The organism is Paenibacillus sp. Y660 (assembly GCF_057221575.1).
The window spans coordinates 1-230686 of sequence record NZ_JBXBBJ010000001.1 but is presented as its reverse complement, the minus strand read 5'-3'; the positions used below and the strand labels follow the sequence as shown (position 1 = coordinate 230686).

The 230686-nt window shown below is 48.0% G+C and carries 199 protein-coding genes and 3 pseudogenes (1 of these 202 cut by a window edge); 40 read left to right on the top strand and 162 right to left on the bottom strand.

Annotated features, from left to right (window positions below; translation table 11 throughout):
* From AC2TDN_RS01010 to AC2TDN_RS00985, 6 genes are all read right to left on the bottom strand, one after another.
* Positions 1-3147, bottom strand: the start of a protein-coding gene (locus tag AC2TDN_RS01010) for an Athe_2463 domain-containing protein (RefSeq protein WP_484686942.1). The gene continues 3291 nt to the left of window position 1, outside the view; 3147 of the gene's 6438 nt are visible here — the first part of the coding sequence; the start codon lies at positions 3145-3147; its stop codon lies off the left edge, out of view.
* Positions 3148-3206: 59 nt separating this feature from the next.
* Entirely contained in the window at positions 3207-4199 is a 993-nt protein-coding gene (locus AC2TDN_RS01005; RefSeq protein WP_484686737.1) for an S-layer homology domain-containing protein, read from the bottom strand.
* Between the two features lie 311 nt (positions 4200-4510).
* Positions 4511-5755 carry an MFS transporter gene (locus tag AC2TDN_RS01000; RefSeq protein WP_484686736.1) on the bottom strand — a complete coding sequence of 415 codons (1245 nt, stop codon included), beginning with the start codon at positions 5753-5755 and terminating at the stop codon, positions 4511-4513.
* A 34-nt stretch (positions 5756-5789) separates the two neighbouring features.
* Positions 5790-7127 carry a DUF2087 domain-containing protein gene (locus AC2TDN_RS00995; RefSeq protein WP_484686735.1) on the bottom strand — a complete coding sequence of 446 codons (1338 nt, stop codon included), beginning with the start codon at positions 7125-7127 and terminating at the stop codon, positions 5790-5792.
* Between the two features lie 146 nt (positions 7128-7273).
* Entirely contained in the window at positions 7274-8503 is a 1230-nt protein-coding gene (locus AC2TDN_RS00990) for an MFS transporter (RefSeq protein ID WP_484686734.1), read from the bottom strand.
* A 65-nt stretch (positions 8504-8568) separates the two neighbouring features.
* Positions 8569-9672, bottom strand: coding sequence for a lactonase family protein (locus AC2TDN_RS00985; RefSeq protein WP_484686733.1), 1104 nt, complete (start codon positions 9670-9672; stop codon positions 8569-8571).
* A 165-nt stretch (positions 9673-9837) separates the two neighbouring features.
* On the opposite strand from AC2TDN_RS00985, the gene AC2TDN_RS00980 reads away from it, so the two are divergent.
* The 5 genes from AC2TDN_RS00980 (at position 9838) to AC2TDN_RS00960 (ending at position 13873) form a co-directional block, all read left to right on the top strand.
* Entirely contained in the window at positions 9838-10200 is a 363-nt protein-coding gene (locus AC2TDN_RS00980; protein ID WP_484686732.1) for a LytTR family transcriptional regulator DNA-binding domain-containing protein, read from the top strand.
* 149 nt (positions 10201-10349) lie between these two features.
* Positions 10350-11348 (top strand): aldose epimerase family protein, encoded by a 999-nt coding sequence (locus tag AC2TDN_RS00975; protein ID WP_484686731.1) that lies wholly within the window; start codon positions 10350-10352, stop codon positions 11346-11348.
* Between the two features lie 151 nt (positions 11349-11499).
* A complete protein-coding gene (locus AC2TDN_RS00970) occupies positions 11500-11988 on the top strand; it encodes a hypothetical protein (protein ID WP_482065139.1) in 489 nt (162 codons plus the stop codon).
* Positions 11985-12674 (top strand): AIM24 family protein, encoded by a 690-nt coding sequence (locus AC2TDN_RS00965; RefSeq protein ID WP_484686730.1) that lies wholly within the window; start codon positions 11985-11987, stop codon positions 12672-12674. The genes AC2TDN_RS00970 and AC2TDN_RS00965 overlap by 4 nt, the downstream gene beginning before the upstream one ends.
* A 362-nt stretch (positions 12675-13036) precedes the next feature.
* Positions 13037-13873 carry a LysM peptidoglycan-binding domain-containing protein gene (locus AC2TDN_RS00960; RefSeq protein ID WP_484686729.1) on the top strand — a complete coding sequence of 279 codons (837 nt, stop codon included), beginning with the start codon at positions 13037-13039 and terminating at the stop codon, positions 13871-13873.
* Positions 13874-14277: 404 nt separating this feature from the next.
* On the opposite strand, the gene AC2TDN_RS00955 is transcribed toward AC2TDN_RS00960, so the two are convergent.
* From AC2TDN_RS00955 to AC2TDN_RS00935, 5 genes are all read right to left on the bottom strand, one after another.
* Complete coding sequence (locus tag AC2TDN_RS00955) at positions 14278-14580, bottom strand: helix-turn-helix domain-containing protein (RefSeq protein WP_484686728.1); 303 nt, start codon at positions 14578-14580, stop codon at positions 14278-14280.
* An 81-nt stretch (positions 14581-14661) separates the two neighbouring features.
* Positions 14662-15042 carry a response regulator gene (locus AC2TDN_RS00950; RefSeq protein WP_484686727.1) on the bottom strand — a complete coding sequence of 127 codons (381 nt, stop codon included), beginning with the start codon at positions 15040-15042 and terminating at the stop codon, positions 14662-14664.
* A gap of 78 nt (positions 15043-15120) precedes the next feature.
* Positions 15121-15951 carry a carbohydrate ABC transporter permease gene (locus AC2TDN_RS00945; RefSeq protein WP_484686726.1) on the bottom strand — a complete coding sequence of 277 codons (831 nt, stop codon included), beginning with the start codon at positions 15949-15951 and terminating at the stop codon, positions 15121-15123.
* Between the two features lie 3 nt (positions 15952-15954).
* The gene (locus AC2TDN_RS00940; protein WP_482065144.1) at positions 15955-16845 is read right to left on the bottom strand and encodes a carbohydrate ABC transporter permease; all 891 of its coding nucleotides are present in this window, start codon (positions 16843-16845) and stop codon (positions 15955-15957) included.
* An 87-nt stretch (positions 16846-16932) separates the two neighbouring features.
* Positions 16933-18252 carry an ABC transporter substrate-binding protein gene (locus tag AC2TDN_RS00935; protein ID WP_484686725.1) on the bottom strand — a complete coding sequence of 440 codons (1320 nt, stop codon included), beginning with the start codon at positions 18250-18252 and terminating at the stop codon, positions 16933-16935.
* A gap of 316 nt (positions 18253-18568) precedes the next feature.
* Between AC2TDN_RS00935 and AC2TDN_RS00930 the strand changes: the two genes are divergently transcribed.
* Genes AC2TDN_RS00930 through AC2TDN_RS00920 form a run of 3 tightly spaced genes read left to right on the top strand, consistent with a single transcriptional unit; the run spans position 18569 to position 21929 of the window.
* Positions 18569-19543 carry a glycoside hydrolase family 113 gene (locus AC2TDN_RS00930; RefSeq protein ID WP_484686724.1) on the top strand — a complete coding sequence of 325 codons (975 nt, stop codon included), beginning with the start codon at positions 18569-18571 and terminating at the stop codon, positions 19541-19543.
* Positions 19540-20739: an AGE family epimerase/isomerase gene (locus AC2TDN_RS00925; protein WP_484686723.1), complete on the top strand. Its 1200-nt coding sequence runs from the start codon at positions 19540-19542 to the stop codon at positions 20737-20739. The genes AC2TDN_RS00930 and AC2TDN_RS00925 overlap by 4 nt, the downstream gene beginning before the upstream one ends.
* Before the next feature lie 14 nt (positions 20740-20753).
* Complete coding sequence (locus AC2TDN_RS00920) at positions 20754-21929, top strand: glycoside hydrolase family 130 protein (RefSeq protein ID WP_484686722.1); 1176 nt, start codon at positions 20754-20756, stop codon at positions 21927-21929.
* Positions 21930-22004: 75 nt separating this feature from the next.
* On the opposite strand, the gene AC2TDN_RS00915 is transcribed toward AC2TDN_RS00920, so the two are convergent.
* From AC2TDN_RS00915 to AC2TDN_RS00865, 11 genes are all read right to left on the bottom strand, one after another.
* Entirely contained in the window at positions 22005-25127 is a 3123-nt protein-coding gene (locus AC2TDN_RS00915; RefSeq protein ID WP_484686721.1) for a GxGYxYP domain-containing protein, read from the bottom strand.
* A 78-nt stretch (positions 25128-25205) separates the two neighbouring features.
* Positions 25206-27392 carry a hypothetical protein gene (locus tag AC2TDN_RS00910; protein ID WP_484686720.1) on the bottom strand — a complete coding sequence of 729 codons (2187 nt, stop codon included), beginning with the start codon at positions 27390-27392 and terminating at the stop codon, positions 25206-25208.
* 15 nt (positions 27393-27407) lie between these two features.
* The gene (locus tag AC2TDN_RS00905; protein WP_482065151.1) at positions 27408-29099 is read right to left on the bottom strand and encodes an extracellular solute-binding protein; all 1692 of its coding nucleotides are present in this window, start codon (positions 29097-29099) and stop codon (positions 27408-27410) included.
* Positions 29100-29155: 56 nt separating this feature from the next.
* Complete coding sequence (locus AC2TDN_RS00900) at positions 29156-30052, bottom strand: carbohydrate ABC transporter permease (protein ID WP_484686719.1); 897 nt, start codon at positions 30050-30052, stop codon at positions 29156-29158.
* Positions 30053-30065: 13 nt separating this feature from the next.
* Entirely contained in the window at positions 30066-30977 is a 912-nt protein-coding gene (locus AC2TDN_RS00895) for an ABC transporter permease (RefSeq protein WP_484686718.1), read from the bottom strand.
* Positions 30977-34060 (bottom strand): alpha-mannosidase, encoded by a 3084-nt coding sequence (locus AC2TDN_RS00890; protein WP_484686717.1) that lies wholly within the window; start codon positions 34058-34060, stop codon positions 30977-30979. Before AC2TDN_RS00890 ends, AC2TDN_RS00895 begins: the two co-directional genes overlap by 1 nt.
* Before the next feature lie 265 nt (positions 34061-34325).
* The gene (locus AC2TDN_RS00885; protein WP_484686716.1) at positions 34326-35504 is read right to left on the bottom strand and encodes a LacI family DNA-binding transcriptional regulator; all 1179 of its coding nucleotides are present in this window, start codon (positions 35502-35504) and stop codon (positions 34326-34328) included.
* A 925-nt stretch (positions 35505-36429) separates the two neighbouring features.
* On the bottom strand, positions 36430-37503 hold the full coding sequence (locus AC2TDN_RS00880) for a LacI family DNA-binding transcriptional regulator (protein ID WP_482065156.1): 1074 nt from the start codon (positions 37501-37503) through the stop codon (positions 36430-36432).
* 14 nt (positions 37504-37517) lie between these two features.
* A complete protein-coding gene (locus AC2TDN_RS00875; protein ID WP_484686715.1) occupies positions 37518-38807 on the bottom strand; it encodes an ABC transporter substrate-binding protein in 1290 nt (429 codons plus the stop codon).
* Positions 38804-40669: a cache domain-containing sensor histidine kinase gene (locus tag AC2TDN_RS00870; RefSeq protein ID WP_484686714.1), complete on the bottom strand. Its 1866-nt coding sequence runs from the start codon at positions 40667-40669 to the stop codon at positions 38804-38806. The genes AC2TDN_RS00875 and AC2TDN_RS00870 overlap by 4 nt, the downstream gene beginning before the upstream one ends.
* 18 nt (positions 40670-40687) lie before the next feature.
* Complete coding sequence (locus AC2TDN_RS00865; RefSeq protein WP_484686713.1) at positions 40688-41449, bottom strand: SDR family NAD(P)-dependent oxidoreductase; 762 nt, start codon at positions 41447-41449, stop codon at positions 40688-40690.
* A 393-nt stretch (positions 41450-41842) separates the two neighbouring features.
* Here AC2TDN_RS00865 and argH point away from each other — a divergent pair, with 393 nt between their 5' ends.
* The 5 genes from argH to AC2TDN_RS00840 are packed head-to-tail and all read left to right on the top strand — an operon-like array spanning position 41843 to position 47618.
* Entirely contained in the window at positions 41843-43348 is a 1506-nt protein-coding gene (gene argH / locus AC2TDN_RS00860) for an argininosuccinate lyase (RefSeq protein ID WP_484686712.1), read from the top strand.
* Between the two features lie 30 nt (positions 43349-43378).
* Positions 43379-44347: an amidohydrolase family protein gene (locus AC2TDN_RS00855; protein ID WP_484686711.1), complete on the top strand. Its 969-nt coding sequence runs from the start codon at positions 43379-43381 to the stop codon at positions 44345-44347.
* A gap of 30 nt (positions 44348-44377) precedes the next feature.
* Positions 44378-45739, top strand: a complete 1362-nt coding sequence (locus tag AC2TDN_RS00850; RefSeq protein ID WP_484686710.1) for an extracellular solute-binding protein — start codon at positions 44378-44380, stop codon at positions 45737-45739.
* Positions 45681-46745, top strand: coding sequence for a carbohydrate ABC transporter permease (locus AC2TDN_RS00845; protein ID WP_484686709.1), 1065 nt, complete (start codon positions 45681-45683; stop codon positions 46743-46745). The genes AC2TDN_RS00850 and AC2TDN_RS00845 overlap by 59 nt, the downstream gene beginning before the upstream one ends.
* Before the next feature lie 15 nt (positions 46746-46760).
* Complete coding sequence (locus AC2TDN_RS00840; protein WP_484686708.1) at positions 46761-47618, top strand: carbohydrate ABC transporter permease; 858 nt, start codon at positions 46761-46763, stop codon at positions 47616-47618.
* Positions 47619-47835: 217 nt separating this feature from the next.
* Here AC2TDN_RS00840 and AC2TDN_RS00835 read toward each other — a convergent pair whose 3' ends face one another.
* The 33 genes and pseudogenes from AC2TDN_RS00835 to AC2TDN_RS00675 form a co-directional block, all read right to left on the bottom strand.
* On the bottom strand, positions 47836-48951 hold the full coding sequence (locus tag AC2TDN_RS00835; protein ID WP_484686707.1) for an NADH:flavin oxidoreductase: 1116 nt from the start codon (positions 48949-48951) through the stop codon (positions 47836-47838).
* 537 nt (positions 48952-49488) lie between these two features.
* Entirely contained in the window at positions 49489-50013 is a 525-nt protein-coding gene (locus AC2TDN_RS00830) for a DUF6886 family protein (protein ID WP_484686706.1), read from the bottom strand.
* A gap of 159 nt (positions 50014-50172) precedes the next feature.
* Positions 50173-50541: pseudogene (locus AC2TDN_RS00825) on the bottom strand (ABC transporter ATP-binding protein); the annotation flags it as partial.
* A 3-nt stretch (positions 50542-50544) separates the two neighbouring features.
* Entirely contained in the window at positions 50545-50733 is a 189-nt protein-coding gene (locus tag AC2TDN_RS00820) for a hypothetical protein (RefSeq protein ID WP_484686705.1), read from the bottom strand.
* Positions 50708-52018: an FtsX-like permease family protein gene (locus tag AC2TDN_RS00815; protein WP_484686704.1), complete on the bottom strand. Its 1311-nt coding sequence runs from the start codon at positions 52016-52018 to the stop codon at positions 50708-50710. The genes AC2TDN_RS00820 and AC2TDN_RS00815 overlap by 26 nt, the downstream gene beginning before the upstream one ends.
* Positions 52005-52253, bottom strand: a complete 249-nt coding sequence (locus AC2TDN_RS00810) for a hypothetical protein (RefSeq protein WP_484686703.1) — start codon at positions 52251-52253, stop codon at positions 52005-52007. The genes AC2TDN_RS00815 and AC2TDN_RS00810 overlap by 14 nt, the downstream gene beginning before the upstream one ends.
* A complete protein-coding gene (locus tag AC2TDN_RS00805) occupies positions 52238-52720 on the bottom strand; it encodes an ABC transporter ATP-binding protein (RefSeq protein WP_484686702.1) in 483 nt (160 codons plus the stop codon). The genes AC2TDN_RS00810 and AC2TDN_RS00805 overlap by 16 nt, the downstream gene beginning before the upstream one ends.
* A 157-nt stretch (positions 52721-52877) precedes the next feature.
* On the bottom strand, positions 52878-53810 hold the full coding sequence (locus AC2TDN_RS00800; RefSeq protein WP_484686701.1) for an AEC family transporter: 933 nt from the start codon (positions 53808-53810) through the stop codon (positions 52878-52880).
* Positions 53811-53990: 180 nt separating this feature from the next.
* Positions 53991-54935, bottom strand: coding sequence for a cysteine synthase A (cysK, locus tag AC2TDN_RS00795; RefSeq protein ID WP_484686700.1), 945 nt, complete (start codon positions 54933-54935; stop codon positions 53991-53993).
* An 87-nt stretch (positions 54936-55022) separates the two neighbouring features.
* The gene (locus AC2TDN_RS00790) at positions 55023-56858 is read right to left on the bottom strand and encodes an ABC transporter ATP-binding protein (RefSeq protein ID WP_484686699.1); all 1836 of its coding nucleotides are present in this window, start codon (positions 56856-56858) and stop codon (positions 55023-55025) included.
* The gene (locus tag AC2TDN_RS00785) at positions 56842-58596 is read right to left on the bottom strand and encodes an ABC transporter ATP-binding protein (protein ID WP_484686698.1); all 1755 of its coding nucleotides are present in this window, start codon (positions 58594-58596) and stop codon (positions 56842-56844) included. Before AC2TDN_RS00785 ends, AC2TDN_RS00790 begins: the two co-directional genes overlap by 17 nt.
* 26 nt (positions 58597-58622) lie before the next feature.
* The gene (locus AC2TDN_RS00780; RefSeq protein WP_484686697.1) at positions 58623-59537 is read right to left on the bottom strand and encodes a carbohydrate ABC transporter permease; all 915 of its coding nucleotides are present in this window, start codon (positions 59535-59537) and stop codon (positions 58623-58625) included.
* A 17-nt stretch (positions 59538-59554) separates the two neighbouring features.
* Positions 59555-60421 carry a carbohydrate ABC transporter permease gene (locus AC2TDN_RS00775; RefSeq protein ID WP_484686696.1) on the bottom strand — a complete coding sequence of 289 codons (867 nt, stop codon included), beginning with the start codon at positions 60419-60421 and terminating at the stop codon, positions 59555-59557.
* Positions 60418-62700 (bottom strand): DUF5696 domain-containing protein, encoded by a 2283-nt coding sequence (locus tag AC2TDN_RS00770; RefSeq protein WP_484686695.1) that lies wholly within the window; start codon positions 62698-62700, stop codon positions 60418-60420. Before AC2TDN_RS00770 ends, AC2TDN_RS00775 begins: the two co-directional genes overlap by 4 nt.
* Positions 62697-64838 (bottom strand): YIP1 family protein, encoded by a 2142-nt coding sequence (locus AC2TDN_RS00765; protein WP_484686694.1) that lies wholly within the window; start codon positions 64836-64838, stop codon positions 62697-62699. The genes AC2TDN_RS00770 and AC2TDN_RS00765 overlap by 4 nt, the downstream gene beginning before the upstream one ends.
* A gap of 18 nt (positions 64839-64856) precedes the next feature.
* Positions 64857-65741, bottom strand: coding sequence for a carbohydrate ABC transporter permease (locus AC2TDN_RS00760; RefSeq protein ID WP_484686693.1), 885 nt, complete (start codon positions 65739-65741; stop codon positions 64857-64859).
* Entirely contained in the window at positions 65741-66745 is a 1005-nt protein-coding gene (locus AC2TDN_RS00755) for a carbohydrate ABC transporter permease (protein ID WP_482065182.1), read from the bottom strand. Before AC2TDN_RS00755 ends, AC2TDN_RS00760 begins: the two co-directional genes overlap by 1 nt.
* Positions 66735-69722, bottom strand: a complete 2988-nt coding sequence (locus AC2TDN_RS00750) for an extracellular solute-binding protein (protein ID WP_484686692.1) — start codon at positions 69720-69722, stop codon at positions 66735-66737. The genes AC2TDN_RS00755 and AC2TDN_RS00750 overlap by 11 nt, the downstream gene beginning before the upstream one ends.
* Before the next feature lie 30 nt (positions 69723-69752).
* The gene (locus tag AC2TDN_RS00745; protein WP_484686691.1) at positions 69753-70862 is read right to left on the bottom strand and encodes an ABC transporter ATP-binding protein; all 1110 of its coding nucleotides are present in this window, start codon (positions 70860-70862) and stop codon (positions 69753-69755) included.
* Between the two features lie 33 nt (positions 70863-70895).
* On the bottom strand, positions 70896-72260 hold the full coding sequence (locus tag AC2TDN_RS00740; RefSeq protein WP_484686690.1) for an ABC transporter substrate-binding protein: 1365 nt from the start codon (positions 72258-72260) through the stop codon (positions 70896-70898).
* A gap of 195 nt (positions 72261-72455) precedes the next feature.
* The gene (locus AC2TDN_RS00735; RefSeq protein WP_482065186.1) at positions 72456-73043 is read right to left on the bottom strand and encodes a thioredoxin family protein; all 588 of its coding nucleotides are present in this window, start codon (positions 73041-73043) and stop codon (positions 72456-72458) included.
* A 207-nt stretch (positions 73044-73250) separates the two neighbouring features.
* Positions 73251-74609, bottom strand: coding sequence for an ABC transporter substrate-binding protein (locus AC2TDN_RS00730; protein WP_484686689.1), 1359 nt, complete (start codon positions 74607-74609; stop codon positions 73251-73253).
* 26 nt (positions 74610-74635) lie between these two features.
* The gene (locus tag AC2TDN_RS00725; RefSeq protein WP_482065188.1) at positions 74636-74974 is read right to left on the bottom strand and encodes a 4Fe-4S binding protein; all 339 of its coding nucleotides are present in this window, start codon (positions 74972-74974) and stop codon (positions 74636-74638) included.
* Positions 74971-76599, bottom strand: coding sequence for an FAD-dependent oxidoreductase (locus tag AC2TDN_RS00720; protein ID WP_482065189.1), 1629 nt, complete (start codon positions 76597-76599; stop codon positions 74971-74973). The genes AC2TDN_RS00725 and AC2TDN_RS00720 overlap by 4 nt, the downstream gene beginning before the upstream one ends.
* A 98-nt stretch (positions 76600-76697) precedes the next feature.
* The gene (locus tag AC2TDN_RS00715) at positions 76698-77324 is read right to left on the bottom strand and encodes a nitroreductase family protein (RefSeq protein ID WP_484686688.1); all 627 of its coding nucleotides are present in this window, start codon (positions 77322-77324) and stop codon (positions 76698-76700) included.
* Positions 77325-77368: 44 nt separating this feature from the next.
* Positions 77369-77749, bottom strand: a complete 381-nt coding sequence (locus tag AC2TDN_RS00710) for a 4Fe-4S binding protein (protein ID WP_484686687.1) — start codon at positions 77747-77749, stop codon at positions 77369-77371.
* On the bottom strand, positions 77746-79401 hold the full coding sequence (locus AC2TDN_RS00705; RefSeq protein ID WP_484686686.1) for an FAD-dependent oxidoreductase: 1656 nt from the start codon (positions 79399-79401) through the stop codon (positions 77746-77748). Before AC2TDN_RS00705 ends, AC2TDN_RS00710 begins: the two co-directional genes overlap by 4 nt.
* Before the next feature lie 231 nt (positions 79402-79632).
* Positions 79633-81471, bottom strand: coding sequence for an ABC transporter ATP-binding protein (locus AC2TDN_RS00700; protein ID WP_484686685.1), 1839 nt, complete (start codon positions 81469-81471; stop codon positions 79633-79635).
* The gene (locus AC2TDN_RS00695; RefSeq protein WP_484686684.1) at positions 81468-82058 is read right to left on the bottom strand and encodes a PadR family transcriptional regulator; all 591 of its coding nucleotides are present in this window, start codon (positions 82056-82058) and stop codon (positions 81468-81470) included. Before AC2TDN_RS00695 ends, AC2TDN_RS00700 begins: the two co-directional genes overlap by 4 nt.
* Positions 82059-82577: 519 nt before the next feature.
* Entirely contained in the window at positions 82578-82886 is a 309-nt protein-coding gene (locus tag AC2TDN_RS00690; RefSeq protein ID WP_484686683.1) for a hypothetical protein, read from the bottom strand.
* On the bottom strand, positions 82886-83068 hold the full coding sequence (locus tag AC2TDN_RS00685; protein ID WP_484686682.1) for a YezD family protein: 183 nt from the start codon (positions 83066-83068) through the stop codon (positions 82886-82888). The genes AC2TDN_RS00690 and AC2TDN_RS00685 overlap by 1 nt, the downstream gene beginning before the upstream one ends.
* A 50-nt stretch (positions 83069-83118) precedes the next feature.
* Positions 83119-83355 carry a nitroreductase family protein gene (locus AC2TDN_RS00680; RefSeq protein ID WP_482065197.1) on the bottom strand — a complete coding sequence of 79 codons (237 nt, stop codon included), beginning with the start codon at positions 83353-83355 and terminating at the stop codon, positions 83119-83121.
* Between the two features lie 620 nt (positions 83356-83975).
* Positions 83976-86039 (bottom strand): methyl-accepting chemotaxis protein, encoded by a 2064-nt coding sequence (locus AC2TDN_RS00675; protein WP_484686681.1) that lies wholly within the window; start codon positions 86037-86039, stop codon positions 83976-83978.
* Positions 86040-86354: 315 nt separating this feature from the next.
* On the opposite strand from AC2TDN_RS00675, the gene AC2TDN_RS00670 reads away from it, so the two are divergent.
* The 3 genes from AC2TDN_RS00670 to AC2TDN_RS00660 all read left to right on the top strand — a co-directional run bounded on the left by AC2TDN_RS00670 (position 86355) and on the right by AC2TDN_RS00660 (position 87383).
* Positions 86355-86687, top strand: coding sequence for a DUF2500 family protein (locus AC2TDN_RS00670; protein WP_482065199.1), 333 nt, complete (start codon positions 86355-86357; stop codon positions 86685-86687).
* Between the two features lie 194 nt (positions 86688-86881).
* Positions 86882-87238 carry a YtxH domain-containing protein gene (locus tag AC2TDN_RS00665; RefSeq protein ID WP_482065200.1) on the top strand — a complete coding sequence of 119 codons (357 nt, stop codon included), beginning with the start codon at positions 86882-86884 and terminating at the stop codon, positions 87236-87238.
* A gap of 4 nt (positions 87239-87242) precedes the next feature.
* On the top strand, positions 87243-87383 hold the full coding sequence (locus AC2TDN_RS00660; protein WP_482065201.1) for a hypothetical protein: 141 nt from the start codon (positions 87243-87245) through the stop codon (positions 87381-87383).
* A 65-nt stretch (positions 87384-87448) separates the two neighbouring features.
* Here AC2TDN_RS00660 and AC2TDN_RS00655 read toward each other — a convergent pair whose 3' ends face one another.
* Genes AC2TDN_RS00655 through AC2TDN_RS00645 form a run of 3 tightly spaced genes read right to left on the bottom strand, consistent with a single transcriptional unit; the run spans position 87449 to position 89141 of the window.
* The gene (locus tag AC2TDN_RS00655; RefSeq protein ID WP_484686680.1) at positions 87449-88231 is read right to left on the bottom strand and encodes a sigma-70 family RNA polymerase sigma factor; all 783 of its coding nucleotides are present in this window, start codon (positions 88229-88231) and stop codon (positions 87449-87451) included.
* On the bottom strand, positions 88228-88668 hold the full coding sequence (gene rsbW / locus AC2TDN_RS00650) for an anti-sigma B factor RsbW (RefSeq protein ID WP_482065203.1): 441 nt from the start codon (positions 88666-88668) through the stop codon (positions 88228-88230). Before rsbW (AC2TDN_RS00650) ends, AC2TDN_RS00655 begins: the two co-directional genes overlap by 4 nt.
* A 38-nt stretch (positions 88669-88706) precedes the next feature.
* On the bottom strand, positions 88707-89141 hold the full coding sequence (locus AC2TDN_RS00645; RefSeq protein ID WP_482065204.1) for a DUF948 domain-containing protein: 435 nt from the start codon (positions 89139-89141) through the stop codon (positions 88707-88709).
* Positions 89142-89311: 170 nt separating this feature from the next.
* Between AC2TDN_RS00645 and AC2TDN_RS00640 the strand changes: the two genes are divergently transcribed.
* Together AC2TDN_RS00640 and AC2TDN_RS00635 are read left to right on the top strand one after the other, a co-directional pair.
* Positions 89312-92068, top strand: a complete 2757-nt coding sequence (locus tag AC2TDN_RS00640) for a CHASE3 domain-containing protein (RefSeq protein WP_484686679.1) — start codon at positions 89312-89314, stop codon at positions 92066-92068.
* Positions 92065-92934 carry a CheR family methyltransferase gene (locus AC2TDN_RS00635; RefSeq protein ID WP_484686678.1) on the top strand — a complete coding sequence of 290 codons (870 nt, stop codon included), beginning with the start codon at positions 92065-92067 and terminating at the stop codon, positions 92932-92934. Before AC2TDN_RS00640 ends, AC2TDN_RS00635 begins: the two co-directional genes overlap by 4 nt.
* Before the next feature lie 52 nt (positions 92935-92986).
* Here the strand turns inward: AC2TDN_RS00635 and AC2TDN_RS00630 are convergent, their stop codons facing one another.
* The 11 genes from AC2TDN_RS00630 to AC2TDN_RS00580 all read right to left on the bottom strand — a co-directional run bounded on the left by AC2TDN_RS00630 (position 92987) and on the right by AC2TDN_RS00580 (position 100179).
* Positions 92987-93262: a hypothetical protein gene (locus tag AC2TDN_RS00630; protein WP_484686677.1), complete on the bottom strand. Its 276-nt coding sequence runs from the start codon at positions 93260-93262 to the stop codon at positions 92987-92989.
* Positions 93263-93279: 17 nt separating this feature from the next.
* On the bottom strand, positions 93280-94527 hold the full coding sequence (locus AC2TDN_RS00625; protein WP_484686676.1) for a hypothetical protein: 1248 nt from the start codon (positions 94525-94527) through the stop codon (positions 93280-93282).
* Between the two features lie 11 nt (positions 94528-94538).
* A complete protein-coding gene (locus tag AC2TDN_RS00620) occupies positions 94539-95375 on the bottom strand; it encodes a hypothetical protein (protein ID WP_484686675.1) in 837 nt (278 codons plus the stop codon).
* The gene (locus AC2TDN_RS00615) at positions 95372-96061 is read right to left on the bottom strand and encodes an ABC transporter ATP-binding protein (RefSeq protein ID WP_484686674.1); all 690 of its coding nucleotides are present in this window, start codon (positions 96059-96061) and stop codon (positions 95372-95374) included. Before AC2TDN_RS00615 ends, AC2TDN_RS00620 begins: the two co-directional genes overlap by 4 nt.
* Positions 96054-96455 (bottom strand): GntR family transcriptional regulator, encoded by a 402-nt coding sequence (locus AC2TDN_RS00610; protein WP_482065211.1) that lies wholly within the window; start codon positions 96453-96455, stop codon positions 96054-96056. The genes AC2TDN_RS00615 and AC2TDN_RS00610 overlap by 8 nt, the downstream gene beginning before the upstream one ends.
* A gap of 202 nt (positions 96456-96657) precedes the next feature.
* A complete protein-coding gene (gene rsbW, locus AC2TDN_RS00605) occupies positions 96658-97095 on the bottom strand; it encodes an anti-sigma B factor RsbW (RefSeq protein WP_482065212.1) in 438 nt (145 codons plus the stop codon).
* The gene (locus AC2TDN_RS00600; RefSeq protein ID WP_482065213.1) at positions 97092-97424 is read right to left on the bottom strand and encodes an STAS domain-containing protein; all 333 of its coding nucleotides are present in this window, start codon (positions 97422-97424) and stop codon (positions 97092-97094) included. Before AC2TDN_RS00600 ends, rsbW (AC2TDN_RS00605) begins: the two co-directional genes overlap by 4 nt.
* 75 nt (positions 97425-97499) lie before the next feature.
* The gene (locus AC2TDN_RS00595) at positions 97500-98126 is read right to left on the bottom strand and encodes a hypothetical protein (protein WP_482065214.1); all 627 of its coding nucleotides are present in this window, start codon (positions 98124-98126) and stop codon (positions 97500-97502) included.
* Between the two features lie 137 nt (positions 98127-98263).
* Positions 98264-99400 carry a SpoIIE family protein phosphatase gene (locus AC2TDN_RS00590; RefSeq protein ID WP_482065215.1) on the bottom strand — a complete coding sequence of 379 codons (1137 nt, stop codon included), beginning with the start codon at positions 99398-99400 and terminating at the stop codon, positions 98264-98266.
* A gap of 152 nt (positions 99401-99552) precedes the next feature.
* Positions 99553-99951 carry a YflT domain-containing protein gene (locus tag AC2TDN_RS00585; RefSeq protein WP_482065216.1) on the bottom strand — a complete coding sequence of 133 codons (399 nt, stop codon included), beginning with the start codon at positions 99949-99951 and terminating at the stop codon, positions 99553-99555.
* 63 nt (positions 99952-100014) lie between these two features.
* Positions 100015-100179 carry a DUF1328 domain-containing protein gene (locus tag AC2TDN_RS00580; protein WP_484686673.1) on the bottom strand — a complete coding sequence of 55 codons (165 nt, stop codon included), beginning with the start codon at positions 100177-100179 and terminating at the stop codon, positions 100015-100017.
* Between the two features lie 221 nt (positions 100180-100400).
* On the opposite strand from AC2TDN_RS00580, the gene AC2TDN_RS00575 reads away from it, so the two are divergent.
* From AC2TDN_RS00575 to AC2TDN_RS00550, 6 genes are all read left to right on the top strand, one after another.
* Complete coding sequence (locus tag AC2TDN_RS00575; RefSeq protein ID WP_484686672.1) at positions 100401-101282, top strand: alpha/beta fold hydrolase; 882 nt, start codon at positions 100401-100403, stop codon at positions 101280-101282.
* A 124-nt stretch (positions 101283-101406) separates the two neighbouring features.
* Positions 101407-101565, top strand: coding sequence for a hypothetical protein (locus tag AC2TDN_RS00570; protein WP_482065219.1), 159 nt, complete (start codon positions 101407-101409; stop codon positions 101563-101565).
* 148 nt (positions 101566-101713) lie between these two features.
* Positions 101714-102391 carry a GntR family transcriptional regulator gene (locus AC2TDN_RS00565; RefSeq protein WP_484686671.1) on the top strand — a complete coding sequence of 226 codons (678 nt, stop codon included), beginning with the start codon at positions 101714-101716 and terminating at the stop codon, positions 102389-102391.
* A gap of 20 nt (positions 102392-102411) precedes the next feature.
* Positions 102412-103503: a mannonate dehydratase gene (gene uxuA, locus AC2TDN_RS00560; protein WP_484686670.1), complete on the top strand. Its 1092-nt coding sequence runs from the start codon at positions 102412-102414 to the stop codon at positions 103501-103503.
* Positions 103500-104354 carry an SDR family oxidoreductase gene (locus AC2TDN_RS00555; protein ID WP_484686669.1) on the top strand — a complete coding sequence of 285 codons (855 nt, stop codon included), beginning with the start codon at positions 103500-103502 and terminating at the stop codon, positions 104352-104354. The genes uxuA and AC2TDN_RS00555 overlap by 4 nt, the downstream gene beginning before the upstream one ends.
* A 115-nt stretch (positions 104355-104469) precedes the next feature.
* Complete coding sequence (locus tag AC2TDN_RS00550) at positions 104470-104604, top strand: DUF6254 family protein (protein WP_223285630.1); 135 nt, start codon at positions 104470-104472, stop codon at positions 104602-104604.
* Between the two features lie 236 nt (positions 104605-104840).
* On the opposite strand, the gene AC2TDN_RS00545 is transcribed toward AC2TDN_RS00550, so the two are convergent.
* The 17 genes from AC2TDN_RS00545 to AC2TDN_RS00465 form a co-directional block, all read right to left on the bottom strand.
* The gene (locus AC2TDN_RS00545) at positions 104841-105056 is read right to left on the bottom strand and encodes a helix-turn-helix domain-containing protein (RefSeq protein ID WP_482065223.1); all 216 of its coding nucleotides are present in this window, start codon (positions 105054-105056) and stop codon (positions 104841-104843) included.
* An 87-nt stretch (positions 105057-105143) separates the two neighbouring features.
* Positions 105144-106361, bottom strand: a complete 1218-nt coding sequence (locus AC2TDN_RS00540; protein WP_484686668.1) for a M20 metallopeptidase family protein — start codon at positions 106359-106361, stop codon at positions 105144-105146.
* A 4-nt stretch (positions 106362-106365) separates the two neighbouring features.
* Positions 106366-107694 carry an LLM class flavin-dependent oxidoreductase gene (locus tag AC2TDN_RS00535; protein WP_484686667.1) on the bottom strand — a complete coding sequence of 443 codons (1329 nt, stop codon included), beginning with the start codon at positions 107692-107694 and terminating at the stop codon, positions 106366-106368.
* Between the two features lie 82 nt (positions 107695-107776).
* Positions 107777-108310, bottom strand: a complete 534-nt coding sequence (locus tag AC2TDN_RS00530) for a GNAT family N-acetyltransferase (protein WP_484686666.1) — start codon at positions 108308-108310, stop codon at positions 107777-107779.
* 52 nt (positions 108311-108362) lie between these two features.
* Positions 108363-108857, bottom strand: coding sequence for a DinB family protein (locus AC2TDN_RS00525; RefSeq protein WP_484686665.1), 495 nt, complete (start codon positions 108855-108857; stop codon positions 108363-108365).
* 39 nt (positions 108858-108896) lie between these two features.
* A complete protein-coding gene (gene solA / locus AC2TDN_RS00520; protein WP_484686941.1) occupies positions 108897-110030 on the bottom strand; it encodes an N-methyl-L-tryptophan oxidase in 1134 nt (377 codons plus the stop codon).
* Entirely contained in the window at positions 110014-111204 is a 1191-nt protein-coding gene (locus tag AC2TDN_RS00515; protein ID WP_484686664.1) for an amidohydrolase, read from the bottom strand. The genes solA and AC2TDN_RS00515 overlap by 17 nt, the downstream gene beginning before the upstream one ends.
* Positions 111201-112211, bottom strand: coding sequence for an LLM class flavin-dependent oxidoreductase (locus tag AC2TDN_RS00510; protein WP_484686663.1), 1011 nt, complete (start codon positions 112209-112211; stop codon positions 111201-111203). The genes AC2TDN_RS00515 and AC2TDN_RS00510 overlap by 4 nt, the downstream gene beginning before the upstream one ends.
* 21 nt (positions 112212-112232) lie before the next feature.
* Positions 112233-112985, bottom strand: coding sequence for an amino acid ABC transporter ATP-binding protein (locus tag AC2TDN_RS00505; RefSeq protein ID WP_482065230.1), 753 nt, complete (start codon positions 112983-112985; stop codon positions 112233-112235).
* Complete coding sequence (locus tag AC2TDN_RS00500) at positions 112982-113692, bottom strand: amino acid ABC transporter permease (RefSeq protein WP_482065231.1); 711 nt, start codon at positions 113690-113692, stop codon at positions 112982-112984. Before AC2TDN_RS00500 ends, AC2TDN_RS00505 begins: the two co-directional genes overlap by 4 nt.
* Positions 113682-114470 carry an amino acid ABC transporter permease gene (locus AC2TDN_RS00495; RefSeq protein ID WP_482065232.1) on the bottom strand — a complete coding sequence of 263 codons (789 nt, stop codon included), beginning with the start codon at positions 114468-114470 and terminating at the stop codon, positions 113682-113684. The genes AC2TDN_RS00500 and AC2TDN_RS00495 overlap by 11 nt, the downstream gene beginning before the upstream one ends.
* A 27-nt stretch (positions 114471-114497) precedes the next feature.
* Positions 114498-115334, bottom strand: a complete 837-nt coding sequence (locus tag AC2TDN_RS00490; RefSeq protein WP_484686662.1) for a transporter substrate-binding domain-containing protein — start codon at positions 115332-115334, stop codon at positions 114498-114500.
* 302 nt (positions 115335-115636) lie between these two features.
* Positions 115637-116539 carry a LysR family transcriptional regulator gene (locus tag AC2TDN_RS00485; RefSeq protein ID WP_482065326.1) on the bottom strand — a complete coding sequence of 301 codons (903 nt, stop codon included), beginning with the start codon at positions 116537-116539 and terminating at the stop codon, positions 115637-115639.
* 182 nt (positions 116540-116721) lie between these two features.
* Positions 116722-117255: a DoxX family protein gene (locus tag AC2TDN_RS00480; RefSeq protein WP_484686661.1), complete on the bottom strand. Its 534-nt coding sequence runs from the start codon at positions 117253-117255 to the stop codon at positions 116722-116724.
* 568 nt (positions 117256-117823) lie between these two features.
* On the bottom strand, positions 117824-118354 hold the full coding sequence (locus AC2TDN_RS00475; RefSeq protein ID WP_482065235.1) for a DoxX family membrane protein: 531 nt from the start codon (positions 118352-118354) through the stop codon (positions 117824-117826).
* A gap of 558 nt (positions 118355-118912) precedes the next feature.
* Complete coding sequence (locus tag AC2TDN_RS00470; protein WP_484686660.1) at positions 118913-119200, bottom strand: HesB/YadR/YfhF family protein; 288 nt, start codon at positions 119198-119200, stop codon at positions 118913-118915.
* A 277-nt stretch (positions 119201-119477) separates the two neighbouring features.
* Positions 119478-120419: a VanW family protein gene (locus AC2TDN_RS00465; RefSeq protein ID WP_482065237.1), complete on the bottom strand. Its 942-nt coding sequence runs from the start codon at positions 120417-120419 to the stop codon at positions 119478-119480.
* Between the two features lie 145 nt (positions 120420-120564).
* Here AC2TDN_RS00465 and AC2TDN_RS00460 point away from each other — a divergent pair, with 145 nt between their 5' ends.
* On the top strand, positions 120565-121764 hold the full coding sequence (locus AC2TDN_RS00460) for a hypothetical protein (protein WP_484686659.1): 1200 nt from the start codon (positions 120565-120567) through the stop codon (positions 121762-121764).
* Positions 121765-122452: 688 nt separating this feature from the next.
* Positions 122453-122668 (top strand): DUF6366 family protein, encoded by a 216-nt coding sequence (locus AC2TDN_RS00455; RefSeq protein ID WP_484686658.1) that lies wholly within the window; start codon positions 122453-122455, stop codon positions 122666-122668.
* 55 nt (positions 122669-122723) lie between these two features.
* Here the strand turns inward: AC2TDN_RS00455 and AC2TDN_RS00450 are convergent, their stop codons facing one another.
* A complete protein-coding gene (locus tag AC2TDN_RS00450) occupies positions 122724-123548 on the bottom strand; it encodes a helix-turn-helix domain-containing protein (RefSeq protein WP_484686657.1) in 825 nt (274 codons plus the stop codon).
* 103 nt (positions 123549-123651) lie between these two features.
* Between AC2TDN_RS00450 and AC2TDN_RS00445 the strand changes: the two genes are divergently transcribed.
* A complete protein-coding gene (locus tag AC2TDN_RS00445) occupies positions 123652-124461 on the top strand; it encodes a phytanoyl-CoA dioxygenase family protein (protein ID WP_484686656.1) in 810 nt (269 codons plus the stop codon).
* Between the two features lie 51 nt (positions 124462-124512).
* Here the strand turns inward: AC2TDN_RS00445 and AC2TDN_RS00440 are convergent, their stop codons facing one another.
* The 7 genes from AC2TDN_RS00440 to AC2TDN_RS00410 all read right to left on the bottom strand — a co-directional run bounded on the left by AC2TDN_RS00440 (position 124513) and on the right by AC2TDN_RS00410 (position 137320).
* A complete protein-coding gene (locus tag AC2TDN_RS00440; RefSeq protein ID WP_484686655.1) occupies positions 124513-125568 on the bottom strand; it encodes a glycoside hydrolase family 88/105 protein in 1056 nt (351 codons plus the stop codon).
* Between the two features lie 44 nt (positions 125569-125612).
* Positions 125613-127352 (bottom strand): hypothetical protein, encoded by a 1740-nt coding sequence (locus AC2TDN_RS00435; protein ID WP_484686654.1) that lies wholly within the window; start codon positions 127350-127352, stop codon positions 125613-125615.
* Positions 127353-127448: 96 nt separating this feature from the next.
* Entirely contained in the window at positions 127449-131282 is a 3834-nt protein-coding gene (locus AC2TDN_RS00430) for an Ig-like domain-containing protein (RefSeq protein ID WP_484686653.1), read from the bottom strand.
* Positions 131283-131365: 83 nt separating this feature from the next.
* Positions 131366-132955, bottom strand: coding sequence for an extracellular solute-binding protein (locus tag AC2TDN_RS00425; RefSeq protein ID WP_484686940.1), 1590 nt, complete (start codon positions 132953-132955; stop codon positions 131366-131368).
* A gap of 25 nt (positions 132956-132980) precedes the next feature.
* On the bottom strand, positions 132981-133877 hold the full coding sequence (locus AC2TDN_RS00420) for a carbohydrate ABC transporter permease (protein ID WP_482065245.1): 897 nt from the start codon (positions 133875-133877) through the stop codon (positions 132981-132983).
* A gap of 2 nt (positions 133878-133879) precedes the next feature.
* Positions 133880-134737, bottom strand: a complete 858-nt coding sequence (locus tag AC2TDN_RS00415) for an ABC transporter permease (RefSeq protein WP_484686939.1) — start codon at positions 134735-134737, stop codon at positions 133880-133882.
* A gap of 258 nt (positions 134738-134995) precedes the next feature.
* Positions 134996-137320, bottom strand: a complete 2325-nt coding sequence (locus AC2TDN_RS00410; protein ID WP_484686652.1) for a helix-turn-helix domain-containing protein — start codon at positions 137318-137320, stop codon at positions 134996-134998.
* Between the two features lie 283 nt (positions 137321-137603).
* Here AC2TDN_RS00410 and AC2TDN_RS00405 point away from each other — a divergent pair, with 283 nt between their 5' ends.
* A complete protein-coding gene (locus tag AC2TDN_RS00405; RefSeq protein WP_482065247.1) occupies positions 137604-137960 on the top strand; it encodes a helix-turn-helix domain-containing protein in 357 nt (118 codons plus the stop codon).
* A gap of 193 nt (positions 137961-138153) precedes the next feature.
* Here AC2TDN_RS00405 and AC2TDN_RS00400 read toward each other — a convergent pair whose 3' ends face one another.
* From AC2TDN_RS00400 to AC2TDN_RS00290, 23 genes are all read right to left on the bottom strand, one after another.
* Positions 138154-139068, bottom strand: a complete 915-nt coding sequence (locus AC2TDN_RS00400) for a hypothetical protein (RefSeq protein ID WP_484686651.1) — start codon at positions 139066-139068, stop codon at positions 138154-138156.
* A gap of 79 nt (positions 139069-139147) precedes the next feature.
* A complete protein-coding gene (locus tag AC2TDN_RS00395) occupies positions 139148-142387 on the bottom strand; it encodes a hypothetical protein (protein WP_484686650.1) in 3240 nt (1079 codons plus the stop codon).
* Between the two features lie 31 nt (positions 142388-142418).
* Positions 142419-143759: a UDP-glucose dehydrogenase family protein gene (locus AC2TDN_RS00390; RefSeq protein ID WP_482065250.1), complete on the bottom strand. Its 1341-nt coding sequence runs from the start codon at positions 143757-143759 to the stop codon at positions 142419-142421.
* Between the two features lie 29 nt (positions 143760-143788).
* Entirely contained in the window at positions 143789-145159 is a 1371-nt protein-coding gene (locus AC2TDN_RS00385) for a sugar phosphate nucleotidyltransferase (protein ID WP_482065251.1), read from the bottom strand.
* A gap of 501 nt (positions 145160-145660) precedes the next feature.
* Entirely contained in the window at positions 145661-146608 is a 948-nt protein-coding gene (locus AC2TDN_RS00380) for a polysaccharide pyruvyl transferase family protein (protein ID WP_484686649.1), read from the bottom strand.
* Position 146609: 1 nt separating this feature from the next.
* Positions 146610-147962, bottom strand: a complete 1353-nt coding sequence (locus tag AC2TDN_RS00375) for an oligosaccharide flippase family protein (protein ID WP_484686648.1) — start codon at positions 147960-147962, stop codon at positions 146610-146612.
* Between the two features lie 6 nt (positions 147963-147968).
* Positions 147969-148868, bottom strand: a complete 900-nt coding sequence (locus tag AC2TDN_RS00370; protein ID WP_484686647.1) for a glycosyltransferase — start codon at positions 148866-148868, stop codon at positions 147969-147971.
* A gap of 3 nt (positions 148869-148871) precedes the next feature.
* The gene (locus AC2TDN_RS00365) at positions 148872-149903 is read right to left on the bottom strand and encodes a glycosyltransferase family 4 protein (RefSeq protein WP_484686646.1); all 1032 of its coding nucleotides are present in this window, start codon (positions 149901-149903) and stop codon (positions 148872-148874) included.
* Positions 149904-149972: 69 nt separating this feature from the next.
* Positions 149973-150545 (bottom strand): DapH/DapD/GlmU-related protein, encoded by a 573-nt coding sequence (locus AC2TDN_RS00360; protein ID WP_484686645.1) that lies wholly within the window; start codon positions 150543-150545, stop codon positions 149973-149975.
* A complete protein-coding gene (locus AC2TDN_RS00355) occupies positions 150520-151671 on the bottom strand; it encodes a glycosyltransferase (protein ID WP_482065256.1) in 1152 nt (383 codons plus the stop codon). The genes AC2TDN_RS00360 and AC2TDN_RS00355 overlap by 26 nt, the downstream gene beginning before the upstream one ends.
* Entirely contained in the window at positions 151672-152841 is a 1170-nt protein-coding gene (locus AC2TDN_RS00350) for a glycosyltransferase family 4 protein (protein WP_484686644.1), read from the bottom strand.
* A complete protein-coding gene (locus AC2TDN_RS00345) occupies positions 152838-154223 on the bottom strand; it encodes a hypothetical protein (RefSeq protein ID WP_484686643.1) in 1386 nt (461 codons plus the stop codon). The genes AC2TDN_RS00350 and AC2TDN_RS00345 overlap by 4 nt, the downstream gene beginning before the upstream one ends.
* Before the next feature lie 21 nt (positions 154224-154244).
* Positions 154245-155360, bottom strand: coding sequence for a glycosyltransferase family 4 protein (locus AC2TDN_RS00340; protein ID WP_484686642.1), 1116 nt, complete (start codon positions 155358-155360; stop codon positions 154245-154247).
* A gap of 81 nt (positions 155361-155441) precedes the next feature.
* A complete protein-coding gene (locus AC2TDN_RS00335) occupies positions 155442-156131 on the bottom strand; it encodes a sugar transferase (protein ID WP_482065260.1) in 690 nt (229 codons plus the stop codon).
* Positions 156128-157036, bottom strand: a complete 909-nt coding sequence (gene galU, locus AC2TDN_RS00330) for a UTP--glucose-1-phosphate uridylyltransferase GalU (protein ID WP_482065261.1) — start codon at positions 157034-157036, stop codon at positions 156128-156130. Before galU ends, AC2TDN_RS00335 begins: the two co-directional genes overlap by 4 nt.
* A gap of 189 nt (positions 157037-157225) precedes the next feature.
* Positions 157226-157918, bottom strand: coding sequence for a CpsD/CapB family tyrosine-protein kinase (locus tag AC2TDN_RS00325; protein WP_484686641.1), 693 nt, complete (start codon positions 157916-157918; stop codon positions 157226-157228).
* The gene (locus AC2TDN_RS00320) at positions 157899-158651 is read right to left on the bottom strand and encodes a YveK family protein (RefSeq protein WP_482065263.1); all 753 of its coding nucleotides are present in this window, start codon (positions 158649-158651) and stop codon (positions 157899-157901) included. The genes AC2TDN_RS00325 and AC2TDN_RS00320 overlap by 20 nt, the downstream gene beginning before the upstream one ends.
* Before the next feature lie 166 nt (positions 158652-158817).
* Entirely contained in the window at positions 158818-159102 is a 285-nt protein-coding gene (locus AC2TDN_RS00315) for a hypothetical protein (RefSeq protein WP_482065264.1), read from the bottom strand.
* Between the two features lie 1978 nt (positions 159103-161080).
* On the bottom strand, positions 161081-161899 hold the full coding sequence (locus AC2TDN_RS00310) for a radical SAM protein (protein ID WP_484686640.1): 819 nt from the start codon (positions 161897-161899) through the stop codon (positions 161081-161083).
* A complete protein-coding gene (locus tag AC2TDN_RS00305) occupies positions 161896-162417 on the bottom strand; it encodes a methylated-DNA--[protein]-cysteine S-methyltransferase (protein ID WP_484686639.1) in 522 nt (173 codons plus the stop codon). The genes AC2TDN_RS00310 and AC2TDN_RS00305 overlap by 4 nt, the downstream gene beginning before the upstream one ends.
* Positions 162398-163021 carry a bifunctional transcriptional activator/DNA repair enzyme AdaA gene (locus AC2TDN_RS00300; RefSeq protein ID WP_484686638.1) on the bottom strand — a complete coding sequence of 208 codons (624 nt, stop codon included), beginning with the start codon at positions 163019-163021 and terminating at the stop codon, positions 162398-162400. Before AC2TDN_RS00300 ends, AC2TDN_RS00305 begins: the two co-directional genes overlap by 20 nt.
* Before the next feature lie 105 nt (positions 163022-163126).
* Positions 163127-164185, bottom strand: a complete 1059-nt coding sequence (locus AC2TDN_RS00295; RefSeq protein WP_484686637.1) for a M42 family metallopeptidase — start codon at positions 164183-164185, stop codon at positions 163127-163129.
* Between the two features lie 306 nt (positions 164186-164491).
* Entirely contained in the window at positions 164492-166273 is a 1782-nt protein-coding gene (locus AC2TDN_RS00290; RefSeq protein ID WP_482065269.1) for a glycoside hydrolase family 36 protein, read from the bottom strand.
* 198 nt (positions 166274-166471) lie between these two features.
* Between AC2TDN_RS00290 and AC2TDN_RS00285 the strand changes: the two genes are divergently transcribed.
* The gene (locus AC2TDN_RS00285; RefSeq protein WP_484686636.1) at positions 166472-167329 is read left to right on the top strand and encodes a helix-turn-helix domain-containing protein; all 858 of its coding nucleotides are present in this window, start codon (positions 166472-166474) and stop codon (positions 167327-167329) included.
* On the opposite strand, the gene AC2TDN_RS00280 is transcribed toward AC2TDN_RS00285, so the two are convergent.
* From AC2TDN_RS00280 to AC2TDN_RS00200, 17 genes are all read right to left on the bottom strand, one after another.
* Positions 167326-168123 carry a pyruvate, water dikinase regulatory protein gene (locus AC2TDN_RS00280; RefSeq protein WP_484686635.1) on the bottom strand — a complete coding sequence of 266 codons (798 nt, stop codon included), beginning with the start codon at positions 168121-168123 and terminating at the stop codon, positions 167326-167328. The two genes, AC2TDN_RS00285 and AC2TDN_RS00280, sit on opposite strands and share 4 nt — an antisense overlap.
* A gap of 41 nt (positions 168124-168164) precedes the next feature.
* On the bottom strand, positions 168165-170984 hold the full coding sequence (ppdK, locus tag AC2TDN_RS00275; RefSeq protein WP_484686634.1) for a pyruvate, phosphate dikinase: 2820 nt from the start codon (positions 170982-170984) through the stop codon (positions 168165-168167).
* Entirely contained in the window at positions 170960-172012 is a 1053-nt protein-coding gene (gene gap, locus AC2TDN_RS00270; RefSeq protein WP_484686633.1) for a type I glyceraldehyde-3-phosphate dehydrogenase, read from the bottom strand. Before gap ends, ppdK begins: the two co-directional genes overlap by 25 nt.
* A gap of 206 nt (positions 172013-172218) precedes the next feature.
* A complete protein-coding gene (locus AC2TDN_RS00265; RefSeq protein ID WP_484686632.1) occupies positions 172219-173481 on the bottom strand; it encodes an Nramp family divalent metal transporter in 1263 nt (420 codons plus the stop codon).
* Between the two features lie 649 nt (positions 173482-174130).
* Positions 174131-174817: an ABC transporter ATP-binding protein gene (locus tag AC2TDN_RS00260; RefSeq protein WP_484686631.1), complete on the bottom strand. Its 687-nt coding sequence runs from the start codon at positions 174815-174817 to the stop codon at positions 174131-174133.
* On the bottom strand, positions 174817-175905 hold the full coding sequence (locus tag AC2TDN_RS00255) for an ABC transporter permease (protein ID WP_482065276.1): 1089 nt from the start codon (positions 175903-175905) through the stop codon (positions 174817-174819). Before AC2TDN_RS00255 ends, AC2TDN_RS00260 begins: the two co-directional genes overlap by 1 nt.
* The gene (locus AC2TDN_RS00250; RefSeq protein WP_484686630.1) at positions 175902-176924 is read right to left on the bottom strand and encodes a hypothetical protein; all 1023 of its coding nucleotides are present in this window, start codon (positions 176922-176924) and stop codon (positions 175902-175904) included. The genes AC2TDN_RS00255 and AC2TDN_RS00250 overlap by 4 nt, the downstream gene beginning before the upstream one ends.
* A gap of 166 nt (positions 176925-177090) precedes the next feature.
* Positions 177091-177498: a hypothetical protein gene (locus tag AC2TDN_RS00245; protein ID WP_484686629.1), complete on the bottom strand. Its 408-nt coding sequence runs from the start codon at positions 177496-177498 to the stop codon at positions 177091-177093.
* A 669-nt stretch (positions 177499-178167) separates the two neighbouring features.
* Positions 178168-180003, bottom strand: a complete 1836-nt coding sequence (locus tag AC2TDN_RS00240) for an IucA/IucC family protein (protein WP_484686628.1) — start codon at positions 180001-180003, stop codon at positions 178168-178170.
* On the bottom strand, positions 180000-181211 hold the full coding sequence (locus tag AC2TDN_RS00235; RefSeq protein ID WP_484686627.1) for a type III PLP-dependent enzyme: 1212 nt from the start codon (positions 181209-181211) through the stop codon (positions 180000-180002). The genes AC2TDN_RS00240 and AC2TDN_RS00235 overlap by 4 nt, the downstream gene beginning before the upstream one ends.
* Positions 181208-181987, bottom strand: coding sequence for an HpcH/HpaI aldolase family protein (locus tag AC2TDN_RS00230; protein ID WP_482065280.1), 780 nt, complete (start codon positions 181985-181987; stop codon positions 181208-181210). The genes AC2TDN_RS00235 and AC2TDN_RS00230 overlap by 4 nt, the downstream gene beginning before the upstream one ends.
* On the bottom strand, positions 181984-183765 hold the full coding sequence (locus AC2TDN_RS00225; RefSeq protein WP_484686626.1) for an IucA/IucC family protein: 1782 nt from the start codon (positions 183763-183765) through the stop codon (positions 181984-181986). The genes AC2TDN_RS00230 and AC2TDN_RS00225 overlap by 4 nt, the downstream gene beginning before the upstream one ends.
* Positions 183737-185422, bottom strand: a complete 1686-nt coding sequence (locus AC2TDN_RS00220; protein ID WP_484686625.1) for an IucA/IucC family protein — start codon at positions 185420-185422, stop codon at positions 183737-183739. The genes AC2TDN_RS00225 and AC2TDN_RS00220 overlap by 29 nt, the downstream gene beginning before the upstream one ends.
* Positions 185412-186833 (bottom strand): MFS transporter, encoded by a 1422-nt coding sequence (locus AC2TDN_RS00215; protein WP_484686624.1) that lies wholly within the window; start codon positions 186831-186833, stop codon positions 185412-185414. The genes AC2TDN_RS00220 and AC2TDN_RS00215 overlap by 11 nt, the downstream gene beginning before the upstream one ends.
* Complete coding sequence (locus tag AC2TDN_RS00210; protein WP_484686623.1) at positions 186827-188185, bottom strand: diaminobutyrate--2-oxoglutarate transaminase; 1359 nt, start codon at positions 188183-188185, stop codon at positions 186827-186829. Before AC2TDN_RS00210 ends, AC2TDN_RS00215 begins: the two co-directional genes overlap by 7 nt.
* A gap of 14 nt (positions 188186-188199) precedes the next feature.
* Complete coding sequence (locus AC2TDN_RS00205) at positions 188200-189198, bottom strand: hypothetical protein (protein WP_482065285.1); 999 nt, start codon at positions 189196-189198, stop codon at positions 188200-188202.
* A 243-nt stretch (positions 189199-189441) separates the two neighbouring features.
* Positions 189442-190230, bottom strand: a complete 789-nt coding sequence (locus tag AC2TDN_RS00200) for an IucA/IucC family C-terminal-domain containing protein (protein ID WP_484686622.1) — start codon at positions 190228-190230, stop codon at positions 189442-189444.
* A 226-nt stretch (positions 190231-190456) separates the two neighbouring features.
* Here AC2TDN_RS00200 and AC2TDN_RS00195 point away from each other — a divergent pair, with 226 nt between their 5' ends.
* The 4 genes from AC2TDN_RS00195 to AC2TDN_RS00180 all read left to right on the top strand — a co-directional run bounded on the left by AC2TDN_RS00195 (position 190457) and on the right by AC2TDN_RS00180 (position 194702).
* A complete protein-coding gene (locus AC2TDN_RS00195; protein WP_482065287.1) occupies positions 190457-191176 on the top strand; it encodes a hypothetical protein in 720 nt (239 codons plus the stop codon).
* Positions 191177-191295: 119 nt separating this feature from the next.
* A complete protein-coding gene (locus tag AC2TDN_RS00190; RefSeq protein ID WP_484686621.1) occupies positions 191296-192567 on the top strand; it encodes a stalk domain-containing protein in 1272 nt (423 codons plus the stop codon).
* An 84-nt stretch (positions 192568-192651) separates the two neighbouring features.
* Positions 192652-193665: a FecCD family ABC transporter permease gene (locus tag AC2TDN_RS00185; protein ID WP_482065289.1), complete on the top strand. Its 1014-nt coding sequence runs from the start codon at positions 192652-192654 to the stop codon at positions 193663-193665.
* Complete coding sequence (locus AC2TDN_RS00180) at positions 193662-194702, top strand: FecCD family ABC transporter permease (RefSeq protein WP_482065290.1); 1041 nt, start codon at positions 193662-193664, stop codon at positions 194700-194702. The genes AC2TDN_RS00185 and AC2TDN_RS00180 overlap by 4 nt, the downstream gene beginning before the upstream one ends.
* A 164-nt stretch (positions 194703-194866) precedes the next feature.
* On the opposite strand, the gene AC2TDN_RS00175 is transcribed toward AC2TDN_RS00180, so the two are convergent.
* The 4 genes from AC2TDN_RS00175 to AC2TDN_RS00160 all read right to left on the bottom strand — a co-directional run bounded on the left by AC2TDN_RS00175 (position 194867) and on the right by AC2TDN_RS00160 (position 198691).
* Entirely contained in the window at positions 194867-197011 is a 2145-nt protein-coding gene (locus AC2TDN_RS00175; protein WP_484686620.1) for an alpha-L-rhamnosidase-related protein, read from the bottom strand.
* Positions 197012-197063: 52 nt separating this feature from the next.
* Positions 197064-197678, bottom strand: coding sequence for a carbohydrate ABC transporter permease (locus AC2TDN_RS00170; RefSeq protein WP_484686619.1), 615 nt, complete (start codon positions 197676-197678; stop codon positions 197064-197066).
* Positions 197679-197756: 78 nt separating this feature from the next.
* Positions 197757-198422, bottom strand: coding sequence for a carbohydrate ABC transporter permease (locus tag AC2TDN_RS00165; RefSeq protein ID WP_484686618.1), 666 nt, complete (start codon positions 198420-198422; stop codon positions 197757-197759).
* 137 nt (positions 198423-198559) lie between these two features.
* Positions 198560-198691, bottom strand: coding sequence for a beta-xylosidase family glycoside hydrolase (locus tag AC2TDN_RS00160; protein WP_484686938.1), 132 nt, complete (start codon positions 198689-198691; stop codon positions 198560-198562).
* Between the two features lie 246 nt (positions 198692-198937).
* On the opposite strand from AC2TDN_RS00160, the gene AC2TDN_RS00155 reads away from it, so the two are divergent.
* Entirely contained in the window at positions 198938-199729 is a 792-nt protein-coding gene (locus tag AC2TDN_RS00155) for an imm11 family protein (RefSeq protein WP_484686617.1), read from the top strand.
* A gap of 387 nt (positions 199730-200116) precedes the next feature.
* Here the strand turns inward: AC2TDN_RS00155 and AC2TDN_RS00150 are convergent, their stop codons facing one another.
* The 11 genes from AC2TDN_RS00150 to coxB form a co-directional block, all read right to left on the bottom strand.
* On the bottom strand, positions 200117-201424 hold the full coding sequence (locus tag AC2TDN_RS00150; RefSeq protein WP_484686616.1) for an ABC transporter permease: 1308 nt from the start codon (positions 201422-201424) through the stop codon (positions 200117-200119).
* On the bottom strand, positions 201417-202322 hold the full coding sequence (locus AC2TDN_RS00145) for an ABC transporter ATP-binding protein (protein WP_484686615.1): 906 nt from the start codon (positions 202320-202322) through the stop codon (positions 201417-201419). Before AC2TDN_RS00145 ends, AC2TDN_RS00150 begins: the two co-directional genes overlap by 8 nt.
* Positions 202319-203257: an ABC transporter ATP-binding protein gene (locus AC2TDN_RS00140; RefSeq protein ID WP_484686614.1), complete on the bottom strand. Its 939-nt coding sequence runs from the start codon at positions 203255-203257 to the stop codon at positions 202319-202321. Before AC2TDN_RS00140 ends, AC2TDN_RS00145 begins: the two co-directional genes overlap by 4 nt.
* A 12-nt stretch (positions 203258-203269) precedes the next feature.
* Positions 203270-203656 carry a GntR family transcriptional regulator gene (locus tag AC2TDN_RS00135; RefSeq protein WP_484686613.1) on the bottom strand — a complete coding sequence of 129 codons (387 nt, stop codon included), beginning with the start codon at positions 203654-203656 and terminating at the stop codon, positions 203270-203272.
* Between the two features lie 29 nt (positions 203657-203685).
* The gene (locus AC2TDN_RS00130; RefSeq protein WP_484686612.1) at positions 203686-204411 is read right to left on the bottom strand and encodes a hypothetical protein; all 726 of its coding nucleotides are present in this window, start codon (positions 204409-204411) and stop codon (positions 203686-203688) included.
* A 170-nt stretch (positions 204412-204581) separates the two neighbouring features.
* Entirely contained in the window at positions 204582-205025 is a 444-nt protein-coding gene (locus tag AC2TDN_RS00125; protein WP_482065330.1) for a DUF420 domain-containing protein, read from the bottom strand.
* A 53-nt stretch (positions 205026-205078) separates the two neighbouring features.
* Positions 205079-205975: a cytochrome c oxidase assembly factor CtaG gene (gene ctaG / locus AC2TDN_RS00120; RefSeq protein ID WP_484686611.1), complete on the bottom strand. Its 897-nt coding sequence runs from the start codon at positions 205973-205975 to the stop codon at positions 205079-205081.
* Between the two features lie 92 nt (positions 205976-206067).
* Positions 206068-206385: a cytochrome C oxidase subunit IV family protein gene (locus AC2TDN_RS00115; protein ID WP_482065301.1), complete on the bottom strand. Its 318-nt coding sequence runs from the start codon at positions 206383-206385 to the stop codon at positions 206068-206070.
* A gap of 3 nt (positions 206386-206388) precedes the next feature.
* The gene (locus AC2TDN_RS00110) at positions 206389-207006 is read right to left on the bottom strand and encodes a cytochrome (ubi)quinol oxidase subunit III (RefSeq protein ID WP_169087959.1); all 618 of its coding nucleotides are present in this window, start codon (positions 207004-207006) and stop codon (positions 206389-206391) included.
* Positions 207003-208850, bottom strand: coding sequence for a cytochrome c oxidase subunit I (gene ctaD, locus AC2TDN_RS00105; RefSeq protein ID WP_482065331.1), 1848 nt, complete (start codon positions 208848-208850; stop codon positions 207003-207005). Before ctaD ends, AC2TDN_RS00110 begins: the two co-directional genes overlap by 4 nt.
* Positions 208851-208924: 74 nt before the next feature.
* On the bottom strand, positions 208925-209977 hold the full coding sequence (gene coxB, locus AC2TDN_RS00100; protein WP_482065302.1) for a cytochrome c oxidase subunit II: 1053 nt from the start codon (positions 209975-209977) through the stop codon (positions 208925-208927).
* A gap of 367 nt (positions 209978-210344) precedes the next feature.
* Here coxB and AC2TDN_RS00095 point away from each other — a divergent pair, with 367 nt between their 5' ends.
* Entirely contained in the window at positions 210345-211073 is a 729-nt protein-coding gene (locus AC2TDN_RS00095) for a hypothetical protein (RefSeq protein ID WP_482065303.1), read from the top strand.
* Positions 211074-211260: 187 nt separating this feature from the next.
* Complete coding sequence (locus tag AC2TDN_RS00090; protein ID WP_169087951.1) at positions 211261-211593, top strand: winged helix-turn-helix transcriptional regulator; 333 nt, start codon at positions 211261-211263, stop codon at positions 211591-211593.
* A gap of 1 nt (position 211594) precedes the next feature.
* Here AC2TDN_RS00090 and AC2TDN_RS00085 read toward each other — a convergent pair whose 3' ends face one another.
* Positions 211595-212464, bottom strand: a complete 870-nt coding sequence (locus AC2TDN_RS00085; protein WP_482065304.1) for a DUF421 domain-containing protein — start codon at positions 212462-212464, stop codon at positions 211595-211597.
* 449 nt (positions 212465-212913) lie between these two features.
* Entirely contained in the window at positions 212914-215805 is a 2892-nt protein-coding gene (locus tag AC2TDN_RS00080) for a family 78 glycoside hydrolase catalytic domain (RefSeq protein WP_484686610.1), read from the bottom strand.
* A 171-nt stretch (positions 215806-215976) separates the two neighbouring features.
* Between AC2TDN_RS00080 and AC2TDN_RS00075 the strand changes: the two genes are divergently transcribed.
* Positions 215977-216867 carry a helix-turn-helix domain-containing protein gene (locus AC2TDN_RS00075; RefSeq protein WP_484686609.1) on the top strand — a complete coding sequence of 297 codons (891 nt, stop codon included), beginning with the start codon at positions 215977-215979 and terminating at the stop codon, positions 216865-216867.
* A gap of 5 nt (positions 216868-216872) precedes the next feature.
* On the opposite strand, the gene AC2TDN_RS00070 is transcribed toward AC2TDN_RS00075, so the two are convergent.
* Entirely contained in the window at positions 216873-217625 is a 753-nt protein-coding gene (locus tag AC2TDN_RS00070) for an SDR family NAD(P)-dependent oxidoreductase (RefSeq protein ID WP_484686608.1), read from the bottom strand.
* Between the two features lie 362 nt (positions 217626-217987).
* Here AC2TDN_RS00070 and AC2TDN_RS00065 point away from each other — a divergent pair, with 362 nt between their 5' ends.
* Complete coding sequence (locus AC2TDN_RS00065; RefSeq protein ID WP_484686937.1) at positions 217988-219316, top strand: FAD-dependent oxidoreductase; 1329 nt, start codon at positions 217988-217990, stop codon at positions 219314-219316.
* Between the two features lie 904 nt (positions 219317-220220).
* Here the strand turns inward: AC2TDN_RS00065 and AC2TDN_RS00060 are convergent.
* The 4 genes from AC2TDN_RS00060 to AC2TDN_RS00045 all read right to left on the bottom strand — a co-directional run bounded on the left by AC2TDN_RS00060 (position 220221) and on the right by AC2TDN_RS00045 (position 224069).
* The gene (locus AC2TDN_RS00060; RefSeq protein WP_484686607.1) at positions 220221-221174 is read right to left on the bottom strand and encodes a hypothetical protein; all 954 of its coding nucleotides are present in this window, start codon (positions 221172-221174) and stop codon (positions 220221-220223) included.
* A 5-nt stretch (positions 221175-221179) separates the two neighbouring features.
* Positions 221180-223357, bottom strand: coding sequence for a heavy metal translocating P-type ATPase (locus AC2TDN_RS00055; protein WP_484686936.1), 2178 nt, complete (start codon positions 223355-223357; stop codon positions 221180-221182).
* Positions 223358-223512: 155 nt separating this feature from the next.
* On the bottom strand, positions 223513-223713 hold the full coding sequence (locus tag AC2TDN_RS00050; RefSeq protein WP_484686606.1) for a copper ion binding protein: 201 nt from the start codon (positions 223711-223713) through the stop codon (positions 223513-223515).
* Positions 223714-223730: 17 nt separating this feature from the next.
* The gene (locus AC2TDN_RS00045) at positions 223731-224069 is read right to left on the bottom strand and encodes a metal-sensitive transcriptional regulator (protein ID WP_482068746.1); all 339 of its coding nucleotides are present in this window, start codon (positions 224067-224069) and stop codon (positions 223731-223733) included.
* A 238-nt stretch (positions 224070-224307) separates the two neighbouring features.
* Between AC2TDN_RS00045 and AC2TDN_RS00040 the strand changes: the two genes are divergently transcribed.
* Both AC2TDN_RS00040 and AC2TDN_RS00035 read left to right on the top strand, forming a co-directional pair.
* On the top strand, positions 224308-225045 hold the full coding sequence (locus tag AC2TDN_RS00040) for a glycerophosphodiester phosphodiesterase (RefSeq protein WP_484686935.1): 738 nt from the start codon (positions 224308-224310) through the stop codon (positions 225043-225045).
* A gap of 5 nt (positions 225046-225050) precedes the next feature.
* Positions 225051-226253 (top strand): SLC45 family MFS transporter, encoded by a 1203-nt coding sequence (locus AC2TDN_RS00035; protein ID WP_482068687.1) that lies wholly within the window; start codon positions 225051-225053, stop codon positions 226251-226253.
* A gap of 59 nt (positions 226254-226312) precedes the next feature.
* Here the strand turns inward: AC2TDN_RS00035 and AC2TDN_RS00030 are convergent, their stop codons facing one another.
* The 6 genes and pseudogenes from AC2TDN_RS00030 to AC2TDN_RS00005 form a co-directional block, all read right to left on the bottom strand.
* On the bottom strand, positions 226313-227179 hold the full coding sequence (locus AC2TDN_RS00030; protein ID WP_482068688.1) for a YitT family protein: 867 nt from the start codon (positions 227177-227179) through the stop codon (positions 226313-226315).
* A 79-nt stretch (positions 227180-227258) separates the two neighbouring features.
* Positions 227259-227701, bottom strand: a pseudogene (locus AC2TDN_RS00025) (substrate-binding domain-containing protein); the annotation flags it as partial.
* A gap of 103 nt (positions 227702-227804) precedes the next feature.
* Positions 227805-228122, bottom strand: a pseudogene (locus AC2TDN_RS00020) (ATP-binding cassette domain-containing protein); the annotation flags it as partial.
* A gap of 163 nt (positions 228123-228285) precedes the next feature.
* Complete coding sequence (locus AC2TDN_RS00015; RefSeq protein ID WP_484686605.1) at positions 228286-228564, bottom strand: hypothetical protein; 279 nt, start codon at positions 228562-228564, stop codon at positions 228286-228288.
* 73 nt (positions 228565-228637) lie between these two features.
* A complete protein-coding gene (locus AC2TDN_RS00010; RefSeq protein WP_484686604.1) occupies positions 228638-229570 on the bottom strand; it encodes an ABC transporter ATP-binding protein in 933 nt (310 codons plus the stop codon).
* Positions 229563-230234 carry an ABC transporter permease gene (locus tag AC2TDN_RS00005; protein WP_484686603.1) on the bottom strand — a complete coding sequence of 224 codons (672 nt, stop codon included), beginning with the start codon at positions 230232-230234 and terminating at the stop codon, positions 229563-229565. The genes AC2TDN_RS00010 and AC2TDN_RS00005 overlap by 8 nt, the downstream gene beginning before the upstream one ends.
* Positions 230235-230686 lie beyond the last annotated feature (452 nt).

Below are 230686 nucleotides of genomic sequence, written 5' to 3'. Positions count from 1 at the left end.
AGTTGTACTAATAAGTCCTGAATCAAGTCTAATACCGTTCGGCGTAATCTTGGTCAATACACGTCCCGAAATATAGGCTGTGCCATCGTCCGTATAAGTTACGTTATAATTTGCTCCTTTTAACGGGATAATATTTCCATTCGCTTCCCATATCAATTGTTGGCTCTCGACCGAGTATTTATAATATTTCGTTTCAACCAATCTATCATCCCAATTAATATACTCAATGCCAATGATAACGTTTTTCAAATCAGGGGTTAGTTTATAGAGAACTAACTTTTGCTGCCTTCCGTCATTTACTATTGGAAAGCCGTTATCCTGCACAGTAGTACCTTGTGGATTTATGATTCGGTATCTGAATTGACTGTTTTCTGTCCAACTTACATGTAGTTGCTCGTCTTTTTGCATCCCAATAATAGTTTGATAATAAGGCGCTGGCTCTGTAACAGTAAGTGCTGGCCCTATAGGACTTCCTGTCTTTGCGTCTCGTTGATAGTAAGTAAACGTTTTGAGTCCGGTATCGATATCATAATAAATCTGTTGGTACGTATAGATTCGCTTGCCACCAAAGACGATAGGAACATATTCATGCTTACTCGTACCTCCACCGAAGAGCATCCATTGCGGTTTCGCCACAGTATCGGAAGCATAAGCATTTATATTACGAGAATTAAGTCCTGCACCGGCATCAGGATACTGTAAATTAAAGTTTGCTTGAACAGCATTTTTTGTCCGAACGTTAGAGTCGGCAAGCCATGCTAGTTTATCAGCATTACCGCCTACATATGGATTCTTTAATACCCATGACCGCAGGATCGATTGCGGTGCAAATTGCGTAATCGGCGGTGAACTATCTTCTCCTTGACCAGGCTGCTCCGTGATCCCGAATGCATTAAAATTGACTTCGGGTGCATAGTTCAAAATGTCCGTATTCGCTAGATTAGAACTGCCTTTTTTGCCGTAATCTTCCGTAACAATCGCGCGGTATTGTCTTTGGCCAACAGACGTATACGTAACGGTATGCGTTGTTTTATATACTCCGTTATAGAGTGTCGTCCATGGCTCTTCCTCAAAATTTCCATTGCCGTTCGAATCGTATCGCTCCTCAAGCATCAAGTGATTGATAGTATCTCCGTCTGGACTTTCCGCTTCCATATAGAGCATGAATGCGTTATTCCGATAGGATTCTTCTGGAGCTGTGATCTGAACGGTTGGCGGCATATCGGGAACAACACTCAGCGGCAGGGATGCCCAATCACTGAAACGGCCTGTCGTGTCGTAAACCTTTCCTTCCAGTATGTAATCCCCTAAAGCAAGATTATTGACCGTAGGGAAGCCGGAAACATAACTAGATCCACTTGCAGGCTTGTATCTTTTTTCTGATTTACTATGATCAATCGTTGCACCACGAAATTCGAGCGGCGTGTAGGAATCATTGAGATGAAACGGGACAGGAAATGGCCGACCTTCCGTGATCCGAGTCACCCCTGAGACAATGGCTACAGGCTTTGGATCAATTACCGTTAGTCGAGCCGATGTACTCATTGATCCTCGGTCATTGGTTCCTGTAAATTTGGCTGAATAATCGCCCACCGTGTTATAGGTTACATCTTTAAATTCAAGATTGCTCTTATTCGGAAGGACTGCTTCAAGTTCTGGCGAAAAGTCCCACTCAAAAGTATCGTAGCCGGAAGATGTGTTTAATAATGAAGACTTTTCCCCTGCAATAATCATATCCGGCACAAACCGAATAGCTAGATCCATCGGATTAGGGGTTGGTGAAGGGGGAGAGGTGGGCGTTGCTATAGGCGTGCTGCTCGGAGTTGGCGTTGCGCTTGGCTTCGGCGTAGCTGGAGCGGTTGACACGTTAACGATCAATTTTGCCCAGTCTGACACTTTGTTTTTGCTGTTGGTTACGCGAAGTTCAACAAGGTATTTTCCTAAAGTTGCAAAGTTATTTGTTAAAGGTTTTTTGTTGATGGTATTCCCGTTTGGTGTCTTGTATTTCCATTCGTAAAGCGTGATCGGTTCTTTGCCGGGTGAATAGGATAGCTTATCGTCCAGCTTGGGATCGAACGATGGTTTGATCGTAATTTCAGGCTCGGTTCGATGATCGCCCTGTAGGTGACTTATAATGGCGATTGGCGTTGTTGGTTCGTTTTTCTTGTTAAAAGCGATTTTGAATTCTTTTGTGTTGTTCGTCTCATTTGATTCAGCAACAGCTTCTCCAAAATCTGCTTTAGCGGTGAAGTTCTTAATACTGCTTGTGGTTGAGGAAACATTCACGGTAACTGTTTTAATCTGTCCAGGAGGTATGTTTGAAATGACTTCTGATTTGATGTTAGTTCCGATGATGCCTACTGTGAAAGGTCCGCTATTTTCATTACCTTTGTTCTCTGTTGTAATTTTAATCGGTACTGAATCACCAATCCACGCATCTGCCGGATTAATTACAGTTTTAATTAGAAGGTCAGGCTGTGTTTTTAAAATTAAATCGTCCAATGGAGGAATCTCAAACATCTCGTACCACCAAGATCCGTCCGGCTGCCAGATATTCCACATTTGAACCACGCCGGGACTAAATTTTGTAGGTACTTGTTGAAAGATGACGTATGGTTTTAGTGAATCTCCTGTCCATCCTTTACCTGTCCGTTTATTATAGCTCTTAAGGAAAGTCTCTGATTCATGATAGGGATCGATCATTTTTTCTAACCATCCCTTTGCATCAGGATCACGAGTTATATCAGGAGTTTCCTGTATATTTTTTTTCATTCCTACAGGTTCAATCCAAGGATTCTTAACCCAGTTCTTAGCTACATGTTTAGTTGCTCTTGAATCACTACGAAACTTCCAGTTACGGTAGACAACGCCATTAAGGTCATATCCAAGGTATCTCCACTGGCCTTGATCAAATTGATTTCCGGAGACATTGGCAGGCGTTCCATACACTACGGCATTTTTACCAAGCCCACATTTATTAGATAGATAATTGCCATTTAGTTTGAGCGTTCCTTTCCCGGTACTGATGGAAGTAGGAAGATCGTTCTGATCAATAAGAGCTTGTGCATCCGCATCATATGTTGCAGGTAATAGACAATCAGCTGCTCCAGCTGCTTGTAAAGGTCTTTGATACGAAATTGAAGTCATCATTAGGAGAAAAATTAAAAATATAATGATACTTTTATTGTATTTTCTCATCATATATTTCACTCTCCAACATGGATAACAACTCGCTTAGTATTAATACCTTTATAAGATTCAAATTTACGTCCATCATACTTAGTTGTAATATGCGAATTAGTATCAGAATCAGCTGACTTTGTAACCTTTAAATAAGATGCAATCGCCTTCTCATTTGATTTCGGGTAGTAGAATTTCAGCAAATCTTTTACCATTGCTTGATTGTCTGCTGTTGGATCTGCCACATTGATTACAGTCGTTTTAACATCTGCATAATATTCAACAGCAAGAGTGTGATCACTGAAAACATCCGATCCTTTGGAGTTAATTAATACGACCCCACTACCAGATCCACCATACGTAGTCTTTCCCTTAAAGCTAGGAAGAGATTGAATCAATGTATTCACTTGCTCCTTCGTTTTCGGATAAGCTGTCACTGGTTTTGGGGGATTCTTCACCGTCAACGTATTCGCAATCATCACCACAGCCTCCGCGCGGGTAGCATTCTTCTCCCCGCCCATCGTTCCATCGGGATAGCCCTTCATGATTTCTAGCTTTTTAACGACTGCCAAATAACCCGATTTAACTCCATCTGCATCCTTACCAAGCGCACGAATCGTCATGCGAGCGATCTCCTCACGCGTAATCGGTAAATTAGGCTCAAATGTATTTTCCTTATAATCGCCAACCTTAATAATCGATAGCTTCAATCCAGAAGCGATGTAAGAACGAAACCAGCCGGCATCATCCGCAAATGGCGTATCCGTGTCTTCTGCTTTGATTTTCAATGCGGCTATAAGCGATTTTAAAAATTCAGCCCGCGTTATGTTTGACTCTGGTTTAAAGGTTTTGGCATCATAACCATTGATCCAGCCCTGAGCAACTGCTGTATCAATCTCCTTTTTCGCCCAATGGGTCTTCGTATCTGTAAAAGCTGCTGCTGCAGCTGCTGCCTGCACGCTCATCAGCAATGTCACCAGTAAAGTTATCACTAGTATGACTCGTCCTATTTTTTGCATATTCAACCACTCCCATTTATATTGTTGACTTCTCTTAAAATACACATTTTTTTACAGCACAACATACCATTTCTTTCCGCCTATCCCTTTTCCCTTCTTTTATCCTCCCTTCCATCACCAGCTTTTGTCATTTTTCGACAGTCTCGCTTCTCCACCCTCAGCAGGCCCCTCTCCCAGAGACACTACCGATGCAGCACAAAAAAGCACGCCCCTCCCCCATCCGAGGGTGTAAGCGTGCTTCGCCATACGTCATATTCATTAAAATAGATGTTACTTCACAGAGGCAGAATCTGTCAATATCCTCCAATAGACTAATTGGTAGATTGAGCGACAAGCGGCTTATGCTTGAACAACGGGATTAGCAGCAGCATGCCCAAGAACATAATCGAACCTGCTACGATGTAGATGCCGACTAACGGGAATACCACCTTCAGCTGTCCGGAAACGAGCGTCATAATGACCATCATCCCCATAAACATCGGGGTAAGCACGCCATTAACTCGACCCGTATAGGATTCCTCCGACCACTGCAAAATCATCGTGCTAATACCGATTTGAATCATCGGGAAGCCTAGTCCGCTAATAAACTGCAGAACCAGCGTAATTGGAACACTCGTCGATAGTCCAGTGCCGATCATGCACAGCGAGCTAAGTACAAGGCCGAGTGCAAGCAGCTTTTGCGGCGCAATCTTTTTGGCAACGACCATGACCGCTCCGCCGCCAACTAGCATTGCAATTCCGTTGACCATCAACATATATTGTAAAAATTCTTTCGGCTGACCCAGTCGTTCAAGCACGATGAACAAGCCAAGCGTTTGGGCAATACCGACCGCCGTCCCAGCCAGAGCGAACGTTCCGCCCAGCGCCTTCAATACCGGACTGCGCCATACATAGTTAAATCCATCCTTAAGCTCCTGCCAAAATTGTCGTTTTGCAACTATTTCACTTTTCTCTACCTCACGGTCGCGAGGGATACGGAACAAGACGACAGCCGACAATAGAAAGGCTACGCCCATGACGCCGATCGAAATTTCAATGCCGAATTTTTGATAGGACATTACGCCAAGCGACGGCCCGAGCACCATGAAGATCGCAATAAGCGATTGGAACATCGCCATTGCAGATTGCAGCTGCTCCGCCGGAATATGCTGCTTAAACAGCTTCATGGCCGATGGCTGCGAGAACTGCGATAATATCGCGGACACGAATGTAGCTAAATAGACCATATGCCATGATCCATATAGAAGCGTAATCAGCACGATAAATACGGATAAGGCGGATAGGAAGTCGCACCAAATCATCGTTAGACGCGGTTTCCAACGGTCAGCAAACGTTCCGCCAATAAACGAGAATACGAAAATCGGCAAAAATTCCACAAACCCCATCAAACTAATCGCGAACGGATCTTCGTTCGTCTTATCTGTTACATACATCAAAATCGCAAAGTTGCGTACCCAAATCCCGATTTGCAGCAATACATTTGACAGCAAAATCGTTTGAAAAAACTTGTTGCGGAGCAAGCTATCTCCCGCTCCAGCTACCACTTTAGCAGACATACTCTTCCACACTCTCCCTCTTCAAAAATGTTTCTTAACCGTTGCCTTTATCGGCAAGGCCATGGTAGCCTTTTTCCCCGAAGGGCTGCAGCTTCTCTACCCACTGCTCCTTCAAATCTCCCACTCCCCGATTATATTGACGAACCAAATCAACGGGCTGACGGCCTACTGGGTCCAAAACGTCTTTATAATCATAACGAATCTTTTGCTCAAGTTTAACGGTCTCTAGTATGAGAAAAGAAAAATTTTCGCCGCCAAATTGCTTCCATTCCTTCTGAAGCTCACGATTCGGATGTGTATCCATATTAAGAACAAATTGTTCTTTTCCCCATAGCGCATCTAAATTAGTGGAGCCTCCCACATAGATTTTGCCATTGGCATTATTTTTTATCTGAAATACACCCATTGTCCGTTCGCGTTCCTGGTAATCAGCCGTCAGTTGCTTACGCCTTGCCTTATCCATTTTTGTTTCAACCTCCCGTACTTCCTCCTGCTTCTGCTCCTGCTTCTGCTCTTCCTTCGCCGCCTTTTTCTTCCCAGCCTTCCCTTGCTTGCCTGCCGAGGCTGCCTTCGGTACCGCCTGCTCCTGCTGCACTCCGCCTGCGTCCTTGATCCAATAAGTGCTGCCATCGTCCTTGCGGTCCAAGTAACCATATTCAATCAAGTAGCGGCGAAGCGTCGCGTAATCCTCTTCCCAGAAGGTGCTGAGCCGCGCATTCACTTCCTTCTCCGTATATCGGACCCCTCTCTCGAAATATGAAGCAATATGGCGCAGCAGCACAACTTTGCGCTTCTCTTTGCGCGGGAATGATTCCAGCGGGCCTTCCGGTCCATTCGGCAAATATTGCTTCAATAGCTCGTCATACTCAACCTCGGTAATCGCATATCGCTCATCCACCTGCTTCGCCGTGCGGTGCACGGGCACGAAGCGCGGCGCTGCAACGGCGCCTTCCTCCATCATTTCCATAATGGCGAGCAGCAGCTTCGCCTGCTTCGCCTTCTCCTTCAGCACGAACCGATGGTTTCGAATCGTCGAGGCGCTGCCCGCGCCCGTACGGCTCATCATCTCGGTATCGGACAAATGATCGGCAAACCCGCGGATGAGCTCTTTTTGCAAATCGGTTAAACCCGTCTGCTTCTTATCGAGCTCAAGCAAATAATCAAGCATGGAGCCATGCTCCTGCTTCACATGAAGCGCTGCATATTTGCGAGCCTCATACGAGCGTCCAGCTTGTGCGTCATGAAATATTTCGCCATCCTCGAAGCGCTCACCGCATATGAGGCAATAATAAAAGCCTTCCGCTTCCTCAAACACATAACCCTGTTTCAACTCTTCTATCGTCGATACCCAAAACCGTTCTTCATGATACATATGCAAACACCTCATTATTCCGTTTGTTAAATTTATAGACATTATATAATTTTGTTTGGTTTATTTCAATATATTAAATTTGCAAACAAAAAAAAGCCGCCCAAAGGAATACTCCTTCAAGCAGCTGTTATTCATTACAATCCACATTACAGAGCTTCTTTCCGGTCCTTTGGCAGCTTAATGGCTAACAGCCCAATCAGCGGCAAAGCGCTGCATGCTAACATAATAAAGCTGAGTGAGCGCGAATCTGCCAAATAGCCGAGAACAACAGCGCCAAGTCCGCCCATACCGAACGCAAGACCAGTGATAAGGCCCGAAGCGGTGCCAACCTTGCCTGGCATAAGCTCCTGCGCATATACGACGCTGACCGAAAAGCCGGATTGTAAAATAAAGCCTAGCACGACGATCAACGGGTACACCCAGGCCAACGGCAAATGCGGAAGGAGAAGCGCGAACGGCGCTGCTCCGAGAATCGAAATCAGCATCATTTTTTTGCGTCCGATCCGATCCGCCAGTATGCCTCCTAAGAAAGTCCCTGCCACGCCGGCTGCCAAAAATAAAAATAGCGGAACCTGCGCTTGCTTAATCGTCAAATGATAAGTCTCTACTAGGTAAAACTGATAAAAGTTTCCGATAGCGGCAGCATACCAGGAACGAGCAAAAACGATTGCAAACAAGATGGCGAGCGCGAATGCTACGACCTTGGGCGCAAGCGCCGCCTTTACTTTGCCGGCAGCCTTACGCTGCTGCATTTTCCCATCATGTACGGCTAGCTGCGTCTTATACCAAGGAACTACCTTCATTAAAATAATAATGGCCGTAACAGCAAGCAAAGTGCCCCAAATCGCACCCTTCTGCCCAAATGGCAAAAAGATCAGCATCGTCATTAGTGGTCCAAGCATATGGCCAAAGTTGCCGCCAACCTGATAGATCGACTGGGAGAAGGCTCGGCGGTTTCCGGCAGCCAAATGCACGACGCGAGAGCCCTCCGGATGGAACACGGCCGAACCAAGTCCTACGAACACAACCGCAAGCAGCACCATGTAGAAATTGGGGGCAAAAGCCAGGCCTATCATTCCCAGCATGCTGGAGAACATTCCGACCGGGAGCATCCAAGGCGCAGGCCTTTTGTCCGAAATCAAGCCGACTACGGGCTGCATGACGGAGGAGGTCATATTGAGCGTAAAAGCGATCCAGCCGATTTGCGCTAAACTAAGGCTCAACGATTGTTCTAGTACCGGAAACAAGGCAGACACGACCGATTGCATCATGTCATTCATGAGATGCACCGAACTGATGCATATTAATATGGCATATACGGTAGCGGATTTTATTGCCGTTTTATTTGTGCCTGTCGTCGCAAGTGGCGCTGACATAATAAATAGGACCTGCCTTTCCTAACGAAAACATCTCATTTCCGTTGCCCTGTCAAAGTGATTGCTCATGATTTAGAAGAAAATTTAATACATACGGGGCTTGTTAATTGTAGGGACGAATCTGTTTTTGAAAGCAGACCGCTCTCTTCATCTACCTTAAATACGACAACATTGCCCGTCTTCTGATGTGCGACAAGCAAATGACCGCCATCCGGCGAAATGGCAAAATTGCGCGGTGAATCGCCTCCGCAATCGATATGCTGGATCAGCGCGAGCTCCCCGCTGCCTTGATCGACAGCAAATACGGCAATGCTGTTGTGCCCGCGGTTAGTGCTGTACAAATAACGCCCAGACAAGCCCAAATGAATATCTGCAGCATCGTTATAGCCATCAAAGTCAGACGGCAGCGCAGAAATCGTTTGGCCTGCCTTTAAGACGCCGCACTCTTTATCGACCTTAAGCACCGTTATGGTGGAATCCAGCTCATTCATCACGTAACCTGCCTGCAATGCCGGATGGAAAATCAGATGACGCGGTCCAGCGCCGCGATGAACCTTGCTGATCCCATGGTGAGCAAGCAAGCGCCGCTCATTATCGTAGCGATAAATCACGACTGCATCGATCCCTAAATCAACTGCGCATACGAAGGGCGAACCATCAAGCGGCACGATGCAATGCGCGTGCGGAGCATCCTGTCTCGCTGCGTTTGGCCCAAGCTCGCCAGTATGCTGCTGAACGGAAGCAGCCGCTTCCAGCTCGCCGCCTGCCGCAATTGGCAATAAGGCAACGTTACCGCCCGTATAATTGGCAGCGAACAGCGCCTTTCCTTCCTCATCCGTGCTTATATAGCAAGGGTGGGCGCCATGCGTTAGAAAGCGATTGCTTGTTTTGCTAAGCAGCCCTGTCGATTCATCGATTTCAAACGAAGCGGCCGAGCCTCCGATTTCGTCTCCCGTTGATCCCGTCTCGCTTGCCGCAAACAAACGGCTGCTGCTAGGATGAAGCGTTAAGTAAGAAGCGTTCTCCAGCCCGTTAACTTGCTGTATAACTTCCAACGCGCCTGTCTTGTTATTGAACTTGCATACGTGAATAGTCGGCTCTTCCACGGTTCCATACGAACCTATGTAAAGAGTCTCGCTTGATGTTGGTTGTCCATTTTGGTTTGTCATTTGCACTCAACCTCTCTGTCTTTTTGGCATTACAGTGACCATAGCACATGCCGCTCCAGCAAACAATGTCTTTTTTTTATAAAAGACTTCACAAAACTTATTGTAACATGATACAATGTAAGCGCTAACAATCAGTGGTTCACATTTCTAAAGGGGGAAAATGAGATGATGAATGAAATACTGAGCGGACGGAATGTCTATGAGGATTTCGAGCTTGAGTCGGATGTGCTTTACTTCAAGCTTGGCATGCAAGGGCTCGTAAGCTTCCACGGCAGAAACTATAATATAAAGAAGCGTATGACTGCCGAGCAGATTGACCAGTTAACTCATGAAAGCAGCTTCTACCCGGTCAATTCCAATTGCTACATTAATATTGGCAAAATCAAGACGATCGAAGGCGGCACCATCCACTTCGATTCTGAGATCGCCGATTCGAAGCAAGTTTCGGTTAATCGCCGCAAGCAGTTTGTCATTCAGCAGCTGTTCTCGCAGCGCGCTTCGAGCAACGATTTGCGCATTACGCCGTAGTAAACAAACAACCGCCATATTCCCGCATCTTGGGAAATATGGCGGTTGTTTGTTTGTCCCCGTCCTGCTATTCTTAGTTTGAATATGATTTTCAAACGAATACAACGACGAATAAAGTTTTTCTTCAAAAACTTTTTAGGAGGATTTTCATGTCTACGCAAGGACAAGCATTCGAGCAATTATTTAATGACGAGCAGGCTGTTTGGCTGCAATGGGGAGCTTATGAAGCGGCTGTATTGCCGGCAGTTGGAGCTAATCTCATCGCATTTCGCGATAAAGAAAACAACTTTACCTTTTTGCGTGAGCCTTCAATAGAGGAAATGGACAGCTTCAGAGCAAACCCGGGCATTCATGGCATTCCTGTTCTGTTCCCTCCTAACCGCTATGAGGATGGCACCTTTACTTGGAACGGCAGAACCTATACCTTTCCTGTCAACGAAGCGAAAACCGGCAACCACCTGCACGGGTTTTTCCATACAGCTGCATGGAGCGTAGAGGATTTTGGCACAAACAAAACAGAATGCTACGTATCGCTCAAAATTACCATTGACGAGAGCCACCCGATTTATACGTATTTGCCGCATCGCTTCACCTTGAAGCTTCGCTATTCGTTGAACGAAACAGGACTTCTCCAGCATGTATCGGTACATAATGAAGGAACGGATGCGATGCCATGCTTGATCGCTTTCCACACGGCGATCAATGCGCCGTTCGATCCGGGCAGTACAGCCGATGATTATCGCTTCACCCTCACGATCGGCAAGCGCTGGGAGCTTAATGAGCGGATGCTGCCGACTGGCAATTACCAACCGCTTTCTGCTAAAGAAGAAGAGATGAAGACGACAGGCCTCTCGCCTTTCTGGGAGTCGATGGACAACCATTACACAACCGAGCCGCAAAACGGCCGCAACACGATGGAGCTTACCGATACACGCAGCGGCGTTACGCTCGTCTACGATGTCGGCACGGCCTACAAGCAGTGGATGATCTGGAACAACAATGCTACGCCGGGTTTCTTCTGTCCGGAGCCGCAGCTTAATCTGGTCAATGCGCCTAACGTCAACCTTCCAGCCGAGCAAATCGGGCTTGTGTCGCTTGAGCCGGGCGGCATATGGGAAGAAACGAGCCGCTTATACGTTAGAAAATAGGAAATGCTTTAAGGATAGCAGCGAATTCGCTGGTATCCTTTTTTTTCGGTGATCTATAATCAGCCAAATATAGGACAAGAGTGACTATTGTCGAGAAAGACTGTAAAATGTAAGCATCAGCCCCTCTTATGTCGAAAACTGAAGGGAGAATATGATGCGACAGCCATCGATGAAATCACTCTCGCTTTTATGCTTCTTATCCTTTATTCTCATCGCTATTCCGCAGCCTGCCGCGCACGCTGGCTTCTTTGATACAATCAACGACATTTACAATACACCTAAGAAAATAGAAGAGCTTGAGCAAAAATATATCGAAGCGAAGGAAGCCCTTGCAGGTCAACAGCAGCAGCTCGAGGAGTCTGCCAAGGCAGCAGCGGAATATGCTTTAACGCAACAAAACCTGCTTAAGCAAAATGAGCAGATTCGCCAGCAAAATGAACAGCTTATCGCGCAAAATGCGAGCATGCAAGCAGAGATGGAGCGTATGAAGCAGGACCGTCACTCTGTGTTCAACAAGCTGATCAATACCATTGTCATTATTGTAGCCTTATTTATTTTTTATATCGCAGCGATACGCGTCTGGCGGTATATGGCATGGCGCAAGCATCGCGGCACCCGAGGAAGGGGAATTAGCGGATGAACATAACCGTCCCCGCCCAAACCGGGCATGTGCAGGTCAGCCTTGAAGGCGCGGACAAGCTCCATGTGCTCCATCCAAAATCTATAATTGCTTATCAGGGCGAGCCGTATCATCGGGAGGATCGCTTCATGGATTTGGCCGGAATGTATCGCAAGAAACGTTGGATTCGTTCCCAGATATCCGGTCCCTCCGAGTTCATCATCGGCTTGCCTGCCGGCTGCTCGCTTGAAACGATACAAATCGAAGCGAAAAGCGATTTGCTATTCGATTTTCGCCATGTCATCTTTTTCTCAGATGGCATGCAGCTGAAATCCGTTATTCAAAAGCTTAAAAACGCATGGATCACGAAAGAGTTTGTCCGTATGCGCTTCTCCGGTCCAGGCATGCTCGGCATCATAACAGCCGGGGACGTTAGGTCGATTCAGCTTCAGCCGGACTGCCCTCTGTACGTAGAGACAGGAGCGCTTGTTGCATACCCCGAATATGCATCCATACAGCTGTCTGTCTACGGCAATAAGCTTGCAAGCCAGCATATGAATGTGCAGTGGGAAATTCGCGGCAGCGGCCCCGTGCTTATTCAAACGGGCTCGCGCGATGCGGAGCTTGAGGAGCAGCTGCAAAACGGCGGATTTATCAAAAGAATTTTGCGCGAGGTGCTGCCCTTTGGAGGCATCTATATCAAATAAAGAGAGGCCAGCCGACCGTCAGCAGACGGAAGACCAGCCTCTTTTTTATCTCCGCTCACCGTATAAATCATGGATAGCAAGGAGGCGGCGGTAGTTGACAGGGGGACAATAGATTAATTTTTTTCTCATAATCGCCTGCATCTCATCACTATAAAATTCACTATATTCACATTAAAGTGTATTGATAATGATAGTTTAATTGCACAATTTTAATATGAAGTATAAAGATATGAATACAAAAACATCGACTGACCAAAATCGTTGACCTGCGAACGCCCAATATTTACCGCTAAATATAAAACGCTTAAGCTATTAAAATGGTAAAGGTGGACACATTTGCTACTTTGAGAGGACGTTACTGCATGAATAAGAGAATAAAACAGCTCGTTTGCAGCACCGCTTTGTTAGCCCTCCTAACCGTTTCACCTGGAATTGGCTCCGCCGCTTCCTACACCGTACAAAAAAATGACACGCTATGGTTAATCGCCACGAAGAACAGCACGAGTGCTGAACAATTGAAAAAACTGAACGGACTTAAATCAGACTCGCTAGTAATTGGCCAGAAGCTCATCTTACCTGACCCGCAGCAATTTACGACCACTGCCGTTCTTCCGAACGATTTGATGTGGAAGATCGCACAGCGGCACAATGTTCCACTCGATAAGCTGCTTGCGGCCAACCCGCAGACGAACCCAAACAATATTTGGGCTGGGCTTAGCATTCGAATTCCGAAAAAGCCCAGCCAATTCTTGAACGGTGTATTCCCGCTCGCAAAAGGAACCTATACGCCATTCTCGAACAGCTACGCAGATGCTCGCTCTTGGTCGGATGCTGGCTCAAAGGTGCGCCCCCATGAAGGCGTTGACGTAATGGCTGCCAAAGGAACAGCTGTTTACAGCGCGATGGCTGGCACGATTGTCAAAGCAGGCTGGAATGACCTTGGCGGCTGGCGGCTTACGATTCGAGTCGACGATAACACCGATTTTTATTACGCGCACTTATCCAAATTTGCTGCTGGCATCAAGGAAGGCGTCAAGGTCAAGGCTGGCCAGCTAATTGGCTATGTAGGCAGCAGCGGATACGGTCCCGTAGGAACGGAGGGCAAATTCGTTACCCACCTTCATTTCGGCATTTACAAGCGGACGCCGGACTATCGCGCCATTGATCCATACCTCTATCTCAAATGGTGGGCATTGTAGCATGCTATCTGCATACTTACATTGGCTATCCCAAAAGTAACAATCGTCATAACCATGGTATCTGGCTCCATTCTCGGTGGAAACGTGCTCAGTCGGACAAGTGTGGGGGGTAAATGAGTAAGTGTCAGGGTGAGCATACGTTAGCGTCAAACTTCACTGGATATAAAGAAAAGAGGCTGTCCCAAAGCTTTATCATGGTTTCTTTCGTCCACAGTTGATGATTGGATCATAAGAAAGCTAAGCCTCCAACTCCACTTTCAAGGTGTGGTTGGAGGCTTTTTCAATTCATATTTGAGACCGTCTTATCCGGTAATACGGTTTTGTGTCAGGGATTTTGAACACATGAATTTGTGATGAGAGGACTGTAGTTCCGATGAGTGAATTTATCCGATTTCGCTTCCCGCTTACCGGTGCTTGCCCTTGTAATCCTTAGGCGTCACTCCCACCATTTTTTTAAACAGCTTATTGAAATAAACCGGATCGCTGTAACCGACCAGCTGCGAAATTTCGTAGTTTTTCAAATTCGGATGATCGGTCAAAAACTGTTTCGCCTTCTCAATCCGAATGTCAATCAAGCAGTCAGTCAGCGTTATACCCGTTTCCTGCTTAAACAGTCGGCTCAAATAATTGGCGCTCATCCCTACCGTTTCCGCCATTCGCTCCATTTCGAAGTTTTTGCCGTACTCCTCCTCCAAAATGGCCTTCATCTGCTCGATAACATGATGTTCTTTTTCCTTCGTAATGGTTTCCTGCGACAGGTCAATTGCACCTGCCGCCGCAGAAGCAGATTACTGCTCGCTGCGCTCCAGTTTAATCTTGACCAGCAGGTCATATAAATTCGCCTTGTCGATCGGCTTAAGCAAATAATCGCGCACGCCTTGGCGCAGCGCCTTCCGCGCGTATTCGAACTCGCTAAAGCCGCTCAGAACGATGGTCGCAATAGTTCTGCCGCGCAAATGCTCGATGAGCTTCAGCCCATCCATCATTGGCATTTTGATATCGGTTATAAGCACATCCAGCTCGCCTTCCCCAAGCTTTGAAATATGCGACCACGCATCCATTCCGTTGCTGTATGAGCCGATGACTTTAATGTCCAATTCCATTTTCGTTAATATCTTCTCGAGCCCTAACCGTATAAACTCCTCATCATCTGCTATCATGATGTTCATTCCTGCTCGCTCCTTCCGCATGTCCCTCCTAGTTTGCGCCAAAATCGGCACCTCCGCAACGTGAAACAAGCGGGCGGCTTATTTCACCGCACCGCTTGTCACACCCGCAAAAATGTACTTTTGCAAGAAAATATAAAGGATGGCAGTTGGAATCATAATAATGAGAATCGCTGAAGATATCATTTGCCAATCGCCGCTATTGACCCCGAAGAAGCGCATAAGCGACGTAGATACAACGACATGCTCGGCCCTCGGCAAATAGAGCAGCGGGATAAACATATCATTGTAGATGCTGATCGTTTTCAAAATAATGATGGTTGCCGTCGCTGGCGCCAGCAGAGGGAAAATGATGGAGCGGAAAATTCGGATAAGCGAAGCTCCCTCCAGCATGGCGCTTTCATCCAGCTCGTTTGGGATATTCCGAATGAATTGCAAATAGATGTAGATTTGCAAAATATCCGCGCCTACATAAATGAGCACAGGGCCCAACAAATTGTTCGTCAGGCCAAGCGCCTGAATCGTTTTGTAGTTGACGACCTGTGTTGTAATGGCCGGGATGATCGTCGCAAACAAGAACAAGCCGACAATCGGTCCCTCGAATTTGAAATCAAAGCGTCCAACCGCGTAACAAAACGCCGATCCGATCAAAATATTCAAAATAAGCGTTATCGCAATGATGAACAAGGTATTGCCAAACGCGTTGATCATATCGGCTTGCTTGAACGCTTGACCGAAGTTTTTGAAATAGAGGAAGCTGTCAGGCAATGAGATGGTTGATTTGCCATGAAATTCATCCTTCGTCTTGAAGGCATTCACTACGATAATATACGGCGGGAACAATATCGCAAATGCGGCCAATATGAGGCTGATATATTTGATCGTGTCCCAAAGCTTATTGGATTTATTCATCGATCATTCCCCCTTTCCATTCAACAAGAAGCGTTGAATCGACAATACGATTACAACAAATAGCAACAAAACCACGCTCATCGCGGATGCTAAGCCATAGTTGTTAAACTGGAAGGCCGTCTCGACGATTTTCATAACAAAGGTTTCGCTCGATCCGGCAGGCCCGCCCTTCGTAAGAATATAAGGGAGATCAAACACTTCCAATGCGCCGGTAACGGTCAGGAACAGATTAAGCTCGATAATTTTGTAAATGTTCGGCAGCGTAATGCTGATGAACTTCTGCCAGCCATTCGCGCCGTCAATCGATGCCGCTTCATATATATCGCTCGGAATGGACTGAAGCGCCGCCAAATAAATGACCATGTTGAAGCCCATAAAACGCCAGAAGCCGATGGAAGCCAGCGTATAATTGACGAATGACCCGTTCCCAAGCCAGCTCGTTTGGGACAAGGCGTCAAAGCCTAGCTGTCCAAGCAAGTAATTCAACGATCCATTTGTCGTATCGAACACGTAACCGAATAAGTATGCTACAGCAACGCCATTAAGGATGTACGGCAAGAAGAGCAGCAGGCGAAAAAAGTTTTTCCCTCTCAGCTTGCTGTTCAGCACGACAGCGAAATAAATCGCCGCAATGTTTTGTACGATTCCTACAGCGAAATAGGCAAAGTTATGTTTAAAGACACCGAATATGGCTGGATTTTCAAATACCTCTTTATAATTCGACCAGCCGATCCAAGGTTTATTCGGACTTAGTCCGTCCCAGCTTGTAAAACTTAAACGAATAAGCTCAAGCGCCGGATAATAGGCGAATGTCAGCAGCAGCAGCAGCGGCAATGCGACAAATCCAATGATTACGTAATTCTTTTGCGTTTTAAAAGGCAGCCTGCTAAACATGAGACAACCCCGTCCTTCCTGCGTCTTTCTAATCGGAAGATGCAGGATGAATAACCTGCTTGCGGTCACCCATCCTGCACGCTACCCTTACAGACCTAGATCTTTTTTCGCTTTCGCCCAAGCGGTATTCACTTTGTCGATCACCTTCTGAGGATCTTTGGACAATACGAACTCTTGAACGACAGCAGCTTGGTCAAGCTGTGCTTTGTTTTGAATTTCTGTCGCAGCATCTACCGGTGCTGCTGGCTCAAAGAATTTAGGGCTTAAGCTGTTGAACTCAGCAAGCTGCGGCAGCTTGGATTCTTTGTCCTTCAAAGTCGGGATGAAGCCTGCAAAATCGTCATAGCCGGATTCCTCGATCATCCATTGAACGAATGCCTTGCCTGCTTCAACGTTTCCGTTTTTGTTAACCGCATAGAAGAAATCCGGGTTAAGCGGCGCTTTCGCCTCGCCGGAGTTGTCGGCAGGGAATGGGAAGAAACCTACGTCCTCGGCTGGAGCGCCGTTCTCGATAACTTGGTTAATAACCCAGTTGCCAAGCAGGTACATGCCGAATTTACCGGATGCGATATCTTTTTTCGATTGCTCCCAGTTCGTGGAGTTCACGTCTGTTTCCAGGAAGCCTTTTGTATACAATTCACGAACGATGCCCCATGATTTGCCGTATGCATTGTCAAGCGTGTAAGGCGTATCGGATTCTGCCCGTTTGTTTTGGTGATCGGCTGCTCCGCCGATAATCGTCGGAATATCGTACACCCAAGTATCAAGCGGCCATTTGTCTTTAAAGTTCGAAGCTAGCGGCACGATGCCTGCGTCTTTCAGCTTTTGCGAAGCTGCAAGGAACTCATCGTATGTTTTCGGGAGCGCCGTAATGCCCGCTTTCTCGAACGCTTTTTTGTTGTAGACGATACCGACTGTCGAGCCGCCGGAGGATATGCCGTACAATTTGTCTTCCTGAGCCTTCAAATCCTTGAAATGAATGTCGCCGGAGAACCAGATATCATCAAGTGGAGCAAAGTAATTTGGAAGCTCTGCGTTTGGAATTGTCGGCGTGAACACGACATCCGGGAAATCGCCGGAAGCGATGCGGATTTTCAACGTTTTATCGTAATCCGTAATCGCCTCGAATTTAAGATCTACGCCAGGATATTTCTCTTCAAAGCGTTTCTCGTAATCCACGTATTGCTTGTCGATCATGTCTGTGCGGTTCGTCAAGAATACAACCTCACCTGCTACTTTGGACGCTTCTTCCGTCCCGCCATTTTCCGGCTTGTTCGTTGCTGTGTCGTTAGCAGCCGGCTTATTCGTTGCCGCATTGGAGTTCGAATTCGTATTGTTGCCACCACACGCAGCTAATGTTGTTAGCATAACTACAGAAACAAGTGCTAACGAAATAGTTTTTTTCATTTCTAAAATCCCCCTCAGCTCGTTTTGATTCCGCTTACATTTGAATGATACTGCATAAACAACGGTTCTAAAATGGTTTAAAATATTATTTATAGTCTTCAACTGACATTTGTTGAAAACGCTATCTTCCGTTTAACAGCTCGTTTTACTAACTAAACAGGCCATTAATCCGGTTATTAAAGGAAGCTAAATTATGAAGTGGCACAGGGTTGAAGAAAGGTATTGCAAACAAAGCAGGAATCATGTTTACTTGGTACATAACAAAATTATTTATTAGCGATAACAAAAATATCAAAATTAAAGCGAGGCGACTCAAATGACGAGCAAAGCAGCCTATATAGGCGGAATGACATGGGGCTGGACAGGCGTGCGCGGCACATGGACTGGAGCTTTGGCAGACCGCTCCATGGAGCTGATGACTGGGCGTTTAAGCGTGAATTGGACAGCTATTGCACTTGGCGCCCTTCAGGACCATGCGCAATCGACTGAAATCAAATTTCGGGAAGCGCCTACCGTCACCGATGATGAGGTACGTCATGCTATTCACAAAGCGAAAGAGCTTGGGCTTCAGGTTTGCTTGAAGCCCGTTGTCAATTGCGCAGACGGCACTTGGCGCGCGCATATCAACTTCTTCGATCTCGACGTTCCGTGCGAGCCTAAATGGTCCGATTGGTTCGCTTCCTATACCGAATTCATTTTGCACTACGCGCGAATCGCCGAGGAAACCGGCTGCGAAATGCTATGCGTAGGCTGTGAGATGGTTCAAACCGATCGACGCGAAAATGAGTGGCGCCAGCTCATCGCGGCGGTTCGCGAGGTTTATTCCGGCATCGTGACGTATAACTGCGACAAATACCAAGAGGGCCAAATCAAATGGTGGGATGCTGTGGACGTCATATCCTCCAGCGGCTATTACCCGATTGATGCTTGGGAAGAGCAGCTTAACCGGATCGAGAAGGTTGTAACCAAATTCAATAAGCCTTTCTTCTTCATGGAAGCAGGCTGCCCAAGCCGTGAAGGCTCACAGCATATCCCAAATGACTGGGGACTTGAAGGTGCGCCAAGCGAGGACGTACAGCGCCGTTTCTATGAGGCCATGTTCGCCTCCTCCGATAAACGCGATTGGGTCGGCGGCTTCATGCTATGGGATTGGCCGGCTCGTCTTTATGAAGAAAGCGAGGCTGCTTCCAATGACGATTATTGCATGTACGGCAAGCAAGCCGAGCAAACCGTTCGTGACTACTACGCTGCGAAAATTGAACAATCCATCAAGGAGGGCTCTGCCAAATGAGCGACAGCAACCAGCAGTGGCTAGACAGTATTAAGCATGAGCTTGAATCGAACATTCTCAGCTTTTGGATGGAGCATACGCTTGATGAAACAAACGGCGGCTTCTATGGCTTTATCAGCAGAGATCTGCACATTAGTCGAGGCGCTGGCAAGAGTCTGGTGCTCAACACGCGCATTTTATGGACCTTCGCCTCTGCATACCGGATAACCGGAAACGAGCAATATTTACAAATCGCCGAGCGTGCCTATCGTTATGTGAATGAGCATTTTATGGACCCGGAATACGGCGGTTTATATTGGATGGTGGATGCAGCGGGCAAGCCATCCGAAACGAAGAAGCAAGTATACGGCCAAGCGTTCGCGATCTACGCTTTCTCCGAGTATCACCGCGCAACAGGCAATGAAGCTGCGCTTCAGCAAGCGATCGAGCTGTTCCATACGCTGGAGAAATACAGCTACGATCTGCAATATAAGGGCTATTTCGAAGCGCTGACCCGCGAGTGGCAGGAAACCGACGACAACAGTTTGAGCGAGAAGGATTTGAACGAGAAAAAATCGATGAACACTCACCTTCATGTCATGGAGGGCTATACGAATCTATACCTCGTGTGGAAATCAGATGAGCTTCACGCCAAGCTGAAGGAGCTCATTGAAATTACGATGAAGCACATTATTAATGAAGACAACGCGCACTTTATTCTTTTTTTCGACGAGCAGTGGAACGGCAAATCGGAACATATTTCCTACGGGCATGATATCGAAGGCAGCTGGCTGCTGGTTGAAGCTGCCGAGGTGCTAGGTGACGAGGAGCTGCTAATCTCCGCCAAAGCCATTGCAATCCGTATGGCTGAAGCGACGCTAATCGAAGGCGTGGACACAGACGGCGGTCTTCTTAATGAGGCAGGCCCAGAGGGCTTCATTGATACGGACAAGGATTGGTGGCCGCAAGCAGAGGCAGTCGTCGGCTTCTATAACGCCTATCAAATGACGGGCGAGGACAAATATCGCGAGACTGCCATGCGGTCATGGCGGTTTATTGAAAGCTGCATGCATGGCGAATGGCATTGGAGCGTAAAGCGCGACGGCACTCCTAGCGAAAATATCGAGAAGGTCAGTCCTTGGAAATGCCCTTATCATAACGGCCGCGCATGCTTTGAAATGATTGAGCGCCTAAGCGGCACATCCACTTCACATTAATGGAGGTTTAACCCATGAGTAAGTTTAATGAACGAAAGCAGCTGCTGACTGAGCGCTATGAGGCGCTTGTGCAGCGCAAAAACGAGCCGGAAGCGCTTGGCAACGGTATTTTCGATCGATACATTCATCCTGTCCTGACAGCAGCGCATACTCCGCTTGTTTGGAAATATGATTTTAACCCGGAGACAAATCCTTATTTCATGGAACGGCTTGGCGTACACTGCGTTTTTAATCCCGGCGCGATCTTGTTAAACGGCAAGTACCACCTCGTTGCGCGCGTAGAGGGCAATGATCGCAAATCCTTTTTTGCCATCGCAGAAAGCGACAGTCCAGTTGATGGCTTCCGCTTCTGGGAGCGTCCGATCCTGCTGCCGGAAACGAGCGATCCCGATATTAACGTCTACGATATGCGCCTCATTCAGCATGAAGACGGCTGGATTTACGGCCTATTCTGCACCGAGCGAAAGGACTCATCTGCGCCGAAGGGAGATCTATCAAGCGCCATCGCGCAATGCGGCATCGTTAGAACAAAGGATTTGAAGCAGTGGGAGCGTCTTGCCGATCTGAAGACCGCCTCCAATCAACAGCGCAACGTTGTGCTTCACCCTGAATTTATCGATGGCAAATATGCCTTCTACACGCGTCCGCAGGACGGCTTCATCGACACCGGTTCAGGGGGCGGCATTGGCTGGGGTCTCTCCGAAAGAATCGAGAACGCCGTTGTTGAAAGTGAAATCATTATTGACGAGCGTCATTATCATATGATTAAGGAAGTAAAAAACGGCCAGGGACCCGCTCCAATCAAGACGGACAAAGGGTGGATCCACATTGCCCATGGCGTTCGCAACACGGCGGCAGGCCTGCGCTATGTGTTGTACGCATTCCTCTCTGATTTGCAGGAGCCTAACAAGGTTACGCATCGCCCAGGCGGCCATTTGCTCGCGCCGATGGGCACCGAGCGCGTCGGCGACGTATCCAATGTTGCCTTCTGCAATGGCGTGATCGCACAGGATAACGGCGACGTATACATTTACTACGCTTCCTCGGACACTCGCTGCCATGTTGCGTCAACTACCGTCGATCAACTGCTCGACTATTGCCTTCATACGCCGGAAGATCCGCTCCGCTCTCACGCATGCGTCGAGCAGCGCATCGCATTGATTGATCGTAATTTGCAGTTTCAAGCATAGAAGCACAGAAAAGGGAGTGCTTGCATGAAGTCATAACAGACTTTATGCGGCACTCCCTTTTCCCTCGCCAAGCAGCTATTGCGCCGCCGGAATTCGAACGGATACCCGATCAACATGAATGGTCGAGTTGTCATCATACCAAACGCGGAACTGATAGGCATGCCCTGTCACAAAATCAGCGTCGATTACAAAGTCCTGATAGCTGTCGGCAGCTGCAAAATCGGTACGGAGAATCGCTCTCTCGCCAATTATCTTATTGCCCGTTCCGTCATAGATGTCCAGATTCAATACCCGATTCGAATCGCCTGCATTCGCGTCGATCTTCATCCGGAAGCTGACCTTATGGCTGCCGGAAGGCAGATCGGATACGCCAGGTCCATGCAGCATATGGCCTGCGCCGTGGTCTGCTGCATTCGCAGACCAGCTGTCCCCGTCGGCTGCTCCGGTATTGTGGCCAAATGCGCTTTCAGCTTCGAATATCCGGTTATCGTACGTATCCGAAACCAGAATTGGCAGCTCAGCTTCCAGCCCGTTATAGGCTGCTTTGACGATCGCTTCTCCGCCGCCAAGCACCGTCAGCACGCCGTCCTCGCTGATACGAACAGCTTCGCTTCCGCTAGCGAGCGACCATGCGGCATCCGCTGTCAAATTGACGTCAGGCTTCCCTGCCTGTGCAGCTTTTCCCCAAGCTTGAAGCTGCTTCTCGCCGGAATCAACGCCAAAGGACAAAGCTTGCACGTCGCCTCCGCCAAACTTAAAGTAAATGCTATTCGTTTCGGTTGCGACCTGTTCAGGCAGATCAAGGCGCACATGATCCAACTTGATATCCGCCGCATCATTGAAATAAACTCTAAATTCATAGGTGCTGCCAAGCGAGAATGGGACGTCGATAAGCGTAAAATCCTCGTAAGCGTTGGCGGCTGCAAAATCACTTCTCTTCAGTTCCTTGGAAGCGACGACCTGATCGAGGCTTGGGCTGTAAACATCGAGCAGCGCGACCTGATCATCGGCTCCCGTTATGCTGCCGATCATCGCCTTGAAGGTAATATCATGGATGCCGCTCGGAATATTTGCCACATACGGCCCGTAAAGCATATGGCCCGTGCCATGCTGGTCCATCTGCGCCAGCCAGCCGTCTCCGTCCAGCTTTCCTGTATTGTGGCCAAAATCGTTCTCCGCTTCATAAATTCGCTGCGCCAGATTGCTTTCCATAATGACCGATACGCTGTCAATTTTGACACTCGCATTGCCATCGTACCAGACGCGGAATTCATAGGAATGGCCTAGAACAAAATCAGCCTCCATGACGAGATTTTGATAGGCGCCAGCCTTTTGGAATTGCGATCTAAGGACCGCTTTCTCCGCAATTACGCGGTTATCGGCAGTATCGTAAATATCGAGATTCAATACCCGATTGTTGTCGGCCTCGCGGTTGTCGATCATCGCTTTTACCTTCACCTGATGATGGCCTGCGGGAATATCCGCAGCTCCTGGTCCGAACAGCATATGGCCCGCTGCATGCTCCGCTGCGTTAGCCGACCAGCCGTCTCCATCCTGCTTGCCCGTCTGATGACCAAAGTCCGTCTCCGCCTGATACACTTTATTCTGCACATCGTTGCTGATTTGCGGCACCTGCTCCTTGATAAGCTCCACCATCTCAACCGGCGTAACGACTCTAACATCGTCGCCAAGCTGATCGATTACCGATTTTACGTCGTCCATCGATTTGGACCAAGCATGGACGAGTACGAGCGAGTAGCCTGCCGCGCTCTTCGGATTGCGAGGCGCGGCATTGATATGATTGATAACGGATGCGTTATCGCTGCCTGCATTGCCTTCCCACAGCATCTCTCTCGGCGTAACAATCGGTTTGCCGTTAGCCCATTTGAGCGCGCCGTTAAGCGCCTTATGATTGCTGTATTCCAAATAGATGACGCCGTCTACATTCGGCTGCGCCGTATATTTGTCCCATAGCTCGGTATTGTTAAACGCGTTGAAGTCAATGACCTCAACGAGCCCCAAATCCATTTTGCCCATATAATCGTTAAGACTGTTCAAATGCTGATCAAGCTCCGCTGCCGGATACCGGCTCGGATACATGTAGCCGCCGCCTGACGGCCCCACTACAAACGCATCCCCTTCGGACGCATCCTTATAATACCGTTCTGCAACGGTAGGAGCCAGATCGATCATGCTTGGCGATATTGCCCAGCCCATATCGAAGCTGCCGCGATTCGCGTTGCCGAACCAAGGCTTGCCCTTCTCAGCCAGATCGTTCAGCATCCACTGAATATTATCGCCATCGGACATGACGAACGACACATAATGGACATTGTCCTCCACCGCAGGCTTAACGGCTTTTTTCTGCTCGAGCTTCTGAAGCTTGAAGCCGCTAAGTACCGATAAGTTGAACGCGTGATCGGCCGGCAAGGTAAACACGCCTGCATCCGAGCTTGGCCTAATAAATTGATCCTCTCCGCCCGACGCATCTCCCCAACCGAGCACGACCGAGTCCGGATCAGCGTCAGCCATTACCGTTTGACGAAATTCGCTGTTGCCGTCATAAAACGTAAAGGCTCCCGTCATCGCCGCATAATCTCTAAGCTTCGCTCCCATTTCCTCCTTCTGCTCGATGAAGAGACCATGCTCCAGTTTATTCCAATAATTGGACTTCACCCAAGCCTCGTCCTTGCCGGTGAGATCCAGCACTTTCTTGTAGCCCTTGGACTTCGGCACATCGCTCTGCTCGACCAGCACGGACTGCTTAATATGAGCGAGCGAGGAAGCCGCATTAATGGAGCTGTCGCCTTTTTTCCAAACCAGATAGCCGTCAACATATTTTTTGTAATTTTTCAGCAGCTTCCATGGGTCGTCATACGACTTCGTTTTGACGCCATAATGGTCCTTTAGGTCTTGGAGCCATTGCCCGTAGTTCCCGGAATCAGGCAAAATATAAATTTGCTCCGACGTTTGATTGGCGATCAATCCTTGGAGCGTAGCGATCATGACGCTTTCTGATTCAGACATGTCGGCAAGCTTAATCACGTTCAGCTTCTTGGCCCGGTAAGCCGCTTTCTCGTAATAAGTATCCTGCGTACCCGTGTCCGGGCGCGGCTTGGCCGATATAGGGGTAAGACCTGTAAACAAGGAGCCAAGCAGACAAATCGATAATGCCAAAGATAGGATGCTTTTTCGCATAAATGCCCTCCTTCGAATCGGTTTGGATAATGAAAATGCCGGCATCATCAGTTGCCGGCATTTCTTGAAGCAATCGTATTACCACTCTACGCTAACCGTAATTCCTTCCGGTACACCTGGATAACGAACCAGTACCGTGCCCGACTCCGCATCATACTGGAAGGAAGCCGCCTGCTCGCCAGCCGTAATGCTGCTAGGCTCGCTCGGTACTCGCAGGCGAGTACTAACGGTGATATCCTCCGGCGATTCCGACACAAAGGACATTTGATTCTCCGTTATCCGTTCATCGCGAATGCGCGATGAGCTTATGAGAATTCCGGCTTCCCCCTGCGCAGCATCGAAGTAGTTTAAATCAAACAGCAGGCTGTCCTCGCCTGATTTGATTTCCACGGCATGCTTTACCGGCAGGCTCGCTTCAAACAAATCAATGAACAAGCCTTCCAATAGAACCGATTTCTCCGCTTCCAGTTCGTCCAGCACATGAGTGATGACATAAGGCCCGCGTCTCATATGCAGCGCAATGCTTTCCTTGTAATCAACCGTTTCACCGCGGATTTCGAGCGACCGCTTGACTGCGCTTCTGACAAGCTCCGCGCCATCGTCGCTTCGGGACAGCACGGCCGGGTTTTCCCTATAGAACAGGACAGCCCCATCGCCTACCTTATGCTCTCCTTCTTCCGGGCTGCGGCTAAGTCCAAGCGATTCGAATAGATGCTCTTCAGGACGAGCATAGATACGGCGGCTGTTGTCGCGGTTCCACCATTCCGAAACGGAATGGAACGGGTCCGAGCCGTCCCCGACATAGATCAGAATGCCGCCCTCCCTCACCCATTGCCCAATCGATTGATGGATGCCCGGATGCTCCGGCTTCATAAATTCGTAGCTGAGCAGCAGCACCCGGTAGCCGTCCAAATAACCTGGAAAGGTCAATATGTTGTCGAGCTGCACCGGTCTAAGCGGGATGCCCGCTTTGACGAGCGGCAGCGCCAATCCGTAAAAGGAGGACCAGTCAAGAAGCTCCTTCTGCTCCGCATCCAGCTCTTCCGGGGAGGTTGTGCCGTCATATTTGGCTGCCTCGCCCAATTCCTCTCCATCACGGATGACGTCGCCCCGCTGATACATGGCAGAGTTGGACAGGCAAAGGCCTACACCTCGGGTGTAGACATCTTCTCCAAGAGCCTCCTCATGCTTATGCATGTCGCGCAGCACATTCATAATGGTCAGAAGCACAGTGGCATAGTCGCCGGGAATCGTTTCTTTCCCTTTCCCGTCCTCGGTCGGATAGCTGCCCTCGAATACACGGCGCGGCCAAGGACAGACCTCGTACTGCTTCACCTCTGGATGCAAAAGGGAGGCAACGACGGTAGAACAGTAGTTTTTGCGATAGTCGCTCCAGCTGTACCTAGGGTTATCTTCAATAGGATCGTGAAGAAACCACATATCTCGTCCAGTCCCCCTCGTAAGCTCCTGCATGATTCCATACTCTAGATAAGCCGTCTCGAAGGTCCGCTCTCGGCGCAGCCCCTTAAATACGTTGGGCGTGCGAGCCGTCCCCGTCCAGATTTGGGCGATGAAGCCATCGCAGCCCGGCATCGAGACAAGCAGCGCCTCAGGGCTAATAATTCGCCACTGCGTATAATTGATCAAGCTGTGGGTTGGGACATAGAAACGTACTGTCCTGCCATAGGTTACAAGCGAATACTCCTTCATTTGACTGCAAAGCCGGTCGAGCGCCCGGTAATACATAGCCGCCTTCAGCTTGGAAGCCCGGTACTGCGCGTCCGGCGAGGAGTGGGGAGGAATCCAGTCATCCCCGTAATAATTAAGCCACTCCCGCTTGAAAGCGTCCGAATACCCGGAGGCCGCCCAAAACTCAGGCTCCTCCAAATGAATCGCTTCCACGCCGCAATCGATCGCAAGCTTGATATGAGACGCCAAATATTCAGCGAATGCGATCGTCGGCACCATGTACGGAACCTCCTTGCCATGCAGCAAATGGTTGCCGCTGCGGTCCTTCTGAGCCTCATCCCAGTGCTCCCGTCCGTCGTAGCGTCCGTACAAGTAATCCTGATACTCGCCCCAGGATACGCCCGTCATCAGATGGATCGTATAGCCAGCCTTCTTCCAGCCCTCTATCCGATGCGGCAGATCCTTCGAAATGCCGTATACCATAACAAAATCAGTTCGCAAATCATACTTCGGCCCATATGGCCTCGACTCCTGAAAACCAGTCCACTCGGCCCTCACTTGCGCTTTGCTCGTCAAATGGTGATGCCTCCTTTAGTTCGGCATTCCAAGCAACACGACTTCTTTGCCCTTCAAGTTTTCGTTCGTAAATTGGATCGCATCTTGATAACCCGTCTTGTTCATCTGTCCGCGCAGATCATTAATGATCTTGAGCGCCGCTTCGTCCGATTTGGCAAAAATCGCTTCCTTCCATACGTCGCCGATTTTGTCCATGGACGGCTTCAGCATTTCCCATTGCGTTGACTTCATCATGACATCGCCCGGGTTGTAAGCCGCAATAACGCTGATGCCGTTAGGACGCAGAATTTTGCGCGCATTGTCCATTGCAGCAAGGCGGTCCTGATCTGCCCAAATGTCTCCGCCGCCGACAGAATTAATGCGGTCTTGACCGGAGAGGCTTTCCAAACCGATGCCGATTCCTTCATTTTTCTTCATCTTGCCCGTTGTGTCTGCTGTAAATTTATCAAACCATTCTTTCTTCGCTACTGGCTTGCCGTTTTCCATATCCCAGTGAACGCCTTGTACGCCGTATCTCACAAGGAGGAAGCCTTCATCGGAAGCGAGATAGTCAAGCAAGCGGAGCGCTGCGTCCACGTTTTTCGATTTTTTCGGAATGATGGTTACGTTGTTGCCTTGAATGGAGAGGTCGGCAGGACGGTCGGCTGCAGCGCCGGCACGCTCCAAAGGACCAACAGGTACATAATCACTGCCCGGATGCGCTTTCACGTAGTCCTTGGAAGCATCAAGAATAGCAGGATAGTGAGCGGCCAGCACAGCGATGCGGCCCTGCTTGATTTTCTCGTTCGCAATCGGGTCTGTTTGCGTGAACGCTTCCGGATCCAGTAGACCTTCAGCTAGCATTTTACGGTAATAAAGGGTGTATTCCTCATAAGCTTTCGAGAAAAAGGTGTGCTCAAGCGTGCCTTCGCCCTTATCGATATAGTCAGAGCCGTAGAACATCGAATTGCCGATGCCGACAGCCCAGCCATTATGGAAGCCGCCAAGCGGAATGACAGGCATGCCGCTCTCCTTAAGATCGGCGTCCTTGATCTTTTTCAGAAAGCTGTATAGATCGTCTTTGGTTTTGATCGATTGCGGATCAACGCCGACCTTCTCTGCAATATCCTTGCGGACATAGAAGCCGTAAAGCCAATCCATCGCATCCTCAGGCGTAGCCGGATGATTCTGGTAAAGCAAATACTGCTTGCCATCGTAGGCATCGAACGCTTTCTCGTAAAGCGCAGGAGGAACGTTCTCCTTCGCAACCGCTTTAGCGAGGTTCGGATACTTATCGAGCTTATCGGACAGATCGACCAGTTGATCCTCCTTCGCCGCTTTGATAATGCCGTCTAATTCCCCGCCCCAAGCTGGACCTGTATAAATATCAGGCAAATCCTGTGTCGCAAAAATGGTGTTTAACTTCTCGACCTCGCTGCCTTTTGTATATTCCCATTCAATGGTGATCCCGGTTTTTTCTTTAATAACCGCTTCGATAGCTGTTGTATCTACATCTCCGCCGGCGGAGCCATTCCAGTTGTGAAGGACTTTAAGCGTCACTGCTTTCTGTTCTTTACCGCCGTTGTTCGTAGTGCCGGCATTTTCTGAAGGCGCATTCACATTTCCGCCGCCGTTGTTGTTATTGCTGCTGCACCCAAACAGTGTCGTAACTGCCATCAAGGCAACCGCGAGCCATACCGTCGTGCTTTTTCCTTTTTTGTTCTTCATAAAAACCCTCCCATAAACTTTTTATGAAATATGATAAAGTCCCGACCTGCGGACGATTACCCTTTGACGGAGCCAATCATAACGCCCTTGACGAAGTAACGCTGTAAAAACGGGTAAATGCATAGGATCGGAAAAACCGTAATGACAAGCAGCGCCATTCGAAGCGATTCCTGCGTTGCGCCCGCCATATTGACGTTGACGGTCTGCCCGCCCTGCTGTGCGGCCCTCTGCATGGAAGAAGATAGCGCTTCAGCCTCAGACAGCATTTCTTGCAGCAGCGTCTGAACGGGAATCAGATCTTTATTGGACACGTAATAGGCGCCCGTGAACCAGTCATTCCAGTGGGAAACTCCGATGAACAAAGCGATTGTGGCTAGAACCGGTCCCGAAAGCGGCAAAATGATTTTCATGAAAATTTGGAAATCGCCGTACCCGTCGATGCGGGCCGATTCCTCCAGCTCCTCAGGGATGCCCTGCAGGAACGTACGAAGAATGACGATATGCATGAAATTGAACAGCATCGGAATGACATAGACCCAGAAGCTGTTAATGAGATGCAGCTTTTGCAAGGTGATGAAGTATGGGATGAAGCCTGCGCTGAAAATCGTCGGTAAAAAAATGTAGTACGTAAAAAAGGTTCTTCCCGGCAGCGTCTTTTTGGATAGCGCATAGGCCATCAGCGTACAAAGTCCCACATGCAAAATCGTTCCAATAACGGTACGAAGCAGCGTAATTTTGTAGGCCTGCCATATGCGAGCGTTTTCGAACACCTCCGCGTAGTTGTGCAGCGTAAATTTGCGGGGGAAGAAATAAAGCGCGCCCATCATTGAGTCTTTTCCATCGTTGAACGAATAGACCAGAATATAAATGAACGGATAAATCATCGACAAGCCAAACAAGGTCAAAAAGATATAATTCAAGCAGCTAAAAATTGAAAATTGGCGTTTCACCATATCAAACCACTCCTTAGAACAGGGATACGTCGCTCACTTTACGGGCAATTCTGTTGACAGTGACAATAAGAATGAGCGCAATTGTGCTCTGGAATAATCCGACTGCGGCTGCATAGCTGAGCCTGCCTTCACCGATACCGGAGCTGATGACATGCACGTCGAGAACGCTGCCTATTGCCGCGGTAGCCGGGCCATTCAGCAGGAGCAGCTGCTCGTAGCCGGCGCTCATTAGGCTGCCGACCGAGAGAATGAACAAAATGACTGCGATATTGCGGATACCCGGGAGCGTAACATGCCACATTTGGCGAAAACGTCCGGCACCATCGATTTTGGCAGCTTCGTAGAGCTGCTGGTCGATGCCAGCTATTGCAGCCATATAAATGATCGAGTTCCATCCGATGTTTTTCCAAATATCAGAGCCTACAATAATCTGATAGAACCACGATGTGTTGTTCAAAAATTGGATCGGCTCCATGCCGAAGGAGCCAAGCAGATCGTTGACCGGCCCGCCGTAAGGCGTCAAAAGCCGCTGCATCAGCGTTACAACAACGATCCAGGAAACGAAATACGGCAAATACGAAAGCGTTTGCACTGTTTTCTTGAATTTAACGTTGCGAACCTCATTAAGCAGGATAGCCAGTAAAATGGGCATCGTAAATCCGATTAGCAGCTTCATAAGGCTGATGACAATCGTATTGCGGATCAATTCGAATGACTGATAGTAGCTGAAAAATTGCTGGAAGTACTTCCAACCTGCCCAGGGACTTCCAGTGAAGCCCCCGGAGAACATAAAATCACGAAATGCAACCTGTACGCCAAAGAGCGGAACGTAAGAGAATAGGAAAAACCAAATGATACCGGGCAGCATGAACAAATAAAATAGCTTGTGGCGCCAAACTCGCTTCCAAAGTATATTTTCTGTCATCAATTCTGCCTCCTTGCCAAACGAATGGTTTTAATTTCGAACGGAGTAAAGGAAAGCGGGTACGCTCCATCCTCCGCTTGCAGCTTATCGCTAGGCGTTTCCATCAAATCGGCAAGCCATGCTTCCGATCGATTCATATCGATAGAGATTTTTGTCTTCAATCGGGTGCCGGCCGTTTCGTATAAACGGATAATCAGGTCATCGCTGTCTTCTGCCTGCTTCACCGCTTCTATCATAACGTTCGGATGATCCACGCTTATAAATGATTTAGCTGCCGGCAGCTCTGATGCCGCGTCGCCTGCGTTCACGCGAACCGATCGCAAAGGCACGTTCAGCTCGTAGCCGCGCTTATAAACCTCAGCCTGTACATGGTCTCCATTGTGCGGGTACAGCGAGTAGGTGAATTCATGCTCAGCACGGTCAGCCTCAGGATCTGGATATGAAGTGCTGCGCAGTAGATTCAGATCCATCACGTTTTGTGAAACGCGATGGCCGTATTTGCTGTCATTAAGCAGCGCTACGCCGTAATTCGGCTCCGATAGATCGATCCAATGATGCGCGCAAATTTCATCCTTCGCATAATCCCACAGCGTATTCCGATGCGTTTGCCGCTTCAAGTAGCCGAACTGGATTTCACAGCTTACGCTGTCTGACCGTACATCAACCGGAAACGACGTGCGCAGCATTTTCGCAGATTCCTGCCAATCGACCTTTGCCTTAAAATCGATGCGGCGGCTGCCATGCGTCAGGATGACCTTTTGAGTCAAAGTAGATTGCCCGAACCGATAGACGAGTTCCAGCCCTGTCGTCGGTCCGTCCTGGAAGACCGCCGACTCCACTGGTTGAAGAGGAACTCCGCCCGTTTGCCGATAATCTTGTTTGAAATCCCAAGCATCGCCCTCGTCATGATACAAGCTCAGCACATTGGCCTTCTGCCCCTGCGGAATGACTTCCCTGCCGTGCTCCTTATCCATAATCGATTCGATCGTAAAGTCCTCAGCGAACGTAATCGCGAGCAAATCATTTTCCAATATCCGGTCGATTGCCGACGCTCTCATATCAGGAAAAGCAGGGCTAGCTCCTTCGGTTTCCGGTATTGCGACAGTTTCCGCTTCAGTTGCTGCCGTCTCGGCCATCGCCAACGCTTGCTCATCGGCATTCACCAAAGCGTAACCCATCGCAGGAACTCGAACGCGCATCCAGCTGCCATTGTTCTTAACCCATTCGTCCCGCTCCCATGACAAGGAGTTAAAGAATACGTCGGAGTTGCTGCCTGCAGGAAGAGCTTCCGCAGCGGTGCCGTACGCCTCCTCGATTAATTGCTCTACTCTTTCGAGCAGCACCGCGTAACGCTCCAGTGATTCGTCGTATACACGCTTGATCGAGGATCCCGGTAAAATATCATGGAACTGGTAGAGGAGGACTTCCTTCCAAATGAGCTCCAGCTCCTCTGCCGGATAGGCTTTGCCCTTCGTCAGCCCTGCAAGGATAGCCGCATATTCGAGCTCGCGCAGCGCTTTCTCCAGCTTCCGGTTATAGCGTTTGTTTCTCGCTTGACTCGTAAGCGTTCCTTGATGCTTCTCCAGATAAAGCTCGCCTGACCAAGACTGATAACGCTCCGCATTCTTTGCCAGCTTCTCGAAAAATTGCGAGGAATGCTCTTGAACAACCGGGCTTAGCCCCTGCAAATTTTTCTCCCGCATGAGCCGTTCAAGGTGCTCCTCGCCCGGACCGCCTCCGCCATCGCCGATTCCAAACAGCATCAGAGCATTTTCCGATACGTTTTTGTCCAAGTAGTCATTCTCCGCCTTGACGATCGAGCGGGGTGCTGCCGGACTGTTATACGTATCCTCTGGCGGCATATGCGTGAGTACACGCGAGCCATCGATGCCTTCCCAGTGGAAGGTGTGGTGAGGATGGCGGTTGTATATGCTCCACGACAGCTTCTGCGTCATCATGTAGTCAACGCCCGATTTCTTCAAAATCTGCGGCAGGCTCGCTGAATAACCGAATACATCCGGCATCCAAAGCGACTTCATCTCCTGCCCGAACTCCGCTTGGAAATACCGTTTTCCGTATAAAATTTGTCTTACTAACGATTCTCCGCTTGGCACATTCGTATCCGATTCAACCCACATCGCGCCTTGCAGCTCCCAGCGCCCTTCCTGCACGCGCTCCTTGATGCTCGCGTAGAGCTTCGGATAATGCGTCTTCATCCAGTCATACAGCTGCGGCTGGCTTGCGCCGAATATATAATCGGGGTAACGCTCCATCATCCGCAATACGGTAGAGAAAGTTCGAGCCCCTTTGCGGATCGTTTCCCGAATCGGCCAAAGCCAAGCCAGGTCCATATGCGCGTGGCCGACGGCGCTAATCGTAAGCGAAGGATCGCCGCCTCGCTTCGCCAGCTGCTCTTGCAGCATGCGCGACACCTGTGCGACACGCTCCTCGGTAAACGCAATTAGCTGGTTCGATGCAACATACAGCACCTGCAAAATACGCTCTCTTCGCGCCGACCCTTCAGGCATTTGTTCCGCCGTCTCGAGCAATACTTCCGCGTCATAATACACTTGGCGGATGTCCTCGCGGCAGATGGCGATCTGAGCTTCCTTCAACGTTCCGCTTCGGTAGCGGCCGAACAGGTCATTGCAGCCCGCGTCTCCCCACAAGTCGATCGTTTCGTCCCCTGTCGAGCTATCGCAGATATGGACAACCCGCTTGCCTGGCAGCCCTAGCGAATAATCGAATTCCGAATTGATATTCGTAAGTCCCTGCTTTGGCGTTCCCTCTTCATCGACGAGACAAAGCTCTCCATTCACATCAATAAGCAGCACGAGCTTTAAGCCCTTCGCCTCCTCCGTTGCCTTCCCGCTAAAATGGAACCATGCGCAATCCCAAAGGTTCCCCCAGCGGTCGCCTGGAGCAAGCTCGATTTTCCGGCCTGACTCCCTTGCCTCGTAAGGTACCGGCTCCTGTGTTACCCAAGCCGTAGCTTTCAGCTCCGAGACTGGCTTGTATATTTGGTCCTTCAATTGCTCCAGCACTGATTTAAGATGCTCGGTTTTCACTTTATCATATGGCATTTGCAGGTCTCCTTTTTCATCCGGTTATATCCTTCATAGCATTGTTCATCTTCGCAGGCTTATCGCCATAAATTCGAAAGCAGCTTTACGTTCATTAGTTGCGATCTTTCATCCTCTTCTTCGAATCCCGGTATTCACTTTCCATGCCTTTCCCAACAATATCTTATGTATAATATAATATACACATTTAATATATTCAATATATAAATAAAAAAATCTTTTCCTGGTTTAGGAAAAGATTTTATTATCACTACTATTTTTTGGATTATTTGACGGTGATACGGCCAGTCGTTTGCTTGACTACCAACTCAGGCTGGATTAAGGTCTTCGTATATTTGCCGCTGCGGCCCTGCCCGCCTTCAATGATTCCGAGCAGCGTTTGCGCGGCCTGATAGCCCATCTCATGCTCAAACTGCTTAATATGCGTGAAAATGCTCAGCTCTTCAACGATTGACGTCGGATCATCGAAGCTTATGATCGACAGATCCTCCGGCACTTGCAGCCCGGCTTTACGCGCCATTTGGTAAATTTGAACGCCAAGCCTGCCATTAAGCGTAATATAAGCCGTTGCCATTCGGTTGCGAATATAGCGAAACAAAGGGTGTTTCTCCGCATCCTTCATGTTCCCCACCTGGAAGCCGGTAATCATATGGGCTGGATTGATAAGCGCTCCCTTGTTTTTCAAAGCATTCATATATCCGTCGATCCGCTCCTGAACTGTTATCGTTTGCAAAGGCGAGTCCGAGCAAATAGCGATTTCCCTATGCCCAAGCTCCCACAAATAATCGACCGCAAGGCTTGTGCCGAGCCTTCCATCCGCAGCGATATAATTGGTCTCAACACCTGGCAGAAATCGATCGATCAGCACAAACGGATAACCGCTGAACTTCATGCTTATGATTTCCTCGTTGTAGTTTTCTTCGTCTACCGGGAAAACCAGCAAGCCGTCTGCTCCCATTTCCTTGAGCGTTTTAAACGCCTCTTTCTCTTTATCGACTTCGCCATCGGATAGCAATATCACACTGCGGTAGCCCTTCTCGCGAAGCGCTCTCTGTACGCCCTCGATCAAACGAATAGCGAAATAATCATATAAGGATGGCATGACAAGACCGATGATGCGCGTCCTGTTCTCGATAACCGTCCGGTCCGTGCTCATTACCGGCTGTGCTGGCGCTATTGATGCTGCCGTTTCTTCCGCTTCTTCCGCTTCAACAAGCTCTTCGTCGCTAACGAAACTCCCTTTGCCCGGCACCCGTGTAATGATTCTATCGTTTGCTAAACCGACCATTGCATTCACAACTGTAATTTTACTGACGTTAAAGAGCTTCATAAGCTCTTTCTCAGTCGGTATGCGGTCCCCCGCCTTTAAGCCCTCCGTTGCAATCAGCTCGCGGATATAATCTTGAACCTTCTGATAAAGCGGCGTACGGACTGTTGAATTCATTTGCTATCACCAAGCTTCATATTGATATTTGTATATATAATATATGGTTAAAATCCTTAATGCGCAATACTAGTACATTTGTCGTAAAGGGTTTATTCTCTGTAGTCAAAAATAGCGAAACGACCTGCATGGCGCTCTATTTCTGGAAAGAGCTGCTCCCAACGTTCCGACTATTTTGTCGCTTGTTATTATATATATATAATATATATTATAATTTCATTCTTAAATCATATATATAAATATATACTTCTGTTAAGACTTCTGTTTAGGTTTGGGTAGAGGCATTAGTTGTGATTCCAATTGTGACTTCTGTTGTGACTTCTGTTGTGACTTCTATTGTGACTTCTATTGTGACTTCTATTGTGACTTCTATTGCGATTTTAATTGGGACTTTTATTAAGACTTCAGTTGTGGTTTTTATTAAGGCTTCTGTTAGGAGTTGGGGAGAAACTTCGCATATAACTACTTGAAACACATTTAACAGGAAAAACTCCCGCTATTTCGTGCGATTTGTTGTTAAAACCCACATTAGAAGGATTTTCTCCCGTTAATTTTCCGTTTTTTGCCTATATGGAGCAAAAGTGGTCAAATTAGCGGGAGTTATTCCAGTTAAATGGATTCAGATGCCTTTAATAGCAGTATTTAGATGGAGAAATTCCTGTTAAATTCGTCCTAGCAGTAGCAGTAGTAGCAGCAGTAGCACCAAGCAGCAGTAGGATTAGTAGCAATAGAAGCAATAGAAGCAATAGAAGCAATAGAAGCAGTAGTAGCAGCAACGGCTGACTAAGCTGCTTTTATTACTCCCGACAAGCTAAACGAGCCTAAGTAGCGACAAAAAGCTCGTTTGCTGCAATCTTTTGATCGGACATTCTTCATCAGCTCCTAATGGAGATCGTTATCTATCATTCTAGCCCGTTTCACTTCATTAAGACTTCACGCCTGCAGTCGATTCCCGGTAGAGCAGCTCGCCTGCCACAAGCAGCTTCTCCATCGGCTCCTGCTTGCTCGCGATTCTGCCGATCAGCCTCTCAACCGCGCGCTTTCCGAGCGCTTCCTTCGGTACATGCACCGTCGTAAGAGCAGGAGTCATCCGGTACGAATCGTCGATGTTATCGAAGCCCGTGACCGATACCTCCTCCGGCACCGAGATTCCAAGCTCCTGCAGCGCGTGAACCGCACCGATTGCAATCATATCATTCGCGCACAGCAGCGCGGTTGGCAGTGTCTTCGCCTTCAGCCGCTTAGCAGCCCACTGCTTGATCGGCTCACGAAATTGCTCATGCTCGAAGCCCTCGACAGGCAGTAAACAATCATCGCTGACGCCGAAGCGCGGCGTGCTGCCCGCCTGCTCCTCTATCGCGCTGCGGAAGCCTAAGAAACGATCCTTAAAGCTCCGTGAATAGTTGATATCGCCGACAAAGCATAGCCGCGCATGCCCTTTGCCGATTAAATGCTGCGTTAGACGATACATCGATTCATAATTGTTCGTAAACACCGTATCACTTGGGATAAGCATGTCCTCATGATCGACCAGCACCATCGGCAGACCGAATCGATGCACCTCCAGCAGCAGCGGTGTCGATATTTCGCCAACGCCAATAAGACCGAGTATGCCGTTCGGATTTAGAAAATGCAGGAAATGGTCGACGCTCTGTTCAGACACGATAACCATGCCATACCCGCCCTCTTCCAGTCTCGATGCGATGCCGTCCAAAATCCGTCCCCAATAAAGCGATTCCTTCGTTTGAAAACGGATATTCGGCATAAGCACGAGCACGGATTGCTTGCCTGCGGCTGGCACCTTCGGAAGCTGCTCCAGCTTCATCGTCTTGACATAAGCGTTTTTTTGCGAAAAATAGCCTAGCTGCGAGGCCGCTTGTATGACCCGCTCCTGTGTCGACTCGCTGACGCCGCCCTTGCCGGAGAGCGCCTTCGAGACGACAAACTTTGAAACGCCCAAATAGTCGGCAATTTGCTGCATCGTGACTTTCTTTGACATAGGATTACTCCACCTTAGCTTTCGGTAATAGTTCTTGCTTTCTTCCAGCGCTCATTATATTGCTTAAAGACGACCTGCAAATCCGGCGCAGCGATCCATTCTTGAATGTAATCGCCTGACCAGAATGCGATTTGCGCTGTATTTGCGATTTCGAGAAATTGATCGCTCGGGACGCGGCGCTCCAGAAACTCGCTGTTGAACGATAAAAACTGCTTGAACTGCGGCAGGGACGGCTGTTTATTTTCGATGACCGGCAAAAAACCTGAATCATCCACATAGCCGGATTCGGTTACAAAAAATTCCACCCAATCCTCGGCTAGCTGCTTATTATCGCTGAATTTGCTTACGCCGACGAACCAATCCGGACTCAGCGGCGCGTAGCGCTTCTCGCTGTTATCGTAAGGAAACGGAAAAAATCCGATATCTTCCGATTTCGCCCCTGCTGAAATGACCTGATTGATTACCCAATTTCCCATTAAATACATCCCCGCTCTGCTATCCGCAAGCTCCGTTTTTGACGTTTCCCACTGATTGGAGAGAAGCTGCTTCTCGACATAGCCCCGATCAATTAGCGTTTTGACGATGGAGATCGCTTGTCCCCACGCATTGTCAATCGTCCATGGCTCATCCATATTGACCATATTATTCATATAATCGGCATCTCCGGTCATATAGCTGACTAAATCCTCACCCCAGATCATAAGCGGCCACTGGGCACCGTAATTCAAATAAATCGGCACAATGCCCGTTTTCTTCAACCGCTCGCATGCCGCATAAAACTGCTCCAGCGTCGTCGGAATTTTGTTTATGCCAGCCCTTTTAAATGCTTCCTTGTTATAGACAATGCCTGTCGTGGAGGCACCTGTCGCAATGCCAAAGCGTTTTCCCGCATGCGCTTTAAAATCTGCAAAATGGATATGCTCGAACAAGCTGTCGCTAAGCGGCTCAAAATAATCGGGTAAATCTTCATTTTTTATATTGTTTGGCAGCAGCAGGACGTCACCTAAATTGCGGGTGGATAAACGAAGCATAATATCGGAGGCGTAGTTCGTTATGCCTTCGAATTTCACCTTAACGCCCGGATGAAGCTCAGCGAATTGATCGGCATATTTTTGAAAGACGCCATTCTCAATGAGATCAACCCGGTTTGTCAGTACATTCAAAGTCACATCGCCGTCGATCTGCTCCCCTTTGTTAGCGGGCTCGGCTTCCGCATCCTGGTTGACCGAAGACCTCTGACAGCCCGCAAAGCATATGCCGCACAACAGAACAACAAGCACGAGCATACATGTGTATTTGTTCATTCTGCGACTCTCCCTAATTCTAATGGAAGCTGTAAAATGACCTCAGTGCCAAGGCCCCGAACGCTTGTTACTTTCAGCCCATAGGCGTTTCCGTAGTGAAGCTTGATGCGTTCATTTACATTTTTCAAGCCGATTCCGCCAGATTTGCGCTCTACGATTTCCTCCGCGCCTGCAAGCGAACGGTTTAAACGTTCGAGCGTCTCCTCATCCATGCCAAGGCCATCATCCTTGATAAGGAGCAATAATCCATAAGCCGTGCGCTCGCTTCTCAGTTCAATTCGCATCGACGGCTTATTGTCATCCATGCCATGATAAATCGCATTTTCGACAATCGGCTGCAGCACGAGCTTAATGATGGGATAATTACGCAGTTCATCCGAAATGGTCGTCTCCAGCTTGAAGCGATTCGGGTAACGGTAATTGAGCATTTCCACATAGTTGCGCATATGCAGCACCTCGTTTTCAAGCGTCACTTCCTCATGCAAATCGCTTATGCTGTAGCGCAGCAGCTTGCCAAGTATCGCAATCATATCCGCCGCGATCTGATCATCGTTCAGCTCCGCCGCCATTCGAATCGACTCCAGCGTGTTATACATAAAATGCGGATTGATTTGGCTTTGCAGCGCTTGCAGCTCCGCTTCCTTCTTCTTCGTTTCCATTAAATAAATATCTTGGATGAGATGGTCGATTCGAACGATCATCCGGTTGAACTGATTGCCAAGCTGCCCAACCTCGTCCCGATACTTCACCTGGAACTGAACGTTGAAATCGCCTTCCTGCACATTTTTCATCAAGCGCATCATTTTGCGAAGCGGATTCGTCAAAGCAAACGAGAAGACAACCGATATAAAGAGCGCCACGATAATGGTAATAATCGTCGCGATCCAGGTCACATTGCGAATAACGACGGCATCCTTCGTTAGCTCGCTGACCGGAATCGAGGTCATAACCTTCCAATTCGTATTGGGCGAGGTCGTGTAAATATAGAGACGGTTCAAGCCAACGCGCTCAAAATAAAAGCTCCCCTTCGTCCCCGTTGCTTGCATAACAGCTCTGTCATTCATAATATTGGTCGCCATTCGCTGCTTGTCACTGTCGTAAACGACGTTTCCAAGCTCATCAATGATGACCGATTCACCGTTTGTAACCTTGTCGAGCTCACTCATTTGATCTTCGATCACGCTAATATTCGCATCCACCGCAATCATCCCAAGCGGCTTTAGCGATTTATCGATCACCTTGCGGACGACTGTAAAAGCATATCTGACGCTTTGCAAGTTGCTCGTATATTTTTGCGTACTGAACAGCATCGCCTCTCCGCCCGAGGTTTGTACGCGCTCCCGCCATTTTTCATAGCTTTCCTTCACGTTAAGACGAACGCCGCCGCCACCAGTCGAGTAGTAGCCGTTGCCGTACTGATCAAATATATAGACCGAGTTGGCGCCGCGTTTGATCGTGTTGATAAAAGAGATATTGCCCTCAATCCCGCGCTGAATCGAGAGCAGCAAATTAAAATCGTCAGGCACTTGATTGTTGTCGCCTGCCGCCGTCTGCCGCTGCTCGTAATAGCTGTTCGAGAGAATCAAATTTTGCTTAATATCGTTCTGGTAAGCCGGAATCGAGGATATGCGAACCATGTCCTCGATATAATCATCTACACGTATCATCATATTTTCCAGCATTTTAGTCGAATAAACGATCGTCTTCTCCTCAATCGAGCGGGAGTAATTGCTATAGGAGATGTAGCCAATGAACGACAACGGCAGCGTAATTAGCACCAAAAAAACGATAAACAGCTTTCCTTCCATTCGCATGCCGCCGAAAGCCGCCCATATGCGCCACAATCGTTTCTTTAGACCCATCCTCTTAATCCCCTATTCTTAAATGGCCGGCATGACGTTTCCGCCGTTTACAGGAATGTAAGCGCCTGTAATGAAGCTGGCCAAATCCGATGCCAAAAAAGCGACTGTATTCGCGATTTCTTGATCCGTCCCTCTGCGCTTGAGCGGAACGTTTTGGGAATAGCCGCTGTTCTCCTCCGTACCGCTCGCACGATCGCGATCGCTAATGGTCCACCCTGGCGCAACCTGGTTGACAGTAATTTGATGCTCCCCGGCTTCCTTGGCTAATACGCGATATACCCCGTCCATGCCGCGCTTGCCAGCTGTATAAGCGGATTGTCCGGCAAAATTTTGCATCGCGCACTCCGTATTAATGCCGATAACTCTACCGCTGCCCCGCTCAATCATTGCGGGAACGAACGCTTTTGCCAAATACACGCTTTGCAGCACGCAGGATTCAAACTGACTTACATAATCGGCTATTGGCTGCTCAAGTATACTTGTCCATTGATACTGAATGACCGCGTTGGCAACTACGATATCGACATGGCCAAGCTCTTCCGATACTTTCGCTTTCATTTCATTGATGTGCTGCTCGCTTGTGACATCCGCTTGCACGATCATGGCAGTTCTTCCGAGAGTCGTAATTTCCTGCTGCAGCTCTTTCGCCTTGGCTTCGTTATTATTATAGTGAAGCACGATGTTAGCGCCGCAGCCTGCTAGCGTACGAGCCATCACTCTCCCCAAATCGCCTGTTGCTCCTGTTATGAGTGCCGTTTTATTCGAAAGATCAATTTGCATTGTTCTAATCACCCTTCTATTTGTATCGATTTTGTTATATCATTTATTATTAATTATGCTACCAAAATGTCAACTGTTTTATAAAGCGCATTCAAAAAAACAAGGAGAAGCTCCCATTCAGGGGGCTTCTTTTGTAATAGAGCGATTGGATTAGCACATTCAAAAGTTCTATCAAATCTGAGAAAAAAAGGGTTGAATCCGCATTAAAACAGTGTTAGTATCTTAAACATACAATTCCACTAGGAATAATATGTTAAATGCTTGGCACCTATAAATTTCAACCGGACAGCCGGAGAGATCGCTTGTTGCGATAGCTCCGGCTGTTTTTTTATATGCCATTTGGCTTCAGGAGCTGCAACTCGAAGCGGCATCACACGAAAGGAGGCAAGAACGATGTCCATTAGAGGGCACGAGCAAGACGAGGGAAGCACATTTCCTGGCAGAACCTACGCTGAGGCCGTACTTGCACCTGCATATGATCAAGCGAAGCTGGAGCTGCTTCAGCCGATGATTGCTGTGCATAAAGCCCATCTCATTATGCTCTTTGAACAAGGATTGCTGACGAAGGATGAAGTCCACCGTATCGCAAACGCTCTATTAACAATAGATCTTGAGCAGCTGCGCAGAGGGAAATACAATGGCCAGTTTGAGGATTTGTTTTTTGAGGTCGAACACAAGCTGCTGGAGCTGTCCGATGAAGCGTCCGGCAGTCTGCATCTTGCCCGCAGCCGCAACGATATGGGGATCGCCATATACCGGATCACGCTGCGCAAAAAGCTGCTAAGAGCGATCGAATCTGCGCTAGAGCTGCATGCAAGCCTGCTTGCGCTAGCCAAGAAGCATACGGGTACGATCATCATTGCACATACGCATACCCAGCAAGCGCAGCCGACGACGCTCGCCCACTATATTGCGGCGGTGACCGACTCGCTGGCCCGTGACGTCCGAAGGCTTCAAGCCGCCTACGGAAATTGCAATCTAAGCAGCATGGGTGCTGCTGCTCTGACGACATCGGGCTTTGCCATCAGCAGGGAGCGTGTAGCATGGCTGCTAGCATTTGACGGTCTGATCGAGAACGCCTATGACGCTGTGAGCGGCGCCGACTACGCTGGCGAGATCGCCGCAGCCGTTCAGCTCGCGGCCGTTAATCTCGGTCGGTTCACGCAGGAGCTGCTGCTGTGGTGCACGCAGGAATTTGCCGTTGTGCAGGTTGCCGACCCTTACGTTCAAATAAGCTCCATCATGCCGCAAAAAAGAAATCCGGTATCTATCGAGCATATTCGCTCCCTTCTATCGAGCATCGCCGGGAATGCGCAGACGGTGCTGACGATGATTCACAATACGCCGTTTGGCGATATTGTCGACACTGAGGACGACATGCAGCCCTATGCTTGGAGGAGCCTGGATACGCTCGAAGCCGTCTATCGGCTGTTGTCCAAAGTCATCTCCACCTTGCATATCAAGGAGGACGTGCTGCACAAGCGTGCCGCCGGCAGCTTCGCGACTGTTACGGAGCTGGCGGATACGCTCGTCAGAGAGGAGGGCTTATCCTTTCGCAAAGCACACTCGGTCGTAAGCAAGCTTGTTACGCTTGCTGCTCAGCGAGGCGATCACGTAAGCGATCTGAGTCTTCAGGCTCTCAATGAAGCAGCGATCCAGACGATTGGAATTCCGCTTAGGCTAAGTGAGAAGCAGCTGAAGCTAGCGCTCGACCCGAACCATTTTGTGCAAATTCGAACGCTGCGCGGCGGGCCTAGCCCAACTGAAATGAATCGTTCATTAAACGCGCAGCAAAAACGGCTTATCGGATTAAACCTATGGCTTAAGGAGAGAGCTGCCAGACTTGAAGCTGCCGCAGCGGAGCTCAATTTGATTTTGTCCAGCTGGCTCATCAAGTAAACACGAATGGAGAATGGAGTGAGTGAAGCTATGTTTCGAAATCCATTTAAAGTGTTTGATATTCACGGACATCTCCCCTACCGGCTGCTGCTTGGCGGCGTTAATAGACATGAGTTGATTTCGCGCTATGGAGCAGAGCGAAGCGAGAGGATGCGGCTTACCTGGGATTTCCCCGAAGCTGTGCCAGCCGGTCATAAACATGATAATGAGACGACCCCGTTAATCGATCGATGGGTAAAGGAGCTCGATAAATACGGGATAGGCGGCCTCAACTTTCTTACGGCGCTGGACAATGACAATATGGCTGATCAGCTTGCCAGACATCCCGATCGGTTCACCGGCTTCGCGTATCATTCCATTGAAGAACCAGGGGCGGAAGCGGAGCTGCGCAGAGCTGTCAACGAACTTGGGCTAAAAGGCTATAAGCTGTTCGGGCCGCTAATGTCCATTCCCTTCGATGATCCCTCCCTTACTCCCATATGGACCTTTCTAGCAGAGAAACGGCTGCCCGTACTCATTCACTTCGGCTTGCTAGGCCATGCCGGAGGTATTGCACATCATCCGAATATCAGTCCTTTAGCTATCTTCAATACCGCTCGCAGCTTCCCCGATATTCCGTTCATTATTCCGCATTTCGGGGCGGGGTATTTTCAAGAGCTGCTTCATCTGTGCTGGAGCTGCCCGAATGTCTACGTCGACACATCCGGCTCCAATCAATGGATGCGCTGGATGCCATATGAGCTGACGTTGGAATCGGTGCTTCGCAAAACCTATGAGCTTATAGGGCCGGAGCGGATCATCTTTGGGACGGATGCAAGCGGCTTTCCTAGAGGCTACCCTTACCGGTATTTGCAGGATCAGGTTCGCGCTTGCCGAGAGCTGCGATTCAACGAGACGGATATTGAGAACATTTTTGGCAATAACGGAAGGCGGCTGCTTGGGCTTACGCTTACTCAGAGCATGAGCACGCAGCAGTCTGGCAGAAACGAGCAAGCATAATCGTTAGTATACAAAGAGGAGTGGGTATGGATGAATGGCCAAAAATGGATGACGTTATTATCGGGACTGCTCATTGTTATTGTTGCCTTAACCGGCTGCGGCAGTGGAAATAAGAGCAGCGGCAATGAACAGGCAAACACCGCAAAGGAAAATAACAATGACAGCACAAGCTCCCCGGAAGCGGAAGCAACGGATAAAAAAGTAACGATTGAATATTGGCAATATGAGTTTCCGGCCAAGGTCGAGCTGATTAACGAGCTCATTAAGGAATTTCAATCGGCTCATCCGAACATTACGATCAAGCAAACCAACTTCCCCTATGACCAATACAATCAGAAGGTTGCAACGCTAGTTCCTGCCGGCAAAGGCCCAGATATCATCAACCTCTATTATGGCTGGCTGCCGAAATACGTTTCCTCTGGTTATTTGCAGCCGCTGCCTGAGGACGTTTTCCCGACTGCAGAGATTGAAAGCAGCTTCTATCCTCTGGTGAGCGCCGCCAAAATCGACGGCTCCTATTACGCTATCCCTACCGCCGTAAGAACACTCGCTCTTTTCTACAATAAAGATCTATTGTCCAAAGCCCAAATTACAGAGCTGCCAACCAGTTGGGAGCAGCTGGTCGACGTATCCAAGAAGCTGACTGAGACCGATGCCAAAGGGCAGTTCGTTGTTGAAGGCTTCGCATGGGAGCCTGGCGCGCAGCTGCACCATTGGTATCGCGACGGTCTGCTGCATCAAGCAGGCGGGCAAGATTTGAGCGCGGACCGCCGGCAAATTTTATGGGCGCAAACGCCGGCAGGCTTAGAGGCATTCCAGTATTTGATCGATTTTGCAATTAAGCATAAGGTCGGCATTAACGGCTTCTACGAGAACGACAGCAACGCCTTTATGACCGGCCATGCAGCAATCAATATTGACGGCTCCTTCCGGCTTGGCTCGATTAAGAAGGACTTTCCTGATCTGAAGTACGGCGTAGCCCCGCTTCCGTCATACAAAAGCAAGTCCGCTCCGTCCTCCTTCTGGGCGAATGCGATTCCCAAAAACGTAGAAGGCGACAAGCTGAAGGCTGCTTCCGAGTTTTTGAAGTTTCTGACCAGCAAGGAGGTCCAAGAACGATGGGTCGAACAAATCGGCGAGCTGCCTGCACAGAAAGCAGTTGCGACGCAGGACAAATACGTTAACGACGAGAAGCTTGGCCCATTCATTTCCCAATTGAACGACAGCCGAGCCCATTTCTTCATCGACGAAACGCAGGAAAGGACGCTGTTTGTTGATGCGACAAATGAAGTGCTGCTGAACAACGTCCCTGTAGAAAAAGCCTTTCTAGATCTTGCAGCCAAAACGCAAAAGCTTTATGACGACTACTGGGCGTCGGTCGACAAGAAATAACCGGCAGCCTTGGCAGGAGCGCCAGCCTAGTGCGGGCGCTCCGTTTCTATTGGAGAAGGAGGCGAAATTCATTATGCTGGGGCATGCTCTACGTTTAACCGCACGCAAGGGCCGCGAGCTGATTCGCATACGGCTTACCTACCGAACGCAGCGTTATTTGTTTATCTATATCATCCTCGGTATTCCCCTGCTGTACTTTCTGAGCACGCGATTGCTGCCGATTCTATATGCCTTCAACGTAAGCGTGCGCGAATGGGATTTATTGTCCGCTGACAAGCCATACGTAGCATTCGCTAACTTCAAAGCGTTGTTTGAGGACGAAATCTTCCTGCGGTCGATCGGCAATACGTTCAAGTTCGTTCTGCTGGGCGTGCCTGGGCAATTGCTTGTCGGCCTGTCCGTCGCACTCCTGCTGCATAACGTGCGGCGACTTCGCGGACTCTTCCGTACGGTATACTTCATCCCCTACGTGACCAGCATCATCGCAGTCAGCTGGGTATTTCGCTGGATTCTTATGCGCAACGGCTGGTTAAATGAAACAATTTTAAACCTTGGTCTCGAGCCGCAATTATTTTTGCAATCGCCCCGCCAAGCTCTGATTCTCATCACCTTGACGATGATTTGGCAAAGCATCGGCTTTCAAATGCTGATCTTCATGACCGGCTTGGAAGCAATTCCGCGAATGTACTATGAGGCTGCTTCTATCGACGGCGCCGGAGCTTGGCGGAAATTCCGTCATATTACGCTGCCGCTGCTTAATCCCGTTATCGTATTTTCCGCCGTCATAGGCGTTATTTCCTATCTGCAGTCCTTCGGGCAGGTGCTGAGCATGACGAACGGAGGGCCGTTAAACGCCACAACCACCATGGTGCTTCACATCTACAATTTGGCGTTTCAGCAGTTTAAGATGGGGAGCGCTGCGGCAGCGACCGTCGTGCTGTTCATCGTCATTTTGGCGCTCACCTTGCTGCAATTAAAAGTGTTGAATAAAAAAGTGGAATATTGAGGGGAGGCCGAATACGTGAGTTCATTAAAGGTATACAGATTGCGCGGCAAGTCGCCCGCAGCGAGGGTGAGCACCTTCATCATCTACCTGCTGCTTGCGGCTGGCGCCTTAACGATGCTGTTTCCGTTTTTATGGATGGTCGCCACCTCCTTTAAGCTTCCGCAGGATGTTTACAATTTGCGTCTCATTCCTGAGACGATTACGTTCGGCAACTATATCGCTATTTTCGAAAAGGCTCCCTTTGGCGCTTGGATCAAAAATACGCTGCTCATTTCCCTCATCGCTACAAGCACCGTTCTGATCTTTGATACGGCGGCAGGCTACGTACTCGCCAAATTTTCGTTTGCGGGCAAGCAGCTTATCTTCTTGCTCATCATCAGCACTTTAATGGTGCCAACGGAAATGCTTATTATTCCTTGGTATTTGATCACAAACAATTTGGGATGGTCCGATACGTATTGGGGAGTACTGTTTCCCGGCATTATTACGGCATTCGGCATCTTTCTGATGCGGCAATTTATGGACTCCATTCCCTCGGACTTGCTGGATGCGGCGCGAATCGACGGGCTTAACGAGTGGCGTATTTTTCTGCATATCGCTATTCCGCTAGTGAAGCCGGCTATCGTTACGTTGATCATTCTTACTTTTATCGGCAGCTGGAACCAGTTTATTTGGCCGCTTATCGTGCTGCAAACGGAGTCGAAGTTTACGCTGCCTGTCGGAATCGTCTATTTCTCCAGCGAGCTGAAGGATACGAGCAATTGGATACTGATTATGGCAGGAACGACGATTTCCATCGCGCCGCTAATTATTCTCTTTCTTATCTTTCAAAAGCAAATCATTCGCGGAATCGCACTCAGCGGGATGAAGTAACCGGTAAAGGTGAAGAGAATTAGCAAATCAAACCGCCGAATGATTCTGAAATATGGTCGTACGAAGGCTCTTGGGATGAGTGGGGGAATGCTGAGGACACCGAGGCCGAGGTCAGCAAATGCCGAAGTCTGCAAGGATTGATAGACTATATAGGAGAAGAGGAAAAGGGAGCATCTGTGCTCCCTTCTCCTCTCCTTATTACAGTAAAAAGCAGCTATTAATACAGTTTTTGCAGAGCATTCGTATCATAGTCGAGCAGCTCATTCGTGCGATGATCACGTATTTTGGCTGCCCATTCGGGATCAGCGAGCAGCGCCCTGCCTATCGCGACCAGATCAAACTCCTCATTTTCCAGCCTCTCGATCAAGCCCTCAAGAGAAGCAGGCTGCGCAGCATCTCCACGGCTGCTTCTAAATTCATTGTCGAGACCGACAGAGCCTACCGTTATCGTCGGTTTTCCTGTCAGCTTCTTCGTCCACCCTGCCAAATTCAATTCGGATCCTTCAAACTCCGGCTCCCAATAACGCCGTGTCGAGCTATGAAAAACATCGACTCCCGCGTCTGCGAGCGGCGTCAAAAATTGCGAAAGCTGCTCCGGCGTCTCCGTCAGCCTTGCCGTATAATTGCCAGCTTTCCATTGCGAGAATCGGAGTATGATTGGAAAATCATCCCCAACAGCCCGTCGGCATGCCTCTACAACCTCAACCGCAAAACGAGTTCTCGCAGCGATATCTCCGCCATAGCGATCGGTGCGCGTATTCGTTTTGTCCCAGAAAAACTGATCGATTAAATAACCATGTGCGCCGTGAAGCTCGATACCGTCAAACCCGATTCTAGCTGCGTCTGCCGCAGCTTGCGCGTATGCTGCAATAACATCCGCGATTTCATTTTCAGTCAGCGGCTCCGTTATTTTCTCACCGGAAAGATTCAGCCCAGAGGGCCCGATCGGCAATGCTTCCGGATTAGGCAGATCGCCGATTTTGCGCGTTAACCCGATATGCCACAGTTGCGGAACGATTTTGCCTCCGGCCTCATGTACCGCGTTTACGACGTTAGACCATTGATTTAATGCTTCCTCGCCGTGAAAGTTAGGCACGTTAGGACTAGCCCCAGCTGCGGGATGATTTATAAGCGTCCCTTCGGTAACGATAAGTCCGACCCCGTTCTCCGCACGGCGGCGATAATAGGCGGCTACGTCCTCTCCAGGAACTCCGTTCGGGGAATATCCTCTAGTCATCGGCGCCATCACTATTCGATTAGCAACCTCTAGCTTCTTTGATTTAAAAGGCTTAAACAACGCTTCAACCGATACTTCGTTCTTCGCAGTAGACATTTGGATTCCTCCCGTGTATTTGTTATGGATACAGTTTCACTTTTACAATTCCATATTACCACTAATTACCGTGTATTCCCAGTATTTTAATTATAATTTACTCATCTTTATGAGGAAATGCCTTTCCGATATACAGCTGATCTCATTTTCACATCCAATCCAGCTGTTGCCTATCATGGTATCATGGATTTGAGCCGGACATGAAGCAGCTTATTTCGTCAAAGAGCAGTTGAATAGTATGAACAGGAAAAGCTCCATCTATTTTTTCCGAACAGAGGGCAGTTTGAGCATTTAGCTGGAAAACCTCCCGTTAATCGGAGCGTTTTATCCCAATCGGGGTCAAAAAACAAAAAAATAACAGGAGAAAATCCATCTAATACTAAATTTTCCCACAAATCCCTCAATATAGATGGAGTTTTTCCCGTTAATCTTGCTTCCTGTGGTTTCAATTCAGCCTCAACCACAAGCGCGGCAGCGAAATTAGGATGATGCATCCTTTCAAAACCAATCGCATTCTCTCGTTCTAGGTGACGCATCTTATCCGGGTTTTCGCTCAGCGAAGCCCATTCTGCACATGGACCAGTCAAAGGTTGTATTTTGGATTTTTTCGCATAAGTCCCACAGATTATCAATTAGCCGCACTTCAATATTTTTTCTAATTAGTTCTCCAAATAAATCATGAATGACAATCGTATTGACCGGAATCTGACATTTCTCACTTACGTAATACCCAGCGCAACGATCATTAAGATAAAAACCGGAAGTATCGAATTCATACAAATATAGTTTAGTGCCTCTCATTATTTCAAACCATTTATGCTCGATTGCCACAACATGGCTGGAAGAACTTGAGGATAAAAAATCTCTTTTATCTTCTTCGGTCGTCGTTTCATTGCAATGATAGGTCACTCTCGGACAGTTTCGCGGCGTAAGGAAGTTAGGCAAGCATTTTTCATTTATTGCCCAAACTAACCCTTTCTCTTGATCCAGATCCTTTCTCGCAGGTATTCTAGGCTTAAAAATAGAAATATCATTTTCCTCGCTTACATGAAATAATCTCATTTTATACCGCCCTCCCGTATTTTCAATAAGCTTTATCTCATCTCCATAACTCCATACCGCCTATTATTTAAACTATAAAGCAATGTTTCCATTTTTTCTATAATCCCTGATGGCAAAAAGGCTGCGCCAAAAGTCATCAATGACCCGGCACAGCCTGGTTTGGTTCGCCCGCCAACGCTTGCGGCTTCCTGTCAGCAATATCGGCAGCTCTACATTTTCGAGCGCCGTCAAATACGGAATAAGGTTTCTCGCATTATTTTGCCAGACGAAGCCTACGCTCTCGCGTTTGTAACGCACAAAGTCACGTTCCTTGAACTTCAGCATGTCTCTGCCGTCAACCGTCAGCTTGCCGGCCGTAGGACGGTCTAAGCCCCCGAGCATATTAAGCAGCGTCGACTTGCCGCTGCCGCTGTTGCCGATGATCGCCATAAGCTCACCGTTTTCAATATGAAGATCGAGGCCTTGCAGGGCGAATACCTCTAGGTCGGCTGTTTTGTATATTTTGACCAGCCCTTCGCAATGAATCATCCGTCAATCCTCCCCTAGCTTGATCGCTTGATGGATGCGCAGACGGGACAGCATATAGGCCAGTATGCCAAGACCGAAGAGCAGCATGAAGCCGACAAGTATATAGATGCGCATTAAATCCGACGAATCGAACATCACCTTAATCGGCGGTACGAGGCTGCTCGGATTAAAGGCGATTTGAAAGTTTGGCACATACAGCAGGCTTGCTACATTGCCAACGCCGATTCCGATAAGAACGGCAACCCCGGATGTGAGCAACTGCTCGACGCCAAGCTGTCAGCACGACCTCCGCACCGTTGCCATATTTGATCCGGTCTTCCGTATTATTGTTGATCGTTCTTGCGGCCGAGGCGCTGAATACGCCTGTAGCTATCGTCATGATAAGGAAAATCATCAAAAATTGGTATTGCGAGCTGGAGCGGCCGACCTGTATCAACGTCGCATATACGGAAGGCGGCCACCATTTTTTGCCGATCCAGTATATGAGTCTAAGCACCCATGGATACAATCGCAGCAGCAAGCCCGCCCCCACAATAAACAAAGCCGGAATAACGATTTGCAGCGGATCGATGTTCAGATCATCAGCATTCAGTCCCAAGCTTTGCAAATCAGCAAGCCTCTTTCTAAACGTATACAAGCCGTAAATAGTGAGCGCCAGCGCAATGACATCCAAAAACATTTTATGCCAAAGCGGCGACTTCAACATTCTTGCAAGCTGCTGCTTATGGCCGACAATCGAGACGCGAGTAGCCATGATAATCGGAATAAGCATAATGACAAAGCAAACGCCCGAAGCGATTGCGCCGTAACGGTAAGCTTCCTCCGTAAGCCTGACAGGCAGTCGAACGCGCTGCACAAACTCCAGGAAACCATTTGATGCGCCAAGCAGTTCCGTCAACACAACCCCGAGCAACGGTCCTACGCCAAATGCGACGCCGCATAAAATAATGCCTTCTACCGCATAGGAGGTGATCACCTGCCAGCGTGCCGCTCCTCTGCTGCGCAGGACGGCGATTTCATTTTTTTGCCGATCAGCGATCAGATTCGACACCATGAACATATAAAAACCGAGCATAATCAACACCGGAACATTCAGCGACCACATTAACGTCCTTAGCTGCTCTGCCCGATCCAAATATTTCGCGATCGTATCCTGCGCTGGCGTCTCCGTCACAGCCTGATACAACGTAACGTTATTGAGCATAACGTTGCGAATCTTATTCGTCGTCTGAATGATATCATCTACGAATCTAAGCTCAAGCTTGGAATAATCGAGCACGAAGAACCAACCAACTGACGCAACCGGAATGCGGGCTTCCTGCATAAGCTGCTGCTTAGCCACCTTGTCGCTAATGACAAAGCTGCCGCTAAGCTCGCTAAGGTCCGTATTCCTAAAATAGGGGTCGTCATCCTGTTTTTTCTCAAATACGCCTACCGGTTTAAACTTTATTTCCCCGGCAATTTTACTGTCGTCCACAAAAAAATTCAGAATCGAGCACTGTTTTGAACTGTATAAGTCCCCGCTCTGTAACAAGCACCTCATAGACGCCGTCTACCGGCTGCTGTTCCGCAGGCATTCTGCCGTCCGTCAGCTTAATATGGTTCTCAAGATCTGATTTGGCTTGCTTGAACGACAGCTTAGCCTTTGCAACCGCCAGCTCCTGTTCCTTCAATTGAATGTCTAAATTATCTACATTCAGTTGAACGAGCACATCGCCTCTACCCCGCCCGACAGCTCGAACGGCCGATGATGCATGCGCCCCTTCAATCCAACCTGCTCCAATGCCTGGACAACTGCCTCCTTGCGGCCGTTCGCTGCCAAACCGGCAACCCGCAATATAAACTCTACATTCTCATAGGCTGACATAAGAGGGATGAGCGCGAAGGATTGAAAAATAAGTCCCATTTCCTTGCGGCGCACCATATCTCTCTCTTGATTCGACATCGCGGTCAAGTCACGTCCTGCAAACGTAATTTGTCCTTCCGTCGGACGATCCAGCGCGCTTAACAGGTTAATAAGCGTTGTTTTTCCCGATCCGGATCTTCCTTTGAACGCAATCAGCTTGCCGGATGGGATTGATAAATCAACACCCTTCAGTACATGAACTGCGCTGCTTCCCCGTCCGAATGTTCTTTTTAAAGCGCTTGCATAAATCATATCCTGCGGTATCGGCTTCATCTAGAAGAAAACCCCCGTCTCCAATAAAACGTTTTCATTTGTATCATTTTCCATTTTAAACCCATCTAGCATGATGTACAAGCAAATCTATTACTACTAAAATAATAATAAAAAAGCCTTCAACCCCTGCTTCAGGATTAATAGGCTTTACGGGGACTTATATGTCAATATTTAGGAAAAAGATAACGGCCGTTACAGTTATAATGCTTAAAATAGTAGAAACAAACACGGACTGCGAGGCAAATTCCGCTTCATTGTCAAACTCCACCGCCAGCAGGACGCTGCTGAGGGAAGTCGGTACAGCTGACGATACGATTAAGGCTGCTACCGTCAGCTTATCGAGTCCCATCAGCCATACGATCAGCCAAGCGAGCAAAGGGCCGGCAACAAGCCTCAGCATGCCCGACAGGCTTACATCAATAAGGAGGGAACGTTTGATTTTCCACTCCATATTGCCGAGCTGAACGCCGAGCGTAATGAGCGCCGTACCGATAAACGCATCAGCCAAATAGCCTAGCGGCGCAGCAATCGGCTGCGGGATCGCGACATGGAAACCTCTCAATAGAAAAGCAAGCGGGATGACGTAAATGATCGGCATGGAAATAATGGTCCGCCAAATCGCACGCATATCGGCTTTATGCGCGTTGACGCTATAGATCCCGTAGGTATTGGGCACAAATGATTGCGTCATCATAATCAGCACCTGAATGGCAAGCGTCTTCTCGTTCCCGGCAAAAGCAAGCTGATTAAGCGGTATGCCGTAATTGGCGCTGTTATAGAATAGGACGCTGTTGCGCATAGCGCTCTTCATGCTCGGTTTATACCCTCTCAAGCGGATAACGACCTCTACGATCACATACTGTACGACCATAAATACGACGAAGAAAAATAAGATTTTGCCGATCACCTGAACGGAAATATCGGTTTTGTATAGCAGGTCGAACATAATCCCCGGCGAAAATAAATAAAAATTCAGCTTCGACAACGTCTTAATATCCAGCTTAAACGCACGCTGAATGATTATGCCAAGGCCTATCATAATGACCATCGGAAGTACATTCGTCATCAATATATGAACAAAAATATTCATTGTTGCATCTGCTTCCTTCTATTATATAGTTTGGGTAAATGGCCGAGTCGTCCCTCTATCGTTTGCCCCACTAATTTTAATAGGTTCATCGTCGATTAGGCAAGCTTACATTTGGATGCATGCAAAAACGGACAGCCGCCGTTCTTAGCCAGCGCTGCCCGTTTAGATCTGCTTATGCTACTATAGCTGCTGCTCCTGCTGATACAGCACCGTTGACAAGTAACGCTCGCCGTTGCTTGGAATAACAGCGACAACGCGCTTGCCCGCGCCCAGCCTCTGCGCCAATTGAATCGCTGCGAAGACAGCAGCTCCGGAAGAAATGCCTCCGAGAATCCCTTCCTCCTTCGCTACCCTTCTTGCCGTTTCAAAGGCATCCTCATTGCTAACCTGAATGATTTCATTATAAATGTGAGTGTCCAGGATCGATGGAACGAAGCCTGCTCCGATGCCTTGAATTTTGTGCAAACCGGGAGATCCGCCAGAAAGAACTGGCGACGAAGTTGGCTCAACGGCTGCAATATGAATGTTCGGAAAGCGCTCGCGCAGCACCTCGCCCGCGCCTGTAATCGTACCGCCTGTTCCGACGCCAGCTACGAAACCGTCCAAATTGCCGTCCAGCGATTCAATCGCTTTTACAATTTCCGGGCCGGTCGTTTCGCGGTGAATTTTCACATTAGCCGGATTGTCGAATTGCAGCGCCGGAAAATAGTCGGGATGCTTCGCCGACAGCTCCTGCGCTACCCGAATAGCTCCCTTCATGCCTTCTTGACCTGGCGTAAGCACTAATTCCGCGCCGTATGCCCGCAGCAGATTGCGGCGTTCCAAGCTCATCGTTTCCGGCATAACTAGAATCGCCTTGTAGCCTCTAGCCGCCGCAACCAAAGCGATGCCAATCCCCGTATTGCCGCTCGTCGCCTCAATTATCGTATCGCCCGGCTTCAGCTTTCCTTCACGCTCCGCCTCTTCGATAATGCTGATCGCAATGCGATCCTTTACGCTGCTGCCTGGATTAAAAAACTCCAGCTTCAAATAAATTTCCGCGCTTCCATCCGGCACCACCTTATTTAAACGAACCAAAGGCGTGCTTCCTATCAATTCGGTAATATTATTAACTACGAGACTCATCCGTCCTGCCTCCTTTAATAAAAAGTTTTCTCTTCATCTCTCAATTAACGCTTTTGTTTGTCGAGAATGCTGGTGGGAGCGGCTGCTTCAACCTAATTTGCCCAGCTCAGTCTCCTTGCTCCCTTGCGAGTGGCGATACATCTCATCATAATAACCCCCGCGCTTAAGCAGCTCGGCATGTGTGCCGGACTCCACAATCTCGCCCTTATTCATGACCAAAATTCGGTCGGCTTGCATAATCGTTGACAGCCTGTGCGCAATGACGAGAGTCGTCCTGCCAACCGAAACGCGCTGAAGCGCCGATTGAATAAGCGTTTCCGTATGAGAGTCCAGATTGGCTGTCGCTTCGTCCAAAATTAATATTTTCGGCTCAAAAACGATAATTCTGGCGAATGAAATGAGCTGCCGTTCACCAGCTGATAAGCCGCTTCCACGCTCAGAGAGCTTTGTGTCATAGCCGTCCTTCATTTGCAGAATCAATGTGTCCGCGCCCACAAATTCACAGGCCCTGATAACCGCCTCCCTCGAAATACTCTCATCAAACAGACGCACATTATCAAGAATAGAGCCTGAGTAGAGATACGGCTCCTGTTGAACTAAACCTACGATGCGATGAAGAGATTGTTGCGGAATATCGCGAATATCGGTGCCGTCAATTTGGACGCTGCCCTGCTGCACATCGTAAAAGCGGCATAACAAGCTGATCAACGAGCTTTTGCCCGCACCGGTCGTACCTACTATTCCGATCATGTCACCGGCTTGAATATGAAGATCGAGATTGCGAATAATCGGGCTGCCTGCCGTATATTCAAAGGAAACCTCATTAAAATCAATTCGTCCCTCCACGTCTGCCAGCGGCAAGTCCTTCGTTGCCGGCTTATCCGACACATCGGGCTGGATCGAAAATATCCCCCATATCCTGTTCACTGCTACCGAGGCCGATTGCAGCGTATTCCATTGCTGGGTAATCGTGTTGATCGGCTGGAAAAACTGGCGAATGTACGTAATGAAAGCATACAATACGCCGAATTCAAGCGCGGAATCAAGAACAGCTAATCCGCCGAGCCATGTCACTAAAGCGATCGATAGATTGCTCAAAATTTCAAACGATCGGTTAAACAGCACGTTAGTACGGATCTCCCGCACATTGGCCTGAAAGTAGGAATTATTGCGCTCGGTGAACTGCTTTCCCTGCTCCTTCTCTTGGTGAAACACTTGAATCAAATTCATGCCAGACAGATTTTCCGCTACAAATGCAACAAGGCGGGATAAGCGAGTTCGAGCCATTTGATACGTTTTGCGCATATAAGAGCGAAACCCCATTGCGATCAATGCAATAATCGGCAGCAAAATAATACAATACAAGGCCAGCGTTACATCCAATTGGAACATCAGCCCAATTATAAAAATTAACGTCATTCCATCCCGCATTAAGCTGAGCAGCACCTGACTAAAAAATTGGTTCAAGGCTTCTGTATCGCTTGATACATGGGTGATAAGACTGCCGCTAGGCACCTTGTCAAAATAGGACATCGACAGCTTCGTAATATGCTCGAACAGCTGCTTGCGAATTTTTGCAACGATGCTTTGCCCGGCGTATTGCAGCAAATTATTCTGAACATAAGTAAACAGCAGGCTCAGTAACGACAGCAATAAATATACCGCGCCAATTAAGAGCAAGCCGCCGTAATCATTTTTACCTGCCATCAAATTGTCGTCAATCGCAATTTTGACTAGAAAGGGCTGCAGCAGCTCCGCTGCAATCGCAATAATGGTACAGAAAAACACCCCGATTAATGCTAATCGATGCGGCTTGATATACTTCGCTAACACTCGAAAGGTTGAAATGTACTTAGGCTTGGCGGCTGGCTGGTTAAGATCCGTCTTCTGATCCATCTGCCAATTATTAATGGCCTGCGGCATGCTGGCTTCCCTCCTCCTGAATCGCGTGGAGTGTGGCGTACAGACCTTGCTGTGCAAGCAATTGCTCGTGCGTGCCCCGCTGTACGATCTCCCCCTCGTCCATCACGATAATTTCATCCGCATGCTTCAATGCGCTAATTCGATGAGCAATCAAAATCGTCGTCTTCCCTTTTCTGCTCGCGCGTATGGATTCAATAATATTCGTCTCTGTAACTGAATCAACGGCGCTTACGCTGTCATCGAGAATCATGACTGGGGATTCCTTGATAATGCCTCGGGCCAGACTGGTACGCTGCCTTTGTCCGCCGGACAATGTTACGCCCCTCTCGCCGAGCTTCGTCTCGAAACGATCTGGAAAATCAATAATATTATTATAAATTTGCGCTTGCTTAGCAGCCGCTTCCACTTCCTCAAGATTTGCATCGCGCCGATAAAAGGCAATGTTCTCTTTAATCGTTGTGCTGAATAAAAAGCCGTCCTGCGGTACGTAAGCGATCTGGCCGCGCAAGCTCTCCAGCGTCAAATCGCGAATATCGGTTTCATCAAACCATATCGTGCCGGAAGGGGGATCATACGTCCGCAGCAGCAGCTTCATTAAGGTCGTTTTGCCGCTGCCCGTCCTGCCCACGATGCCTAGCGTTGTTCCTGGCTTAATGTCTAAATTGATATTGCGCAGCGCCTCCTTAGAGGTATCCTCATAGGAAAAGGACAGATTATGAATGTGTATGCCGACATGCTGAAAATCGATAGCAAGCGCATCCTTTAATTGTTCAATATCCGGCTTCTTGCTGAGCAATTCATTCAGCCTCTCTAATGAAGCGCGCGAGCGCTGCATCGTATTTATGACGTTGCCTATTTGCTGCAGAGGGTTCATTAGCATCCGAATATAAAACATCAGCGCAACAAAGCTTCCAAGCGAAATCTGCTTCGTAATCGTCAAATATCCTCCAAGCGTGAGTGCGATAATAAGCGACAGCGAGCCAAGAAAAGGAATGAGCGCTTGAAAGAAGGAGGATACACGCACGAGATGCAGCTGATTGTCACGAATCCGATCAACCGTTTCGCCGAATCGGCGATTCATAATCGACTCCACCGCGAATTTTTTTGTCACGCGTATGCCGCCGAACTGCTCCTCTGCGGACTCCGTCATCTTGCCGAGCGATTCCTGAACCGTCGAAGAACGCTTACGGATCACTGGTCCAAATTTAACGACGATGATTGGAATGATAAGAAGCGGAACAACGCAGGCAATAATTAAATAGATAGGAATGTCACTGAGCAGCAGCATCGTGACCGTCGCTGCCAACAGGATCGTCGCGCCGGCCGTCTGATTGACACCCATCGAGATCGATTCTCGAACAGATGTCACGTCATTCATAAAGTAGCTTAGCAGCTTGCCGACACCATTCTTCGAATAGAAGTTTTCACTTAATCCAGTAAAGTGGTTAAATAACTTCTTCCGCGTCAAAAACTCAAACAACCGGCCGACATACATGACCAAATATTGCGCGACGCCGCCGATTAGGACAAAGCCTGCCCCAATGCCGAGCAGCTGCCAGCTATAATTTACGACAGCGGCCTTGGACAGTTCCCCTGCCTGCAATTCGTTCGTAAAGTCGCCGAGCACCTTCGGAAATTGAACATGAATGCTGTTTGCAATGAAATGGAACAAGATCGAAAAGAAATAAATGTGCCACGTCGCCTTAAAAAAATCAGCTAATAATCGTTGTGACTTCAAATGATGATCACTTCCTGTCCGTTTTTTTATTCTACCAGCCCAGTTCGTTCTACGCCTTCGACAAACCACCTTTGAGTAAATGTATACAGTATTATCAGAGGCAAAATGATTAAAAATGATGCAGCCATCTTAAGCGGTTCGATAAATACGCGTAATCCTCCCTGATCCGACTCCATACTGAGCGATGCATTCAGCTTCGCCATTCCGATTGAAAGGGGGACATCCGCAGCGCCAAACATGTACATAGACGGATAATAAGCGTCGTTCCAAGTCCACACGAATGAGAATAAAAAGACGACAACGATGGCCGACTTTGAAATCGGCAGCATGACACGGAAGAAAATACGAAATGCCCCTGCTCCATCCATTCGCGCTGCTTCCTCCATTTCCTTCGGAAGGGCCGCAAAAAATTGGCGGAAAATAATAATGAACAGCGCTCCCTTAAGGCCATGACCGAACAGCGCCGGTACGACCATCGGTAAAAACGTATTGATCCAGCCCAAATCCTTAAACAGCAGGATAGACGGCAGTATCGTGACTTGCGGCGGCATAATGAACGTAAACAGCAGCGCAGCAAACAAAAGCTTCTTGAAAGGAAAATCCAAGCGGGCAAATGCATAGCCAGCCACCGCGCAGGATACAACCTGAAGCACAGCTACCAATCCCGAGACGCTGAGGCTGATTGTGAAGCTCTCCGCATAATTCAACAGCTTGTAGGCTTCGGCCAAATGACCGCCATAAATCGCTCTGGGTACCCAAATGACGGCTGGATCAAGCAGATCGCCTGCATTTTTCACCATCGTCGCAACCATGTAGAATACCGGCTTCAAATAAATGAAAGCTACGTCAATAAGCAGCAGGTACATAAATAGTCGGAAGAACAAGCCCTTGTCTGCTTCTATTCCGACGAGCTTCAACCTGATTTGAGCTATTTTCCTCATGAGGCACCTCTTTCCGGTTAGCGCTTGATCGCCAACGATTTATTTACTCTGCTGAAAATCAACATCGCTATCCCGATGAATAAAAGTACAATCATGAAGTAAATCCACGCTAACGCGCTTGACACGCCGTAGTTCTCCGTCGTTACCTTACTGATAATCGGGTTGGATGGGAAGGTGAATAAATCCACAATCGTATAAATGACGTTTAAGAAAATAAACGGGATGAGGCCTGGCAGCGTAATTTTCCAAAATGTGCTCCAAGGACCAGCTCCGTCAATACGGGCAGCCTCATAGACCGATCCCGAAATTGTCTGGCGTCCAGCAAGGAAAATTAAGATTTGAACCCCGGAGTACCAAAGGACAAGCACAAAGGAACCAATCACATTCTCGATCGGGGTGGCCCATGCAGCTGGAATATAATCTGCCAGAGAGGTGTCGACACGCAGGCCTTCGATGATCGACAGCTCGCCTTCGCCCTGCGCAATGAACTCGGTAATAATTTGACCCGATGAGAAAATAACAGGCAGGAAAAAAATAACCCGAAACAACGTGCGGCCATAAAACTTCAAGTTAAGCATAATCGCAACGAGCAGTGAAAATACGATAATAATCGGTATCATAATGAGCGCTTCCCTCAAAAAAGGAAACAGGTCATCATAAAGCAATCCGCCGTCCGCGAATAAAATTTCACGGTAGTACTGCAAGCCAACCGGCGTTGTATTAACCCCTGTTATCGTAATGCGCACCTGATGAAAGCTCATATAAAGCGAATAACCGAGTGGAAAAGCAACAAATGCCAGAAATCCGATTACCCATGGCGCTATGAACAACGAGCCTTCCAGCTTGCGGAGCGCTGCCGAATTCACATTTCTTTTTTTAGTCATCGCGCCCCGCCTCCCGTCTTCAAGATAAAGCTTTTCCCCTCAACTCGAATGCTTCCGTCTGTGTACGGCTCTGCGTTGTAATTAACAATGATCGTTTTGCCGCCTTCATAAACCGTCTCTTTAACGCCCGAAGCAATTGTTCTATGACCGATAATAAAGCGATCCTGAACGTCGCCAAGTGCTTCATTCATTCGCTGATATTGCTCTGCGGCAGATTCCTTCCAATCCCGATAGTTCATGCTGTAGTACCAAACGGAATATGCCTGCTTGAATTTCCCATAAGAAGCAGCGGTGAATACATAGGAGGGATAAGCGCCGAGCTCGATGCTGCGCAAGAAGTCGGTATTATACTCATCACTCAGATTCGCCCACTCCGAAGAATAAGTAACGAGCCCATGCAAAACGATTTGAGAAAACGGGACCGCTTCATCCACGAAAATATCATAGGAATAATCATCTGCGATCCGATGGATATGGTTAACCCCAGTAAGTGAATAGAAGCTGGCGTTTTCTATGCCGGCGCCGCCAAGCTCCGTTTTCACAAGCTCAATCAGTACTTGCTGGCCCGATAATACCTCGGCCCTGCTCGCTTGGTGGCGGCTGTTGAAGTCAGTATTCAATACGCTGCCGATACCGCCCGTAAAGAGAAGGCCATCCGCGCCAAGTGATTTATAATCGTCTAAATCAGACTTTGCCTCCTGAATGCCAAAAAGCGGGCTAGTGAGCGTGATGGCATCGCCATTTATACGGTTATGCTGCTCCTGCAGCGTGCCCGCTAAATTTCGCAGACCGTCATTAAGCGCCCAGAAGCCGCCGCGTCCGCTGCTGTTCAATGAGTAATTGGCCGTCAAATATACGGAAGCATTCAGCTCGTGCGCTGCTTTAATAAAGGACTTCATCCCGTCGTTTCCGCCAAGCCGCTTATCCACCGGGAACAATCCTCCGTAGGAACTGTACCCCCATTTTTGCCACCCGGCATATATGACTGATAGATTGGCTATTCCTGCATCGCGGAGATCCTTCACCATGACCTCCGCCTGCTTGGTTGTCGTCCCCTTAATGTAGTCATCCCACAGCAACCCTTGCTTCAAATCGGCGCCAATAATATCGACATAAAGCGGAATGCCGGAAGTTGACGCTTTTAGCCGCTCCAAGCCGTTTTCTTCTATTAAATAGTTTCGATACACCGCCGCCATCGCCGTATAGTCGGTCTTATCTCCTTCAAGCGGATAATACCTTGTTGACCGTGACGGCGCTTCGAATCGGTTCTTACTATAGGTATAGAAGCCTTCATTTCCTTGCTTGTTCGTGCTTTGGAAAAACTTGATCCTATACTGCCACTCCGGGGTTATCCAGTTGGATTGTCCCAATGCTCCGGCAGGAGCGGCGAACAGCTTCGCATATTCCTCTCCATCGGTCATGACACCCAAAAATGACTGTTCACCAGACTTCAATCCGAAGATCGGCATTTTGATTTCCTGTCGGTTTGTTTGCTCGTTATAAAATGCGATGTCAGCGCCGTACACATTTTCGCGGTAGGTCGATTTGTCATTTGTACGGTTCTCATCGAACCTTATCAATGCTCCCGCGCCATCAGGCACCAGCAGGTAACCGTCCTGGCCGCGCGAAGGCTCAGCGCCGAACAATAGATACAGCTTCAGATTCAATAAGCTAAGGTCGCCTTCTTCAATCTCGCTGTCAATGACCTTCGTTTCCACATAATCGCCCTCGAGTTTAACCTCAACTGGAATTTTAAATTTTGAACGTTCAAAGTGGAAGGTAACCCGAAAACCGTCCTTCACCGTTTGAAAATTTTCGAGAACGCCCTTCTCCTCCATCCAATTGGTCAGCTTCGACTGTGATTTGGAGTTGGACGCATCTATATATTCAAGCATAATCGGTGACATCAAGCTGCTCTTCCACGTCCCGCTCGTCGTCTCTGACTCCCAATATTCCGGATTCGGATAGGAGCGCCATAGCTTTCCTGTCTGTTTGCTCTCCAGCTTGAAATGTGCGGTTCTCTGATCTACCCACAGTACAAAACGGTCGGATTCTGATGCTTTGCTGAAGCCTTCTTCAACCGGAAGACCCGGTTCTACAGGCTGCGAAGTTTTTACCGCCCCTTCCGAAATGCCAGGTGAACCAATTGAAGCGACAGCTCCTCCCTGCTCCTCCGAGTCTATGGACGTCCGTGTATATGACTGAAGCACCAACAATCCGATAAGCAGCAGCGCAATTATGCCCGAAGCCGATAGGAAAACGATCGTATTGCGTTTCATCGGATCGTCACCTCCTGATAAACCGAATAAATAAAGTTAATAAGCTCCGTCGTTAAGCTGAACACGATAAATAACAAAACCGCGCATATAAGCATCGTCAGAACAGACAGCAGCAAATTAATGATCGTTTCCCCGACGCTGTAATTTTGAATACCCTGTACCTTCCAGAATATAAGCAAAGCGACCCAACCGTACAAGCCATATTCAAGAAACGTAAATATCGATTGCTCACTGAGCGTCAGCACATTAGATAAAAGGGTTAAAGGCACTCCAATTAGGAGGAACGGAAAAAGGGCATACACGCTTCCATAAACGACGTCCCGAAAGCGGCCCTCTCCCTGATTTAAGGAGCTTACCAAATAATTGCATATGACAAAGCCAAGCCATATAACAATGAACTGTATGAGAACTGTAATAATTTGAAGCTCTACTATAATAGAAGGATTAAATATAAAGCTCGTACCCGCCTGCATGACCGCGTAGGACGCAAGAGCAAGTGTGAGTATAATGAAGCTGCTAAGGGGACCGCCCTTTTGCTCGTATCTAATAGCATGAAAGCCGTCAATGGGGTGCCTCATCACATAAAAAACATGCTTCAGCTGTTCAATCAACGGATTTGCAGCCCTGCTGCTTATCTTCTTGCGAACCTGCCAGCCCAGCCTTCTTGCTCCAAATCGCGCCACCAGGAAAAGAATGGCCGCGCCGATCAGTACGTTCATAAACAAACCAAAATGGGATTGAAACCAGAGCAGACGATTTTGCCAAAAAGAATCGGAATAGCCCTGTGCAGAGCCTGCCTGTCTGAATAGCTGCTGCGCCCGTTTGTACTCCCCCTTCTTATAGGCTGCCTTCGCCAGTCCTAAAATCGCGGGAGCGTAATAAGCATGCAGCCGGTTGACCTCCTGCCATAACGGCTCGCTTTCCTCATATCGGCCATCCTGCGTAAGTTGATTCGCTTTATGAACGAGTGCTCCGAATTCCGAGAGGCGATAGGTCTGCACAATATTATTTTCACTGTCCAGAATAAACAAATCACCCGCAGCATTCGTTTCGATCGCTGTCGGCATTTTGACAATACCGAGCTTTGTTGACGTATCTCCGAGCACTCCGCCCCAGAAGAAGAGCAGATTGCCGTTCCCGTCGTATTGACTGACGATATTAAGCTTAGAATCAATGACCGTAATGTTTCCATTGCTATCAACGGTCAAATCATTTAATTGCGGGCCGCCTGTGCTCCCTCCTCGGTACACATATTCCCCGTAGCTGCCATCCGATAACGTATCCGAAAATTCACCTTTGCCCGCAAGCTGATCAAGCCCGGCAATATTAAGCTTTTTCAACTGGCCTTTTTGAACTTCCTTCGTTACGGTATAGATAAAACCGCTATCGTCCTTGTCCGCGCTGGAAATCGATCCTGGCAGCTTGCTAATTTCCCGTTCATACATTTCGCGTGTATAAAAAAAACGTTTGATCGAATCCGTAAGGGAATAGCTCGTTTTATTGCCTCCGAAGAAGCTTTGGAATTCACCCTTCGGGTCAAGCTGCAGCAGACCTTGGTATCCGCCAAGCGTCGCTATATACAAGAAGCCCCTTTTATCCACGACAAGCTTTATCGGATCAAACTTGAACTCCTCCGGGATAAGCTTCGACTTCGGTCTGTCAAACGCGAAGAGCAGCTTGCCGTCGGCATTCAATCGAACCACCCTGTGATTGCCTGTATCCGCGATGTAAATATCGCCGTCCTGGTCTACGTATAGACCTTGCGGACGATTAAGCGGACTGTCCGGAGAATCTATGATGCGAATCAGCTTGCCGTTAGCATCTAAATGCACAATGCGATTGTTGCCCGTATCTGCAATATAAATATGATCCTTATGATCGATAAACAAATCCTGCGGCTGATTAAACGGCGAGAAGACGGCTTGGCTCGGATTAGCCGGATTAGCTATGAACAGCTCTTTGCCGATAATCCCTGTCGGCGTGTAAGCAGCTTGCATCTCAAACAGCTGGTTGTAATTGTCTTTATAGTAGGTATGATAAGGGACATCCGCGAGAACACGCTCCGGATGAATGGATACTAGTGTTGCAAATGCCGCAATCATAAGCGGCAAAAAGCGAAATGACAGCCGCTTAAGCATCAGCTTAACCCACCTTTCTTATTTAATGCCGGAATGCGCCATCGTCGTAATAACCTTGCCCTGCAGAAAAATAAATACGATTAAATTAGGTACAAACATAATTAGCGATGCGACAGCCGCAGCTCCCTGCATCGAAACGTTGTTTGCCAGATTATTAGTGAGGGTAGATAGAAAGAACGCAAAGCTTTTCATCTCATCATCGAGCATAAATAGCGCGGATGTCTCTACGTTGCCCCATGAATTTTGGAAGGCTAGAATGGCGACCGTTGCGATAGCCGGCATGCATACCGGCACGACGATACGCAGAAACAATACGAATTCATTGGCTCCGTCGATACGTGCTGCCTCAAGCAATGCATCGGGTATTTGATCAATGAATTGCTTGAGCAGAAACACGCTGATCGGCATAGCCATCATCGGAAGAAGATGCCCGAGATACGAATTCATAATACCGAGATTGCTGACGACGAGATAACGGGGTATTTGCACAACTTCAGGCGCAAACATTAGCGTTAGCAATATCGCCGAGAAGACGAGCTTAGCGCCGGGAAACTTATGTTTCGATATCGGAAAAGCACAAAGCGCGCTTACTCCCGTTACGAGGATGATCGCCATACTCGAAATAAACAAGCTATTGAACAAATAACGAATCATCGGCACCGTCGATCGCGAAGTAACCGATAGAAGCTCGTTAATATTTTGCAAGGAAGGTTCTTGAACGAAAAAAGTTGGCGGATACACGAAAAGCTCATGATAGGGCTTAAAAGCATGATTGAAAATATATGCGATTGGCAGCAGCATAAAAATGGACATGACGACCATTAACAGAGTCAGCAGCTTCTGGAAGCCGTCCATCGATTGCAGCCGAGAACCCTTTCGCAGCAGCGATAGCCAGCGCAGCATCACTCATCCTCCTTCGAGCCGAATAAGCCCCAGCTTAATTTATTGGATGCGTACATAAGCACCAAGAGGAATACCGAAATAGCAGCGGCGTAGCCCATCTCGAAGCGTATAAACCCAAAATCGTCGATATGATTAATGATTAAGTGGCCGGAATAAGCAGGAGTCGGGTTCGTACCGGACAGCTCTACGCCGATCGCTCCCGTCTTAAAGGTGGTCACAATCGCCATCACTGCCCCAAACAGCATTTGCGGTTTCATCGATGGAATTGTAATGTACCAAATTTCCTGCAAGCGGCTTTTCATCCCGTCTATTCTTGCGGCCTCGTAATAATCGCGGTTTACATTAAGAATACCCGCCAGCATCGCCAAGAAGCCTACTCCCATACTGGACCAAAGCGTCACGATAATCATCGAATTCATCAGATACGAAGGATCGGTTACCCAGAGCTTCGGCACATCGATAATGCCTAAACGCAGCAGCACGCTGTTTAAATAGCCGATTCTATCGCCAGTCAGCATTGGAAGCCATACAATCGACATCGCGATACCAATCGTTAGCGAGGGTGTATACATAGCCAGCGCAAACCATTTGCGCGATTTATCAGGAAGCTGAGAGATGAGCCATGCCAGCATAAAGGCGGCAAAATAGCCGCCAGGACCGACGATAATCGCAAATTTAAAGGTATTCGGCAAAGCGTGTTTCAGAAATAATAAATCCTGCGATATGAGATACTGAAAATTTTGCCAGCCAATGAAGCGCGGCGGCTCAATCGCGTTGAAATAAGTGAAGCTGAGCGCGACGGCCGCCAGTACCGGAATAGCAATGAAGGCTATAAAGCAAAGCATAAACGGAGCAATAAATAAGTAGCTTAGCCGGTATGACCATATTTCCCTCAAAAGGCTGGGAGGAGCTTTGACAGCGGAATGCTTCGCTTCCTTCACGACCGTTTTTGCGTTCGTTTTTTGCGCTACCGCAATGCTGCTGCCGGACAGTTTACCTGACATAATCGTCCACTCCTTCCCATGGCGAATTTACTTTCGGGAATTCGAGCGACTTGAGAGACTTGCCAGTCTCGTCGATAAACCCAAATTCCTGCTGCTTTCGTCTTAGCTCCCGATTGACATCGAGTATAGCCGCTTCAAGCGATGCCCGGTAGTTCATTCCATCAACGACTGCGCGAACCCACGCATTGTTAAGCTCTCTGCCGAGGAAATAACCGCCAGGCGGATTCACTTTATCCTTATACCATTTCCACTGCTTCAAAATGACATTTGCATCCTCGGTTTTCCACGGAAGACGAACGAAAGCCTCGACATTGGATGTGTTCCAACGGAAGGATACGCCGTTGATTGACTCCAGATCAGATCCATAACGTTCCTGCACGTCGGTAGAAACCCACCATTTCATAAACTCCCATGCTTGTTCCTTCTTGTTTGAGGCTTCAAAAATAACGCCTGTCGTCTGCGCGCCTCCTGCCCAGCGGCTGATTGTGCCGTCCGCTTGCTCGGTGCCTGGAATCATGGCAATTCCCCATCTGCCGTTAAGCTCCGGCGCGGCCGCGGCAAGCTGAACATACATGTTATAATCCGAAATGCCAATCGGCATCGTACCGTTGCGGAAATGCTGATAGAAGCTCGGGACTTGCTTCTCAAGCGCATACGTATTGAACAAATCAGTCCACTGCTTGAAAGCTTTGAAGCCTTCAGGCGAGTCAAGCGCCGTTGTGAAGCCGTCCGGATCGTAAAACTCCACGCCATTTTGCAAAATGAACGGAAGAAATTCTCCGGGGTCTACGTAAAAGTTCATAAAATTTTGCTGCAAGGCCGGAAGCATATCGTAGACATCCTGCCACGTCTGCGGAATTTCCAGCCCCAACTCCCGCATGATATCCTTACGGTAATACAGCACCTGGAACGACTGCGTCTCCGGAACGGCATAATAACCTTTGTCATAATAAAGCGGCAGCCAAGAGCCTGGACTAAACCGGTCAAACATCTCGTTAAAGTCAGAAAATTGCGTGAGATCAGTTACGCTGCCCCTGATCGCATAATCAACCGGCAAATCCTGCGATAAGCCTAGCGCGATATCAGGTTGAAGTCCCGCTGCATTCGACATGACAAGCAGCTGAGAGTTCGGCAGCAAATTAACTTTGACCTTTATGCCTGTGGCCGGGGTAAACAACTCATCAGTCAGCTCCTGCAATTGCGTCACATAGTCCCGGCCGCGCTGAACCCATACATTAAGCTCTTTATCATCCATATCGCTGAGGCTTTCTCTCGAATGGAATGAGTAAAAGAAATTAGCAAGCTGCCCCACCGTCTTAGCACCTAATGACGCCGTCATTTTCGGAAAAGCCTTTTCGATCGGCGCGATGTAAATCTCGTCAAGCTGCAGAGGCTGCTTATAAAGATTCACAACATAGTTATTAATCTTCTCATCAATGGACGAGATCTCATCCATATGGTAGGGAATGTCATCAATCGTCTTCAACAGCTCGCGCAAATCGGAGGCCGATGAACGGAAACCTTCGCTCGTGCTGTCTTTGCCGCCATTAACCACTGCCATTTCATCGGCCAAAACATCCAGATTGACTGCTGCCATTTCTAGCCGTTCTCTCAGATCCGGCAAGTCCCGAGCGATCTTCCAGGTTCGGTTGCGATCCGTTTGGCCGCCTGTAAGTGATCGCAAATCCTGATCAACCGTTCGGAGCAATGCACTTAAATTTTCAATGCCGCGTATGATTGGACTGACCGTGGAATGAGTAAGCGCCATCGATAAGGTGTGCGGCCCCTTCTCTAAATAAATGGCATATGGCTTATCTTCTTCATCTGACAGCACCGTACCTTGCCAAGTAGAGGCATAAGGGAATCTATAGGTCAGAAATGCATCAAAAGGGATTTCTCCGTCAATGCGAACGGTTCGAAAAGATGCTTTCTGGGAGAAGCGGCTTTGCAGTGTTCGCAATGCGATTTTGTACAGACCGCTCTCCGGCGCCTCGAATGTCCACGCAACCTCTTGATTCGGCCAGTCCCAGCTTACGCCCCCAACGGTGTTGTACGTAATTCTCCCCTTTGCAAGCGGGACGGATCGTTGATCGCGATCAAACATCATTTGGACAGACGGATCATTTTTGGAGGTCATTTGCTCAGCTTGCAGCGTGATGACCTTCGCCTCTACCGGCTCGCTCGCCGGATAGGAGGCCAATGACTCCTCATAGGTCAAAAGCTTCTGCGGCGGCTGAAGCGAGATTTCGCTTATCGCAACGGGCTCATAGCCTTCGAAGCGAAGACTGTGGACACCCTTGGTGAAATGCCACTTCAGAGGCTCAGCATAATTTGCGCCTGAGTCGATGAATGGAACCGTTGACCATGTGGATATATCGACGGAGGTGGGACGAATCTGGTCACCGTCTTCGTTTTTTTGCGGCAAGCCGCTATCCTTCCACTGTCGGTAAAGGGTAATAGAGGAGGCTTCCCGAAAAGGACGCTTTCCGTCTACTGTGACATCCCACACAATGGGGCGTGTAAAGCCCCTGCCAAGCAGCGGATGATAGGAGGCATGAATTTCATATAGCCCATCCTGCGGGACATCGACCGTATACTCAATCCAATTCGTATTGGTTGAATTCCAAATTAACACATCATTCTTCTGCTCGTAGCTCCCGGTATGAATGACTTTATCATCGGATCTCCCGGAAGGAGCCGCTGCATGAATGATGACCTGCTTATCAGCAGGCTTCACCCCCTGCTCCTGCAGAGTGCTTATCACTTTCGCATAATAGGGCTCAAGGTCAGCCTCGGCAAGCGACGAACTTTCCCACTCTACGAAAGCTTTTTCTAATTGATTAGGCCGATATGGACCCGCTTTAACCGCAGTATCGTCCCCTGACATCCAACCTATGAAGAAAAGAATTAGCAGCCCCACTGCTACAAGCGGAAATGCAAATTTAAACGTTTTTGAAAGTAAGATAGTGCTCACCATATAACAGCGCGCTCCTTTCCGAACGACTCGTTAGACCGTCATTCGTTTCCCGCTGTCCGTATCAAAAAACAAGGCCTTGGACATATCCGGGACGATCCGAATCTTCTCGTTTTCCTCGCAATGATAATGGGCATGGACCCTTACGACGAGCAAACGGTCTTGACCGATATTCAAATGCAAAAAGCGGTCGGCACCCATCAGCTCGCTGACCTTGTACTCACCCGTAATAATGGCATCCGAGTAAAGACCCTCCGGTCCAATATTTTCCGGTCTAATGCCAAGCGTTACTCGTTTGTTCACTTTATTGTGATGCCTGAGAATGGCCGCAGCCTCATGATGAATCGGAAGCTCAAAGCGTGAGGTTCTGAATTTAAGAACCCCTGGAATGTCCTCCGTTATTTTCCCTTCAATAAAATTAATTTGCGGGGAGCCGATGAAGCTCGCTACGAACATATTGGTTGGCGTCGTATAAACGACCTCAGGCGTATCGATTTGTTGAATGATGCCGTCCTTCATGACAACTATCCGATCGGCCATCGTCATCGCCTCAATTTGATCATGAGTGACATAAATAAAGGTAGCTCCCAGCGTTTTATGCAGCTTAATGATTTCCATGCGCATTTGCACGCGCAGCTTGGCGTCCAGATTGGACAGCGGTTCATCCATGAGAAATACTTGAGGGTTGCGAACAATCGCTCGGCCCAGTGCTACACGCTGCCGTTGTCCACCCGATAATTCTTTCGGTTTTCGGTTTAAGTACGGCTCAATCTCCAATACGCGAGCTGTTCGGCGCACCGCCTGATCAATCTCGTGCCTAGGATGCTTGCGAAGACGGAGACCAAATGCGATATTCTCAAAAACGCTCATGTTCGGATAAAGCGCGTAGTTCTGAAACACCATCGCAATATCGCGATCTTTCGGCGGCAGATGGTTTACCAACTGCTCGCCGATGTAAATTTCTCCCTCGCTAATATCCTCCAATCCTGCAATCATGCGAAGCGTTGTTGATTTTCCACAGCCGGAGGGTCCGACGAACACAAGAAATTCTTTGTCCTTTATCTCAAGGTGAAAATCATTCACGACAATCTGCTTATCCTTGCCATATCGTTTGTACAAATGATTAATGCGGATGCCTGCCACAAGACCACCTCCCCTAAAATATCGTTTTATGGCCTATTGCGTTTTTCCAAGCGTTTCGAGATCTTTCTCAATGGCTTCCTGTGCGGTCCGAAGCGCTGTATTCACATCCTGACCGTTGACAGCAACGCTCTTGGCCGCTTCGTTTAAGTGCTTGCGCACCTTGCTTTCGAACTTATGTGGCTTAATGACGCTGCGCGGCTCCGCCTTGAATATATTTTCAATTTTCTTTCCGCTTAGCACGGGAATATCCGCTCCGTACAGTTGTTCGAACGCTTCGCCCTCTACAGTAGGTACTCGGCCGTTGCGTGCAAGCAGCTCCTGCCCTTCATCCGATAGCACATTAGCGATGACTTGGAAAGCTTCATCCTTATGCTTGCTCGATTTCGTCACGATTAAGGAGTGGATGTTAGCTGCTTTGCCTGTGCCCAGGTTTTCTCTGAAATTTGGAAATGGAGCAAAATCCCAGTTCAGCTCTGTGCCTTGCTGACGCAGTTCTTCAAGCGGCCCGAGTAAATGTGCGATATTGAAGGGCAGCATAGCCAAATTTTGCTCATTAAAAAAAATGTCATCGTCATTCGCATATTCAAAGCGGCCATCAGACCCGATATAGCCTGGGACCTCGAAGCTCTTTTGCAAGGTGTCGAACACTTTCTTCCAGCCCGGTGTCGTTACATCTGCTTTGCCGGCAGCCGGATCAACAATGAACAGGTCAAGGCCGGATGAGATATTAGTAGGTCCGAATAAATCAATGCCGATATAGTTAACGCCGTTATCCGTTCTAGTTACCTGCTTGCCCAGCTCGATTATCTCATCCCAAGTGGATTGGTCATCCTTCGGGTACGATACGCCGAATTTATCAAAGATGTCTTTGTTATAGAAGAGAACCGGAAGATTGACCGAAAATGGAATAGCCGCCAATTCGTTAGGCTCCGAGTATTTCTTAATCGTGTCCAGCACTACAGGCTTCAAGCGGCTTAGGTCTGTTTGATACTTATCGACATAAGGCTGAAGGTTCTCGACTAAATCCAAATCCTTAAAGGTTGTCGATACTGCTGATGTACTTGCGAAAATAATATCTGGTACCGTGCCCGCTGTAATAAGCGGCTCCAACTCAACATCCTCGGGAGCATCTACCCATTCAAGCGTAATATGCGGATACTTTTTCTTAGTGGTCTCCACTAGTATTTTTTGAAATTCTGTCTCCGTGACCGTAATTCCGGCTCTTAACACCTTCAACGTGATCGGTTCGGGACTGCTTTCCTTCGCACCATCTGTTTCATTGCTTGTGCTTGTATTCGTGTTCGATTCCTCCGGCTTGTTTCCGCTATTTGATGCGCAAGCCGTTACCATAGCCAATACCAATATCACACTAATAAAGAGCAAACTTATTTTTCTCATGTTCATAGACCCATCCTTTTTTGATTTCAAATTTATAATCATACAAAAAAGAAGACGCACTTCTAATACAGAAGCACATCTCCGTTTTTACGGTCGACCTACAATAACCTATTAATCATAAACAGAAAAAACATCCACAACTGAGGCATATTTCGCTTCAGTCCGCGGATGTCCTCTCATGCTGCTGTATCACTTCTAGTTAAATACGAGATCACATGCTTCTTCCGGCATCCAGCGCTTGTCTTTGCCTTCCCATTTCACATTGCAGCCGAGCGGATTTGTCAGAGGCACAGCTACTTCACGGCCTGCCAAATAATCCTCCAGCGCATTTTCCAAATCGTGAACTGTAATTTTTTCCGCGTCTTTCGGAGAGTCCGTAGCGCGGCCCGTGTAGATAAGCTTGCGATCCGCATCAAATACGAAGAAATGCGGCGTTCTCAGTGCACCGTATGCCAAGGCAGCTTCTTGCTTCTCGTCATACACGTACGTCCATGGGAAACCATGTTCTGCAATGCGCTCTACCATCTTCTCATAAGAATCCTCCGGATAAGCCGTAACGCTGTTCGAGCTGATGCCGACAAACGACACGCCTTGCGGCGCATACTTATTAACCGTTTGACGCGTTACCTCATCCGACCCCTTTACAAATGGACAATGATTGCAGGTAAAGAATACAACTAATGCTTTTGAATCTGCGAAGTCGCTTAAGCCATAATGCTTCCCATCTGTTGCAAGTAGATTAAAATCTGGAGCCTTTTCACCAATTGCTAACGTAAAAGCCATAATTTTTATCATCCCTTCTTCTATTATGTAGGTTCCACCGGTGTAAGGAATAAAAAAAGGAGACATTCCCTTGATAGGGCATGTCTCCGGTTTTCCGGTAGGATCAGCTACATTTATAATATCATACTATTCCTATCTGTCAAGTATGTTTAATATTTTCGACAAAACGCTTATGAACCTGATCGGCCCCTAAGCCATGTTATAACGCTACTTATTCGTCTTCTCCAATGATTCAAGATCCTTGTCGATCTTCTCCTTGGCCGTACGGAGCGCCGTGTTCACATCGATGCCGCCTACCGCGATGTCCTTAGCCGCTTCGTTCAAATACTTCGAGATTTTACCTTCATAACGATTCTCGGCGTTCAGATTGCGCGGCTTCGTTTTGAAAATATTTTCTATCGTCTTTCCCTTCAACACTTCAATATCCGCTCCATACTCCTTCTCAAGCTCCGGGTTGTTTAATACGGATACCCGGCCATTGCGGGTAATGATTCGTTGGATCTCATCAGACAGCAAATAGTTAAGCACCTGATAAGCCTCGTCCTTATGCTGACTCGTTTTTGTAATCGCGAATCTGTGCACATTGATTTCTATACTGGTGCCTAACGCCTCTTCAAAGTTCGGCTGCGGCGCAAAGTCCCAGTTCAGCGTTATTCCTTCCTTCCGCAATTGCTCAAGCGGGCCGACAAGCTGTGCCAGGTTATGCGTATACATGGCTATGTTCTGATCAACGTAGAATACATCATCCTTGTCGATATGGCGGTAGTCATCATCTGGACCAATAAATCCAGGAATTTCATATAAACGCTTTAGTACGTTATAGACCTTCGTCCACTCGGGAGAAGTCACTGCCGCTCGATTCGTCGCAGGATCAATAATATCGAGCGATAGCCCGCTGCCCAGTCTTCCCGCCGCCAAGTCGATGCCGATATAATTAACGCCGTTGTCCGTCCGCGTCAGCTGCTTGGCAATATCGAGAATTTCATCCCACGTCTTCGCTTCATTAATGTATGGCACATTAAATTTATCGAAAATATCCTTATTTACGTAAACAACTGGTAAATTAACCGAGAATGGAAACTGGTTTCCTTCAGACGATTGATTGATTGCGGAAACAACCTCAGGCTTTAAGCGACTTTCATCGTAGCCGTACTTCTCCTTTAATGGAGCTAAATCTGTAATCAAATCCTTTTCCTTCAGCTCCGCGTAGCCTCCGCCGAATATGATATCAGGTACAACCCCTTGGGTTAGCAGCGGTTCGATTTCCGACCCTTCCGGAACATCGATTAGCTTGATTTTGATATGCGGAAATTTCTCCTCCACCGGCTTAAAGTAAGTATCCACCTCTGTCTGCGTCAATGTCACTCCGCCGTACTTAAATATAGAAAGCTCCACTTCCTTCGGCGCTTCCGTTTCCTTTGGTTCTTCGGACGGAGAGGATGCTGCTTCCGCCGAACCGCTGTTCAACTTATTCGTGGCGCTCGGGGTATTGCCTTGTCCGCATGCCGCAAGAAAAACTGCTAACGCAACTAAACTGATCAAACTAATCAAAGATTTCTTCCTCATACAAACCACTTCTCCCTTATAAGTGATTAATTCCCATTACGGACCCGTCGCAAAATCGGAGTCGTATCATTGGCTGCCATAGATATCCTTCCATTGCTTCCCCAACCGATTACCGACCGCCAGCTGCCCAGCTTGTTGCTTGCTATTAGCTCTTTCTCATCCACTTCAATCTTTTCGTCGGCATGATACGCGACATAAAGGGCATCCACAGGACAATAGGCTTCGCACATGAAGCAGGTTTGACAATCCTCTTGCCTCGCGATGACGGGCAGCCCGAATTCATTTGTATCAAACACATTAGTTGGACATACTTTCACGCAAAGATTGCACTGGATGCACCGATCCTCGCTTACAAGCTCAATCATATTGTTAATGCCTCCTTAATAACTACTGGCTGCGGTACGTCCGTGCGAATGCCCGGAACCGCCTCTGGTTGAATTCGGATGTCTTCAAAGCCTGAAAGGAGCAATCGATGGTTCAACGCCGGATCAAGCTCCGGATACTCTTTCATCGTATGCATGCCTCGGGTTTCCTTACGCGCTAAAGCAGCGGTATACATCCATCTCGCATTGGCAACCATCGCCGCCGCCTCTCTCGCTTGAACGCGTCCCGTTGTCGTCGGCTGCACCTTCCCCTGTACGAGCGGCCAGAGCTTATGCAGTCTCTCAAGCGATGCTTGCAGCACCGGTTCACTGCGGAAATAATTAATATTGAGCGGAAACATCTCACGCTGCACCTGCTCGACAACACGGCGGGATTCGATGATATCGCCTGACGCAGCCGTATGCTCAAGCCCGTAACGACCAGCAGCACGAAGAGTTCGTTGCGAGGCTTGTTTTGTTTGCTTAAGGGAATATTCGGCAGCGCCCTTTCCTGTCCAGGTTCCGGAAGCTATCGCCCAGGAAGCATTGTAGGCCCCTCCGCCTGAGCGAGCGCCCGCAGTCTTCTCGCGGGATGCGGCATCACCCGCTGCGAAGAGCCCCTGCACAGAGGTTTCGCAATAATCTCCTACAAGCCGAATACCGCCGGTACCGCGAATCGTTCCTTCGTAACGCATAGCGATTGGAAAGCGCTGCGTGAACGGATCGATGCCGGCGCGATCAAAGGGAACGAACCAAAGCGGCGTTGCAGCTCTTATTATTGCCTGCTTCTCAGGCGTATTGCCCTGCGTGAGCGTGGCATATACAGGACCTTTTGCCAGATGCTTGGCGAAGAAGTGGTCCTGTCTTGGACCGCCTTCATGAAGAACATTGCCTTCCTCATCATAAAATGAAGCGAATCCTAGAACTCTGTTCCTCGTCACTGTGCCGAAAGCAGCAGTCGTTGCATATTGCCGGCTGAATTCCATGCCGGAGAGCTCAACGCCTAATTCGGCAGCCATGAGCTGGCCATCCCCTGTTTGAACGTTGCAGCCGAGCCCTTTGCTAAGAAAAGCGCAGCCTCCCGTAGCAATAACGACCGCATTCGCCCGCACCTCCCATGACCGCCCGTCTAACCGCGCGATGCCTCGAGCTCCGCCAACCCCGTGCTCATCCACGAGAAGTTCCAGTGCCGGATGCTGATCCAATATCGTAACCCCAGCCTTCTTTACGACACGCCGCATGAGCTCCATATATTCCGGACCCTGCATATGAGACTTATACAAATTCCCGTTATCATCCAAAGGAAACCGATAGCCCCACTTCTCCACAAGCTGTATATTCAAATATGCTTGTTCCATTAGCCTGTGAATCCAGACGCCTTCCGACAAGAATCCGCCGGATTTCAACCGATCCTGCACAGACTCCTCCCGTTTCTTAACGTCAGGCTCCACGTAGAGAAAGCCTGTTCCGCCGGGAGCGGTTGCGCCGCTTGTCCCCAAATATCCTTTATCGACTAAAACCGTCTTTGCTCCATGGGAAGCAGCGCTCCATGCCGCCCAGGCAGCAGCAGGCCCTCCTCCAATAATCAACACATCAGCCGTTATCCTTATATCTGTCTCCGCACTCACCGCAGATCCTCCTCTATTCAAAAAAATAAAAGATGTATCTCGTTATGAAATACATCTCCGTTTATACGGTCGAAATCTCTATACCAACATCCTCATCTTTATGTTTTGATAGTTAATATACTATCACTCAACCTGCGGCGGCTTGTTGGAAGCTCCTTATCATGGAACGAGGCATCAAGCGTATCCAGCCCCCCGCGATAGCCTAGAGCAATAACCGCATGAAGCGCAATGTCTTCCGGAACTTGCAGAACCTCGCGCGCCAACGCGTGGTCGAAGCCTCCCACTGCCCTCGTCGATAACCCAAGCAGCGAAGCTTGCAGCGCCAATGTCGCCCAGGCTGCGCCGGCATCAAAGGCATGGGCTCCGTTCAGATCGCCGTTTTCCTTTACCTTTGCTGATGCAAGTAAAAGCAATACCGGAGCTTTAGATGTCCAAAGCTGATTTCTCGGCTTTATAAAGGTTTGGAACACTTCAAGCTCCCTAGCATCCTTCGCTACGAAAAAACGCCATGGCTGAGCGTTCCTTGCGGAAGGCGCCCAGCTTGCAGCCTCCAATACGGTATAAAGCACTTCATCAGTAATCTTCGCATCGGAATAAGAACGAGGCGACCATCGGTTCAATATAAGCGGATGGACAGGAGATTCAGGTTTCCTGTTCTCCGCAACCTCCTTGCTGTATTGCTGCAAACCTTCTGCTTCAATAATATGACGTTCAACCTTGCTCATGCTCATCCTTCTCCTCTTCTACTATACGTTTTATGTTCTATGTTCTAGCTTGTTTGGACATTAACATCGGATACTCCTGCTGCACGGACTGGACGCTGCGGCAATATACGATTAATAAAAGCTGTTTTATCAATCGCCGCCAGCTTCGTTCTTCCCGGACCCCAGCCAATTGTTGCTCTCCAGCTGCCCAGAACGCCGCGCTGCGCCAAATCGCTCTCATCCACTTCGATTATTTCATCTGCATACGGCGATACGTAAAGCGCATCAACCGGGCAATAGGCTTCACAAATAAAGCAAGTCTGGCAATCCTCTTGCCTAGCGATGACAGGAGCGCCGCCTGGCACCTTATCGAACACGTTAGTCGGGCAAACCTTAACGCATAAATTGCATTGAATACAACGATCCTCGCTTACAAGTTCAATCATCCTGCTTGCACCTCCTTCAGGTCTACCGCCTGTACAGCAGCGGGTATATTATGCTCTGGCGCATTTGTTTGAGCAGGTGCTGCCGACTCAGGCCGAACCTGAATATTCTCAAGACCGGATACGAGCAGACGATATTGCTGCTTCGGATCGACATCCGGATATTCGGCGAGTACATGAAGCCCTGCTCCGCGTGACTCTTTCCGTGCGAGCGCTGCGGTATAGATCCAACGCGCTGTTGCTGCCATTGCCGCAGCTTCCCTTGCATGCACCCGTTCATGCACCGTAGCAGGAGCTTGCCCATTTACTTTGGTCCATAGCTGGTTCAGCCTATCAAGCGACTCGGTTAAGCCTGCCTCCGTCCGAAAATAATTGATTTCAAGCGGCAGCATTTCGTTCTGAATCGCTTTAACCAATTCGCGGGTATCAACTGCTTTCTCACCAGGCCTCGATTCCTCCTGCATGCCATATTTTCCCGCTGCGCTTACCTTGCGCGCTCCAGCATCGACAGAAGAGGATAGCGCGAATTCCGCTGCGCCTTTTCCTGCCCATGTTCCGGAGCAAATCGCCCATGAAGCGTTGAACGCCCCGCCGCCTGATGCTGCGCCCGTAATTCGCTCACGCGTTGCGGCGTCTCCTGCCGCATAAAGCCCCGATACCGTGGTCGCGCAATCTTCGCTAACAATCCGGATACCGCCTGTACCGCGAACCGTTCCTTCATACCGCAGCGTCAGCGGGAAAGGCTCCGTAAAGACATCAATGCCTGCACGATCATATGGCAAAAAGAAAATGGCATGGGATTCTCGAAGGATAGCTTGCTTCTCAGGTGTGTCTGCTTTATTCATAATGGCATACACAGGCCCCTCCAGCAGCTTTGACGCCAGAAAATCTCCATTGCGCTGTCCGCTCAGTTGATTGCCGTCTTTGTCGTAATATGTCGCCCAGCCAAGCAATCGCGAGCGAGTATTCGTGCTATACGCCGGGCTTGGCGCATAACGCCGCGAAAACTCCATGCCGGAGAGTTCGGCGCCAAGCTCGGATGCCATTAAGTATCCGTCCCCGGTAAGTACGTTGCAGCCGAGACCTTTGCTGAGAAACGCACAGCCGCCTGTCGCAATTACAACGGCATTGGCTCGAACCTCCCATTCACGGTCTTCCTGCCGAGAAATGCCGCGAGCGCCGCCGACTCCTCTCTCATCGGTCAGAAGCTCCAAGGCGGGCGAGTGATCCAATATTTTGACCCCAGCCTTCTTGACGACACGACGCATTAAGCTCATATATTCAGGACCCTGCAGATGATCGCGCATCGGCGTACCGCTCTCATCACGCACGAAAGGATAGCCCCACTTTTCCACAAGCTCTAAATTAATGTAAACCTGATCGAGCACGCGATGAATCCAGTGCCCCTCCGCTAAGTACCCCCCCGACTTTAGACGCGCCTGCACGGCTGCTTCTCTTAGTTCTTTATCAGGCGGCAAATACAGCAAATTTGTTCCGCCAGGCGCAGTCGCTCCGCTGGAGCCGAGATATCCTTTATCTACAAGTATCACTTTGGCTCCTTGAGATGCCGCACTCCAAGCCGCCCATGCGCCGGCAGGTCCTCCGCCTATAACCAATACGTCCGTAACAAGTTTCAAATTTTCCTGTTCGCTCATCGTTATGCCTCCGTTACGTATCATGTTTGGAATCCCGTCGCCTACAAAAAAAAGGAGATGCAGATTGATTATCCAATCTTACATCTCCACATATATGGTCGATGGCTGCTAAGAAAAAAAGAATTCCTAGTGGTATAGTATGAATTTTAAATTATTTTGAATGTTAGCACCGCTGAATATTTTTGTCAACATGTTTGGCCGACTTATGATTTGCTTCGCGTGATGGATCGTTTATTGCACGGCATCCGTTTGCGGGAATTGCAGCTCATACAGCTGATTGTAGCGCCCTTGACGGATCAGCAGCTCGTCATGCGTTCCGTTCTCTACGATTTGACCTTGCTCCAGTACATAAATCTGATCCGCCTGCTGAATGGTAGACAGGCGATGCGCAATAACAAGGCAGGTACGTCCCGCCAGCAATTGCGCCAGCGCATCTTGAATGTATTGCTCCGACTCTGTGTCGAGTGAAGCGGTAGCCTCATCAAGAATAATGACCCTAGGATTTTTCAAAATCGCCCTAGCAATAGAAAGCCGCTGCTTCTGGCCGCCGGACAGCTTCACTCCCCGCTCGCCGATTTGCGTTTCATAGCCTTGCGGGAACGAATCAATAAAGGCTGATGCATTCGCCGCCTTAGCTGCTGCAATGACCTCCTCTTCCGTCGCATGATGATTGCCGTACCGGATATTATCCCCGATCGTCCCATTGAATAAAATGATATCCTGCGACACGATTCCAATCTGCTCCCTAAGCGAAGCCAACGTAATATCCTTCAGCGAAAAACCGTCAATTGTTATTTCGCCAGACTGCGGATCATAAAATCTAGCGATGAGATGAGCAATCGTTGTTTTGCCTGAACCTGATGATCCGACAAGCGCGGTCACCTTGCCCGCTTCAAGCTCCAAATAAAATTTTTTCAATACGCTAGAATCTTTGGTATACGCAAAATCAATATGATTAAACACGATATGCCCGCTTGCTCGCGGCAGCTTAATCGCTCCCTCCTTCTCTATGATTTCTGCATTCGTGTTCATAACCTCCATAATGCGCTCATAAGCGGCAGCCGACTGCTGGATCGTATTAATAATTCGGCTAAAATGGCGAACCGGGTTTTGCAAAAGCCGCAAATAGGCGATGAAAGCAACAATCGTGCCAACTGTCATCTGATTCTTCATCGCAAGCCATGCTCCAAATACAAGCACGATAGCGAGGCCCAGAAAATTAAGCAAATCAATAATAGGCTCATAAGCTGCCCGCAAGCGAGTCACCTGAATATTCGCATCCATATTTCGCTGGGTTCGCTCAGAGAAACGATCCGATTCGTAGTCCTCTGCGGTAAACGCTTTAATAAGACGTATGCCTGTTAGCGTATTTTGCAAATGGTCGCTGACATCGGCTACAGATTCCTGTACCGTTCGGAAGGAAGAGCGCAATCTTTTGCCAAAAAATTTGGTCGTCATAATCATAAACGGGAAGGTTGCGAGCAGCAGCAGCGTCAGCCTCCAATCAATCCAAAGCATATAAATCGCAATTGCGGTAAAGGTGAAGAAATCAGTAAACAATTGCATCATGCTGGAGGAAATCATTTGCTGAAGGATGCTTACGTCATTTGTAACTCTAGACATCAGATCGCCGGTACGATTGCGGTCAAAGAAAGCTACGTCCAGGCGCTGCATATGACGATACAAATCGTTGCGAAGATTGTACAGCACCTTTTGGCCGATAGAGGACATCAGAGTAGTGCTCGCATAACGCAGGGCGCCAAGTGCGATCGCCGCACCCAAAACACCGCCGCCAATAAGAAACAGCTTGGAAAACAGCTTTTCTGGAATAATGTGATCAATCGTATAACGCGTTAATTGCGGAACGATAAACTCCAGCAGCGAAATCGCGATGACGCAAGCAACGGAAGCGATTAGCAAGGGCAACTGCAATCGTGCATGAGTATATATTCGCACGAACATGCTGAATATGCTGGCTGGATTCGCCTTCTCGCCGGTGCCGAATTTCCTCATGCCGCCCAAGCTGCCGCCTTGCCGATGCATCGGAGCGGAATTGTGACGTTCGCTCATGCTCCTTTCCCCTCTTCGCCGCCACTTTCCGCTTCAGCAGCTACTTGGCGAAGCGAGAGACGCAAATGCTCGAGGATCGTACGCAGCTGCGCCGCCTTCCTGCTGTCGTTCACAACCGCTCGTTCTGCCGCCTTGAGCAAATGAAGCAGCTCTTTGCCGGCCGGTGTTAATCGCCGATTCGGCTTGCTTCGATCACACGGAGCGCCTTCCTCCTCAGCGCAGCCATACTCCCGCCGATCCAGGCCATTAGCGGCATTCTCCTTCTCCTCAAGCAAATAAGCTCTGCCGTTATCTGTTATTTCAAAAATCTTCTTCTCATCCTGCTTGGAAGATTCCACAAACCCCTGGTCCCGCAGCATCTGAAGGGTAGGATAAATCGAGCCTGCACTCGGCTTGTATGTACCTCCGGACTGGTCCTCAAGTGCTTTCATCATTTGATAGCCATGCATGCTTTCTAGCTCAAGCAGCGCAAGCAAAGCATATTTCACTCCGCCGCGGCTAAAAAATCGTCTGCCCGAGCCGCTCATATCTCTTTCATGGGCATGATGCAAAAACAATCGTTCCTCTGGCTGCCATTCTCCTGTCATCCCGCATGCTCCTTTATTAACGATATATCGTATTATTTTAAATACTATACGATATATCGTTAATTGGCAATTACTTATTGCGTAATAGACAGCTGCTTGGATGCTGCCATACCTAAGGCTGCTTAACCGCTCCGCTATTTTTCCCATCGATTATCAGAACAAGATTTCCGCCAAAAAAAAGGATATCTTGTGCTGCTCTGATATCCTAAATTGATACGATAGAATATATGTAGTTAATGAATTAGCTTACGACCGATTCTTTCGTGACTTGCAGACCTGCTGTCACGTCGTCAACCTTCGCCAGCTTCGCCTCCTGCTAGTCGCGGACCTTCTGGCGGCGCTTCTCCAGTGTTCTTCCTAATCTGGGATTTCATCGTATGAACAAAAAAACCGGAGACATGTTATGCAAAATGTCTCCGGTTATCCGGTCGGTAATGATTAGTATTCATATGAAAATAGTGCACTTTAAATAATAAGAGTACCGCAGGCTGTCAACCATCTTCTCTGCAGTTATTTGGCTCAGTATGCGGACAATACTCTTCTTGCATGAATATCCTGCTCGGCTACAAACTCGGCTAGCTCCACAATTAAATTGCCTTTCCCAAAGGATAAAAACTTTCGCCCTTCCTCGGTCTGCCCCTGCGTCATAAAGTCCAAAAAACGAATGATCATTTTCCGTCTGCGTTTAATTTCAGGATAGCCATTATCGTACAGCCACTGATCAATCGTATTATAAATCCCGCGATTCAGTCGATACATGTGCAAGCAATAATGATGAAATGCCAAATCAGGCCATTCGTATACGCCTATAGTAAGGTTGTTCTTCATTATCTCTGCTTCCGGGCAGCAGAATGAGCTTTCTCCGTATCATAGCGACTGCGCTCTGTCCGATCAATTTGAACGATTTGCCCGTTATGAATCGTAATTTGAATGACACCGAATTGAACCCCTGCCAATTGCTCCTTAATCCGTTTCAACCACTCATCAGCAACCTCAACCGGTCTAGACATAATCAACACCCTCTCCAAAGTTATGCTTGCAGCCCTCTTAGGCTTACAACCTAATCAACCGAAGCTGATTGTCTATTCGTATTGCTCGAAGAAGGCGCCCATCTGGCGGCTTCCAATATCGTGTAAAGCTCTTCATCGGTAACGCGCTGCTCCGAGTAGGAACGCGGCGACCAACGATTCAAAATAAGCGGGTGTTCCGGATAATCCGGCCGCCGCGCTTCGGCAACCTCCGGACTGTAATTTGACTCAAGTGACTGAGTGTAAGCATGTATTTCCGAGAGACTCACCCTATTGCACCTCCCTTTATGAAAAAAAAGGCGCACGACAACCGATTCGGCATTCGGTTGGCATGCGCCTCCAGTTTTCTAGCGAGCGCGAATGTGAATAAACTACAGCGATACTAATGCCATAATTTCTTATTCGATTCTCATTTCTATATCCGACTAATTCAATAGGATAAATTTAATTTACCATAGATGTTTTCTATTCGTCAACAATTATCCTCTAATTCAAGCTGGCGTTTATGCATAATGGCAGCAAGCATCGGCTTCGTGTGCAGCGCTGCCCGCCAGCCCCTTCAGCAATAAACAATATTTGCACGACTACAAATATATTCCAATAATCCAAATTGAAGCCGGAACACCTGGGAACTGGGCATGCATATAAAGGCCGAACGTCAAGCATGCAATAACGGAAGAGAAAATATATTCGAGCAGCACCACCCAGCCGACCAAGAAGCCTGCATAAGGATGGATAGCTTTCTAAACACAAGTATATGCGGAAGCGCTTTTATCCCTCCGTGAACACAGCATGCTGTGCGTTTTCTCTCGGTCCAGTCCGATGTTAAAAAAAAAAAGACCTTTGCATCACTTGCCTAGATGCAAAGGTCTTTTGTCTTCTTGTGCGATCAAGAAACCTTGAATTTTGCTGACGTTTCCGCAAGCTCATTCGTAAGGTTATCAATCGTTTCAACCATATTCGCGAGCTGATGTACAGTAGCCGATTGCTCCATCATCGTCGCAGTCACTTCCTCTACCGATGCAGATACTTCCTCTCCTGCGGCTGAGAGGCTTTGTGCCGATTCCTGGACCTCGTCTCTATCCTTTTCCATACGGGCAACTTCACTTGCCATTGCTATAATCTGATCCGTAATCTCCATTATTTTATCCAAAATGGTATTGAACGCCTCTTGCGTCTCACCGACGAATTCATCCTGCTTCACAGCGATATTACGAATTTCTATCACACTGTCATTGTTCTCTGCGACGAACGCAAGGTTGTTTTGTATGATCGTGTTAATTTCATTCGACTGCTTAGAGCTTTGTTCTGCAAGCTTACGGATCTCAGATGCAACTACTGCAAAGCCTCGCCCATGCTCGCCTGCTCTTGCAGCTTCAATTGATGCGTTCAGTGCTAGCAGGTTGGTTTGCTTGGCAATTTCATTGATTGCTCCTGTAATTTTGCTAATAAGAGCAGAGCTTTCTTGAAGCTTATGCGTAATTGCAGAAATTTTTTGAACTTCTGCTTCATTTTGATCGTTAATTTGAATCAGATTATTGACAACTTGATTGCTTGTGTTGAATACTTTGACGATTTCTTCTGCCCTTTCCTTAACGGATTGGACTTTATCATTCATAGAGGCGAACTTCTCGCCAAATCCATAAAACTTATCGACGATATGCTCTGTATCAAGCGACTGCGATTCCATTGCTTTTGCAATCTCCATGGATGTTACCGAAGTCTCGCTAATCGACTGAGCCGTTTGCTTTGATGACTCCTCTAGTTTACTTGTACTTGAGTTAAGAACCAAAATCGTTTTATTCATATTTGTAATTAAATCTTTGTTTTGTCTCACCATGCTATTAAAGCTATCAGCCAAATCTTTAAACTCGCTATCGTACTTCCCGCTTGCCGCTACTGTAAGATCACCTGATGCCAATTGTTTAAAAAGTCTTGTTAATTGAGCAATCGGTCTTGTGATGTAACGCGAAAGAATGAATCCAAAAGCAATTGCCACAATAACCGCTAGAGTTGTAATCAAATACATTTTTTGAAGCATATCTTTAACAGGACGTTTAATGTCATCATAGGAATCAATAACGGAAACAACCAGATCAGCGCTCGGAATTTGATTGATTCTAGCATAATCGTTGCCAAGCTCCATTGTTTGCACTTTTATTTTCTCGGTAGCTTTATCCGCTAGAACCGATTGAATGTCTGAATTATCATCGACACTCTCACCAATTTTAGATGGATCCGTTGAATGATAAAGTATGGTGCCTCCTCGGCTAATAATTTCAATTTTTCCATCTGCGTTAATTTTAATATTGCCGAGCTTATTCACAAAAAACTTACTGTCTACCGTTGCGGCAAAAACACCGATTGTCTGCCCGCTCTCGTTCAGAATGGGATGCGAAAAGACGAGTATAATCTTACCTGTGCTCTTCGATTTGATGGCGTCTGAAATAAAGGATTTCCCCTTCATTGCTTCAAGGAAGTATTCACGATCAGAGCGTGATTGGCCAATGTTATCGGCATTTGTACCCGTGACAATAACACCATTGGAATCGATAACCAGAAATGACTCATTGCCCTTCGTGCCTTTAAAGCCTTGTAAAATGGTTTTGTTAGCTTTCGTAAATAAAACATTCAATGGGGAGAAAAACTGAGCATCAGGCATCGTTCCTGCTTTGCGTAGCTTTAGCAGCTCTCGATAGGTATTGTCATTTGAGGCTAAAAACGTGGACTGCTCCTGCAACTGAATGGCCGTCATTAGTCCTTCGCCGATTCGGTCAGCATTCGCATTTATTTCATCCTTGCTTTTTGTCAGCAATAATTCCGATGAGAATAGGTACATCGTGAACGCAGTAGCAAACAAGATAATAATCACCAATAAACTTATTAATACAGGAAGCTTAATTTGCAATGAAGTGTTTTTTGCTTTATTTAAAACTTTATTTTGCCATCCCATTATGTATAATCTCCTCTGTGTTATGTCCCCGTATTATGTAAGTTATTAATAAAAAATAGTTCCTCCTTCCATCATGTAAATAGTGATTCTTTCATGAAAACACATGAATTTCCTATCACTAAAGCAGGAAATTGACCAAATCGTAGCATCGGCCCTCTTTAATGTCAATGACTTCCTTAATTCAACACAAAATGTTAATATTACGTATTAATTCTCTTTGTCTCTCCATCAGTACTTTATAAAAGTGGAAACGAATCGCCTAGCTTTGAATACAATGTTAAAATACAAATTAGTAAAATGATGGGATGGAGTCAGATGAATGGATTAGGATCTTCAATCGGCGGCGGCTTCAGCTTGATGTTTACGATCGTCCCGGTATTTATTGGCATCATATTTATCCTTGTCATAGGCGGGATCTTGTATTCTATTGTCAACCATGCCAAAAATGCTAGAGCTCCACAGGAATCAAGCTACGCCCGCATCGTATCCAAGCGGATGGATATCGGCCATCATACGAATCACCATAACCATAACGGTATCGGGCACTCGACGAACTCATCGCGAACCTACTACTATATCACCTTGGAATTCGATCCTCCGTTTCCTGCGGCGTGTAGCAAATGTTGTCGTACACCACATCAAACCTAGGGACCCAAGCGCTTGGCCAAGCGCAGCAGAATCGGTTCGATCCAACTGTAGCCATCGACGCACCATTATCGTTAAATTGTAAATTTTTTACTTAAATATTTGTTTCAAAAAGACGGTATCCGTTTATATATAACTAAGTTGAACAAACGTTGGTCAACATGATCAACAAATAACCAAACGAGGAGAGATGACAAATGTCACGAGAAAACTCTAGTAACGGCGTATTGTTAGGCGCAATTGTAGGAGGTGCCATCGGTGCCATTTCGGCTCTGCTGTTTGCTCCAAAATCAGGCGCAAACCTTCGGGAGGATCTCTCGAACAAGTTCAAGACGATCAGCGAGAAAACAAAGGATATCGCCACTGCGGTGGGACAAAATACGAAAGAGCTCGCCACTACTGTCGGGCAGAACACAAAGGAACTAGCCAGCAACATCAAAGATGAAGCCGGCGATCTGGTCGATCATGCTAAAAAATCAAACCAGACTATTATGGATTCCTTTTCCTCCGCTAAGGATGACGTCAAGGATGGACTTGCTGCCTCTGGGAGGTAACACGATGAAAACCGAACTTGAAGAAACAACAAACTCCATGGCCCCAAACGAGGAAGAAATGATCAAGCTGGGCGAGGATATGGAGCAGATGGAAACCAATGCAGAGGTTATTGAGCGGGGTCTGATTCCAGACCCCGCTCAATAAAAAGTAATTTTTATCAAAAAACACCCTATCCATATCGAATGGATAGGGTGTTTTTATGTTTAATGTCAAAGGATAAAATCCGGACGCTGATCCACGAGCAATACCTTGAGTTTCTCGATCGCCCGTTTCTGAATGCGTGATACGCTCATCTGCGATACGCCTAGCTCTTCGGCGATATCCCGCTGCGATTTGCCGCTATGATAAGCTAGCAGAAGCACTTTCTTCTCCTCTGCCTTAAGTTGATCCAGCGCCTCCTCCAGATCCAGACGATTATCGACATGCTGATAATCGTCCTTGTCCGAACCGATGAGATCGCCAATCGTTGCGGCGCTATCCCCTTCGCTAGATAAAGGCGTATCAAGCGATACATAATGATAAGATTCGCGGCAGGACAGCACCTCAATCGTTTCCTCTACCGAGAGGCCAAGATGGACTGCGATTTCCTCCATTTTAGGCGAATGCCCAAGCTCCACCGTCAAGTGATCGATAGCCTGCTGGATAAGCAGGCCCTTCTCTTTAATTCGTCTTGGCACTTGGATATACCATGATTTATCACGCAAGTAGTTTTTCAGGTGGCCGATGATGCTTTTCATCGCGTAGCCTTCAAACGGAATTTCCCGCGAGCTGTCATACTGCTTGAATAAGCGAAGCATAGAAAGCTGGCCAACCTGATACAAATCCTCATAGAGGTCAGGCCGACTGCGGGACATTTTGGCGGCTGCCATCCTCACGATCGGTTCAAAATGCTGCAGCAATACCGTCGCGGTACCGTTGCAGCCTGTCTCCTGATAAAATTTCATTTTTTCTATCGTTTCTTTTGGATCCAGGCAGGATGAATTCACGCTCATGCCATCTCCTCTTTCCTACCAAATAGCTTGGTGAGAATCACCTCTGTACCTCTTTCGGAAAAGATCTCCACCTTATCCATTAACGCATGCATCATGAATAGGCCAAGCCCGCCAGCCGTCACTTCTTCCAGCTTCTTATCGTGCAGGGAGACGGACTTGCTCAGCGCAGGTTCGTATTTGAAGCTTTCGCCCTCATCTTTAATCCGAATGGACAACCCTTCTTGCTCAAGCTCGAAGCTGATGTCTACTACACCAGGCTGCGCATTGCTGTAAGCATGAAGCACAACGTTTGTGCAGGCCTCCGTAACCGCTACCTTCATATCTTCAATTTCCTCATACGAGAAACCTGCTTTATTCGCAATGCCAAACAATGTCAATCTTACAATATCGATATATTCCGCCCGCGCCGGAATCGTCAACCGAATGAATGAGTTCATAGTTTCTTCTGTCCTCTCTTGTATGTTCCTATTATAGCTCATATGTTTTTGACTTTATTCCAAACTCTTATCGTGGATATAACACCGTCATAAACCGTACTTATTAATCCAGGCTCTCCTGCCGGCTTTGCTTTCTTGCCCTCGCCTTTTATGGAGGCAACCACGCTTGCGGCTGACTCCTTGGCTGCTCCGGTAAACGAATGCAGGGCATGGCCAAGATCATTGACGGAAGCAAATAGCACGTCCAACGAGCTAAGCTTCGATCTTACATCACGAGTCATCGCATTCGTATGATGAACGGCCTCTTTCACTTCAACACTGATCTGCGTTACCTCTGTTCGCAATGATCCGATCGTGACTCGCATCTCTTCCAACGTGCCTCGTAAAATTTTCAACGTTTGAATGAGCGAATACAAGAGAACAAGAAACGCAATTGCTATAACAGCAATACTGATCTGCATTAACATATCCATCGTTGTCACCACTTTCTTTTCTTTTTTTCATAAGTTACCCGCTATTGCCTTATTTGAATCAGCTGGCATGCTTAAGTTGTTAATAGCAGGAAGAAAATTGTCAATTGCCTTATTCATGATATAATTGAAGGATTCTATTAAATCGATCATTGAAATCAAAGGAGCTTATCATGCTTAGTAATCTACGATTAAATATTCGCTCGAAAATTTTAATCGGCTATTTTCTTATCATTTGTTGTTTAGGAGCATCCATTATTGTAGTAAGCGACAGAATATCGTCCTTGCAAAGTGAAATTGAGTCGATTACAAGCCGTGATATCGAAGTCCATAATTTGATTACGACCATTCGCTATAATGCCGTCAGCATGGAGACTAGCCAGCGAGGGTATGTCATTACCGGTAATGAGTCTTATTTAGAGCCGTATACGGAAGGGAAATCGGAATGGGAGGCTAACTACAATGCCTTGTACCAATACATCGCTGATGACCCGACTACACGCAAAAGTCTTGAGGAGATCAAGCTTACGATTCAAAATTGGATCAATGTAGCGGGCGAGCCTACCGTCGCTCTTCGCAAGGCGAACGACACGCAAGGGATCATCGATTTCTTTAATGAAGACATAGGTAAAAAAGATATTGATGCCCTTCGCACGCAATTAGAGACACTGCGCCAAAAAGAGATTGCATCCACTAAAAATCATATTATGCAGCTTGAAAACCGGAACGATATGCTCGTTATCAGCCTGTATGTCATGCTGCTCGTCGTTTCCGTTGTCGCTCTCATAATCGTTTCATTTGTATCTGGGACTATCGTAAAGACGATTAAAGATGTCGTAAAATCGATAACCGACATCGCCTCTGCAGGAGGGGACCTCTCCACACGAATTAAAGTAAACACACGAGATGAGATCAGAGATCTCGCTCATGCAACCAATGCGCTGCTCGACAACGTAAACGATCAAAACTGGATTCAAACAAAGGTCGCCGAGGTGGCAACTATGAATCAGGGAATTAACGATATGACGACGTTAGCAGAATCCTTTCTTTCAAAGATTGCTCCCATGCTTAACGCAACCTATGGATTATTTTATATGAAGCAAGGAACCGGCGATCAGCAGAAGCTGATCAAAATCGCCTCATATGCCGTATCAGGAGAAAGTGCTGGACATGCCAGCTTCCGTATGGGCGAAGGCCTCATCGGTCAAGCAGCGCAAGAGAAACGCAATTTTCTGCTCAATTCGGCACCTGACCATCCCATCAGCATTACATCAGGACTTGTATCGGTGCAGCCGAAGAGCATTCTAATCGTTCCGATCGAATTTGAAGGAAAGGTAGCCGCTGTCGTGGAATTCGCATCCGTTGAATCGTTTACTTCACAGCATTTGAAGCTATTGGAGCAAATCGAAAATTCATTTGGCGTTGCAATCAATAATGTTATTGGCCGCATGGAGGTCGAGCGTCTGCTCAGCGAATCGCAGGTGTTGACGGAGGAGCTGCAAACGCAAACCGAGGAGCTTCAGACGCAATCGGAGGAGCTGCAAATGCAGCAGGAAGAAATGCGCATGACGACCGAGCATTTAGAGGAGCAAAACCTGTTCGCCGAGCAGAAAACGAAGGAATTGGAAAAAGCGAAGAAAGAGCTCGAAACGTATTCCGAGCAGCTTAAGAAAAGCTCGCAGTACAAATCCAACTTCCTTGCCAATATGTCGCATGAGCTTCGTACTCCGCTTAACAGTATATTGATTTTGTCACAGCTGCTTGCAGAAAATGAGAATGAAACGTTGAATCCAGAGGAAGAAGGGTATGCTAAATTCATCCATACTTCCGGCAATGATCTGCTTATGCTTATTGATGACATTCTCGATTTATCAAAGATCGAGGCTGGAAAGGTCATTTTAATGATGGATGAAGTAAACGTCAGCGAAATACCAGAGCACATGAAACTTCTCTTTAACCCTGTAGCTGAAAACAAAGAAATTGCTTTCCATATCAACGTAGATGAAAATGTCCCTCCTGTGCTCTATACAGACGGACAGAGATTGCAGCAAATTTTGAAAAATGTATTGTCTAACGCTTTTAAATTTACGGAGCAAGGGAACGTTTCTCTGAATATTCAAATCGCCGATCCGCAAATCGTGATGCAGCATCTTCCTAACCACGCCGACAAAGAGGTATTTGCTATATCTGTAACCGATACGGGCATAGGCATACCGCTTAACAAGCAGAAGTTAATCTTTGAAGCGTTCCAGCAGGTTGACGGTGAAACCAATCGTCAATATGGCGGTACTGGGCTTGGCTTATCGATCTGCAATGAATTCAGCAGACTTCTCGGCGGACGCATTACACTCGAAAGCAAGCCGGATATGGGCAGCACCTTTACACTCTTTATACCAAGCTTGCCGGATATGGAAAAAGAGCAGCTTGTCTCGTTTCATCAGGAGATAGCAGCAGCCTCTGAGCCTTCGATCGTCGTACAAGCACCCGGCATCATCGAACAGACCGATAATGATCTTGTTCTAGCGGACAATGAGTCCTCGCTTTTTGAAGGAAAAAGAGTTCTGCTCGTAGAGGATGATTCACGCAACGTATATGCGTTGGTCAAATCGCTGGAGAATAAGAAGTTTAAAGTGACAGTAGCCAGCAACGGAAAACAATGTATGGACATTATCAACAAAAACACAGACTTCGATCTGGTGCTCATGGACATTATGATGCCCATCATGGACGGTTTTGAAACGATGAAAGCGATGCGGCTTGTTCCCGCAATGCAGGATACGCCAATCATTGCGCTCACAGCGAAAGCGATGAAGAGTGACCGCGATAAATGCTTGGAGGCAGGTGCCTCCGATTATATTAGCAAGCCTCTCAATATGGAGCAGTTATTTTCGCTTATGCGGGTATGGCTAACAAAGCAGGTGGGTAATTGAGCAAGGAATGGAATGAGGAAGACTTCATTAATGAAGATGCGTTAACGCAAGACGAGCTGGAGCGCATAGAAATCAATTTGCTGCTTGAAGGCATTTACAGCATTTACGGCTTCGATTTTCGAAACTACTTGCGCTCATCGCTGCGTCGGCGTATTTATCATCGGATAAATCTTGAAGGCTTGCCGACGATAACGTCGCTTCTTGAGAAGGTGCTTCATGAGCCTAAATTTTTCGATAAGCTGCTAAATGATTTCTCGATAAAAGTAACGGAAATGTTTCGTGATCCCAGTTTTTTTGCATCTTTTCGCAAGGACGTCATTCCGCTGCTTCGCGAGCTTCCCGAAATTCGGATATGGCATGCAGGCTGCGCGACTGGGGAAGAGGTTTACTCGATGGCTATCCTGCTGCATGAGGAAGGTCTGCTGGATAAAGCTAAGATCTATGCAACGGACATGAATGAGCATGTCATCGAGAGTGCAAAAAAAGGTAAATTTCCGCTTAAGCGCATGCAGTCCTTTACGAAAAATTATTTGCAGGCTGGCGGGACCAAGGAGTTCTCCTCCTACTATACAACCAATCACGAGCATGCAATGTTCCATTCTTATATCAAGGAAAACATGATGTTTGCGCAGCATAATCTTGCAACGGATCGTTCATTCAATGAATTTCACGTCATTTTATGCCGGAACGTTCTGATCTATTTTGACTCTGAGCTGCAAAAGCATGTGCATCAGCTGTTTTTCGAAAGCCTTGCAATGGAAGGCTTTCTGGTCTTAGGCAACATGGAATCGCTCTTAACCCCACATAAGAACAAATACGTGGACTTTAATGCGCCAGAGCGAATTTTCCGCAAGATGAGCAGTTAAGTTTAATAAATATAGAGCCAGATTCCTCTCCCAAGGAATCTGGCTCTATTTGTTATAAGGCCGCTGTTTGGTTAGCAATAGAAGCCGTGCGGGCTATGTTGATCGAGGCGCTCATCGTCACCTTTTTCGCATGGCTGCGCAGCTCTTCCTCCGAACCCGCTAACGGCTTCTCCATCTGGCTTAATTCTAGCAATGCCGCTTTTGCCGCCTCAGCTGCGAGAATCTCATCTTGCAGGATGAAATGGGCAACCTGATAGGTGAACTGCTCAAGTCCTCTTAAGCGTTGAAGCTTTTGATCCCTTAGTAATGCTGCTCTCATAACGTTCATAAGTATTCCTCGTCAAATCAATTTTTTATCGTTTCGTTGATCTTCATATTTGTCAAAAGGAGATTGTTTATCTCCTTCTTCTCGTGCTCTTTGTCACTAACTACAACTGCACGACCAGTAAATAGCAGCTTCCCGTTTGAAATATCAATTACGGCTGTTCCAGGAACGCCAGCTTGATTAAATAGAATGTACAAACGGTTTAATCCAAACTGCACCTTTTTAATCTCGTCCACACCTAGCTGCTCAGCAGATACCGATGCATACGCGTGTTCATATTTCTTAGTCTGAAGGTTATAACGCGTTAAGGTAAGCTGCTCAGGATCGTATTCCGCAAAATATAAATAATCAACTTGCAAGCTTCGCGACTTTTTCGTGTCACCAGTCGATTGTGAGATCATTTCGGGCAATTCACTCATCAAGCCCGTACGATACGAATAGGAATAATACTTTTCGCTGAGCTTATCGGAATAAATATCAGCTTCCTCTCCATTCTGGTTGACCTTCACTTCACTTGAGATAAAGAAGATCGTTTCAGCTGGAGCGCTAGCCACATCCGGTGTTATGCTTGCAACTTGCAGTTGAATGTCTGGTTTGTCGCTGCCCTCAATATCAATTTTCTCATTTCCTAGCAGCTTCCCGTTAGCGAGGTCCATTTCAAATACTTCATACTCTGTTGGTTTCGATTTACTGCCAATATAATATTTACTAACCAGAATATAGACCTTATCGTCCAAACGCTGTACATCTCCAACATATAAGTTGTAGAATGGTTCAGGCATCTCGTAAGTTTGTTTAAATGTAGTAACATTATCTGTTGCTTCATGGAGAAGATTGAGCTGAAATACAGCGACTGGAGCTTCTGACTTCTTATTACTTAAAGATACATCTGAATAGATCACCCATTCCTCATCTCGGTAAAAGCCGTTCATATTGTCTTTTCCCCGCATAAAGGACTTGTGATCGATTAAAAGCTGCTCGAAATCAGCTTGTCTGTAATATTCTGGACCGAATTTAGAAAATTCTACTCGAAGGTTATTATTCAAGCCGCCATATTCGCTGCCCCTTGTATTTACTTCTAAGTATTCGTAACTCATGTCCCCGCGATAACCACCTAATAATTGGACAGCTGCGCCTTCTTTAGAATCTCCTTGAATCGTTTCAAGCTTGTACTCGGGTAAATGGTTCAGTCTGCCGAACGAATAATAAGTGCCAATCCCGCTGATTGCGAGCACAACAATAATAATGGATAACCAATAACGCCTCATTTGCATTCTCCTTACACCGTAATCTTTTTGGCAAGCAGCCTCATTCCCAGCCATACCGATAGGCAGAGCACAAGAATGCACATGGCTAGCTCAATGACGAACATTTCATTTGAATAGACATACGTGAAATTGTTATCTACCCCAAGAAAAAAGAATGGAAGCATAACAGCTGACACACAGCCCGCCAAATACAGAACGCCATACAAAATTCCCAAACGACGATAGCTTCTTTCCAGCAATATAGCAGTGAAGATAGCTAATACCGCAATCGTCCCTATACCGTAATAGTAGAGAAACTGTTCAAACTGCCATGGTATAAGCTTAACAAGCGCTATGCGGCTTATGGCATCCATGATATGAGAATCTGCTCTCTGATCTGCAGGAACAACGAGCTTGAATATCATTTTTTCGACAGGCAATAGCGCCAATTGAAAGGAAACTAAGCCGAAAACGAATAGGAGAAAGGCGGATATTTTGGCTAAATAAATGTTGCGCCTTGCTGTTGGCAGTACAAGCAAACGATAAATAAACGTATGACGCCCAAACCACTCGCGGTACCAGATGAAGAAGACATATAAGGCAAGTACACCGATACATGCAAGTATGGGCAAAATAAACCACATCTGCGTATTAAACATCGCCCACTCGAAAGTTAGGTTTTCCGGTGCAGGCGCTTGAAAGCTGTCTCCCATGTTCAGTGGCAGCTCTTCTTTCCGTCGAGACAGTTCGTTTGTAAGTGTCCAAATGAGGCCGCTGATTTGGCATATTGCCGTCAGTCCCATTAAGACGACAAGCACCCAGCGAAAGCGATGCACTTCCATATGGACCAGCTTCAAATATCGGTTCATGCTCTGTACACCTCTCTCATGACATCAATGACGGATTTGCCTTCCTCGCTTCGCATTTCTTCGCAGTTAAACGATCGGCTTACCTTGCCGTCTTGCAGCAACACCGCTTTATCGATGAGATGCTCCATCTCTCCGATTTCATGCGTCGTGAGCAGCACGCCTCGGTCCTCGATCAAATCGCTCGTAAATACTTCCGTAATCGCTTCGCGGCTGAACAAATCGATGCCAGAGAACGGCTCATCCATTAATACGTAATCCGCATCTTGGCCGAGACCAAGCAAGAGGTTAAATTTTGCAGCTGTTCCCTTGGATAAGTTCCCGATTCGTTCCGAGTGCTCAAGCCGAAAAAATTGCATAAGCTCGCCTGCACGTTCCTTATTCCAGCTGTCATAGAAGTCTGCCATAAACCGGAGTGCTTCAGATAGCTTCATACCGGGCATCATCGCCAGATGGTCAGGAACGAAAGCTATCCTCTCATAGAGGCTTGGGCTTAGCGATTGTCCATCAATTAAGATAGTGCCTCCCGATATCGGAGTCAGTCCCATGATCGCCTTCAATATCGTCGACTTGCCTGCTCCATTCACACCAATCAGGCAAGTTATTTCTCCCTTATTCGCAGTAAAGGACACGCCGCTCAGCACATCGCGGCGGCGATAACGCTTGCGGATATCTTTGACCTCAATCATGCTCCGGCCCTCCTTCCTCATATTTGCTTTTGACTAGCTGCAGCAGCTCATTAATTGGAACATCAATTTTCCTTACCGACGCCACAAAGGAGCTAACCGCTTCACCGATTAATTCCTCCCTTATTTGATTAAGCAACTTTGTCTCCGTTGTAATTCTGCTAGGAGAGTTTCCTTCCGTTATAATCAACTGCTGCTCCTCCATTTCCTTATACGCTTTCTGTACCGTGTTCGGATTAATCTTCATGACGCTGCCTAGCTCCCTCCGTGAGGGAATAATCTGACCCGCCGCAAGGTGACCCATTGCAATTCGTTCTTTAAAATACCTCACTACTTGCAAATAGACAGGATCCCTCGTATTAAACGCAACTTCTGTCCACCCGTCGTATATGTCCATCGTGATCACACCTCACATTCCTAACAAGCATGTGTATTACGCGCGTAATACACTTCATAAACGTATTATGCACGTAATACACTTAAAAGTCAAATGATGGAATCTTTTCCTGATGACGCCTCCAGCACATCATAAAAAAAGAAGAGGAAATGACGCCAAGCGTCGTTTCCTCTTCATCTATCACATTTAACTGCTGTAAATGCTAATGCTCTGCAGCCGCGTTCAAATATTTGGTCAGAACAACTTCCGTTCCATCCTCTAACTTGTTAACCTCTACCTCGTCCATCAGCGCCTGCATCAGATAGATGCCCAAGCCGCCAACGCGGAGCCCGCTAACCTCTGCCTCCGGCAGAGGCGCAGCCTTATCAAGTGCATCAGGCACAATGAAGGCTGAGCCGTTATTTTTCACTTTTATCGTTAGTACCGTATCATCATGCTCAAAGGTAATGTCGATGATACCCTTATTTGCCTTCTGATCGCCATGGATCACTGCGTTATTACATGCTTCAGAGACGGCTACCTTCATATCCTCGATTTCTTCAAAGGCGTAGCTCATTTTCGAAGCGATTCCAAATAGACAGATTCTGACCATATCGATATAGTCTGCATGGGCTGGTATTTGTAATCGAATGGCGTTCATGCTTGGGCCTCTGTCCCTTCTATTAAATATCGGGAAATGCCTGTTAAATCAAATAAACGTCTAATCGCAGCCGGAATATCGCGTACAAAAAACGGCGCGTTTAGCTCATCACGTAGTTTAAGCACCGAAACGATAATGCCAATTCCGGTACTGTCGATATATTTTAATTGCTTAAGATTAAGCACCAATGCTTTATCCGTTTTGTTCATGACCAGCTCCAAGGCTGATCGAAGCTGCGGCACCACCGATAAATCCAGTTCTCCGTTTACATGAAGGATATATTGATCCTTCGTTTCTTCCTGTACAACTTCAAATTGCTCAGCTTTCATTCTATTCACTCCGCTCGCGTTTGTTTAATAAATAGTAGCAATATAGTTCTCCTAGTACAAGATGACAAGCACCTCTTACATCGAAAAGCTGTAGAAGTAATGAATGGACGTTAGCTTCTGTGTATCCGAATTGACAAACAGCTTTAATATCGCTTCATTTCGCTCGAATGCAATACCATCCTCCGTCACATAATCGGGCTCTCCCAGCGCTTCCTTAATCGCTTCAATCGTTGCTGGAATCTCTACGCCATCCATTTGGAGCGTTTTGGAGCCCTCCGTAATTTCCACGAAATTAACCATTCCGTCACTGAATACAACATTCATATTCGGGTACTCATAAATCTTTAATTCCTTTAAATGCGGATCTTCCGAGATGCTTTTAGGCTCGCCAAGCTTCTTCACAACACTGCTGGGATCATCATAAAGGGTGATGCCGTTGATCGCTTGAAGTGTAAAACGCTGCTTCGCCACCTCTGGATTGTTAGCTTCCGCTTCGGCTCCATTTGATGCATAGGTAACTTTCGTTACGGTTGAGGGAGGCATAGAAGCTTGCATCATTTCATCGGCTGCTTCAGCAGATGCCTCAGCCATCACCTTGCTTGCACTCATTGATAAGGAATAGGTATTCGTCACCTTTCCGTAATCACTCGAGAAGGCGAATATGCCTCCGATCAAGCAGCCGATAATAATAATATTCTTCATATGAACTCCCTCCTTTTGCGGGATTGTCATTCATCTTTTTGCTTATACGTACATATAAACCATATCCGATGCCTTAAAACAGAAACAAGCGATTTATTTTATAAAAATATCATTTTCAACGTTTAATGCCCGAAGCCTTACTTCGTTGCGATCATAACCAAGCAAATATCATCCTTCTGGCTTTCATTGCTATGCTCAGCGATAAAATCGCCAACCATCGCCGCATGCTCATCGGCTTCTGTTTCAATTAACTGTTTCACCAAATTATCGATCTTATCCGCTTCGTTATCGCCTAATGATTCGCTTAACCCATCAGTGTAAAGGACAAGCTTCATATGATCCATGTAGGTTAGGCTTCCTTTTTGAATATCTATGCTTGGAAACAATCCAATCGCACAGCAGCCCTCCGTCAGAAGCTTCTCCTGATCACCAATCAGCAGCTTGCCAGGAGGATGTCCGGCGTTTACGTAATCGATCGTCCGCTTATTTGTATCAAGCACTAAATAAATTGCCGTAAAATAGTAGTTAAGCAGCTCTTCCTTCTTATATAGCTGGTTCATATATCGGTTCAGCTCGTGCATGACTAGATCAGGCTCTGTTATACGTGTAATTGTATCCTTGAGTACCGAGGATATATACATGCAGACGAGCGAAGATGCAATGCCGTGGCCCATCATATCGAGTAAAATAACGCCATAACGGTTTTCGTCAATGCGGTGCCATGCGTAAAAATCGCCAGCAAGCTCCGTTGAGGGCTGATAAATCGCGCTTATGCCAACATTCTCATCATTAATCGGCTGGCTTAACACGTTTCTTTGCACTTTTTTGGCAAGCTCCAGCTTAAACTTCACCTGCTTGTCCCTTTCTTTATGCCAATCGATTTCCCGCTTCAGCCTGAGTGCTGATCTTATCCGTGCCAGCAGCTCCATCTTATTAATAGGCTTCATCACATAATCACTGGCGCCGGCATCAAGCGCCTCCGCCATTTTATTCGAATCCCCAAGCGCCGTAACAAATATAATCGGAACATCCTTATAGCGCTCCACCTGTAAAATTCTTTTGCACGCTTCTAAGCCATCGATCTCAGGCATCATCATATCCATCAAGATCAAATCCACATTCGTTTTAGCCTCTGTGTCGGTATCAATGTCCATGAGTGCGTATAGCTCCATAGCCGATGACGCGATTTTCAAATCCTTATAGCCTGCTTTATTTAAAATGGCTTTAATAATAATCTGATTCGTAGCGTTATCATCCACGATTATAATACTCATATGCAAGCTCCCTTTTACTCCAGTTTCTACACTTCATATTCTGAGCCTAACGTTACAGAGAGTCAACTTTTAAAGCATATAGTTGAACAAAGACCTATCCTCCCGGATAGGCCTTAGTTCGCTTCGTTTCAATCAATGGAGCACTCGCTCGCTTAAACGACGTAGTGCGGATAGTAATAAACGGCTGGGTCAAATTCTTCGCCCGTATACTCCTTGCCGCCCCAAGCGATTACCAAAATTTTATCCTGATCCATCTCGCGTTCTAGACGCTGAGAGTCCTGCTCGGAAATGCCGAGCGATCTCATCTTAGCCCGCAGCTCATCTCCGTTCGAGCGGAAAATGTTCGCGATGGCCGTTCCGAGGCCTTCCTCGGCAATGCCGATTTTCTCAGCATCGGTGTTGTCGACGATCCGTTTCGTCCGGTCCTTATCATGCGTCAGCACAAAAATCTTGTCCTTCGCATAACCTTCCGTTTGGAATTTATACACCTGCTCTTGAACCTCGACAGCATTATTGACCGTGTGCACCTTCGTACTTGTTAGATTATTCATTGTAATTCCTCCTATTATTCATTTTATTTTTAATATTGGTTTGTTTCTCTTGAACGAACGAAGTTAACTAACCCGTCTTCGTCCTACAATGAGAGATACGATAAAGAGAATGACAAATACGACGAATAGTATTTTTGCTATCCCAGCTAAAGCGGAAGCAATTCCTAAGAAGCCGAATATGCCTGCGACGATTGCAAAGATTAAAAATAATAATGCCCATCCTAACATTGGAATCACCCTTCCTTCGAAATTGTTTTTGTTTAACTTGTCATGTTATTAACCAGCCCTGCGCCCTTTGAAACAGTATAATTTTAGGTTTCCAGCATCCAAATAACGCTATTAATGAAGAAATAAAAAGTGTCGTTTTTAAATGTTTCAGAAGCGGTTGTTGAGGTTAAGAGACTTCACCAAATAAATCAAATCGATAATAGAAAAGGCTGGTGAGATCGATGGAAAAACAGCGTATACACGTTAATGGCATCGATTTAGTCTATGAAGAATGTGGAAGTAGTAATGGAAACGTAATCGTATTGCTCCACGGCTTTTGCGGCTCATCCCAATACTGGCAAAAAATTTGTCCGATGCTGAGCGATCAGTATCGTGTCATCATCCCGGATCTCCGCGGTCACGGCGAGTCCTCGTCACCTGAGGGGACCTATACAATGGAAGCGATGGCAGAGGATATCTCAGCCCTCCTCCAGGCACTGCGAATCGAGAAGGTCGTCATGTTCGGCCATTCCTTAGGCGGCTATGTAACGGCTGCATTCGCGGATAAATATCCAGAGAAGCTGGCTGGCTTCGGGCTCATTCATTCGACTGTGCTGCCGGATACTGAGGCGATTAAGGAAAAACGAGCTGCAGATATTGAAGCCATACGCGAAAAAGGCATAAGCAAATACCTTTACAGCATTATCCCCGAATTGTTTACCGATGCGAAGCTCGGGGAAATGCGCAATGAGGTCAATGAGTTGATCGGAGTCGGTCAACAAATGCAAGCACATGCTTTGATCTCCACGCTTTTGGGCATGATGCAGCGTCCTGACCGCAGCCATGTGCTCGCCAAGGCTAAATATCCTGTCCTGCTTGTAGCCGGTGCAGAGGATGCCGTCATTAAGCCTGATGACACCTTCACGGTTACGAGTCTGGAACAGCCTGAAACGACCTACAAATATCCTCATATCCTTGAAACAACGTTTGAGGATGTGGCGCATATGAGTCTTGTGGAGGTATCCGATCAGCTTTCCCGGGTCATGTCTACTTATTTAAAAACACTCTTGGAGCGTGAGAAAACGAGAACCGAGGGAAAAACCGAAATGCCTATCCGACATTGAGTGAGATCGCTTTTTTTCAAAAAAATGATTCAAAGCGTGTCCGATTGGGTAAATATGAATAGGCAGATAACTCCTATCATCCGTTATCATCTGTCAAAAAAAATAACTGGAGGTGCTAGTTACTATGAGTAGTACGAATACTTCTTATCGAACGGGAGAAATTGTTAAGCATGATGGCAACTACATTTCACAATCAGGCAAGAAAGATAAGCTCCAAAAGGGAGAAAAATTCCCTGCTTGTCCTGTTAGCGGTAATGAAACAACTTGGAGCAATGCCGATTAGCGCTAAAAAACGACGATCAAAATAAGCAAGGGCTGTCTTTAGAAAGTAGAGCATCTACTTTTAGGGACAGCCCTTTTGGCGTTTTTCAGCTTCACACTTTTTAACTTGTATGGTAGTATGGCAGTTAGAAACCGAAAGGGATGAGCCTATGGATTATCAAATGCGTCCGATGCCTTTCTCCACTAGAGATGTGGTCTATACGCAGCTAAAGGAACAAATATTGAAGCTTGAGCTTCCGCCCGGAACATCTTTATCAGAAAATGAAACCGCTCTCTTGTTCAAGGTCAGCCGCACGCCTGTTAGGGAAAGCTTTCTCCGCCTTGCGCAAGAGGGGCTAGTCCAAGTGCTTCCGCAGCGCGGCACTTTCGTTTCCTTAATCGATACGATGCTTGTTGAAGAAGCGAGATTTATGCGGGAGCAGCTGGAGAAGGCCGTTATTCTGCTCGCTTGCGACCATTTTCCGGAACCATTCCTTCTGCTGCTCGAAGAGAACCTTCGCCGCCAAGAGGAATGTGTACGACTCGAGGACGATAAAAGCATGCTGGAGTTTGATGATGCTTTCCACCGTATTTTGTTCGATGGCGCCAGCAAGAGCCATACTTGGTCGATTATGCAGCAGATGAATGCCCACTTGAATCGCAGCCGCATGCTGAGGCTGGTCGATGACCATAGCTATGCGCATCTCTATGAGCAGCATCGCTCCATGGCAGACGCGATAAAGGCACATGACGGCAAGACCGCCGAGCGCGTGATGAAGGAGCATCTTTCTTTGAATATTGCCGATCAAGCTTTGCTGAAGGAGAAATACCCTAATTATTATAAATGACAATGGGAGGATCGATTGGCATGCAGATGACGTTCAGATGGTTTGGCGAAGGAAACGATACGGTCCCGCTTAGCTATATTAAGCAAATTCCAGGCACAGACGGCATCGTCTGGTCGCTTCACGATATGGCGGCAGGCGAGGAATGGCCGATGGAGCGGATTTTGGAGGTTAAGCGGCAAGCAGATCAAGCTGGCCTGCATATTGACGTAGTTGAGAGCGTTAACGTACATGAGGATATTAAGCTGGGTCTCCCCACCCGCGATCTATACATAGACAATTATAAGAAAACAATCGAGAAGCTGGGCAGCGTTGGCGTCAAAGTGATCTGCTACAACTTCATGCCGATTTTCGACTGGCTGCGCACCGACCTGCACAAGAGGATGGATAGCGGAGCTACCGCATTATTTTATGAAAATAACCGGATTGCAGGTGCCGACCCGTTCCAATTGGTTGAAGAAATCAATGCCAACTCTGCTTTGACGATGCCTGGCTGGGAGCCGGAGCGGCTTCTGCATTTGACTCAGCTGTTTGAGGCGTACCAAGGCGTGACGGAGGCTCATTTGTGGGAAAATCTCCGTTATTTTCTGAATGAAATTATACCGGTCGCAGCCCGCTGCGGCATTCGAATGGCCATCCACCCGGATGATCCGCCATGGCCGGTGTTCGGACTGCCGCGCATTATGACCTGTCAGGAAAACTTCCGAACGTTTTTGAAGCTGCATGACAGCCCTTATAACGGCATTACGCTGTGCAGCGGCTCGCTTGGCGCTAATCCGAGCATTGATATTATTGCGATGATCCATGAGTTTGCGGACCGCATTCCGTTTGCGCATATCCGCAACGTTCGCGTTTACGACAACGGAGATTTCATCGAGACCTCCCACCGCACGCAGGACGGCACAGTCGATATCGCTGGAATCGTGCGCGCGTATCATGAAATTGGATTTACCGGCTACGCAAGACCCGATCACGGCCGCCATATTTGGGATGAGCAGTGCAGACCTGGATATGGCTTATATGACCGCGCGCTCGGCATCATGTATTTGTGGGGACTTTGGGATGCTTATCAGCTTGCCGCTGCTTCCACTGGAGAGCAGGTGGCATCGGCATGAGTAAGCTTCCCAAGCATGAATCTCTCAGCGGTAAAGTAGTGGTCATTACTGGCGGTGCAGGCGTGCTGTGCCGTGTCATGGCGCTTGAGCTTGCGCGTCAGGGAGCGAAAATTGCGATACTCAATCGTACCACGAAGAAGGGCGCAGCAGCAGCCGAAGAAATTAAAGCTGCAGGCGGTATCGCGATTGCCGTTTCTTGCGACGTGACAAGTCCGGAAAGTACAAGAGCAGCCGGCGCTTCGGTGCTTGAGCAGCTAGGCCCATGCGATATTTTGATTAATGGCGCTGGCGGGAACCATCCGAGCGCAAATACAACAAACGAAACGTTCAAGCCGGAGCATTTGAATGCGGAGAACATGACGACGATATTCAACTTGAGCGTAGAGGGCTTCCGCAGCGTCATGGATCTCAACTTTGTCGGCACGCTTATACCAACGCAAATTTTTGCTGAGCAAATGCTGGGGCGGCAAGGTGCAACCATTATCAATATTTCGTCGATGAGCGCGCCGTCGCCGATGACGAGAGTTCCTGCCTATAGCGCCGCCAAAGCTGCCATCGTCAACTTCACCCAGTGGCTGGCGGTACACCTAGCGGAGCCTGGGATTAGGGTTAACGCGATAGCCCCCGGCTTCTTCTTAACGGAGCAAAATCGCAAGCTGCTGCTGCACGATGACGGCTCCTTAACGGAGCGGTCGGGCAAAATCATCTCGCATACGCCGATGAGGCGCTTCGGCAAGCCGGAAGATCTGCTAGGCGCTTTATTATGGCTCGCTGACGAGACGACTGCCGGCTTTGTTACTGGTGCGACCATACCCGTTGATGGCGGATTTTTAGCTTATTCCGGCGTTTAGCCCGCAGCCTGCAGATTGATTGCCGTCACGCTTTGCTCCTTAAAGTCGATTTAATCCTCCGTATGAGATCGGCCATATTATGCCACCCTACAGGAGGAAAGGAGGGGGAATTGCTATGACATCATCCAAAGGCCGCCGTGAAAATGCATGGAACCAGCGTAAGCATACGCAGCATCCGCATGGCAAAGTGAAGTCGCTTGAAGAGCTGAGCCAAGAAGACGACAACGCCAAAGCCAAGCAAGATTCATAAGCAATAACCGCAGCTCCGTTCGATAGACAAAACCTCCGTCCGTAGGCTAAGCCCTAGGTCGGAGGTTTTTCAAGCATTGCCTATATTCATAGAAATATGTGTCGCCAAATCTCCCTTCTCGATTTCCGCCTCTACAAGCTTCATTTGCCCTACTCCTTTGCTCCATCATATAACGCTGCCAGACTAACCCACAAGAAAGGAGCCCCGACAGTTTTTACGCTGCAGGGACTCCTTCTTCACGTCAATCGCCGCAGCTCATAGAGATCGCGCACATTGCATTCAACAATGTCTGCTATTGCGATCGCGGCTTTGAGCGGCATCATTCGTTTATTGTCGATATAATCGACTATCCGTTCGGGTCTAATCCGCAGCTCTGCCGCAAGCTTTTCCTTCGACATGCTGCGTTCGGCCAAGCGCTGCTCGAGCAGGCAAGGGCCAAGCTCTATTTTCATCGTGCTGCTACCTCCATTAATGGAACCTACAACACCAGTTTAACCAAACAGCTCTTTCTCTAATACTGCTGTTAAGCTGCTTACGCCCTAAGCGAGTAATTGCGCATCTGCCACAAGCTGCACATGCAGCTTGGCTCCCAGTACGAGCGCGCGCTCATCCAGATCGAATTGCGGATGATGCAGAGGATGGATGATTCCTTTATCCTTATTGCCGATGCCGATTAGAACCATCGCACCCGGAGCCTTGTCCAAATAATAGCTGAAGTCCTCACCGGCAAGGCTTGGCTTGTCTAGCACGCTAGACTTTCCATGGCCAAACACTTTCTCGCCTGCACGCTGCACCAGCTCTACAGCGGAAGCATCATTAAGCAGCGCCTTTCCCATGCGGAACTGGGTCTCATATTCGCCGCCAAACCGATCCGCACATGCGGCTGCACATCGTTCGATCAGGCTGCGAATGCGATCTACCGTGTGCTGCTCGAAGGCGCGATACGTACCTTCTACCTCGCCTGACTCTGCAATGGCGTTAATGACCGTCCCTGCTTGGAGCCTGCCAAAAGCGAAGGCTACCGGCTCGTGAGGGTCTACGGCGCTAGCTACTGCAGCACGCGATTCGGTTACAAAATGCGCGGCCATCAGAAGCGCGTCAGCCGCTAAATGCTGAGCGCCGTGATGGCCTGATCGTCCTCGGAATGAAACTCGGAAATGCGAGGATGCCGCCATCGCATATTTGCGGTGAACAGCGACTTGCAGAGCAGGCAGCTCCGGCCATACGTGGAAAGCAAAAGCGACGGATACCTCGTCCGCCGCCCCGCTCTCGACCAAATCGCGCCCGCCGCTCAGCAACCTGCCGTCAAGCGGACTTACAGCAGCTCCTTCTTCCGCAGGCTGGAACACGAACCTTACTGCTCCTGCCAGCTGCTCCCAGAACCTGCTTAAGCCAAAGGCTGCTGCAAGCAGCATCGTCATATGTGCATCATGCCCACAGGCGTGCATGGCTCCATCGATAGTTGACCGGTAGTCGACGTCATTTCGCTCATGAATCGGCAGCGCGTCCATATCGGCTCGCAGCAGAATCGTCTTCCCAGGCTTGCCGCCGCGCAGCAAGCCAATGACGCCTTTTCCAAAATGGTTCCCGACACCCCGCTGAACCTCAAGGCCATAGCTCTCCAGCAGCTCGGCAATTCGTTCCGAGGTCCGATCTACGTCATACATCAGCTCGGGCTGGCGATGGAAATCCCGTCTCAGCGATATCCATACCTGCTCCCGTTCCTCCAGCAGCGTAAAAATCGGAGCCGTATTCATCTCGTTAGCTTTTCACTTTCTCTTTGGTATAGCGATTAACCGGTACCTGCAAGCCTAAGTTGCCGCGAAGGGTATCGGATTCGTATTCCGTACGATAAATGCCGCGCTCCTGAAGTATCGGCACAACGAGTTCAACAAAATCTTTCAAACCGCTCGGAATGGAGGAATGAATAATGAATCCGTCAGCTGCGCCTTCCTCATGCCACTGCTGAATGAGATCGGCAACCTTCTCTGCCGTACCAACGAACAGGCCGCGCGGCGTAGCCGATTGCAGCGCAACCTGACGTAGCGTCAGATTTTGCTCCTTCGCTGCTTTCTTGATTTTGTCCGTGCCGCTGCGGAAGCTGTTTTGACCTAGATCGCCAAGGTCAGGGAACTGTTCATCAAGCGGATATTGAGAGAAATCATGATGCTCGAAGAAGCGTCCCAAATAGTTCAATGCGTTCTCGATCGTCACCAGTCCAGCCAGCTCTTGGTACTTGCGCTCAGCCTCTTCCTCCGTGCGTCCAATAATAGGACTGATTCCTGGAAGAATGACGATATCATCCACCGAACGGCCCTCAGCTACCGTGCGGTCTTTTACATCCTTATAGAAGGCTATTGCCTCCTCAATGCTCTCGTGGCCCGTGAATACAGCATCCGCAGCCTTGCCTGCCAGCTTCTTGCCGCTCTCAGAGGAGCCAGCTTGGAAAATAACCGGATGCCCTTGCTTCGAGCGGGCAATATTAAGCGGTCCTTGAACGGAGAAATACTCTCCCTTATGATCCAAACGGTGAAGCTTAGTCGGATCGAAGAATACGCCGGACTCTTTATCTCTTACGAAAGCATCGTCTTCCCATGAATCCCATAGGCCTCGCGTCACTTCCAAGTACTCTTCTGCAATTTTGTAACGCTCGTCATGCGTCGGGTGATCGGTTTTGCTAAAGTTGCTCGCAGAGCCCTCAAGCGGTGAAGTTACCACATTCCAGCCTGCACGGCCGCCGCTAATATGGTCTAGCGAGCCAAACTGTCTAGCTACCGTAAATGGCTCACTGTATGAGCTTGAAAGCGTGCCGACAAGTCCGATTTTCGAAGTGGCTGCCGCAAGTGCGGACAATATCGTAATCGGCTCAAAGCGATTTAAGAAATGAGGGATTGATTTCTCGTTAATGTACAGACCGTCAGCGATAAAGACGAGGTCGAACTTGCCCGCTTCAGCCGTTTGTGCTTGCCGCTTATAAAATTGAAAGTTTACGCTCGCATCAGCCGGAACCTCTGGATGCCGCCATGCCGACACGTTGCCTCCTACACCATGAATCAATGCGCCAAACTTAATTTGCTTGCGATTCGCCATTTTAAACAGCCTCCTCAATCAATTGTAAGTATATTTGAGCTAGTCCGTAGTTATCGTCTCAACGATGTGAAATTTGCTTCTATTAGGTTTGCAATAAAGCTGCTTCCTTTAATGGGAGCCAATAGCTCTTGACGAGCGTTTCCCCGTTCATAATATCTTTGTCGTACGCTCTCTCAAAGCCTAGCCGCTCATACAGCCTTACGGCTGAATCCATCATATCGGAAGTATGGAGATGCAGCGTCTCTGCGCCTGAGTCCCGTGCAAGCTGAGCGCTGGCGCGTATTAAATCCGTCGCAACGCCATAGCCGCGTGCTTTCTTCGATACGGCGAGCAGGCGTATAATCGGGGATTGGATATTAAGGTCAGGACGTCCGTATGCTTCTTCAGAGGAATCGAATAGGAACACACTTCCAACTACCTCGCCATCCAGTTCCGCAACCAAACGAGCCTTTGTAGCCGCGCTGTCAACGGATGCCAGAATGCTTTCCTTATATTCAATCCAGCGCGGCTCCGGCAGCACTTGCTCATATTGACCATACGCATCGAGCAGAACTTCAATCGTCGCATCGCGATCCGACAGCTCGGCATAGCGAATGATTACTGCTTTAGCTGACATGCTCCTCCACCCGCTCTCCACAAATTTAATGATCAAACTTTAAATGGTATGGTTAAATGGTGCAGCTAGAGCCCTGAAAATCTGTCTCTCCCTGCTTGATCCGGCGAATTTGCGCTAAGTGACCTTGAATGTGCTTAACAAAAGCAGGCACGATAGCAGCAATCGTTACCGGCTCGCCTTTAAAGTTAATGCCTGTCTTGTTCCATTCTTCCTCTGTCAAGCGATTAAACAATAGGCTGTTATATTGAACAAATGCGCGAGCGGCAGTAAGGATTTCCTTTACATCTCCCTCGTTTGCCTTCTGGCCGGATACCCAAGCATCTTGGTTAAAGGCTGGCAGTCTTGTTTCAGAGCCAGACAAAATCTCGCGGATTCGAAACGATACGATAATGCTATGATCGACAAGATGGGTAAGCACTTCCGTTACGCTCCATGATGCCGGCGCAGCCTTCCATTTCAGCTGTTCCTCCGACAACCCATTGATTTCTTCCTCAATTTGATCATACGCCTGTAAATATGCTTGAACATCGACAGTTGACTGGCTCATGTAAGCTCCCCCTTATAAATAGCAAAAATGATCAACATGTTACTTAGTTAAACGGCTAATCTCGAATATGCCAAGATCAAAGCCCGTATCTTTCTTTTCCAATTTATTCGCCAAAATCTCACCAACAACGCTTGCGAATTTAAAGCCATGACCGGAGAAGCCTCCGGCAAGCAGCACATTGGCATGCTCGGGATGCGCATCGATAATGAAGTCTTCGTCGGGCGTAAACTCATATTTGCATACTGCGCTTTTTAGCAGCTTGCCTGCTGCGCCCGGCACAAAGGCATCAAGCGCGCGGCGAAGGTCTTCCTCGTCTTCCGGGTAAGCGCCAAACGGCGCAAGCGGCTCACCGGGCGACCATTCCACTCCCGTATCATGACGGCCGATCTTAATGCCAGCGCCTCCGATGCTCGGAAAGCCATAATAGCCGCCAGCCGCGCAGCCCCAAGTAAAGCCTGGGAAGACGCCTGCTTCAAAAGCGGGCGAGCTCGTTTCGAACCAGCCGACCACCTTGCGAACCGCGCGAATCGGCAGATTAACGTGAGCCGACAGCATTTTGAACCAAGCGCCTACGGTAACGATGATTTGCGGAGCAGAGTACGCTGCCTCTTCTGTATGCACGGTTACGACGGATGGTCTAGCCTCGATATTCGTAACGAAGCTGTTCACAAGCAGCTCCGCGCCAGCTGCGATTGCCTGCTGCTTGTAAGCAGCGACACATTGCTCGCTATATAAGTAGCCTGCATTTGGCTCATACATCCCTTGAAAGGAATCCGGGAGCTGAATGCCTGGAAAGCGGCGGTTGATCTCGGCCGCGCGCAGCAGTTCGACATGAACGCCATTCGCGGCAGCGTCATCAAGCCTGTCTTCGTAATTGTAAAAGCTCGTTTCCGCCATGTTCAGCACGCCTGATCGCTCAAGCAGCTTAAGGCCGGTTGCTTTCTCGAGCTCCAGCCATCGCTCATCAGCGCGAAGCGCCATCTTCACATACGTATCGCCGCCATGGTAAGCATGTCTGATAAGCCTTGGCTCTCCATGATGGCTTCCCATGTTATGCGGCGGATCAAAAGCGTCGATGAGCAGCGTCTTCGCTCCTCGCGATGCCAGCTCATAGCCGGCGCTCAACCCCATCGAGCCTGCTCCTACAACGATTACATCATACGATTTCGGAATGTTGTCGTCCTCCCGGCAAGCCCTCTGCCGCCAGCTTGCGCAAAGCGTCAGAAGCTAGTGTGGCAAAAAACGATGCCGCTATCGGCAATGCCTTCTCATCCAAATCAAATGCCGGATGATGCCATTCCTGCGGACCGGCCGTACCGAGAAACACTAACAGTCCCTCCGTTTCTTTCAAATAGAAGGCGAAGTCTTCGCCTGCCGGAGAAGGCGTCGGACTCACAACAGTTAAACCAATTGCCTCTGCCGTTGCAGCAGCTTGATCGGCCCATTTCTGATCGTTCACGACAGCCGGCGGCCCTTCAATCCACTTCACTTGCGCCTTAGTTGCGAAAGCTGCGGCAACGCCACTTACAACCTGCTCGAAGCGTCCGCGAACCGTCTGGCGGACATGCTCGTCAAACGTTCGCAGCGTGCCGTCGAATACCGCCTTGTCGGAAATGATATTCCATGCGGTTCCCGCATGCAGCCTTGTTACACTGACGACCGCGCTGTCCAGCGCGCTTACGTTCCGGCTTACAATCGATTGCAGTGCCGTAATAATATGAGCCGATGTGACGATCGGATCAAGGCCAGCCTCTGGTACTGCAGCATGGCTGCCTCGTCCTTCAACCTCAACGGCAAAACCATCGGCTGCCGCCATAATCGGACCGCCCTTGATGCCAATCGTGCCAACAGGAAGATCCGGCTTGTTGTGCATGCCGAACACCGCATCCACGCCTTTCAGCGCTCCGCTTGCAATAAGCTGCCCCGCGCCTTTTGCTTTCTCTTCGGCGGGCTGGAACAGAAAACGTACCGTCCCCTGCAGCTCCTGCTCCCGTTCCTTCAACAAGAAAGCTGTTCCGAGAATCGAAGCGGTATGAAAATCATGGCCGCAAGCATGCATCTTGCCTGGTATTTTGGAAGCGAACGGGAGTCCCGTCTCCTCCTGTATCGGAAGTGCATCTATATCTGCCCGAACCGCAACAATTGGGCCGCCCTGCAGCCCCCCAACCTCTGCGATTACGCCAGTTTTGAGCCCATAATCGACAATTCGAATGCCTGCATCCGTCAACCAGCCGAGAATGGAAGCCGTCGTCTCGTATTCCTCATGTGACAGCTCCGGATGCTCATGCAGCTGCCGCCTGATGGCAACTAACTGCTGCTCAATGGATTCCGCCGAGAAACGGCTCATACCAATTCCCCTTCGAATGCTTCCTTCAACAGCTCAAAGGAACGAATCCGTTTGGCAAAATCAGGGATAATCGTCGTAAAGACAAATTCATCCACGCCGTATTGCTCTTGAATTTCAAGCAGCCGCTTTCGAACCGTTTCCTTCGTGCCTCTCGTAATATCCGCATCTCTTTCTTCAGCCGTAAATTCCTCACCCGCTTGTCTAGCGAATTCCTCCGCCTGCTCGAGCGAGCCGACGTTTACCGTCTTGCCGCTTGCGAGCGTAACTCTAACGCTCTTGAAATGTCCCGCTAACGCGTTTGCTTCCTCCTCCGAATCCGAAGCAATGACAGACAATGCAAGAATCGTCTTCGGCTCTGCGCCATTCGAACGATTAAAGTTGTTTCGGTACGTATCAAGCGCTTTGCGAGCTGTGTCTGGATCATTGTTGATGAAGAGAGCGAACGCATACGGATACCCTTTCTCCGCAGCCAGCTCCGCACTCGATACGCTTGTGCCGAGCAAATAGATGTCAGCAGGCTGCTTCGGCAGCGGACTTGCTTCGAGACCTGCAAGCGGATGGTCTTCACCAGCCTTGCCTATAAGCAGTTGCTCGAGCTCGGTCAGCTTCTCCGCCAAGGTTGCGGATTCTGTTACGCCCTTCTGCAGAGCCTTTGTCGAACGAGGAAGTCCGCCTGGTGCACGGCCGATTCCAAGCTCAACGCGGCCTGGCGCTAAAGAAGCCAGCACGTTGAAATTTTCTGCTACTTTATAAGGACTGTAATGCTGGAGCATAACGCCGCCTGAACCGATTCGGATCGATGTGGTCTGAGCCAGCAAATAAGCAATAAGCACCTCTGGCGAGGATCCGGCCATGCCTGGTGAGTCATGATGCTCCGATACCCAGAAGCGCTCGAACCCAAGCGTTTCTGCCAACTGCGCCAGCTTGACGGTATTCCCTAATGCTTCAGCCGCTGTTTGCCCGGGGAAAATAATACTTTGATCCAGAATGCCAAATTTCAGTGACATATTGATTCGCTCCTCTATTGGTTAGATGGAATAGACACCTTCAGGTGTGATCCGTTTCAAAAATTGCCTTGTTCTCTCTTCCTTTGGATCATTGAAAATCTCGCTTGGCTTGCCCTCTTCGACGATGACGCCGCCATCCATAAATACAACATGGCTGGCAACATCCTGCGCAAAGCCCATTTCATGCGTGGCGATTATCATCGTGATGCCTTCCTTCGCGATTTTGCGAATAACGCCAAGCACCTCGCCAACGAGCTCCGGATCAAGCGCCGAGGTTGGCTCGTCGAACAAGATGACCTCCGGATTTAGCGCAAGCGCACGAGCGATGCCAACGCGCTGCTGCTGTCCGCCGGAAAGCTCGCTCGGATAGGCATCCAGCTTGTTGCCAAGCCCAACCTTCTCGAGCAGCTCCACGCTTTTTTTGCGTGCCTCGTCCTTCGAGAGCTTCTTCACGATAACGAGACCTTCCATTACATTTTCCACAGCCGTCTTATGCCTGAATAGATTATATTGTTGAAAAACCATAGCCGTCTTCTGACGCAGCGTATGGATGTCTTTTTTGTCTGGACGCTTGCAGTTTACGTTAAAATCGTCAATGGAGATTTGGCCGTCATTTGGCCTCTCCAAGTAGTTGATGCAGCGAAGCAGCGTCGTTTTGCCGGAACCGCTCGGTCCAAGTATTGCAACGACCTCGCCTTTCTCAACGGTAAGGTCAATCCCCTTCAATACCTCATTGCGTCCAAAGCTCTTTCTAATTTGTGTCAGCTTAATCATGAAACACCGCCTCGGTTGTAAAGGTTAAAGCGCTTCTCGGCTAACGCGGTCAGCCGCTCAATAATAAAGGTTAATCCCCAGAAAATAAGGGCTGCTGCGAGGTAAGCCTCAAAAAACTTCCAATTCGTCGTGGCTACGATTTGCGCTTTTGCATTTATATCCACGACCGATACTGTAAATGCCAGCGTCGTCCCATGCAGCATGCCGATAACGGAATTCGATAAGTTAGGCAAGCTTGCGGCGAAGGCTTGCGGCAAAATAATTCTTCGCATAGCCTGTGAGGTCGTCATTCCAATGGAGTAGGCCGCTTCGATCTGTCCGCGATTAACGGCAAGGAGGCCTGATCTCACTACTTCCGACAAATAAGCGCCAGCTGTAATTGAGAATGAAATATAAGCGAACCCGATCATTGGAATAGAGATGGATCGAAACGATAAGCCAAGCGCTTCAGCTATTCCGTCAACAATAATCGGCAATCCGAAGTAGATGAGCAATAAATGGGTTAACATCGGTGTTCCTCGGATAAACGTTACATAGGATGCAGCGATGGGATGAAGGACAGGGACCTTATACAATCTTATGATCGCAATGGATGTTCCAATGATGAGACCGCAAAAAATGGAAACGGCCGTTATCGCCAAAGCTGTAGGCACCGCCGTTAACAGCTGAAGAAATGCCGTCCATATGAATGCAAAATCAAGCTTCATTTTCCCTGCCCCCTCTGCTAAAGCCCTGCCTTATTTCCAGCCACTTCGTTTTCCTTTTTCTCAAGCTGAGCTCCTTGTCATCCGAGGCCAAACGGCGCTCGTGCTTCAACAATTTGCGTTCTAGAAGATGGAACAGCTTCTCAAGTCCGAAGCTAATGACAAAGTAGATAATCGCAAGTGAGATATACGTTTCAATAAAATGTCTGGATATAATGGCGAGCGTCTGCGACTTGCCTGTCAACTCCATAATGCCAAGCGAGAAGGCGAGCGAAGTATCCTTCAAATTGGCAATGACCAGATTGGAGAGTACCGGAATCGAAATAGCCAGCGCTTGCGGAAGTACAATTCTAGTGAATGCTTGAAATCCCGTCATGCCAATCGCGTAGGCTGCTTCAACCTGTCCGCGGTCTACTGCGTTTACGCTGGCTCGGATCATCTCTGCCGCAGACGCTCCGATGTGCAAAGCATATGCAAGAATGACAAAATACAATGCCGGCACTTTAGCAACATCCAAGTTAAATTGCTTCAATATTTCAGGAAGGCCGTAATAAAACAAAAAAAGCTGAATCAATATGGGAGTTCCTCTAAAAAAAGAAAGGTATACTTGCGAAAACCGTCTTAGAACAGGTATCTTGTAAAGCTGGGGAAGGGCGACGATAAATCCGACGCCCAGACCAATTACGATAGAACTCACTACAATGAGAAGAGTGATTTTCAAAGTAGGCAGCAGCTTTACTAGATACTCGAACACATAGCTGATATCAAATGGTTCTCCCACCCTAGCATTCTCACCTTTCACTCGCGTTTATTTTTCTTTGGAAGTAAAGTCGTTGCCGAGCCATTCAGCGCTTAGTTTAGCTAGCGTACCGTCTGCTTTCAGCTCTCTAACTGCCTCATCGACCGCATCAGCAAGCTTCTTCTGTTCAGGATCATCTTTGCGGAACATAAACAAAATATCCGCTTCGCTCAGTGCAGGGCCCGTTGTTTTTAGTTCTTTCTTCGAATCGATGAGCGAGAGCGTGAAGTCAGCAGAAAGGAATGCTTCTACGCGCCCTGAGGCTACTTGCTCTACTTCATCGTTCGCGCCGCCGTTTTGGTACACGATTTCAATCGCGTTGTTGTTTGCTTTGTTATAGTTCTCCAGAATTGTCGAAGCCGCGCTCGTTGCCGTCGTCAATACTTTTTTGCCTTTAAGATCGTCCAGCGTTTGAACGGAATTATTGTCCTTCGCCACTACGATTTTGTTTCTCCAGTGCGCATATGGCTCTGAGCTGAACAAGTATTTCTGTTCGCGTTCTGGATTTTTCTCCATTTCGTGAGCAACCAGATCGATTTTTTTCGTTTCCAAGCTTAGAAGCAGGTTTGTAAATTCAAGTGTCTGGATATCGAACTCGTACGTTGGAAGACGTTTGTCGATTTCTCTTACAAGCTCTACGTCAAAACCAGTCAATTTGCCGCTCTCGTCAATAAAGCAAACTTGAGGAAATTGCGTTCCTGTGCCTACAACGATCTTCGTTACTTTTTCGGAAGCTTCTCCGCTTACTGGTTCTGCGTTAGCTCCGGCATTATTTTCTTTGCTGCCGCAGCCTGCAAGCGTTAGTGTAAGGATAAGTGCGATTGATAAAATAAACAGTTTCTTCATTTTGTTCTCCCCCAAAATCAATTAGTTTTTGAATCCTTATAATTCCTACCTGTTAAGTAAGGATTAGCGTTGAACATACTTTACCATCTGATTGAGGACTTCGTCAATGCTATTCCTTATAGAGATCTTCTATAAGTGAATTAATATATCCGATTTCCTCCAACGCAATAAAAAAGCCCGCTGCTTCAGATAGAGCAGCGGACGAATAGGCTTAATTGCATTATTCCAATCGGCTTTACTGACATTACAAATGTATCATGGCAAACCGTCTTTTTGATAATAGAGCTTTTCTATAACAGCGATTAAATTGCCGATAAGCGCAAGCTTGCTTCCGCCATTTTCTTGCCGATTTCCGTAATGGCTTCTAGAAATTCAAGATGCTCCCCATGCTGCGAAATCAGATTGGTTTGCAAAGATATGCCCTCGGTTTCGGGAACGCGAATCGGATGCAGCTTGCCTTCTTGTATTTCCTGCTGGGCGCACAAGCCGGGTAGAAAGCCGATACCTGCCTTCTGAATAACGAGTTTTTTGGCCATTTCAGAATTATCGGTATGGAATTGAATATTGGGCGGTGACTCTAGATGTTCAAAGATGCGATGAATACGAAGCCAGTCTAAGGAGCCGCATTCAAAAAATACGAGCGACTGCTCCGCAATGGCTTCGATCGTCAGGTTTTCCGTCGTTAAAAAAGGATGCCCGTCATAGGCATACAGCCGGATCGGGTCCTCGTAAAATTTAGTTGATTGCAGGCTCGGATGAGTTACGTTGCGCACAAAGCCAATATCTACTTCTTTGCCCAGCACTTTATTCATAATCTCATCCGTTGTGCCGGTGACCAGCTTATAATGCGTATTGGGAAATTTCAGCTTTAAACGCGGCAACAGATCCGGAATAATATAATTGGAAACCGATACGGTGCAGCCGATTCGGAACTCATTCGGAAGCGACTTCTTCTGATTGATATGGTGCTTGCCCTTCTGATAAATAAGGAGCAGCTGCTGCGCGTATGGCAAGAAACGTTTGCCATCCTCTGTAATTTGAATCTGCTTGCCTTGCCGGTCGAACAGCTTGCAATCGAGCTCCTGCTCAAGCGATTTAATCCGGGCCGTTACGGAAGGCTGGGACAAATATAAGGCATCAGCCGCCTTATTGAAGCTCCCGCAATGGATAACGTAGACGAACGCCTCGATATTTTCAATATTGATAGGAAACACCCCTCGCTCACCTAATACCAACTAAACCAATAAGAATATATTAATTAAAAATAACAAACTAACCGTTCGCTGTCAATCAAACAATCGTTTAATCGCATCCCGTTCAGCTATTCCTTCTTTGATTTCAATACAAAAAGCCGTGAATGAACAATGTTCACTCACGGCTTACCTATCTATCGAGGGAATGTCTTATTGCTTGGATTGGTGTTACCGCTTCGGCCTCTGAATTTCTGAAACTGTTTACGCAGATACGGAAGGATAAAGAAATCGCAGCCGAACTTTCCAGCGTTCGCACCAGCCACGAATACGAGCATCCCGATCAGCATAAGCCATGGGTTAGTCGATACGGTGCCTGCGAACATGAACATAAAATTCATCAATATTCCAAAGAATGCTGCAGCTGTCGTAAGCGCGCCTAGAATAAGTCCAAGCCCTACCAGAAATTCGCCAAAAGGAATGAGTATATTAATGATTTTGGCATTCGGCAGTGCAAAATGCTCGAGAAAGGCTGTAAATGTCGGATAAACTAATTCATTGGTGCCCTTATCCACTACAGGATTTCCAATTGCACCCTTCAAAAACCCGCTTGCATCGAAGCCGCCTAGCTTATGCCAGCCCGCGCTCAGCCATTGCCAGCCCAAGTATACGCGCAATATTAGCATTAACGCTGCTGCATATTTATTTTCACTTAGCCATCTGAGTACCATGAGAATCAGCTCCTCTTTTTATGATCTATTTTCACTATAAGCTTTATTCAACTGCATGTATGTGATTTATTTCACAATAAAAGTGGTATTGACGCCCTATAGCTGTGATGTAAGGCTCGCTTGCCCTTGCAACACCTTTAGTTTAGGGTATTCTTTTCCATTTGTATGTCGGGGAACTCCCTGTACTATGGCTGCATAACACGCTTCCGTATGATGGTGAAGATTGGAGATGAATCAGGATTCAGGGGCTGCGGCTTTTTTTTCAGAGGAAAATTTCGAGAAGCTAAACGGATCATGTACACCAAAAAAGTAGAAGTGAACGGGTATCTATTTCAAGAGGGCGAATCGGCAGTCCAAGCCTGAATAACCCCATGGAGTTTTATACCGCGATTGAGACAATGCTCGAACTCCGGTCTAAAGTAAAATTTATCTTCTGGAATGATACGATTCTTCCACAATAGCATTAGAAAGAAACCTCCATCAAAGTGGGTAGTTAATACTTCAACAGAGGTCAACGGAAAGAAAAAAAGCCGTAGAATGAACAATGTTCACTCACGGCTTAAGATAATTATTGAGGGTATGCTTTATTCCCTAAATTTGTATCATCGTTACGGCCTCTTAATTTCTGAAACAGCGTTCGCAGATACGGAAGTACAAAGAAATCACAGCCAAATTTTCCTGCGTTCGCCCCTGCCACGAATATGATCATTCCGATCAGTATAAACCAAGGGTTAATCGATACGGAGCCTGCGAACATGAACATGAAGTTCATCAATAGTCCAAAGAATGCTGCAGCTGTTGTAAGCGCGCCTAGGATAAGTCCAAGCCCAACCAACAATTCGCCAAAAGGAATGAGTATATTAATGACTTTGATATTCGGCAGTGCAACATGCTCAAGAAACGCGATGTATGTCGGATAAACTAATTCATTAGTGCCCTTATCCACTACGGGATTTCCGATAGCGCCCTTCAAAAATCCGCTTGCGTCAAACCCCCCTAGCTTTCCCCAGCCTCCGCTCAGCCATTTCCAACCCAAGTATACCCTCAGTACAAGCAGTAAACCCGCCGCATACTTGTTTTCATTTAACCATTTAATCACCTTGAATCCGCTCCTTTTTTTACTGTTCTATATTCAATAAACTTGTTGTGCTGCAAATTTGCGACCCATTTTCACCATAAATGGACAGCATATTGCAAGCCTGCTTATAAAGTCGTTTTGTATGCCGAAATCGTTTCAATAAGATTCTTTAGCTTTTTTTGCAAAACGATGGAGCGCGCCTTCCTCGTTAATCGGAATATCGAGTCCTTCTCTCACCCATTGGCGATCGTCGACATATAGGATACTGATAAGCTGAAGGGGAGTGACATACATCTGGAGGTTAAGCAAGCTTCCAATTGATGGGACTATGAAACAGGATACAGGGGTTGCTGATTTTTTCAGAGGAAATTTCGCGAAGCCAAAAGAGGCATGTCTACCAAACAAGCAGCAGCTCACGGGTAACCTAGTATTTCGCTCAATTTCGCTGAATGAGCACCGATTAACGGGAGTTTTTCCAGCTGAATGGTCTATCAGGCTTCTCTTAGGAAAATGAGTTGGATTAATTCCTGTTAAGCTTATGCAGTTGAAAAAATTAGAGGATGCTGCCTAGTTTATGATTTATTCCACAGTCATTTTGATTTCTTCGTACTTCTCGTCAAATGAGATCCGGAGCGACTTATTTTCCAAATACCACAAATTATCTTCTTCTATATAATAAGTAATGCCTTCTACGTCATCGCTTAAACCAATATTCCTTGGTTCATCCTTCGTAACGCCAAGCGAAAGACCCGGGTGAACGCTGCCACAGCCTCCTAAACGGACATAGATCCGTACCGACTCCCCATCCGTTAAACCCATTTCTGTCTTATACCAGTGTGCCGCCGACTGTTCCACTACCAATTTCATCGCCGCCATCTCCTTTTGCTTCTGTCTCTCTCCATCATCACGAATATGCCCAATGGTGTCAACCCTTCAATGGCAGCTGCCACTAATATTCTAGTACGAATGTCAGTTAAATCGTAAACTACTTTTGGATAGATTCTTATTAATTATCATATTAATTTCTATCATGAAAGAACCGAGAATAATCAATTTCGTAATCTTTACAGCACCAATCAGGATCACAAAAAAAGCAAACCAGCCACAACTGGATTGCTCTTTTTCACCGTTTTGCTTCATTTTCTTAATCGATTTTCCGCTTCGAGCCGCTGGCATCCATCTCTGACTTGACTTCCTCAGGCAGCTTTTTCGAGGCACTTGGCACTTGTCTGGTCTTCTCGTTAATATCTTCTGATGAGCAGATGACGATGCTCACCTGACCGCCGCTCGCATAGGAGCGAATCAGAATCGGCTGATCGTATTTATTTTGGAATACAAAGTCAGGGCCGTACCAGCTCACGGTCGCATCGCGGCCGGGGGGGACATATTTTACATTTCGGCTGTGGGAATAACGTTTGATAATTTTGAGTCCGGCACGGTCCACTGCATTGTATAGCGTGGACGATATTTGGCAAATGCCGCCGCCAACATCCTCCGACATCTCTCCTCTAACGATTACCGGAGCTTGCAAGTACCCCTTTTCCTTCGTTCTTTTTCCAACAACCTCATTAAACGAAAAATTTTCATTAGGAAATACAACATAATTATTGATTGCTCTTGCAGCTAAACTAACATTATGAGACCGATTTTTATTGCTTGCATTGTAATATGTAGCATATTGCCCAATTCTTTTAACCTTTATCGCTGATAAAAGCTCACTATCCACTCTCGGATAAACCGTCAACATGGGAACCTCCAGCTTCGAGAATCCCCCTTCAAATATAAAGCTGTAAAATTGCTCCGTAAACCTTTTCCGGTCGAGCCTGCTTCCCGCATGCTCAGCCACTATTCTTCCGACGCCATCAAGCGTCGCGTTAACCGGCGGCTTCTGCACTTGCTTTTCTAAATCATCCATAAATACATTTAGCTTGTCCTGATCAATCAGCGGTACGCCAGGAAGTGAATCGCTGAACTGAGCCCGATTCATCTCTATAATGGCATTGCCATCTTGCTCGATGATCAAAGGATCGGGATAATGTCCTTGCTGAAGCAACATCAATATGGCTAAAATCCACTGAAGTCCCATTACCGTTGATCCCCCCATATGGTTAGTATGATTAGTATCCGAGCTAGTATGAATCATTTTGATCATAACCATACACGAATTTGTCTACATAATTAACAGCTGTATAGTTGAAAATAAATAGAGCCGTTAGGATGGAGGGGAGCGCGTGAAACGAACTTGGAGGCAAGGATCTGTCGTTTTTACGATAACGTCAATGCTCATTGCCACACTGTTCTTGCAGTTGTTACAGCCACATTCCGCATCAGCGTATGCGTTGAACCAGAAGCCTAAAAAATCAGATCAGAAGCTTCATCAAGACATGCTAACGATAACCGTTCGATCAAGCCCGCATGCTGCATTTATAAGTGATCTTCAAATAGAAAGCCGCGAAATGAATGCCGCTTTGCTTGAAGCGAAGCAAATAGCTGTTGCAAAAACCGCGGTTTTCCCCGATATTGATATCGCGCTATTGCAGAAGGATGGCGTGAAACATTATCGCTTGGAGCATTCTGGACAGCTTTGGAACGAGTCAACTGCTGTAAGAACGATTTTGCCGAAAAAAATTGCCGATAAGCTTGTGCGATTAGCGAATGGACTTCGCGTCCATCATTATGGACGATTGATTTCATGGCAGGAGTCGCAGCAATTGCTTCCGAACAAAAGTATATTTTCGGTGACTGAGCTCGAAACAGGGTTATCCTTTCAGGTGCAGCGGCGGGCAGGAAGCGACCACGCCGACGTTCAGCCCTTAACAAAGGAAGATACTCGCATTATGAAGCAGATTTATAATGACAGATGGAGCTGGAAGAGAAAGGCGGTGCTGATTCACTCAGGCGACGCTTGGATAGCAGCTTCTATGAACGGCATGCCGCATGGCGGGGACGGCATTCCAGAGAACGGCTTCTCCGGCCACTTCTGCATTCACTTTCAGGGCAGCTCGACGCACAAGTCAGATAACCCGGATCCAGCCCATCAGATGATGGTGCATAAGGCTGCTGGACAAGTACAGTCTTATTTGGACTCCTCCACCCCACTTGTACTGGCGAGAAGCTTCATTGAAATGCTGTATCATCAGGATCATGAAATGCTGATGCTGCTTGGCAAGGACTTGCCCAAGGAGGAGCTCGCTTCCTTCATGCAGCTCACGGAAACGCTGGTTTCGATAAGGGAGCAAACTCCGCCAAAGGCTAAAGGTAAGGAATTGCAGTCAGATGACAGCAATCTTGGCGAAGCATTAACGACTGAAATCAAGCTGCCCGTTTCGATTCATCAGTTAAACATGCCTCGTGATAATGGATATTACACTTTTATTTTCAAAAGAGAGTCAGCTAAGTCGCCTTGGCGGATTCAAGATATAGCCAGCTAATCCATTTGCGAAAAAAAGTCCCCATAGCTCGGTGATCCCACTGTCATGCAGGAGCTCACTTGCTATGGGGATTTTAACTTTCACTATTCCACTGCCACCCGTCAGCTTCATATTAGCGAGCTCAGTTGATCGGTGCCATTACCGCCATATCCTGCCGCGTATTCAACTCATTAACACGAGTAGCCCATGTTTGTGGTCATTAAGAACACATATGCTCTTAAAGCCATGGAGTAGCCAATATTTATGGTCTTTAAGCACACATGTGTGCTTATTGTGTGGAATCGGCGTGGATGTACAGTGAAAAAACCACCTTAAGCACACATATGCTCTTAAAGCCATGGAGTAGCCAATATCTATGGTCTTTAAGCACACCTGTGTGCTTAAAACGTGAATGAAAGCATTGTGCTGTGGTGTGCGCACACAGCATGCATGCCAGCTGCGTTAATCCCTTCACCTTGCTTAGCAGCAAAACAAATAAACAGCGCCTATTCGTTTTCTTTATGTACATTTCTTTTACACCACATAATTATAAATAAAAAAAGCTGGCCCTTCACTGGCCGGCTTGTTTGAACGATGGTCTCCTGTTCGTCTAACCATAAATTTGTAAAAGTATAGTGTATAATAAAAGAAAAACAAGCTGCTCTTGATGAAGAAACGTGGCAGGTTTTTACTAGGAGGCGGTTATTAATTGGACTATCGAAAAGAAACACCTGAAGAACAAAGGGAACGTTTAAGACAAGAGGAATTAAAAAATAACCCTTTTGGTACATATAGTGATGGAGTTAATCGTGCTGAATTTGGAAGTTTAACTGGTTTAGTTGGCGGTTTGGGATGGAAAGGAACCGGAATTATCATTTTATTATTGGTTATAGGGTATATAATCTATAAATTACTGAATGTCTGACCTGCTCCTGCTCGGTAGCCATATGGCTTACCAAACGTGAATCGGCGAGCCATCGTTAAATCGTATACGTTTTCCGATAAGCCGAAGGGTTGATGCTGAACATTCGCTTGAAGCTTTTGCTCAAATGATGCTCATCCGTGAACCCGCACTGCTCCGCGATCTGTGCCAGCGTTAAGGACGAGTTGACAAGGAGAAGCTTCACCTTATCCATTCTGAGATTAGCGGCATACACGTTCGGCGTCATTTGAAACTCCTGCTTAAACAGCCTGGTCAATTGCACTTGGCTAATGCTGAGCTCGATTGCGATCGATTTCAAGGATACACCCGCTTCCGCTTGCTGCTGAAGCAGTTGCACCGCGCGCTGCAGGAGCGGATTCTCGCTGTACAAAAGATTGATTTTGCGATTATAGCTTTCGATCTGATAGACATACAACAAATCCTTCAGCAAATGATTCTTGTAATCCTGCACAAGACTTGCCTTCACATAGCTAGCTTCTCGAAATAGAGAAAGAGTAGAATTCATTCTTTTATTATTCAGCATAACGAGCTTTCCAATAGGAGGCGAAGCGGCATGCTCCTTCTCCTTCTCCTTCTCCTCATGACCATTCAAGGCATCCCTCCACCGGAAGCCGATAAGATGAAAGGACAAGCCGTTTGTTTTGCGGTAAAAGGTCATTTCCGGTGGACAGAGCACCATTTCTCCCTTTACGGCCCTCTCGCTCACATTTCCCATTTTATATTCGAAGCTGCCCTCATCAACAATGAATAATGCCCAGTGATCGTAAGTATCCTCCGTCTTCTGGAAATGCGCAGCATCCTTCACGAACACATGGTAAATGAGCTCAGGCTCACGAAACCGATTGTGGTCCAACTTCGCCACTCCTCTACTGAAATTATATACAAGAGATACGACTATTCCATACATTATACAGTGTTCACTTGTCATGTATAATTAAATTAATTACAAGTAGGAGGAGAGGCTAATGCATACAGCTGCGTTAAATATTCCTGAATTGATGAACCGTTTTAATGAACAAGGTTACTTGGTTTTGCCGGATATATTGTCACAGGAAAAGGTAGCCCGCTTGAATGCGGCTATCGATGAGGTCCTCGCAGAGGAGCAGGATACACTTGCCCATAATATTTATAATAGCGTCGCCCGGCACGCGGAGATTGCCTCCTTGATCGATCAAGCGGAAATTCTTCCCTTAATCGTAAATTTGCTCGGCCACAATATTCAGCTGCATATCTCCCATCTAACGGTAAGAAAACCTAATCCAAACGATGTAAAAACCGCATCCCACAGCTTTATCGACTGGCATCAAGACGGTCCTCATCCGCAGTTTCCGGTCATTGCAGGGTTGACGGCTACTTATTATATTAAAGTCTGCTATATTTTGAGCGATATGTCGCAGCCGAGCCGCGGCAATACGAAGGTCATTCCGGGCAGCCATAAGAAACCGTACAATCCGAACCATAAGGATGTGCGACAGCAGCTGGATGGAGAGGTGCAGGTATGCGGCAAGCCGGGTGATGTGTTTATTTTCGCGCAAAATCTATGGCATGCCGGCTCGATCAATCAATCGGAATTCACAAGAAGACAGCTGTTTCTCGGCTACAGCCCGATCTGGATGCGCCCGATCGACTATCATCAAGCAGACGAGAGTCTCTTGAAGGATGCCGATCCGATTCGCCGCCAGCTGCTTGGACAAATCAGCGACAATAAATTCAAATATTATGTTCCTGATGAGTCGATGGTGCCGCTCAAATCGATGCTGATAGGAAACGTCTAATAAACAAGGACCGCTTGCTCGCAAAATGGCGATGCAAACGGTCCTTTTCGATTAGCTCGAGATGTCCGACAGCTCCGACAGCAGCATGAGCACGAGCCCTTGGCCGTAAAGCGTCGGATAACAAGGGATGTCATTGTAAGCCTCGATTGTAGGCATGATCGGCGTGCCGCCTGAAGCGCCCGTAACCTCCCCGCTCGGCGCTACTTTGAGCATAATGGCGTCTGCCGCACGGTATGCCGCATTCAAGCAAGAAGCGTCAAGCAACCCTTGACGCACCGCTTTCACAATACCGCAGGCAATGCCGGCGCTGCCGGATGTTTCCGTGTAAAAGTCGGGTCGATCCAGCACCGTAGCCCAAAGGCCATCTGATTGCTGGAAACGAATGAGGCTGCGCATAAGCAATTGATAGCGCTCAAGCGTTTCCTTCGGGACAGCCGCCAAGTCCTCCAGCTCTTCCAGTATCATCGGCACTGCTGCCGCAATCCATCCATTGGCTCTCGTCCACCGAGCGGCTGAAAGATGGTTTCGTTCCTCCGAGTTCCAGCCATGAAACAGCACTCCCGTTTCTTTATCCTGAAGCAGGCTTAAGTGCAGCTCCAGCTGGCGAACGGCTTCCTTCGCATAGGCTGCCTCTCCAGTGAGCCTTGAGAGCCTAGCCAAAAACATAACCGCCATAAATATCGTATCCGCCCAAACCTGCTCCGGAAATTTCACGTTTTCTGTAACGGTGTGCTCGAAAGCTCCTTCCCTTGTACGGGGCGCTTCCGTCAGCATCCATTGTCCGATTCGCTTTGCTGTCTCCAAATAAACAGGGTAATGCGTATGCTCATAAAGCGCCGGAAAAACCGTATAGGGAGCCATTGCATTAATGACCTTCACCTGCTCGGCAAGGTGTAAATTATTTTGCGACCAGCGTATTAGCTCCGGCAGCGCTTCTGCTTCACCCGTTAGCTCATAATAGGATAAAATCGCGATGACGCCAACTCCCGGCACCCAGTCCCAATGGTTGAGATCCATGCCCCAGCTGCCGGAATGATCCTGCAGCATATAGCGATAAACACGATCAGCTGTTTGCTTTACCGTTTCAGACGATAACTTCGTTTGCATGACATCGATCCCTTCTCCGCAAAATGTTAGATCTCAGCTCATTTTCACGACTTCGATGATGCAGCAGGCTTCAGTCCAAGGGATAGCCTGATTGGATCGTCATTCAACAAAGCTTGCTGCTTGCCAGCAAAACTAGCGATCACAGCATCTTCCCGAGACTCTACCGTAATCTCTGGCTCTTCTTCGCCAATAACTAACGAGAATAGCACTGCAGCTTTGCTCATAGCATCGAAATCAAGCGTACATTCCTCACCTGCATGCAAAATAAGATCAAAGCAAATGATGTCGCTGTCCCTCGTGAGCTCCCATTTATAGTCGCCGCTTCGCTTCTTATCCTGATCCAGCCCGGCTTCAAAAGCCGCAAACAAGGTGCGTAAACTCACTTTACAGCCGCCAATCATTGCTGCTGCCCTTTCACCATCTGCTTCCGAGCTTACATGCTCCAAGCAGCCTCCAAGCTCTATGCGAATTCGAAAATCGGATGCTTCGATGCTGCCTTTAATTTGATCGAGACTCGGATGCGTGTCTCCCCCATCCGTTAGAAAACGGATGCCCAGCAGCAGCCGGTTCTCCTCTACTCTGCTGTTCAATACAGCCGAGCAATAATCATAGCCGTCATGCAGGACGCGCAGCTTCAAATAAGCCGCCTCTCCCCCATTGTCGAAATAGACAAGCAGCGGACGCGTTTGATTCCACATAATTTCCTCGCTGGACACACCTATCGCAAAGGCAGATGTCATATACGTCGTTGCCCATTTCTCCTGACCGGTGTGCTCATTTCGGGAATAAAGCTGATGGAGCTGCCTTTCCTCCGATTGGGTGAAATACGGCAAAAACGGCTGCGGACAGCGAATGCCGCTCCCAAACCATTCCGCATCATAAGGCTGCTCCTTCTCAAATGTAAAGCGAGCCGTATGATCCGTAGCAATCTGTAAAAACGACTTCGCGATATCCGTAAGCAGCGTACTGTAGCTGCGGCTGTGCGGGCCGGACCATTGCTTCGTTGCCGGATGAAAATGCTCAGCCACCATGCGCCAAACCCCATTGAGCAAATCCTCCGCCATTTTTTTGGCCTGCGTGCTCGCCGTTAATGTATAAATTTTGGACAGCTCAGTGATGGCGATAACCGAATAAGTAGGGCTGTTGAATTCATGGAACGTGCCAAGCTGACTCGTATAAGCATGAAGCCTCTCCAGCCTTCGAATACCGTAATCGGCGAAACTTGGCTGGCCGTAGGCTTCACCCGCGATAAGCGTGACGAATGCGCCCATTAGCGCGATATTCGTATAGTGAGGACCAACATCCCTCTTGATGATGGCATCGCATGCGCAGAAAACAGACTGACGGATCTGCTCCCGCAGCTCCTTTGGCAGCTTTTCGCCATGCCGGACTTCGATTTGGACGAGCTGTTTGCCGCAAAAGTCTGCCCAGTTCCAGTCTGGCGGAGACATTTTTTCCAGCGGCTCCTCATAAAACCATGACCATATGCCATACGTGTCGTTTGCGGGATTTTGGTCTTGCAGCGAAATCACTTGGCGGATGACAGCAAAGGCACGCTCTGTACTGCTTGGCACCTCGCTGTCAAGCAGAGCCAGCGCATAGAGAATAGATGGATAAGTAGGATGAACAAGCGGGAACTCCTCTGCCGTTAGCGTCGTATGGTAGCCGGGACTATGAAAGGGCACCTTCAGCATATTTACTTCCGGGTCAAAACGCTCCTCCCAATTATGGATTTTTCCGAGCAGCAGCGGCTTATGATCGATTGGATTGTCTGTCCTATCCATATTTCCCATCCTCTCTAATCGCGGTATCCTCGTTTCAGGCATAGGAGCGGCCGAGAGCAGGCCGCCGCTTTGGCGAACTGCTCCTGCCGTTCATATTTAGCCTTCGATTTCTGGAGCTGAATCAGCGGGTGCCGGAGTCCCCGGATTCGGTGTAGACCCAGGCGTCTCTGGACTTGGTGTTACTGGCGCCACAGGACTTGGAGTCGCTGCAGGCGTCTCTGGAGTCAGAGTAGCTTCAGGTGTCACAGGCGCCGGAGTAACCTCAGGCGTCACAGGCGTCACAGGCGTCACAGGCGTCACAGGAGTCGGAGTAGCCTCAGGCGTCCCTGGCTCTGGCGTCACAGTAGGCACCGGTTCTACTACTACAGTCGGCTCAGGCTCCTCCGTAATGGGAGCCTCTGCAACTGTAACCAAGCAGCTGGCTGTAAATAAACCGTCTGCTGTCGTAGCCGTTATCGTTGCCGTACCCGCTCCTACCGCCGTTACTTCCCCTCCACTTACTGTTGCTACATTCGGATCGCTTGTGGTCCATGTTACCTCTTTATTCGCTGCATTCTCTGGCGTTATCGCTGCAAGCAAAGCAGCCGTTGGATCGCCGACCGCTAATTCAAGTGTGCTCCTGTCAAGCGTGATCCCGTTAATGCCTACCTCTGCCTGCCCGCCGATCAGCATCGGCTTGAATAGTTTAGACTGCTTATTGGACCCAATTCCACCGCCCCATTCCAGCCACCCTTTTCGGCCGTTGCCGTCATTCTCGTTTACAAGCGCGGACAAGCTCAGAATTCCGTCACTCGGAGCGATCGGCGACAATTCCGTCCAAGGCAATGCGAGCTGGTAGATCGTATCCTTGCTTGCTTCATCCCTCGTAATCTCAAGCTGGCGATTCGCAATCGGCCCGGTCAGCACGCCGGTCATCGCCATCCACCGATATAATTCCGGTCCGTTTGGCGTCAGCGCCATTCCATATTCGTACCATTCAGCTGCCTCTCCCGGCGTTCCCAAGGAAATGGCGAATTGCATGCTGTCTCCGCTCCAAATGGCATCTCCTGTTTTGGTTTGAGTGAATTGATCGTCATGAATCTTCGCTGACAGGTACAGGTAATCGTTATCGTAAGTGATCCAAAGATTGCCGCTTAGATCCTCCGGGCCATTATGCGGTACAACTCTTGAATTGCCTTCCTCAAACAGGTCGATGCCAGGCAGATCATTCACATCGTCCAGCGACCCATCCACCTGCACGGTGCGGTTAATGATTGGCGTCATGCTGGCCACAGCGACATTTTTCAAATTGCCTGACAGAGACAATACGGTGCCATCCTCCAAATAGACGGTAAGCTGATGAGGCGTTAATGTGCCTGCTGGCAATGCCGGTATCGGCAGATCAATCGTGTAATCCGAAAAGCCAGGCAAAACCGTATCATACGTTTCTGATTCGGTTGTCTCGCCCACCTGCCAATCGATCTGCGTCAGTCGCCTATCTATCGGTTTCGTATTGTCGATTCGAACTCTTAGAAAGTCGCTGCCCTCCTTCAGCACATGCTTGGCGAAAAGCTCCTCCGATTGCTTGACCACCACCGTATTTTTTAACTTGCCGACCTTTTTGCCTCCAATAACAAGCTCCGCTGTCGCTGTGTAGCTGCCCGGCTCGCTTATTCCCGGAAATACGGAATTATAGGTGCCGACTGCGGAAGCCTGTATGTTTTGAACCGCTCCCTGCAATTGAATGCGAGCCTTGACCGGCTGCCATGAGGAAGCTTTGTATACGGATAGCGTTACGCTTACGGGATCGTCTGTAAAGTACGGCTCGCTCTTAAGCTCGTATTTACTGCCTTGAACGACTTTATCGATTTTCCCTTGGACAAATAATGGTTCCTTGGAAGCCGTAATATAAATTTCCCCGTCCTTTGGCGTGTAGGTTGACGAGCGTCCCATCATGTCTGTTACGACTAGCGATTCCTTTGTTTTGAGCGTCAGATTAGTTTCCGTATCCGTTCCTGACCAAAGCACATGAATGGTTTTCTCGCCTTTCTTAAATTTATAGCGATAGATGCCGCTCGTAATCTCCTGGCCTGTTAAGCTTGCGCCTGTCAACTGCCGCGCTACCGTCGCCAGCGCTACATAACCCGGCTTTGGCGTATAGGCGCCGAGCGGATCTCCGCCATTATGAATGATGCCGAAATTATGCTCGTTATACTTCTTATCCGTTCCGTCGTCCATCAGATCGTACCAGAAGATTTTCTCCACGCCCGCTGCCATTCCGAGTACATACGTGCGTATCAAATACGCAGCCTGTGTTTTCTCATCCACTCCGCGAGGGTCAAGCTGCGTCGGCCAGCCAATCTCTGAGAACCAGATCGGCTTCGTCTGCCCGTTGTTATACGTCTTCACCAGCTGGTTTAATGAAGCTACCTCACTGAGCAAGCCTTCTGGCTTGTCGGGGTATCGGTAAGGGTGTACGGACAAGGTATCCATATAATTTAATCCGCCCAGCTCAAACAAATCCTCCAGCCACTCGGTCGGAATGCCTGCGGTTGCTCCGCCAAGCACATTCAAATCCGGACGCACCTCCTTGGCAGCCTCGTAGCCTGCTTTCATCAGATTGAAGTATACATCTGGCCTTGAAGCGGCAGGGCCATTCCCGCCAAATCCGGGCAGGTTGAACTCATTCCACATTTCTCCCCATTTGATTTGGCCGCCGAATCGGTTCAGTAACGATTTTGTATAATTTGCATAAGCAGCGTGGGCTTCTGCTGAATAAGGCGTTTGGAAATTATCGTAAAATTGATTGGAAAATGCGAAGGTCATAAGCGGATCGATGCTGTTCTCGAGCAAGCCTTCCATGTAGAGGGTGAATTTTGGGTTATAGGTGTAAATGCCTTTTTTGAGCTCGATTTCGGACCAGAACATCGCATCCCGCACGCTTTTGGCGCCTGCATATTTGACGAGCGGAATCATCTCGCGGTTCCAGCTATGGGCAAAATGCGTCTGCACGCCAAATGGTGATGCCGTCACCGCCGACAAATCAAAGGCGGGTACCGTCGCGAAGGTCGTCTCTGTTGTTTTGAGCAAAGTCCCCGATTGGTAAGCGGAGAGCTTTAAGCGGTAATAGCCGTCTGACTGAACCGGCACCTCCAACCGGAGCTTGCCTCCAGTTACCGGAGCGTTTCCGGAAGAGTCAGGCTCTCCCCAAGCATCATAGGTTTGCCATGTGACGGTGTTCCCGGTCGTTAGAACATCAAAGATGCCTTTGTTCTTACCCGGGAAAACGTTGCCGACCTGCGTTTGGGCAATGGCAAGATCAGGTACCGCAACCTTGATTCTGAGATCGTCGAACCATACAGATCCGCTTTTAAGCCCCGTGCGCAAGCCGGCCCGTGCAACCTTGATCGTCATCTTCTTCAGCGACGGATGCCAAGCGCCGTCATTGGCACCTCCCCAGTGCGTATATTCGCTGCCGGAATTAAAGGCATTAACGGTAACCTTTTGCCAATCCGTCGTCGGTTGAAGCACTAGCCTTTGCGAATGGTTTTGGTTAGTGCCGTCCATTAGAACAAGATAGATCGATGAAGCATCTGCTGTCTTTACCCAGAAGGATAAGCTCACAGCATCCCCCGGAACGATCCGTTTCGTCAGATACCGCTCCAGTGCGACGTAAGAGCCCCCGCCATTGAAATCTCCGGTCACTTTGGCTGAGGAAAGTCCTGTTTGAAACGCGGATGGATCTCTTGTGAAGCTTCCTTGCGCCCCGGGGAATTCGGTTCCAAGCAGAAAGTCCCATACTTCATCGGCGTTTTCATAGTCACCTGCCTGCAGCTCTGCGAATACCGCTTCCGCAGCCGCTGCCGGTTCATTATCGCCAAGCATACCGGATGCTGTCATGATCAATGCAAAGACGAGGAATAATGAAATTGCTTTTTTCATTATCATCATTTTCCATCCATCCTTTGCTACTCGAATCGGCGATTAACCCTTCCCGCAGAGCCAATATGGAAATACGGGAAGAGCCTTCCCCTCTACTTCAAATGATCTTTGTTCGTCTCATACCATTCCTGCACCAGCTTCTCAACATTTTCCCCGCCCAAGCGCTTCCATTCCTTGCGAATATCGTCCATTCCGGCCTGCGGCGTAAGCGCGCCTCCACCGGTGACGATTTTTGCTTCAATTTGCTGCGCGATCGGAGCGAACGTAGCAATCAGCTGACTCACCTCGGGAATATCAGGATTATAGGCAATGTCCCGCCGATATTTGTTTTTCATCGCTACTTCCAGGCCAGCCGCCTTAAGCTCTGCCTGCTCCTGGGAGATCGGGTCTTGGGCAGCCATGACCGCATACCATTCCGGCTTCGGATCCCATTCGTTCAGGATCGCGTATTCCCTTGCATAGAACACCTCTTTTTTGAACTGATCAGCATCGGTCTTCTGCGGAACTTCGCCTACGAGCTTATAGTGGACGTCCTTCTCCCCGATTCTGAGCGGCTCCCAGCCCTTCTCCAGCATCCAATCCAAAAATTTGACACCTGCTTCGATTTTGTCCTCTTTCATGTTTGTATTAAAAGCAATATACATGTTGGCCGGCACTTCCTGATAAAGACCGTTTTTTCCATACTTCGATGCGACTGGCTCCAGCGGCACGACTTTGGCATCCGGAACGTTTTTCTTCAAATCGACAAACTCCGCGCCCATCGACCATGAGCCGAGATAGATGCCGGATTTTCCAGTCGTCCACAGCTGAAGCGAGCGCTGAAAATTCGTATCCGTAATATATTCCTTATCAATCAAGCCTTCGTCAAAAAGCTGCTTCTGCAAAGCTAGCGAATCGGTATACCGGTCCTGTATCCGGCCGAACGTGAGCTTGCCATCTTCCAGATACCATTGGTTCTCGTTATTGAAGAAGAGCGCCCTTAAAATTTGCACGCCATTGTAATTGAAGGTGATTGGCACCGTGTCCGCGCTGCCGTTGCCGTCTGGATCCCCTTCCTTGAATTTGCGGGCAACCTCAACTAATTCTTCTACTGTTGTTGGAGCTTTCAAGCCCAGCTTATCCAGCCAGTCCTGACGAATCATAATGCCGTGGTTGGCGATCGTTTCCTGTCCGCGCGCGCTTGCAATCGCATACATTTTTCCGTTGATCGTCAAGAAGGGCTTTAATTCCGGATGCTTCTCCAAATAAGCTTTGTACGTCGTGCTGTACTTTTCAATATACTCGTCAATCGGCTGGATCGCGCCCTGAGCAGCGAGCTGGCTGATGTAGCTGCGGTCATATTCCCATATCAGATCCGGCGCCGTGCCCGATGCGATCAGCGTATTCAATTTCTGCTGCACCTGCGTGCGCGGAACGGGTACCCATTTCACCTCGGCAGGAGCATTCTCATTGATCCACTTCGTCCAGCGGTTGTTTTCGTAGCTGCCTTCCTCGGTTGCCACTTCGCCCCGATCCAGGATGGAGACGCTGATCTCTTTCTTTTGCTCTACGACTGGCGCATCGGTTTCGTTCGGCGCAGCGGAAGGCTTGCTCGGCTCGGAGGTTTTCCCCGTGCAGCCAGCCAGCAGTACAACAGCTAAGCTTGCCGTCATGATCAAATTGCGGATTTTGTTCATTTTCATCACACACATCATCCCCTTTTCCCTATCAACCTTTAACCGAACCGATTAATACGCCTTTCACAAAATGCTTCTGAAGAAACGGATATACGCACAGAATCGGCGTAACCGCAATAACGATAGCTGCCGCTTTAATGCCCTCAGGCGTCAGCAAAATTTGCCCAGCGCCCTCGCTGCCACCGGAATTGTTAAGCAGGCTTGCATCCACTTGATTGATCATTTGATACAGCTTCACCATCAAGGACTGCGACGTCGTTTTCGTAATATAGAGAAGAACGCTGAAATAAGAATTCCACCAGCCTACGGCGTAGAACAGCGACAAGGACGCGATGATCGGCTTGCATAATGGAAGCATGATCTGCATTAAGACCCGCCAATCTCCCGCTCCGTCCATAGCAGCCGACTCTTCGATCTCCTCCGGCAGCCCTTCCATGAAGGTCTTCATGACGAACATGTTATACGTGCTGACCAGGCTTGGCAGCCACAATGCCCAGTATGTGTCCATTAAGCCTAACGTTTTAACGAGAATGAAGCTCGGAATGATTCCCGAAACGAATAGCATTGTGAATGTAATGAACAGAAGCAGTCCGCTGCGTCCCATCAGGCGGCGTCTTGAGAGCGGATAGGCGGCAAGTATCGTCATGAGCATGTTGAAGGCGGTGCCCACAATCGTAATCAGGACCGTATTTCGCAAACCGATCAAGATTTGTCCGTCATCAAACAGCCGATCGTAGGCATGCAGGTTGAATTCAATCGGCCACAGCAGCACTTCTCCGGCTGTAATCGCCCGGCTGCTGCTGAAGGAAGCCGCTACCTCGTACCAAAGCGGGAACAGGGCGATTAAGGACGAGAGACCAAGAAACGCATAAAGGATGATTTTGCCGATCGAAGACAGCGCGGCGGCGGCTGAAGCATTCCTTTTCACCGTTACCATAACCCCCTTTCGCCGAATCTGCGGATCAGCCCGTTAACGCCCACGACAAGAATAAAGCCGATTAAAGACTGGAATAAGCCGAGCGCCGTCGTATAGCTGTAATTCATATTTTGCAAGCCGACCCGGTATACGTAGGTGCTGATGACATCCGCTACGTCCAGCACGGATTGATTTTGCAGCACGAGCGTTTGCTCGAGGCCAACATCCATCATATGCCCCATGCGGAGGATCAATAAAATGGCAATCGTGCTGCGAATGCCCGGAAGCGTAATATGCCAAATTTGCCGCAGCTTGTTTGCTCCGTCGATTTTGGCCGCTTCATAAAGCTGGGGATCGATCGAAGCCATCGCTGCCAAATAGAGAATCGTCCCCCAGCCCGCGTCGCGCCAAATACCGGATACCGTATAGACGACAGGCCACCAAGTCGAGTCTGCCATAAAATAAACGGGCTCTATGCCAAATTGTTTTAGAATCAGATTTACGACGCCTGTACTCGGCGATAGAATCGCGATCACAATTCCGCCCAGTACAACCCAAGAGATGAAGTGAGGCAAATACAACAGGTTCTGCACCGTTCTTTTGTACCACTCTCTACGTACCTCATTAAGAAGCAGGGCAAGCAGGATAGGCACCGGAAAGCCAAACACTAGACTGTAAATGTTCAGCAGCAGCGTATTGCGAAGAATTCTCCAAAAATCCAAGCTTGCGAACAGCATTTGAAAATGTTGAAAACCGACCCACTCGCTCCCCCATATGCCATCAATAAAACGGTAATTTTTGAACGCGATGATTTCGCCTGCCATCGGTGCGTATTTAAAGAGCACGTAAAACAAGATGACAGGCAAAAGCATCAAATATAAGTGCCGATCCCGCTTAAGCCGTATCCAAATCGTCCTCCCCCCCTTTATCCTCTTCTGTTTACGATTTGATCGTACACAAAGCGCAGGAGGCTGAATATAGACATGTTCTGTACCTAGTGTCTTTTATTGTTAAAGGGAAGGTCACCTTTCTTGAACTGGTTCATTATTTTGCTGTGACACAAGAGAAACCGCGTCATTACAAGGGAAAGACCGGGGCACCGCTTCCGCATCGGAAGTTAGCCGCCGGTCTTACGCCTCAGTCGAGTCTTGCTCCGATAAATTGCTGATGGCATGCTCACGGTACTCTGTCGGTGTCATTCCCGTATATTTCTTGAACGTCCTAAGGAAGCTTCGCGTATTCATATATCCGATCGCCTCGGCGATATCGTTCACCTTCCTATCCTTGTCCAGCAGAAGCGCCTTGGACGAGTCGATTCGAATTTCGATCAGATAGTCGATGAAATTTCGTTCGGTGTATTCTTTAAACTGCTTGCTGATATAGGTCGGGCTCAAATGAAACTGTTCGGCCAGCCGATCAAGAGACAAATCATTTTCATGGTAATGGCTTTGTATGTAGGTAAGCATCCGATCAATCGTGTCATTCTTTCCTCTTTGGCTTCGCTTGCTCGAAAGCTTGGCTGCCAGCTCTTCAAGGACAAAGAGAACGAGGCCCTCCGCTTGCTTCCAATCTTCACTGCGTTCGATTTTCTCATAGATGCTGTCCAGGTTGCCCATGGACTCCTCGGGGCCAATCCCGATCGAATCGGCGACCTGCAGCGCCTTCACGATTAAGTCGAACGAAAACTGGCGGATCAAGTCGGGAGGCATGCCGAGCTCCACCGCCTTCTGAAAGGCTTGATGCACATCCTCCTTCATCTTGTCCGTATCCGCCCTCTTGAGCGCCTCCATAATTCGGCTCGCCTTTCGATTCAAACGGTAATAATCCTGACTGTCCAGCGGCTGTAAGTCCTCGATCGAGATAACGGAATGGCTGCCAAAAAGCATCTTGTAGCGGAGCGCCTTGCGCGATTCGCCGTAGGAGCTCTGAATTTCGCTCAATTCCTTGACGCCTCTTCCGACGCCGACCGTTGCGATTAAACCGAATTGCTTCTTAATGACCTCGAGTATCAGTTCCAAAATAGCGAGCGCACGCAAATGATTCTGTTCCGCTTCGCCTTCCGCAAAGCTGAAGACCAGCGCGGCTCGTCCCCCTCCCAAATCGATAGCGGCACCCGCATTTTCTTTGCCCATCAGCTCTTCTGCCACATTGCAAAACACATACGTATAAAGCGTTTCATCCCGCGCGCTCAAGCTCCCTTCTGCTTTGCCGATCTCCGCCGTGCAGACAAGGAAGCGCTCCGGGTACAGCGTGATCCCGGTAAATTCAAGATGATGCCGCAAAGCTTGATAGTCCGTCCGGTAGCCGGTCAGCAAATCCATAATCAATCTCCACTTGAGCACCGATTTTGAATCCCGCACATGCTTCTCCAAATGCTCCCGATCCTGCATCATTTTCTCGAACACCGTCTCCAAATAGTTGAACCCAGCCGTATCAAATCGGTTATTCTTATCCGGTTGATAAGTGCCTGACAGCTTGCCGACAAGGCGGTCGAGCGGCTTGAAGGTTAAGCGATTGACATAGAACAATACGATAAGAGCAAGGATGACCATGCCGCCTGCCAAAATAAACAGCAGATTGCGTGTTAGCTGGAGCGGCTCGTAAATTTGAGATTCCGGCATGATGCTGACCATCTTCCAGCCCGTATACGCGGAGGTTCGGTAAAACACCGTTTGCGGAACGCCGTCCAGCTTGATTGACAAGGAACCGCTGCCCTCTTCCGAAAGGACGTTTTTGATGTAAGGAAGCTGTTTAAGATTTTGATAAAGCATCGTTTTATCGTCATGGCTGACGACTTTCCCATCCGCGTCAAAAATAAATAAATGGCCTGCCGTGCTGTACTCATAAACAGATTTGATCATGCTGTACAGCACGTTCTCGCTAATATTGACGGCAACTATGCCGTTGCGGTATCCCGGGCTGCTGAGCGTTGGATAGGAACGCACCAGCGTGACAACGTTTTGAGTCGTCGTTCCGTCCCACACCGGATGGGTCGTTATCCATTTGAAATAGCCTGGCATGTCCATATAGGCAGCCAGCCAGTTATCAACTGGAGAAATGTCATTCATATAAGCCTTTTCGGTCAAAATATCGCCGTTTACAGCAGAATAAACGAAGATGGATGAGAAATTAGGGTTCGCATTAATAAAGTTTTTTAATTTGGTCGTTAGACCATAATAGTTGCTGTACTTTTGGGCATCGTCATCATAGCTGTCAAGCATGAAATAAACGAATTCAAGCTCTTCCATGAGAGCTAGCAGATCCTTCTCGGTCTGACGAAATGCCACTTCGATCTTTTGATCCACCTGCTTGAGAAGAGCGAGATTCGTATTAGTCAGATCATCCTTGAGCGGGCCTACCGTGCCCTGATAGGACATCCAGAAGGTCAAAGCAATAATGAGCAGGAAGATGCTTCCGTAAATAATCATTACTTTTCCCGAAATGCTTGATTTCATCTTCAACCTCCTCACCGGATGCAGCCTGTTCATTCAAATATATGCATCAAAGGAGTTCGAGATTATCCTTTCACTATCTTTTTAATGCAAGAATAGAAAAACAAATAAGAACCTTGCAGGTCTGCGGCAGACCTGCAAGGTTCTTTGGTACATACTTATATTTGTAATTCGTAATTCTGACATTCTATCTTGTACATATAAATGGTAAACATGATATAATTATGTGGGCATTTAGCCGGCCAGGAATGAGAAACAGAGAGACGTTAGAGAGAGGGGGATTGCGATGTTCGCGAAGCGCCTAAAGCAGCTGCGTAAAACGAGGAAATTGACCATGCAGGAAGTGGCCGATTACTTAGGGGTTGCAAAAAGCACGTATGCGGGATACGAATCCGGATACCGCCAGCCGACCATCGAATCCATTCAGACGATCTCGCGTAAGCTGCGCACATCGGCGGACTATTTGCTTGGGCTGACTGATTATACAGAGCCAACAATTGAGCTTAACCATAATGCGAAGGAATACTTGAATTATGAACAGCTTCACTGGGACGGCGTACCTCTGGAAAGGGACGATCTTGAGCTCATTCGCAGCTTGCTTGAACGAGTGCTCCGCGACCGCACCTTGCCAAAGGATGAGTAACGTGCCGTCAGTTTAAAATAGCATTTCAACCGTTATTCGGTTGATGGAGCCATTTGCGATTGGTTGAGGGCATTCAACCGCCTACAGGTTAACCAAGTTAACCGCCATTAGGTTGATGAAATCAACCGCCAATAGGTTAACCAAGTTAACCGCCATTAGGTTGATGAAATCAACCGCCAATAGGTTAACGAAGTTAACCGCCCATCAGCTTCAGCATCTTCGCCTCGAACTCACCTTGGAGCTGAAGCATCAATGCGCTGAACTTTTGCTGCCATTCCTCTGTAATCGCTGGATCCACTTTATCCTTCTCCGCATTGTCGATCTTCGTTTTGAAATTCGTATTGCATGTGTTCTCCACATTCGCAAGGCTATCCATCCACTTCTGATTTAACGCTTGGAAGGCGTATGGATCTGACTGATCCAACTGCTCAATGCTCGCTTCAGCCCCTACCAGCACCTCATTCATATCCTGTGTACATTTCGCTTGAAGCTGAATGATCTCTTGCTCGTATTTCTCGGACATGCTTACCGGCGGCTTTGTTGCTGGCGTTTCCGGATTTGTTCCAGGCTTTGTCGTTCCAGGTTTTGTCGTTCCTGGCTTTGTCGTTGCCGGTTTTGTCGTTCCTGGCTTTGTCATTGCTGGTTTTGTCGTTCCTGGTTTTGCCGAACCACCTGCATTCGGCTTCGATGCTGCCTCTTGATTAGGCTTCGCCGTTTGCGCAGGCTTCGTCGTTTCGACTGCTCCCGAGCCCATATCTGGCTGACTATCCTTAGTCGTCTCCTCTGGCAAAGCCGTGCCATCTCCGCCCACAGCCGGTTTATCGGTTGCTTGCCCCGCTGGCTTGTCTGCATCTGACGGCTTTACTTCTCCTACAGGTGCGGTGATAACAGGCTCTGTTACAGGCTCATCCAAATTTATCAGCTCTGCCTGCTCGTTCTGCGCCGCTCCATCCGCATTGACGATAAGCGCTTGCTGAGAGGATTCCTTCCAATAAAGCCCGCCCCATACAAAGAGCAAAACAATCGTTAAAGAGCCTAAAATAATATTAATCGTATCCGGTTTCTGAAAGCGAGGACGCCTTTTCCTTCGTACATGCCGTTGACTCATATGCGGCTACCACCTTTCGTTTGTAATAGAAAGAAGCCAGTCTTCTTTCTCCTATCAGAGAAGGAAGACTGGCTAGAGATTAAGAACGCATGATTTCCATAATAATAGCAGTCAACAGCTTGTTGACCTTGCTTTTTGTTTCATTGATCGCTTTGTTCTTCAGTGCATTCGATGCATTGACCTTGTTGATTTCATTAACGGCTACATTTCTTGCTTGCACAACCTCAAGAACCAATTGTGCTTTTTGCTCGTCATTCGTTGCCGCTTTCAGCTTATTGCTGATAGCCGCAAGCTCAACATCCAGAGCTTGAGCGATCTTCTTCAGCTCCTCCTTCGGATCCGTTTCCACTTCACCGTTAACGAGCGTCACCTCTTGCTGGAAGACCACTTTGGCTGAACCTCCGAAAGGATTGATCAGCGTCGCTTGAATAACTGCAGTGCCAGTAGCAACATTTTTCGGAATCGTTACTTTCCCTTTGGAATCGACAGTAACATCCTTGCTTCCCGATACTTTCTTCCATTTGAGGAAAGAGGATGGCAACGCTTTGTCAAACAGCTTCAGCGTATAATCATGCTGTCTGCCATTTGCCGTTACCTTCACTGCCGAAATAACCTCTGAGCGGATATAAGCGACAGTTAAAGCGTTAATCGCACGCTCATCATGCTTCAGCTTCACTTGGAATTTCAGTACAGCCGAACGAACGTCCGTAGATTTAACGCCTAAGTTGTAAAATGCTTCACTCAAGGCGTAGTCATCTTTTTCCGATAAAATTTCAGCCATAGCTTTCAGTAGCACTTCATTGATCTTATTCTTATTGCCAAGAAGCTGAGCGAGCTCCTTCGAATTCATATCCGAGATGATATCGCGAACGGTGCCTTCAATGCCCAGGCGATCATCGCCATCGCCGAACAGCAGCACAAGGAAATCATCCATCGTCAAATTCGTTACGCCGCCGGCAGCCGCAATCGTCTTCAGCGTAGCACGGAATTCAGGATTCGTTCGAATCGCCTCGAGCGCCTTGCCCTCCGGATCATATTGGATGGAGCCTACGGCTTGAATGATTTGGAACAGGCTCTTCTTCAGCTCTTCTTGATTCGCCGTTGCCGGAAGCTTCGCCTTAATTTTGTTCCATACCGGATCTATAAGCGCTTGATCCTTGGCAAAGCTTAGCTTCGAGATCTCATCGCGAAGGTTGCGGACATCCTGAACATCCGCCGGGTCACCCGCTAGCAGGGCAGCATGAAGCTTGTTCATTCGCTCAAGGAATTTCTCTGACGGGAAATAATCACCCTCGCCTTCAACAGCCGTTAAAGCAACCTCTTTCTCGAAAATAACCTTCGCTGTGCCGCCGTAAGGATTGATGAATGTTGCTCTGATAACAGCCGACGCGCTTTCTGCGCCTCGCGATAGGGTAGCCTTACCGTTAGCAGACACGTTCACATTCTCGCTGCCGGATACTTTGCTCCACCGCAGCGCAAGCTGCGGAATAGTTACGCCAAATACTTTTAAACCGTATGCTTGCTCGCGGCCGTCTTCGCTGGTTTTCACCGTCTCTACAGCTGCAGCGCGAATGCCAGCAATAGTCAATGCCTGTTGAGCCGGCTCATCCTTCTTCAGCTTCAGCTGGAAGCTCGCCAATGTCGCATTAACGTCTTTAGTCGTAATCGATAAGCCGCTTAGAAGCGAGCTGACCTTATACGCATCTGTTTCACTCAGAATCTGCTCTGTTGCATTAGACACCAGCTTGGCAACTGCTTGCTTGTCTCCAAGCAGGCGCAGCAGCTCCGTAGATGATAAGGCCGCTATTTGCTTCTTAATCGAACCTTCAATGCCCGGCTTTAAGGCGCCGTCACCGAATAGATACACTAGAAGATCATCAATGACGAAGCTTGGCTCTCCGCCAGCTGCTCCAATCTCCTTAAGCGCAGCTCGGTATTCAGGATTTGAACGAATCGCTTCCAATCCGGATGCCTGAGAATCATATGGAATCGAACCGACCGCTTTGATCATATCGAACAAGGCTGCCTTTAGCTTTGCTTGATCTGCAGTTGCCGGCAGCTTAGTCGCCAGCTTGTTCCAGATTGGGTCGATTAGACCTTGGTCCTTCCTAAAATCAAGCCTGGAAATTTCATCCCGCAGGCCGCGAACCGCTTGAATATCTGCTGGATCGCCTGCTGCAAGAGCGCTGTGCAGCTTGTTCAGACGTTCAAGAAAAGGAGCTGCCGGAAATACCGTTTCTTCCTCTTGCGCTGTCGATAATGTAACTTCTTGCTCAAAAATAACTTTCGCAGGGCCGCCGTATGGATTAATCAGCTTGGCCTGGATGACAGCTTTACCGCTTGTCGCAGCTGCTGGTATAGAAACAACACCAGCTGGAGATACGCTTACCCCAGAATCGCCGGATACCTTTGACCATTGCAGCACGAACGGGATAATCGATACGCCAAACACGTTTAAGGTGTAGGTATGAACGCGTCCGTCAGCGGTTACTTTCACATTTGGCTTCGCTGCCGATCGAATGTACGCTACGGTCATCGCACTAATTGCCGGCTCATCCTTTTGCAGCTTCAGCTGAAAATTCAGCACCGTTGCTCTTACATCCTGCGGCGTTACGCCAAGGTTCTTCAGAACCGAGCTGAACTTATAGGATTCTGTGTCGCCAAGCAGCTTCTCCGTCGCTTGGAGCAGGACGGCCGTAATGCCCTGCTTGCTGCCGAGCAGCTGGATCAGCTCTTGTGGCGATTTCTCGGCTAATATGCCGCCAATTGTGCCTTCAACGCCTTTTCTGCTGCTGCCATCGCCAAATAGAAACACAAGAAAATCATCGATCTTAATATTCTCATCGCCGCCTGCGGCTGCAATCGTCTTCAAGGTAGCGCGATATTCCGGGTTCGTGCGAATAGCCTCCAGATCGGTGGCATCGGGATCATAACGGAAGGAGCCGACTGCCTTGACCAGTCGGAACAGGCTCGCCTTCAATTCCGCTTTATCGACGGATTCTGGAAGCTTGTCACTAATCTTATTCCACACCGGATCAATGAGCTGCTGGTTCGTCGCTTCATCAAGCCCGGCGATTTCATCACGCAAATTTCTAACCTCTTGCATATCCGTCTTGTCGCCTGCAGCAAGCGCGGCATAGAGACCTCTCATACGCTCCAGGAACACGCTAGACGGCAATTCGGTTTCCGCGGCATTCACCGTTTGAACAATTCCAAGCTTTTGGTACAATCCTTTCTGGCTTAGCGGCAAACCGCCGAGTGAAGCAGTAAGCATTGAAATCGCAAGCGCGGATAAGGTTACCTTTTTTCTAATCGTCATCTTTCGTTCACCTCTAGTTCATAAGTTTGGACTAAAATTGCAGAACGGGCATTTGCTGCTTTACGCCTTGATTCAAGCTAGGTCTGCCAACGGAATAATAAATAAATTCAGTGCCAATAAGATGCTCTTCCTCGAATACATTGCGACCGTCGATTAAAATCGGATTTTTCAACACGGTCTGCAGCAGCCCAAGGTCAACCCTCGAGAATTCCTCCCACTCGGTCAGCAAGCAAAGCGCGTCCGCATCCTTTGCCGCTTCCATCGCATCAGAGCACCATGTTACACCCTCTAATTGGTATATAGAGCGGAAGTTATCCATCGCGATAGGGTCATAGGCTTTAACCTTGACGCCGTTATCGACCAAATGCTGAATGATTTCGAGTGCCGGAGAATCGCGTACATCATCGGTATTCGGCTTGAATGCGAGTCCCCATACCGCGATCGTTTTTCCATGCAGCTGACCTTCAAAAATCGTCTCCAGCTTGCGGATCACATTGAAGCGTTGATCCTGATTCACCTCGACAACCGAGCGGAGCAGCTTGAATTCATAGTCCACATGGCCGGCGATTTGAATCAATGCGCTCGTATCCTTCGGGAAGCAAGAGCCTCCATAGCCGATACCTGCCTTTAGAAACGACGGACCGATCCGCTTGTCATAGCCCATGCCCTCCGCAACCTTCGTCACATCGGCGCCAACCTTCTCGCAGATGTTGGCGATCTCGTTAATAAAGGATATTTTCGTAGCGAGAAAGGCATTGGATGCATACTTGATCATTTCGGCGCTGCGGATATCCGTTACGACGATTTGCTCGGTCAACGGAATATGCAGCAGCGTCATAACGTCTGACGCTCTTTGACATTCGGCTCCGATAATAATCCGGTCAGGATGAAGCGTATCTTGTATCGCCGAGCCCTCGCGCAAAAACTCCGGCAGCGAAATGCTGTCGAAGCGCTCGTTCGTGCGGGAGCGGATGAGCTCCGCCAGCTTCTCGTTTGTTCCGACCGGGACGGTGCTCTTTACCGCTATAATTTTGTAGCCGTTCATCGCCTCTGCAATCTCGATGGCTGCCTGATTAATGTAAGAGAGATTCGCCTCGCCGCTCGGCAGCGGCGGCGTTCCTACCGCTAAAATAATAATGTCCGATTGGCGCACCGCGCTTGGCAAATCGGTCGTGAACGATAGCATTCCTGCCTCGCGATTTGCCGCTGTCAGCTCCTTCAAGCCCGGCTCATAGATCGGAATCCCGCCGGCATTTAATGTATCAATCTTGCGCGGGTCCTTATCCACGCAGATGACTCGGTTGCCTAGCTCGGCATAGCAGACGCCTGATACAAGACCGACGTAGCCTGTTCCAATAACCGTAATGTTCATGCTTATCGCTCCTTCATCAAGTTTTTTATTTATACGGTGCAAAGCATCATAATCTCTTTCCAATCGAAAGCAAGCCGGACGATATCTTCTTCAATAAGCTCCGACCCCGTCTGAATCTCAATAATGTCCATTTCCGTTTCCGCGCGCAGGCTGTGCCGGCTTTCTTTGGAAATCGTCAACACATCGCCGCTCTTCACGCTGAAGCTCTGCCCGTTCAAGACCATCGTTCCATGGCCGGCAACAATCGTCCATACCTCATCTCTAAGCAGATGATACTGGTAGCTTAAGTTCTGTCCCGGCGCTACGCATATCCGCTTAGTCAGCACTTCCTTGCCATCCGGATATTTCAAGTAATCCAGCACTCGGTAGCGTCCCCATCGACGTTCCTCATACATCGGACGCTGATCGGAATGCTTCATGACTTCCTTGATCATAGGGCTTGACGCTTTATCCGATACGAGAATGCCGTCAGGGCTTGCTGCAACAACAACATTGGATACATTCAGCAGCGTAATCGGGATATCCAGCTCATTGATCACATGCGTATTTAGCGAGCCGCTGGTAATGATCCCTTTGCCGATTAGCGGCGTTTCGATTTCCTCGGTCAGCGTATTCCATGTGCCAAGGTCTTTCCAATCGCCCTCGTATGGCAGAGCCACGATATGGTTGGATTTCTCAACAATCTCATAGTCAAAGCTGTTTTTAGGAAGCTTGCCGTACTGCTTGAGCATCTCGTCGTATTGAATCGGAAACTCATTGACGATCAGTATATTAATGAGAAAATCCAGCTTGAATGCAAAAACCCCGCAGTTCCAAAGCGCAGCCTGCTCGATCATCGCTGCCGCTTCTTCTTCGCGGGGTTTTTCTCTAAAGCTGTGTACATCGACATAAGACGCATCCGCCTCTGCCGCAATCTCCGGAACGATATAACCGTATTTCTCGGAAGGATATGTTGGCTTTACACCCATTAGCGCCAAATCTGCACCGGATTCATTGAGTACCGAATCAAGCTCCTTCGTTTTTTGGAAAAACGATTCCTCAACATAAGGATCAACCGGCATAACAACTACCGTCTCGTTCAGGCTCACGCCTTGCACCGAATATAAATAGGTGGCTGCCAGCGCGATTGCAGGGAACGTATCTCTTCTCTCCGGCTCGACGATTACTTCGATTTCGCTGCCAAGCTGGCTATGAATCATGTCAACCTGCGGCTTGCTCGTCGCGATGTATGCATGATCGCGTAGGCCTGCTTTAGAAATTTGTCCCCATACGCGCTGAACCATCGACTCACGCTCGCCATCGGCGTTTTTGAGCACCTTCAAAAACTGCTTGGACCGCGACTCGTTTGACAACGGCCATAGCCGTTTACCGGAGCCTCCTGATAGAAGTACAATTTTCATACTGATTCCTCCTAAAAAGTTTTGTGGAGCTTTTGCTGCTTGAACAACTTCCAACATAACTCGCTTCGAAAATATAAGCTGTGTTTTATCGAGCTGTGCTGCTGTTGAACAGCTTCACATCATAACTCGAATCGAAAACAAGAGCTGCGTTTTGCGGAATACGTGTTACTAGAATGAGCTTGTGCTCCTTGGACAACTTCGCATTAAAACTTACCGTATTAGCATCGTTTTATGGGAAGGTACTTCCGTTGCCCCATAATTTAACAGGAAAAACTCCATCTAATTTGCTCAAATCTAAGCTCTTAGCACACTTAACAGGATTTTCTCCCGCTAATTTACATAAATGACCCAAAAATCGCGATTCTACCAAAATTACATGGAGGATTTCCTGCTAATGCAGCTATAAACCGAATAAAGGTTAAATTAACAGGAGGTTTTCCTGTTAACTGTGCCGTGAGAGTGCAGGTTACCTTCTATTAGTTCAACAAATAACCAGCCAGCTCAGCTCTTCACTACTAATTGAGCCGATTTCACGCTGCTGGTCCATGTATTATAGTAATTCGAATTTTTGCCGTATGAATTGTCGAGCAGCGTGTTAGGCTTATCCATCAAGCAGGACAAGATATGACCGTGCAGCCTTGAGGTTTGCACGACGCGGTAGCCGCTGAAGCGCTTGACCGCTTTGTCCACCAAATAATCGGAATACTTGCCCCATATCGCCTGCATCGGAAGAGGTACGCCGCCCTTGGTCATCATCTGCCCAATCACCCGAATCGACTTCTTCTCGACTTTGTTGTAGAGGGAAGCCCAGTCCAAATGATCGCCCCGCCCCACCGCTTCAAAGCTCTCCTGCTCGCTCGTCTTCTCGATGTCGGTTCGGAAGAAGCAAAGCAGTTCCTTGCCAGGGCTGCTCTTAGGCAAAATCGGCCAAAGCTGATGCGCCATGTCCGGCGATAAATAAACGCAGCATTTATGAAACTTTTGAACAGCCAAGTCATAGGTTAAGGTGTCCCGCACGAAGAGATGCGTATCCTTATGGCTGTTGAAGAGGCGCGCTGTCCGCTCATACTCCGCATCGCTCTTAAAGTAAATCGTCTGCGGAAGCAATACGATCCGATGGTTTGGATAGCTGGCAACGATCTTCTCACGCAGCTTCTGATGCACCGGATACAGATCGCCGAAGTTCCCTCCGCCCTGCAGCACGATAATCTGATCGTTTGGAATCAACAGCTTGTCTGGAAAATCAAGAACGCTGTACCGCGCTGCTACGCGGATTTGATTGTCCTTGAAGAACGCCTCTGCTCCCTTCATGATCAACAGGTCCCCGCCGTTGTTGTATACGGGATAGTCGATATAATAAATGCTTGAGCCTGGCGGGATCACCTTCAAGATTTGAAGAAGCTGCCTTTTTAGTTCCTCCATCGGGTGTATGTTCGTTTCCATTAGCATATCAGCGCGCTCCTTTACGTTGTTTTTTCTCATTTAAACGCTTGATCAGAAAACGGAAATCATTTTTATCAAACAGCATATTTCCAAGCCTTACCCTAAAAATCAACCGCATCGACGCCATCGTCACTGCCATGCGAATGACTGCGCCGATCAATAAGGCGAGCGCGATGCCGTTCAGCCCATACAACGGCGTAAACACGAAAAACAAGCCGATCGTTGCCGCCAAGGCAATCAACTGGCGCACAAGCACTAATCCCGGCCTTCCCATTGCATTAAATGCGGAAGCCAATATCCAAGAGCCTCCTCCGAGAATGCATTCGATAGACAGCAGATAGAAGGCATTGCTTGCTTCAAGGAACGGAGCCCCGAACAGGATGCCCATCAAATACCGGCCAATGAACATGCTCGGAATGACGACGATCGTCATAAGCAGCATCGATAGCCGGAATGCCCTGCCCACCGTGGCGATAATGGCTGATTTGTCCATGCCCGTAACCTTCGGGAAGACGACATTCGTAATCGCCATCTGAACTACGTTAAAGACGCGAGACAAAGCATATACGACCGTGTAAAGTCCAAGATCCCTTGCTGTCAGCATCGATAGAATGACGATCTTATCGAACTGCGAGTACAGCGTGCCGAGCAGCTCTACCCCGAACACTCTGCCGCCATAGCCAAACAGCGCCTTAGCTGCCAATCGATTGCCAAGCCCCTTCAGCCAGTTGATGCGGAGCGCATCCCTTATGCTGTATAAGGACCAAGAAACGACCAGCACGCTAGTCACGAGGAAGATGAGAGAAGCGTTCTTAAGACTTAAATCGCCGATCGCCCACAGCACCATTAGGCCTGCTAGATTGAAGAGCGGAACAAATAAGCGTACGCCGTTGTATACGTTGAACTTGCTTGTGCTCTGTGCCAGAGCCGATATTAAATTAATCGCAAGCAGAATCGGCAGCATAAGCACCGTATACCATCTAGCGATTTGAACGATGTCAGCGGGATAATTGCCCAGCCAGACCGGCAGCCAAATCCACGCGACCACGCCAACAATAATGCTGACCGGTATTTGGAAGAGGAAGCCTGCCCTGACAAAATCGCCGCCGCTGCCTTTGTTTTGCTTCATGTTATAAATAAGCGAGGTTGGAAGTCCGAATCCTACCATTCCGGCGAGCAGTGTTGGCCAAAATAAGATGGCTGAAAACTCGCCCTTTCCGACAACGCCGAACATGCGCGCCGTTACGATCGAGGTCAGCGTGCTGATGACCATCACTAATAAATTAGTCGCGCTCGTCCGCATAATCGTCTGTACAAGTCCGTTTCCCTTCCACGCTTTATGAATGGCAAGCTGTGACATCACAAGTCAACCCCTACCGTTATAACGCAGGATGCCGACAAGCGATCCGTTGCGGTAACATATTTTCACAACCTGGCTAATAAATCTCTTGAAATGAAAGATAGACAGCAATGACGTTCCAATCGCTTGAATCATTCGAATCGAATGCTTCACAACCGCAACTAGGCTTCTATCCTGCCGCTTCACCGCATCGCTGACGCCTTGCCAATAAATCCGTTTTAAAAACCACTTTTTCGTCGTTCGCTCTTTGGCGATTTTGTGCTGAACAGGCGCGAAAGGCGTATAGTACACCTTATAGCTTTCTCGAATTCTAGCGATCAGCTCGCTTTCCTCGCTCGACAGCAGGTTGTTGCCGACCCGGCCGAGATCCTCGCGGAATGGCTTGTACTGCCCAAAGACGCTCGCCCGGAAAGCGACATTCGCACCATATGGAATAGCTGGCGCCGGCATTTCCTTAATCTCGCTTGCATAATCGAGGATGGTAAACACCGAGCGGTGCTCTGCCGGAATCCAATCGGGCTCCGCCACTTCCCAGATGGGATCGATTTTGCCGCCGACGCAGCCGATCTTCGGATCGCTCTCGAAGACCTCCACAATTTGCCGCACCCAGTGGCGAGAAGCGATTGCATCGTCATCCAGGAATAGAATGAACTCGCCTTTTGCTTCCCGAATCGCCCGGTTGCGCGCAACCGACAGTCCAAGCTTGTCCTCGAAAATATAACGCACCGCAGGGCCGTGAATTCGCGCAAGCCCGCCAACCACGTCAGCCGTATTGTCCGTCGACCGGTTGTCGATCACGACGATTTCAATCTGTTCCCGCTCAAAGCTTTGAGCTAGTACGCTTTCTATTGCTTCTCCCGTATCCTTTGCCCGGTTATGGGTGCAGATGGCCACCGTTACCTTCATCCTTTATCCCCATCCTTGGTAAACTTTTTTTATCTTTTGCGCAATCGTGCTCCATTCGAGCTCCTTCAGCACTTCTTCGTACTGTGGCGAGCGCTGCTCCCTCTTCACATTCAAGGCTGCTTTCATCGCGTTCTCCAAGCCGTTATAGTCGTTTGGATCGTAGCTCACGACCATGTCCTCCTTGAAATACTCGTCGATAAAATCATTATCAGGCATGACGATCAGCTTTCTGAACGATAAGCCGAGAATCGCGGAGCCTGAGGTCGTAATCTCCTTGTACGGCATGACCATCACATCGACGGCGCTGATGAGATCGGCAACCTCCTCATTCGGAATGAAGCGCAAATCCAAGATGATATTTTCCTTATCCTCTACATGCTTCAAATAGGATTCCATCTGCTTGTCCGCTTTGCCGGCTACAATCAGATAGGATTGCTTCGTCTTCACCGCATTAAAGGCTTCTATTAAATCCTCGACACCCTTATAAGCTTTAATCGCGCCCAAGAACAAATAAATTTCCGCATCCTCGCTAATGCCGTAAGCCTGCCTGCAATCCTTGCCTTTCGACTTGTACACGCCCAAATAGTGGCCATGCTTCACCACGAAGAGCTTGCTTGCCGGAACCCCGAATTCCATCATGACCTTTCGTTTGATCGACTCGGAAGCTACCAGAAGCTTGCTGCAAAACTTGCATATCAACCCTCGCATGAAGCGCTCCAGCCTCTTGTATTTCACCTGATGCGGATACAGGTTATGAATCGTCCAAACGAGCTGCACCTTCCGCATCTTCAAATAAAGCATCGTCATGACAAAAATGAACGATTTCACAATAAACAGCAGCAGGTTGCGATTTTGATAGGCATGATGCATCCAGTGGATATGGACAATGTCTCCTGCTCTCGCCCCGCCGACCTTCAGCATCAGCTTGCCATGCTTCAAATCCTTTACTTCCATACCTGCGCCGCTCAGCGAATTTGTCAACAGATCATTGTAAAAGTTCAACTCGCTTGATTTCGGCCACATCCATACTTTCATCGCCATACGCTCCCTAGCCTAACCAGAATCATTGCCGCAGGATATTCCCCAAAGCCTTTCTGCATTCTATCAGTTGTATCTGCGAATCCATTCATTCGTTACCTGGAGCTCGCGAATCACTTTGGCAGGCGTTCCTCCAGCCAGCACATTTGCCGGAATATCCCGCGTTACGACGCTGCCTGCCGCAATGACCGCACCTTGACCAATCGTCACGCCAGGCAAAATAACGGCTCCGCGGCCAATCCAGACATTATCCGAGATGACAATGTCTTTGCTTCCCGAACGGTCCTCCATGTCTACGGGGTGAAAGTTCGTATCGATGATGTTCACCATCGGACCGATTATCGTGTTGCTGCCGATTTGGATCGACTTCGTACAGCCAATGTCGAGGCCATAATTAAAAAACACATTATCGCCTACAAGCAGCTCGGCATGCTTCTCGACCGTAATCGATGAAGGAAACGGCTTCGCTTGAAAAGAAACATTTTTCCCTAAAAAAAATCTGCCCTTGTTCTTCACGCTAAGCTTTCCTGAAATTCTGCCAAGCCTGCCTACCGAGCTCGTCTTAATCGGCAGTATCGCCGCTCCTTTTAGAACGGCCAGCAGCTTGCCTAAGCTAATTTGACTGTATCCTGTACTCATCCGTTCCTCCTGCCGCTTCCGACTTCATGTTTGGCGCGAGCAAACGGGTGTAGGTGGACTCCACTTTCTTCGCGATCGAGCTCATATTAAAATCATTCATTACGCTGGTGTAGCCGCGGCTGGACATTTCCTGATGGTCGACTTTTCCGTCATAAACGCGTTGGATCGTCTGGTACAGCTCCTCCACATCGCCGTCCTTCACGATAAAGCCGCCATTCGTATGATGAATGATTTCGGGTGCTCCTCCGGAATCCGCTACGATAACAGGCGTCTCTACGAGCATCGACTCGATAATGACTCTGCCAAACGGCTCGTTAAGCGAGAAGTTGATCGTAAGATCACATTCCTTCATAACATCAAGCGGTTTTTTGCTGTAGCCATAGAAAATAACATGATGCTCGAGGCCATAGGAGAGCACCTTCTGGATCATATCGTTGTAATAGCCCTCCGATCCGTCAACGGAAGTGTCCCCGACGATGAGCAGCTTCCAATTGTTTCGGTTGCTGTCAGCCAGCTTTTTGACGGCTTCAATCATGAGATGATATCTTTTCCATTCCACGATTCGGCCGAACGTCCCGATGACAAGCGTGTCATCCTCCATAAACGTTCTTCTCTTCTTCGTCAAAGCGAGCTCAGGATCGACGCCATTGTAAATAATCGTTTTGTTGCTGCCCTGAATCGCGTTCGCTACAAAATGCGAGATGCAGATGACCTGGTCAAAAAAGCGAGGCAGCACGTTGTTGAACATACGCAAATGCGTATAGTCGCGGTGATGCCAGACCAGCTTGCTTTTTGCCAAAAACTTTAGCGGAGCCGTATACCAAGGAGCCCGCCAGCCATTGGCATGGACGACATCAATCTTATTTTTCCGAACGAATGACCTGATCTTAAGCACCGTTTCGATATAGCCTAATCCGAATTTCTGCTTAATGCTGCTCAGCTGCAGCGGGAAATGCACATATTCCGCACGAATCTCATTCAAATACGCCGCATCGCCGGGACTTAATAAGAAAATCCGGTATTTCGACGTATCCAAATAATTGATCAGATGAATGAGGCTTTGCTCAGCGCCGCCTTTCTTATCCGCGTGGGTCACAAACATGACGTTAACTTTTCGCTTGTCCATTCAGAGCACCTGCTTTACTTTATAACTGGCATTTAAGGACTGAATAAATTGCTTCAGCACCTCTTTATGGTTGTAATGCGTGCGCAAGAAGCTTTGCGACGATTCGAGCAGCGCCTTTGCCGCTTCCGGGTTATCGAACAGCTGCTTGATTTTCGCATAAAATTGCTCCGGCCTGTCGGCGACCATAATATGCTCATTATCTACAAGCCCGGTTCCCTCGTACCCGATGGAGGTGGAGATGACCGGCAGGCCGTTCTGAATCGCTTCAATCGTCTTTAGCTTCACGCCTGCGCCGTTTTGCATCGGATTAACGAACAGATACCCGCTTCTGTAGATGTCGTCGAGACTCTTCGGCGTATCATGCACGATCACGTTCGTCATATCGTACGCTTCAAGCCAGCTCAGGCTCTGCTTTCGGCTGTTGCCCGCTATGATGAACTTGTACTCCGGCTCCTTCAGCATCAGCGGATGAATATGCTCGAGATACCACTGAATCGCCTCTCGGTTATTCGGCATAAACAAAGATCCGATAAATACCACATGCTTGCTTTGAAAATCGCTCGATTCGAAGCTGGCCTTCGTTACCGGTGGAGGCAAGAACAAGCTTTTTGCCGCAGGATTTAGCTTTTGGAAATTTTCAAATTCTTTACTTGATATAAACAAATATTTGTCGACCTTCTCGAGCATTTTTTTCTGCAAAATCGCGAACTTGCTGCTCTCCATGTGGTAATACATTTTATGGACGACGTTTTTGGTGCTTCTGGCAAGCGCCTTGAAGTAAACCGCTTCATCGTTATGAACCCTTAAGATCGCTGTGTCAGACCTAATCTTCGGATTTTGCAGCACCGGATACACGTAATCGCCCTCGAGCAGCACATAATCGTAACCACCCGTGAGCTTAACGTTTCTCAGCTCGCTTCTGGACTGCACCTGCATCGGAATGACGTGGAGCAAATCCGCAAGCTTGCTTCTGCGATCGCAGAGCGTAATTTCTTCTACATAGTCATATACCGCGTCCATTTCTTCCTTAGATGGCGTCTGTTTGCCGCATACAAGCAGATGAAGCTTCCAGCCGAGCTCAGCGAGCACCTTGATTCTGCCCCAAGTGTCGACTCTTCCGCCATGGTCGGCGGGATATGGGAAATCACTGCACACTACAAGCATTTTCATTTGACTACCCCCGACCTTTTTGATGAATTCATTTCGTTCTTGCCAAGAAAGAGGCTAATAAAAGCAAACAGCAGCCAAACCTCGTACTTAATTTCCAAAGTAACGAGGAGCATCGAAAATAAAATAAAGATAAGCGCTAGAAATAAAATGGAGCTGGACTTTACTTTAACGATCAGGTTTTTGGCAAGCAGGTAAAAGAACAGCACTGAAACGATTCCGCCGAACATGACCCACTGGAAAAATCCGGATTTGACGCCTAAGTTTTTATCCGAGCCCGAATATTGCAACAGCTCCCCCGCATTAATTTGGCTTATGCCAAATAGGTTGTAATAGAAATGAGACATCAAGCTGATCGAATCATTCACATACTTATCGAAATACATGAGGTATGCTCCCGTGCCAACCCCCAGCGGATTGTGAAAGACGGTAGCCAGCGAGATAATGATCGTTCCCATTCGCGTGTAAGAAGATGTGTAGTTTTCGATGTCATTGCTAAACGAGCTGACCAGTCCCGCCGAAAAATTGGTAATGAACATGTACATGGCCAGAACGACTGAAATAAGCAATATGAAGTTTTTCTTTTTCCGAAAATCCAAAAACTTGACCATCGTCACGACGAGCGTGAGCAAAATAATAATCATGAACCCTTTCGAGCCGGTAATGAATACATAAAACAGAAAAAAGCTAGAAGCATATACGATGGACAGCGTTCTAGCAAAGCTGCTTAAATATTTGGTCAAATAAACGAGTATCGCAGAGTAGACAACGACAATCGAGCCCGTCGTGCTGCTCTCTGACGTAAGCATCCTAACCCGCCAATAGGGATGGCTCCCTGAATGCAAAGACATAAAGGCGTTTGGCATGCTCATAAGCTCCATAATCATAATGGCCGCAAGCAGCGTAACGACCGCTAGAAAGCAACCGTACAGCATCTTAAAGCTTTTAATTTTGGAAAAAACGAGCTGCATATGCCGGATATAGAGCAGTATCAGCACAAAATAGATCAGCACCTTTATCGCTTTGCCCAGCAGTCCTTCCGAGCCAAAGCTGTAGCTGCCTTGTATGAATTGAACAAGCAGGTAGACGATGCTGATAAAGCTCAAATAAAGGATAAAGCCGAATAAATACTTTTGCAGCGTCGAGCCGTTCATCACCCGCTTATGCTTGGCGAGCATCGCAATCTCGCAAAATACGAACAGCGGAAGCATTAAAATAATAGGCGATCTGCCGATCTCACCGATCATATTGACTAACGGGAAATCCTGATAGACGGTCAGAACCAGCATAAGGCTCAGATAGATCGCCAAAAAAAACTGCTCTTTGCTCTCTTTCTTGGCTAACTTATCATTAGTCGTAAGGTTGCTCTGCAAGCTTAGGCTCATCTTCTCTCCATCCCCGTAAATCTAGACATATTTTTTAACTGCAGCGGAAAATGAGCCTCTTCGTTTTTGCAAGGCATCCTCGTATAACCGCTCGATTTGGTTGTTCATTTGATTCGAATGAAATTTGTCTTGGAAAATATTCAGGCCTGCTTGGCCCATCGCTTCAAGCGTCGGCTTATCCAGCCTATGAACGATGTCTGCCAGCTCCTGCTTATTTTCAAAATCAAAGATATAGCCGTTCAGTCCGTGCCGGATAATTTCCGGAAGCGCTCCCCGATTGCTTGCAATGACCGGCTTCTTGTTCCGCAGCGCTTCAATGGCGACGATGCCGAAGCCTTCCCAGCGCGATGGAATGATAACCGCATCACAGGCTTTCATGTAACGGTCGATTTCGGAATTGTCCACCCAGCCGATCTTGACCGCATTTTCCGGGAAAACATATTCAACATCCTCCAACACCGTATCGCCGACCAAATACAGATGGACGTTCGCGAACTTATGCTCGTTGAATACATCAAGCAGCAGATCAAAGCCTTTTTGACGATCAAAGCGGCCGACGTATAGCAAATTGATTTTGTCTGGCTGCGTCTCAAAAGGCGGCTTGTTAGAAGCAATCGTATCGGAAACGCCGTTGTACACGACCCCCGATTTCTCGGCTGGCAGCCCGTACTGCATAGCCATCTCATATTCATGCCTGGAGATGTTGATAATGTAGTCGGTACGGTGTGCCAGCACCTTCTCCACAAATGCAAAAATCCGCTTTTTCCACGACTTCGTGTCCATTAGGAAAGCCCATCCATGCGCGTTGTAAATGACGACTGGCCTGCGGAACTTGAAAAAAAACAACGCTCGCAGGAAGACACCTGCGAACGTTCCGTGGACATGAATGATATCCGGTTTAAACGCCTTTACCTTGTGATGAATAGCTTTTATCGCTTGAAGAAAATATGCCGGCTTCCGCTTGTATGGATACAAGGACAAACGGTCTTGGCTAATCTGCAGCGATTCTGGGCTGGAGTTCTGCTCGGAAGCCATAAGATAAATATCATGTCTGCCCGCTTGGTAACTCAGCACTTCATTCAGGTGGGTTTCGATGCCGCCCTTAGTAAACTCCGATATATGCAGGACTCTTGCCATTTGATCAACTCCTTAAAGTTTTGTGAAGCAAAACTTACTTCGTAAGCATAGACCTAGTTTTGCGAAGCAACATATTGTTAATTAATAAGCATCGGAGCTGACGACGGTTTTCACCGTTTTCAGCATAATTTTAATATCAAACCAGATGCATCTCTTCTCGATGTAGACCAGGTCCAGCTCAACCATTTGCTTGAAGGAAAGGTTGTTTCTGCCGCTTACCTGCCAAAGCCCGGTGCAGCCCGGCGTTACGGTCAGGCGTTGCTTGTCATACTCACTGTATTCCGCCACTTCTCTCGAAAGCGGAGGTCTTGGACCAACCAAGGACATTTCGCCTCTAAGCACGTTAAGAAGCTGCGGCAGCTCATCAATGCTTGTTTTGCGGATTAGCTTGCCGATCTTCGTAATGCGCGGATCGTCCTTCATCTTGAACATAGCGCCTTTGATTTCATTCTTTTCCAGCAGATCTTTCAGCTTATCCTCGGCGCCTGTCAGCATCGAGCGGAATTTGAACATCCGAAACTGCTTCTCATTTTTGCCGATCCTTGTTTGATAAAAGAAGACAGACCCTTTCGGATCCTCCCACTTAATAAGGATAGCGATAATGATAAACAGCGGGCTTAACAGCATTAAACCGACTAGCGAACCAACAATGTCAATCGTTCGTTTCATAATCGAATACATCGTAACCGCTTCGCGATCATTACGCCTTGCGATTGCATTCGAATAGTAATCAGAGACGCTGACTACCGCTTCATCCTGTGGAGGTGTCATCTTCTATCACTCCTTCCGGCTAATAATTGCTTGCTGAGCTCCCGCTCCATCAATTCTTCAAGCTCAGTCATAAGCTTATATTTAAGTTCATTGTTCCTTAGGGCAAAATCGAGCGTCGTCATAATAAAGCCTAGCTGTTCGCCGACATCGTACCGAGTGCCTTGGAAGTCAAAGGCATATACACCTTGGTCCATATTGAGCTTTTGAATCGCGTCGGTAAGCTGAATTTCTCCTCCAGCGCCGCGCTCATGCCGCCCCAAATATTCGAATATATCCGGTGTCAGGACATAACGTCCCATAATAGCCAGATTGGAAGGCGCTTGGCCTTGCGGCGGCTTCTCTACGAAGCTATTAACCTCGTATAGATTGTCCACCCGTTGTCCGGGGTCAACGATACCGTAGCGATGCGTTTGATCGACGCCAACCATCTGAACGCCAATAACTGAACGTCCAGTTCGTTCATACTGCTCTATGAGCTGCTTTGTGCAAGGTGTCTCGGCCTCAACGATGTCATCGCCAAGGAGTACGGCAAACGGCTCGTCGCCAATAAAATTGCGTGCGCACCATACAGCATGTCCAAGTCCTTTTGCTTCTTTTTGCCTTATGTAGTGGAGATTCACATTTGATGATTTTCTAACCTTTTCCAAAATATCGAATTTCCCTTTTTGCTCTAAAATATGCTCTAGTTCAAAAGCGATATCAAAATGATCCTCGATCGCCCGCTTACCTTTACCTGTGACGACGATGATGTCTTCAACGCCTGATTCAATTGCTTCCTCTACGATGTACTGAATGGTCGGCTTGTCGACGATAGGAAGCATTTCTTTAGGCATCGCTTTTGTTGCCGGCAAAAAACGGGTTCCGAGTCCTGCGGCAGGGATAATGGCTTTTCTCACTTTTTTCATTTGATTTCACCCTATCCTATATATTTTTTTGTATTTACAGGGGCATTGAACCCCTCCTCACGTCACACCCTTGACGATTAACGTCTAAGGTCGGCTGACCCACAGCATGACCGAGTGCCTCCGGTGATAGAGGTGCAGGAGACATTACCTATATCCATTCCACGCTTTTAGCGACCAGGAGATCGACGCCTAAGCGTCCGTTCTTTCCCCGTAGTAGTAGGAATAGACATCCGAATGATTACGATTGATTTTATTGAGCACGACGCCGATAAGCCTCGCCTTCACATGCTCTAGTAAAGCTTTCGCTTTGAGCGCTACTTCCTTTTTCACTTTTCCTGAATCGACAACGAGAACGACGCCATCGCTTTGAGTCGCAACGATCTGAGCGTCTGTGACGGACATAATCGGCGGCGTATCGATAATGATGACATCATAACGTTCCCTAGCCGTCTTCAGCAGATCGGCCATTTGCTCTGAAGAAAGCAGCTCTGAAGGATTCGGAGGCGTTGGCCCCGCCTGAATGATCGATAGATTTTCCGTACCGGTGAACTGTATAATGTCCTCCAGCTTCATCTGGTTAAATAATGCCGTCGTTAAGCCGCTGCGGTTGGACTTTCCAAAGATATGATGCTGTGACGGCTTGCGCAGATCTGCATCAATAAGCAGCACCTTTTTGTTCGCTTGCGCGAAAGCGACTGCCATATTGGCGCATGTTGTGCTCTTGCCCTCGCTCGGTTTGGAGGAGGTGACCATAATGATTTGCAGCTTTTGGCTAATCGTCGAGAACTCGATGTTCGTCCTCAGCATGCGGTAGCCCTCTGATATGGGCGATTTGGGGTTTAACTCGGTAATAAGGTTCCATTTAGGAATCAAGCGAGACATTTTGTTCCCTCCCTGCTATCGTCTTTGTCGGTGTGCTGGTTCTCTCGAGCGAATCTCTCTCTTCGAACTTCGGAATAGACGATAGCACCGGAACCTGAAGGAGCGCCTCTATGTCTTCCTCAGTCTTGATCGTGTCATCCAAATAATCGAGAAGGAAGGTAATGCCTATGCCTACCATCAAAGCCAGCATAAAAGTGACGGCGATATTCATCTTTGGATTCGGCGATACCTGTGCGTGATTCTCCTTCGGATCGGCTTGGTCCAAGACGGATACATTGTCTACCTTCATTAGCTCTGGTACCGATTTTTGAAAAACGATCGCAACCGCGTTGGCGATTTTAGCCGCTTGCGCATAAGAATCATCCCGCACCGAAATGGACATGACCTGTGTTTCATTTACTGAGCTTACGCTTACTTTGCCAATGAGCTCACCGTACGTCACGCCTAGATCCGGATACTGCTTGACGACCTTCTTCATCATCCGCGGCGTCCTCAAAATTTCTTTATAGGTTTTGATAAGTCCAATAGTGGAGTTGATCGAACCAACGTCTATGCTTGGAATCAGCGAGCTGCTGCCCTTATGATCGTTGACGATTAATTTAGCGGATGCTTCATACTGTGGTTCGATGAAGTAATTGGAGTAAATTCCGATGGTCAGACAGCTAGCGGTAATAATTAAAGCAATCATCAATAGCCTTCTTTTCACGATGATCCAATACTGTTTTAATTCCAATTGATTTCCTCCGTTACTAATAAAGTCATCCGTCCTTGCAACTTCATAAAAGTTGTTCTTAACGAATATTAAATTTTTTTAATTATTCAAAACGCGAACTTTTAGACGTCATTTATGGATAGGTGTATCCCGTTTCATGAATACCTGACAACAAGGACGGAACCTATTATTTTGCTGTGTTCAAAAAATCGTCTACCGTTCCGCCATTCATAATGTAATCCATCATTTCGGCGGAGCAGGCTTTCAAGCCCAGCTTGCCGAGTAGCTGCGAGAAAAGCTCGGCCATATCAACAGGCTCATTTTGAAAGCGGCAGCCGGTGGCCATAAGCAGCTCTGGCAAAGATCTAGCTTCCGTTTTCCCGTCTTGCTGTAATAGAGAAGGATCCTCGGATAGTATTTTCAAAAATTGCTTCAGCCTTACTCGCTTCTGCTCCTGATTTGAAATGTTCATCTTTGAAACCTCCATTCATCAGCTCGCTTGTTCCTTTAATTTGAATCGCGGAACGCTTCCTGCAATCTAGTATGACACAGATGATAATAATTCTTGAGGGAATAAAGACATGGTGTAGATTAGCCAATCGTACTCATTTTCATTCGTGTTTTCATAAGTACGGACTCCTAATTGATGAGAATAGTTGGAAATAAACTGGTGCTATTTGGGTGTCAAAAATAAAAATTCTAACAATTGGAAGCGCTTTATGAATTTTCTGAGAGAATCAAACTTGAGACTCATTTTTACTTAACCTTCATTCGCTTCTTTCCCCTATAATACAAAGGTTTTTCCCTATTTTCATGTTGATTTGAAAGCAAAAAACTTGCAAATGAATGCGCTTTATTGACGTTTAAAGGGGGGACTATTGACTAGTATCCTACCAAAGCAGGACAAAAACGAGTTTCGACATTGTTCGCAATCCCCATAAAAGTGCACATTTCCTCACATCATAAAGTCAGATTTACATTAAAAAAAAATCATAATCGAGATTTTTGCTTAAAAATACCAGGACTTGACTGCTATAAACGTACATTCAACTGTTTTCAGTAGACTTTTTCGTCATTTAACCGAGTATGTTGAGCAGCCTTTCAGGATTAACTTCCATGAATCGGGATAATTATAAAGCTTCGAAAGCACTGAAATTGCACCAGATTATCATTATTCCTCATTCCAAAAAGACTACCTCCCTTTCCTCTCCTTACGTCCTACTGATGCCGAATTTGACGAAAGAAAGCGCATTCAGTTGCTAAGAAACGAGACTGCGCGCGGGAAGTCGCGCTTCGCAGCCTCTCTAGCAGACACTGATCTACAAGCGAAATGTGCTCACCCAATCTATCTATCCTTGGCAGACATAGCTCAACCAGACCCATCGCGCTCCGCAACCTATTTACGCTTGGTGAACACAAATCCGCTAACACGATTGCGCTCACCCAACCTATCTACCCTTAGCAGACATAGCTCAACCAATCCCAGTCGCGCCCCGCAACCTATTTACGCTTGGTGGACACAAATCCGCTAACACCAATGACGCTCAACCAACCTATCTATACTTGACCGCTGACATTTATCAACTAGCTCCAATCGTGCGCCCCCAACCAATCTACTCTCGACATACAGATCAACCAGCTCCCCAACCGAGCTCAACCCAAACTATTGCTCATAGAGTCACAAATCTGCGAGCGCTAATGCGCGCCCCAACCTAGTTACTCTTCTCAGACAGAGATCAACAAGCGCCAATCGTGCGCCCCCAACCAATCTACTCTCGACTTACAGACCAACTAGCTCCCCAACCGCGCTACCCCAAACTATTGCACATAGAGACACAAATCTGCGAGCGCTAATACGCTCCCACAAACTAGTTACTCTTCTCATACAAAGATCAACTAGCGCCAATCGTGCTCACCCAACATATCTACACTTCGCAAACACTGATCAACCAGCGCCAGTCGTGTCCCGAACCTCTTTTTTTAATACTTAACGGGAATTTCTCCCGTTAATTAACTCATAAAAGCTGTTTTTCCACCATTAGATGGAATTTCTCCCGTTAAATCATTCGATTTTACCCGTTAATGGCGTTTTGGATTAAATTAACAGGAGTATTTCCAGTTAAGCGAATTTCCAGCTCCATTTAATGAACATTAACAGGAGAAAATCCAGTTAATTCACTTGAAAGCCCTACAACTAGAAAAAGGCTAGCCGTTTTAAGTCATTGTCATCATTGTCATTTCACATTCCATGACCCTTCCGACTAACCCCTGCCTAATATTGCGCAAGCTCCTCCTAGCTCGTCAACTGCTCATGAGTTGCTCATCAACTGCTCGTGAGCTGCTCATTTGCACAGCTTAGAGTGACAAGCACAATCGCTCATCACTCCAAAAAAAAAGGCCAGCCGAGCAAGTCATTACATGACTTGACCTTTCCGGCTAACCCCTGCCTATCAGGGCGCAAACCCCTGCTGGCTCAAATAAAGCTGATTCTCAGAGAAAACATGACTGAATCGATCGTAAACCATCCGGTACGCGGTAGGCGAATACCACTCCTCTAGGCCAAGCTCCTTGTACAGCCGCTCTATGCCCAGACTTCGCGTTCGTCTTCCTCCGCTCCCATCACCCATGAAATAATCGTCCACGCAGACACGATTGACCAGCGCTTTTAAAATTCCCGGAAAAGCCTCGCTGCTTGGCAGTATCGGCGCGATGGTCGCTTGCACGGGTACACCCGCTTCTGCTAACAGCTGCAGAGTCTTTAATCTAGCAGCGATAGGAGGCGCAGCCGGCGTAAAATGTTTGCGAATATCCTCAAGATCCGTCTCCACCGTCATGCTTACCCGAACCTTATCTCCCAGTTGAAGCAGCAAATCCATATCTCTGCGAACGAGCGGACTCCTTGTTTGAACGAACAAAAAATCCGGCGGGTCCTCTACCATTACCTCTAGCAGCGATCTCGTAACCAACTCTTTATGTTCAATCGGCTGATAGGGATCCGTGCTTGACGACATAAAGATACTAACCGTTCCTTTGCCCTTCGCGCGCCGAAGCTCTTTCCGAAGCAAAGCTGCCGCTTCAAGCTTAACGTCTACCCATGTGCCCCACTCCTCCTGACGGAACGTGGATACCGGCATCTGACGAACATAACAATACGAGCAGCCAAACGAACAGCCCGTATAAGGATTGAGCGAATGGGTGTAGTCTTCTAGGAAGCCTGTACCTTTATTGAGAAGCGTCTTCGGATTTTTGTAAAATAACGCCGTCTTCATGCTTCCCTTTCCAGCTGCAGAAGCTGCGTCTTCATCTCCAGTCCGCCGCGATAGCCGGTGAGGGAGCCGTTTTTGCCAATTACGCGGTGACACGGCACCGTAATTAAAACCGGGTTTGCCCCTATAGCGGCTCCGACCGCACGTGAGGCTGCCGGCTTTTGAATCTGATTAGCTATATCCGAATAGGACTGGGTCTGTCCATATGGGATCTCGCAAAGCGATTTCCAGACGGCAATCTGAAACGATGTCCCGCGAAATTCGAAGGGGACCGTAAACGCTTTGCGTTGTCCTTCAAGATACTCGATTAATTGCACGGCATACGGCTGCAGCTTCTCTTCATCCTGAACAAGTCTGCTGCCGGGGAACTTAGCCTGCGCCCATTCGGCCAGCTCCTCGAACGGCTTATTTTGGGAACCGACGTAGCATAGCCCCTTTGACGTGGCTGCAACGTACATGCTCCATTTTCCATGAACCAGCAATGTCCAATACATGAACGAACTAATTTTCTCTGCCACCATGCGGCACCTCCGGCATCTCGTTATTTTGTTTGGTTTGAAGTTCGGAATGACGTTTGGAATGACGATAATCACTCGGCGTACGCCCTATTTTCCTCTTAAACAGCGTTATGAAGTAGGAGGTATTGGGCATACCGACATTCAAACCAATATCCGAAACGGCTCGATCCGTATGGGCAAGATACTCCTTAGCTTTAACCATTCTCGTCTGCTGAATATATGCAATGGGCGTCATTCCTTTCATTCGCTTAAAGGTACGCTGCAAATGATAAGGGCTTCCGTGGCACATGTCTGCCAGCGTTTCGAGGGTCAACGCTTCTCTATAATGGCTATCGATATATTGCGTGATGACATCGACCCACTCATCATCCGGCAAACGCTCGCCCGTAGGCTTGCACCGCTTGCATGGGCGAAAATATGCCGACCGCGCCTGCTCCGCATTTTCAAATAACCGGACGTTTTCCTTATTCGGCGCTTTGGACTTGCAGGATGGCCTGCAAAAAATACCGGTCGTCTTTACCGCATATATAAACCTGCCGTCATAAGAAGCATCATTGCTTAAAATCGCTTGCCACTTCTCATCCGACATTTGTTCCTCAGCCTTCATTCCTTCCACCTCCATACATCAAAGTATACCCTCGTAAGTGGTGTGATGTACGCTTATTGGAATGTAAAAGCAAGATATTGAAATCGGTTTATGGTGCGATATCGTTTATTGATTCGATTCCATTACATAGGCTAAAAGCAAAGCCGCTGTATTAACGATAGCATCTACATGCGTCCGTTCCATTCCATGCGAAGCTTGAACCCCTGGCCCGATCAAAGCTGCACGAATATTGCTGCCGCCGCGCAGCGCCGCTGATGCGTCGGAGCCGTAATGCGGATAAATATCAACGGCGTAAGCCAGCTTCTCGCGTTTTGCGAGTTCAATCAGCCGGGAGGTCATTGCATAATCATAAGGTCCGGTCGAATCCTTGGCACAAATAGACACATCCATTTCCGTTGCTGAAAGATCATCCCCGAGCGCTCCCATATCGACGGCAATCATTTCGGTAATATCCGCCGGTATGTAGGAGCTTCCGTGCCCGACCTCTTCATAGGTTGATAAAATAAGCTTCAGCGTATGGGACGGCGTCCTTCCTTCCCGCTTCAACCACTCCATGAAGCCGAGCAAAGCCGCTACGCTAGCTTTATCGTCCAGATGCCGCGATTTAATAAAGCCGCTTGGCAATACTCGTACTCTAGGCTCCCATGATATGAAGTCGCCAACGGATATGCCTAGCTTCTCTGTATCCTCCTTTGTTTTGACCAGCTCGTCAATGCGAACCTCCATATTCGCTTCCTCGCGCTTAAAGTCCCGGGCATCGGAGTATACATGCACGGAGGCTTTGGTAGACAGCACGGTTCCTTCATATTTTCGGCCGTCGCGCGTATGAATGACCGCATATTCGCCTTCGACTGTTTGCATCGCATAACCGCCGATCGGCGTCATTCGCAGCATGCCGTTAGGCTTAATCGAACGAACCATCGCTCCTAGCGTATCCAGATGCGCGGTGATGCCGATTACATGGTCGGCATTTTCGCCTGGAATCGTAATCATCCCGTTCCCCTTTGGCGTTATCGCAAGCTTATAGCCGAGCCTTTCTGTCTCAGCCTTCACATGCTTGATAATGTCCATGCAGTATCCGCTCGGACTCGGTATGTTTAGCAAAGCTTCTAGCTGATTGACGATATATTGGCGGTCTAGCTGTGGTGCGAGTGGTGTATTCATAAATGGAATCTCCTTATGGATAGGAATTGCTGAATGGACTAAAGAGCGTTCATTCTGCTTGTATGTCCATTTTACCCGATTGAATGTCAGGATCAAACTGCCTGGAGCGCAACCCTATTCGCGATAACACCAAAGTCATGACAATGGCGAGAGCAACGCCAAGCGCTCCGATCCATGTAATGGCCGATAAAGACACGTCTCCAACGACGACACCTCCAAAACGCCCTCTTACGGCAACCTCTAAATAAAATAAGACTGTTCCGAAAAGTAGAATTTTCTACCTTTGGAACAGTCCGCAATATTTGCTTATTTGGAGTTGGCAGACAGAAGAATAACCAGTCCAGAAGGAGGAACGCTGAGCGACAGCAAGCCTTGCTCGCCATCTATCTCAAATTTGCTGACTTCTAGGCCCATGCAATCGAGAACCTGAACCTCTCTCGCCCCTAAAGCCTTAACCGCCTCTACAATCAACCGATCTCCGCGCGTCCCGTTTACGATGATTATTTTTTGAGTGTCCGTATCTGCTAATGAAACAACGGAATCGTTATAAACGGCTGTAATCGAAACCTCGTTATTTCGTGCGGTCACAAGCGGGAAGAGCAGCTCTGGACGCTGGGGCTCCAATTGTCCATGCATTAACACATCACGGTTCTCGCGCCAGAAGGATAGCCAGAAGGTCAGCATATCCAGATGCTTCTGAGGCAGCGTCTCCAGCCGGACGGAAATTTGCGGTACCGCGAACAGAATGTTGATTAATTGAAGCGCCGCGCTGTCAACCGGCTCGTCCGGATTCCACATGATCATGTCGGCATGCGCTGCCGTATTTCCACACAGCAGCCTGATGTCGAGCGTGCGAATACGGTTTTGCACCGCATCGTTTGGACAATCCCCCGCTCGGAACAGGTTGCCGTATTTCCGCATAAGCGGGCTGATATACGGCTGGCGGAATTCGATCATAATGTCTGGCTTTATTGCGCGTAGACGAGCCATCACATCGCTCAGCAATACGTCCACCGCTTGCGGCACCGAGGCGATATCGCGTCCCGGATCGGAGTTTTCATCTTCCTGCTCCTGCTGCTGGAATACATCAACAAAATCAAGCTTAAAGCCGTCTAAGTCCCAATCCAGCAACGCCTTCTCGTAGATGCCGATCAAATATTCGCGCACCTCGGGATATCGTGGATCGATGACGCCAGCACCCATGCTATCCATTTTGTAGAGCAGCTTATTTTGGAATCGAATCCATGCTTCGCTGTTCTTCCCAATGAACGGAACCGAATACCAGAGCAAATATTTCAAGCCCATTGCATGAACGCGTCCAACATGCGCCTTCATGTCGATCATTTTCTCCTCGCAAACCTGCCAATCCCCACAAAAAGCGTAGCCTCTGGCATTGTCCGCCGTTTGCCAGCCGTCGTCAACGATGACCGATTTACAGCCGATTTCAAGCGCAAGGCGGCACTGCTCCTCGATTCCTTCCGGCGTGAGCTCCTGATGGAAGCTGTACCACGTTGAATACATAGGCTCCAGCGCTTCAGCAGGCACGCTTGAAGGCGTATTCGTCTTGTATTCGCTCCACCAATGACTCACATCGTCCAGAGATTTAAAATACGGAATTTCGCGCGTGTCGATCCGAAGCTCTGCTTCATAGGAGGCAAGCTCTGGCGTTGGCGTGTCGAACATAGCAATGACACAGTTAAAATGAGAGGTCTCCTCGTGGAGGCCTGCATCGTACTTGATAACGTTCAGCACATCGGAAAAAGCGAATGTCAGCTTGTTCGTCCCCTGACCGCTAAATAGACTTACAACTGGAGCGGAATTCGTCGACTTTGAATCCAGCAGCGGATACCAGTCTGCCCGAATCCATCTGTGATATAAAGCCGTTGGATGCCACATGCCCTGCACGTCGATAACGGGGTGGCTCCATTTCAGCTTGAACGTTGGCGGTACTGCCGGAGAATCTGCTGCAATCTTTATACGAACGATATCAATTCCTTCGGATTCACGTTCGACCGAAAGCTCTGCGCGGAATCCGGATTCCACGCTTTCCAGCTTATATTCATATAACCCATTAGCGGTAAGCTGCATGCTGAACTGCCTCCCTAAGCTTCATCTGTTTTTGAGATTATTATATCTCCTGCACGAGTTGAGGCTATAGAGAGATTTGTGTTTAATAGTAGTTATTTTGTGTCATGATTTTAATGGAAACATTGTTTTAATGCTTAATTTACTAGTAACTTTGTGCTATCCTTAGTTATAGACAGCTAACGAAAAGAGGGATTCAGGTTGGAAAATCAATTTACGGAACATTTTCTAATCGGTCGCTTGGACACAGATATTCGTCTGCACTATTGCGGGCTGGAGCATTGTATGCCCTCCCATCAGAATGGTCCGGTCATGCGCGATCATTATTTGCTGCATTTTATCGTAAAAGGCTCCGGCGTCTTCACAATGGAAGGCTGCGATTATAAGCTGAAAGCAGGAGACAGCTTCTGCATGTATCCCAATCAGCCTGCTTCCTATCGTGCAAGCGAAGCGGATCCATGGACTTATTATTGGGTCGGAATTGATGGGCAGCTTGCCGCCAAGCTGTTCCTTTCAGCAGGAGTAACCGTCCAATCTCCCACCCATTCGCATCTCGAGCCTGAGCGAGCAGAGAAATTGCTGGCAGAGCTGCTCCATCATTCTGCAGTCAACGATCTGGCATCCGAAACCTACTGCTATGGCCTATTGCTGCAAATTTTCTCCACCTTCCTGAGCAGGCAGACGGAATTACAACAACCTGTTCGCAGCGGAGGGCGAAATTGCAACGAGCTGTATGTCGCGCAAGCGGTGAAATTTATAGAAGAGCATTACCATAAGCGCATTTCCATCTCAGTCGTTGCCAGGCATGTCGATTTGGACCGTTCTTATTTCACCAAGCTGTTCCATGTCCAGATGGGCGTGTCTCCCCATGAATTTCTAATCCGCTACCGGATGGAAAAAGCTTGCCTCATGCTGAGCCAGACGAGCCTGCCCGTGCAATTAATTGCAAGCAGCGTCGGCTTCGAAGATGCAGCCTATTTTGGCAAAGCTTTTATCCGTCGGTTGGGACTCTCGCCCACTGCATTCCGCAAGCGCGGTACATCTTCGCTATCAAATTAAATATATTCCATAATATGGTCTGCCGTTTCTTCAATGGCCTTATTGGTAACGTTAATGACCGTACATCCTAGCTGCTTCATCAAATTATGCGCATATTCAAGCTCTTCTACAATTCGCAGTATATTCGCATATCTGGAGCCATCAGGCAGCCCAAGTGCTTTAAGTCGTTCTGTACGTATTTTGAGTATATTTTCGGCATCAATCGTTAGTCCGATAATGCGATGGCTCGGAATTTTGAATAGCTCCGCCGGAGGCTTGACCTCTGGCATAACAGGAAAGTTGGCCACTTTAATGCCCTTATGGGCAAGAAAAATGCTGAGCGGCGTCTTCGAGGTTCGCGAGATGCCGATCAATACAACATCCGCTTGCAGCATCCCTCTGGCGTCACGGCCGTCGTCATATTTTACAGCAAATTCAATGGCTTCAACACGGCGAAAATAAGCGGCATCCATTTCATGCAGAAGACCTGGCTGCTGCTTAGGAGCATCTCCATAAGTATCTATGAATGCCTGCATCATCGGCCACATAATGTCTACTGCCCTTACGCCCAAACGAATGGATTCGGCTTTGATCATCTCACGCAATTCCGGCTGTACTAGCGTGTAAGCGACAAAGCCTCCTGTCGAAGCAGCTTCTTCCATCATGATTTTAATTTCTTCTTCATGCCGGATATGTCCGTACCGCCTGATCTTTACCTGATCGGCGTTGAACTGGCGAATGGTTGCCTGCGCTACCGACTCTGCCGTTCCGCCAATGGAATCAGAGCAAATATACAAATGCTGCTGTTCAGTCATTCAGATTTCCCTCCGATTCTACAGAATGCGATGCGAACTCGTTACCTGCGGTGAATGAGCTGTGCTTGTGCAGCTGCAATTCTTGCCAAAGGAAGACGGAACGGCGAGCAGCTGACATAATCCAAGCCGGTTTGGTGGCAGAAGAAGATCGATTCTTTTTCTCCGCCATGTTCGCCGCAAATACCTGTCTTAAGGCCTGGCTTTTTGGAGCGGCCGCTCTCGACTGCCCATTCGATCAATAAGCCTACTCCTTCCGTGTCTAACACCTGGAACGGATTTTGAGGCAAAATATTATGCTCCACATAATGAGTGAGAAATTTCCCTTCCGCATCATCTCGGCTGTAGCCAAACGTCATTTGCGTCAGATCGTTTGTTCCGAAGGAAAAGAAGTCTGCATATTCCGCAATTTGGCCTGCGGTTAGAGCGGCTCTTGGCACCTCGATCATCGTTCCTAACTGATAAGGAACCTGCTTCTTTAATACGCCCAACACTTCTTCGGCAGTACGATCCACCAATTCTCGCATAGCTTTCAACTCATTGACATGACCAACGAGCGGGATCATGATTTCTGGAACAACCTGAATCCCCTTCACCTGCAGTGCCAACACAGCGCGGAAAATAGCGATAACTTGCATCTGATAAATTTCTGGAATCAGAATGCCCAGCCGGCATCCCCTCCACCCCAGCATCGGATTCATTTCTTGTAAATTCCGGACCTTTCTTATGAGCTGGTCGAGCGCGCTGCGATCATCAACGGTTTCCGCATCCTTTTTCATCCGTTCCTGCCGAAGCAGCAGCTCCTCCATATTGGGCAGAAACTCATGGAGCGGCGGATCAAGCAAACGAATCGTAACAGGCAAGCCTTCCATTGCGGAAAAAATACCTTCAAAATCATCTTGCTGCATAGGAAGCAATTGATCCAAAGCAGCCTTGCGATCATAGGAGTTATCAGCAAGTATCATTTCCTGTACGACCGGCAGCCTGCTAGCCGACATAAACATATGCTCCGTGCGGCAGAGCCCTATTCCTTCCGCCCCAAACGACCTTGCTTTAGCCGCATCCTCTGGCGAGTCGGCGTTCGTCCGTATCTTTAGTGCTCGAATATCATCCGCCCACTTCAGCAGCTGGCCAAGCTCATCACTCATTTCCGGTTCCTTCAGCGTGACAGTGCCTGCAATGACGCGTCCAGTCGAGCCGTCCAGCGTGATCCAATCTCCTTCGCGAACCTTAACATCGCCTGCGATGAACTGTCCTTCTCCTGTATCAATGCGAACCTCCTCGCAGCCGCATACGCATGGCTTGCCCATTCCTCGCGCGACTACTGCCGCATGGCTAGTCATGCCTCCGCGACTGGTAAGGACACCTTCGGCAGCGATGACACCATGGATATCCTCGGGGCTTGTTTCAGAGCTGACAAGCACGACGCGCTTGCCGGAGCGGCTCCATTCCTCGGCTTTGTCGGCATCAAATACGACTTGTCCTGTAGCTGCGCCGGGCGAGGCAGGCAATCCCACTGCCAATACCTGCAGCTTCTCGTCCTCGTCAATGGCTCTATGAAGAAGCTGATTAAGATGTTCAACATCAATCCGAAGCATCGCTTCTTCTTTGGTCAATATCCCTTCATGAACAAAGTGGACTGCAAGCTTTACTGCTGCTTGCGCCGTTCTCTTGCCATTTCTCGTTTGAAGAATGAAGAGTTTTCCTTTCTCTACAGTAAATTCAATGTCCTGCATATCTTTATAATGTGCTTCAAGCTTGGCAGCAGTTTGTACAAGCTGCTTATAAATTTCAGGCATTTCCTGACTCAGCTTAATGATCGGCAAAGGCGTTCTTATCCCGGCTACGACATCCTCCCCTTGGGCATTGATCAAATATTCACCGTATAATACCTTCTCTCCCGTAGATGGATTGCGTGTGAATAGGACACCGGTTCCGCAATCATCGCCCATATTCCCGAATACCATCGATTGGATATTAACCGCTGTCCCTTGACTATCAGGTATGTTATAAGCCTTTCTGTATACGTTTGCCCTATGGTTGTTCCAAGAGCGGAATACAGCTTCTACTGCAAGATGCAGCTGTTCGAACACATCTTGAGGAAAGTGAACATTCGCTCGCCATTCGATTACACCCTTATATTTCTCGATGATTTCGATCCAAGCTTCTACTGGAACATCTTTATCCTCCATTACATCCAGCTCTTTTTTCTTATGGTGCAGCAGCGTCTCGAAGTGGATTCCTTCTATATCGAATACCACATTTCCGAACATTTGGATCAATCTTCTGTAGCAGTCATAAGCGAAACGGGGATTTCCTGTATGGCTTGCAAGACCCTTTACGGTATTGTCGTTCAAGCCCAGATTCAATATCGTATCCATCATGCCTGGCATCGAATTAACCGAGCCCGAACGGACAGACACAAGCAACGGATTGCCATTGTCGCCAAATTGCTGATTTTTCGTTAATTCCACCTGCACTAAAGCACTGCGGATCTCATCGAACAAGCCTTCCGGCAGCTTGCCGCCAGCACTATAGTACTCCCGGCAAGCATCTGTAGTGATCGTAAAGCCAGGAGGAACAGGCAGTCCCGCATTGGTCATTTCTGCAAGATTGGCACCTTTTCCGCCAAGCAATGTTTTCATTCCAGCATGTCCCTCTTGAAAATGGCGAACTCTCTTTTGTTGATCGTCCTGCGGAGGATGGGGCTGATCCTTTCCTTTAATAGGGTTCACCGAGCATGTGCTGAGTCCGCAGACTCCATATAGGATTTTCACCCTATTCGTATCTACGGTATCAATTAATTCCCCACAGTACTGACATACGATACTTCCCAATTTCACTTCGCTGCTGCTTGATTGCATTGCTTCATGCCTCCCATAAATTGAGTTTTTTGAACAACCATAGCCGCTAAATCGATTACCCTGCAGGAGTAAGCCCATTCGTTGTCATACCATGCCAATATTTTTAATTGATCGCCGGCAACCATTAGAGACGACCCATCAACAACCGCTGAACAATCATTTCCGATATAGTCAGACGAGACAAGCGGAACATCTTGCATATCAACATAAGGAGCCAATCCTCCTGAAATCATGGAACGAATTTTCCGCTTAGCCTCAACAAGCGTCGTATAGCTTCCAAGCTGGACAGTCAAGTCAATTAGAGAAACATTTGCTGTTGGAACACGGATCGACAAGCCTTGGATATGCGGAGCTAAATGCGGCAGCACGTCAATTAAAGCTTTGCCTACTCCTGTAGTCGTTGGAATAATAGATTGTGTACATGCTCTCGCACGACGCAAATCCTTATGCGGGTTATCCAAGTGGTTCTGGTCACTGGTAAAGGAATGGATCGTTGTCATCCAACCGCTCTTGACCTCAAAGGCATCATCAAGCAATTTAAGAATGGGAGCGACACAATTCGTCGTACAAGATGCTGCGGATAAAATATGATGCTCATTCGGTTCGTAGCTTTCCTCATTGACACCCATCACCACGGTCAGATCAGCATCTTTGCCTGGTGAAGTGATAATAACGCTATGTGCCCCGGCTGCAAGATGCTTCTCGGCCCCCATACGGTCAGTGAATTTACCTGTAGCATCAATAACGATATCGACGCCGGCCTCTTTCCATGGCAGCCGAGACGGGTCTCTCTCCATAAAATAATGAAGTGCTCTTCCGTTTATTATTAGCTTTCCATCTTCTGTTGAAATGTCTGCATGCCAAGTTCCGTGTACCGTATCATATTTTAATAAATGGGCTATCGTGTCTACAGAATGGGGAGAATTGAGCGCTTTGATCTGCATATCGTTATATTTATCCGAAAACGCTCTTCTTATAAGCAATCTTCCGATTCTTCCCAAACCACTTATGCCAATTCCAACTTCCATTCCTTCAGCCCCTTATCGCATTTTTATATAGTACATCCTAATTAATATAATATGACACATTAATCAAAATGTACATGTTTAATATGCAACATAATTAGATAATTAACCAACATTTAAATAGTCAATGGTAACAAATAGCAGCCGGATTGCCCGTAAAACGCAAAAAAAGCCGCCGATTGCTTCGGCAGCCTTCATGAAATTAATTTCTAAAAATGAGTTAACGTTTGGAACAGGAGAAAGATATTTAACGAAATGATAACGAGTGCTATCGCCCAAGCCAGTATATTTGTTATTTTATGATTAGCAAGACTGCCCATAATTTTTTTGCTGCTTGTAAAAATAATGAGCGGAATTAAAGCAAATGGAATCCCAAATGACAATATGATTTGACTAATAACGAGTGCTGTTGTCGGATTGACCCCGATTGCAATAATGACGATAGGCGGAATAACTGTAATAAATCTTCTTAAATACAGCGGGATTCGCCGTTTAATAAATCCTTGCATAATAATATCCCCGGACATAGTGCCCACTGCTGAGCTAGCCAATCCTGATGCCAATAAACCAACGCCAAATAAAATCGCTGAGAAAGGACCGACTAATTCGCCAAATTGCTCAAAAGCTACATCCAAATCCTGAACATTTAATCCGTTTTTAAAAAATAAAGCTGCCGCTACAATGAGCATGCTCGCATTAACCACACCTGCTATAACCATGGCAATTAAAATATCAATAAATTCAAAACGAAATATCCGTTTTCGTTCACCTTCCGTTCTTCCTACGATCCTTTTTTGAGTCAAGGCGGAGTGAAGATAAATGGCATGAGGCATAACCGTCGCACCTAAAATCCCCGCTGCCAGCATCACGCTGTCTACACCATTAAATTGCGGAGTAAAAAGTCCATTTAGGATGTCTCCCGTATTAGGCTGTGAGTATAAGACCTGGAGGCCAAATGCTAATACTACTATAAATACCATACCCATTATTCCGGCCTCTAATGAACGGAACCCTCTCCGCTGCAGTTCAAGAATCGCAAAGGAGCCAATGCCTGCAATGATCGCAGACGGCAATAATGGAATACCGAACAATAAATATAAGCCTAATGCCGCTCCAATAAATTCGGCAAGGTCTGTCGCAATGACGACTAGCTCCCCTTGTATCCAAAGTCCAAACGAGACTGGTTTAGGAAAGTTCTCCCGAGACACCTCAGGCAGATTTTTTCCCGTAGCAATGCCTAATTTTGCCGATAAAGCTTGAATAAGAATGGCCATTACATTCGAGACAAGCACTACCCAAAGCAGCATATAGCCATATTGCGAGCCGGCAGCGATATTTGTGGCAAAATTGCCAGGATCAATATATGCTACGCCAGCTATAAAGGCTGGGCCTATGAACGGCAGCTTCTTTAAGCCTTTCGTACGTCCTGATAACAGCTCATTGGCTGCATGTTCTTTTGTTGCTTCGTCCAATCAGAACAGCTCCATTCCCATTTATGCTTCAACCATTGCACCAGGCAATATTTCTTTGATCAATGACAAAATGTTTCCTTTGGTAAAATTATAGGTGGGCATCGACAAATTAGCAACTTGAAGCAGGTAACGTTTATTGTTTCCTAATTCCAGTGGTACAAAGCATAATTTTTAGGCAATAGACTACAATAGAACAAAAAAACGAGTCTTTAGAATCGCTTCTAAAGCTCGTTTCGTTTTGAAATTCAGTCTACGAAATTTCTGACCACTTACACCAACGTCTCCATACCCTTGCAGTTGAACAGTGAACAGAAATAACAGGAAAAAGTCCATCTAAATTTCCTCTAGTGGCGGTAAATAAAGCAATTAACTGGAAATTCTCCCGCTAAAGTTAACGCTTTTATCCCATTGAGATAAAAAGCAGAAAATTAACGGGAGAAAATCCTTCTAAACTCGAATTTCTCCCGAAAATCAATAAATTAGCTGGAGTTTTTCCTGTTAAGCATGCTTACCGTGAGCTTTCGCAGTTGAGTCCATATAATGTGTAAAATGATGAAGGTTACTTTAACTCTCCAATTTTCCATCCTATTTTAATGCTGCAACAAGAGCTAATTCCTTTCGAAGATGCAGGAGTGAAGAAACGATAAACTTATTCGCGAATATCAATAATTAAACCATCCAGCATTTTAATTTGTCTGTCACATTTTTGGGCTAACGACTCATCATGTGTAATGATAATTAACGTTTTTCCGCTTGCAACTAACGAACGCAAGAGCTCGATGATCTGCATGCCAGACTGTGAATCTAATGCTCCGGTTGGTTCATCTGCTAAAATAATTTGCGGATCATTGACAATAGCTCTTGCGATTGCCACTCTTTGCCTTTGTCCGCCCGATAAGTTTTTTACTTTCTCATTCATTTTTCCAGATAAGCCCACAAGCTCCAAAGCGTCTGCAACCATTCTTTTTCGCGTACTTTTATTCTTTCGATCCGAGGAGTAGATTAGAGGAATCTCAATGTTTTGGAAGGCGGTATCCTCCTCAACAAGGGCGAAGTCCTGTACAATGTATCCAAACGTTCTATTTCGGCAAATCGCCCGTTGTTTCTCTTTGAGCAGCTTCGTATCTTGACCATTGATTACGATTTGACCTGATGTAGGGACCACGATCATGCCAAGCATATTAAGCAATGTTGTTTTTCCACATCCCGATGGTCCCGTAATGGCAATCTGCTCGCACTTGTTAATAGTCAAGGTAACGTCTTGTACGGCTATCGTCTTATTTTTCCCGCTGAAATATTCTTTCTTTAAATTCATGGACTCCAGTACAGGGATCATTATTCGTTTCTCCTTAAGAAAAATGTCATATCATACTTTTTCAACCTAGCAAGCGGGACATAGGATAGAATTGCAACGATTATGACTCCCAGCAACACATGAAAGATGAGAGGAATTTTCACGGGCGAAGCAAATTGAGATGCATATGCTGTAATAATCATAGGTACTGCAATAATAGAGAGGACATATATAATAATTTGAGCATATAACTGGCCTATAGTAGCTCCATATAAACGGTGAACGGCATATTCACGTAAATTTCGTTCGATGAGAAGGAGTAAACTAGCAATTATACCTGCCAATGTAAACAAAATGGCTGCCGAGAAGAAAAATATAAAAAACAAACCGCTTAACAGACTTTCATGAAAAATTTGAGGAGCAGTACTATTAAATCGAACAGGGCTAAAATTTAAGGATTGGCTTTGTGTCATCGTTTGTATATAATCATCAATTTCTTCATCTATCGGATTGATTAATGCCGTATTCGTTATAATGGATTCTAGGTACATGCTATTATAATACTCGTTTAATTTTTTAAACGAGGTGAGAATGATAATGCTCTCATCCAAATCGACGGAAGTTTGTTTCCTCAAATAGGCACTGTTTTCATTGAGCTTATTGTCAATTTCCAATTGCTCCTCATTATTTACTCCGAAAGATATGTTATCTCCCAGCTTTAAGGCATTTACTTTCGAACCAATAAGCACGGTGGTGCCATCATATTTTCCAAGACCAAATACTTCATCAAATCTCCCCAAACCCACTATGACATTTATATTAGGAAAAGCTTCTATACGAACATTATCTACGAAGGAATACCCGCTGTTCTCTTTATCTAAAATGTTTGTCATCTTCTCAATCATACCTTCCGTGTACTTCATTCCTTCTGTACCATAATAAGAATTAAAGTAAACAGGGTTATAGTCGCGAAGTTGATTTATTTGTTTGCCATAATTAAGAATGGTCATCAGTTGCGTTGAACAAATGAAAATAAAGAAAGTGAAAATCGTTAATTGACCAATGAACAAAATAATGGAGAACGCATTCCGATATATATTTTTAGCAGCAAAATACCATATATTCTTCATAATAGAGCTCCGTCGTTCGATCTTATTTTCTGACTATAAAACGCGAATACATAAGCAATAAAACTAAAGAACAGGTTTAATCCAACAATCAAAAGTAAAGTTAATATCGAAAAATCCAACTTCCCAAAGCGATAGAAAAATAAATAAGCAGAAGAGCCTGCTAAAGAACCGATTATAAAATTGACATATGAGTCTTTTAGAAGCTTTCTCATCAATTTTAAGCGGGTAGCTCCGAACCTCAAATGAATACCGAAAATTTTCTTGGATTTTAACAAGTTGACTCGATAATACAAGTAGTAGTTAGCATAAATCATTAGCAATCCAATAGCTGTCGTCAAATACATTTTATTATTCATAAGCTGCAGCAAAATATGGCTGGAAGAGCCCGCGGAATTAGCGACTCTCTTATCCACAATATATTGATTCTTCGTTAACAATCCAATCAGTTCTTGTATAACTCCCTCATCATACGTATCCATATAATAGGAACCTCTAACATCGGACAACTCAGAAAAATGCAGCGCATATTCCGTTTTGTCTGTATAGAATGGATGCTTCGAATCATAGACTCCCATCACTTGATAGGCTTGTCCCTTGATCTCATATATTCCGTCGTTTCTAACACTGGACTCGTGAACGTAAGAATTTTTCTTTGCGACTATATAATTATGATGTTGGATGAAATCGTTTGAATTCAAGCGGTGCCCATCCGTTAAAATATATTTATTGAATAACTCTTTTGGATCGTAAATGCCTAATCCAAGGGAGTCGATATTATTCACAACTAGAGTAATCTTGTGTTTCTCCATGATTTTTTCAATTTGAGACAAGATTATTTGATTTTCTTTCGTACTTGTAGAGTATGGATTGGTTACTCTCAGTTCCGTATAGGCAGATCCCATCTGAAACGGCGATGCTGTAAGGAGTCCAATCTGAATCAAACTGTAAACGATGAAAATGGAAACTGCAGCCGTGCTAATCGCACTAAGCACTATTAGTAAAGCATCCAGCCTTTTCATTTAATCATCCTCTTCATTATGTTTGCGCGCTTTATATAGATAAATTAAATCGGATCCCGTAATATATATCTTCTTCATAAAATACGACTCTGCCTGGGATCCGATTTAATTTAGCATCTATTAAAGTTTTACCTGACTCTTAAAAGTAGATCATACCTATCTAAAGTTATTGTAGCTCCTCTTGAGGTGCAATTCTGCTAGGAATTGGAAGAGGGGTTCCCACTGGCACTTTTGAAAAACCATAGTTAAATGTGGTTTGAGGAGCCCAAGGATTGATAGTGTCCCAATATCTGTGAGATCTGCTATAAACCTTATTGTCGGAAGTACTTGAAGGTGACCCTTCAGTATATAATCTCCCAGTGTCACCACTGGTTCCGCCACTGTATCTAATATAACCACTATAATAGTTATATCCTCCGTCTTTATATGATGCCTGAATTTGGATATATCCGTCGTAATAAATTTGAAGCTTTTCCTCATTGCTATAGTAGTTAGGACTACTAGCAAATACAGTTACCGATATTACCGATGAGACAAGAACTGCGCCAGCTAGAATAGAAATAAATTTTTTCACCTGTAATACCTCCTATTGTTTTATAATGCAAGTTTATACAACATCCTCCTTACAGAAAATACCACTAGAAGCGGCTAAAATAATATTATTATAGATTCACAACAATGTAAATAGTTCCATATAACCTATTAATTATTTTAATTAAGTAATAAATACAAACTTTGGTAGATTGAAATTTTAGTTATAAAGTCTTATCTTTAATGGTAATATTCAATTAATTGACTTAAACCTGAATTCGTGACATTGCCCGACGATAATGAGACCGGCACGCGAAGTTAGATAATCACTGGAAGTTTCAAATATAAATTTCTTTGTCATAGGAGCTCACCCCATAGGTGCAATTAGGTATTAACAGAATACAGGCTGTTATCTTAATTTTACTCCTAAAATCTCTAATATATGATTTTCATAAATCTATGTCACGGATTCAGGTACTAGTAAAAGTAGATAAATGAAATCGTATTATAGATTGACAATATTGTAAATAGTTCCATATAACCCAATAGTTTTATCCCTTATGTAATTCATCTAAATAATGGTAAATGCAAAAAGCCCAAATAGATCAAGATTCTTGATCATATGAGGGCTAATTTAGTCTCAGTTATGAATATTCGTAAAAACTGCTATTAAGAAAAAGATAGTGTAGCCCAAGTTTGTCATACCGCCTGACTAGACGAGCCGTGTACGAAATGGATTATGCCCTACACCCTTGCCGGACGGCATCGCTCCCGGCACGCCGTCAGCTTCGAGCAGAGGACGGATGACCAGCTTCGACGGCCATGTCTCGTTTTCGAACAACGCACGCAGCAGCGTGTCGCGATCGGCCTCCGGAATATCGATATGCGATGCGGCCTCCCGCAGCGCCTTCTCCGTAATATCCCACAACCGCTTTTCCGGAATCGCGTAAGTCTCCGACATAGTCTCTATAATTGAAGCCAAATTGACTTGTGTGCCAAGAGATTGAACGTAAAAAATCAATTTCTCGATCGTTTCGTTGTAAAGGCTGTTCGAATAACCCGGCCGAATGTAATATCGAGGATCTTCGATTCCGTGTTTTTCCAGATAAGGCGGGTGCAGACGCACGGAATCGTGATCACGGAACAGCATGCCTGCAACTTTGTCGTCCTTCAGCACGAGGCAGCAATTCTGTCCATGGATTTCCGGCACGATGCCGATCTTGAACAATCGCATTACAATATCATAGAACGTCGCCGCTACGTCCGTGTAGAAGCAAACAGCTTCTTCCAAGGATGGCCTCCCGCCCCGGATTTCCGTCAGGAAATGGCTGTCGTTCCACGTTACTCCCAAAGCTGACATTGGGATGACCTTATATCCCTCTTCCAATATCTCCTTAGGATAGATTCTGACTTGAGCGGCCAAATGGCGCGGATGATCATCGAATAAGCCCATCTCCGGAGGCAAATAGCCCCACCAATGCTTCTCCTCGCATAAGAAGACGCAACCCGCAAGCGTCTCATCAATGGCGACCGCTTGGCGCAGCAAACGCTCTCCGGCAAGTCCGTTCAGCAGCTTCACGACCGGCAAGTACCGCGCGGCCCCTAACGATTTCACGCTGATCGGAAGCTTCAGCATCTTCGTCGATTCGGCGGCTGGCGCGAATGAGCGCACCGATGAAGTCGCCAAGAACTCGCCCGCTTGCGTCTCCAGAAGCACGACGGTTCCATCTTCCAGCTCACGGCGGAAATCCGGCAATATTCGGTTGCGGAGCTGCCACGGATGAACGGGAATCAGCGTATACGCCTCCTTCGATAGTCCTTTTCGCGCGAGCTCATCCTCGATGCTCGCACTCGATTGTTCATCGAGTACATCGAGACTATTCACTTCCCCAAGCGCGCATCCGCTAGCAACCGCATCGTTCACGACGGCAACCCAATGAAGCGCAGTAGCATTCCCAAACTCTGCCATGTACGCCTGATAATCCCGCTCCGCGAACCCGATCTTCGCCTTGGATAGTGGATGAAACGGCCGATCGCGCAAGGAGGAGAGCCGCTCACCTTTGACAAACCACTCGTAAGCCGACTTAGGTGTGAAGTCGAGGTGCTCTCCCGCCTGTTCCAAGCTTAGGCTCAGTTGTTTGACTGCGACGTTCAGCGCTTCCAGAAAATCTGCCACGCCCGGATGAGCGTACGCTTCCTTGGATAAAGCTTGCAGCAGCACAAGACGGCCAATCTCCGCGGGAGAGTTGACGGCGGCCCAGCCCGCCCCCACTTTCTTATAAATAAGCGTATCCATCGCCCACTGAACCCCTTGCCTATAGCTGGATTCAACGAGAAAACAGATATCGCCCGCATAGACGGAAGCATGTGGCATGCCTTGGTAAAGGCACCGCACCTCATCGTCCGCCTCCGATAGTTTTTTTGTCGTTTCATCATCGATGACTATAAGCCGCTCCGCCAGAAAAGCGTCCATGAGTTCTTTTCGAATTCTGCGCTCGGCGGCAAGCAGGTTTTGCGACGATAGCGTAATCACTGTGTCCTTCTTCATCTCCGTCCCTCTTCCGTCAGATAATAAAATGCCGGGTGCGGATGACCCAGGAAATCATGGTGGGAAATCGTCCAGCAGTAAGCGCCCGACTTCTCGAAAATGAGAACGTCTCCTGCACGCAGCTGTTCAAGCTCGGCATCGGCATGAAGCCGATCCTTCGGCGTACACAGCTCGCCGACAATCGTTACCCTGCCGCCTTCGGTTTCCGGGCGCGAGAAAGGATAGGCCCATTCGTCCGTTGGCACAACGCGGAACGGATGATTATGCCCCCACGAAGCAGGCAGCCGGTTATGATGCGTACCGCCTCGAATGACAGCGAAAGCTTGATCGTGCGACCGCTTGATATCGATGACTTCGGCCACAAAATAGCCGTGATCGGCTACGATGAATCTGCCCGGCTCGAAGATCAATTGCGTATCCCCCAGATTGCGTATTTCCTCGCACTCTGCCAGAAGCGAAGTGAATCGAGCCCAATCGAAGCCCGGTTCGCCGTCGTATGTCACGCCGAACCCGCCTCCCGCATTTACGACCGTAACATCCAGCTCATAGCGCTGCTTCCATGCCTCGACTTTCTGCAAATAGAGACGCACCATATCCACATGCAATTCGGCCAGCAAATTGTTCGAGAGGGAATGGAAGTGGAAGCCGCATAGGCGAGAATGCGTATTGTTCGGTTCCTTCAGCAGCCGAATCGCCTCTTCGATCAGCGGTTCATCGAGCCCGAACGGGCTCGGGCGGCCACCCATCGCGATCTTCGTTTGCGGCAGCGTATTCGTTCTCAAGTTGACCCGCAGCAAAATTTCGGTTGGCCGGTTCAATGCCTTCGCCAGTCCGATGATTTTTTGAAGCTCCAGAAGGCTTTCCACATGGAAATACGTCACATTGCTCTGCATGGCCAGCTCCAGCTCGGTGTCTTTCTTCCCCGGACCGCCGAAGAGAATCGGAACGCTGGTCGATACTTCCCGTACCTTTAACAATTCGCCGATCGACGCCACTTCGAAGCCCTTCACGAGCGGCAGCAGCGCCTCGATAATCCGTTTGTCCGGATTGGCTTTGATTGCATAGAACAAGCTGGTTTGCGCTGGCATCGTCCGCAGCATGCCTTTAACATGCGCTCGAATGCCCGCCAAGTCGTACACGTACGCGCATACCGGCTCTCGGCTCGCCCCCTTCCATTCGGCAATCAAACGATTAATTTCCTTGCTCATTTCCGCTCCTCCATCACCTTTCGATAGTCGTTCCGCTTGTTCATATACGCGCGGAAAGCCGTATTCCGGTCGTCCCCCAGCACGAAAATATTCACGCCCCGCTCCGCCCACCGAAGATGGCCAGCCGTGCTTCGCGATACGGCCGCATACGGCACGCCGAATTTCGTTGCCGTCTCCTGCACGCGCTCCAACTGGCGCTGCACCTCCGGATGCTCGGTCTCCCAAGGCACGGACAGCGATTGCGACAGATCCGCCGCCCCTTCCAAGACGAAACCGACATGCGGTGCTGACAAAATCTCTTCGCGGCGATTTACGCCCTCCACGCTTTCGATCATTGGAACGATCAGAATTTCCCGGTTTGCTTCTGCGATGTAGTCCGACAAGGAATATTTTGCGAAAACACCCGGCCGGCCGCTGTTCAAGCTCCTCATTCCAATCGGGTGGTAATAGGCGCAGCGCACAGCCTCCTCGACTTGCCCCCTGCTCTCCACGTGGGGAATAACGATGCCTTGCGCGCCGCAATCGAGCACCTTTAGAATTTCGCCGCGATCCACCTTGGAGATTCTGACAAGCGGCGTCAGATCGAGCAGCTCCGCCGCACGAATCAACTCTTCGATCGTCTCCATGTTCGTCGAAGCGTGCTCATAATCGATAATGACGAAATCGTAGTCCGCATGGCCGATCAGCTCTACGACGATCGGGTGCGGAATAGAGACGAACAGTCCAAAGACCTGCTCGCCCGCGCCGATTTTTTCCTTCAACCTATTCCGTCTCATCTCAAGGTTTCCTTTGCCCGCTGCAGCGGGTTTTGCGCCTTGCGGAAATACAATTCACCGTCGCCGTAGATTCGGCGCTTTGTCATCTCTTCAATGAGACCGTCTTCGGAGAAGAGATCAAACAGCTCGAACCGTTCCCTATATTCCGGGTGATCGCTCTGATAACCGAGAATTGTCTTCGTGCATTTGCTCCAAAATTCCGTTTCGTTGAGCCCGAATTTCTCGAGCGTGAAGCCGATTTCCGTCATGCAGATGAAGAAGAACGCATCATAGGTGTAATCTCTCACTTCCGAAGCCGATTCCGCCTGGAGGAACGAGTAACGGTTGAATTTGCGATGCGTCTCCGGCTCCGGATGAAGCTTCGGTGCCCACTCCGGATGCAGCAGCTTGCCGGGAACGTAACGAACGCCGTCATGCAAGTCTTTTACGATGATTCGAGTCGGCAGCTCGTTCTCAAGGACAAGAATGATGTTCTGTGCATGTGATTCCAGCGCGATGCCATGGGCGTACAGCAGATGAATGATCGGAAGCGTAACAGCCTTGATCAGCGCATCGCTCCACGCTTCCACTCCGTAACGATCTATCGCGGCTTGGATAAAAGACTCTCCGTTTCGCTGCACGAGTGAAACTGCGTTTAACGGCCAGGCTTCTTCCTGGGGCGCAAGATAAGTGGATATATTCTCCCGATAGATGGCGCCAAGCGTACCGTAGGCCAAACCCTGCGCAAGCGCCGGCAGCGCTTCGTATCGAAGCGAAACGCCCATCACTTCCCTTAAAATTTGAAATCTCTCGCGGCTCAGCAGCGCATCGTTCCGGATAATCCGCTGCAGCCAGTCGCTGATCTTCGGTGCGTTCTGCGTCGTATGATGCGCGAGAATGCGGCTCGTCGACGTGTTGGTGATGCTCAGCGCCAGTTTTATATAAGCGGCGCCTGCATGGTCCCGGCGGGACAACGTCCGAATCGACTGCTGCGCCCGATACGGGCTTTGCGACGCACCCAGCAACACGATTTCTTTGTTCATCAACTGCTTTACATAGAGCGTAGGGATCCGATGCTCAACTTGCCATGGATGCAAGGGAATAAAAACGTATCTCCCGGCATCGCAGCCTTTTGCTTCCAGTAAGCTATTGAAGGTTTGTCTGTCTTCGTCCGTCAAATGATCGAGATGAACCGCATCCGCAGCCGTCTCGCCCGATACTGAAATGTCTGCAAGCCTTTCATGAACCGCTGCCCAATGCAGCGCGACGGCATGATTGAATTCCGGACCATAGGCTTCGTTATCCGCCAGCGTGAACCCTATCCTCGATTTGTAGCTCGGATGATACGGATGCCCGTCCGCCATATGACTCTCCAGCGCTTCATAATGCCGATCCTGCGCCGGAACGCGCTCTGGCTGGAACGTCTTGGCTTGATGATCCTTCGCCAGCGTCTCGAGCAGCTCGCCCACGAACTGCATGACATGCGCTCCATCCAAGCTGTTCGCAACGACTTCTTCGAGAAAGCGGTAAAGATCGGCGCAAGGCTCCCCCTCTCTTCGGATTGAATGTTTGACGAGCTTCACGCGGCCAAATGACGCTTTCTCCTCCGCCAAGCACGAATAGGAGACCGTCTCCCCGTTCATCTTTCTCCCCGTAAACATCCACACCGAGCCCTGTCGCTCGACGTCAATAATCTGCTCGAACAGGAAGGCTTCCATCGTCTGACGCATGATTCTCTCCGCGACTTCATCCAAGGCGTTTATCTTCGCATCATTTGACAAGCATCTTGTTGATTCCATTCGCTTCACTCCCTATTGTCTTCATTGCATTGTTTACGGGTGTGTAAGACGGCGTCTCGCTGTTCCCCGCAAGGCAACTGATCAAATTCCTCTTCGCGTAGAACACATCCGCCGTCAGCAGGTGAAGAACGTATTCGTTTCCCGTTTCCGCATAGGCTTCCGCCAAAACCTCCCGCACGACCGCCCACAACCGCACTTCTTGCATCTGGACATCCCTGGCTATCGCGTGTATCAAAGAACCGAGATGGTTAACGATAAAGTAGTAGTCCGTGCGCGCCCAGCATTGTTCTTTCTCATAAAAAAGAGGGCTCGCCGCGTCCTCACTTGGCAGCGCCTTCTCCCAATTCACGCTAACGCCTTCCAAGTCCCGGATTACGAACGCATGCGGCATGCCGTCCTTGATCGTAAGCAAGGTGTTCTGCAAATGCGCTTCGAAATGAATGCCATGCTCTTCCGCCGCGCGAACGATCGGAAGAAGGGAGATGGCCAAGTAACGGCGGAACCATCGTTCAATGGGAACGCGCCGATCGATCAACTCGAATAACCGGCAAGGCTCGCCCGGCACTGGTGCCTCGATTAGGCTCGACAACACATACGTCGACGTCGCGTCGAATTCAACCCTGCGATACGCGACCGTCAATAATCTGGAGATATTCTCATCATCGAAACGGCAGCCGCATACGCCTTCCTCATAGGCGATCCGTGTCGCCTCTTCGTCCCCGAAGCAGTTCCTCCCCAGCAGATAGTTCGACGCATCCAACGTTCGACGCATCTGCTCACGGCTGTTGTTTCTTCTCAGATTGGTAATTTGAATGTTTAACGGCAGCTTGATGTTGCAGGCCATATCGGGTATATAGACGGTGCGCACCGAGGAAGTCGGATAGGCCGTCGGGCCGCAGCGTCCCAGCAGGACGATCTTCTCTTCCCGGATATAAGCCCTCACGGCTTGAATCGTCTGTACGTGTTCATACTGCCAAGGGTGAACCGGCAGTAAGCGGTATGCGTCCCTCTTCGCCCGAAGTACCTGTCTCGCTTTCGCTTCGACGCTCCCCGGGAGATCGACCCGACTGCTGCCGGATACCCATTCCTCCAAATAAACATCCTCTCTCACAGCCAAATAACTCAACTGATAAGAAGCACGAAGCTCCGGACTGAATTTTCTCGCTTCCTCTTCGGTGAATCCTAGCGTATTCTTCGGAAAAGGGTGAAAGGGGTGCCCGTAGAGCAAGGATTGTTCGGAGGACAAGTAGTCTCGAACCCGATATTCAGCCGAATGTTGTAAGTAAAAGACCATGTTCCGGCAGCTGTTGCCGACCTTCTCCGCCAAATCATCTGCCCGATGGGCCGCGATAGACGGATCGCGATGGCGAATCTCCTCTGCGATGTAGCGGACCAAAGCGCCATAGTCCAACTGTTGCCCGCCATTTGTGTAAAAATCCATATATTCGTGCTCGCCCATTGCCGAATAATAAGCAAGCTTGCCCGAAATCGCAGCGCAGCTCGCCGGGAACGAGACTGCATACGTCCGGTTAGCCGGGTGAAGCGTAATCCCGCTGGCGGGTTCTTCGCCAAACTCCCTGATGTAACAATTCAACAACGTTTTGCATGCATGCGCGTTGGCTTGTTCGCGGATTCCCGTCCGCAATTTATTTTCCATGTCCAATAACCGCACCTGCCCTCTTCTTATTTATCATAAATACAAGCGGCAACGTCAGGACCATCAAGACGCCCAGCGCGATGCACTCCTCTTGTAGCGTTATCCATTTCGCGCGCGCGGCCGTCTCCCCCGACCGGGCGATCATCTGCCACCGGAAGTCATAAAAGACAGCCAGCAGCATAACTGCAAACGAAGAAGCCAGACGCTGGATCGTATTGGACAGCGCCGATCCTTCGTGCAGATCCTCTTCAGGCAACGCTTGAAGTCCGATCGCCGTCATCGTCATATCGGACAATCCGTTGCCAATGCCCCTTAACGCCATCAGACAAATCACGAGAATCAGCGAGACACCCGCTGGCACGAATGCAAAAGACAATACAGACGCCGCAACAAATCCGATGCCATAAGCGATGAATGTCAGGGATTTGCCCGCATCGAGCCAATTGCCGCCCACCCAGACGAACAGGCTCGTGAAAACAGCAGTCGGAATAAACAAGGCCCCCGCTACAAATGGCGACAGATGAAGCACGTCTTGAAAGATCAGCGGCATGACGAAGATGACCCCGAACATGACCGCATCCTGCACCGTCGAGATCAGCAGCGCAACCGTGAACACGGGGCTGCGGCGCAGCAGCCCGTAACGGATCAAAGGTTCTTCCTGGGCTTGCTCATTCCGGATGAAGCCAATCAGCATCAGGACGCCTGCCAGGAACATCAGGCATGTGACCGCCTTTGGAACGGCGGAATTGGATACGAATTGAATGCTCAGGCTAATTGCAGCAAGACTGGCCACAATCATCACAATGCCCTGAAAGCGGATGGTTTTCCTCTTGGCAGGACGATAGGATTGAATCTGGGTACAGCACAGCACGAATGAGATCAGTGCGAACGGAACGTTCATCCAGAAAAGCTGTTCCAGCTTGCCGAACTGCATGATGAAGCCGCCGAGCGTCGGACCGATCGCGGGTGCGATCGTCAGCAGCATTCCCCAAATGCCAACTACCCTTCCCCTCGTTTCTTGTCCGTAATAATCAAATAACAGCACGAGGGAAAGCGGAATCATCAACCCTGCGGCCACGCCATGCATGACGCGCACGATCAACACGATCTCCACGTAGCTGTGAAACAGCCCGCCTAGAATGGAGAACAATCCGTATAATCCGATTCCCGCAATATACGTCCACTTGCGGCCGAGTCGATCCACAACAAGCGATGTCAGAGGCATCGTAATCGTCATGGCCAACATATAAAGAATGATGATCCATCCGCTTAACGCGGTCGAAATCCCGTACGTTTGGACAAAGCTCGCCAGCAGCGTATTGAATGCGCTGTTCGTCAGCACCAAGGAGAAGGCGCCGATAAGAATCGCGAGCAGCACGGAATGCTTCTTCGCCTGGGCGAAAATCAGCATGGATATTTCGCCGTCTCTACGGCTTCCAGCACCGATTTCTCGAAAATCGAAAGCACTTCCGCCGTTTCCCGCTCCGTGATTGTCAGCGGCGGCAAGAACCGCATGACGGCAGAGCGGCGACCGCCCACTTCAATGATCAGACCATTCTTAAAGCATCTTCCTTGAATCTTGGAAGCCAGCTCACCACTCGGCGGAAAATGTCCGAGCCGGTCCTTGCGTCCGCTGGGATCGACGATTTCGACGCCGATCATGAGGCCTCTGCCGCGTACGTCACCTATTTCTTCGACCTTCTCCTGCAAGCGATCAAGCGCGTTGAAAAATTGATCGCTGCGCGCTCTCACATTCGCAAGCACGCCGTATTCCTGTATATATTTCAATGTCGCGAGCCCCGTTGCCATGCCCAGCTGGTTGCCGCGGAACGTCCCTGTATGAGCCCCCGGCTTCCATTGATCCAATTCTTCCTTGTAAATCACGACCGACATCGGCAAGCTGCCGCCTATCGCTTTCGAGCAGACGATGATGTCAGGCACGATTCCTGCATGCTCGAAAGAGAACATCGTTCCGGTTCGACCAATGCCTGTCTGCACCTCGTCCACGATCAATGGAATCCCCCTCTCGGCGGTAATTCGGCGCAATTCTCTTAGCCATTCGATATCGGCCGGAATTGCGCCGCCTTCCCCTTGAACAGTCTCTACGATCATGCCGCAGGGAGCCGCGATGCCGCTTTCGCAATCATCCAGCAAATTCTCGATATACTGCGCGCTGATTCGGGCCGTCATACCTTCTCCAACGCCGAACGGGCAACGATATTCGTAGGGAAAAGGCAGAAAGTGAACATCCGGCAGCAAGCTCTGCAAATGCTGCTTCTTGCTCAGATTGCCGCTCATCGCCATCGTCGCCTGGGTCGAACCGTGATAGCCGCCTTGGAATGCCAGAATAGACTTGCCTTTGGTCGCGTTCTTGGCGAGCTTAATAGCTGCTTCCACGCCGTCTGCGCCGGTCGGGCCGCAGAATTGGATTTTGGTTGTATCTCTTAACGGCTCGGGAAGAATCGAGAAAATCTCTTGCATGAACGCCAGCTTCAGGGGTGTGGCCAGATCCAATGTATGCAACGGAATTTGCTTCGCCAGTACATCCTTGATGGCCGCGACAATTGCTTCGTGGTTGTGGCCTAGCGCCAATGTTCCCGCGCCTGCCAAGCAATCGTAATAAGATTTGCCTTCCGTGTCAGTGATCAGGATGCCTTTCGCTTTGTCGATGACAAGCGGAAAGTGCCGCGGATACGACTGGGCATTCGACTCCTTCTCGTTCTGCAGCTCTAGATAGGACTTCCCTACGCTCGCCGATATCATTATCAATCGCTCCTTTATTCCTCGAATAGGTATTGCAAATAGATTTTGACCGGGTCAGAAGAACCTCCCTGAAAGAAAATGTGGGGATCGATCATATCCGGCAAAGCATTGACCTCCAGAATCCCTCCATTCTCATCGTCCAGCGGAAGACCGATATCTTTGCAGCGGATATCTACGCCGGCTACGTCGACCTGCAATGCTTTTGCAGCCTCAATCGCAATATCGATATTCATCCGGCATATTTCCGCGGTTCGGTCTGTCACCACTTCGCTGATGTCATTCGCCGCTATATTCCCTCTTGCGAATAGCTCTACCCGCATCCCTTTCTCAACGATGTCATGAACGTTCATGCCCTGCTCCCGCAGGTGGAGGAGCACGATATCCGATTCCGCATCAATCGGCTGAAACGAACCAACCGTTCCCGCGGCGTTGCGCTTAAGCTGCTGCTCGTTCAATCCGTTAATAAGCTGCCCGACCGTCGAACGGCCGTCGCCTTCGACGAACGCGGGCCGGTATTCCAAGACGCCCACCGCTTTGCCCGCGATGACCAATACCCGATAATCGCAGCCCTCCACGTATCGCTGAATCATGACGCTCTCGCTATGAAGACGCGCTGTTCGAATGGCTTGATCCAAGCCTTCCTGGCAACGAACGCCTAGCGTCACGCCAATGCTTTTGTTCAAGTCCAGCGGCTTCACGGTGACGAGACGATGCTCGCACAAGAAGCGTTCAGCTTCTTCACCCATTCCAAAGACGACGATATGCGCCGGCACCGGCAGCCCTCGTCTTCGCAGGAGAAGATTGGTCGCCTCTTTGTTCTTGGCCAGCAATCCCGCCATTAGCGGCATTTTGTGCGATCTGGTCTTGTTGATAATAATGCTCTTGCCTTCATAAGACAGCTCGAGAAAATCTTCATTTCCCGGAATCAGCGGCTTGCAGGCGATTCCCAATTCTGCTGCCTTGCTCATAATGAGTTTGTTCTGCGGGTTCTGAACCTGAGCTTCAGGTTTCAAAGCCACCCCTCCCAGACGACAAGCGAAACGTGGTGTTATGCTTTTGTCGATTTTATTTGATAATGATAATCAATATCATTATGCATGCCTATCATAAGAGAAAGCATTCCTAATTGTCAATATTTATAAATTGATGAGTTATCTTGTCAGCTTGTAGGTTGTTGTGGATACGGGGAAATATCCGAAGTGAGAGAGATCAATTGGGGTTAGACATGCCTTCGAAACAACAGTATCGATAGGCGGTTAACCGCCTATCGATGCCAGTTCGTGTTTTATTTTAGGACAGCTAGCACAATAATCGTTAGGGTCATCCGAGGCCTGATAGTATAAACAACAGGTTTTACGAAGGCGAATAGGCGCTTCCGAAGCGCAGGTAATAACTTTGGGGCTATCGAATTTGGCAAGCGGATTCTTCGTTTCACCGAATAGATGCGCAGGCGCCGCGGTACGCAAATAGTGATAGTCAGCTTGAATTCGCGTTTGCTGGACGGGGTCGGCGCCTTCTGCGAATTTGTTCTCGTACAGCCAATATACGTAGATCGCCGTATTCTCCCACAAAACGGAAATGGAGATCGAAGCTGATTTGGACATAGCACGCCAGGCTTTGGCCAGATTGTCAGCGAACACATTGCGGATCACAAGGTCTCGCCATTCGTCGCGACCGCCCTCCTCGGGCCTAACGACATTCCAATCGGCTAAGCGCACCTTTGGCAGCCAGGCTTTGCCTTGATGGTGGGATTCAACATGGCAGTTACCGATAGAATAATCCAGGCTTTTGTCATATCTGCTCATGGCGTAAAGGCTGGATGCAAGAATTAAGAAGCTGTATCTCTTGGCGAACAGCGAGGCGTTCGCCTTGCTGGATGTCGCTTCGAAGATGCTGGAAACCTTCTCTAAATAAGCCAAACTTTTGTCTCGATCCAACAGGTCGATTGCTGGAATAGAGTACCATCTGTCCACCGACGGCTCCAACGCCAAGCGGTGATCCTTTACTAATGCGTCGATTTCTTCAGGCATATATTGAAATAGCATCTCTTTTCCCTCGTTTACTTAGATTGTTCTGCCCTTGCCGTACGGCACGCAAATCGGCGTTCCTGCATCTCTCCTTTATTTACCATAAATCTTAATCGCTTGGTAAGGCGATGTCAATGATATTGATAGTCATTATTAATTAGATGTTGAAATTGGACGATATTTCCACTAGAATACGTTTGAAGTCAGAAGCCGACGAATCATATAAGCATGGGAGGAACTTTAATTGAAACACACTTTTACAATCGCCCTCGTAACAGCGCTGTGCCTCACGACGGCCTGCGGCTCTTCACCGTCATCGAATCGATACATAGAGAAAGGGGCTCAGCCTACGAGCGAGCAGACCGCAAACGAGCAGACCGACCAGAAGGTTCAGCCAGAGCAGACGCCTAGCGAGCAGATCGCCCAGTCCGAGCAGTTGAAGCAAGACACGCCCGACAGTGAAACACAGGCCGAAACGGCGACAACAACCGAGAGCCCGGCAAAGGAACAGCACGCAATACCAACAAGCAAACCTTCAGCTAAGTCGTTTAAGCCTCAAAAGCCGCAGGAAGCCAAGAAGGACAATGCGTCCATCGGCAAAGCCGTCACGGATTCCATCATGGATAAAAGGAATGATACTGCAGTCGCGGAGGACCCAGAAACCTTAAAGCTAAAAACGTCCATACCAAACATCCGCGAGCTCGTCAAAGACCTGAAGCAGCAAGCAGAGAGCGGCGACGTGAAAAAAATCGCAGAAGTCTCCTCTCAAATCTCGCAGGGTTGGAACGGTATGAAATCGGACGTCGAAGCCTCCCATCCGGATATGCTGAAATTTTTGCAAGAAAAAATCGACAAATTAAATGAGCTGCAAGCCGCCGAAACGCTCGACACGAGCGCAATTCTGCAGCTGGACTACGAACTGTATCAAGCATTTCGTCAATTGGCCGACAAAGCAGGCATTTAAAAAGAAAATCATTATTTGGTAAATTATTCTTGACAAACAAGAGAGTAATGATCTACTTTAATTGATAGTGATAATTATTATCATTACTACATATCTCGAAAGGTGGATTTCTGTTTCCCATGATTAAACCAACGCTCCGAATAATTGCTTTATGTCTTTCTTTCCTGCTTGCCATCATCTCCATCCCGTTTGCCGCAACAGCGGCCGCTGCGCCGATCAAAGTCGTGCTCGACGGCAAGCAGCTCAGCTTCGACGTTCAACCGCAGGTCATTAATGGAACCACGATGGTCCCCTACAGTGTGATTACATCCAAATTTGGCGCTGCCTTAAGCCTGAATTCGAAGACAAAACAGCTGAAAGTCACGCGGGGCAAAACGACCGTGGAATTAACGATCAATAGCAATAAAGCAACCGTTAACGGGCAAGCTGTTAAGCTTCCCGTCAATGTCGTCGAGAAGAACGGCCGCACGCTCGTGCCGCTCCGTTTCCTCGGCGAAGCGTTCAGCTTGTGGGTCAACTGGAACGCCAGCACGCGAACGATTGATATCGATACGAAACGCATGATCGATCATGCTTTAGGTCAAACGACACTCACATCCGTTCCAAAGCGCGTCGTCGTCTTGTTCAACGGCATGGTAGACATCTCGCTCACACTGGGCGTCAAGCCTGTCGGTGCGGTTGAGTCGTGGGTTCAAGCTCCTTGGTACCACTACCTGCGCGCGGACATGGTCGGCGTCAAAAATCTTGGCAGCGAGCTGCAGCCTAACATGGAGGCCATCGTCGCCTTGAAGCCGGACTTAATTATCGGAGCGAAGCCTCGCCATGAGAAAATCTACAGCCAATTGTCCAAAATCGCACCAACCATAATGGTCAACCAACTGTTCGAATGGAAAACAAACCTGGATATCGCCTCCAAGGTATTCAACAAAGAAGACAAAGCCGCCGCTTTCATGAACGATTGGAACAAGCGAGTATCGGAATTCAAAGCCAAAGTCAAAGACCGAAACGCCGAGGTATCAATCGTCCGCTTCTACGATGACAATTCCGCTCGTATTTACGTTACCGGATTTGCCGGTTCCGTGTTGGAAGAGCTCGGCTTGAAACGGCCTAAATCACAGCAATCGCCTGACAAAGTGTTCGTCGATCTTGATTCGCAGGAGCAGATCCCGCTCATTAACGGCGATATCATCTTCGACATCACGTCCAGCAACAGCGGAGGGGACGAGTTCAAGACGCAGGCAGAATGGCAGAAGAATCCACTATGGAACAATCTCAAAGCCGTCAAAAATAACAAATACTACAAAGTTAACGACATTACCTGGAACATGTCCGGCGGCGCTACCGCGGCGAAAATGATGCTGGATGATCTGTTCTTCTACTTCGATATCTAAACAATGAAATATAGATTGCGACGCGGGGAAGAATGGGCCGAAACGGTCCGTTCTTCCTCGTGTTGCGGGAATGGAGCGGCGATCATGGAAAGGTTGTTCTCCGGAAACCTCGCTAAGAGCTCCGGTCTTGTGCTTGGCCTTCTCGTCTTGATTGCGTGCTTGTTCAGCAGCTTGGCGTATGGTATCACGATGATCAGTTGGAGCGACGTGTACCATTCTTTCACGCAATATGACGAGGCTTCTGACGCGCAAATCATCGTACAAACTTCACGCGTACCGAGGGCATTTACCGCGGCTGTGATCGGTGCCAGTCTTGCTGTTGCCGGTTCGCTGATTCAAGGATTGACGAGAAACCCGCTCGCCGATCCCAATATTCTTGGAATCAATTACGGCGCATCTTTCGCCATCGTATTCGCCGTCACCCAGCTATCCGTCTCCTCGTTGCCTGTGCTAACGGGCGTTTCCTTCGTAGGCGCTGCAGTAGCCGCCATCGCAGTGTACCTGCTGGGATCGGTCGGCCGCGACGGCTTGACGCCGCTTAAGATCATCTTGGCGGGAGCCGCGCTGAGCGCTCTGTTCTCTTCGTTCACACAGGGGATGCTCGTTCTCGACGAGCAGGGGTTAAGCCAGGTTATGTTCTGGCTGGCCGGATCAGTGGCGGGCAGATCGCTTGCCATGCTGAAGAGCGTGCTGCCGATTATGGCAGCAGGATGGATCGGCGCGCTCTGGATCGCAAGGCATATGAATGTGCTGACGATGGGGGAGGATACGGCGCAAGGCCTCGGACAGCGAACAGTATTCGTCAAGCTGGCCGCCGGCCTGATCATCGTGGCGCTTGCCGGCAGCTCCGTTGCGGTGGCGGGTCCCGTCGGCTTCATCGCGCTCATCGTGCCGACGATAGCCCGCCTGTTCTCCGGCAATGATTACCGCTGGAATATTCCTTACAGCGCGATTCTCGGCGCGATTCTCGTGCTCGCAGCCGACGTCGCGGCGCGCTTCGTCATCCAGCCGGAAGAGCTTCCCGTCGGCATTATGACCGCGATCATCGGCATTCCAGCCTTTATCGCGATCGCTAGAAAGGGGATAGTCAAGAAGTGAAACCCCATATACGCATCCGATTTGAGCGAATCCCTGTTTCTTTTTTCATTCAGAAGAAAACAATAATGCTGACGGTCGTGCTTGCAGCCGCATCCGTTGTCCTCTTCCTGCTGAGCGCTTCGCTCGGGGATATTCGCATCCATCCTTTGGATGCCATCCGCGTGATTCTCGGAAGCGGTACCGAAGAACAGCGGCTTATCGTTCATACGCTTCGTCTCCCCCGAATCGTCGCCGCGTTTCTCGTTGGCGCCGCACTTGCCGTCGCCGGGTCGATTTTGCAAGGCATTATTCGCAACCCGCTCGCTTCCCCCGACATCATCGGCATTACGAGCGGCGCTTCCCTTGCGGCGGTTGCGTTCATCAGCTATTTGGCGGGGACGGTCAGCATCGCCTGGCTGCCGATTGCCGCGATAGCTGGTGCGGGCATTACATCATTACTGATCTATTTGCTCGCATGGAAGAGAGGCGTGACATCGATCCGTCTCGTACTCGTCGGAATCGGTATCAACTTTCTGTTTGGTTCGATCACCAAAGTCATACTGATCAAGAGCCCGGAGTTTACAGCTTCGCAGGCCTACGTGTGGTTGACGGGCACGGTGTACGGCACCGATTGGAGCATTGCCTTGATGATCTTGCCGTGGCTGGTCGTCTTCATCCCGCTCGCATTCGTATTCGCTCGGAACATCAACGTGCTTCAGCTCGGGGACGATGTCGCGGCAAGCGCGGGAAGCGCCGTTCAGCGGCAGCGCTTTACTCTGCTTATGATTAGCGTTGCGTTAGCCGGAGCCGCTGTATCTGTAGGCGGGGCGATTTCGTTCGTCGGACTCATTACGCCTCATATAACCCGCAAGCTGGTCGGTCCATCGTTTGGCGGCATGCTGCCTGTGTCGGCCCTGCTCGGCGGGTTGATCGTCGCCGCGGCGGACACGGTCGCAAGGACGGCATTCTTGCCGTACGACATCCCGGTCGGCGTGTTCACCGCCGGCGTCGGCGCTCCGTTCTTCATTTATTTGCTTTATCGCAATCGAAATTCATAAACGAATCGGCTTCCCTGCACCTGTCTTTCGTTTCCCTCAACGGTTCCGCCAGAGCGGCGCAACTACGACAAAAAGATCACCAAAAGGGGTGATCTTTTTGTTATAGTGACTTCGTTGATTATTAATTGAGACATGTCGTAGAAATTTTCAGAAATAAATCCGTACTAACAGCCGTTAGAAAGTGTATGAATAACCGTTACCCCCTCGGGCGCTTGAATGTTCGCATGGATGATGTCGTTTTCGTCCAGATGCCAATCGACCAAAATGATGCCATTCGGTGTTTGTACAGATCCGTGACATTCACGAATGCCTCCCACCGGCTTCGGGTTAAACCGTACAGTCGCAAATCCGGTATCAACCGGCTCCACGCCAAGCACAGTTTGACATATCCATTGAACGGGAGTACTTGACCATGAGTGGCATAGGCTCATCCGATAAGACTCATAAGCTGTATAAGTGGTCAGCTCGTCATGAAAGTCTGATCCGGAATCCAGCTTGAACGCCTCCCAGAATGTAGTTGCCCCCTTCTCCAACATGCCTCCCCATACGGTCTTGATGATATTGTATGCTTCGTCTTGTCTTCCAAATAATGAATAGCATTCCGCCAATTGATACGCGGATAAGGGAGTGAAAGGATCTTGAAGTTCATAATGATCAAGAAATTCGATCGCTTTTTCCTTTGAGACGTAGCCGCTTAATATACCCAGAACCTTGGTGGCAAGCAAATGAGTATCTGCCATAAACTCATCTTCCTTCAACCAGGCTATCGGCCACTGGAAATCCAGCTCCAGCTCCTGTAATTCATCAGCTATCCGCATTAAATCATTACGGGTCATAAGGTAGATGGCTTGAAGCGAAACCAGTCTCTCCGTCTGCGTTAAAGGAGTCCATTCAATCAGGATGCCTTGCTGAACATTCAGCCCGCCTTTTTCTAAATCTGTATTTGCTTCAACCCACCCTATATGACGCTTTAACGGCTCTTTCATCTCCATGAGAAATGATTTATCTCCCGTATGAAAGTAATATTCGCAAATGGATTTAATCCACCAAAGGGTATATTCGCATATGCCATTCATCCAATGGCCGTAAGGGGTCCCTACTCCAACCTCCTTGATTGCACGCCGAATGACTTTATGATCCTCCCACAAATAATAGCAAGATTTTGCAGCCAGATAAAAGTCGAATGTCCAGTTCAAACGATCGCGCTTTATGCCGTCCCACAAACCGATTTGATGGCAGATCCGACTGGTATGGGCGGAAACATCGAATATGGCATCCACCACATTCACGTCAGTTTGAATCATTCCCGTTTGGCGAAGACCGACGTGAACCGATTGAAATTTTAGGTTTACTTGAAAATCCTCGCCCTGTTCTTCAAAGATGAAGATACGTATTAAGCGAAATCCTTGCGGAAGGTTCCATTCGGTTTGACCTGCTGGTATCTCCATCCATTCCGTAATGCAACCATCGTAGAAATTCAGTTCCTCTAGTGATTCCGCACCGTTCCAAAGCAGCTTCACACTACTTTTGCCGACATTTGAAGCATAGAAACGACAGTTGTATTCTTTCCCCAAGTCGAATAAGACGGAAGCTGTATGGGATAAATCCAGCGTATTTTGCCATTCACGCATTTTCTTCCATTGCGTCTGCTTTCTCAGATGATAGAACAGCTCCAAATTTTCCGAGCGAATAGAGATCATTTCCAGATTTCCACTGCTCTTGCCGGTCAAAATGGCTACGCCATTTGCTACTTCTGCATGCATATATTTCGCTGATAGGGCGTTGATATCAGGCAGAGAAAATGCCTCAATATCTCCGAACCCGCCACAGACGAACCAATCCGGGCTGTTTTCCAAATCTCCGAATGGCTCTTCACCAAGGCTGCAAATGATGGCTGCACTCTCGCCATCTGCCATCCAGCTCTCGTCTGTCGGCAACCAATAGTTGTCTGCCTCCAAATATGCGATCATCCCCACTCGCCGATCCCCTAAATAAGAATTAACTTCTCCAATGGGGATAAACTTGCTGCAGCTCATATCGATCTGTATCTTATGCTCGCCTGCTGGGAGCCTTTGCGGAAATTCATCTATTCGCATCCACCCGTCGATATTGGACGCCTCTTCTTCCTTCTCAACCAATAGCGAATGATTCAATCGAACTTTTGCTGCCCCAGTAAATGAAGCGTGAAAAGAAACGTTCAGCAACTCTCGATCGATTATGAACTTAAGCGAAAAAACGACAGCAGGCCGTTTTTCCCATTCGTTATGCCATATCCATTTCGGAAGTGCCTTTACATTCATGATCGTCATATTCTTTTTCTCCCTGCTTCTCAATTCCTTGAATTTATGGAATGCATTACTGTTACATTTTTAAGGCGCCCTGCGTCATGCCTTGGATATAATACTTCATCCCGAAAGAGAAGATCACAATAAGCGGTACGGAAGAGATGGCATATGCTGCAAATTGAGTCCCAACATCGGTAATGCCAAATTGCTTCGTGAATTGCGTCAACCCTACCGATATAACTTGAATACTGCTATCTTGAATTGTCAGTAATGGCCAAATGTAGTCGTTATACACCCCTACAGACTGCATAATGAATAAGGTGGCCAAGATAGGCAGAGAAAGCGGAATGACGATCTGCCAGAACACTCGCATTTCAGATGCTCCGTCAATACGCGCCGCTTCGAACAATTCACTTGGCAGCCCGGACATATAACTTCGGCAGAGAAACGTACCGAATACTTGCCCACCGGCAGCAGCCGATATGATAATTACCCAAGGTGTGTTAGTCAGATTCATACTCTCATACAGTACGTAGGAAGGAATCAGGGTTAGAATACCTGGAATCATCATAATAGCCAGCATCATGAGGAAAAGCATCTCTTTGCCTGGAAACTCTTTCTTGGCAAATATATAACCGGATATAGCGGAAAGCAGCATGACGAAAGCACTCGCAACTACTGCATAAACCAACGTAGCCCTTTTTTTTACTCTTTAATCCGGCCTTCAATGACTTCGCATCCTGACTGGCGATCATGGTTTTGTCCCTCCTTAATCATTCGATGTTTTAATAAACTTCATGTTGATGATTGTAATAACCAGGACAACCATGAACATGCTTACGCCAAGTGCTGATGCATAGCCGAGATCATTGAATTTTGTTGCGGCATAGTACATTTGCAAGGCAGGAACGTAAGTAGAATCCATCGGACCTCCGCCGGTTACAATCAGAATGCCGTTAAAGTCTTGAATAATGCCAATCAGCGCCAAGATCAACAAAAATTTGAACTGGCCCGCAAGAAGCGGCAGATGTATAGACCGAATGATCCGCGGCAAGCCAGCTCCATCAATTTTAGCCGATTCAATTAACTCGCTTGGGATCGACAATAGACCTGCATAGAAAACAAGCAATTGAAGGATGCCTATAAACGGAAAACCGATAAAGATAATCGACCATATTGCGGTGCCCGGATCCCCGAGCCAACCATGTGCCCATGAGCCGAGCCCAATGACTTCCAAGAAGTTGTTGAATAAGCCTATGTTCGGATCATAGAAATTTTGCCAAATTAATAGAAGCGCAACGCCTGGTATAACCATCGATGCCGTAAAGGCGGTGCGGAAGCCGTATTGCAGCTTCTTGCTTCGCAAATGATAGATTAACTCTGCAGTTATTAGCGGAGGAATTAACGTTTTAATTAATCCTGTTACGATGAGCAATAATAGATTTCCTATACCTTTGGCTACGTATGGATCAGTGCTTTATCACCGCGCTGTGATAGACACGATCCCAATCTGCGATGGATAAGTGAGTTTCGGTTAACTCCGTTCTTTTCCGTTATCGGCGAACAGAATGCTCAGGCATTTGCCTCCAAACGTCTCGCTGTGGTAATACGCAGATAATAAAACATCCGTTGGTCGTAGAAGAGAGTTAACCCTGCCATCTCATGGAAATTGTCCGGCTCGAATTCGACGCATGTCTCAACGATGACATTGAAGGCTTGCAGTCTCCAGGCAATCCGGCTCTGCTCGTGAAGCTAGAATAGCGATTCCCTTCCCCTTATTCGCAGAAATCCCGGCCGCGCCCTATGTCACTAATCTTAAAATCCAGACTTATAATGCCGCCTGCTTAACGACTGCGGACTATATCGCCAAAAATGTTTCACAATCACACCATCTCTGAGCGATAATAGTATTATCGTATAGAGAGTCTATAATTAGTGAGGGCTGAGACTATGAAAGTATGGGAGCTTGACAGCGGAAGTAAAGTTCAAATTACAACTAAAGATTTTGATGTCGATTTCAATGGTTATTTCGACTCTCAGTTTATGGGAAATACGGTAGATAAATGGAAAGAAATTGAGATGCATATTTACAAAGGAAAAGGGGTTGCTTGCGATTCTTTATCCTTTGTCTCGGGGAAATTGATATGGAGCAAGAAAGCAATTGACCTGCTTCAGGCGGCTATTTATGGACGCGCAGAAATTTTGCCCTTACAGCTCGAGGACTTCCCTGTCGCTGCGGTTAATGTCACTAACATTGTCGATGCGATTAACCGTGAGCAAGCAGTTGAGAAAACATTATCCAGCGGAACGTTCATTGGCTATGAATCTTATGCTTTCCATCCGGAGCGCCTGCAGGGTGAGTTTATTTTTAAAATTCCTCAGCAGCTCAGCACAAAAGTTTTCGTAACAGATGTATTTAAAGATTTCGTAGAAAGCCATCGGCTGAAAGGTTTTGTATTCCATGAAGTATTTGCATCGGAGTACATGAACACGCCACAACCGGCTGTATCTGAATCTGTGCCTCAATCTGGCGAGTACACTTATGAAGAAGCGATGAAGATCGTGGAGGAAGGCCAGTGGGCGGTTGTTAGCGGCGATCATAAATGGCAGAAAAACGCTAACGGAAAGGTTGTATTGGGGGATCTGCTTCCGGATGGATCATATGCTTGGTCCGTGCCGGTTTATATTCCTATTCCGTTTTTAGAGATAAAATGGAAGCTGTCACCTCGATCCAACCTATAATAGAAGTAAGGACATATTGCCGGTCGTTTGACCTTTATTAGGTCTAACGCTTTTTTATTGAAAAATCCTCATATCAAGCATATTTTCCGTCAAATGTACTATATGGTGAATACTGCGTTCTCCAGTATTGGTGAGTACTGCGTTCTCCAGTTTTACTTAAATCAGGAGAGTAAACCTTACTTTATTCTCTGTAAGACGCTCAAAAAAACCCTCATGTTACCATGAGGGAAAGAGTGAACTTGGAGGGGATATTACCAAGATCAAGGGCTGATCCTACTGGGTTCTCCATATTTTGTCTCATTCGTTTATATAATTGCTTCAATTGCTAATATAATCGGTCTCAGTCGTAAGTATTACTCACAATTACCCACAATACTTACCGTAAACCTAAATCTTATAAGCCTTCATCGCTTTGCGAAGCTCTTTAAAGCTAGGACGCTTGCCGTACATCAATACGCCCGTGCGGTAAATTTTGGCCGAGAGCCATACAGCAGCGTAGATGGTGACGAGCAGAATACCGATCGATGCCCACACTTCCCATACTGGAGGATCGGTCAAGCCTAGTCTCAGAAGCATAACAAACGGCGAGAAGAATGGAACGAAGGAGGATACCTTCACTAGAATGCTGTCTGGGCTTGAAATGCTGAATATGGAAATGTAGAAGCCTGCCAGCGAAAGCATCGTAATCGGCAGCACCGCCTGGCCCAAATCCTCTGTACGGCTGACAATGGATCCCACCGCAGCGAACAACGTTGCGAACAAGAAGTAACCCGTCAAGTAGAACAGTACCGCGTACAACAGCAGCATTGGATCAATTTGTGTTAAATCGATATTGAACTGGCCTAGCATTTTATCGTTATGCGGCAGCGATATGTTTACGATAATTACGAGCACGTAGATCGTAATTTGGATAAGCCCCACCAAAAACATGCCGACGATTTTACCGAACATTTGCTTAAGGGGCGATACGCTCGTAATAAGAAGCTCCATAACGCGCGAGCTTTTCTCTGCTGTAATTTCCGAAGCGATCAATTGACCTGTAATCATAATAGCCATGAACAGAAGGACGACGATGAAGTATACCAGTCCCATATTAACGGCTTGCTCTTCCGGTGTTTTGCCATCGCCTACATTGCCTGCGCCTTCGCTAGCGGAAATTTGTACCGATGCGATTTCGATCGGTGCATTCAGCAGCGCTAGCTGCTTATCTGTTAATCCAGCATCCTGGAGCACGGTAGCTTGACGAATCGCTTGAAGACCATTCTGAATTGAGCTAGTCAGATCAAATGCCAGCAGCTTCTCGGATTTATACGTGATTTCCGGAAAGCCACTGTCTGTCATTTTGCCAAAAGCCAAGTAGCCTTTAATGTCTTTAGCCGTAATCGCCTGCTTCAACTGCTTCTCGTTCTCTGCATCTGTGCCTTTATCCTCGTAAGGAACAAGCTTTACTCCCGGCTTCTCCTGCAGCTCAAAATATGCTTTAAGCTGGTCACCCGTCGCCGCACCTTCTGCTTGTGTGGATTGAATATAACCAATATTAGTTACTTTGTCGCCGCCGCCGAATTGCGAGAAAATATAAGGTAGATTTATAGCGATTGTCATAATAGCGGCAATAATAAGCGTCGTAACGAGGAATGCTTTGCCTCTGAATTTATTTTTTAACGTAAAGCCAACAACTGTCCAAAAATTACTCATGGCTATCACCGCCTACTGTTTTAATAAAGATTTCGTTTAAGGTAGGTTCCTTAATCTCGAATCTTGAAATGTTCGACTGTTCCAGGGCATGTCGCAAAATCTCTCCGCCTACCGCTTCATTTGCAATGCCAACTTCATAGCCGTACTCATGGCGGTTAACGCTGGTAACCCCGGCAATCCGCTCGATACCCGCAACTTCCTTCTCGGTGCTGAGAATAACGCGCTCCTTCGGGAATTGCTTCTTAATATCCTTCAAATTCCCCTTCAGAACTACATTTGAGCGGTGCAAAATGGTAATGTTTCGGCATAGCTCCTCGACATGCTCCATCCGGTGAGTGGAGAATAGGATGCTCGTGCCTGAGTCACGCAGCTCCTTCACCGTTGATTTCAATAGCTCGACGTTAACCGGATCAAGTCCGCTGAACGCTTCATCAAGGATGACGATTTTCGGAGAATGGATAACACCAGCGATAAATTGAATTTTTTGTTGATTGCCCTTGGATAGCTCTTCTACCTTCTTGTTGTAATACTCCGGCACCTCGAATCGGTCCAGCCATTTCTTCAAGCTTTGCTCCGCATCCTTCTTCGACATGCCGCGCAGCTGGGCTAAATAAATGAGTTGATCGCTAATGCGAACCTTCGGATACAGCCCTCTCTCCTCCGGCAAATAGCCAAGATTGCGGAGCTGATCATTGCTGTAAGCTTTTCCGTTGTACAAAATTTTTCCTTCATCCGGGTAAATAAGGCCTAACACCATTCGCATCGTCGTTGTCTTGCCTGCACCATTGGCGCCGAGCAGGCCGTAAATTTCACCCTCGCTAACCTCTAAACTAATACCGTTGACAGCTGTTTTATCCCCGTATTGCTTAACAACATTTTCTACTATTAATGGATTCATTTCGTTGCTCCCCTCGATTCATTCGTTCTTGTACTTAATCGATCCTGCATAAGCAGCGCATTCATAATTTCATCGAGCTCAAGTGCCTGCCTGCTGACGATCTGGTAACCTTCCGCAGCACACCATTGTTCAGCTTCAGCTGCTTTATTCGTCGTTATGCGGTACGTTATTCCACCCGTATGCTCCACGCCGCATTGGCCTGGAATCAACGCTGCCTTCTTCGGATTTAGCCCCGTGCCGCTGACAAAGATCGTAAACCAGCTGCTGAACAGCTCATCCTTCTCATAGATGCCAAGCACCCGTCCCTGAGCCATAAACACGATATAATCGGCAAGACGTTTCACTTCTTCAATAATATGGGAGCTCATGAGAATGGTCCGATCGCCGCGGTCCATATACCGATGAAGCACCTCGATCATCGTTTTCCAAGCAAGCGGATCAAGTCCTGAGGATGGTTCATCGAGCAATAGCAGATCAGGATGATGAGCCAGCGCTAACACAAATTCGAATTTGCGGCGCATCCCCTTTGACATTTTGCCAAGAACTTGATTATCATCGACCTCTAGAATATGCAGCAGCTCGCGATAGCGATTGACATCCCAGTTGTCATACCAAAACCGGTGAAATGCTGCCTTCTCCGTCCCCATCATGCTATCCTCGTGTGCAGAAGATTGATCATGCAAATACCCGATTCTTTTCTTTAGTTCAGTGCCGAGCCCCTTCTCTACTTGATGACCAAGCAGCTGAATCGAGCCCTCATCCGCTTTATCGAGATCAAGCATCAAGCGGAACGTCGAGCTTTTGCCGCAGCCGTTAGGACCAACAATAGCTGTAATGTAGCCGCTCGGAATACTCATATGAAGCGGTCCTAGCTTGAAATTCGATCGGTTCTGCACAACGCCGTCCAGTTGAATGGCAATCGTATCCTCCATCATGCGTCCCATCCTTTATTCAAAATGTTTTTTCATCGCGTCTTTAAACATCGAATCCAGCTCTTCCTCCGTACACTGAACCCGCTTGCCCGCAACGACTGCCTGATCAAATGCTTCAATGACAGCGGCGAGCCGATGCCGGTCACGTTCCTGTTCTCCAACCTGCGCCACATAAGTGCCGGTTCCTTGCCTCGTTCGAAGCAGCCCTTCCGCTTCCAAATCGTTATATACCCGCTTTACGGTAATGACACTGCATTTAACCGTTTGCGCAAGCTCGCGAATCGATGGCAGCAACGTCCCTTCTATTAGCTGTCCGCTTACAATTAATGCGCGAAGCTGTACTTCGATCTGATGATATAGCGGCTCTGCGCTTTGCTCGTTAATTTGTATGGGCAGCCGCATGGCCTTCACCTTCTTCCATTCTCTAATGACTAAGCGCTATAGCTGCGTTTCTCAAGACGGTTTTCAATGCGATTCACTCCAATGAAGATGGCTGCAACACTTATTGCGATAGTCGCTAAAGCAATCCACCAGTGTCCGCTTGTGATCGCTTGCAGGGATGCGGCAACAATATTGCTATCCATCAATACTGTTAGACAACTCGAGATAACGAGTAGTACAAAAATATAAACCATGTTAAACAAGAAGTATATTTTGCCTGTATGACCAACTTCCCAGTAGACGTAAGCAATCGCCATCGATAAGGAGTAACCGAACCAGAAAAGCCCATAGATTGCAAAATGCAAGGCAGATATGTCCGCACCCATATCTCGTATGAAGATGAATTGTATGATGAAAAATAACAGCTGCGTTGTTAACAATACAATAGCTAGCTGTATAATACGTCCCAACGCAATTTGCTTGGATGAGATCGGCAGCGTTCGCCAATACGCTAATTTTTTGGTATAGCTATTATCCTTCCAGTAACGCAGCATCGCTTGATTAAGAATAAAACCCATACAAGGGAATAACGTTAGATAAACAAAGTCTGCAGCCCAGTAGAGCGCCTTCTCTTTGTTGCCTTCAATCACATCATTTAATAATGGAACCGTGAATAACAATAAATAGCCGATAAAAAAAATCGATAAGAGACTTTTCCAACGATCCCTAGCCAGTTCATGCTTCGCTAAATACCAAGCGCCTTTCCATAACCCCATTGCAATTGCTCCCTTCGCTCAACCAGTGAATATACTGTATATATCTTTATACACAGTATATTCACTGTGTACACCTTTGTCAACACCTCCCAATAAATAAAAAAAGCCATACTTCCGAAAGAGTTGTCTCTCCCGAATGCATGGCTTTCCCACTGACTATGAATCGTAATCTATCCGAAAATCGCTTTTATCATAGGCTCCGTATGACCGCCCGGATACATGAGATAAAGCAAAACATAAACCATGGTGCCGGTAATGGCGGTTACGAACCAAATAACCGAAGTAACCTTTCCCCACTTCCGATGCTTAGCGAATTTCTTCTTGTAGCCAAGCGTAAGCGTCGTAATGCCAAATACGGCAGCAACCGTCGCAAGCACAATATGAAACAATAAGAAAACGAGATAATATGGCTTTAATCCATCCGGCCCGCCCCATGAGGTATTACCTGCAAAAATCGTTCGTGATGCGTATACGATAAAAAAGATTATTGCAGCTACCGCTGCATAGAACATCACCTTCTGATGCTCCTCCAGCCTGCGCTTAATGGCCAGTCTCCAGCCTATGGCTACTAGGACTGCGCTAAGCACGATGAAGAAGGTGCTAATTGTCGGCATAATATTATAAATGTTCAACTCTACCCCACCTATTGTTCTTATAATGATTGGTGCTAAGCCGTACCTTTATTCGTATTTGGCAAATCATCTTCCGTATGCTCTCGTTTGAACCATTGCTTGAAAATATAGGCCAAAATAATGCCGTACATAATCTCCTGCACAAACTTCATCACGATTCCGCCAAGCTGCTGATCCTCAACGACATCCATAATATTAAAAAATTGCGGACCGCTGAAGCTTTCCAGCAATCGACTAGGATCGCCCGTTACGCAATAACCCATTGCAGTCACCCATACGTCAGGATCGCTGTAGATGGCATACATGGACGTTTTCGCAAAAATAATTAAGGCGCAGGCTGGTGTAAGCAGCATTCCGTTCGCAAAAACATAAGCCATTCTTTTCAAATCGGTTAGTCTTGCCCACTCTGGTACAGGAACAGCAATTTGCCACCACATCATAAACGATGTAACGAGCAAAATAAAATAATAAAGACGATGCACAGCAAAGTGCGTCATCACATAGTCATGGACAATTGGAATATGATATACCGAAAACAAGACATTAAACAGCACAAGACAAACAATCGGATGCATCATAAAGCTAAGCTTTTTCCAAAACGGCATCGAGAACAGCTTTTTCCATAAAAAGCTTGGTACGCCTAGTAAAACTAGCGGCGGTACAATCAAATAAGACACAGACATATTGATCATATGAAATGTAAACATAAGGTGGCCTAATAGATTAAAAGGCCCTCCGTGCACCAAATAAAACATAATAGCAGCAGAGACGAACATCACCTTTTGCAGCCTAGTTGCTGCCGGCGCTTGCGGATCATTCTTCTCTCGCCATGGACCGATCAGGTAATAATATAGAATGACGATTGCCGCCATCCCGAATGCAAACATGGGGGTCCACAATTCCTCGAAGCGAAAATACTGTAAGCCAAGCATCGTGGAAGCTCCTTTCAATAACGCTAGCCTATTTTTACAAAAGAGGAGGGACCCAAGCCTCGGGACCCTCCTCTCCTCCAATCAATCGAACATTACCACCAAGCCCAATACTCAGCCATAATGACACATGTGAATACGATGAATACGCCTGTCAAAATGCCGATAATGGCGAAAGTATGACCGCGGTCCTTCATATGCATCCAGAATGCCATTTGAACGAAAACCTGCAAAACGGCTAATCCGACTAAAATAATGTAAATGAAATCTTTGTTGATTTCTCCGCTGATTACAGTCGCGAATGCGATAAACGTAAGCAGGAGGGAGAAAATAAAGGCAATGATATGCTTCTTCGGTCCTTCGACCTTATGACGCTTGGGGCTTTCCTCTGTGGCTGGATGATTGCTGGCCATGGATTAAACCACCTTTCCCATCAAGTAAACGACGGTGAAAATGAATACCCATACAACGTCGATAAAGTGCCAGTACATACCGGCTACATATACCTTCGGTGCGGTAACAACAGTCAAGCCTTTTCTTGCGAGTTGAATGATAATCAATGTGATCCACGTAATACCGAAAGCAACGTGCGCTCCGTGGAAGCCAACAAGCGTATAGAACGAGGAGCTGAATGCGCTCGTCGTAAAGCCGTGGCCTTCATGTACATAGTGGTAGAACTCATAAATCTCTAGTCCTAGGAAGCCTGCGCCAAGAACAACGGTAATAATCAGCCAATTAATAAGCGCTTTTACCCTATTCGTATGCAGCGCGTGAACAGCGAATACGCTGGTCAAGCTTGATGTAAGCAATAGTGCAGTCGCAAGCGCAACGAGCGGAAGCTGGAACAGCTCATGCGCTGGAGGACCGTCAAGAACTTGATGGCGAAGTGCAAGGAACGCTGAGAACAACGTTCCGAACAATACTGTCTCGCCGCCAAGGAAAAGCCAAAAGCCTAATACTTTATTGCGTCCCTCGAGGGTCGCCTTTTCGGGCTCATGAGGCAATTGCCCCTCTACATGCGAATGCGCACTCATGCTTTACCCCCCAAATCTCTAAGGATTTCGTCTTCTTCAATGTGGAAGCCGTGATCATCGATTGCGGAACGCAGGAACATGCATCCGAACAAGATCAGAAGGCCAAAAATACCAACAGCATAACCAGTTTTGAATGAGCCGAACAGGTTGCCCCAATCATGAGCATACATGAATCCTAGACCTGCGATGAACAAGCCAAGTCCCATAAAGAACGGCAGGATTGATGGAGATGGCATATGAATCGGACCAATTGGCTCAGCAGGCGTCATGCCTTTGTGGCCATCCGATTTTTCTTTCCAGTAAGCATCATAACCGCGAACAAGCGGCGTTTGAGCGAAGTTGTACTCTGGCGGCGGAGATGGAATCGTCCACTCCAGCGTACGACCGTCTTCCCAAGGATCTGCCGGTGCATCTTGTGGTTTGAATGCTGTTATAACGACGTTCAGCAAGAAGAAGATTGTACCGAAGCCCATCAAGAATGCGCCAACCGTACTAATCATGTTCATTTCATTAAAGCCAAGACCGTCAAGATATGTCCAAATACGACGCGGCATACCAAGCAAGCCAAGGAAATGCTGAATGAAGAATGTTAAGTGGAAGCCGATAAAGAAAGTCCAGAACGTCAGCTTGCCAAGTGTTTCGTTTAGTATACGGCCGAACATTTTTGGCCACCAGTAGTGAAGGCCAGAGAAAATACCGAGAATCAATCCGCCTACGATAACGTAGTGGAAATGCGCTACGACAAAGTAAGAATCGTGATATTGAAAGTCAGCTGGCGCTGCTGCCAGCATGACGCCGGTAACGCCGCCCATTACGAAGGTTGGGATAAATCCTACAGCAAACAAATTCGCTGACGTGAATTTAATGGATCCGCCCCACATCGTAAATAGCCAGTTGAAAATTTTGATACCTGTCGGAACGGCGATAAGCATCGTTGCAATCGAGAACAGCGCATTCGCGACCGGTCCAAGACCAACCGTGAACATGTGATGCGCCCAAACCATGAAGCCCAAGAAGCCGATCAGGATTGTAGCGAATACCATCGAGCTGTAACCGAACAAACGCTTGCGTGAGAATGTACTTATTACCTCGGAAATAACGCCGAAGGCCGGCAGGATGAGGATATAAACCTCAGGATGCCCGAATATCCAGAAAATATGCTCCCATAGTACAGCGTTGCCGCCGCCTGAAGGATCAAAGAAATTTGCGTCAAACAATCTGTCGAACATTAGCGCCGCAAGACCAACTGCAAGAGCAGGGAATGCGAACAAGATAAGCGCTGAAGTAATGAACGCTGTCCATGTGAACATCGGCATACGCATGAACGTCATGCCTGGCGCACGCATGTTGATAATCGTTACGAGGAAGTTAATCCCCCCGATTAGCGTACCGATACCGGCTATTTGCAAGCCGAGAACGTAATAATCTACGCCATGGTCGCCGCTATAGGTCGTACCAGCGAGCGGAGCATACGATGTCCAACCTGCATCCGGTGCTCCTCCTGTAAACCAGCTGACGTTAAGCAGCACGCCGCCGAACAAGAACGTCCAGAAGCCAAGTGAGTTAACGAAAGGAAAGGCTACGTCGCGCGCGCCGATTTGAAGCGGAACGACCGCATTCATAAGAGCGAACAACAGCGGCATGGCCGCTAGGAAGATCATAGTCGTACCGTGCATAGTTAGGAGCTCATTGTATGTATCCGCGCTAACAAAGTCATTAAGCGGCTTCCACAATTGAACCCGAATCAAAATCGCTTCCAAACCGCCGACAAGGAAGAAAAATCCGCCAGCAATCATATACAATATGCCAATTTTTTTATGGTCAACCGTTGTCAGCCAGTCCATCAGACCACTGTAACGTTTGACCTGATGCGAATGCGCATGAGCCAAAGTAGGTACCTCCTTCAATCACCGATAAATTATTGTTGGTAGTTAAGCTTTAGTTCAGATAAATATTTAGCAATACCTTCAATTTCCTGCTCAGTTAGATCATAAGCTCCACTCATTTGATTGCCCGGTTTTACTTCTTCCGGATTTTTGATCCAACGGTGTAAGTTATCATAAACTGAACCTTCATTGGAATATTGCGGATCATCGGTGTTAACGAGTATACCTCCGACAGTCTCACGGCTTCCGATACCTGTCAAGTTAGGATATGCCGGTCCGCCAAGGTCGCCCACAGCGTGGCAAGATAGACATTTGCTTTCGAATGCTTTCGCAATAGCTGGATCGCTCGGAAGTGCTACAGGCTCTTTAAGAGCTGCTACCCAACGATCAAATGAAGACTCGTCCACTGATTTGACCTTAAAGTCCATCAGGCCGTGCGAAGGTCCGCAAAGCTCGGCGCATTTACCTAAGTAAACGCCTTCTTTTGGAGCTGAGAAGTACATAGCATTTTCATTTGCGCCAGGGTTCGTATCGATTTTACCTGCAAGCGATGGAATCCAGAACGAGTGAAGCACGTCAGCAGATTTCGCTTTAACGGAGATCGTCTTGCCTTTTGGAATGATAAGTTCCTGCGCTGTTTTGATTCCGTAATCCGGGTATTCAAACTCCCACCAGTATTGGTGTGAAGTAACGATTACTTGAACCGCTTCCGGATCTTTGCTGTAGTCTTTAGCTAAGTTAAATACGGATTGTACAGTCGGAACGCCTAAAATGATAAGCATGATGATCGGAATAACTGTCCAAATGATCTCCAGCTTATGATTTCCTTCAACTTGCTTTGGAATCGTATTGTCTCCCTTGCGTCTGCGAAACCGAATGATTACATACAAAGAAATCGCAAAGACGACAACAATCACAATTAACATGATTCCGATTGCCAGCTTCATCAGTCCGAATTGCTCTTCCGCTACAGGTCCCTGAGGATTCAGCGTCGACAAATCGCTCCGCCCGCAAGCCGCTAGCACCAGTACCATCATGGCCATAAGCGGCGCAAGCCGTTTTACAAATCGCCACCGTTTCATCATTAATCAACCCCACTTTTGACGTTTTCGCAGCTGCCTGATTTTAACGTGGCATGCGGCTGGCTGCGTGTTTCACAGATGTTATTACAACTCCTGCAACTTAAATCACTTTATTAAATATAAAGTTGAAGCCCCTATTTGTCAATGTTCCACAGAGAGTTCACAAATTGTTCTCAAAGCTGTCAAAAACGCATTATTCCAACGTTTTTAAGCTATTGCATTTCATTTTGCAGCATGTCTGTTCGACTTGCTCTCTACCCTTCATTGTGCACCAAACCCATGGTCAATTATGTATGCTCGCTGAAACGTATATTTAAGCTGTCAAGGCAAAAACTAAAGCCATTATCGTATGAATGGGGGTCCGTTCTTAATGCTAAAACGAATGGCCGCACTGATGCTCTCCGCTATCGTCTTATCGGCTGCTGCCGGCTGCAATTACGAAGAGCTTGTCCAGAAAAGCGATACCGATTACGGCAGCCGTCAGGCCAACGATCCGAAGATGCTGGGCGGGAAATCTTATGGTCCAATGTCGAATAGCCCGCATCAGCATGACAATGCTTTTTTTGAATACAGCTCCGTTATTTCAAGAAAGGTTACTGATCTAAATGGCATTGCCTCTGCAATCGTCATGCTGACGGACAAAAATGCGTACGTAGGCTTGATGCTGGATTGGACTGCTGTCGGCACTCGCAATCACGGCGGTAAAACAGAGCAAGACAATACCGGAACCAATGAAGGGGTCTACAATCATGATACCGGCAGCCCTTACGGCAACAGCCGCATACTCGTTTCGCCCTACAATTCCTACTTCTCCGTCAATGATATTAATGACTTGTCAGATGAGCTTAAGCAAACCGTCGCCCTAAAAGTTCGCGAGCTTGCGCCTACCGTACAAGAGGTTCATATATCGGCTAATATGGAGTTCGTCAATTATTTCAATGAATTTGCTAAAGAGGCTTGGGGCGGACGCTCCCTCATGCCATGGATTGATCAATTTAATAAGGTAGTCAAATATCACTTTGCCGGTGGTAAAGACATGCCGGCACCTATCACCCAGCCGGGAACCTATAGCCCTTCCGAGGCTCAAATGGATCAATAAAAAAATCTCTTCTATTATATATAGCAAAAAAAGGCTCTCTTTGCAGGAGCCTTTTTTTGCTATTACAATCTGTTCCTTTATTAGCGCCCTGAGCTGTTTCCGCTTCTGAGTGAATGTTTTTTCATTTTATTATCTCCAATATATATACTATACTTATGGTAGTAGCAATGGAGAGGGGATCTTCTAATTGAGCGCACATAATTACATTCCGAAAGAGCCTTTGCATATCGAGTGCAATATCGAGAAGACGCTGGACGTTATTGGCGGTAAATGGGCTTTTCTTGTTTTGCGAGAGTTGTTTTGCGGTACCAAAAGGTTCGGAGAAATACAGAGGCTGATTCCTGCGGTTAGCCCTCGTGCGTTGACAAGCACGCTCCGTCATCTGGAAGAGAAGGGCGTGCTTGAACGCAAAGTATTTCCAACCGTACCGGTAACGGTCGAATATACATTGACGCCAAAGGGCGAGGATCTGCATCAGATATTAAAAGAAATGAAACGCTGGGCTGCTATGTGGACCTAGCTTAAGGCTTCAACAAGTGATCCGGCAGTGATTTGGTACTCGCTTGAAAGCGATCGATCGCAGTCTGATAGACACGGCGATCACTTTCATTACGGGATAATCGTTCAAGGCGGAGCAGCTCCGCCTCAAACTGCTCGATCAGCATCGAGACGCGCTCTTTCGGTTTTGTTTGATTGTTTTGCGGCTGATTGCCCTCTTGCCCGGTTTGAATTTGCAGCTCGTCATTGCTGTCAAGTTGCGCGAGAAACACATCCGCCTCTGTCATATTCCTCTTTTTCAGCTCATGGAGCAGCCATTGCCGATCATGCCCCAACTTACTGAGCACCTCATCTTGGATGTCCCCATCCATCAGTACGGTCTGCGCTTCCCACTCGTTAGCCACATTCCATCCGAGTACATCAGGCGTTATAGGCTGATACTCCTTCTTCAGCATCACATTGACTTCCCCGCTTGACTCCATAACGGCAAACTCGACATCTGCCACGCGGTAAACGTCTTTTTTCCGCAATTGTTCAAGCATTTCATCCAATGTCAATCGTTCTTTATGCAAATTCTTTCTGAGCAGCTGTCCATCTTTAATGAGAACCGTTCCTTTGCCGTCAATAAAATCACGAGCTTTTTTACTTTTCATCGTCAAAAATTCCATAGCGACCGATACGCTGACCCATACCCCTAACGAAACCAAACCCAAAAACCATAAATTATCGAGATCAAGCGAGATATAGGCGGCTATGTTACCTATAGATATGCCTGTTATGTACTCGAATAGAGACAGCTGTGAAATTTGACGTTTCCCTAACACCTTCGTTAACGCAAATAGAATGACAATTGCCGCTAGCGTTCGTAGGACAATTTCAAACCAACTTGGCATTTTGACTTCCCCCTTTCCATCTCTAGAGTATCCAGAAAGGTAAAAGTCATGCGTTTTCCATTTAGATGTTGCATTTCATTCTGCAGTGTAGTATTATAGAAAGAACGTATTATATTTAACCCCAGCAAATCCCCAGTAAGATTCAATGTTTTCCTCGGATTTTGATTTCTTTGCTGTTAATTCTCAAACCTGTTACGTGATGTATTTCTGATTCACACTGGCGCGGTCATCGGAGCCGCGAGGACGGAAGAGAGGTAGGGCTTTCGTTGTTTTAGAATGCGAGTTTTAAACAACTTGGTACACATGCTGTTTGCTGTTAACAAGGGGATTCCATACGGCCTTTCGCTCATGAAGAGGTCCGGTTAAATATAAGATACACACAGGGCTGTCTTGCTAGTGCATTTATGTACTGGCAAGGCAGCCCTATCCAATCTTCAACACCTTTTGCTCTAGCCTAATCTCGTCTCACGAATATCTGCTTTTACGCCCTCTGGCACTCGAATCCTCACTTTCGCATGCACGGGATAACAAACCTCCAGCTTCATTGCCGAACCACCCTGCTCCACTCGCCAAGAAACATCGATTCGCCCTCCGCCTGGATGCGGCACGCTGCCCTTCGCCCATAAGAGACCGCATAGGTTAGGCGCGATTTCCACCTCGGTCCATGCTGCCGTCAGAGCCTTTACCCCTAACAGCTCACGGCCTAAGAAATAGGCAGGCGCCGATGACCAAGCATGACAGTGGCTGCGTGTCAGCATATCCTCATGCGCGCGATTTTCGGAAAAGTTCGGATACATCTCCCAGCAAGTCGTCGCTCCATTATCGATCATAACGCCATAATGATGGCGAATGTCTTCTACGATTTGCTGCGCGTTGCCTGATTTAGCTAAAGCTTCATAATAGAAGAACGACATAAATGGACTTCCGATTTGTATAAAATGCGCTGGCGGCTGCTGCATATATTGCGTTAGCCGCTCATAGCGCTCGCCCTTAGCAACCTCGGTCAAAGTCGCTACAACCTGCGTCTGCATGCTGAGCACCTCTGATCTTCGCCCATCCGCATGAATACAATCGATATAAGCCTGATTCTGTTCATCCCACAAATGCTCGTTGATCGCGCTCGCCAGCTTCTTAGCCTCCTCCTTAAGCCAATCAGCCCCTGTGGAATCATCAGCGATTATGGCTAGCTCGGCTGTCGCTTGCAGCGTTTTGACAAGAAACATGTTCTGATGTGCAACGACTCCATCATTGGGCTGATCGATCGGCGACCAATCAAGGAAATTCCAGCCCTTAATGTTGAATAGCCCGTTTCCATCTATTTTGTCTACATAATGCTTCAACGTAAACTTCATATGCGCATACATTTCCTTCGCAAAATCACGGTCTCCCGTCTGCAGGTAGTACTCGTGACAAGCAAGCGCCCAGAAAAAAGTCCAGTTCGGAATGACGCTGTTCCAGCCGCTTGGCACTTGATTGACAAGCAGCGGCGTCTGCTCCTTCGAGCCCGGAACGAGCCGGAGACAACGCTTCACAATATCATTTACACCATACAAATAGTTGCTGATTAATGCTTCGTTGCGGCTGTCCCCTACCCAGAACACCTGCTCATAGGCAGGACAATCAACGAAGGTGTCCTCCATGCAAAGCTTCGCCGTATGCTGGCTAATTTGCCAAATATCATTTAACAACGGGTCTGAGCATTGGAATTTCCCAATCTCGGCAACCGGATAATTGCTCTGCAAGCAGGACAACCCATAAAACTTAACCGGCCTCGCAGCGCCCCGAACCGTCACCATTTGATAGCGGAAGCCGCGTCTTACCGAGGATACAAATAATTGTCTGCCTTGCCTGCAAACGTACCGGATCGTATTATCTAGTCCGTAAGTGTCTTGCCTGTAATGGCTGTTCATATATTCAAAGCCGTAAAAATCAATAACGGTATCCGCATCCGCATCTACCTCGAACGTCAAATAACCGGAATATTCTTTGCCAAAATCAATAATGAGCTCCGTGTCCGCCCCATGGAAAATCGGAACAGTGCCGGCCTCCGCATTTGGAATGACCATTTGCTGCAACGATGCCGGAATCGCTAGAGCTGTACTCTCCTTTTTATAGACGCATAGCGCGAATACATCGGCTTCGCTTACATATTTATTCGGAACCAGCTTTACCCATTCGGTATATTTCGATAAGTCATCCGACGAGGCAACCGAGCCTATGACTTCCATATAAAGAGGATGATTGCGATTAAACGACTGCCTTCCTTGATGGTCGATTTGAACAGCCGTTTCGAATGGACCAATCGAGCAAAACACCGAATGCTCTTCACCAGCGCCTTCCCAAGGCGAACGGAATGCAAACGGCTTCTCACAGTACAGCCCCAGATGAATAATGCCGGGATGAGACGGACCTGACACATCCACAAGCAGCAAATGCTCGCCCGCGTCAAGCTCCAGCTCCGCATATCGCTCAACGTCATTTCTGCCAAAGGCATCAATCGGCTTTCCGTTCAGCGTAGCGGCAACGATGCCTTCACCAAAAGCGGCACCGAGAATAACGGAAGCCGCTTCTTCGAGATGCAATAGCGACGCCGCATAACCTATATATTCGAGCTGATTCGAATGATTCTCACTGCCTGCTACCAAATGATTGCGCACATCTATTGCAGCCGACCAGTGAAAGGTTTTTACTTTGTTAAGCGCTTCTACGCGCTGCGGAAAAACCTGCTCTTCTGTCAGCAGAGGAATATCGCGAGGAATTAATGTCGTCCATGGGCCTTCCCCTACTGCTGCTATGACGAGCGCTGATGCCCAGCCTATATCGGAATAATCACGTTCCTTCCAGCTGTCATCCCACTCCGAGGCATCCAAATACTCAGAGAAAGCGTGCTGGCAAGCCATGCGTGTAGATCTTGAATGTTGACCGAGATAACGGGACGTCCGCCATGACTGATCGCTGCTCACTGTCTCCAGCACGCTGCCTTCTTCACTCAGAAAATCCAGCTGTGCCAGCAAGCCGCCGCGACCGCGTATATAATAAAAAGTCGTTACGCCAAAATGCATGACCATTGCTGCAATCGTATTCTGCTTTCCACGCTCAAGCAAATGTCCAACCTCATACGTATCATAGGATTGCTCTGTTTGCCAAGAACGAACGGGGCCACGTCCAAGCCGCTTTCCATTGATATACAATACATATCTTGAATCCGCCGTTATGCGAAGCGAGCTTTTGCTCCAGCCTTCCTGCGGTACTATAAAGGTTTTGCGGAAGCAGTGCCACTCATTGCGAGGACTCTCCTCCCCTTCTGTCCAAATCCAATTTGCCTGCCATGAACGATTCATTTATGTACCACTCCTTCGCCTTATTACCTCTGATTGTACAGCAGCGACAGAATGGACTAATAGGTTGATTACGACAAATATATAGGTGTAAAATGACATAAGATCAATCTTGCAAACGTATACGGTTCACTAGTATAGTTTCTTATTTTTATAGATTAGGGGCGCTTCCAGATGAAGAAAAATGTCATGCTCACCAAGGCCGAGCTTTATTTCAATGATGAGCTATCTATATTCGTTAATCGGGTAAGCGAACGATTCGAGCTGCGCGAGCATGCACATGAATTTGTGGAAATTTGTTATGTATGGGAGGGAAGCGGCTTTCATTATATCGGAGATAAGGCGCTGCGCGTAACGAAGGGAGATTTATTTTTGATACCCATCGGCATCTCGCATGTATTTAGGCCGTCCTCCTCGGCTGCGGATAGCCGTCTAATCGTGGGCAACTGCATCTTTAAGCAATCGGTCCTTGATTCCCTTACGAGCACGAAGCCAAATATGCTAAACTCGTATCGCTTTAAACATATTGGCGCTGATGTCATGACAAGCTGGATATCATTCAGGGAGCAAGCGCATGAATTTGGAGGTTTATTCGACCGCATGCTTCAGGAAACTCAGCAAGCCCGCTTGGGCTTTCATACGATGCTGCTTGCTATGCTGCTTGAGCTGCTTCTGCTGCTGGAACGTCGTTTAGAGATTGGGAGGCATCATAGTCCATCGAATGTCATCGAGCCTGGTGATCGTGTGGACACGATTATCCACTTTATGCGTTCACGGCTGCACGAGCCGATTTCACTGCGTGACGTTTCAAGGCAAGTCCAGCTTGGTGAGCGTCAAGTGCAGCGGCTTATCCAAGCCTCAACGGGGCTTACGTTTACGAGCCTTCTGCGCAAGGAGCGCATCGAACGAAGCTGCATCCTCCTTGAGCAAACGACGAAAACAGCGGTGGAAATTGCTCCCCTCGTCGGCATGCACGACATGAAGCATTTCCACCGCTTATTCAAGCAGTTGATCGGCATGACACCCATTCAATTTCGTCAAGCGTCACATCATGCAGCAAAATAATAAGGCTATTCCTCATAAATCATTTTTCTCGTCATGCCGCCATCAATCGTAATATGGGTACCCGTTACAAAATCATTGTCAGGGTCAGTTAAGTAAATACACGCACGAGCAATATCCGCTGGCTTGCCCACGCGCTGGGACGGATGCTGGGTATGATCCTCCGGCCGCAGCTTATCGTAATCGCCATTCTCGATCCAGCCCGGACAGATGGCATTGACGGTAATGCGATCCGGACCGAGCGACACCGCCATAGCATGCGTAAGCGACAGAATTCCGCCCTTCGAGGCCGCATAGGCTTCTGAATCCGGCTCCGACATCATCGCTCTCGTGGAGGAAATGTTCACGATGGCTCCGCCTCCGCTTGTCCGCATCAGCTTCGCCGCCTCACGCGAGCAGACGAAAGTGCCGCGAAGGTTGGTGTTCACGACGTCGTCCCATTCTTCAATCGAAAGATCATAGGGTGACTTCCATATGCCAAACCCTGCGTTATTTATGACGATGTCCAGTCTGCCAAGTATGGTCTCGATATCGCGGAACAATCCTACGATCTCATCAGGATTGCTCAAATCAACGACAAAGGATAGAGAGTCATAGCCAGCCTCCTGCAGCAGCTCGCCTGTCTGTTCCAGCCCGGCTTCATTTTTATCCACTAGAACGGGAAGCGCTCCGTGTTCCGCATAGGCGATTGCAAGCGCACGGCCTATTCCTGCTCCTGCACCTGTTATAAGTACTATTTTATCGTCATAGACAGACTCCATCTGAATTCCTCCTTAGCGATTGCTATGCTTTCAGTATGAGTGTAATCGAAAACCGTCAAAAATGAAAACGGCATTAACGCGCAAATAAACAGAACTGTTTACGAGCTGATGCACTTTCAAATTTGCCTGCCCGCCATAAATTGTGGCTAAGTCGTGTCAAATAGTCTGAAAATTCATTCCTTATACCTAAAATGGTTCAAAATCCCTTGTCAATTTTCCTAATAGCGAATATGATAAAAGCAAGAAGAGGTTGTGAATGTTTTCACATTGTATAGTAGGTTGTGAAATAATTCACGTTGTAAGGTCGACGGCCGATGCGGCTCACGTCTTTGCACATATAATAGGAGGCGTTTGATATGACGATGAACATTGCTGTTATTGGCTGCACACACGCAGGAACTGCTGCTATTACCCAAATGGCTAAGCTTTACCCCGAGGCTCGCATTACAGTATATGAACGGAACGACAACATCTCGTTTCTATCGTGCGGAATCGCACTTCATGTTAGCGGTGTTGTAAAAGATGCCGAGCAGCTATTTTACGCTACGCCAGAGCAGCTCGCTAAGCTTGGCGTTACGACGCATATGCGCCATGATGTGCTGGCAGTAGATACGGATGCCAAAACGATTCAAGTCCGCAACCTTCTAACCGGTGTAGAATTTACTGACACCTTCGATAAGCTCGTCGTTACGACAGGCTCGTGGCCGATTATTCCGCAAATGGACGGAATCGAGCTTGAGAATATCGTGCTATGCAAAAACTATAATCATTCGAAGACGATCATTGAAAAAGCTAAAAATGCGAACCGCATTGCCGTCATCGGTGCCGGCTATATCGGCATAGAGCTTGTTGAGGCCTTTGAGCAGCTTGGCAAGCAGGTTACCTTGATCGACAATATGGAACGCATTTTATATAAATATTTGGACCAAGAATTTACCGATGTTACCGAGCAAGCGCTAATTGATAAAGGAATTACAATCGCCACCGGCGAAACCGTTACTTCGTTTGCAGGCGCTGAAGGCCGCGTTACGACCGTCAATACGACTGCTGGGCAATATGAGGCGGACCTTGTTGTACTCTGCATCGGCTTCCGTCCTAACACGGAGCTGCTGAAGGGCCAAGTCGACATGCTGCCAAACGGAGCGATCATCGTCGATGAATATATGAGAACGAGCAAGCCCGATATATTTGCCGCTGGCGACAGCTGCGCCGTCCACTACAATCCAACCGGCCAAAATGCGTACATCCCGCTTGCAACAAACGCGGTTCGCATGGGTACGCTTGTTGCCAAAAACCTGATGAAGCCAGTCGTCAGATACCTCGGAACACAAGGCACATCGGGAATTAAAATTTACGATTACAACATCGCATCGACTGGTTTAACGGAAACGGCTGCGCTTGCTGCGGGTATGAATGTGAAAAATGTCACAATCGTCGACAACTATCGTCCCGAGTTTATGCCTACGTACGAGCAAGTGACGCTAAAGGTCGTTTACGAAGCGGAAAGCGGCAGAATTGTTGGCGCGCAGGTGCTATCGAAGGTCGATCTAACGCAATCGATCAATACACTGTCGGTATGTATCCAAAACGGCATGACGATGGACGAATTAAGCTACGTCGACTTCTTCTTCCAGCCGCATTACAACAAACCGTGGAACCTGCTTAATCAAGCTGGGTTGCAGGCTGTATAGGATAAGAGAGGGGCAACGATGAATCTTATCCGGCATCGTTGCTCCTTTATTTCTTCTTACTATAGGAGAGATTACTCACGTGCTCTTAATCATGACTAGCAAATGTGCCACTCCTATCAAACGTTGCAAGCACATATATGCGATTACAGCTAGCAATCCTAGATACTTTTTCGCTATAAGAGCACATACGTGCTTACAGCCATAATTCGCACGTTCGCACACTCCAATCTCTCACATAAGCACATATATGCGCTTATAATCAACAAACCAAGCTACTTTTGCCGCTGTAAGAACATATACGTGCTTACAGCCACTCTCCACCTGTCCGCACACTCCAATCTCGCCTTGTAAGCACATATATGCGCTTACAGCTAACAAACCAGGCTACTTTTTTCGCTGTAAGAACACACAAGCAGTGGAAAAGGTCATATTGGTAAAAGATCGGGGGCTGGGCAGTTCCCTGCTCCAGCAATTCTCTTAAAATCGCGCCGGACGCGATAATGACAGTCAGGAAAAAGATGCCGCGAAATTGGCGATTGAGCAACAATGCGCTGAACATCGCAAATATTAGAATGAGCGGCACCTGCGAGAGAATCCAAAATTTCCCTAACTTAAATGATCTTGTTTTTTCTTTCTGTAGTTGTGCCTAATTAAATCTACCGCAGCACTCAAATCAGCATTAGAACAGATGACAATAAAGGCTTAACTAAGCTTGATTGATCGTAGATAAAGTAAGCTAATACAACGTTTCCTATGAAAACAATGAAGTATAGTTCAATAGTATTGTTGACTAGAATGGGCAAAAGAAATGGAAAGCTTCATCCTCAACATACCAAAAATCCCGATGAATTCTATATCATCGGGACTGACTACAGCCGTTCAACACTTTTTCATCACTGGAAACTTACTTCAGCTCAACTGTAAATGGAACGATAAACGACTTGGCTCCGCGCTGAAATTGGCCCCATATTTTATACATGCCCGGCTCTGGGAAGCTTGTCGAGAACTCGGCTGTCGGACCGCTCGCATTGCCTTCCTTCGGATGAACATGCAAATAGCGAGTCAAATCCTCACTCAAGATGACGACATGTCCGATAGCTCCCAAGTAGGGCTGCAAATCGGTAATCGGCTTCTTCGTTTTTGCATCGCTTAACGTAAACGTAATATCCACCTCTTCCCCCGACTTAAGGGAGGATATGCCCAAAGCGGCGCTAACACCGTCTACATCTTTCACAAGCGTTGCATCTGCTTCCAGCGGATGCGCGGCCTGCTTCTTGCCATCTACCTTGATGAGCGACGTTGCCGTCTTCTGAGAAGAGCCTGTCGGAATAAAGTCCGCATACAGCTTGTACGAGCAGCCTTCTGGGAAGGCAGTTGTCACTTCAAACGTCCCCTTCCCTATATACTCGGGATGAATATGGCTGAACTCCGACAAATCCTCGCTAACGACGATAAGATGCATCAGCTTCTCGTGATTGACATCGTATTTCTCGATCGACTTTCCGTCTGCATCAGATAGGTGCAGCTCGATCTTTGTCTCTTCGCCTGGTTTTGGTGCCGCCGGCGAATACTGCCATTCCAGCTTCACGTCTGTTCCAGAGCTGTCTGCGTCATCTGCCTTGCCGCCATGCTCGCTATGATTTTCCGCTGCTTCATCGTCCGGAGCATTCGTTGCCGCATTAGAAGCATGCCCGCTATGCTCGTTCGCCGCTGGCTCCTTCCCATTCGTAGCTGCATGCTCCGTGTGATCATTCTTCGATGCACTGCCGCAGCCTGCGGCAAGCAAGCTTATCACGATTAAAGCCGCTGCCGCGGAGCGTTTGCGATATTTTGTCTTCCGTCCCGTTTCCTTAAGCATATCGATCATCTCATCCTTTGCAGCCTAAGCGCATTCAGTACAACGGATACCGAGCTTAATGCCATCGCAGCTCCCGCCAGCCATGGAGCAAGAAACCCGGCTGCGGCAATCGGTATTCCTATCACATTGTAAGCGAGCGCCCAGAACAAATTTTGTTTGATATTGGCCATTGTTACTCTGCTCATCCGAATCGCATCGGCGATGCTGTTCAAATCTCCGCGCATAAGCGTTATGTCCGCGGCTTCAATTGCTACGTCAGTGCCTCCGCCAATCGCCATGCCGATATCGGCTGCTACGAGCGCAGGCGCATCATTCATCCCGTCGCCTACCATGGCGACCTTTCTTCCCTCTGCTTGCAGCTCTTGAACGGCCTTCGCCTTCTGCTCCGGCAGCACCTCGGCAAGCACGCGGTCTATCCCGACGAGGCTTGCGATCGCCTTCGCCGTGCGCTCATTGTCGCCGGTCAGCATAATGACCTCTAGACCCATTTCCTTCAGACGGGCTACAGCTGCCGCCGACGTTTCCTTTACCGTATCGGCTACGGCAACGAGGCCTGCATATGTCCCATTAACAGCAATGAGCATAACGGTCTTGCCTTCCGTTTCCAGTTGCTGCTGTTCTTGCCCTTCAGCCATGATGTCTACGCTATGCTTCTCCATCAGCTTCCGAGTGCCTACTAGCAATTGTTGACCATCAACCTGCGCTTCAATCCCAAAGCCAGGCACCGCTTCAAAATACTCAGCATTCGGCATGACGATTCCGCGAGCCGCAATGCCGGCTACGAGCGCTTCCGCAACCGGATGCTCCGAGCTTCTCTCCGCCGCGCCAACCCAGCTAAGCAGCTTTGCCTCCTCGAAGCCAGCAGCCGATCTAACATCGGTTAGCTCCGGTTTGCCTTTTGTAACCGTACCGGTTTTATCCAGCACGACCGTATCAATATGATGCGTGCTCTCCAAATGCTCTCCGCCCTTGAACAAGACGCCTAGCTCTGCCGCTCTGCCCGAACCGGCCATTATCGATGTAGGCGTAGCAAGACCAAGCGCACAAGGACAAGCAATGACAAGAACCGCAATCGCCTTCTCCAAAGCATTCCCAATGTCTCCCGGCTCCACGAAGAAATACCACACCAAAAAGGCAAGGAGTGCCAAAGCTGTTACGATCGGCACGAATATGCCCGAAATCCGATCCGCCACCCGCTGGATCGGCGCTTTCGAGCCCTGCGCTTCCTCCACGACTTTAATAATTTGCGCAAGCGCCGTCTGCTTGCCGACTTTTTCCGCTTGCATGCGCATGGCACCGTTTTTATTGATCGTAGCGCCAATCAACGTATCGCCCTGGCGCTTCTCCACCGGCATGCTCTCGCCGGTCAGCATCGATTCATCGACCGTTGAAGTACCTTCGAGCACGATTCCGTCAACAGGAATTTTCTCACCGGGTTTCACAATCAGCACATCGCCTGCGACGACTTCCTCAATGGCTACGCGCTGCTCAGAGCCGTCCCGAATGACGATAGCCGTTTGAGCTTGCAGCCCCATGAGCGTCTTGATCGCTTCGGATGATCTTCCTTTCGCTAAAGCTTCAAGCAGTTTGCCAAGCACAATCAATGTAATCAGCACGGCGCTCGTTTCGTAATAAAGCTCGACCTCATGGGCTCCATGACCCGACTGGCTCAAAGTCTGCAGCGTCACGTACAGACTGTAGAAGAAAGCGGCCGATGTTCCGAGCGCTACAAGCACATCCATATTGGCTGATCCGTTTCGGAGCGCTTTAAACGCACCTGCGTAAAACGGCCAACCAATGATGAACTGAACGGGGGCAGCTAATGCCAGCTGGAACCATGCGTTCATAAACAATTCCGGCACCGGTATGAAGTCGGTAAAGGAGAAATGTCCCGCCATCGCCCACAGCAGCGGAAGGGAAAGGAGGATCGCAACGCCAAGGCGAAGCTGCTGCATTCTGATTTCCCGCTTCTTATAATCGCCTGCGCTCTCATCCGAGTCATCGGCCAGCTTAATCGTGCCGTATCCTAAATCTTTAATTTTATTCTCAAGCTTAGCTTCATCCATCATTTGCGGATCATAACTGACGGATGCACGTTCTAATGCCAAATTCACATTCGCCTCTACGCTTTCCATCCGGTTGAGGCCCTTCTCAATCCGGTTGGCGCAGGCTGCGCAGGTCATTCCAGTAATTTGAATCGTCGTCTGCACTTTATCCACGCTTACTCACCTACCGACCACATACCCTCACGGGGTATATTATATTGTAAAAAAAGAGAGGCTTACGAAGCCTCATCATGAATAGCTTACATGCTCATTGTTGCTCGACTGCCCTTCACTTAAACAACGTCGTAGCCTTGATCTTCAATTGCCGCTTTGACAGCTTCAATCGTTACCTTTGACTCATCGAATTCAACCGTTACTTTCTTATTCGCCAAATCAACCTTGCCAACCGCACCTGCATGGCTAACTGCCTTCTCAACCGCGCTCACGCAATGTCCGCATGTCATGCCCTCTACCTTCAATACTGTGTTTGCCATTTTATATTTCCCCTCTCTTATTTCATTAGTTTGTTAACGGTAACCAGCAATTCATCAATAACTTCGCTTTCGCCCGCTTGAATGCGTTCGATGATGCAGCTTTTCATATGACCCTCAAGCAAAAGCTTGCCGACGCTGTTCAGTGCGGATTGCGCAGCCGCGATCTGATTAAGCACATCATCGCAGTACGTATCCTTCTCAATCATCGCCTTCACGCCTCTAATTTGTCCTTCAATACGGTTGAGACGCTTCGTTAAATTGTCTTTCATTTGCTCCGAGTGATGACTTTTGCGCGGACCAGCCGTATCGCAGCAATCATCTGAAGCATGAGAATGCTCTTTCGACTCCTCGTTCATTGTGCGATTGTTCATTCAACATACCTCCATGGGGTATCTGTTTCTGAATTCAATATATCATACCCCCGAGGGGTATGTAAATGGGCTTTTTTATTTTGTTTTTTTATTCCAGTAAAGGCACTTTAAATCTAACAGGCAATATGCTACGATCCACATAATCAACTGTAAAATAGCAACAACGATGCTGCTTGGCCAAAAGCTGCGAGCGGTCGTTTCCAAACAGAGAGGATGAATCGTTATCAAAACCACTATTAATTATGCCCATCGCGGAGCCAGCGGCTATTGTCCCGAAAATACGCTTGGCGCATTCAAAAAAGCGCTTGAGCTAGGCGCTACCGGCATCGAAACCGATGTTCATTTAACGAAGGACGGCCGTATTGTGATCATTCATGATGAATCCTTAGCACGAACGACCGGACTAAACAAGCTAGTAAAGGATACCGATTACGAGGAGCTTGTTGACTTGGATGCTGGAAGCTGGTTCGCGCCACAATTCGCAGATGAGCGAATTCCTGCACTGGAGCAGCTGCTTGATCTATTGCAATCAACCGATACCATCCTCAATATCGAACTCAAAAACGATTACATTCAATATAAAGATATCGAGCAAAAAGTAATCGAGATGGTTCGCGCTTATCATATGACCGATCGTATTATTCTATCCAGCTTTAATCATTACTCGCTCGCGCTGTGCAAGCAGCTGGCACCGGAAATCCGCACCGGCATTTTGTACATGGAGGGTCTATATCGCCCTTGGGATTACGCCGCATCACTTCAAGCCGACGCGCTGCATGCCTACCATTATGCCGTATTGCCAGAATGGGTAGCCGAAGCGTCCGAGCAAGGCATTGACTATAATCCTTTTACCATTAACGATATACCTGAAATGGAACGGCTTCTTGATGCAGGCGTTGCCGGTATCATTACCGACTTCCCTGATCGTTTGGCAGATTTGCTGATGAAGAGAGGAGCTTAGGCGTAATGAAAAAAACATGGCTGCTCGGGTTCGGTTTTTTCAGCATCAGCATCACGTGGGCATTGTATAATGCGTTCGTCCCTTTTTTCCTTGAAAAGTTTTTGACGAGCACAGCGCTTATCGGGTTCATGATGACGATCGATAACTACTTCGCCTTGTTTTTGCAGCCATGGATCGGAAGCCGCAGCGACCGCACGAACAGCCGTTTTGGCAAAAGAATGCCGTATTTGATCATAGGAATGCCGCTGGCCGCCTTGTTTGGAGCACTCATCCCTTGGCATACCAGCCTGTTGACGCTCGTTTTGTTTATGGTGCTGATGAACCTGTCGATGAGCTTGTACCGATCTCCGACCGTCGCGCTTATGCCCGATATTACGCAGGACAGCAAGCGGACGCAGGCGAATGGGATCATTAACTTTATGGGCGGCATCGGCTCCATACTCGCCTTTGCGGGCGGCTCATTCCTATATGAGAAGCATTCCTCGCTCCCGTTTCTGTCAGCATCCGTGTTGACGCTCATCTGTTTAGCCATACTCGTTTATGTTATTAAGGAAAAACGAGATGCGATTGCCTACACGCCAGCTGAGCAGCATCCGGCAGTATCGTTCAAGGGACAATGGAACCGCCCTACGATCTTCCTGCTGGGAGCAATCTTCTTCTGGTTTCTGTCCTACCAGGGCGTCGAAGCCTTCTTTACCTTATATGGAAAAAACCATTTGCAGCTAACGGAAGGCCAGTCATCGTTCTCGCTTGCCTTCTTCTCGCTCGCTTTCGTCCTAGCCGCCATTCCAAGCGGGCTATTAGGCAATCGCTTTGGCAAGAAGCTCATAATCTCTTTTGGCGTCATCGGCCTTATTATCATTTTTGCCGCCATCTCATTTGTGGACGCGCTGCTGCCGCTTCGCACCTTGCTTATCCTCGGCGGCATTTGCTGGGCGATGATCAATATCAACTCCTACCCCTTTATCGTTTCGCTTGGGAAGGAGCAAAGCATCGGCACGCGTACCGGCATCTATTATTTGATCTCCTCGCTCGCCGCCATTGCCTCGCCGCCGCTATTGGGAGGATTGATCGATTTGCTGGGCTACTCGGTGCTGTTCTACTTCTCCTCGGGAGGCATGGTTATCGCTTTGCTGTTCCTTCTCTGCGTCAAGGATAAGGGACTGTCTAGAGCTACCACAGAGTCTAATGCTACAACAAGCCTTTAATCCAAAAAAATCCGGCGCCTTCGTCTACAGACGAGAGTGCCGGATTTTTCTTTATCTCATTAGTGAATGCTGCCTTTGCTGAAGCCGCCGCCCATAACGTCGGATACATGCTCGATTGCAATAAACGCATTCTCATCAATCGATTGCACGATTGCCTTCAGCTTTGCCAGCTCAAGACGAGATACGACGCAATAAATCATTTGCGTATCTTCCTTCGAATAGCCGCCGCGCGCTTGAATCAAAGTGGTTGTGCGTCCAAGCCGGTCAATGATCGCTTGCGATACCTCTTCGAATTCGGACGAAATAATCGTAACCGATTTCGATTCGTCGAGACCCTCCACCACGATATCGATCAATTTGATCGCAATATAGTATGTAAACATCGAGTACATGGCTGAATCCCATTCGAATATAAAACCCGCGATAACAAAAATAATAACGTTGAAAATCATAATGATTTGTCCTACAGGCATACGCAGCTTCTTCGAGATCAGAATCGATACAATTTCCACCCCGTCAAGCGAGCCGCCAAAGCGAATGGCAAGGCCTACGCCAGCTCCCAGAATAAGACCGCCGAACAAAACGGCCAGCAGCTTCTCCTCGGTGAATGCATCTACATGATGTAGCAGCGAAGTCGTAACCGACATGACGATAATGCCGTACAGCGTCGAGATCGCGAACGTTTTGCCGATTTGCTTATAGCCGAGAATGAGGAAAGGCACGTTCACAATGAACAAGTATACGCCGAGCGGCAGCGATGTTAAGTGCGCCAGCATGATCGAAATACCCGCTATGCCTCCGTCAATTACGTTGTTCGGTACTAGAAACAATTCCAAGGCTACACCCATTAGGATCGAACCAATTGTAATAAAAATAAATCGTTTCAGTATCTCTAAAAATGATAACCCCTTATGCGTTTTTGCCAACAGCTCAACCTCCGTTTATTACGAGTATCTCCTTTGACTTTAACATAAACGAACCTTTTTTTCAAAAAAACTACTTTTGATTAACACACCCGTCGCGGCACGATCGATGCCGGTACGACTTGTTTGGTCATGGACGACAAGCGCAACCTCGCCGGAGCCGCCGATCAGCTCCGCCATTTTGTCCGCAGCCAGCGCCGCTGCCGCAATGTTGTTTGTTGCCGCTGTTGTCACAGGAATGTCGCTGTCTACGCCGGAGTCGAAGTCAACGACGGGAATATTGTTCGCTTTGGCTTTCTCAAGCAGCGGAGTAGAAGCTTTGCTGTCCAGAGCTGCGAATGCAATCGCGCTTGGCTCCTTGTCGAGCGCAGCCTGCAGCATCTCGATTTGTTTGTCCACCTGCGCTTCTGTCTCAGGACCTTCGAACGTAATCTCGACATCCAGCTCTGCTGCTGCCTTCTCGGCGCCCTGCTTCACCGCTTTCCAGAACTGGTGCTGGAAGCCCTTGGAGATGACCGGAATATAAAGCTTCTTGTCTGCTGCGCCGTTTTTCGAATCGTTGGTTTCCGCTGCCGCCGGTTTATTCTCGCCTTTAGTGCCGCCATATTTCCGCCGTTAGAACCGCATGCTCGCGTCCGATAAAAATATTTTGCGCGATCGTGAGATCCGGCATGAGCTGAAGCTCTTGATGGATAATGCTGATGCCGAGATTTTGCGCCGCTCTCGTACTCGCGATTTCAACTTCCTTGCCTTTATAAACGATCCGTCCGGCATCCTTTTTGTAGACACCGGTTAATATTTTCATCATCGTCGATTTGCCGGCCCCGTTCTCTCCGACCAGTGCATGCACTTCCCCCGCATAAAGCTCAAAGCGGCATTGGTCAAGCGCCATTACGCCGGGAAACTGCTTCGTGATGCCGTCCATCGACACTAAAATCAGGCTCATTGCTCCCACCCCTAATCGGTTTGTGAACTCATTGTATGATGAATCCGGCGTGCAATATATGGAGTAATCTCCTGAAAAAAGTAGACGATTTTACGGTATAGCCGGGTTTTGGGCAAAAAAAAGACCCCTGCCGTTTTCCTTCTTGGCAGGAGTCTATTTTGCATTAATCTACGTACCCGGCAAGCCCTTTATCCATCAAGTAATCCATTTCCGCGTCCATAATCGATTCCACGACCAGCTCGTTCGATTTGACATCGGGACAGCTAAGAATATAATCGACCAGCTCGTCGCTGTCGATGTCAACCTCGCCATTCTTATCTTCCTTCGCATTGTTGATGAAGGCTTGCTCATGCTTCAAAACCAGCTTAATCAGTTGCTCATCCGCGTTCGTTTCGCTTGCAATGTATTGCACAAGCTCTTGCTCATTTAATTGTTCAGTCATCGTTTGTCATCTCCTAATCGCATCGCTTGTCTCATTGTACCACATTCTACTCAACCTTATTAAGCGCTGCAGGCTAAGCGTTTTGTAAAAACTGGTTCCCGTGCAGCTGATAGTAAAGCCCTCTTCTGGCAAGCAGCTCCTCATGGCTTCCGCGCTCCGCGATCTCGCCGTCCTTGATAAAAAGAATCGTATCGGCATGGCGAATCGTGCTTAGCCGATGGGCAATGACGAAGCTCGTTCTTCCGCTGATCAGCTTCTTCATCGCCTCTTGGATTTGAAGCTCGGCAAGCGTATCGACGCTGCTCGTCGCCTCATCCAGGATGAGCAGGGCAGGATCTCCAAGTATGGCGCGCGCGATTGTAATAAGCTGACGCTGTCCATGGCTGACATTTCCGCCTTCCGCATTCAGCTCCGTGTCGTAGCCTTGGGGCAGCCTCGCAATGAAGCTGTGCGCATTCGCTTGTGCCGCAGCTGCCTCCACCTCTTCGTCCGTTGCATCCAGCCTGCCATAGCGTATGTTCTCGCGGATGGTGCCAGAGAACAGATGGGCATCCTGCAGCACGATGCCGAGCTGGCATCTGAGGCTGTTTTTGTCCATGTCGCGAATATCTTCATCATCGATCAAAATTTGGCCGTCCTTTATCTCGAAGAAACGTCCGATCAAATTAATGATCGTCGTCTTGCCCGCGCCTGTCGGACCTACCAAAGCGATCGTCTCGCCGGGCTTAGCCGTAAAGCTAATATTTCTAAGCGCAGCTGTGCCGTCCGAATATTCAAAGCCTACGTCACGGAATTCCACCTTGCCCGCAAGCGACTCTACCTTCGACGCCGCCTCCGCCCCCTCGTATTCCGAAGGAACCTCCATCATTTCGAATACCCGCTCCGCACCTGCTATGCCGGACTGGATCATGTTGTATTGATTGGCAACTTCATTAAGCGGACCACTAAATTGCCTGGAATAACCGAGAAAGCTTATAATAACGCCCACGGTAGCAAGGTCATGCACGGCCAGCCAGCCGCCGACGCCTGCCTTCCTCGTAATCGGACCGAACGAACGCTTTGACTACGTGAATGCCGGACAAATTTTCCTGTATGACGGTATTCACCTGATCGAGCCGCTGCTGCATTTTCGAGAAGAGAGGAACGGTAATCCGAGTCGTAATAACTAGAAAAACGGCGAGCAATGGAATCATTGCGAGCAGGATAACCGAAAGGCGAGGACTAATCATGAAGGCCATCGTCAAGCTTCCGATTATAATAAACGTATCGCGGGCGAAGACACGGAGAACTAGCAGCACGAGGCCCTGAATTTGAGTAACATCGCCCGTCAGCCTCGTCACAATGGAGCCTGAGCCGAATCGGTCGAGCGACTTTAGCGATAACGACTGAATTTTCTGGAACAGCTCCTGTCTCAGATCGGCACCAAAGCTCTGGGAAGCTATCGTCGCAAAAACCGTGCAGCCTACACCTGCAAGCAAGCCGATAATCGCTGCAATCAGCATTGCGGTCGCTGCGATTGCTCCCAAATCTCCAGCCATGATCCCATCATTCACTATGGTTGCCATAAATCGCGGCTGCAGCAGATCCATGCACACCTCAAGCAGCATGAACAGCGGCGCAAATACTGCGGACAGCCAATATTTCTTCAGAAATCTAGCAAGCTTTAACACGAGGACACCTCAATCTACTGGCATTTTGCGAGAACCGCAAATAAAGAGGGCCGCTCTTCAAGCGCCCTCCTGTTGATGTAAATAGCCTCTCGGCATTTGCCGAGGCTGATGGGACAAGGGTTTCCTCGAACCATCTTTATTAGCATCCTCCTACTTGGTTAGGGGGATTTTTCATTTAATCCCATTTTTCATTATGGGAAATATTCTAGAATTTTTTGGTTATTTTCTCAGAAAACACTTGACTTTTACCAGATTTCGCAAAAATCGCGAGAAGGGTATGACCCTTACTACTCACGATTGGAGCGTGTTCCCTTTTGAAGCCTTCTTTCATTCCCCATTCCGATTACCAATCCTTTGTCCTTCAACATCTTCGAACCTCTATCGGTTCTGGTATTGTCCTCATCCACAAGGATTGGCCTTTGGCTGTAAAACTCTGGATGACCGATTTATCT

Bases quoted from the DNA above. Each gene is read 5' to 3' on its own strand.
- AC2TDN_RS01005 (WP_484686737.1), bottom strand. From the start codon at position 4,199: ATGCAAAAAATAGGACGAGTCATACTAGTGATAACTTTACTGGTGACA.
- AC2TDN_RS01000 (WP_484686736.1), bottom strand. From the start codon at position 5,755: ATGTCTGCTAAAGTGGTAGCTGGAGCGGGAGATAGCTTGCTCCGCAAC.
- AC2TDN_RS00995 (WP_484686735.1), bottom strand. From the start codon at position 7,127: ATGTATCATGAAGAACGGTTTTGGGTATCGACGATAGAAGAGTTGAAA.
- AC2TDN_RS00990 (WP_484686734.1), bottom strand. From the start codon at position 8,503: ATGTCAGCGCCACTTGCGACGACAGGCACAAATAAAACGGCAATAAAA.
- AC2TDN_RS00985 (WP_484686733.1), bottom strand. From the start codon at position 9,672: ATGACAAACCAAAATGGACAACCAACATCAAGCGAGACTCTTTACATA.
- AC2TDN_RS00980 (WP_484686732.1), top strand. From the start codon at position 9,838: ATGATGAATGAAATACTGAGCGGACGGAATGTCTATGAGGATTTCGAG.
- AC2TDN_RS00975 (WP_484686731.1), top strand. From the start codon at position 10,350: ATGTCTACGCAAGGACAAGCATTCGAGCAATTATTTAATGACGAGCAG.
- AC2TDN_RS00970 (WP_482065139.1), top strand. From the start codon at position 11,500: ATGATGCGACAGCCATCGATGAAATCACTCTCGCTTTTATGCTTCTTA.
- AC2TDN_RS00965 (WP_484686730.1), top strand. From the start codon at position 11,985: ATGAACATAACCGTCCCCGCCCAAACCGGGCATGTGCAGGTCAGCCTT.
- AC2TDN_RS00960 (WP_484686729.1), top strand. From the start codon at position 13,037: ATGAATAAGAGAATAAAACAGCTCGTTTGCAGCACCGCTTTGTTAGCC.
- AC2TDN_RS00955 (WP_484686728.1), bottom strand. From the start codon at position 14,580: ATGAAGGCCATTTTGGAGGAGGAGTACGGCAAAAACTTCGAAATGGAG.
- AC2TDN_RS00950 (WP_484686727.1), bottom strand. From the start codon at position 15,042: ATGAACATCATGATAGCAGATGATGAGGAGTTTATACGGTTAGGGCTC.
- AC2TDN_RS00945 (WP_484686726.1), bottom strand. From the start codon at position 15,951: ATGAATAAATCCAATAAGCTTTGGGACACGATCAAATATATCAGCCTC.
- AC2TDN_RS00940 (WP_482065144.1), bottom strand. From the start codon at position 16,845: ATGTTTAGCAGGCTGCCTTTTAAAACGCAAAAGAATTACGTAATCATT.
- AC2TDN_RS00935 (WP_484686725.1), bottom strand. From the start codon at position 18,252: ATGAAAAAAACTATTTCGTTAGCACTTGTTTCTGTAGTTATGCTAACA.
- AC2TDN_RS00930 (WP_484686724.1), top strand. From the start codon at position 18,569: ATGACGAGCAAAGCAGCCTATATAGGCGGAATGACATGGGGCTGGACA.
- AC2TDN_RS00925 (WP_484686723.1), top strand. From the start codon at position 19,540: ATGAGCGACAGCAACCAGCAGTGGCTAGACAGTATTAAGCATGAGCTT.
- AC2TDN_RS00920 (WP_484686722.1), top strand. From the start codon at position 20,754: ATGAGTAAGTTTAATGAACGAAAGCAGCTGCTGACTGAGCGCTATGAG.
- AC2TDN_RS00915 (WP_484686721.1), bottom strand. From the start codon at position 25,127: ATGCGAAAAAGCATCCTATCTTTGGCATTATCGATTTGTCTGCTTGGC.
- AC2TDN_RS00905 (WP_482065151.1), bottom strand. From the start codon at position 29,099: ATGAAGAACAAAAAAGGAAAAAGCACGACGGTATGGCTCGCGGTTGCC.
- AC2TDN_RS00900 (WP_484686719.1), bottom strand. From the start codon at position 30,052: ATGGTGAAACGCCAATTTTCAATTTTTAGCTGCTTGAATTATATCTTT.
- AC2TDN_RS00895 (WP_484686718.1), bottom strand. From the start codon at position 30,977: ATGACAGAAAATATACTTTGGAAGCGAGTTTGGCGCCACAAGCTATTT.
- AC2TDN_RS00890 (WP_484686717.1), bottom strand. From the start codon at position 34,060: ATGCCATATGATAAAGTGAAAACCGAGCATCTTAAATCAGTGCTGGAG.
- AC2TDN_RS00885 (WP_484686716.1), bottom strand. From the start codon at position 35,504: ATGAATTCAACAGTCCGTACGCCGCTTTATCAGAAGGTTCAAGATTAT.
- AC2TDN_RS00880 (WP_482065156.1), bottom strand. From the start codon at position 37,503: ATGTCAAAGAAAGTCACGATGCAGCAAATTGCCGACTATTTGGGCGTT.
- AC2TDN_RS00875 (WP_484686715.1), bottom strand. From the start codon at position 38,807: ATGAACAAATACACATGTATGCTCGTGCTTGTTGTTCTGTTGTGCGGC.
- AC2TDN_RS00870 (WP_484686714.1), bottom strand. From the start codon at position 40,669: ATGGGTCTAAAGAAACGATTGTGGCGCATATGGGCGGCTTTCGGCGGC.
- AC2TDN_RS00865 (WP_484686713.1), bottom strand. From the start codon at position 41,449: ATGCAAATTGATCTTTCGAATAAAACGGCACTCATAACAGGAGCAACA.
- argH (WP_484686712.1), top strand. From the start codon at position 41,843: ATGTCCATTAGAGGGCACGAGCAAGACGAGGGAAGCACATTTCCTGGC.
- AC2TDN_RS00855 (WP_484686711.1), top strand. From the start codon at position 43,379: ATGTTTCGAAATCCATTTAAAGTGTTTGATATTCACGGACATCTCCCC.
- AC2TDN_RS00850 (WP_484686710.1), top strand. From the start codon at position 44,378: ATGAATGGCCAAAAATGGATGACGTTATTATCGGGACTGCTCATTGTT.
- AC2TDN_RS00835 (WP_484686707.1), bottom strand. From the start codon at position 48,951: ATGTCTACTGCGAAGAACGAAGTATCGGTTGAAGCGTTGTTTAAGCCT.
- AC2TDN_RS00830 (WP_484686706.1), bottom strand. From the start codon at position 50,013: ATGAGATTATTTCATGTAAGCGAGGAAAATGATATTTCTATTTTTAAG.
- AC2TDN_RS00805 (WP_484686702.1), bottom strand. From the start codon at position 52,720: ATGAAGCCGATACCGCAGGATATGATTTATGCAAGCGCTTTAAAAAGA.
- AC2TDN_RS00800 (WP_484686701.1), bottom strand. From the start codon at position 53,810: ATGAATATTTTTGTTCATATATTGATGACGAATGTACTTCCGATGGTC.
- cysK (WP_484686700.1), bottom strand. From the start codon at position 54,935: ATGAGTCTCGTAGTTAATAATATTACCGAATTGATAGGAAGCACGCCT.
- AC2TDN_RS00790 (WP_484686699.1), bottom strand. From the start codon at position 56,858: ATGCCGCAGGCCATTAATAATTGGCAGATGGATCAGAAGACGGATCTT.
- AC2TDN_RS00780 (WP_484686697.1), bottom strand. From the start codon at position 59,537: ATGAGGAAAATAGCTCAAATCAGGTTGAAGCTCGTCGGAATAGAAGCA.
- AC2TDN_RS00775 (WP_484686696.1), bottom strand. From the start codon at position 60,421: ATGACTAAAAAAAGAAATGTGAATTCGGCAGCGCTCCGCAAGCTGGAA.
- AC2TDN_RS00770 (WP_484686695.1), bottom strand. From the start codon at position 62,700: ATGAAACGCAATACGATCGTTTTCCTATCGGCTTCGGGCATAATTGCG.
- AC2TDN_RS00765 (WP_484686694.1), bottom strand. From the start codon at position 64,838: ATGCTTAAGCGGCTGTCATTTCGCTTTTTGCCGCTTATGATTGCGGCA.
- AC2TDN_RS00760 (WP_484686693.1), bottom strand. From the start codon at position 65,741: ATGCTGCGCTGGCTATCGCTGCTGCGAAAGGGTTCTCGGCTGCAATCG.
- AC2TDN_RS00755 (WP_482065182.1), bottom strand. From the start codon at position 66,745: ATGTCAGGTAAACTGTCCGGCAGCAGCATTGCGGTAGCGCAAAAAACG.
- AC2TDN_RS00750 (WP_484686692.1), bottom strand. From the start codon at position 69,722: ATGGTGAGCACTATCTTACTTTCAAAAACGTTTAAATTTGCATTTCCG.
- AC2TDN_RS00740 (WP_484686690.1), bottom strand. From the start codon at position 72,260: ATGAGAAAAATAAGTTTGCTCTTTATTAGTGTGATATTGGTATTGGCT.
- AC2TDN_RS00735 (WP_482065186.1), bottom strand. From the start codon at position 73,043: ATGGCTTTTACGTTAGCAATTGGTGAAAAGGCTCCAGATTTTAATCTA.
- AC2TDN_RS00730 (WP_484686689.1), bottom strand. From the start codon at position 74,609: ATGAGGAAGAAATCTTTGATTAGTTTGATCAGTTTAGTTGCGTTAGCA.
- AC2TDN_RS00725 (WP_482065188.1), bottom strand. From the start codon at position 74,974: ATGATTGAGCTTGTAAGCGAGGATCGGTGCATCCAGTGCAATCTTTGC.
- AC2TDN_RS00715 (WP_484686688.1), bottom strand. From the start codon at position 77,324: ATGAGCAAGGTTGAACGTCATATTATTGAAGCAGAAGGTTTGCAGCAA.
- AC2TDN_RS00710 (WP_484686687.1), bottom strand. From the start codon at position 77,749: ATGATTGAACTTGTAAGCGAGGATCGTTGTATTCAATGCAATTTATGC.
- AC2TDN_RS00705 (WP_484686686.1), bottom strand. From the start codon at position 79,401: ATGAGCGAACAGGAAAATTTGAAACTTGTTACGGACGTATTGGTTATA.
- AC2TDN_RS00700 (WP_484686685.1), bottom strand. From the start codon at position 81,471: ATGAGCGAACGTCACAATTCCGCTCCGATGCATCGGCAAGGCGGCAGC.
- AC2TDN_RS00695 (WP_484686684.1), bottom strand. From the start codon at position 82,058: ATGACAGGAGAATGGCAGCCAGAGGAACGATTGTTTTTGCATCATGCC.
- AC2TDN_RS00690 (WP_484686683.1), bottom strand. From the start codon at position 82,886: ATGAAGAACAACCTTACTATAGGCGTATACGAATGGCCTGATTTGGCA.
- AC2TDN_RS00685 (WP_484686682.1), bottom strand. From the start codon at position 83,068: ATGTCTAGACCGGTTGAGGTTGCTGATGAGTGGTTGAAACGGATTAAG.
- AC2TDN_RS00675 (WP_484686681.1), bottom strand. From the start codon at position 86,039: ATGGGATGGCAAAATAAAGTTTTAAATAAAGCAAAAAACACTTCATTG.
- AC2TDN_RS00670 (WP_482065199.1), top strand. From the start codon at position 86,355: ATGAATGGATTAGGATCTTCAATCGGCGGCGGCTTCAGCTTGATGTTT.
- AC2TDN_RS00665 (WP_482065200.1), top strand. From the start codon at position 86,882: ATGTCACGAGAAAACTCTAGTAACGGCGTATTGTTAGGCGCAATTGTA.
- AC2TDN_RS00660 (WP_482065201.1), top strand. From the start codon at position 87,243: ATGAAAACCGAACTTGAAGAAACAACAAACTCCATGGCCCCAAACGAG.
- AC2TDN_RS00655 (WP_484686680.1), bottom strand. From the start codon at position 88,231: ATGAGCGTGAATTCATCCTGCCTGGATCCAAAAGAAACGATAGAAAAA.
- rsbW (WP_482065203.1), bottom strand. From the start codon at position 88,668: ATGAACTCATTCATTCGGTTGACGATTCCGGCGCGGGCGGAATATATC.
- AC2TDN_RS00645 (WP_482065204.1), bottom strand. From the start codon at position 89,141: ATGGATATGTTAATGCAGATCAGTATTGCTGTTATAGCAATTGCGTTT.
- AC2TDN_RS00640 (WP_484686679.1), top strand. From the start codon at position 89,312: ATGCTTAGTAATCTACGATTAAATATTCGCTCGAAAATTTTAATCGGC.
- AC2TDN_RS00630 (WP_484686677.1), bottom strand. From the start codon at position 93,262: ATGAACGTTATGAGAGCAGCATTACTAAGGGATCAAAAGCTTCAACGC.
- AC2TDN_RS00625 (WP_484686676.1), bottom strand. From the start codon at position 94,527: ATGAGGCGTTATTGGTTATCCATTATTATTGTTGTGCTCGCAATCAGC.
- AC2TDN_RS00620 (WP_484686675.1), bottom strand. From the start codon at position 95,375: ATGAACCGATATTTGAAGCTGGTCCATATGGAAGTGCATCGCTTTCGC.
- AC2TDN_RS00615 (WP_484686674.1), bottom strand. From the start codon at position 96,061: ATGATTGAGGTCAAAGATATCCGCAAGCGTTATCGCCGCCGCGATGTG.
- AC2TDN_RS00610 (WP_482065211.1), bottom strand. From the start codon at position 96,455: ATGGACATATACGACGGGTGGACAGAAGTTGCGTTTAATACGAGGGAT.
- rsbW (WP_482065212.1), bottom strand. From the start codon at position 97,095: ATGAACGCCATTCGATTACAAATACCAGCCCATGCAGACTATATCGAT.
- AC2TDN_RS00600 (WP_482065213.1), bottom strand. From the start codon at position 97,424: ATGAAAGCTGAGCAATTTGAAGTTGTACAGGAAGAAACGAAGGATCAA.
- AC2TDN_RS00595 (WP_482065214.1), bottom strand. From the start codon at position 98,126: ATGAAGAATATTATTATTATCGGCTGCTTGATCGGAGGCATATTCGCC.
- AC2TDN_RS00590 (WP_482065215.1), bottom strand. From the start codon at position 99,400: ATGAGTATTATAATCGTGGATGATAACGCTACGAATCAGATTATTATT.
- AC2TDN_RS00585 (WP_482065216.1), bottom strand. From the start codon at position 99,951: ATGAATAATCTAACAAGTACGAAGGTGCACACGGTCAATAATGCTGTC.
- AC2TDN_RS00580 (WP_484686673.1), bottom strand. From the start codon at position 100,179: ATGTTAGGATGGGCATTATTATTTTTAATCTTTGCAATCGTCGCAGGC.
- AC2TDN_RS00575 (WP_484686672.1), top strand. From the start codon at position 100,401: ATGGAAAAACAGCGTATACACGTTAATGGCATCGATTTAGTCTATGAA.
- AC2TDN_RS00570 (WP_482065219.1), top strand. From the start codon at position 101,407: ATGAGTAGTACGAATACTTCTTATCGAACGGGAGAAATTGTTAAGCAT.
- AC2TDN_RS00565 (WP_484686671.1), top strand. From the start codon at position 101,714: ATGGATTATCAAATGCGTCCGATGCCTTTCTCCACTAGAGATGTGGTC.
- uxuA (WP_484686670.1), top strand. From the start codon at position 102,412: ATGCAGATGACGTTCAGATGGTTTGGCGAAGGAAACGATACGGTCCCG.
- AC2TDN_RS00555 (WP_484686669.1), top strand. From the start codon at position 103,500: ATGAGTAAGCTTCCCAAGCATGAATCTCTCAGCGGTAAAGTAGTGGTC.
- AC2TDN_RS00550 (WP_223285630.1), top strand. From the start codon at position 104,470: ATGACATCATCCAAAGGCCGCCGTGAAAATGCATGGAACCAGCGTAAG.
- AC2TDN_RS00545 (WP_482065223.1), bottom strand. From the start codon at position 105,056: ATGAAAATAGAGCTTGGCCCTTGCCTGCTCGAGCAGCGCTTGGCCGAA.
- AC2TDN_RS00540 (WP_484686668.1), bottom strand. From the start codon at position 106,361: ATGAATACGGCTCCGATTTTTACGCTGCTGGAGGAACGGGAGCAGGTA.
- AC2TDN_RS00535 (WP_484686667.1), bottom strand. From the start codon at position 107,694: ATGGCGAATCGCAAGCAAATTAAGTTTGGCGCATTGATTCATGGTGTA.
- AC2TDN_RS00530 (WP_484686666.1), bottom strand. From the start codon at position 108,310: ATGTCAGCTAAAGCAGTAATCATTCGCTATGCCGAGCTGTCGGATCGC.
- AC2TDN_RS00525 (WP_484686665.1), bottom strand. From the start codon at position 108,857: ATGAGCCAGTCAACTGTCGATGTTCAAGCATATTTACAGGCGTATGAT.
- AC2TDN_RS00515 (WP_484686664.1), bottom strand. From the start codon at position 111,204: ATGAGCCGTTTCTCGGCGGAATCCATTGAGCAGCAGTTAGTTGCCATC.
- AC2TDN_RS00510 (WP_484686663.1), bottom strand. From the start codon at position 112,211: ATGTCACTGAAATTTGGCATTCTGGATCAAAGTATTATTTTCCCCGGG.
- AC2TDN_RS00505 (WP_482065230.1), bottom strand. From the start codon at position 112,985: ATGATTAAGCTGACACAAATTAGAAAGAGCTTTGGACGCAATGAGGTA.
- AC2TDN_RS00500 (WP_482065231.1), bottom strand. From the start codon at position 113,692: ATGAAGCTTGATTTTGCATTCATATGGACGGCATTTCTTCAGCTGTTA.
- AC2TDN_RS00490 (WP_484686662.1), bottom strand. From the start codon at position 115,334: ATGAAGAAACTGTTTATTTTATCAATCGCACTTATCCTTACACTAACG.
- AC2TDN_RS00480 (WP_484686661.1), bottom strand. From the start codon at position 117,255: ATGGTACTCAGATGGCTAAGTGAAAATAAATATGCAGCAGCGTTAATG.
- AC2TDN_RS00470 (WP_484686660.1), bottom strand. From the start codon at position 119,200: ATGAAATTGGTAGTGGAACAGTCGGCGGCACACTGGTATAAGACAGAA.
- AC2TDN_RS00465 (WP_482065237.1), bottom strand. From the start codon at position 120,419: ATGGGACTTCAGTGGATTTTAGCCATATTGATGTTGCTTCAGCAAGGA.
- AC2TDN_RS00445 (WP_484686656.1), top strand. From the start codon at position 123,652: ATGCATACAGCTGCGTTAAATATTCCTGAATTGATGAACCGTTTTAAT.
- AC2TDN_RS00440 (WP_484686655.1), bottom strand. From the start codon at position 125,568: ATGCAAACGAAGTTATCGTCTGAAACGGTAAAGCAAACAGCTGATCGT.
- AC2TDN_RS00435 (WP_484686654.1), bottom strand. From the start codon at position 127,352: ATGGATAGGACAGACAATCCAATCGATCATAAGCCGCTGCTGCTCGGA.
- AC2TDN_RS00430 (WP_484686653.1), bottom strand. From the start codon at position 131,282: ATGATGATAATGAAAAAAGCAATTTCATTATTCCTCGTCTTTGCATTG.
- AC2TDN_RS00425 (WP_484686940.1), bottom strand. From the start codon at position 132,955: ATGAAAATGAACAAAATCCGCAATTTGATCATGACGGCAAGCTTAGCT.
- AC2TDN_RS00415 (WP_484686939.1), bottom strand. From the start codon at position 134,737: ATGCTTTTGCCTGTCATCTTGTTTTACGTGCTCTTTAAATACGCACCG.
- AC2TDN_RS00410 (WP_484686652.1), bottom strand. From the start codon at position 137,320: ATGAAATCAAGCATTTCGGGAAAAGTAATGATTATTTACGGAAGCATC.
- AC2TDN_RS00405 (WP_482065247.1), top strand. From the start codon at position 137,604: ATGTTCGCGAAGCGCCTAAAGCAGCTGCGTAAAACGAGGAAATTGACC.
- AC2TDN_RS00400 (WP_484686651.1), bottom strand. From the start codon at position 139,068: ATGAGTCAACGGCATGTACGAAGGAAAAGGCGTCCTCGCTTTCAGAAA.
- AC2TDN_RS00395 (WP_484686650.1), bottom strand. From the start codon at position 142,387: ATGACGATTAGAAAAAAGGTAACCTTATCCGCGCTTGCGATTTCAATG.
- AC2TDN_RS00390 (WP_482065250.1), bottom strand. From the start codon at position 143,759: ATGAACATTACGGTTATTGGAACAGGCTACGTCGGTCTTGTATCAGGC.
- AC2TDN_RS00385 (WP_482065251.1), bottom strand. From the start codon at position 145,159: ATGAAAATTGTACTTCTATCAGGAGGCTCCGGTAAACGGCTATGGCCG.
- AC2TDN_RS00380 (WP_484686649.1), bottom strand. From the start codon at position 146,608: ATGCTAATGGAAACGAACATACACCCGATGGAGGAACTAAAAAGGCAG.
- AC2TDN_RS00375 (WP_484686648.1), bottom strand. From the start codon at position 147,962: ATGTCACAGCTTGCCATTCATAAAGCGTGGAAGGGAAACGGACTTGTA.
- AC2TDN_RS00370 (WP_484686647.1), bottom strand. From the start codon at position 148,868: ATGAAGGTAACGGTGGCCATCTGCACCCATAACCGGGCAAAGGATACG.
- AC2TDN_RS00365 (WP_484686646.1), bottom strand. From the start codon at position 149,903: ATGAAAGTATGGATGTGGCCGAAATCAAGCGAGTTGAACTTTTACAAT.
- AC2TDN_RS00360 (WP_484686645.1), bottom strand. From the start codon at position 150,545: ATGAGTACAGGATACAGTCAAATTAGCTTAGGCAAGCTGCTGGCCGTT.
- AC2TDN_RS00355 (WP_482065256.1), bottom strand. From the start codon at position 151,671: ATGGACAAGCGAAAAGTTAACGTCATGTTTGTGACCCACGCGGATAAG.
- AC2TDN_RS00350 (WP_484686644.1), bottom strand. From the start codon at position 152,841: ATGAAAATGCTTGTAGTGTGCAGTGATTTCCCATATCCCGCCGACCAT.
- AC2TDN_RS00345 (WP_484686643.1), bottom strand. From the start codon at position 154,223: ATGAGCCTAAGCTTGCAGAGCAACCTTACGACTAATGATAAGTTAGCC.
- AC2TDN_RS00340 (WP_484686642.1), bottom strand. From the start codon at position 155,360: ATGGCAAGAGTCCTGCATATATCGGAGTTTACTAAGGGCGGCATCGAA.
- AC2TDN_RS00335 (WP_482065260.1), bottom strand. From the start codon at position 156,131: ATGACACCTCCACAGGATGAAGCGGTAGTCAGCGTCTCTGATTACTAT.
- galU (WP_482065261.1), bottom strand. From the start codon at position 157,036: ATGAAAAAAGTGAGAAAAGCCATTATCCCTGCCGCAGGACTCGGAACC.
- AC2TDN_RS00325 (WP_484686641.1), bottom strand. From the start codon at position 157,918: ATGTCTCGCTTGATTCCTAAATGGAACCTTATTACCGAGTTAAACCCC.
- AC2TDN_RS00315 (WP_482065264.1), bottom strand. From the start codon at position 159,102: ATGAACATTTCAAATCAGGAGCAGAAGCGAGTAAGGCTGAAGCAATTT.
- AC2TDN_RS00310 (WP_484686640.1), bottom strand. From the start codon at position 161,899: ATGAAGACGGCGTTATTTTACAAAAATCCGAAGACGCTTCTCAATAAA.
- AC2TDN_RS00305 (WP_484686639.1), bottom strand. From the start codon at position 162,417: ATGGTGGCAGAGAAAATTAGTTCGTTCATGTATTGGACATTGCTGGTT.
- AC2TDN_RS00300 (WP_484686638.1), bottom strand. From the start codon at position 163,021: ATGAAGGCTGAGGAACAAATGTCGGATGAGAAGTGGCAAGCGATTTTA.
- AC2TDN_RS00295 (WP_484686637.1), bottom strand. From the start codon at position 164,185: ATGAATACACCACTCGCACCACAGCTAGACCGCCAATATATCGTCAAT.
- AC2TDN_RS00290 (WP_482065269.1), bottom strand. From the start codon at position 166,273: ATGCAGCTTACCGCTAATGGGTTATATGAATATAAGCTGGAAAGCGTG.
- AC2TDN_RS00280 (WP_484686635.1), bottom strand. From the start codon at position 168,123: ATGACTGAACAGCAGCATTTGTATATTTGCTCTGATTCCATTGGCGGA.
- ppdK (WP_484686634.1), bottom strand. From the start codon at position 170,984: ATGCAATCAAGCAGCAGCGAAGTGAAATTGGGAAGTATCGTATGTCAG.
- gap (WP_484686633.1), bottom strand. From the start codon at position 172,012: ATGGAAGTTGGAATTGGCATAAGTGGTTTGGGAAGAATCGGAAGATTG.
- AC2TDN_RS00260 (WP_484686631.1), bottom strand. From the start codon at position 174,817: ATGATCCCTGTACTGGAGTCCATGAATTTAAAGAAAGAATATTTCAGC.
- AC2TDN_RS00255 (WP_482065276.1), bottom strand. From the start codon at position 175,905: ATGAAGAATATATGGTATTTTGCTGCTAAAAATATATATCGGAATGCG.
- AC2TDN_RS00250 (WP_484686630.1), bottom strand. From the start codon at position 176,924: ATGAAAAGGCTGGATGCTTTACTAATAGTGCTTAGTGCGATTAGCACG.
- AC2TDN_RS00240 (WP_484686628.1), bottom strand. From the start codon at position 180,003: ATGAAGAAGGACACAGTGATTACGCTATCGTCGCAAAACCTGCTTGCC.
- AC2TDN_RS00235 (WP_484686627.1), bottom strand. From the start codon at position 181,211: ATGAGCAAGGAAATTAATCGTTTGATTGCCGAATGGAAGGGGGCGAGC.
- AC2TDN_RS00230 (WP_482065280.1), bottom strand. From the start codon at position 181,987: ATGAGACGGAATAGGTTGAAGGAAAAAATCGGCGCGGGCGAGCAGGTC.
- AC2TDN_RS00225 (WP_484686626.1), bottom strand. From the start codon at position 183,765: ATGGAATCAACAAGATGCTTGTCAAATGATGCGAAGATAAACGCCTTG.
- AC2TDN_RS00220 (WP_484686625.1), bottom strand. From the start codon at position 185,422: ATGGAAAATAAATTGCGGACGGGAATCCGCGAACAAGCCAACGCGCAT.
- AC2TDN_RS00215 (WP_484686624.1), bottom strand. From the start codon at position 186,833: ATGCTGATTTTCGCCCAGGCGAAGAAGCATTCCGTGCTGCTCGCGATT.
- AC2TDN_RS00210 (WP_484686623.1), bottom strand. From the start codon at position 188,185: ATGATATCGGCGAGCGTAGGGAAGTCCTATCTAGAGCTGCAGAACGAG.
- AC2TDN_RS00200 (WP_484686622.1), bottom strand. From the start codon at position 190,230: ATGCTATTTCAATATATGCCTGAAGAAATCGACGCATTAGTAAAGGAT.
- AC2TDN_RS00190 (WP_484686621.1), top strand. From the start codon at position 191,296: ATGATTAAACCAACGCTCCGAATAATTGCTTTATGTCTTTCTTTCCTG.
- AC2TDN_RS00185 (WP_482065289.1), top strand. From the start codon at position 192,652: ATGGAAAGGTTGTTCTCCGGAAACCTCGCTAAGAGCTCCGGTCTTGTG.
- AC2TDN_RS00175 (WP_484686620.1), bottom strand. From the start codon at position 197,011: ATGACGATCATGAATGTAAAGGCACTTCCGAAATGGATATGGCATAAC.
- AC2TDN_RS00155 (WP_484686617.1), top strand. From the start codon at position 198,938: ATGAAAGTATGGGAGCTTGACAGCGGAAGTAAAGTTCAAATTACAACT.
- AC2TDN_RS00150 (WP_484686616.1), bottom strand. From the start codon at position 201,424: ATGAGTAATTTTTGGACAGTTGTTGGCTTTACGTTAAAAAATAAATTC.
- AC2TDN_RS00145 (WP_484686615.1), bottom strand. From the start codon at position 202,322: ATGAATCCATTAATAGTAGAAAATGTTGTTAAGCAATACGGGGATAAA.
- AC2TDN_RS00140 (WP_484686614.1), bottom strand. From the start codon at position 203,257: ATGATGGAGGATACGATTGCCATTCAACTGGACGGCGTTGTGCAGAAC.
- AC2TDN_RS00135 (WP_484686613.1), bottom strand. From the start codon at position 203,656: ATGCGGCTGCCCATACAAATTAACGAGCAAAGCGCAGAGCCGCTATAT.
- AC2TDN_RS00130 (WP_484686612.1), bottom strand. From the start codon at position 204,411: ATGGGGTTATGGAAAGGCGCTTGGTATTTAGCGAAGCATGAACTGGCT.
- AC2TDN_RS00125 (WP_482065330.1), bottom strand. From the start codon at position 205,025: ATGCCGACAATTAGCACCTTCTTCATCGTGCTTAGCGCAGTCCTAGTA.
- ctaG (WP_484686611.1), bottom strand. From the start codon at position 205,975: ATGCTTGGCTTACAGTATTTTCGCTTCGAGGAATTGTGGACCCCCATG.
- AC2TDN_RS00115 (WP_482065301.1), bottom strand. From the start codon at position 206,385: ATGGCCAGCAATCATCCAGCCACAGAGGAAAGCCCCAAGCGTCATAAG.
- AC2TDN_RS00110 (WP_169087959.1), bottom strand. From the start codon at position 207,006: ATGAGTGCGCATTCGCATGTAGAGGGGCAATTGCCTCATGAGCCCGAA.
- ctaD (WP_482065331.1), bottom strand. From the start codon at position 208,850: ATGGACTGGCTGACAACGGTTGACCATAAAAAAATTGGCATATTGTAT.
- coxB (WP_482065302.1), bottom strand. From the start codon at position 209,977: ATGATGAAACGGTGGCGATTTGTAAAACGGCTTGCGCCGCTTATGGCC.
- AC2TDN_RS00095 (WP_482065303.1), top strand. From the start codon at position 210,345: ATGCTAAAACGAATGGCCGCACTGATGCTCTCCGCTATCGTCTTATCG.
- AC2TDN_RS00085 (WP_482065304.1), bottom strand. From the start codon at position 212,464: ATGCCAAGTTGGTTTGAAATTGTCCTACGAACGCTAGCGGCAATTGTC.
- AC2TDN_RS00080 (WP_484686610.1), bottom strand. From the start codon at position 215,805: ATGAATCGTTCATGGCAGGCAAATTGGATTTGGACAGAAGGGGAGGAG.
- AC2TDN_RS00075 (WP_484686609.1), top strand. From the start codon at position 215,977: ATGAAGAAAAATGTCATGCTCACCAAGGCCGAGCTTTATTTCAATGAT.
- AC2TDN_RS00070 (WP_484686608.1), bottom strand. From the start codon at position 217,625: ATGGAGTCTGTCTATGACGATAAAATAGTACTTATAACAGGTGCAGGA.
- AC2TDN_RS00065 (WP_484686937.1), top strand. From the start codon at position 217,988: ATGAACATTGCTGTTATTGGCTGCACACACGCAGGAACTGCTGCTATT.
- AC2TDN_RS00060 (WP_484686607.1), bottom strand. From the start codon at position 221,174: ATGCTTAAGGAAACGGGACGGAAGACAAAATATCGCAAACGCTCCGCG.
- AC2TDN_RS00055 (WP_484686936.1), bottom strand. From the start codon at position 223,357: ATGACCTGCGCAGCCTGCGCCAACCGGATTGAGAAGGGCCTCAACCGG.
- AC2TDN_RS00050 (WP_484686606.1), bottom strand. From the start codon at position 223,713: ATGGCAAACACAGTATTGAAGGTAGAGGGCATGACATGCGGACATTGC.
- AC2TDN_RS00045 (WP_482068746.1), bottom strand. From the start codon at position 224,069: ATGAACGAGGAGTCGAAAGAGCATTCTCATGCTTCAGATGATTGCTGC.
- AC2TDN_RS00035 (WP_482068687.1), top strand. From the start codon at position 225,051: ATGAAAAAAACATGGCTGCTCGGGTTCGGTTTTTTCAGCATCAGCATC.
- AC2TDN_RS00015 (WP_484686605.1), bottom strand. From the start codon at position 228,564: ATGACTGAACAATTAAATGAGCAAGAGCTTGTGCAATACATTGCAAGC.